The 164,098-nt window shown below is 73.6% G+C and carries 146 protein-coding genes, 6 tRNA genes and 2 pseudogenes; 106 read left to right on the forward strand and 48 right to left on the reverse strand.

Going from position 1 to position 164,098, the window contains the following annotated elements; all coding sequences use genetic code 11:
- The first annotated feature begins 158 nt into the window (after window positions 1-158).
- A complete protein-coding gene (locus AB0302_RS03480; protein WP_366370530.1) occupies window positions 159-1,487 on the forward strand; it encodes an HAAAP family serine/threonine permease in 1,329 nt (442 codons plus the stop codon).
- 122 nt (window positions 1,488-1,609) lie between these two features.
- On the opposite strand, the gene AB0302_RS03485 is transcribed toward AB0302_RS03480, so the two are convergent.
- Complete coding sequence (locus AB0302_RS03485; protein WP_319074858.1) at window positions 1,610-2,503, reverse strand: sulfurtransferase; 894 nt, start codon at window positions 2,501-2,503, stop codon at window positions 1,610-1,612.
- 217 nt (window positions 2,504-2,720) lie between these two features.
- Between AB0302_RS03485 and zapE the strand changes: the two genes are divergently transcribed.
- Complete coding sequence (gene zapE / locus AB0302_RS03490) at window positions 2,721-3,788, forward strand: cell division protein ZapE (protein ID WP_319074857.1); 1,068 nt, start codon at window positions 2,721-2,723, stop codon at window positions 3,786-3,788.
- Window positions 3,789-3,893: 105 nt separating this feature from the next.
- Here zapE and AB0302_RS03495 read toward each other — a convergent pair.
- From AB0302_RS03495 to AB0302_RS03510, 4 genes are all read right to left on the reverse strand, one after another.
- Window positions 3,894-3,970 (reverse strand) — tRNA-Gly (locus tag AB0302_RS03495).
- A 29-nt stretch (window positions 3,971-3,999) separates the two neighbouring features.
- Window positions 4,000-4,071 (reverse strand) — tRNA-Val (locus AB0302_RS03500).
- 55 nt (window positions 4,072-4,126) lie between these two features.
- A tRNA-Cys gene (locus tag AB0302_RS03505) sits at window positions 4,127-4,197 on the reverse strand.
- An 18-nt stretch (window positions 4,198-4,215) separates the two neighbouring features.
- A tRNA-Gly gene (locus AB0302_RS03510) sits at window positions 4,216-4,289 on the reverse strand.
- A gap of 174 nt (window positions 4,290-4,463) precedes the next feature.
- Here AB0302_RS03510 and AB0302_RS03515 point away from each other — a divergent pair.
- From AB0302_RS03515 to hisF, 15 genes are all read left to right on the forward strand, one after another.
- Complete coding sequence (locus AB0302_RS03515; RefSeq protein WP_366370531.1) at window positions 4,464-5,432, forward strand: cytochrome; 969 nt, start codon at window positions 4,464-4,466, stop codon at window positions 5,430-5,432.
- Complete coding sequence (gene def / locus AB0302_RS03520) at window positions 5,429-5,998, forward strand: peptide deformylase (RefSeq protein ID WP_319074852.1); 570 nt, start codon at window positions 5,429-5,431, stop codon at window positions 5,996-5,998. The genes AB0302_RS03515 and def overlap by 4 nt, the downstream gene beginning before the upstream one ends.
- The gene (locus AB0302_RS03525; RefSeq protein WP_366370532.1) at window positions 5,995-7,059 is read left to right on the forward strand and encodes a methionyl-tRNA formyltransferase; all 1,065 of its coding nucleotides are present in this window, start codon (window positions 5,995-5,997) and stop codon (window positions 7,057-7,059) included. The genes def and AB0302_RS03525 overlap by 4 nt, the downstream gene beginning before the upstream one ends.
- A complete protein-coding gene (locus tag AB0302_RS03530; RefSeq protein ID WP_366370533.1) occupies window positions 7,056-8,744 on the forward strand; it encodes a transcription antitermination factor NusB in 1,689 nt (562 codons plus the stop codon). Before AB0302_RS03525 ends, AB0302_RS03530 begins: the two co-directional genes overlap by 4 nt.
- Entirely contained in the window at window positions 8,737-9,429 is a 693-nt protein-coding gene (gene rpe / locus AB0302_RS03535) for a ribulose-phosphate 3-epimerase (RefSeq protein WP_298710342.1), read from the forward strand. The genes AB0302_RS03530 and rpe overlap by 8 nt, the downstream gene beginning before the upstream one ends.
- A gap of 294 nt (window positions 9,430-9,723) precedes the next feature.
- Window positions 9,724-10,383 (forward strand): nicotinamide riboside transporter PnuC, encoded by a 660-nt coding sequence (gene pnuC / locus AB0302_RS03540; RefSeq protein WP_319074844.1) that lies wholly within the window; start codon window positions 9,724-9,726, stop codon window positions 10,381-10,383.
- Entirely contained in the window at window positions 10,380-11,462 is a 1,083-nt protein-coding gene (gene ribD / locus AB0302_RS03545; RefSeq protein ID WP_366370534.1) for a bifunctional diaminohydroxyphosphoribosylaminopyrimidine deaminase/5-amino-6-(5-phosphoribosylamino)uracil reductase RibD, read from the forward strand. Before pnuC ends, ribD begins: the two co-directional genes overlap by 4 nt.
- A 57-nt stretch (window positions 11,463-11,519) precedes the next feature.
- Window positions 11,520-12,173 carry a riboflavin synthase gene (locus tag AB0302_RS03550; RefSeq protein WP_366370535.1) on the forward strand — a complete coding sequence of 218 codons (654 nt, stop codon included), beginning with the start codon at window positions 11,520-11,522 and terminating at the stop codon, window positions 12,171-12,173.
- A complete protein-coding gene (gene ribB / locus AB0302_RS03555; RefSeq protein WP_366370536.1) occupies window positions 12,166-13,467 on the forward strand; it encodes a 3,4-dihydroxy-2-butanone-4-phosphate synthase in 1,302 nt (433 codons plus the stop codon). Before AB0302_RS03550 ends, ribB begins: the two co-directional genes overlap by 8 nt.
- Window positions 13,464-13,958 (forward strand): 6,7-dimethyl-8-ribityllumazine synthase, encoded by a 495-nt coding sequence (gene ribH / locus AB0302_RS03560; protein WP_248116917.1) that lies wholly within the window; start codon window positions 13,464-13,466, stop codon window positions 13,956-13,958. Before ribB ends, ribH begins: the two co-directional genes overlap by 4 nt.
- Window positions 13,959-14,079: 121 nt before the next feature.
- The gene (locus AB0302_RS03565; protein ID WP_366370537.1) at window positions 14,080-15,105 is read left to right on the forward strand and encodes a hypothetical protein; all 1,026 of its coding nucleotides are present in this window, start codon (window positions 14,080-14,082) and stop codon (window positions 15,103-15,105) included.
- Window positions 15,072-15,503, forward strand: a complete 432-nt coding sequence (locus AB0302_RS03570; RefSeq protein WP_366370538.1) for a DUF4232 domain-containing protein — start codon at window positions 15,072-15,074, stop codon at window positions 15,501-15,503. The genes AB0302_RS03565 and AB0302_RS03570 overlap by 34 nt, the downstream gene beginning before the upstream one ends.
- A 78-nt stretch (window positions 15,504-15,581) precedes the next feature.
- On the forward strand, window positions 15,582-15,845 hold the full coding sequence (locus AB0302_RS03575; protein ID WP_248116922.1) for a phosphoribosyl-ATP diphosphatase: 264 nt from the start codon (window positions 15,582-15,584) through the stop codon (window positions 15,843-15,845).
- Window positions 15,846-15,909: 64 nt separating this feature from the next.
- Complete coding sequence (gene hisG, locus AB0302_RS03580; RefSeq protein ID WP_248116925.1) at window positions 15,910-16,758, forward strand: ATP phosphoribosyltransferase; 849 nt, start codon at window positions 15,910-15,912, stop codon at window positions 16,756-16,758.
- Between the two features lie 52 nt (window positions 16,759-16,810).
- Entirely contained in the window at window positions 16,811-17,581 is a 771-nt protein-coding gene (gene hisF / locus AB0302_RS03585; RefSeq protein WP_248116927.1) for an imidazole glycerol phosphate synthase subunit HisF, read from the forward strand.
- Window positions 17,582-17,605: 24 nt separating this feature from the next.
- On the opposite strand, the gene AB0302_RS03590 is transcribed toward hisF, so the two are convergent.
- A complete protein-coding gene (locus AB0302_RS03590) occupies window positions 17,606-18,343 on the reverse strand; it encodes a TIGR03085 family metal-binding protein (RefSeq protein ID WP_366370539.1) in 738 nt (245 codons plus the stop codon).
- Between the two features lie 39 nt (window positions 18,344-18,382).
- Here AB0302_RS03590 and hisI point away from each other — a divergent pair, with 39 nt between their 5' ends.
- The 9 genes from hisI (at window position 18,383) to pyk (ending at window position 26,773) form a co-directional block, all read left to right on the forward strand.
- A complete protein-coding gene (gene hisI, locus AB0302_RS03595) occupies window positions 18,383-18,760 on the forward strand; it encodes a phosphoribosyl-AMP cyclohydrolase (RefSeq protein WP_248116931.1) in 378 nt (125 codons plus the stop codon).
- Complete coding sequence (locus tag AB0302_RS03600) at window positions 18,757-20,319, forward strand: chorismate-binding protein (protein ID WP_366370541.1); 1,563 nt, start codon at window positions 18,757-18,759, stop codon at window positions 20,317-20,319. Before hisI ends, AB0302_RS03600 begins: the two co-directional genes overlap by 4 nt.
- The gene (locus AB0302_RS03605) at window positions 20,319-20,897 is read left to right on the forward strand and encodes a Trp biosynthesis-associated membrane protein (RefSeq protein ID WP_366370542.1); all 579 of its coding nucleotides are present in this window, start codon (window positions 20,319-20,321) and stop codon (window positions 20,895-20,897) included. Before AB0302_RS03600 ends, AB0302_RS03605 begins: the two co-directional genes overlap by 1 nt.
- Before the next feature lie 63 nt (window positions 20,898-20,960).
- Entirely contained in the window at window positions 20,961-21,308 is a 348-nt protein-coding gene (locus tag AB0302_RS03610; RefSeq protein WP_366370543.1) for an HGxxPAAW family protein, read from the forward strand.
- Window positions 21,309-21,318: 10 nt separating this feature from the next.
- Entirely contained in the window at window positions 21,319-22,125 is an 807-nt protein-coding gene (gene trpC / locus AB0302_RS03615) for an indole-3-glycerol phosphate synthase TrpC (RefSeq protein WP_366370544.1), read from the forward strand.
- A gap of 29 nt (window positions 22,126-22,154) precedes the next feature.
- The gene (gene trpB / locus AB0302_RS03620; protein ID WP_366370545.1) at window positions 22,155-23,480 is read left to right on the forward strand and encodes a tryptophan synthase subunit beta; all 1,326 of its coding nucleotides are present in this window, start codon (window positions 22,155-22,157) and stop codon (window positions 23,478-23,480) included.
- A complete protein-coding gene (gene trpA / locus AB0302_RS03625) occupies window positions 23,477-24,280 on the forward strand; it encodes a tryptophan synthase subunit alpha (protein WP_248116939.1) in 804 nt (267 codons plus the stop codon). Before trpB ends, trpA begins: the two co-directional genes overlap by 4 nt.
- Before the next feature lie 2 nt (window positions 24,281-24,282).
- Window positions 24,283-25,281, forward strand: coding sequence for a prolipoprotein diacylglyceryl transferase (lgt, locus tag AB0302_RS03630; protein WP_366370546.1), 999 nt, complete (start codon window positions 24,283-24,285; stop codon window positions 25,279-25,281).
- A 10-nt stretch (window positions 25,282-25,291) separates the two neighbouring features.
- On the forward strand, window positions 25,292-26,773 hold the full coding sequence (pyk, locus tag AB0302_RS03635; protein ID WP_366370547.1) for a pyruvate kinase: 1,482 nt from the start codon (window positions 25,292-25,294) through the stop codon (window positions 26,771-26,773).
- A gap of 28 nt (window positions 26,774-26,801) precedes the next feature.
- On the opposite strand, the gene AB0302_RS03640 is transcribed toward pyk, so the two are convergent.
- Window positions 26,802-27,392, reverse strand: coding sequence for a response regulator (locus AB0302_RS03640; protein WP_366370548.1), 591 nt, complete (start codon window positions 27,390-27,392; stop codon window positions 26,802-26,804).
- Between the two features lie 108 nt (window positions 27,393-27,500).
- Here AB0302_RS03640 and AB0302_RS03645 point away from each other — a divergent pair.
- The 7 genes from AB0302_RS03645 (at window position 27,501) to AB0302_RS03675 (ending at window position 33,960) form a co-directional block, all read left to right on the forward strand.
- Window positions 27,501-27,582, forward strand: a tRNA-Leu gene (locus AB0302_RS03645).
- Window positions 27,583-27,795: 213 nt separating this feature from the next.
- A complete protein-coding gene (locus tag AB0302_RS03650) occupies window positions 27,796-30,702 on the forward strand; it encodes a DUF4040 family protein (RefSeq protein ID WP_366370549.1) in 2,907 nt (968 codons plus the stop codon).
- The gene (locus AB0302_RS03655; RefSeq protein ID WP_248116948.1) at window positions 30,699-31,169 is read left to right on the forward strand and encodes a sodium:proton antiporter; all 471 of its coding nucleotides are present in this window, start codon (window positions 30,699-30,701) and stop codon (window positions 31,167-31,169) included. The genes AB0302_RS03650 and AB0302_RS03655 overlap by 4 nt, the downstream gene beginning before the upstream one ends.
- Window positions 31,166-32,854: a monovalent cation/H+ antiporter subunit D family protein gene (locus AB0302_RS03660; protein ID WP_366370550.1), complete on the forward strand. Its 1,689-nt coding sequence runs from the start codon at window positions 31,166-31,168 to the stop codon at window positions 32,852-32,854. The genes AB0302_RS03655 and AB0302_RS03660 overlap by 4 nt, the downstream gene beginning before the upstream one ends.
- 32 nt (window positions 32,855-32,886) lie before the next feature.
- On the forward strand, window positions 32,887-33,288 hold the full coding sequence (locus tag AB0302_RS03665; RefSeq protein WP_248116951.1) for a Na+/H+ antiporter subunit E: 402 nt from the start codon (window positions 32,887-32,889) through the stop codon (window positions 33,286-33,288).
- A complete protein-coding gene (locus tag AB0302_RS03670) occupies window positions 33,285-33,569 on the forward strand; it encodes a monovalent cation/H+ antiporter complex subunit F (RefSeq protein WP_248116953.1) in 285 nt (94 codons plus the stop codon). The genes AB0302_RS03665 and AB0302_RS03670 overlap by 4 nt, the downstream gene beginning before the upstream one ends.
- A 13-nt stretch (window positions 33,570-33,582) precedes the next feature.
- Entirely contained in the window at window positions 33,583-33,960 is a 378-nt protein-coding gene (locus AB0302_RS03675) for a monovalent cation/H(+) antiporter subunit G (protein ID WP_248116955.1), read from the forward strand.
- Between the two features lie 39 nt (window positions 33,961-33,999).
- Here the strand turns inward: AB0302_RS03675 and AB0302_RS03680 are convergent, their stop codons facing one another.
- A complete protein-coding gene (locus AB0302_RS03680; RefSeq protein ID WP_298710296.1) occupies window positions 34,000-34,533 on the reverse strand; it encodes a hotdog fold thioesterase in 534 nt (177 codons plus the stop codon).
- A gap of 44 nt (window positions 34,534-34,577) precedes the next feature.
- Between AB0302_RS03680 and polA the strand changes: the two genes are divergently transcribed.
- The 4 genes from polA to rpsA all read left to right on the forward strand — a co-directional run bounded on the left by polA (window position 34,578) and on the right by rpsA (window position 41,729).
- Window positions 34,578-37,406 (forward strand): DNA polymerase I, encoded by a 2,829-nt coding sequence (polA, locus tag AB0302_RS03685; RefSeq protein WP_366370551.1) that lies wholly within the window; start codon window positions 34,578-34,580, stop codon window positions 37,404-37,406.
- Window positions 37,390-38,808 (forward strand): GNAT family N-acetyltransferase, encoded by a 1,419-nt coding sequence (locus AB0302_RS03690; protein WP_366370552.1) that lies wholly within the window; start codon window positions 37,390-37,392, stop codon window positions 38,806-38,808. Before polA ends, AB0302_RS03690 begins: the two co-directional genes overlap by 17 nt.
- Window positions 38,809-38,831: 23 nt before the next feature.
- A complete protein-coding gene (locus AB0302_RS03695) occupies window positions 38,832-40,145 on the forward strand; it encodes a GNAT family N-acetyltransferase (RefSeq protein ID WP_366370553.1) in 1,314 nt (437 codons plus the stop codon).
- A 123-nt stretch (window positions 40,146-40,268) separates the two neighbouring features.
- Entirely contained in the window at window positions 40,269-41,729 is a 1,461-nt protein-coding gene (gene rpsA / locus AB0302_RS03700) for a 30S ribosomal protein S1 (RefSeq protein WP_319074806.1), read from the forward strand.
- 107 nt (window positions 41,730-41,836) lie between these two features.
- On the opposite strand, the gene AB0302_RS03705 is transcribed toward rpsA, so the two are convergent.
- On the reverse strand, window positions 41,837-43,078 hold the full coding sequence (locus AB0302_RS03705; RefSeq protein WP_366370554.1) for a methyltransferase: 1,242 nt from the start codon (window positions 43,076-43,078) through the stop codon (window positions 41,837-41,839).
- Window positions 43,056-43,826, reverse strand: coding sequence for a YigZ family protein (locus AB0302_RS03710; protein ID WP_366370555.1), 771 nt, complete (start codon window positions 43,824-43,826; stop codon window positions 43,056-43,058). Before AB0302_RS03710 ends, AB0302_RS03705 begins: the two co-directional genes overlap by 23 nt.
- A gap of 137 nt (window positions 43,827-43,963) precedes the next feature.
- Between AB0302_RS03710 and coaE (AB0302_RS03715) the strand changes: the two genes are divergently transcribed.
- The 9 genes from coaE (AB0302_RS03715) to AB0302_RS03755 all read left to right on the forward strand — a co-directional run bounded on the left by coaE (AB0302_RS03715) (window position 43,964) and on the right by AB0302_RS03755 (window position 54,340).
- Entirely contained in the window at window positions 43,964-46,339 is a 2,376-nt protein-coding gene (coaE, locus tag AB0302_RS03715) for a dephospho-CoA kinase (RefSeq protein ID WP_366370613.1), read from the forward strand.
- A gap of 17 nt (window positions 46,340-46,356) precedes the next feature.
- Window positions 46,357-46,995, forward strand: coding sequence for a dephospho-CoA kinase (gene coaE / locus AB0302_RS03720; protein ID WP_298710285.1), 639 nt, complete (start codon window positions 46,357-46,359; stop codon window positions 46,993-46,995).
- 38 nt (window positions 46,996-47,033) lie between these two features.
- Window positions 47,034-49,172 carry an excinuclease ABC subunit UvrB gene (uvrB, locus tag AB0302_RS03725; RefSeq protein WP_366370556.1) on the forward strand — a complete coding sequence of 713 codons (2,139 nt, stop codon included), beginning with the start codon at window positions 47,034-47,036 and terminating at the stop codon, window positions 49,170-49,172.
- The gene (locus AB0302_RS03730; protein ID WP_366370557.1) at window positions 49,169-49,510 is read left to right on the forward strand and encodes a hypothetical protein; all 342 of its coding nucleotides are present in this window, start codon (window positions 49,169-49,171) and stop codon (window positions 49,508-49,510) included. The genes uvrB and AB0302_RS03730 overlap by 4 nt, the downstream gene beginning before the upstream one ends.
- Window positions 49,511-49,538: 28 nt before the next feature.
- Entirely contained in the window at window positions 49,539-50,213 is a 675-nt protein-coding gene (locus tag AB0302_RS03735; protein ID WP_366370558.1) for a hypothetical protein, read from the forward strand.
- Window positions 50,210-50,929: a hypothetical protein gene (locus AB0302_RS03740; protein WP_366370559.1), complete on the forward strand. Its 720-nt coding sequence runs from the start codon at window positions 50,210-50,212 to the stop codon at window positions 50,927-50,929. Before AB0302_RS03735 ends, AB0302_RS03740 begins: the two co-directional genes overlap by 4 nt.
- A gap of 84 nt (window positions 50,930-51,013) precedes the next feature.
- Window positions 51,014-51,805, forward strand: a complete 792-nt coding sequence (locus AB0302_RS03745) for a putative hydro-lyase (protein ID WP_366370560.1) — start codon at window positions 51,014-51,016, stop codon at window positions 51,803-51,805.
- Window positions 51,806-51,842: 37 nt separating this feature from the next.
- Window positions 51,843-52,886, forward strand: coding sequence for a TerC family protein (locus tag AB0302_RS03750; RefSeq protein WP_366370561.1), 1,044 nt, complete (start codon window positions 51,843-51,845; stop codon window positions 52,884-52,886).
- A 200-nt stretch (window positions 52,887-53,086) separates the two neighbouring features.
- The gene (locus AB0302_RS03755; RefSeq protein ID WP_319074355.1) at window positions 53,087-54,340 is read left to right on the forward strand and encodes a TerC family protein; all 1,254 of its coding nucleotides are present in this window, start codon (window positions 53,087-53,089) and stop codon (window positions 54,338-54,340) included.
- A gap of 39 nt (window positions 54,341-54,379) precedes the next feature.
- Here the strand turns inward: AB0302_RS03755 and AB0302_RS03760 are convergent, their stop codons facing one another.
- Genes AB0302_RS03760 through AB0302_RS03770 form a run of 3 tightly spaced genes read right to left on the reverse strand, consistent with a single transcriptional unit; the run spans window position 54,380 to window position 59,234 of the window.
- On the reverse strand, window positions 54,380-55,873 hold the full coding sequence (locus AB0302_RS03760; RefSeq protein ID WP_366370562.1) for an alpha/beta fold hydrolase: 1,494 nt from the start codon (window positions 55,871-55,873) through the stop codon (window positions 54,380-54,382).
- A complete protein-coding gene (locus AB0302_RS03765) occupies window positions 55,870-58,521 on the reverse strand; it encodes a DUF3516 domain-containing protein (RefSeq protein ID WP_366370563.1) in 2,652 nt (883 codons plus the stop codon). The genes AB0302_RS03760 and AB0302_RS03765 overlap by 4 nt, the downstream gene beginning before the upstream one ends.
- 29 nt (window positions 58,522-58,550) lie before the next feature.
- On the reverse strand, window positions 58,551-59,234 hold the full coding sequence (locus tag AB0302_RS03770) for an MBL fold metallo-hydrolase (protein WP_319074351.1): 684 nt from the start codon (window positions 59,232-59,234) through the stop codon (window positions 58,551-58,553).
- Window positions 59,235-59,564: 330 nt separating this feature from the next.
- Between AB0302_RS03770 and uvrA the strand changes: the two genes are divergently transcribed.
- From uvrA to secG, 11 genes are all read left to right on the forward strand, one after another.
- The gene (gene uvrA / locus AB0302_RS03775; protein WP_319074365.1) at window positions 59,565-62,447 is read left to right on the forward strand and encodes an excinuclease ABC subunit UvrA; all 2,883 of its coding nucleotides are present in this window, start codon (window positions 59,565-59,567) and stop codon (window positions 62,445-62,447) included.
- 42 nt (window positions 62,448-62,489) lie between these two features.
- Entirely contained in the window at window positions 62,490-63,173 is a 684-nt protein-coding gene (locus AB0302_RS03780; RefSeq protein WP_298710275.1) for a lysophospholipid acyltransferase family protein, read from the forward strand.
- Window positions 63,166-65,130 (forward strand): excinuclease ABC subunit UvrC, encoded by a 1,965-nt coding sequence (gene uvrC, locus AB0302_RS03785; RefSeq protein WP_366370564.1) that lies wholly within the window; start codon window positions 63,166-63,168, stop codon window positions 65,128-65,130. Before AB0302_RS03780 ends, uvrC begins: the two co-directional genes overlap by 8 nt.
- Complete coding sequence (gene rapZ, locus AB0302_RS03790; protein WP_248116996.1) at window positions 65,127-66,023, forward strand: RNase adapter RapZ; 897 nt, start codon at window positions 65,127-65,129, stop codon at window positions 66,021-66,023. The genes uvrC and rapZ overlap by 4 nt, the downstream gene beginning before the upstream one ends.
- Window positions 66,020-67,066 carry a uridine diphosphate-N-acetylglucosamine-binding protein YvcK gene (yvcK, locus tag AB0302_RS03795; protein WP_319074345.1) on the forward strand — a complete coding sequence of 349 codons (1,047 nt, stop codon included), beginning with the start codon at window positions 66,020-66,022 and terminating at the stop codon, window positions 67,064-67,066. The genes rapZ and yvcK overlap by 4 nt, the downstream gene beginning before the upstream one ends.
- Window positions 67,067-67,119: 53 nt before the next feature.
- Complete coding sequence (gene whiA, locus AB0302_RS03800; protein WP_366370565.1) at window positions 67,120-68,082, forward strand: DNA-binding protein WhiA; 963 nt, start codon at window positions 67,120-67,122, stop codon at window positions 68,080-68,082.
- A gap of 184 nt (window positions 68,083-68,266) precedes the next feature.
- Window positions 68,267-68,893, forward strand: a complete 627-nt coding sequence (locus AB0302_RS03805) for a superoxide dismutase (protein ID WP_319074342.1) — start codon at window positions 68,267-68,269, stop codon at window positions 68,891-68,893.
- Window positions 68,894-69,028: 135 nt separating this feature from the next.
- A complete protein-coding gene (gene gap, locus AB0302_RS03810; RefSeq protein WP_366370566.1) occupies window positions 69,029-70,039 on the forward strand; it encodes a type I glyceraldehyde-3-phosphate dehydrogenase in 1,011 nt (336 codons plus the stop codon).
- A gap of 103 nt (window positions 70,040-70,142) precedes the next feature.
- Window positions 70,143-71,390, forward strand: coding sequence for a phosphoglycerate kinase (locus AB0302_RS03815; RefSeq protein WP_366370567.1), 1,248 nt, complete (start codon window positions 70,143-70,145; stop codon window positions 71,388-71,390).
- Between the two features lie 2 nt (window positions 71,391-71,392).
- Window positions 71,393-72,181, forward strand: coding sequence for a triose-phosphate isomerase (gene tpiA / locus AB0302_RS03820; protein WP_366370568.1), 789 nt, complete (start codon window positions 71,393-71,395; stop codon window positions 72,179-72,181).
- Window positions 72,182-72,264: 83 nt separating this feature from the next.
- On the forward strand, window positions 72,265-72,516 hold the full coding sequence (gene secG / locus AB0302_RS03825) for a preprotein translocase subunit SecG (protein WP_248117010.1): 252 nt from the start codon (window positions 72,265-72,267) through the stop codon (window positions 72,514-72,516).
- 151 nt (window positions 72,517-72,667) lie between these two features.
- Here secG and AB0302_RS03830 read toward each other — a convergent pair whose 3' ends face one another.
- From AB0302_RS03830 to tkt, 5 genes are read right to left on the reverse strand one after another with little or no spacing between them, the layout of a single operon-like run.
- On the reverse strand, window positions 72,668-73,609 hold the full coding sequence (locus tag AB0302_RS03830; protein ID WP_366370569.1) for a glucose-6-phosphate dehydrogenase assembly protein OpcA: 942 nt from the start codon (window positions 73,607-73,609) through the stop codon (window positions 72,668-72,670).
- Window positions 73,606-75,177, reverse strand: a complete 1,572-nt coding sequence (gene zwf, locus AB0302_RS03835; protein ID WP_366370570.1) for a glucose-6-phosphate dehydrogenase — start codon at window positions 75,175-75,177, stop codon at window positions 73,606-73,608. The genes AB0302_RS03830 and zwf overlap by 4 nt, the downstream gene beginning before the upstream one ends.
- A complete protein-coding gene (locus AB0302_RS03840; protein ID WP_366370571.1) occupies window positions 75,167-76,774 on the reverse strand; it encodes a glucose-6-phosphate isomerase in 1,608 nt (535 codons plus the stop codon). Before AB0302_RS03840 ends, zwf begins: the two co-directional genes overlap by 11 nt.
- A 41-nt stretch (window positions 76,775-76,815) precedes the next feature.
- Window positions 76,816-77,931, reverse strand: a complete 1,116-nt coding sequence (gene tal, locus AB0302_RS03845; RefSeq protein ID WP_319074334.1) for a transaldolase — start codon at window positions 77,929-77,931, stop codon at window positions 76,816-76,818.
- A gap of 21 nt (window positions 77,932-77,952) precedes the next feature.
- Window positions 77,953-80,133 carry a transketolase gene (tkt, locus tag AB0302_RS03850; RefSeq protein WP_366370572.1) on the reverse strand — a complete coding sequence of 727 codons (2,181 nt, stop codon included), beginning with the start codon at window positions 80,131-80,133 and terminating at the stop codon, window positions 77,953-77,955.
- Between the two features lie 234 nt (window positions 80,134-80,367).
- Between tkt and AB0302_RS03855 the strand changes: the two genes are divergently transcribed.
- Window positions 80,368-81,354 (forward strand): heme o synthase, encoded by a 987-nt coding sequence (locus AB0302_RS03855; protein ID WP_366370573.1) that lies wholly within the window; start codon window positions 80,368-80,370, stop codon window positions 81,352-81,354.
- A gap of 85 nt (window positions 81,355-81,439) precedes the next feature.
- On the opposite strand, the gene AB0302_RS03860 is transcribed toward AB0302_RS03855, so the two are convergent.
- The 3 genes from AB0302_RS03860 to AB0302_RS03870 all read right to left on the reverse strand — a co-directional run bounded on the left by AB0302_RS03860 (window position 81,440) and on the right by AB0302_RS03870 (window position 84,171).
- Entirely contained in the window at window positions 81,440-82,393 is a 954-nt protein-coding gene (locus AB0302_RS03860; protein ID WP_366370574.1) for a COX15/CtaA family protein, read from the reverse strand.
- A 63-nt stretch (window positions 82,394-82,456) separates the two neighbouring features.
- Window positions 82,457-83,209, reverse strand: a complete 753-nt coding sequence (locus tag AB0302_RS03865) for an ABC transporter permease (protein WP_366370575.1) — start codon at window positions 83,207-83,209, stop codon at window positions 82,457-82,459.
- A complete protein-coding gene (locus AB0302_RS03870; protein WP_366370576.1) occupies window positions 83,206-84,171 on the reverse strand; it encodes an ABC transporter ATP-binding protein in 966 nt (321 codons plus the stop codon). The genes AB0302_RS03865 and AB0302_RS03870 overlap by 4 nt, the downstream gene beginning before the upstream one ends.
- 140 nt (window positions 84,172-84,311) lie before the next feature.
- On the opposite strand from AB0302_RS03870, the gene AB0302_RS03875 reads away from it, so the two are divergent.
- From AB0302_RS03875 to AB0302_RS03895, 5 genes are all read left to right on the forward strand, one after another.
- Window positions 84,312-85,016: a helix-turn-helix domain-containing protein gene (locus AB0302_RS03875; protein ID WP_298986132.1), complete on the forward strand. Its 705-nt coding sequence runs from the start codon at window positions 84,312-84,314 to the stop codon at window positions 85,014-85,016.
- Between the two features lie 72 nt (window positions 85,017-85,088).
- Entirely contained in the window at window positions 85,089-86,561 is a 1,473-nt protein-coding gene (gene sufB, locus AB0302_RS03880; RefSeq protein WP_248117034.1) for a Fe-S cluster assembly protein SufB, read from the forward strand.
- Complete coding sequence (sufD, locus tag AB0302_RS03885; protein ID WP_366370577.1) at window positions 86,562-87,803, forward strand: Fe-S cluster assembly protein SufD; 1,242 nt, start codon at window positions 86,562-86,564, stop codon at window positions 87,801-87,803.
- A gap of 47 nt (window positions 87,804-87,850) precedes the next feature.
- Window positions 87,851-88,618, forward strand: a complete 768-nt coding sequence (gene sufC / locus AB0302_RS03890) for a Fe-S cluster assembly ATPase SufC (RefSeq protein ID WP_248117039.1) — start codon at window positions 87,851-87,853, stop codon at window positions 88,616-88,618.
- Window positions 88,615-88,941, forward strand: coding sequence for a metal-sulfur cluster assembly factor (locus AB0302_RS03895; RefSeq protein ID WP_248117041.1), 327 nt, complete (start codon window positions 88,615-88,617; stop codon window positions 88,939-88,941). Before sufC ends, AB0302_RS03895 begins: the two co-directional genes overlap by 4 nt.
- Window positions 88,942-89,031: 90 nt before the next feature.
- On the opposite strand, the gene AB0302_RS03900 is transcribed toward AB0302_RS03895, so the two are convergent.
- Window positions 89,032-89,973, reverse strand: a complete 942-nt coding sequence (locus AB0302_RS03900; RefSeq protein WP_248117043.1) for a neutral zinc metallopeptidase — start codon at window positions 89,971-89,973, stop codon at window positions 89,032-89,034.
- A gap of 119 nt (window positions 89,974-90,092) precedes the next feature.
- On the opposite strand from AB0302_RS03900, the gene AB0302_RS03905 reads away from it, so the two are divergent.
- Window positions 90,093-91,691: an ABC-F family ATP-binding cassette domain-containing protein gene (locus AB0302_RS03905; RefSeq protein ID WP_248117045.1), complete on the forward strand. Its 1,599-nt coding sequence runs from the start codon at window positions 90,093-90,095 to the stop codon at window positions 91,689-91,691.
- 18 nt (window positions 91,692-91,709) lie between these two features.
- Here the strand turns inward: AB0302_RS03905 and AB0302_RS03910 are convergent, their stop codons facing one another.
- From AB0302_RS03910 to AB0302_RS03920, 3 genes are read right to left on the reverse strand one after another with little or no spacing between them, the layout of a single operon-like run.
- Window positions 91,710-92,642, reverse strand: a complete 933-nt coding sequence (locus tag AB0302_RS03910) for an SURF1 family protein (RefSeq protein ID WP_319074324.1) — start codon at window positions 92,640-92,642, stop codon at window positions 91,710-91,712.
- Window positions 92,639-93,004 (reverse strand): hypothetical protein, encoded by a 366-nt coding sequence (locus tag AB0302_RS03915; RefSeq protein WP_366370578.1) that lies wholly within the window; start codon window positions 93,002-93,004, stop codon window positions 92,639-92,641. Before AB0302_RS03915 ends, AB0302_RS03910 begins: the two co-directional genes overlap by 4 nt.
- A complete protein-coding gene (locus tag AB0302_RS03920; protein ID WP_298710897.1) occupies window positions 93,001-93,396 on the reverse strand; it encodes a DUF3099 domain-containing protein in 396 nt (131 codons plus the stop codon). The genes AB0302_RS03915 and AB0302_RS03920 overlap by 4 nt, the downstream gene beginning before the upstream one ends.
- A 177-nt stretch (window positions 93,397-93,573) precedes the next feature.
- Here AB0302_RS03920 and AB0302_RS03925 point away from each other — a divergent pair, with 177 nt between their 5' ends.
- Both AB0302_RS03925 and AB0302_RS03930 read left to right on the forward strand, forming a co-directional pair.
- Window positions 93,574-94,323, forward strand: a complete 750-nt coding sequence (locus AB0302_RS03925; RefSeq protein ID WP_366370579.1) for a beta-ketoacyl-ACP reductase — start codon at window positions 93,574-93,576, stop codon at window positions 94,321-94,323.
- A 44-nt stretch (window positions 94,324-94,367) separates the two neighbouring features.
- Entirely contained in the window at window positions 94,368-95,132 is a 765-nt protein-coding gene (locus AB0302_RS03930) for an SDR family oxidoreductase (protein ID WP_366370581.1), read from the forward strand.
- A gap of 18 nt (window positions 95,133-95,150) precedes the next feature.
- Here the strand turns inward: AB0302_RS03930 and serB are convergent, their stop codons facing one another.
- Window positions 95,151-95,990, reverse strand: a complete 840-nt coding sequence (gene serB / locus AB0302_RS03935; RefSeq protein WP_366370582.1) for a phosphoserine phosphatase SerB — start codon at window positions 95,988-95,990, stop codon at window positions 95,151-95,153.
- A 71-nt stretch (window positions 95,991-96,061) separates the two neighbouring features.
- Here serB and AB0302_RS03940 point away from each other — a divergent pair, with 71 nt between their 5' ends.
- The 5 genes from AB0302_RS03940 (at window position 96,062) to AB0302_RS03960 (ending at window position 100,221) form a co-directional block, all read left to right on the forward strand.
- Window positions 96,062-96,886 carry an ABC transporter ATP-binding protein gene (locus AB0302_RS03940; protein ID WP_298710911.1) on the forward strand — a complete coding sequence of 275 codons (825 nt, stop codon included), beginning with the start codon at window positions 96,062-96,064 and terminating at the stop codon, window positions 96,884-96,886.
- Window positions 96,883-97,731 (forward strand): sulfite exporter TauE/SafE family protein, encoded by an 849-nt coding sequence (locus AB0302_RS03945; RefSeq protein ID WP_248117061.1) that lies wholly within the window; start codon window positions 96,883-96,885, stop codon window positions 97,729-97,731. Before AB0302_RS03940 ends, AB0302_RS03945 begins: the two co-directional genes overlap by 4 nt.
- A gap of 88 nt (window positions 97,732-97,819) precedes the next feature.
- Entirely contained in the window at window positions 97,820-98,581 is a 762-nt protein-coding gene (locus AB0302_RS03950; protein ID WP_248117091.1) for an RNA methyltransferase, read from the forward strand.
- Between the two features lie 155 nt (window positions 98,582-98,736).
- A complete protein-coding gene (locus tag AB0302_RS03955; protein ID WP_248117064.1) occupies window positions 98,737-98,994 on the forward strand; it encodes a type B 50S ribosomal protein L31 in 258 nt (85 codons plus the stop codon).
- Window positions 98,995-99,147: 153 nt separating this feature from the next.
- A complete protein-coding gene (locus tag AB0302_RS03960; RefSeq protein ID WP_366370583.1) occupies window positions 99,148-100,221 on the forward strand; it encodes a biotin/lipoate A/B protein ligase family protein in 1,074 nt (357 codons plus the stop codon).
- A gap of 28 nt (window positions 100,222-100,249) precedes the next feature.
- Here AB0302_RS03960 and pepN read toward each other — a convergent pair whose 3' ends face one another.
- Both pepN and glgC read right to left on the reverse strand, forming a co-directional pair.
- Entirely contained in the window at window positions 100,250-102,910 is a 2,661-nt protein-coding gene (gene pepN, locus AB0302_RS03965; protein ID WP_366370584.1) for an aminopeptidase N, read from the reverse strand.
- A 62-nt stretch (window positions 102,911-102,972) separates the two neighbouring features.
- Window positions 102,973-104,217, reverse strand: coding sequence for a glucose-1-phosphate adenylyltransferase (glgC, locus tag AB0302_RS03970; protein WP_248115517.1), 1,245 nt, complete (start codon window positions 104,215-104,217; stop codon window positions 102,973-102,975).
- A 114-nt stretch (window positions 104,218-104,331) separates the two neighbouring features.
- Here glgC and glgA point away from each other — a divergent pair, with 114 nt between their 5' ends.
- Entirely contained in the window at window positions 104,332-105,528 is a 1,197-nt protein-coding gene (gene glgA / locus AB0302_RS03975; RefSeq protein WP_366370585.1) for a glycogen synthase, read from the forward strand.
- A gap of 158 nt (window positions 105,529-105,686) precedes the next feature.
- On the opposite strand, the gene AB0302_RS03980 is transcribed toward glgA, so the two are convergent.
- Together AB0302_RS03980 and AB0302_RS03985 are read right to left on the reverse strand one after the other, a co-directional pair.
- Window positions 105,687-107,840, reverse strand: coding sequence for an acyl-CoA dehydrogenase (locus AB0302_RS03980; protein ID WP_298710917.1), 2,154 nt, complete (start codon window positions 107,838-107,840; stop codon window positions 105,687-105,689).
- Complete coding sequence (locus AB0302_RS03985; RefSeq protein WP_248115520.1) at window positions 107,837-108,523, reverse strand: TetR/AcrR family transcriptional regulator; 687 nt, start codon at window positions 108,521-108,523, stop codon at window positions 107,837-107,839. Before AB0302_RS03985 ends, AB0302_RS03980 begins: the two co-directional genes overlap by 4 nt.
- A gap of 162 nt (window positions 108,524-108,685) precedes the next feature.
- Between AB0302_RS03985 and AB0302_RS03990 the strand changes: the two genes are divergently transcribed.
- From AB0302_RS03990 to AB0302_RS04000, 3 genes are all read left to right on the forward strand, one after another.
- A complete protein-coding gene (locus tag AB0302_RS03990; protein ID WP_366370586.1) occupies window positions 108,686-110,020 on the forward strand; it encodes an acetyl-CoA C-acetyltransferase in 1,335 nt (444 codons plus the stop codon).
- A 120-nt stretch (window positions 110,021-110,140) separates the two neighbouring features.
- Window positions 110,141-111,499, forward strand: a complete 1,359-nt coding sequence (locus AB0302_RS03995; protein ID WP_298710923.1) for a 3-oxoacyl-ACP reductase — start codon at window positions 110,141-110,143, stop codon at window positions 111,497-111,499.
- Between the two features lie 2 nt (window positions 111,500-111,501).
- Window positions 111,502-112,392 (forward strand): MaoC/PaaZ C-terminal domain-containing protein, encoded by an 891-nt coding sequence (locus AB0302_RS04000; protein ID WP_366370587.1) that lies wholly within the window; start codon window positions 111,502-111,504, stop codon window positions 112,390-112,392.
- A 70-nt stretch (window positions 112,393-112,462) separates the two neighbouring features.
- Here AB0302_RS04000 and malQ read toward each other — a convergent pair whose 3' ends face one another.
- Together malQ and AB0302_RS04010 are read right to left on the reverse strand one after the other, a co-directional pair.
- Window positions 112,463-115,882 (reverse strand): 4-alpha-glucanotransferase, encoded by a 3,420-nt coding sequence (malQ, locus tag AB0302_RS04005; protein WP_366370588.1) that lies wholly within the window; start codon window positions 115,880-115,882, stop codon window positions 112,463-112,465.
- Window positions 115,883-116,019: 137 nt separating this feature from the next.
- Window positions 116,020-116,103 (reverse strand) — tRNA-Leu (locus AB0302_RS04010).
- A 118-nt stretch (window positions 116,104-116,221) separates the two neighbouring features.
- On the opposite strand from AB0302_RS04010, the gene AB0302_RS04015 reads away from it, so the two are divergent.
- On the forward strand, window positions 116,222-117,562 hold the full coding sequence (locus AB0302_RS04015; protein ID WP_366370589.1) for a M20/M25/M40 family metallo-hydrolase: 1,341 nt from the start codon (window positions 116,222-116,224) through the stop codon (window positions 117,560-117,562).
- Between the two features lie 28 nt (window positions 117,563-117,590).
- On the opposite strand, the gene AB0302_RS04020 is transcribed toward AB0302_RS04015, so the two are convergent.
- Complete coding sequence (locus AB0302_RS04020) at window positions 117,591-117,830, reverse strand: DUF5703 family protein (protein WP_298710935.1); 240 nt, start codon at window positions 117,828-117,830, stop codon at window positions 117,591-117,593.
- An 88-nt stretch (window positions 117,831-117,918) separates the two neighbouring features.
- On the opposite strand from AB0302_RS04020, the gene AB0302_RS04025 reads away from it, so the two are divergent.
- The 3 genes from AB0302_RS04025 (at window position 117,919) to mshC (ending at window position 120,394) form a co-directional block, all read left to right on the forward strand.
- The gene (locus AB0302_RS04025; protein WP_248115527.1) at window positions 117,919-118,143 is read left to right on the forward strand and encodes a hypothetical protein; all 225 of its coding nucleotides are present in this window, start codon (window positions 117,919-117,921) and stop codon (window positions 118,141-118,143) included.
- A gap of 80 nt (window positions 118,144-118,223) precedes the next feature.
- Window positions 118,224-119,057: an undecaprenyl-diphosphate phosphatase gene (locus AB0302_RS04030; protein ID WP_366370590.1), complete on the forward strand. Its 834-nt coding sequence runs from the start codon at window positions 118,224-118,226 to the stop codon at window positions 119,055-119,057.
- Window positions 119,058-119,110: 53 nt separating this feature from the next.
- Window positions 119,111-120,394, forward strand: a complete 1,284-nt coding sequence (gene mshC, locus AB0302_RS04035; protein ID WP_366370591.1) for a cysteine--1-D-myo-inosityl 2-amino-2-deoxy-alpha-D-glucopyranoside ligase — start codon at window positions 119,111-119,113, stop codon at window positions 120,392-120,394.
- Between the two features lie 10 nt (window positions 120,395-120,404).
- Here mshC and AB0302_RS04040 read toward each other — a convergent pair whose 3' ends face one another.
- Complete coding sequence (locus AB0302_RS04040; RefSeq protein WP_366370592.1) at window positions 120,405-121,364, reverse strand: PAC2 family protein; 960 nt, start codon at window positions 121,362-121,364, stop codon at window positions 120,405-120,407.
- 116 nt (window positions 121,365-121,480) lie between these two features.
- On the opposite strand from AB0302_RS04040, the gene AB0302_RS04045 reads away from it, so the two are divergent.
- From AB0302_RS04045 to AB0302_RS04075, 7 genes and pseudogenes are all read left to right on the forward strand, one after another.
- A complete protein-coding gene (locus AB0302_RS04045; RefSeq protein WP_366370593.1) occupies window positions 121,481-122,191 on the forward strand; it encodes an HAD family phosphatase in 711 nt (236 codons plus the stop codon).
- Window positions 122,188-123,348: a site-2 protease family protein gene (locus tag AB0302_RS04050; protein ID WP_366370594.1), complete on the forward strand. Its 1,161-nt coding sequence runs from the start codon at window positions 122,188-122,190 to the stop codon at window positions 123,346-123,348. Before AB0302_RS04045 ends, AB0302_RS04050 begins: the two co-directional genes overlap by 4 nt.
- Window positions 123,345-124,460 (forward strand): tRNA (adenine-N1)-methyltransferase, encoded by a 1,116-nt coding sequence (locus AB0302_RS04055; RefSeq protein WP_366370595.1) that lies wholly within the window; start codon window positions 123,345-123,347, stop codon window positions 124,458-124,460. Before AB0302_RS04050 ends, AB0302_RS04055 begins: the two co-directional genes overlap by 4 nt.
- Window positions 124,457-126,217: a proteasome ATPase gene (gene arc, locus AB0302_RS04060; RefSeq protein WP_366370596.1), complete on the forward strand. Its 1,761-nt coding sequence runs from the start codon at window positions 124,457-124,459 to the stop codon at window positions 126,215-126,217. Before AB0302_RS04055 ends, arc begins: the two co-directional genes overlap by 4 nt.
- Window positions 126,214-127,944, forward strand: a complete 1,731-nt coding sequence (gene dop, locus AB0302_RS04065; RefSeq protein ID WP_366370597.1) for a depupylase/deamidase Dop — start codon at window positions 126,214-126,216, stop codon at window positions 127,942-127,944. The genes arc and dop overlap by 4 nt, the downstream gene beginning before the upstream one ends.
- 149 nt (window positions 127,945-128,093) lie before the next feature.
- Window positions 128,094-128,390 (forward strand): annotated as a pseudogene (locus AB0302_RS04070) (MBL fold metallo-hydrolase); the annotation flags it as partial.
- Window positions 128,391-128,493: 103 nt separating this feature from the next.
- Window positions 128,494-128,838: an MBL fold metallo-hydrolase gene (locus tag AB0302_RS04075; protein WP_366370598.1), complete on the forward strand. Its 345-nt coding sequence runs from the start codon at window positions 128,494-128,496 to the stop codon at window positions 128,836-128,838.
- A 12-nt stretch (window positions 128,839-128,850) separates the two neighbouring features.
- On the opposite strand, the gene AB0302_RS04080 is transcribed toward AB0302_RS04075, so the two are convergent.
- Together AB0302_RS04080 and AB0302_RS04085 are read right to left on the reverse strand one after the other, a co-directional pair.
- The gene (locus AB0302_RS04080) at window positions 128,851-129,444 is read right to left on the reverse strand and encodes a cyclodeaminase/cyclohydrolase family protein (RefSeq protein WP_366370599.1); all 594 of its coding nucleotides are present in this window, start codon (window positions 129,442-129,444) and stop codon (window positions 128,851-128,853) included.
- 27 nt (window positions 129,445-129,471) lie between these two features.
- Window positions 129,472-129,912, reverse strand: a complete 441-nt coding sequence (locus AB0302_RS04085) for a pyrimidine dimer DNA glycosylase/endonuclease V (RefSeq protein ID WP_248115538.1) — start codon at window positions 129,910-129,912, stop codon at window positions 129,472-129,474.
- Between the two features lie 110 nt (window positions 129,913-130,022).
- Here AB0302_RS04085 and AB0302_RS04090 point away from each other — a divergent pair, with 110 nt between their 5' ends.
- From AB0302_RS04090 to AB0302_RS04135, 10 genes are all read left to right on the forward strand, one after another.
- Window positions 130,023-130,223, forward strand: coding sequence for a ubiquitin-like protein Pup (locus AB0302_RS04090; RefSeq protein WP_248115539.1), 201 nt, complete (start codon window positions 130,023-130,025; stop codon window positions 130,221-130,223).
- Window positions 130,223-131,638, forward strand: a complete 1,416-nt coding sequence (gene pafA / locus AB0302_RS04095; protein ID WP_366370614.1) for a Pup--protein ligase — start codon at window positions 130,223-130,225, stop codon at window positions 131,636-131,638. Before AB0302_RS04090 ends, pafA begins: the two co-directional genes overlap by 1 nt.
- A gap of 36 nt (window positions 131,639-131,674) precedes the next feature.
- Window positions 131,675-132,793, forward strand: coding sequence for an FKBP-type peptidyl-prolyl cis-trans isomerase (locus tag AB0302_RS04100; protein ID WP_366370600.1), 1,119 nt, complete (start codon window positions 131,675-131,677; stop codon window positions 132,791-132,793).
- 31 nt (window positions 132,794-132,824) lie between these two features.
- Window positions 132,825-133,220, forward strand: a complete 396-nt coding sequence (locus AB0302_RS04105; protein WP_319074290.1) for an FKBP-type peptidyl-prolyl cis-trans isomerase — start codon at window positions 132,825-132,827, stop codon at window positions 133,218-133,220.
- Window positions 133,221-133,235: 15 nt separating this feature from the next.
- Complete coding sequence (locus AB0302_RS04110; protein WP_366370601.1) at window positions 133,236-135,344, forward strand: WYL domain-containing protein; 2,109 nt, start codon at window positions 133,236-133,238, stop codon at window positions 135,342-135,344.
- A 31-nt stretch (window positions 135,345-135,375) separates the two neighbouring features.
- Window positions 135,376-135,627, forward strand: coding sequence for a twin-arginine translocase TatA/TatE family subunit (locus tag AB0302_RS04115; protein ID WP_319074288.1), 252 nt, complete (start codon window positions 135,376-135,378; stop codon window positions 135,625-135,627).
- A 21-nt stretch (window positions 135,628-135,648) separates the two neighbouring features.
- Window positions 135,649-136,512, forward strand: coding sequence for a twin-arginine translocase subunit TatC (gene tatC / locus AB0302_RS04120; protein WP_366370602.1), 864 nt, complete (start codon window positions 135,649-135,651; stop codon window positions 136,510-136,512).
- Window positions 136,513-136,611: 99 nt separating this feature from the next.
- Window positions 136,612-139,620, forward strand: a complete 3,009-nt coding sequence (locus AB0302_RS04125; protein ID WP_366370603.1) for a DEAD/DEAH box helicase — start codon at window positions 136,612-136,614, stop codon at window positions 139,618-139,620.
- 5 nt (window positions 139,621-139,625) lie between these two features.
- Window positions 139,626-140,726, forward strand: a complete 1,101-nt coding sequence (locus AB0302_RS04130; RefSeq protein ID WP_366370604.1) for a hypothetical protein — start codon at window positions 139,626-139,628, stop codon at window positions 140,724-140,726.
- Between the two features lie 123 nt (window positions 140,727-140,849).
- On the forward strand, window positions 140,850-141,581 hold the full coding sequence (locus tag AB0302_RS04135) for a polyprenol monophosphomannose synthase (RefSeq protein ID WP_248115547.1): 732 nt from the start codon (window positions 140,850-140,852) through the stop codon (window positions 141,579-141,581).
- Between the two features lie 80 nt (window positions 141,582-141,661).
- On the opposite strand, the gene AB0302_RS04140 is transcribed toward AB0302_RS04135, so the two are convergent.
- The 3 genes from AB0302_RS04140 to AB0302_RS04150 all read right to left on the reverse strand — a co-directional run bounded on the left by AB0302_RS04140 (window position 141,662) and on the right by AB0302_RS04150 (window position 143,886).
- Window positions 141,662-142,009: an RNA polymerase-binding protein RbpA gene (locus AB0302_RS04140; protein ID WP_248115548.1), complete on the reverse strand. Its 348-nt coding sequence runs from the start codon at window positions 142,007-142,009 to the stop codon at window positions 141,662-141,664.
- A gap of 154 nt (window positions 142,010-142,163) precedes the next feature.
- The gene (locus tag AB0302_RS04145) at window positions 142,164-143,342 is read right to left on the reverse strand and encodes an SPFH domain-containing protein (protein ID WP_319074280.1); all 1,179 of its coding nucleotides are present in this window, start codon (window positions 143,340-143,342) and stop codon (window positions 142,164-142,166) included.
- A 67-nt stretch (window positions 143,343-143,409) separates the two neighbouring features.
- Complete coding sequence (locus tag AB0302_RS04150; RefSeq protein WP_248115550.1) at window positions 143,410-143,886, reverse strand: NfeD family protein; 477 nt, start codon at window positions 143,884-143,886, stop codon at window positions 143,410-143,412.
- A gap of 204 nt (window positions 143,887-144,090) precedes the next feature.
- On the opposite strand from AB0302_RS04150, the gene AB0302_RS04155 reads away from it, so the two are divergent.
- Entirely contained in the window at window positions 144,091-146,220 is a 2,130-nt protein-coding gene (locus AB0302_RS04155; RefSeq protein WP_366370605.1) for an NADPH-dependent 2,4-dienoyl-CoA reductase, read from the forward strand.
- Between the two features lie 96 nt (window positions 146,221-146,316).
- Entirely contained in the window at window positions 146,317-148,770 is a 2,454-nt protein-coding gene (locus tag AB0302_RS04160; RefSeq protein WP_366370606.1) for an excinuclease ABC subunit UvrA, read from the forward strand.
- A 72-nt stretch (window positions 148,771-148,842) separates the two neighbouring features.
- Here the strand turns inward: AB0302_RS04160 and AB0302_RS04165 are convergent, their stop codons facing one another.
- Window positions 148,843-149,082: a superinfection immunity protein gene (locus tag AB0302_RS04165; RefSeq protein WP_366370607.1), complete on the reverse strand. Its 240-nt coding sequence runs from the start codon at window positions 149,080-149,082 to the stop codon at window positions 148,843-148,845.
- Between the two features lie 120 nt (window positions 149,083-149,202).
- Between AB0302_RS04165 and AB0302_RS04170 the strand changes: the two genes are divergently transcribed.
- Entirely contained in the window at window positions 149,203-149,652 is a 450-nt protein-coding gene (locus AB0302_RS04170; protein WP_366370615.1) for a glutamate synthase-related protein, read from the forward strand.
- A gap of 100 nt (window positions 149,653-149,752) precedes the next feature.
- On the opposite strand, the gene AB0302_RS04175 is transcribed toward AB0302_RS04170, so the two are convergent.
- Window positions 149,753-150,397: a hypothetical protein gene (locus AB0302_RS04175; RefSeq protein ID WP_248115554.1), complete on the reverse strand. Its 645-nt coding sequence runs from the start codon at window positions 150,395-150,397 to the stop codon at window positions 149,753-149,755.
- 80 nt (window positions 150,398-150,477) lie between these two features.
- Here AB0302_RS04175 and AB0302_RS04180 point away from each other — a divergent pair, with 80 nt between their 5' ends.
- Window positions 150,478-150,876, forward strand: coding sequence for a DUF3054 domain-containing protein (locus AB0302_RS04180; protein WP_248115555.1), 399 nt, complete (start codon window positions 150,478-150,480; stop codon window positions 150,874-150,876).
- Window positions 150,877-150,983: 107 nt separating this feature from the next.
- Window positions 150,984-151,265: an Lrp/AsnC ligand binding domain-containing protein gene (locus tag AB0302_RS04185; protein WP_248115556.1), complete on the forward strand. Its 282-nt coding sequence runs from the start codon at window positions 150,984-150,986 to the stop codon at window positions 151,263-151,265.
- 173 nt (window positions 151,266-151,438) lie between these two features.
- On the opposite strand, the gene trpD is transcribed toward AB0302_RS04185, so the two are convergent.
- On the reverse strand, window positions 151,439-152,494 hold the full coding sequence (gene trpD / locus AB0302_RS04190; RefSeq protein ID WP_366370608.1) for an anthranilate phosphoribosyltransferase: 1,056 nt from the start codon (window positions 152,492-152,494) through the stop codon (window positions 151,439-151,441).
- A 277-nt stretch (window positions 152,495-152,771) separates the two neighbouring features.
- On the opposite strand from trpD, the gene AB0302_RS04195 reads away from it, so the two are divergent.
- The 4 genes from AB0302_RS04195 (at window position 152,772) to AB0302_RS04210 (ending at window position 157,091) form a co-directional block, all read left to right on the forward strand.
- On the forward strand, window positions 152,772-153,350 hold the full coding sequence (locus AB0302_RS04195) for a heme-copper oxidase subunit III (RefSeq protein WP_319074361.1): 579 nt from the start codon (window positions 152,772-152,774) through the stop codon (window positions 153,348-153,350).
- An 85-nt stretch (window positions 153,351-153,435) separates the two neighbouring features.
- Window positions 153,436-154,242, forward strand: coding sequence for a cytochrome c (locus AB0302_RS04200; RefSeq protein ID WP_298710989.1), 807 nt, complete (start codon window positions 153,436-153,438; stop codon window positions 154,240-154,242).
- A gap of 69 nt (window positions 154,243-154,311) precedes the next feature.
- Window positions 154,312-155,388: a Rieske 2Fe-2S domain-containing protein gene (locus tag AB0302_RS04205; RefSeq protein WP_248115559.1), complete on the forward strand. Its 1,077-nt coding sequence runs from the start codon at window positions 154,312-154,314 to the stop codon at window positions 155,386-155,388.
- A 5-nt stretch (window positions 155,389-155,393) separates the two neighbouring features.
- Window positions 155,394-157,091 (forward strand): cytochrome bc complex cytochrome b subunit, encoded by a 1,698-nt coding sequence (locus AB0302_RS04210; RefSeq protein ID WP_366370609.1) that lies wholly within the window; start codon window positions 155,394-155,396, stop codon window positions 157,089-157,091.
- Between the two features lie 324 nt (window positions 157,092-157,415).
- On the opposite strand, the pseudogene AB0302_RS04215 reads toward AB0302_RS04210, so the two are convergent.
- The 6 genes and pseudogenes from AB0302_RS04215 to AB0302_RS04240 form a co-directional block, all read right to left on the reverse strand.
- Window positions 157,416-157,703: pseudogene (locus AB0302_RS04215) on the reverse strand (integrase core domain-containing protein); the annotation flags it as partial.
- 383 nt (window positions 157,704-158,086) lie between these two features.
- Entirely contained in the window at window positions 158,087-158,488 is a 402-nt protein-coding gene (locus AB0302_RS04220; protein WP_248115561.1) for a cytochrome c oxidase subunit 4, read from the reverse strand.
- Window positions 158,485-160,197 carry a cytochrome c oxidase subunit I gene (gene ctaD, locus AB0302_RS04225; protein WP_248115562.1) on the reverse strand — a complete coding sequence of 571 codons (1,713 nt, stop codon included), beginning with the start codon at window positions 160,195-160,197 and terminating at the stop codon, window positions 158,485-158,487. Before ctaD ends, AB0302_RS04220 begins: the two co-directional genes overlap by 4 nt.
- Entirely contained in the window at window positions 160,197-161,099 is a 903-nt protein-coding gene (gene coxB, locus AB0302_RS04230; RefSeq protein WP_248115563.1) for a cytochrome c oxidase subunit II, read from the reverse strand. Before coxB ends, ctaD begins: the two co-directional genes overlap by 1 nt.
- 300 nt (window positions 161,100-161,399) lie before the next feature.
- Window positions 161,400-161,792: an iron-sulfur cluster insertion protein ErpA gene (gene erpA, locus AB0302_RS04235; protein WP_366370610.1), complete on the reverse strand. Its 393-nt coding sequence runs from the start codon at window positions 161,790-161,792 to the stop codon at window positions 161,400-161,402.
- Window positions 161,793-161,893: 101 nt separating this feature from the next.
- Window positions 161,894-163,318 (reverse strand): dipeptidase, encoded by a 1,425-nt coding sequence (locus AB0302_RS04240; RefSeq protein ID WP_366370611.1) that lies wholly within the window; start codon window positions 163,316-163,318, stop codon window positions 161,894-161,896.
- Between the two features lie 42 nt (window positions 163,319-163,360).
- Between AB0302_RS04240 and AB0302_RS04245 the strand changes: the two genes are divergently transcribed.
- Complete coding sequence (locus AB0302_RS04245) at window positions 163,361-163,963, forward strand: DUF3043 domain-containing protein (protein WP_366370612.1); 603 nt, start codon at window positions 163,361-163,363, stop codon at window positions 163,961-163,963.
- The last annotated feature ends 135 nt before the right edge of the window (window positions 163,964-164,098 follow it).

The following is a 164,098-nucleotide window of genomic DNA, read 5'->3' on the forward strand; positions in this document are numbered from 1 at the left end:
CAGGTGGGTTGTTGAGGAACTTCCATCCTGCGGCAGGGACCCGCTCGTCTCATCTCAGCCCGTACCCCGTGGCAAGAACCTCATGACCCACAACATCTAGTGACGGCCCCCCGCACGGCGGTCAACGGTCCCGCCTGCCCCTTCCTAGACTGGAGCCCATGTCATCCGTCTCACACCAGTTCCACGACGCAGGGGATTCGTCAGCGCCCGCCGTCGCCATCGACCCCGACGCCGACCCCACACCGGACCGCCGTGTCGAGCGGGGGTGGGTCGTCTCGCTCTTCGGCACGGCCGTCGGCGCGGGAGTCCTGTTCCTGCCGATCAAGGCGGGCCTGGGCGGCGTGTGGCCGCTCATCATCGCCACCCTCCTGATCGCCCCCATGACGTACTTCTCCCACCGGGCGCTCTCCCGGTTCGTGTGCGCGTCCCCCAACCCGGGCGACGACATCACCGCCGTGGCCCGCAGCACGTTCGGCCCCGGGGTCGGCGGGCTCATCTCCGTCCTGTACTTCCTGGCGATCTACCCGATCGTGCTGATCTACGGCGTCTCCATCACCAACACGGTGGACTCGTTCATGGTGAACCAGCTGGGCCTGGCCTCCCTGCCCCGCCCGCTGCTCTCGTTCGTGCTGATCGCCCTCATGATGGCCGTGATGATCGCCGGGCAGAAGCTCATGCTCGCGATCACCGGGTGGTTGGTCTACCCCCTGATCCTCATCCTCTTCGGGGCGAGCCTCTACCTCATCCCGTCCTGGAAGCCGGACGCCCTCTTCACCGGCGGCCCGGTGGACCTGGGCGGCATCCTGCTCTCCACGTGGCTGGTCATCCCCGTCCTGGTGTTCGCGTTCAACCACTCGCCGGCGATCTCCCAGTTCTCCCTGGCCATGCAGCGCCAGTACGGAGCGGGCGCGGCCACGCGCGCCTCGGCGGTGCTGGCCAAGGTCACGGGCCTGCTCGTCGTCTTCACCATGTTCTTCGTGTGGTCCTGCGTGCTGGCGCTCGGCCCGGACGGCATGGCCGAGGCCCAGGAGCAGAACCTCCCGGTGCTGTCCTACCTGGCCAACGTCCACGGCTCGCCGCTGATCTCGCTGCTCGGCCCGGTCGTCGCGTTCCTGGCGATCGTCTCCTCCTTCTTCGGCCACTACCTCGGCGCGGCCGAGGGCGCCGCCGGCGTCGTCCGCTCCCTGGTGGACAAGGACGGCTCCCGCATCAGCGCCCGCACCCTGCGCCTGGTCATCGCCGTCGTCATCTTCTTCACGACCTGGGCCGCGGCGATCGCCAACCCCAGCGTCCTCGGCCTCATCGAGACCGTCGGCGGGCCGGTGATCGCCATGATCCTGTTCCTCATGCCGATCTACGCGATCCACCGGCTGGACGCCCTCGCCCCCTACCGGGGGAAGGCCTCCAACGTGTTCGTGGTCCTCGCCGGCCTCGCAGCCGTGAGCGCCCTCGTCTACGGCATCGTCCGCAGCGTCACCGGCGCCTGAGGTCGCGCCGACGCGCCTCACGCCGACACGAGTCCGGCCCTCACCCCGCGGGGTGAGGGCCGGACTCGTCCAGGGCGGCGGGCGCCACGCGTGCGACGGTTCCGTGACGGTTCAGCGGTGGATCAGCGCGCGGGCGCCGCGCCGGGCTCCTCGCCCAGGGCGATCGGCAGGCGGACGCCGTTGCCCCACTCGGTCCACGAGCCGTCGTAGTTGCGGACGTCCTCGTGGCCCAACAGGTGCTTGAGGACGAACCAGGTGTGGGACGAGCGCTCGCCGATGCGGCAGTAGGCGATCACGTCGTCGCCCTCCTTCAGGCCGGCGCCGTCGCGGTAGATCTCCTCGAGCTCGGCGCGGGACTTGAAGGTGCCGTCCTCGTTCGCGGCCTTCGCCCAGGGCACGGAGGCCGCGGTCGGGATGTGGCCGCCGCGCAGCGTGCCCTCCTGCGGGTAGCCGGCCATGTGGGTGGTCTCGCCCGTGTACTCGGCGGGGGAGCGGACGTCGATCAGCGGCGTGGTGCCGATCGCGGCGAGGACGTCCTCGCGGGCGGCGCGCTCGGTGGTGTCGTCGCGCTGCACCACGGGGTACTCGGCGCGCTCGACCTGCGGGACCTCGCGGGTGGTCTCGCGGCCCTCGGCGATCCACTTGTCGCGGCCGCCGTCCATGAGGCGCACGTCCTCGTGGCCGTAGAGGGTGAAGACCCAGAGGGCGTAGGCGGCCCACCAGTTGGACTTGTCGCCGTAGAAGACCACGGTGGTGTCGCGGGAGATGCCCTTCGAGGCGGCCAGCTCGGCGAACGCCTCGGGGCCCACCAAGTCGCGGGCCACGGGGTCGTTGAGCTCGGTGTGCCAGTCGATCCGCTGGGCGCCGGGGACGTGGCCGGTGGCGTACAGCAGGGCGTCCTCATTGGACTCCAGGACCACGACGTCCGCGTCGTGGACGTGGTCGGCGACCCACTGCGTGGAGACGAGCTTCTCGGGATGGGCGTACTCGGTGGTCTGCGCGGTGTTCTCGGTCATGGGTGCCACATTACGCCAGGCCGATGATGCGTAATGGGGAAGGCGAGCCTCAATCCGGACACGCGGGGTCACACGCCGGGCAGCAGACGGGGCCTCCCGACGCCGGGGGCGGGTCCGCCCGGCGCCGGGCCGGGGCGGGCACCCCCTGGGGCGGCCACGACCGCGCCGGTAGCATGGCCCGGTAGTCCGCCCCCCCACATCAAGGATGGAGCACCCCGTGGCCCAGACCGTCCACCTCGCCGACCGCTCGCCGCAGGTCACCCCGGACCAGCTGCTCGCCGGCTTCCATCCCTCCTACCGGTTCGGGGAGGTGTCCTTCGACTCCTACATCCCGGATCCCGCGCATCCCTCCCAGGCCGAGGCCGTGCAGCGGCTGCGCGACTTCGCCGCGTCGATCGGGCGCCCCGCGGCCGGGGGCGGCGGCGGCTTCTTCGGCGGGCTGTTCGGCGGCGGCCGTCCCAAGGCCTCGGCCCAGCCGGCCGGCATCTACCTCGACGGCGGCTTCGGCGTCGGCAAGACCCACCTGCTGGCCTCCACGTGGCACGCCGCCCCGGGGCCCAAGGCGTTCGGCACGTTCGTGGAGTACACCAACCTGGTGGGCGCGCTGGGCTTCCGCAACGCGGTGGACGTGCTCACGCAGTACACGCTCGTGTGCATCGACGAGTTCGAGCTCGACGACCCGGGGGACACGGTCCTGATGTCCCGCCTTATGCGCGAGCTGGCCGACGCGGGCGTGCGCCTCGTGGCCACCTCCAACACCCTGCCGGGCTCGCTCGGCGAGGGACGGTTCGCGGCGCAGGACTTCAAGCGCGAGATCCAGGTGCTCTCCGAGCAGTTCGACGTCATCCGCGTCGACGGCGAGGACTACCGCCACCGCGGGCTCGCCGCCGCCCCGGCCCCGCTGCCGGACGCCGAGGTGGAGCGCACCGTGCAGGCCAACTTCCCGCACGCCGGCGTCGTCGCGGTGGACGACTTCGATGCGCTCACCGCGATGCTCTCCCGCGTCCACCCCTCGCGCTATCGCGAGCTCGTCAAGGACGTCGACGTCGTCGCGCTCCATGGTGTGCGCACCATCACGGACCAGGCCACGGCCCTGCGGTTCGTGGTGTTCGCGGACCGGCTCTACGACAAGGACGTGCCTGTCGTCGCCTCCGGCGTGCCGTTCGACGACCTGTTCACCCAGGAGATGATGCACGGCGGGTACATGAAGAAGTACTTCCGCACCGTCTCCCGCATGACCGCGCTCGTGCGCGAGGGACAGCTGGGCGAGGTCGAGGCGAAGTGACCCGCTGAGCCGGGGCGGGCCGCGCGCCCGCCCCGGCGTGGGCCGCGCTGGCCCCGGCCTCCGACGACGAAGGCCCCCTCCCGTGCGGGGAGGGGGCCTTCGAGGTGGAGCGGATGACGAGATTCGAACTCGCGACCTCCACCTTGGCAAGGTGGCGCTCTAGCCAGCTGAGCTACATCCGCGTGGCCCGCCCCGCGAGGGGGTCAGTCCGTGCGCGATACTGGGATCGAACCAGTGACCTCTTCCGTGTCAGGGAAGCGCGCTACCGCTGCGCTAATCGCGCTCATCCATTCCGAGGAACGGTGAACATGCGGCCACCCTCATGCCGGGGGACTGCGAGGTCGGGACGGGATTCGAACCCGCGTATACGGCTTTGCAGGCCGCTGCCTCGCCTCTCGGCCACCCGACCAGGGGTGAAGGTGGAGCGAGCGGATGACGAGATTCGAACTCGCGACCTCCACCTTGGCAAGGTGGCGCTCTAGCCAGCTGAGCTACATCCGCAGAAGGGAACCGGGAGCCCGTTCCGAAGAACCGAAACCGCGATTTCCAACGAGAAAGAACTCTAGACCATGCCGGGCCCTCCCGCCAAATCGGCCCCGTGCCGGCGTGTCCGGGCGGATCCTGACCGTCCCCGCCGCCCTGTCCCGTCCGGGGCGTTTGAGAGGATGTCTGACCATGACCCAGCCACGACTCGCGCACCAGACGCCGTCCGGACGCATGTACGCCCGCTCGCTCTCCGGCCTGCCCGAAGTCCCCTCCATCACGACGGTGATCGGCATGGAGAAGACGGACCTGGACGGCTGGATCGGATGGATGGCCGCGGACGCCGTGGTCAAGGACGAGCGCCTGGCCCAGGCGGTCGGCTCCTCCGCCCGCCTGCGGGAGGTCGCACGCCAGTCGGCGGACGCGGCCGCGCGCTTCCGCGACGCCGCGGCCGAGCGCGGAGACCGCGTCCACGACTACGCGGAGCAGGTCTCGCGCCGCGCCCTCGGGCAGCCGCACACCATGGCCGAGGCCCGGGCCGCACTGATCGAGCAGGGGGAGGGGGCCTACGCAGACCGCTTCGACGAGTGGTGGGACCTCTACGACGTGAGGCCAGTGGCCGCAGAGATCACCGTGTGGAACCACACCGTGGGCTACGCCGGCACCCTGGACCTCGTGGCGCGGATCGGCGGTCGGCTGTGCCTGATCGACTACAAGACCAAGGGCACCGGCAGGGACGGCCGCGTCAAGGCGCTCGACCCGAAGGTGGTCATGCAGCTCACCGCGGGCCTCAAGGCGGAGGAGTCGCTCGTGGACGCCGAGGCCGGCACGTGGGAGCCCTGGCAGCACGGCGCCGCGGAGATGCTGCTCGGCGTCGCCCTGGGGGAGACGGAGGTGGCCGTCCACCAGGCCAACCCCGCCGTGCTGCCGCGGCACTGGCACAAGTTCTGGGCGCTGCGCCAGGTGTGGACGCACGCGCAGGCCGTCGCTGACGCCGGCCCGGCGCTGCGCGTGATCGGCCCGCCCCCGGTGGCGGTCCCGGCAGCGTCGGCGGGCGGCCTGGAGGCCGCCCGCGCGGCGGCCTTCGGCGGGGCGGCGGAGCCGACCGGCACCGGGTCCGCGGCCGCGGAGGCGGGCCCGGCCGATAGGGTGACCGCGTGACCGTCCTCCCCCTCCGCACTGTGCCCGATCCCGTGCTGCGCACCCCCGCCGCGCCCGTCCCCGCGGGCGTCGACGTGCGCCGCCTCGTCGCGGACATGGTCGAGACCATGCACGCCGTCGGCGGCGTGGGGCTCGCCGCCCCGCAGGTGGGCGTGGGCCTGCGGGTCTTCGTGTTCGACGTGGACGGCGTGGCCGGCCACGTGGTGAACCCCGTGCTGGTCCGGGGCGAGGAGACCAGCCGGGACCTCGGCGAGGGCTGCCTCTCCGTGCCCGGGCTGCGCTACCACCCTGCGCGCGCCGTCGAGGCCGTCGTGACCGGCGTCGACGTGGACGGGGCGCCCGTCGAGCACCGGGGGACGGGCCTGGTGGCCCGCTGCCTGCAGCACGAGGCCGACCACCTCGACGGCATGCTCTACATCGACCGGCTCGACGGCGACGAGCGCCGCGAGGCCCGCCGCCGCCTGCGGGCCGGCGAGGTCGACCGCACCGCCGCCCGGGTGAGTGCGGAGCGCGCCGCCGCCGTCGGCTCCGTCTTCGCCGGCTCGGCCCGGGGAGGCGGCCGATGAGCGCCCCCCTGCGCGTCCTCTTCGCCGGCACGCCGGCCACCGCCGTGCCCGTGCTGCGCGCCCTGCTGGCCTCCGACCACGAGGTCGTGGGCGTCCTCACCCGCCCGGACGCTCCCGTCGGCCGCAAGCGGGTGCTCACGCCCTCGCCCGTCGCGGCGGCGGCGGCCGAGGCCGGGCTCCCCGCCGTCAAGGCGGATCGCCTGCGCGGCGAGGCCGGCGCCGAGGCGGTGGCCTCGATCCGCGGGCTGGACGCCGACGTCGCAGTGGTCGTCGCCTACGGGGCGCTCGTCCCCGCCGACGCGCTGCGGATCCCGCGCCTGGGGTGGCTCAACCTGCACTTCTCGCATCTGCCCGCCTACCGCGGCGCCGCCCCGGTGCAGCGCGCCGTGATGGACGGCGTCGCGGTGACGGGGGCGGACGTGTTCCAGCTCGAGGAGGGCCTGGACACCGGCCCGGTGTTCGCCCGCCTCACGCGCGAGGTGGCCCCCGACGAGACCTCGGGCGACCTGCTGGCGGACCTCGCCGAACGGGGCGGCCCGCTGATGCTGGACGTGCTCGACGCGCTCGCGGACGGCACCGCCGTCGCCGCGCCCCAGGAGGGCGAGCCCACCCACGCCGCCAAGCTCACCGCCGCGGACGGCCTGGTGGACGCCGCCGCCCCCGCCGGCCGGGTGGCCGCGCGCATCAACGGTGTCACCCCCGAGCCGGGCGCCTGGGGCTGGCTGGCGGCCCGCGCAGACGCCGAGCCCGTGCGCTTCAAGCTCGGCGGCGTCGCCCCCGTGGCCGAGGACGACGCCGCCTGGCCGGCCGAGCTCGCGCCGCTGGCCCCGGGACGCATCGCCGTGGTGGCCAAGGGCGCCTGGCTGCGGACCGACGACGGCGCGGTGCGGCTGAGCACGGTCCAGCCGGCCGGCAAGACGACCATGCCCGCCCTCGACTGGGCGCGCGGCGCCGGCGAGGGCGCCACGCTCCTCTCCGGCGCCGCGCTCGCGGCCCACGGGGAGCGGGAGCAGCAGCGGGCGGCCGAACGGGCCGCCGCACGGCAGGAGGGACGAGCATGAGCGGAGCATCCGAGGGGACCGGCGGCCAGGGCCGCGGGCGCGGCGGCGCCGGAGGCGGAGAGCGCTCCGGCCGGCCGGCCGCAGCCGGCAAGGGCAGGCGCGGCGAGCCCCGCCGCGACGCGCAGGGGCGCACCCGCAGCCGCGGCCGCTCCGGAGCGGGACGGCAGTTCTCGTCCCAGGCGCCCTCGCAGCGCTCCCGCAGCGCCGACCCCGCGCGCCGGGTGGCGTTCGAGGCCGTGCGCGCCGTCCACGCCGAGGACGCCTACGCGAACCTCGTGCTGCCCCCGCGCATCCGCCAGGCCCGGCTGGACCGCCGCGACGCCGCCTTCGCCACGGAGCTGGCCTACGGCACCCTGCGCGGCCGCGGACTCTACGACGCCGTCCTGGCCCGCTGCGTGGACCGTCCCCTGGAGCAGATCGACCCGCCCGTGCTGGACGCGCTGCGCCTCGGCGCCCACCAGCTGCTCGCCATGCGCGTGCCCGCGCATGCCGCGCTCGACGCCACGGTCGCGCTCGTGCGCTCCGAGATCGGCGCCGGGCCGTCCGGCTTCGTCAACGCCGTCCTGCGCCGTGTCTCCGAGCGCCCGCTCGAGGACTGGCTGGCCGACGTCGCCCCGGCCGACGGCGGCGACGCCGCCCTGGCGGTGCGCACCTCCCATCCCGTGTGGATCGTGCGCGCACTGCGCCAGGCGCTCGCCGCCCACCCCGGCGCGGACGCCGACCAGATCGAGGAGCTGCTCGCCGCGGACAACGCGGCACCGGTGGTGAACCTCGTGGCCCTGCCCGTCGACGGCGGGGAGGAGGCGCTCGCCCGGGTGATCGCGGACGGCGCCGAGCCCGGCCCGCTGGCTCCCGGCTCCGCCCTGCACGCCGGCGGCGACGCCTCCCGCCTGCCCGGGGTGCGTGAGGGCCTCGTCCGGGTGCAGGACGTCGGCTCCCAGCTGACGGCCCGCGCCCTCGTGGCCGTGCCCCGCGAGTCCGACGCCTCCGAGCGGGCCGAGCGCTGGCTCGACCTGTGCGCGGGGCCCGGCGGCAAGGCCGCCCTGCTGGCCGCGCTGGCCGCCGAGCGCGGCGCCACGCTCACGGCCAACGAGCTCGCACCGCACCGCACCGACCTGGTCCGCTCCGCCCTGGCCGCCGTGCCGCGGGAGGCCTGGACGGCGCACACGGGGGACGGGCGGCGGATCGCCGACGCGGTGGAGACCCCGGGGGACGGCTACGACCGGATCCTCGTGGACGCCCCCTGCACCGGCCTGGGCGCCCTGCGCCGCCGGCCCGAGTCCCGCTGGCGCCGCACGCCGGCCGACCTCGCCGAGCTCACCGGTCTGCAGGCCGAGCTCCTGGACGCCGCCGTCTCCGTCCTCGCTCCCGGCGGCGTGCTCGCCTACGTCACGTGCTCCCCGCACGTGGCCGAGACGACGGTCCAGGTCCAGGACCTGCTGCGCCGCCACCCGCGGCTCGAGCAGGTCGACGCCCCGGCGGCGCTCGCGGAGGTCGCGCTCGCGGACCTCGGGCTCGGCGGTGCCCCGGCCGGCGGCGGCGCCGGTGACGGCGGGGCGGACGACGGACCCCCGGCCGAGGAGGCCACGGCCCGCACCGCCCAGCTCTGGCCCCACCGCCACGGCACGGACGCGATGTTCCTCGCCCTGTTCCGGGCGCCGGCGGAGGGTGAGGACCGTGGCTGAGGGTCCGCACGCCCCGCGTCTGCACAGCCCCCGTCTCCACCCCTCGATCCTCTCGGCGGACTTCGCCCGGCTGGCGGAGGAGCTCGCCCGCATCCCGAGTGCGGACGCGGTGCACGTGGACGTGATGGACAACCACTTCGTCCCGAACCTGACGCTCGGCCTGCCCGTCGTCCAGGCCATCCGGGCCGCCACGGCGCTTCCCCTGGACATCCACCTGATGATCGCCGACGCCGACCGGTGGGCCCCGGACTACGCCGAGGCCGGCGCCGAGTCCGTGACCTTCCACGCCGAGGCCTCCGGCGCCCCCGTACGCCTGGCCCGCGAGCTGCGCGCCCGCGGGTCCCGGGCGGGCATGGCGCTCAAGCCGGCCACCCCCGTCGAGCCGTACCTGGACATGCTCCCCGAGCTGGACATGCTCCTGCTGATGACGGTGGAGCCCGGCTTCGGGGGCCAAGCGTTCCTGGACGTCGTGCTGCCCAAGATCCGCCGCGCCCGCGCCGCCCTGGACGGCGCCGCGACTCCGCTCGCCCTCCAGGTGGACGGCGGCGTCAACAGGGACACGATCGAGCGCGCGGCCGAGGCCGGGGCGGACACCTTCGTGGCCGGCTCCGCCGTGTTCGGCGCCGACGATCCGGACGCGGCCGTCGTCGCCCTGCGGGACGCCGCGCGTCACGCCTGCGGCTGAACACCCTCGGCCCGCAGCGCCGGCCCCGCGAACCCCCGAGGCCGCGTGGCATACTGGCGCACGCAACGTGCTCCGAGATGCGGTGGAAGTCCGCACCGGCGGTGACAGCCCGCTAACCGCGCGCCCCGCCCTCACCCGAGGGTCCGGGACCGCGGCCTGACCGGTGGAATTCCGGTGCCGACCGTACAGTCGGGATGGGAGAGGCACGCGGCCGTGCCGTCCCGCGCGCTGACGCGGGAGGGCTGCGGAGCGCACCCCTCGGAGTCCCGAACCGAGGAGGTGGCGTCAGCCCCCATGCAGTGGCTCGTGGACGTCTTCACCTGGACCATCCCCGTCGCCGGCGGCGGCCTCCTGATGCGGGAGGTGATCGGCAACCTCTTCGGGCTGGCCTCCGCGCTCGGCGGCATGGCCCGCAAGGTCTGGGCATGGCCCGTCGGGATCATCGGCAACGCGCTCCTGCTCACGGTGTTCCTCGCCTCCCTCTTCGGCGGCGCCGACCACGCGACGCTCCTCGGCCAGGCCGGCCGCCAGGTCATGTTCATCGCGGTCTCCGTGTACGGCTGGGCCCGCTGGCGGGCCGCGAGCCGCGGCCGCGGCGACCACGCCCCCGCGATCACCCCCGAGTGGGCAGGCCGGGGCGGGCGGACGCTCCTCGTGCTGGGCATGCTGATCGGCACCCTCGCCCTCACCCCGGTGTTCCGCGCCCTCGGCTCGTGGGAGCCGGTGTGGGCGGACGCCTGGACCTTCGTCGGCTCCCTGCTCGCCACGTACGGCATGGCCCGCGGCTGGGTGGAGTTCTGGCTCGTGTGGGTGGCCGTGGACGTCGTCGGCGTCCCCCTGCTGTGGAGCAGCGGCTACTACGCCTCCGCGGTGATGTACGCGTTCTACGGGGTCTTCACCCTGATCGGCTTCTTCGTGTGGCTGCGCGCCAAGGACCGGGAGGGCACGCGATGAGCACCCCCTCGATGAGCACCCCCATGGACCTCGCCGCCGCCGCGGCCCTGCGCGGCGTGCGCGGCGCCAACCCGCTCGTGGGCGCCGTCCTGACCGCCCCCGACGGCGCCGTGCTCGCCGTCGGGCACCACCGCGGCCGCGGCACCGCGCACGCCGAGGTGGACGCGATCGAGCGGTGGGAGGCGGCGCGGGCCGCGGACCCCTCGCTCGCGGACCTAGACCCGGGCGACCTCACGCTCCACGTGACCCTCGAGCCCTGCGACCACACCGGCACTACGGGCCCGTGCTCGGAGGCCGTCCTCCGCGCGGGCTTCGGCGCCCTGCGCTACGCCGTCGCCGACCCCACGGGTGACGACGGCGGGGGCGCCGCCCGCCTGTCCCGCCACGGGGTGCGCGTGGAGGGCCCGACGGGGGAGGCGGCCGCCGTCGCCCTCACGGCGCGCTGGCGGGCCGCGCGCGCCGCGGGACGCCCCTGGGTGACGGCGCACCTGGCCCAGTCCCTCGACGGGAACGCCGCCGCCGCCGACGGGACGAGCCGCTGGATCACGGGGGAGGCCTCCCGCCACCACGCCCACGAGGTGCGCGCCCGCGTGGACGCGATCGTGGTGGGCACGGGCACCGTCCTCGCCGACGACCCGCGCCTCACCGCCCGGGCCGCCGACGGCGCCGCGGCCGCGCGCCAGCCCGTCCCCGTGGTCCAGGGCCGCCGTCGGATCCCCGCCGACGCCGCGCTGCACGCCGCGCACCCCGTCGTGCTGCAGACGGGAGAGCGCGACCCCCACGACGTGCTCGCGGCGATCGCCGCCCACCCCGGGCCGTGGCCCCACGGCCGCCGCGCCGAGCACGTCCTCGTCGAGGGGGGCCCGCACGTCCTCGGCGCGTGGTTCTCCGCCGGCCTCGTGGACGAGGTCATGGCGTACACGGCGCCGCTGCTCCTGGGCGCGGGGCTGCCCGCCGTCGCCGGTCTGGATGTCGGCACGCTCGCCGACGGGATCCGCCTCGTCCCCGACCCCGCCGAGGGCGGCCCTGTGAAGGCCCTCGGCGAGGACGTCTGGACGCACCTCATGCCCGCGCCCTGACCCGGGCCACCGCCCCGCCCCCTGCTGCCCCCTCGCCCCCACGACCAAAGGATCCGCATGTTCACCGGGATCATCACCCACCTCGGCACGGTGCGCGCCGTCGAGCCGCGCCCCGAGCAGGACACGCTCACGCTCGTCCTGGACGCCGGCGGCGCCCTCGACGGGCTCCCCGCGGGCGGCTCGCTCGCCGTCGACGGCGTGTGCCTCACCGCCCTCCGCTCCGGGGAGGAGTCCGACGCGCTCTTCCGCGCCGACCTCATGGGGCAGACCCTCGCGATGACGAGCCTCGGGGACCGCGTCCCCGGGGACCGCGTCAACCTCGAGCGCTGCCTGCGCCCCACGGACCACCTCGACGGGCACCTCGTGCTCGGCCACGTCGACGGCGTCGGGGTGGTCCTCTCCGTCACGCCCCAGGGCGCGTGGACCACGATCCGCGTCGGCCTGCCCGCCTCGCTCGCGCGCTACGTCCCCGCCCAGGGCTCGATCGCCCTGCAGGGCGTCTCCCTCACCGTCACCGCGGTTTCCGCGCCCGGGGACGCCGAGCACTGGTTCGAGGTCGGGATCATCCCCGCCACCCTGCGGGCCACCACCCTCGGCGGGCTCGCCCCGGGGGACCGCGTCAACCTCGAGACGGACGTGATGGCCCGCTACGCCGAGCGCCTCGCCCTGATTCCCGCCACCCGCGCCGCCGAGGAGGACGCCCATGAGTGAGCACGGGAGTGAGCACATCCGCCTGGACGCCATTCCCGACGCCGTCGCCGCGATCGCCGCCGGACGTCCCGTCGTCGTCGTGGACGATGCGGACCGCGAGAACGAGGGCGACCTCATCTACGCCGCGGCCCTCGCCACCGACGCCGTCACCGCGTTCACCGTGCGGCACACCTCCGGCGTGATCTGCGCGCCGCTCCCGGGGGCCCTCGCGGACCGCCTCGAGCTGCCGCCCATGACCACCGTGAACGAGGACCCCAAGGGGACCGCGTACACCGTGAGCGTCGACGCCGTCGCGGGGACCACCACCGGCATCAGTGCCGCCGACCGCACCCGCACCCTGCGCGTGCTCGCCGGCGCGGACAGCGACCCGGCCGACCTCACCCGCCCCGGGCACGTCTTCCCGCTGCGCGCCGTCCCCGGGGGCGTGCGCGCCCGCCGCGGCCACACCGAGGCCGGCGTCGAGCTGTGCGCGCTCGCGGACCTGCCCCCGGTGGCCGCGATCGCCGAGCTCGTCCACGACGACGGCACGATGATGCGCCTGCCCGCCCTGCGCGCGTTCGCCGACGAGCACGGCCTCGTGCTCGTCTCCATCGCGGACCTCGTGGCGCATCTCGAGACGGAGAGCCCGCTGCCGGCCGACGTCGCCCCCGAGGCCACCCTGCCCACCCGCCACGGCGTCTTCCGCGTCAGCGTGCACCCCGACCCGCAGACGGGGGCGGAGCACGTGCTGCTCCTGGCCGACCCCGTGCCGGCGCCGGAGGACCCGCTCACGGTGCGCGTGCACTCCGAGTGCCTCACCGGCGACGTCTTCGGCTCCCTGCGCTGCGACTGCGGGCCGCAGCTCGAGGACGCCCTGGCGCACGCCGCGGCCGAGGGCGGCGCGGTGCTCTACCTGCGCGGCCACGAGGGGCGCGGGATCGGCCTGGCCTCCAAGATCCGCGCCTACCGCCTCCAGGAGGAGGGCCTGGACACCGTGGAGGCCAACCTCGCGCTCGGCCTGCCGGGGGAGGCGCGTGACTACGCCGGCGCCGCCCGGGTGCTGATCGAGTCCGGGCACCCGCGGGTGCGCCTCGTGACGAACAACCCCGCCAAGGTCGCGGGCCTGCGGGCCGGCGGGGTCGAGGTGGTGGAGCGCGTGCCCGCCCCCACGCCCGTCACCGAGCACAACGCCGCGTACCTGCGCACCAAGCGCGACCGCATGGCCCATGCCCTCGGGGACCGTGACCTCGGCGAACCGGCCCCCACGCCGACCCCCATGCACCCCACCCCGAGCCCCCAGGAGGAGACCGCATGAGCGGCCACGGAGCACCCCAGACCACCCTGTCCGCCCTGTCCGAGGCCGACCGCGCCACGGCCGCCGGGCTGCGCGCCGTGATCGTCGCCGCGCAGTGGCACACCGAGATCATGGACGGCCTCATCGCCGGCGCCCGCGCCGCCGCCGCGGAGATCGGCCTGGAACCGGCCCTCGTCCGCGTGCCCGGCACCGTCGAGCTGACCGTGGCGGCCGCCCGCCTGGCCGCGGACCACGACGTCGTGGTCGTGCTCGGCGTCGTGGTGCGCGGCGGCACCCCGCACTTCGAGTACGTGTGCCAGTCCGTGACCCAGGGCGTCACCGAGGTCTCCGTGCGCACCGGAGTGCCCGTCGGCTTCGGCGTCCTCACCGTGGACACCGAGGACCAGGCCCGCGACCGCGCCGGGCTGCCCGGTTCGCGCGAGGACAAGGGCCGCGAGGCGCTCGAGGCCGCCGTGCTCACCGAGCTGGCGCTGCGCGGCGCCGGGGCCTGAGGCCCGCCCGGCCGGCCGACGAGGGAGCCGCGCGCACGCCGTCCCCGGAGGCCGGCCTCCTCGGGGCCCTGCTCCTGGCGGCCTCCTCGGGGCCCTGCTCCTGGCGGCCTCCCTGGTGGTGATGCTCGCCGTCGGGGTCCATGCCGCCGGGCTCGGGCCGGACCCAGCGTTCCTCTGGGAATGCGACGACACCGGGCAGTGCGAGGATCTGTGGGCCGAGGCGCGCGAGCACGACCGCATGGTCACGCTCCTCGCCGCTGCAGCGGCCGTCACGGGGTGGTTCCTGGCCGCGGAGGGTCGGCGTGCGGAGACGGAGACCGGCGACGCCCCGACCCCCGGCGGTCCCACCCCGCAGCGTCGGGGTGTCGGCGTCCCCGTCGTGCTCGTGGGCTTCGTCGCCGGCGTGATCCTCGCGGTCTGGTTGCGGATCGGACCGGCCCTCACCGGGACCAGCGCCGGGGGACCACCAGGGAGGGACGGCCTCCTCATCGCGGCGCTCACGGGCGCCGTCGTGTCGATCCTCGTCCTCCTCGTCACCCCACGGCATGCCCCGGGGCGGCTGTGGGTGGCGGCGGTCCCGGTGATCGACCTCCTCGCGCTGCCCCTCCTCCTCCTGGCGCTCGGCCGGTCCCTCCACCTCGCGGCGGCGGTGACGGCGCTCGCGGCCGTGATCGCCGCGCTGATCGGCCGCACCTACCTCGAGGCGCACGGGCGCACGCCCCGGGATGCCCACCGCATCGCCGGTCTCGTCGCCCTGGCCCACATGGCGACCGTGCTGCTCGCCGTCCCGCTGGCCGCCGTGACGGTCGGCCTGGGACCGCTGGTCTTCGTCGTGGCCCTCCTTCCGCCCCTGCTCCACGGTCTGTGGTTCACGACTCTGGGGCGAGGCGGAGTCGACCGCGCGCCCGCGGCCCCCTGCTGCGGCCCGCCGGCACGGCGACGGGCCAGGACGGCCGTCGTCCTGCCGGCTGCCGCGGCCATCGTCCTCATGGCCGCCTGGGCCGCCTGGCCGGTGCCCGCACCCCCGGCCGACGCCACACCGCAGGCCCGGCCGGCACGCCATCCTGCGGCTCAGAGCAGCTCGCACTCACGGTCGGCGGATTCGACTCCGCGATGGGCACGTCCTCGGCGGGGATCACGGCCGTGAACACGTCGGACGCCGCCTGCGCCCTGCGGGGCCGCCCGGACGTGGAGATCGTGCAGGGCGGCGACCCGATCGGCCTGCGCCTCGCACCGATGGACGCCCGGACCCTGACGCCCACCCCGGAGCAGGCGGCCCGGGAGGACCCCGATCTCGGCGTGGTCCTGGAGCCCGGGCAGCAGGCCGTGGCCGGGCTCCTGTGGCCGGGCTACCGCACTCTGGCCGACGGGAGGACTCCGCAGGCCGTCCGGGTCGGACTCGCCCCGGGAGACGCCGCGCTCCGGGCCCTCATCGGCGTGTCCGACGAGCCGGGAGGGAGTCCGGGCCCGGCGCCCTTCGACCTCCAGGACGGCGTGCCGGGCGGAGCGGAGCTGCGCGTCGGACCGTGGACGTCGCGCCGATAGGGCACGCCGGACGGTGCTGCCGCGTCACACGAGGACGGCGACGGCGCGCCCCACCGGGGTGCCGCTAGGGTGACGGCCGTGAAGACCTTCGAAGAGCTGTTCGCCGAGCTGACCCGCACCGTGGCCGAGCGCCCTGAGGGCTCCCACACGGTCGCCCGTGTGGACGCCGGCGTCCACGCCATCGGCAAGAAGGTCGTCGAGGAGGCCGCCGAGGTCTGGATGGCGTGCGAGCACGAGTCCGACGACGCGGCGGCCATGGAGATCTCGCAGCTGCTCTACCACCTGCAGACGATGATGATCGCCAAGGGCCTCACCCTCGAGGACGTCTACCGCCACCTCTGAGCGGGACCGCGCGACGACCTCGCGCGTCCCCGCCGCCCGCCTGAACCCCCCACGAGGAGAGACCGTGCTGCGCATCGCCGTCCCCAACAAGGGCGCCCTGTCCGAGGCCGCCCGCGAGATCCTGCTGGAGGCCGGCTACCGCCAGCGGCGCGACTCCCGGGAGCTCGTGCTCGTCGACCCGGAGAACCAGGTGGAGTTCTTCTACCTGCGGCCGCGCGACATCGCGGTGTACGTCGGCCAGGGCACCCTCGACGTCGGCCTGACCGGCCGAGACCTGTTCTGCGACGCGCAGGTGGGAGACACCGCCGAGGAGGTCATGGCGCTCGGCTTCGGGAGGTCCGTGTTCCGCCTGGCCGCGCCGGTCGGCGCGTTCAGCGCGGCCGGCGAGCTCTCGGGCAGGCGCATCGCCACGAGCTACGACGGCCTGCTCACGGCGTACCTCGAGCGGACCGGCCTGGACGCCACCGTCGTCCACCTCGACGGCGCCGTCGAGTCCTCCGTGAAGCTCGGCGTGGCGGACGCGATCGCCGACGTCGTGGAGACCGGCAACACCCTGCGTGCCGCGGGCATGGAGGTCTTCGGCGAGCCGATCCTCGACTCCGAGGCGATCATGATCGGCCGCCGGGGCGCCCAGCCCGAGGGCCTCGACGTGCTGCTGCGCCGCCTCAACGGCGTCCTCGTGGCCCGCCGCTGGGTGATGATCGACTACGACATCCGCCGCGAGCTCCTGGACCGCGCCACCGCGGTCACGCCGGGACTGGAGTCCCCGACCGTCTCCCCGCTGCGCGACGAGTCGATGGTGGCCGTGCGCTCCATGGTGCGCAAGGGCGACGCCAACCGCGTCATGGACGAGCTGTACGACCTCGGAGCCCGCGGCATCCTCATCTCCGCCATCCACGCCATCCGCCTCTGACCCCCTCGGACCACACGGTCCGCACCCCCGTCGGCCTCGAAGGAGCCCCGCCATGACCGTCGCCGTCCGCGTCATCCCCTGCCTCGACGTCGACGCCGGGCGGGTGGTCAAGGGCGTCAACTTCGAGGACCTGCGCGACGCGGGCGACCCGGTCGAGCTCGCCCGCCGCTACAACGCCGCGGGGGCGGACGAGCTCACGTTCCTCGACGTCACCGCCTCCACCGCGGACCGCGCCACCACGTACGACGTCGTCACCCGCACGGCGGAGGAGGTCTTCATCCCGCTCACGGTGGGGGGCGGCGTCCGGACCGTGGACGACGTCGACCGCCTCCTGCGCACCGGTGCGGACAAGGCCTCGGTGAACACCGCCGCCGTCGCCCGCCCTGCGCTCATCACGGAGATCACCCGGCGCTTCGGCTCCCAGGTGCTCGTGCTCTCCCTCGACGCGCGGCGCACGCAGGACCCCGCGTGTGCGTCCGGCTACGAGGTCACCACCCACGGCGGGCGCACGGGCACCGGCATCGACGCGGTGCAGTGGTGCCGGGAGGCGTCCGAGCGCGGCGTGGGGGAGATCCTGCTGAACTCGATCGACGCGGACGGGACGCGGGCCGGCTTCGACCTCGAGATGATCCGCGACGTCCGGGCCGTGACCCGTGTGCCGCTGATCGCCTCGGGCGGCGCGGGGGAGCCTGCCCACTTCCCGGAGGCGGTGGCTGCGGGGGCGGACGCGGTGCTGGCCGCGTCCCTGTTCCACTTCGGCCCGGACGACATGCTCGCCCGCGTCAAGGACGCGCTGCGCGCCGCGGGGCACGTCGTCCGCTGAGGGGCACGGACCACCCCGCGCGGCTCAGGCCGCGCCGGTGACGCGGTCCGTGGTCACGAGCGCGGCGCGGCGTCGCCCGTGCGCGTGCAGGACGAGCTCGCCGGCGGCCCCCGTGACGCGCACGCTCACGCCGTCCTCGCCGGGCCGGCGCGCGACGACGGGCGCGTTGTCCACGCGCGAGGCGGGCCGGGGCCGGCGGGCGAGCACGATCCCGGTCTCGGCCCCGCGGTAGAGGAGCCGCGCGCGACCGCGCAGGCGGGTGTAGAGCATGTCCGCGTAGGCGTCGGCGAGGATGCGCGGGGCCCAGCGCTCCTGCGCACGCCGCACGTCCTCGGTGTGCACGAAGAACTCGAGCAGCTGCACCTGGCCGGCCACGCGCCGTCCCGGGGCGGTCCGGCGGGCGGCCGCGGCCAGCCCCCGCAGCCGGGCCGCGACGCGGGGACCCTCGCCGTGCGCGCGCAGGGGTCCGCGCGCCACCAGCGCGACGAGCTCGGCGTAGCCCTCCTCGGAGGCGTGGGCGTCGCCGAGCTCCTGCGTGAGCTGGGCGAGCCGACGGCGGGCGACCCCGGGCAGGACGATCCCGGCGGCCGAGGGGGAGGTCTCGCGCAGGTGCACGTGGGCCGCCAGGTGCTCCGTGCGCCAGCCCTCACACAGCGTGGGCGCCCCCGGGCCCGCGGCGAGCAGCGCCTCCACCAGCGCGGCGCGCGAGGCCACCGCGAAGTCGGTGGCGGTGTGCTGCGCGGCGGCGGGGGTCTCGGCCATGGCCTCCACGCTACACGCGGCTCCCTAGAATGGACCTCCATGAGCACCCCCCAGACCGCCGGCCTCCCGGAGTCCCTGACCTTCGACGACCGGGGCCTCATCCCGGCCATCGCGCAGCAGCACGACACGGGCGAGGTGCTCATGATGGCGTGGATGGACGAGGAGTCCCTGCGTCTCACCCTCGAGTCCGGATGGGCCACCTACTGGTCCCGGTCCCGCGGGAGGCTGTGGCGCAAGGGCGAGAGCTCGGGCCACCGACAGCGCGTCCTCGCCGTCAGCGCGGACTGCGACGGCGACACGCTCCTGCTGCGCGTCGACCAGACCGGGCCCGCGTGCCACACCGGCACCGCCAGCTGCTTCACCGACCGCCGGATCGCGGACCTGACGGGCCGCACCCCCGAGGAGGACGCCCGATGACCCGCCCCCACGCCTCCGACGCCACCCCCGACCGCGCCGAGTTCCTGCGCCTGGCGGACACCGCGCGCGTGATCCCCGTGGTGCGCACCGTGCTCGCCGACGGCCTCACGCCCCTGGCCATCCACCGCCGCCTCGCCGCATCGCGTCCGGGCACCTTCCTCATGGAGTCCGCGTCCCAGGGCGCCGCGTGGTCCCGCTACAGCTTCATCGGCGCCGGCTCCGCGGCCACCCTCACGGCGCGCGACGGCGAGGCCCACTGGCAGGGCACGCCCCCCGAGGGGCTGCGCCGCGAGGGCCCGGCCCTCGAGGTCCTCGCCGACTCCCTGCGCCTGCTGCGCACGGACGTCCGGGACCGGGTGGGGGTGTCGCTGCCGCACCTGGTCTCGGGGCTCGTCGGCTTCCTGGGCTGGAACACGGTGCGCTCGTGGGAGCACCTGCCGCACCCGCCCGAGGACCACCTGCGCCTGCCCGACCTCGCCATGAACCTCGTCACGGACCTGGCCGTGCACGACGCGGTGAACGGCACCGTCACCCTCATCGCGAACGCGATCAACGGCAACGGCCTCGCCACCGGGGCCGAGCAGGCCCACGACGACGCCCTCGAGCGGCTGGACGCCATGGTCGAGCGGCTCCGCACGCCCGTGCCCGAGCCCGTGAGCGCCGTCTCCCGCCGCTGGCTGGACGCGTCCGCGGAGGACGTGGCGGCGCAGGCCGAGGACCGCTGGGGGGCCGAGGGCTTCCGAGCCGCCGTCGGGAAGGCCCAGCAGGCCATCCGGGACGGCGAGGTCTTCCAGGCGGTGCTCTCCCGCCGCCTCTCCGTGACCACGGACGTGAGCGGGGAGGACGTGTACCGCGTGCTGCGCACGGTCAACCCGAGCCCGTACATGTACCTCTTCTCCTTCGAGACGCCCGAGGAGGAGCCGTACGAGATCGTCGGCTCCTCGCCCGAGGCCCTCGTCACCGTCCAGGACCGGCGCGTCGTCACGCACCCGATCGCCGGCTCGCGCCGCCGCGGGGCGAGCGCCCAGGAGGACGCGCGCCTCGGCGAGGACCTGCTCCACGACGAGAAGGAGCGCGCCGAGCACCTCATGCTCGTGGACCTCTCCCGCAACGACCTCTCCCGGGTGTGCGAGGCCGGTTCCGTGGCGGTCACCCAGTTCATGGGCCTGGAGGCGTTCAGCCACATCCTGCACCTGGTCTCCCACGTGGAGGGGCGCCTGCGCGACGACGTCGACGCCCTCCAGGTGCTGCGGGCCGCCTTCCCGGCCGGCACCCTCTCCGGAGCCCCCAAGCCGCGCGCGCTCCAGCTGCTGGACGAGTGGGAGCCCACCGAGCGCGGGCCGTACGGCGGAGTCGTCGGCTACTTCGACCTCGCCGGCAACATGGACATGGCCATCAACATCCGCTCCGTGACCCTGCACCGCGGACAGGCCCACGTGCAGGCGGGTGCCGGGATCGTGGCGGACTCCGACCCGCGGGCCGAGGCCGCCGAGACGGTCACCAAGGCCACCGCCCCGCTGCGTGCGGTGCTCGCGGCCGCCGAGCTGGAGGAGGCGTGATGCGCCGCCGCACGGCGGTGCTCCTCGCCCTCGCCTCCGGCGCGCTGGTCCTCGCGACCGCGGGGCAGACCTGGGTCGAGGCGTCGGGCCTGACGGGTGGGACGGCCGACCACGCGCGGGCCGTGGGCGCCTCCGCGGCGCCCGTGGCGACCGCGATGGCCGTCGTCGTGATGGCCGGGGCGCTCGCCCTGACCACGGCCCGCCGGGTCGGCGCCGTCGTCGTGGGCCTCCTGACGGTGCTGGCCGGCGTGGTCATCGCCTCGTCCGCCGTCGTCGCCGCCCTGGACCCGGTGGCGACGGCGACCCCGGCGGTCGCCGCCGTCACGGGCACCACCGCTGACGCCGCCTCCTACGCCGTGACCGTGTGGCCGTGGGTGTGCGCGGCGGCCGGCGTCCTGGCCGCCCTCACGGGGGCGGCCGCCCTGGCCTCGGCCCGCTCATGGCGCTCCGCCCGCCGCTACGACGCGGCGGCCGGCACTCCCGCCGGCGCCCCCGCGGGCGCGACGGCCGCACCCGCCGCGACGGTGGACGAGATGGACGCGTGGGACGACCTCTCGCGCGGTCACGACCCGACCTGAGCGGCGTCCCGTGGCACAATGAGGGGCAGTCGTCATGCACACCACGTCGAGTGAGGGACACCCATGAGCCACACCGAGACCACCACCACCTCCGGCACCCGCCGTCGCGACCTGCGCGAGGAGCGCGTCGCGGACCGCGGCGTCGACGCGGGGATCGTCGTCACCGAGGACGGCCGCGTGCTGGGCGACCCCACGCACGCGGAGGTCCCGGACCACGGCAACACCCCGGGCGGCTGGATCATGGCCGGTCTCGGCGTGCTCGGCGTCCTCGCCGGCTGCATCGGTGCGCTCACCGACCTGCAGATCCTCATCTGGATCGGCCTCGCCATGCTCGTGATCGGCGGCATCGTGGGCTTCGTGTCGGCCAAGGGCCAGTCGGCCCGGCCCGACTCCGCCCGCCGCGGCCACTGAGGCCCGCTCCGTGAGCGTCCTCGACGACATCGTCGAGGGAGTCCGCGAGGACCTCGCCGAGCGCCGCCGATCGCTCCCTCAGGAGCGGCTCGCGGAGCTCGTCGCGGCCGCCCCGGCCCCCCTCGACGCGCACGCGGCGCTGACCGGCGGCCGCACCGACCCCGCGGGGATCCACGTGATCTCCGAGGTCAAGCGCGCCAGCCCGTCCAAGGGGCACCTCGCCGACATCCCCGAGCCCGCCACCCTGGCCTCCGCCTACGAGCGCGGGGGAGCCTCCGCCGTCTCTGTGCTGACCGAGGCCCGACGCTTCGGCGGCAGCCTGGCCGACCTCGACGCCGTGCGCGCCGCCGTCGCCCTGCCCGTCCTGCGCAAGGACTTCACGGTGGAGGAGTACCAGGTCCACGAGGCCCGCGCCCACGGGGCGGACCTCGTGCTCCTCATCGTGGCCGCCCTCGACGACGCACGCCTGCGCGGCCTCCTGCAGCTGACGGAGTCGCTCGGGATGCACGCCCTCGTCGAGGCCCACACCCCCGGGGAGGTCGAGCGCGGCGTGGCCGCCGGCGCCCGGATCCTGGGCGTGAACGTGCGCAACCTGAAGACCCTCGACATCGACCCGGACCGCTACGCGGCCCTGGCCGCCGGGCTCCCCGAGGACGTCGTGCGCGTCGCCGAGTCCGGCGTGGAGTCCGAGGAGCAGATCCGCTCCTACGCGGCCGCCGGCGCCGACGCCGTCCTCGTGGGCGAGGCCCTCGTGCGCCACGGCCACCCCGAGGCGGCGCTGCGCGCGTTCCGCGCCGCCTCCCTCACCGTCCGCTGACCCCCCCGACCGAAGGAAGTGGTCCGCCCATGAGCGCGGAGCGATCCAGCACCCAGCCGTCCATCGAGTTCGAGGGCGTGTTCCAGGGCCTGCCGGGCCCGTACTTCGGCCGGTACGGCGGGCAGTGGATGCCCGAGTCCCTCATGGCGGCGCTCAAGGAGGTCACGGAGACCTACGACGCGGCGCGCCGGGACCCGGCGTTCGAGGAGGAGCTGCGCGGCTACTTCCGGGACTACGTCAACCGGCCCTCGCTGCTCACCGAGGTGCCGCGCTTCGCGGCCGAGTCCCCGGGCGTGCGCATCTTCCTCAAGCGCGAGGACCTCAACCACACCGGCTCGCACAAGATCAACAACGTGATCGGCCAGGCGCTGCTGGCCCGGCGCATGGGCAAGACCCGCCTGATCGCGGAGACCGGCGCCGGCCAGCACGGCGTGGCCACCGCCACCGCGGCCGCCCTCTTCGGGATGGAGTGCACCGTGTACATGGGGGAGGAGGACACGCGCCGCCAGGCCCTCAACGTGGCCCGCATGCAGATGCTCGGCGCGGAGGTCATCCCCGTGACCATCGGCGCCCGCACCCTGAAGGACGCCATCAACGAGGCGCTGCGCGACTGGGTGGCCTCGGTGGACACCACGCACTACCTGATCGGCACCGTCACCGGCCCGCACCCCTACCCCACCATGGTGCGGTACTTCCACTCCGTGATCGGGGACGAGGCCCGCGAGCAGGTCCTCGCCCAGACCGGCCGCCTGCCCGACGCCGTCGCGGCGTGCGTGGGCGGCGGATCCAACGCGATGGGCCTCTTCCACGGGTTCCTGGACGACGAGGGCGTGGAGCTGTACGGCTTCGAGGCCGGCGGCGAGGGCCTCGAGTCCGGCCGCCACGCCGCCTCCATCACCCTGGGCCGCACCGGCGTGCTGCACGGCGCCCGCACCTACCTGATGCAGGACGAGGACGGGCAGACCATCGACTCGCACTCGATCTCCGCGGGCCTGGACTACCCCGCCGTGGGCCCCGAGCACGCCTTCCTGCACGACACCGGCCGGGCCGCGTACGAGCCCGTCACCGACGCCGAGTGCATGGCCGCGTTCCAGCGGCTCACCCGCACCGAGGGCATCCTCCCGGCGATCGAGTCCGCCCACGCCCTGGCCGGCGCGCTGCGCCTGGCCCGCCGCTGGGCCGACGAGGGCCTCGTGGGCGCGGACACCGCCGAGGGCGAGGAGCGGATCATCGTGGTCAGCCTCTCCGGCCGCGGCGACAAGGACGTGGCCACGGCCGCGGCCTGGTTCGGCCTCGGGGAGGCGGACGAGCAGAAGGACCCGCTGGACGAGCTGACCCCGGGAGAAGAGCAGTGAGCACCGACGTGACCTCCAAGACCGCCGCCGCGATCGCTGCCGCCCGCGACGCCGGGCGCACCGCCCTCGTGGCCTACCTGCCCGCCGGCTACCCCTCCGTGGCGGACTGCGTGGAGGCCGCCGTCGCCCTCGGGGAGAACGGCGCCGACGTGATCGAGATCGGCCTGCCCTACACCGACCCGGTGATGGACGGCCCCGTCATCCAGCGCGCCACGGCCGCCTCGCTCGCCGCCGGCTTCCGGGTGGCGGACGTGTTCGAGATCGTGCGGCAGGTGACCGCCCGCACCGACGCGGCCGTGCTCGTCATGACGTACTGGAACCTCGTGGACCGGATGGGCGTCGAGGAGTTCGCGGGCCGCCTGGCCGCGGCCGGGGGAGCGGGGCTCATCACGCCCGACCTCGTGCCCGAGGAGGCCGGGGAGTGGTTCGAGGCCTCGGACCGCCACGGCCTGGACCGCGTGTTCCTCACCGCCCCCTCGTCCTCGCCGGAGCGCGTGCGCCTCACGGTGGAGGCCTCGCGCGGGTTCGTCTACGCCGTCTCCGTGATGGGCGTCACCGGCGCCCGCGACCAGGTCTCGGACGCGGCCGAGGCGGTCGTCCGGGCCGCCCGCGAGGCCGGTGCCGAGCACGTGTGCGTGGGCCTGGGCGTCTCCCAGGCCGAGCATGTCCGCGAGATCGGGGCGTTCGCGGACGGGGCGATCGTGGGGACCGCGCTGGTGCGCGCCCTCACCGACGGCGGCCCCGAGGCCGTCGCGGCCCTGACGCGCGAGCTGGCCGCCGGCACCGTGCGGGAGGCCTGAGCATGCTCGCCGGTGCCCTCGCCCCCCTCGCGGCGATCCCGTCCCCGTCGTGGGACGGCCTGCAGCTGGGCCCGCTGAAGGTCCACGCCTACGCGCTGTGCATCATCCTCGGCATCATCCTGGCCCTCTGGCTGGCCTCGCGCCGCTGGGAGGACCGGAACGGCCCCGAGGGCGCGGTCCTCGACGTCGCGATCTGGGCCATCCCGTTCGGGTTCGTGGGCGGCCGGCTCTACCACGTGCTCTCCTCCCCGGACCGGTACTTCGGCCCGGGCTTCGACGGCACGGGCGATCCGGTCCAGGCCTTCTACGTGTGGAACGGCGGCCTCGGGATCTGGGGCGCCGTCGCCCTCGGCGCGGTGGGCGCGTGGATCGCGTGCCGCCGCCGCGGCCTGCGGCTCTCGGCCTTCGCCGACGTCGTCGCCCCGGGCGTCCTGCTGGCCCAGGCCGTGGGCCGCTGGGGCAACTGGTTCAACCAGGAGCTCTTCGGCGCGCCCACCACGCTGCCGTGGGGTCTGCGGATCGACCCCTCGCACGCCAACTTCCCGGTGGGCACGCCCGCCGACACGCTGTTCCACCCCACGTTCCTCTACGAGAGCCTGTGGAACCTCGCCGGAGTGGCCCTCCTCCTGCTGCTGGACCGCCGCCTCCACCTGCGCCACGGCGCCATGCTGTGGGCCTACGTGGCCTGGTACACCCTCGGCCGCGTCTGGATCGAGATGCTCCGGATCGACGACGCCGAGATGATCACCCTCTTCGGGGTCACCCAGCGCCTGAACGTGTGGACCTCGCTGCTGCTCCTGCTCGTCGCGCTCGTCATGCTGGTCTGGACCGTCGCAGCCCGCGGCGCCATCGGCCCCCGCACCCCCGAGCGGGACGACGTGTGGCTGCCCGGGCGGGCCCCCGCCGTCGCCGCCGGCGCGCAGGGCCGGGCGGGAGTCTCTGGTCACACCGCGGACGATGAGGGCGGCTCCGCCCTCGGTGGGAGCGACGCCCGCCGCTAGTCTGTGCCGTATGCGCCACGCCAAGATCATCGCGACCTTCGGACCTGCCACCGCGAGCGACGAGGCCACCCGGGCGATCATCCGCGCCGGGGCCGACGTCGTCCGCATGAACATGAGCCACGGCGACCACACGGTCCATGCGGAGACCTACGAGCGGGTGCGTCGCCTCTCGGTCGAGGAGGAGCGCCCCGTCGCGATCTTCGCGGACCTGCAGGGCCCGAAGATCCGGCTGGGCCGCTTCGCGGACGGCCCCCATGAGCTGGCCGTGGGGGACCGGCTCACCATCACGACCCGCACCGTGGAGGGCACCCGCGAGCTCGTCGGCACGACGCACCAGGGCCTGCCCGGCGACGTCTCGCCCGGCGACGTCCTCCTGATCGACGACGGCAAGGTGCGCGTCCGGGCCGTCGAGGTCACGGACACGGACGTGGTGACCGAGGTCGAGATCGCCGGCACGGTGTCCGACAACAAGGGCATCAACCTGCCGGGCGTGGCCGTGAACGTGCCCGCCCTGTCCGAGAAGGACGAGGACGACCTCCGCTGGGCGCTGCGCACCGGCGTGGACATGGTGGCCCTGTCCTTCGTGCGCGACGCCGCGGACGTCGAGCGCGTCCACGCGATCATGGACGAGGAGGAGCGCCGCGTCCCGGTGATCGCGAAGATCGAGAAGCCGCAGGCCGTGGAGAACCTCGAGGCGATCGTGGACGCGTTCGACATGATCATGGTGGCCCGTGGCGACCTCGGCGTGGAGCTGCCGCTCGAGGAGGTGCCCGTGGTGCAGAAGCGCGCCGTGGACCTCGCCCGCCGCTGGGCCAAGCCGGTGATCGTGGCCACCCAGGTGCTCGAGTCCATGATCGAGAACCCGCGCCCCACCCGCGCCGAGGCCTCGGACTGCGCGAACGCCGTGCTCGACGGCGCGGACGCCGTCATGCTCTCCGGCGAGACCTCGGTGGGCACGTACCCCGTGCTGACCGTGGAGACGATGGCGCGCATCATCGAGTCCACGGAGACGCACGGGCTCGAGATGATCCACCCGCTCGGCTCCCGCCCGCGCACGCGCGGCGGGGCGATCACGCGGGCGGCCGTCGACGTGGCCGACCAGCTGGACGTGCCGTTCCTCGCCACCTTCACGGAGTCGGGCGACACCGCCCGCCGCCTCTCCCGTCTGCGCCCGCGGCAGCCGATCTACGCGTACACGCACCGCGAGCACACCCACAACATCCTGTGCATCGCGTGGGGGGTGTACCCGAAGATGGTCCCCTTCGCGGAGACCACGGACCACATGACCCGCCTCGTGGAGGAGTCCCTCACCTCGGAGGGCATCGCCGAGCGCGGAGACCTCGTCGTGATCGCGGCCGGCTCGCCCCCCGGGCAGGTCGGCTCCACGAACACCCTGCGCGTGCACCGCGTGGGCGACGACGCGAGCGGGGTCGCCGTCCCGCCCTCCGAGCGCGAGCCCGTGGGCTTCTGGCCCGCGCACTCCCCGCGCTGAGCGGCGTGGCGGCCGCGGCGGCCAGCCGTCAGCCGACCTGGTCGACGACCGTCTGCGCGACCTCGCGCATGGTGAGGCGCCGGTCCATGGAGGTCTTCTGGATCCACCGGAAGGCCTCCGCCTCCGTCAGGTCCATGCGCTCCTGGAGGAGCGACTTGGCGCGGTCCACGACCTTGCGGGTCTCGAGGCGGTCGCCCAGGTCCCGGACCTCCGCCTCGAGGCTGCGCAGCTCGTCGAAGCGCGCGACCGCGAGCTCGATCGCGGGGACGATGTCGCTCTCCGTGAAGGGCTTCACCACGTAGGCCATCGCCCCGGCGGTGCGGGCCCGCTCCACCAGCCCGCGCTGCGAGAAGGCCGTGAGCATGACGACCGGTGCCAAGCGGTCCCGGGCGATCTCCCCGGCCGCCGCGATCCCGTCCATGACCGGCATCATCACGTCCATCACGACGATGTCCGGGCGGTGCTCGCGCACGGCGTCCACGGCGGCGCGGCCGTCGCCGGCCTCCGCCACCACGGTGTAGCCGGCCGCGGTGAGCAGCTCCACCACGTCGAGACGGATGAGGGCCTCGTCCTCGGCGACGACGGCGCGCAGGCGGGGGGTCTCGGCGTTGGGGCTCATGGGGACCTCCGGGTGAGGGGGCCGGGCCGGGTGCCCGGGCGCAAGAAGCGTACCGTGTGCGCCTGAGGCCCCCTGTTAGAGTGGTCGGGGCCGCCGTCGTGCGGACCTGCCCGAATGGTGGAATCGGTAGACACGCCGCACTCAAAATGCGGTGCCGCGAGGCGTGTGGGTTCGAGTCCCACTTCGGGCACCCCCATCGACCCGCCGGAAGGAGGCGCCGGCATGGAGTCTCCTGACACGCGCTGTGCCGACGTGAGCGCCCGGGGCACCAACGGGCAGGTCTGCTCGTGGGGGGCGCTCCACGCCGGCGTGCCGCCGAGCCGGCCCTGAGCCGGCCCGCCGCGGACCTCCCTCCGCCCGTGGGCCCCACCGGCCCACGTCCGACGTTCCTCGACCATGCGGGGTGTCCCACTTGCTCCTGATCAGCCTCTGTCTCACCGCCCTCGCGGTGGCGGCCGCCGTCCCGCTGGGACGGTGGCTCGGCCGCGACGCGGGATGGGTGCTGGCCGTGCCCCTCCTCGCGGCCGCCGGCGTCCTCCTCTCCGCCTGGACGGGGGAGGCCGTCCGCGAGCACCACGCCTGGATCCCCGCGATCGGGGTGGACCTCGACCTGCGCCTGAACGGGCTCGCGCTCGTGTTCTCGCAGATCGTGCTCGTGATCGGCGCCGGCATCCTGGCGTACTCCAGCCGCTACCTCGGCCGGGACCGCGAGAAGGAGCGCCACGGGACGTTCTACCTGCTGATGACCGTCTTCGCCGCCTCGATGCTCCTCCTCGTCCTGGCGGACAACCTCGTCGTGCTGTTCGTCGCGTGGGAGTTCACCTCCTTCACCTCGTTCTTCCTGATCGGGCGGGCGGGGGAGAAGGGCCGCGAGCCGGCGATCCGCACGCTCCTCGTCACGGTCGCCGGCGGCCTCGCGCTGCTGGGCGCGGTGGCCGTGATGATCGTCCAGGCCGGGACGGCGTCCCTGTCGGACGTGCTCGCGGCCGACCTCTGGCGCGACCCGGCGGTGAGCACCCTCGTGGCGGTCCTGCTCGCGGTGGCGGCGTTCACCAAGTCGGCGCAGTTCCCCTTCCAGGCATGGCTGCCCGACTCGATGGTCGCGATCTCCCCGGTCTCGGCCTACCTGCACGCCGCCGCGATGGTGAAGGCCGGCGTGTTCCTGCTGCTCGTCTTCAGCCCCGTGCTGGCCGGCACCGCCGTGTGGTCCACCCTGCTGATCGCCTCAGGCCTCACCACGGCGATCTTCGGAGCCGTCTCGGCCATCCGCCGCCATGACCTGAAGGGCCTGCTCGCCTACTCCACGATGAGCCAGCTCGGCCTGCTCGTGACCCTGATCGGCGTGGGCACCCCGGCCGCCCTCACGGCGGCGATCGTCCACACCGCGGCGCACGCGCTCTTCAAGAGCGCCCTGTTCATGCTCATCGGCATCGTCGACCACCAGGCGGGCGGGCGGGACCTGCGCGACCTCGCCGCCCGGAACGTCCGCATGCCCGTCACCGGGACGGCGATCGTGCTGGCCGCCGTCTCGATGGCCGGCGTGCCGCCGCTCTTCGGCTTCGTCTCGAAGGAGGGGCTGCTGGACGCGGCCCTCGACACGCCGGGGCCGGCGTGGACGGCCTGGGTCGTCACGGGCGGGATCGCCCTGGCCTCCGTCTTCACGTTCGCCTACTCCGGGCGTCTCGTGCTCGGCGCGCTCGGCCTGTGGGGCAGCAGCCCCACGGGCGCGCGCCACACGTGGCAGTCCGGCCGGGGCGAGCCGGTGCACGACCCCTCGTTCACGTTCTGGGCCGTCCCGGCACTGGGCGCGCTGGCCGGCGTCGTCCTGGGGCTCACCCCCGGGGTGCTGGACGAGCCGGTCGGGGAGGCGGCGACGGCCGCGGCGGGCCTGCCGGTCCACCCTCACCTGGCCCTGTGGCACGGGCTCACCCCCGCCCTGGGCGTCTCGGCCGCCGTGATCGCGTGCGGCCTGCTCCTCGTCGCACTGCGCCGCCCCGTCGAGCGGATCGCCTCCCACGTCGAGCTGCCCCTGTCCGGTCTCGCCGCCGTGGACGGCGTGCGCCACGCCCTCGTGGACATCGGCGCCTTCGTCAGCCGCGCCTCCGGGACCATCGCCCCGCGCGGCCACCTGCTGACGCCCGCACTCGTGCTCGGCGTCTTCGCGGTGGCGGGCGTCCTCACGGTCGAGGACCTCCCGGCTGTGGTGGGCCAGCCCTCGCGCTGGCACGACTGGGCCCTGGTCCTCCTCGTGGGCGCGGGCGTCGTCGCCACCATCCGCGCCAAGACGCGCATCGCGGCGATGGTCGTCGTGGGCGTCGTGGGCTTCGGCGTGACCCTGTGGTTCTTCACCCTCGGGGCCGTGGACGTCGCCCTCACCCAGCTCCTCGTCGAGGTCCTCACGGTGTGCGTCATGGTGCTGCTGCTGCGGCGCCTCCCGGCGCGGTTCCGCACGGACGGCACCCCCCGCCGGGCGGGGGCCGTGGTGGCGGCCCTCATCGCTGGCCTCGCGTCCATGCTGGGCGTCCTCGCCTTCACGGGCCGCGACGGGGTCTCGGAGATCTCCCGCTACTACCTGGACCACTCCTACCACGACGCCGGCGGGTACAACGTCGTCAACGTCATCCTCGTGGACTTCCGAGCCCTGGACACCTATGGCGAGATGACGGTGCTGGGCGTCACCGGCCTGACGATCGCCGCCCTCCTGATGAACCGGCGCCCCGCGCCGCCGCGCCCCTCCGCCGTGGACCTGAACTCACCGCTCGCCTCCGTGCGGGAGAACCTCGTCTACGCCCGGACCTTCGGACGAGCGCTGAGCCCTGTCATCATCGCCCTGTCCCTCCTGCTGTTCTTCCGCGGGCACTACGAGCCCGGCGGCGGCTTCATCGCGGCGCTCGTGGGCGGTGCCGGGTACGCCCTGATGTACCTGGCCGCGGACACGGGGACGGCGCGTCGTCTGCAGTGGCCCTACATGAGCCTGATCGGCGGGGGCATCACCCTCGGCTCGCTCGCCGGCCTCGCCGGCTACCTCACCGGCAAGGGCTTCCTGGGCTCCGCGAGCGTCAAGGTGCTCGGCTATGGCGTCTCCACCACGCTCGTGTTCGACCTGGGCGTCTATCTCTCCGTCATCGGGCTCGTCGTCGCCGCGTTCGCGCTGCTGGGCGGGGACGAGGCGGAGGAGGAGTCCGACGAGCACGGCCCGGTCGACGACGGCGCCCCGCCGGGAGTCCTCCCCGCGCCTCCCGGGGCACCGGTCACGGCCGTCGCCCCGACCACCACGATCACGACGACACGAGAGGGGGCCTCCCGATGACCATCGCCATCACCGTGGGCCTGCTGATGTTCGGGGCCGTGTACCTGTTCTCCAAGCGCGAGCTGCTGCGCGTGATCCTCGGCATGGTGCTGCTGGGCCACGCCGCCAACCTCGCGATCATCGCGGCCGGCGGCACCGACCGTCGGACACCCCCCTTCACCCCCGGGGGAGCGGTCCCCGAGGGGGCGGCCGATCCGCTGCCGCAGGCCTTCGTGCTCACGGCCATCGTGATCTCGTTCGCCATCACCGTGCTGCTGCTCGTGCTCGCCGTCACCGGCCGCACCGACGACGCCACGGCGGACCCCCACGAGACACCCGATGCGCTGGAGGCCGCGGCCTCCGACGCCCGCTTCCCCGCGGCGGAGCGCAGGGCCGCCGCCGAGGAGCTGCGCAGCGGCGCCATCCCGCGCGTGTCCGCGCGGGCCGCCGAGCCGTCCGCCCCGCACGGTCCGGGGGCACGCGCATGAGCGACCACGCCGTCGGGCTGCTGCTGCCCCTGTTCGTCGCCCTTCCCCTGCTCGCGGCGGGCCTGCTCGTGATCGCCGGCGAGCACCGCCGACTGCATCGGGGGGCACTCACGGCGCTCCTCGCGCTCACCGCCGTGGCCGGCACGGCCCTGCTCGTGCGGTCCCTCGACGGCTCCGTCGCGGCCGCCGGGGTGGGCGGCTGGCCGGACGGGGTCGCGATCCCGTTCGCCGCCGACACGCTCACGGCCCTCATGCTGACCCTCACGAGCGCCCTCACCCTCGTGGGCGCGGCCTTCGCCTACGGCTCCCGCGTGGCCAACTCGGTCCACTTCGCCCCGCTCATGCTCGTCCTCGTGGCCGGCGTGAGCGGCGCGCTGCTCACGGCGGACCTCTTCAACCTGTTCGTGTTCATCGAGGTCATGCTGCTGCCCTCGTACGGGCTCTTCGTCCTCTCAGCCAACCGCCGCGAGCCGCTGCGCCGCGTGGACGGCGCCCGTCTCTACGTGACGCTGAACCTGCTCACCTCCACGATCCTCGTGACGGGCGTGGGCTTCGTGTACGCGCTCACCGGCACCGTCAACCTCGCGGCCCTCGCCGGGGCGGCCGCCCGGGACGAGCGCGTCGCCCTCGCCGCGGGGCTCGTGCTCTTCGCGCTCTCCATCAAGGCCTCGGTGCTCCCCCTCCACGGCTGGCTGGCCCGCGCCTACCCGTCCACATCGCCCGCCGTCACGGCGATCTTCGCGAGCCTGCACACCAAGGTCGCGGTGTATGCGATCTACCGGATCTACTCCGTGGTGTACGACGGCGACCCGCGGCACCTCTGGTTGCTGCTCACCCTGAGCCTGCTCACGCTCGTGGTCGGCGCCGTCGCCTCCGTGGGCGAGCACGGCACGCGCTCGGTCCTCTCGTGGCAGATGGTCAGCGGTATCGGCGGCATCCTCCTGGGCGTCGCCCTCTCCAGTCAGGCCGGACTGTCCGCCGGGCTCTTCTACCTGATCCACCACATGGTGGTGATGGCCTGCCTGCTCACGGCCACCGGTGCGATCGAGGTGCGGTACGGGACCGGCCGCCTCGCGGACCTGCAGGGCCTCGCCCGGCGCGAGCCCCTGATCGCCACGGCGTTCTTCGTCGGCATGCTCTCCCTCATCGGCATCCCCCCGTTCTCCGGCTTCGTGGGGAAGCTGATGCTCGCGGTGGCCGGCGTCGAGGCGGGTCGGACCGTCATGGTGACCCTGCTGCTGGGCTCCTCGCTCGTGAGCCTGTGGGCGCTGTTGCGCGTGTGGAACGCGTGGTTCTGGGGCGAGCCCCGGGCCCCGCACGGACACCGCGAGCGGCTCGCGACGTCGGCGATGCCCGTCGTGAGGGCGGGGCAGAGCGCCCTCCCGGAGCCGGCCGGCTCCGCCGCGACGGGCCGCGGGTCGAGCACGGACACCGAGCGCACCGAGTCCTGGATGTCCTCCGAGGCCCTCGACGCGCCCACGGGCGTGCTGCCCGTGATGCTCTCCCCGGACGAGGACGCCCACCGATCGCGCATCCCGGCGCGCCTGGCGGCCCCAGCCGTCCTGATGGCCGCCACGACGCTGGCCCTCGGCCTCGGCGCCCAGGGCCTGTGGACCCTCACGGACCAGGCCGCCGCCGGCCTCGTGGACCCGAGCGCCTACATCGAGGCGGTGCTCGGCCTGTGACCCCCACTCCGCAGACCTCAGGGAGGCCCAGCATGACCCCCACGGACGGGACGGTGGACCTGCGCCCGGGCACGAAGGGCGCGCTCTCCTGGCCGGTGCGCTGGCTCGTGTTCTGGTGCTGGTACGCCTGGGCGCTGGTGACGTCGTCCGGCGCCGTGCTGCACGACCTGATCACGCCCGGCGACCAGGCCCGCTCCGGGATCGCCCGCGTGCACACCAACTGCCGCACGGACCCGGAGCTGACCCTGCTCTCGACGCTCATCACCCTCACCCCCGGCACCCTCACGCTGGGCACCCGCCGTGAGGCGGACGGCCGGCGCCTGCTCTACGTCCACGGCCTGTACGCGGACGACGCGGACGCACTCCGCGAGGAGATCCATGACATGGAGCGGCGCATGCTGCACGCGATGCGCCGCACGGGGGTGACCGCATGAGCGCGCTCGACTACGAGTGGTCCCACCTCGGCATCGACATCGCCCTGGTCCTCCTGCTGGTCTCCGCCGTCGTGTCGGCGGTCCGGATCCTGCGCGGGCCGCTCGATGCCGACCGCGCCGTCTCCGGCGACCTGCTCAGCTTCAGCGTGATCGGGATGGTGGTGCTGTTCGGCGTGCGCGCCGGGAATCCGTTCACGTTCGACCTGGTCCTCGTGGCGGCGATCGTGGGCTTCCTGTCCGGCATGTCCCTGGCCCGCGCACTCACGCGCGGAAAGCGATGAGGAGGTCCTGACGATGGACGCCTTCCTGACGGTTCTCGGCTCGATCATGGTGGTGGGGGGAGCCCTCGTGTTCCTCGGCGCCGCCGTCGGGCTGATCCGCTTCCCCGACCCCTACATGCGCATCTCGGCCACCGGCACCGCCGGCGGCGTGGGCATGATCCTGATCGTGGTCGGCGCCCTCCTGCACATGCCGAGCGTGTCGAACCTCGTGAAGGTGGTGCTGATCGTGGTGCTCCAGCTCGGCAGCGCCGCGGTGGCCACCATGGCCCTCGGGCGCTCGGCCTACCTCACGGGCGTGCCCATGGCCTCGGGCCACTACGACGAGCTCGCAGCGGACACCCCGGGGCGCGAGCACGGCGAGCCGGCGCCGCGGGCCGCCGACGCGGACTGAGGGGCTCCGGCGCGGTCGGAGCGGCCGTGGCGTGGTGCGTCAGCCCTGGCGGGCGAGCACGAGGTTCGTGATGCGGGCCGTCGAGAGGCGGCGCCCGTCCTCGCCCGTCATGACCACCTCGTGGGTGATGAGCGTGCGGCCCACGTGGACCGCCGTCGCCGTGCCGGTGACGGTTCCGGCGCGCGCCGCGGCGTGGTGCGTGGCGCCGATCTCGATGCCCACGACGTTGTGGTCCCGCCCGGCGGCGACCTTGGCGGCCACCGAGCCCAGCGTCTCGGCCAGCACGAGGTGGGCGCCGCCGTGCAGCAGGCCCACGGGCTGCTCGTTGCCGGCCACCGGCATGGTGGCGACGGCGCGCTCGGCGGTGAGCTCCGTGAACACGATGCCCATCTTCAGGGCCAGCGGGCTGACGCCGGCCCCGCCGAGGGCGTCCTGCAGCTCGGGCGGCAGGCCCGCCGCGGCGGAGAGCTCCGCGAGCTGCTCGGGCGTGAACCGCGGTCGCACCCCCGCCCGGAAGGTGAGGTCGGCGAGGGCGGCCGGGAGGTCGGGGCTGCAGGCGGGGGTGTCGGTCATGGGCACTAGGCTGGCACCTGGACCACGAGAGGAGCAACGAGACCATGGGTGAGACCGCCGCGGCCGAGACCGGCACCTCCGAGACCCGGCCGCGCCTGCTGGTGCTGGACGGCCATTCGATGGCGTTCCGCGCCTTCTACGCGCTGCCGGCCGAGAACTTCACGACCGACACCGGTCAGCACACCAACGCGGTCTACGGCTTCACGGCGATGCTGCTGACGATGATCCGCCAGCAGGCGCCCACCCACGTGGCGGTCGCCTTCGACCTCTCCGGGCCCACGTTCCGCTCCGCCGAGTACGCGGAGTACAAGGCGGGCCGCTCGGAGACCCCCGCCGAGTTCGCGGGGCAGATCGAGCTGACCGTGAAGGTCATGGAGGCCCTCGGCATCCCCACCCTCACGGTGGAGGACTACGAGGCGGACGACATCGTGGCCACGCTCTCCGCCCGCGCCGAGGCCGCGGGGTGGGACGCCGTCGTCGTGTCCGGGGACCGGGACGCGTTCCAGCTCATCTCCGAGCACACCACGGTGCTGTACCCGAAGAAGGGCGTCTCTGACATCCCGCCGATGGACGCGGACGCCGTCATGGCCAAGTACGGCGTGAGCCCCTCCCAGTACCCGGACCTCGCCGCGCTCGTGGGGGAGTCCGCGGACAACCTGCCGGGCGTGCCCGGCGTCGGCCCCGGCTTCGCGGCCAAGTGGATCAACGCCTACGGCGGGCTCGAGGGCGTGCTGGAGAACGCGGACAGCATCACCGGCAAGAAGGGCGAGGCCCTGCGCGCCCACCTCGAGGACGTGCGGCGCAACCGCCGGCTCAACGCCCTCGTGCGGGACCTCGACCTGCCCGTCGACCTCGAGGCCATGGCGCTGACGATGCCGGACCACGACACCGTGTCCGAGCTCTTCGACGCCCTCCAGTTCAACCGCATCCGCGACCGCGTCTTCGAGGTGTTCTCCGAGCGCCTCGGCGCGGACGCCCCCGCCGCCGAGGTCGAGGAGGCCCCCGAGCACGTGGTCGCGACGACGGCCGCGGACCTGGGCGGGTTCCTCGCCGCCCACGCCGGCGCGCTGCTCGGGGTGCACGTTGTCGTGGACGGCCCGGACATGCTGCCGAAGCGCAAGGTGCCCGTGCCGGGCACCCACGGCACCCCCGTCGGGGTGGCGTTCGCCGCCGACGACGCCGCGCTCTACGTGGACCTCGACGCCGAGGGGCCGGACGCGGAGCTCATGGCGGCCGTGCGCGACGCGCTCGAGGACGCCGGCACCGCCAAGGCCGTGCACGACCTCAAGCGCACCGTGAAGGTGCTGGCCGCCCCGACCCGGCCGGCCGGCCTGGGGGAGGGAGCCGTGATCGGCGGGGTCGAGGACGACGTGCTCCTCTCGGCCTACCTGATCCAGCCCGACCGCCGGGACGTGGACCTGGCCTCGCTCGCCGAGGCGCACCTGCGCACTCCGCTCGCCGCGCCGGCCACGGGGCAGCCCGCCTCCGCCCAGGGAGAGCTCGACCTCGACGGCGGCGCCGCCGCGGCCGAGCGCGCGCAGCGGGCCACGGACGCCGTCCGCGCCGCGTGGGTGGTCCGCCGCCTCTCCGCCGAGTTCACCCCCCAGGTGCTCGAACGCGGCGCCCAGCGGCTGCTCCAGGAGATGGAGATCCCGCTCGCGCGCCTGCTCGCGCGCATGGAGCTGGCCGGGATCGCCGTGGACCGCGACCACCTCGAGGCGCTGCGCGCCGACTTCGCCGAGCGCGCGGACGCCGCGAAGGAGTCCGCGTGGGCCTCGGTGGCGGAGGAGACCGGGGGCATGGAGGTCAACCTCGGCTCCCCGAAGCAGCTGCAGGAGGTCCTCTTCGAGCGCCTCAACATGCCGCGCACCCGCAAGACGAAGACCGGCTTCTCCACGGACGTGGACTCGCTGCAGGACCTGCTCGAGCAGACGCAGCACCCCTTCCTGGAGAACCTCATGGCGCACCGCGACGTCACGAAGCTCCGCCAGACCGTGGAGGGCCTGCTGGAGACCGTGGCGCCGGACGGGCGCATCCACACCACCTACTCGCAGACCGCCGCGGCCACGGGCCGCCTCTCCTCCCTGCACCCCAACCTGCAGAACATCCCTGTGCGCACCGAGGCCGGCCGACGCATCCGCGAGGCCTTCACGGCGGGCGAGGTGGACGGCACGCAGGCCGTGCTGCTCTCGGCGGACTACTCGCAGATCGAGATGCGCATCATGGCCCACCTCTCCGAGGACGCCGGCCTCATCGAGGCGTTCAACACGGGGGAGGACCTGCACAGCTTCGTCGGCTCGCAGGTGTTCGGCGTGGACCCGGACGAGGTGAGCGCGGAGCAGCGCTCCAAGGTCAAGGCGATGAGCTACGGGCTCGCGTACGGACTGAGCTCGTTCGGCCTGTCCAAGCAGCTGAAGATCTCGGTGGACGAGGCCCGCGGCCTGATGAAGGGCTACTTCGACCGCTTCGGCGGGGTGCGGGACTACCTGCGCGACGTCGTCGCCCAGGCCCGGCAGGACGGCTTCACCTCCACCATCGAGGGGCGGCGCCGCTACCTGCCGGACCTGAACTCGGACAACCGCCAGCTGCGGGACATGGCCGAGCGCGCCGCCCTCAACGCCCCGATCCAGGGCTCGGCGGCGGACATCATCAAGCGGGCCATGCTGGACGTGCAGGCCGGCCTCGAGGAGCAGCGCCTGCGCTCCCGCCTCCTGCTCCAGGTCCACGACGAGCTCATCCTCGAGGTCCCGCGCGACGAGCTCGCGGCCGCCACGGCCCTGCTCGAGGAGCGCATGGGGCGGGCCGCGGACCTCTCCGTGCCGCTGGACGTCCACGTCGGCGAAGGAAGGACCTGGCATGCCGCAGCCCACTGACACCACCGCCCCTCGAGAGTCCTCCGGCCCCACGGCGCCGCCCGATCCGGCCGGCGCGCTGGCCGAGAACGGGCTCGAGCTGCGCCCGGTGCCCTCCCCGTGGGAGGCCGGGCTGGCGGACCCCGAGGCCCCGTTCGACCTTGCGCGCCGCTGGGACGACGCCCCCGCCGTCCGCCGGCACACGGCCGTCCTGCAGCGCACCTTCCACGAGGTCGGCGACCCGGAGCTGCGCCTGGCCGACCGCTTCATCGGCGTCGAGCAGGGCGACCGCCGCCGGCTGGTGGGCGTCTACCCTGAGGGCGCCGACCCGGACGCCGTCGACCCGGTGGGCACTCTCGTGGACTTCACGAAGGACCTGAATGTGGGCGCCGGGCGCCTCCTGCCGGCCTGGTGCATCTCCGAGGTGACCGTCTCGCCCACGCACAGGCGCCGCGGGATCCTGCGCGCCATGATGTCGGACTCGCTGCGCCGCGCCCGTGAGGCGGGCGTGCCGATCGCCGCGCTCACCGCCACCGAGGCCACCATCTACCGCCGCTTCGGCTTCGGCGTCTCCACGTACTACCGCTCCGTGTGGCTCGACGTCACCCGGGGGATCCAGCTGCGCGGCGGCCGCCCCGAGGGCGGCTTCCGGTTCATCGAGCCCACCACGTCGGGCGAGCTGATCGAGGGCCTGTGGCGTCGGGCCTTCGAGGGACAGCTCGGCTCGGTCGAGCGCATCCGCTTCCACGCGGCCAAGGAGACGGACCGGGACCCGCGCGTGGACGAGGGCCGGCCGCAGGGGCTGCGCGGCGTCGTGTTCTCCGGCCCCGACGGCACGGACCGCGGCGTGGCCGTCTACCGGGTGACGGGGGAGGCCTCCGAGCTCGTGGCGGACGAGCCCGTGACCGCCACCATGGTGGCCCTGTGGGCCGCCGACGCCGAGGCCTACCGGGCCCTGCTGGAGTTCCTCGGCAACCTCGACCTCGTGGTGCGGCTGCGCCTGCCCTCGGTCCCCAACGACCGCATGCTCGAGTTCCTCGTGCGCGACGAGTCCCGGATCTACACCCGCGGCGTCCACCACCACCTGTGGCACCGGATCCTGGACGTCGCCGCGTGCTTCGAGGCCCGGCCCTACCTCCACGACGGCACCGTGGCCGTGACGGTCGAGGACGACCTCGGCCACGCGGCCGGCACGTGGGAGATCTCGGCGGCGGACGGCCGAGGGCGCGTCCGCCCGGCGGACGAGGGCCAGGCCGAGCTGACCCTCGACGTGGCGGAGCTGGGCTCCGTGCTCCTGGGCGGGGTGCAGGCCGAGGTCATGCGCGAGGCGGGCATCCTGCGCGAGCACCGCCCCGGCGCGGCCACGGACCTGGACACGCTCCTGCGCCAGCCCCGCCTGCCCTTCGCCCTGACCGGCTTCTGACGCGTCCCGACCCAGGAGGACCCATGCCCCCGCACCACGCCCACGACGACAGCCTCGCCGCGCACGGCCTGCAGCTGGTGGTGGCCCCGGGACGCGCCGGCGACCCGGCGTTCGAGCGGCACACCCTGGCCGTCGAGCGGGGGTTCTACGAGGAGCCGCCCGCGGGCGAGGCGCTCGCGCAGCTGCTCGAGGCGGGGGAGGCGGACGGCCGGCGCATGGTCGACGCGTACGCCGCCGGAGACGACCCGGCCGCGTCCCGCCCCGTCGCCACGTTCGAGGACTTCCCGTCCGAGCTGACCGTCTCGCCCGGCGTCACCGTCCCCGCCTGGCTCATCAGCGCCGTGACCGTGGACCCGGGGTTCCGCCGCCGGGGGATCCTCCGGGCGCTCATGGGCCGCAGCCTCGCGGACGCGGCGGCGGCCGGGATGCCCGTCGCGGCCCTCACCGCCTCCGAGGCCGCGATCTACGGACGCTTCGGGTTCGGCGCCGCGACCCGCTGGCGCCGCACGCACCTCGACGTCCGCGGCGAGGTGCGGCTGCGCGGCGACGCGCCGGCGGGACGGGTCACGCGGGAGGAGCCGCGCGAGATCGGCCCCCTCGCCGACGAGCTCTACCAGAGGGTCCGCCGCGCGACCCCCGGCGCCACTCAGCGACCGGCCATGACCGCGATCCGCTGGGAGGACCGCAGCCGGTTCAAGAACGACGGCAAGGGCACCGGCCTCTACGCCGCCGTGCATCGGGACGAGGCGGGGCGGGCGCAGGGGATCGCGCTGTACCGTTTCAAGGGCTGGGACGTCGAGCCCCCCACGGTGACGATGGAGCTCTTCATCGCCCTCACCCCGGAGGCCCGCCGCGGCCTGCTCGCGCACCTCACGAGCCTCGACCTCGTCGAGCGGGTGGAGTGGGAGCGGGCCCCCGAGGCCGGATGGGTCGAGGCCCTCCTCGAGGACGAGCGCCGCATGCGCACCCAGCGCGACGGCGACGACCTCTACCTGCGGATCCTCGACGTGCCCGCCGCCCTCGGCGCCCGTGACGACCTGGGCGAGGGCGAGGTCGTCCTGACGGTGGCGGACCCGCTCGGCCACGCCGACGGAACGTGGCGGCTCGCGGTGCAGGAGGGCGCCGCGAGCGTGGCCGCAGCCGAGCCGGCGGAGGCCGATCTCGTGCTCGACGTGGCCGACCTGTCGGCGGTGTGGCTCGGCGGGCACGGGGCGGCGGGCGGGGCCGCGGCCCGCGTGGCGAGCGGCCTGGTGGAGGAGCGGGTGCCCGGCGCGGCGGACCGCCTGGACGCGATCCTGCGGCCCACGGCGCCCGTGCGGTCCCTGGTGGGTTTCTGATAGCCTGGAAGGGCACTTTCGTGCGCTCTTGAATCTGACCATCACAACCCATGCCGGGTGACGGACACGCGCGTGCCCGGGCCGCCTCGGCATGAACCCCAATCCCATCGGAGTCCCTCCTACATGACCACCACTTCCAACGCCCCCCAGGTTGCCGTCAACGACATCGGCACCGCCGAGGAGCTGCTCGCCGCGATCGACGCGACCATCAAGTACTTCAACGATGGCGACCTCGTCGAGGGCACCGTCGTCAAGGTGGACCGCGACGAGGTCCTGCTCGACATCGGGTACAAGACCGAGGGCGTCATCCCCTCCCGCGAGCTGTCCATCAAGCACGACGTGGACCCGGATGAGGTCGTGACCGTGGGCGACTCCGTCGAGGCCCTCGTCCTCACCAAGGAGGACAAGGAAGGCCGCCTGATCCTCTCCAAGAAGCGCGCGCAGTACGAGCGCGCCTGGGGCGACATCGAGAAGATCAAGGAGGAGGACGGCGTCGTCGAGGGCACCGTCATCGAGGTCGTCAAGGGCGGCCTCATCATCGACATCGGCCTCCGCGGCTTCCTCCCCGCCTCGCTGGTGGAGATGCGCCGCGTGCGCGACCTGGCCCCCTACATCGGCCAGAAGCTCGAGGCGAAGATCATCGAGCTGGACAAGAACCGCAACAACGTGGTGCTCTCCCGCCGTGCCTGGCTCGAGCAGACCCAGTCCGAGGTCCGCTCCAACTTCCTCCACAAGCTGGAGAAGGGCCAGGTCCGTCAGGGCGTCGTGTCCTCGATCGTCAACTTCGGCGCGTTCGTCGACCTGGGCGGCGTGGACGGCCTCGTGCACGTCTCCGAGCTCTCCTGGAAGCACATCGACCACCCGTCCGAGGTCGTCGAGGTCGGCAAGGAGGTCACCGTCGAGGTCCTCGAGGTCGACATGGACCGCGAGCGTGTCTCCCTGTCGCTGAAGGCGACCCAGGAGGATCCGTGGCAGCTCTTCGCCCGGACCCACGCCCTGGGCCAGGTCGTGCCCGGCAAGGTCACCAAGCTCGTCCCCTTCGGCGCGTTCGTGCGCGTCGAGGACGGCATCGAGGGCCTCGTGCACATCTCCGAGCTGGCCTCGCGCCACATCGACACCGCCGAGCAGGTCGTGTCGGTCAACGACGAGCTGTTCGTCAAGGTCATCGACATCGACCTCGAGCGTCGCCGCATCTCCCTCTCCCTCAAGCAGGCCAACGAGGGCGTGGACCCGGACGGTACCGAGTTCGACCCCGCGCTCTACGGCATGGCCGCCGAGTACGACGAGGAGGGGAACTACAAGTACCCCGAGGGCTTCGACGTCGAGACCAACGAGTGGATGGAGGGCTTCGAGTCCGAGCGCGCGGCGTGGGAGCAGCAGTACGCCGACGCCCAGACCCGCTGGGAGGCCCACAAGGAGCAGGTGCGTCGCTCCGTCGAGGAGGAGGCCCAGGCGGGCACCGAGTCCTCCTCCGCCGGCGCCGGCGCCTCCACGTACTCCTCCGAGGCCCCGGCCTCCGACGGCGGCACCCTCGCCTCCGACGAGGCCCTCGCCGCCCTGCGCGAGAAGCTGACCGGCAACTGATCCGGTGCGGTGAGCCGGTGACGGCCGCCGCCCGGGCGGACGCCCACCACGGACGAGCGCCCCGTCCCTCCATCACGGAGGGGCGGGGCGCTTCGTCGTGTCCGGGGTCAGCCGCGCCGCGTGGAGGCCGTCACCGTGAACGTGCGGTTCCGCGCGACCTGCCGGGTGGGCCCGACGACGGACTGCAGGATCCCGCGGTGGTGCAGGTGCGAGTTCCACACGCACCACAGCTCCCCCTCCGGAGCCAGGACGCGCGCGGCGGCCTCGAAGAGGCGGTGTGCGACCGTGGGGTCCACCGCGTTGCCGTCGTGGAACGGGGGGTTCAGCAGGATCCGCTCCTCGGAGGCGTCCGCCCACGAGGCGAGCGCGTCGTCCCGGACGGCCTCGATCCGCTCGGCCAGGCCGTTGGCCTCGGCCGTCGCCCGCGTCGAGGCGACCGCGACGGCGGACTGGTCCGTCGCGGTGATCCGGGCGTGGGGCCACAGGCGGGCCGCGCCGACCGCGATCAGGCCGTTGCCGCAGCCCAGGTCCACGGCGCGGGCCGGGGGGCGCGGGTCCTCCGCCAGCGCCTCGAGGAGCAGGCGGGAGCCGGGGTCGGCGTGCGCCCCGCCGAACGTGCCGGCCTCGGCCACGAGGCGCACGGGGCCGATCCCCGGCAGGGCCGCCGTGGTCTCGTCATGGGGCCGGGGCGCCACGCCCGCGCGGGGCGCGCGGGCCGTGAGCACGCGCGCCTTGCGGCGGCCCCGGTTCGCGACGACGTCCTGGAAGGACGCCGCCAGCACGGCGTTCATCCGCGGGCTCATGTGCTTGTCCCGGCCCCCGGCCAGCACGACGACGCAGGGGTCCGCGCCGCGCGCCAGGATCCGGGCGATCCGGTCCAGCTCGTCGAGGGAGCGGGGCAGGGGGAGCAGCACGGTCCGGGCGCCGCGGACGAGCCGATCGTCGAGCTCCGCGTGCGTCAGGGACCCGGCGGAGTCCCGCAGCAGGCCCTCCGCGCGCCAGCGCTCCAGGTTCGCCCGCACCGAGCGCTCGGCGGACGCGTCGTCCTGGGCCAGGCGGACGTCGTGCCCGGCCGCGAGCAGGGGGAGGGTGAGGGCGCCGTGCCGGTCCTCGAGGACCACCACGGGGCCGGCCGCGTGGCCGCACGCCAGCCATCCGGCGAGGGTGTCGAGGAGCAGCACGTCCGCGGCGTCGTGGGCGGCGCGCCCCGCCTCGGCGGGCAGCGGCCAGCGCGTGAGGGACTCCCACGGCACACCGCGGGTCAGGTCGTCCGGGAGCCCGCCCAGCACCACGTCGGGGGTCACCCCCGCCGGGACACGGCCGCGGTCATCGTGCGAGGTCGTCGTCATGGTCCACCCAGTCCTCTCCGACGCGCTCCACGCGTCCGCTGCCCGCGGTGATCCCCGCGAGGCTCTGCTCGAGATCCGCCCACGCGGCGGGGGAGTCCGCCACCGCGACGTGCAGCCACGCGGCGGGGGAGTCCGCCACCGCGACGTGCAGCCACGCGGCGTCGGCGGCGTAGTCGGTCGCCGTGACGTGCACCCCGGCGGCACGCAGGTCGTTCTCCCAGCGCCCCGCGTCGGCATGGGGCGCGGCGATCGTTCCGAGCGCCATGCGCTCCCGGGAGAGCAGCGGCGCCGTGGCCAGGGCGGCGGAGACGGCGTCCGAGTATGCGCGCACCAGGCCGCCCGCCCCGAGCTTCACGCCTCCGAACCAGCGCACGACGACGGCGCAGACGTCCGTGAGGTCGGCGTGGCCGGGGCGGGTCTCCCGCTGCACGAGGGCCTCCAGCATGGGGGTGCCCGCGGTGCCGGCCGGCTCGCCGTCGTCGGAGGAGCGCATGCGCTCCCGGCGCGGGCCCAGGACGAAGGCGCTGCACACGTGCCGCGCGTCGTGGTGGCGGCGCCGCAGCTCGGCGACCATCTCGCGGGCCTCGTCCTCGTCGGCGACGCGTCCCAGGTAGGCGCGGAAGCGGCTGCGCCGCACCTCCTGCTCGAGGCGGACCCAGCCCTCGGGGCGCCGTGCGCCGGCGGGGAGCACGGTGCACGGCGCGGCGGCGGCGGGCCCGGGCAGGCCCGGGGCGGGGTCGACAGACATGGGCACCAGCGTAGGCGCTCGGCATGCGCCGACCGCAGGCGCACGCTAGCCTGGTGACCCGTGCCACCCGGCACCGGCCCACCGGTGAGCGCACGAACCGCCGCCGCGGGCTGGACCCGACCCCGTCTGCGAGACCCATGACCTCCCCGCTCACGCGCCTGCACGACGCCCTCCGGCTCCGCACCAGCCCGGCGATCTTCTTCGGCTCCCTCGGCCTCATCGTCCTCTTCACCGCGGCCATGGGGCTCTTTCCGGGCCCGGTGCAGCGCACCTTCGGCATCGTCGCCACGTGGCTGCGCTACGACGCCGGCTGGATCTACACCCTGAGCCTCACCGTTCTCGTCGTCTTCATGCTCGGCCTGGCCTTCAGCCGCTATGGCCGGGTCAAGCTCGGCGACGACGACGCGGTCCCCGAGTACTCCGGCCTCGTCTGGTTCGCCATGATGTTCGCCGCCGGCGTCGGCGCCGTGCTCATGTTCTGGGGGATCGCGGAGCCGATCAACCACTACGCGAACCCGCCGCTGGCCGGCACCGAGCCCTTCTCCGACCAGGCGGCGTCGGAGGCGATGAGCATCGCCAACTTCCACTTCGGCATCCACATGTGGGCGATCCTGCTGGTGCCGGGGCTGTGCTTCGGCTACTTCACGTACAAGCGCAAGCTGCCCCCGCGCGTGTCGTCGGCGTTCCAGCCGCTGCTGGGCGACGGCATCCACGGCCCCGTCGGCAAGGCCATCGACATCATCGCGGTGGTCTCCACGGTCTTCGGCCTCGGCGTGTCCGTGGGCCTGGGTGCCATGCAGCTGAACTCCGGCATGAACGAGGTGCTGGGCACGCCCGTCGCCCCCTGGGTCCAGGCCCTGATCCTCGCCGTGATCACCGCGGTGGGCGTCGCCTCCGTCCTCGCGGGCATGGACAAGGGCGTCAAGCGCATCTCCTACGCCAACATCATCCTCGCGATCGCCCTCCTGGTGTACGTCCTCATGTGGGCGGGCTCGAGCATGGACGTCATCCGCGGGACGGTCCAGGCCGTCGGCGAGTACGTCACCGCACTGCCCCTGCTCTCCACCTACAACGACACCTACAACTCGGGCGCCTGGTCCGGCGACTGGACGGTCTTCTACTGGGCCTGGACCGTGACGTGGGCCCCGTTCGTCGGCATGTTCTTCGCGCGCATCTCCCGCGGCCGCACCATCCGCCAGTTCGTCGCCGCCGGACTCGGCCTGCCGACGGCGTTCGTGATCATCTGGATGGGTGTCTACGGCCATTCGGCGTTCCAGTCGGACCGGGCCACGGCCCCGTCTCCGGGGACGGGCGGAGACCTGACCCGGACCATCGTGGAGGAGGGCAACGTGCAGGCCGCGCTGTTCCAGCACCTGCAGGGCACCCCCCTCTCCCTCGGCGCCGCCGTCGTCGCGCTCGTGGTCATCTCGCTGTTCTTCATCACCTCGATCGACTCCGGCGCCCTGGTCATGGATGCCATGGTCAACGGCCACGAGGACCCTGCCCCGCGCATCCAGGGCGTCGTCTGGGCCGTGTCGATCGGCGCCGTGTGCGCCGCGATCATCCTCACGGCGGGGGAGGACGGCCTGGCCGCCCTCCAGGAGGTCATCATCGTCATCGGCCTGCCGATCCTCATGATCACCGTCGTCCAGGTGGTGCTCCTCGTTCAGGCGCTCCGTGAGGACGCCGGCACCGTCCGTCCGATGCGCACCCGCCAGTGGAAGAAGGTGCTCCCCGCCGAGGAGTACCGCCGCCGCGCCGCGGAGGACGGCGCCGACGTGTCCGACTACGTCGTGCGCCCCGAGTTCGAGGTGGGCACGGAGCCGGAGTACGACACCCACACGCCGAAGACGTGGCACCAGCAGCGTGCGGCCGCCGAACACGCCCTCCTGACGGTCGGCCTGACCGGCGGCGTCGCGGCCGGCCGGACCGCGGTGGGGGAGGAGCTCGAGCGGCTCGGTGCCGTCGTCGTCGAGTTCGACGACCTCATGGGCGAGGTCCTCGTGCCCGGCAGTGCCGTGCTCGACGAGCTGCGCGAGGTGTTCGGCGAGGAGATCGTGCACGCGGACGGCTCCCTCGACGTGCGCGCCCTCAACCGCCTGACCACGGAGAGCACGACGGCGCGCCGCCGCATGTACGAGATCGTCGCGCCGGCCGTGCGGACCGAAGCCGACGCCCGGGCCAGGGCCGTCGGGGAGGACGCCGTGCTGGTGATGGACCTCGCGCTCCTGACCGAGACCGGCTCCGCCCGCGAGTTCGACCAGGTGCTCGCGGTCTCCGCCCCGGCCGAGCTGCGCGTCGCCCGCCTCATGGACTCCCACGCGATGAGCCGCGAGCGGGCCTGGGCGTTCATCGACGAGGAGGCGGCGGACGAGGAGCGCGCCGAGGTCGCGGACACGGTGCTCGAGAACGCCGGCACCCTCGATGAGCTCCGCGACGAGGTCCGGGCATACTGGGACGCGAGGATCCAGCCCGTCGTCGACGCCGCCGGCGCCTCCCACCCTGCCCGCTGAGTCCTCCAGGAGAGTCGATGTCCGAGCCCCCCGCCCCCGTCGCCCACCGTCCCCGCGTCCACGTGGGGCTCACCGGGGGCATCGCGGCCGGCAAGTCGGCCGTGGCCCGGGTGCTCGAGGAGCGCGGCGCCCTGCTGGTGGACTCGGACGCACTGGCCCGCGCCGTCCTCGAGAAGGGGACGGAGGGCCTCGCCGCCGTCCAGGACGCGTTCGGGGACCGGGTGATCACCGCCGACGGGGAGCTCGACCGGGTCGCGCTGGCCCGCATCGTGTTCGGCGACGCGGGCCAGCGGGAGCGGCTCAACCGGATCGTGCACCCCCGGGTGCGGGAGATGGCCCGCGGGATCGTGGCCGAGGCGGGCCCGGACGCCGTCGTGGTCCAGGACGTGCCGCTGCTCGTGGAGACCGGCCAGGCGGACGCCTTCGACCTCGTCGTCGTCGTGGAGGCCCCGCTCGAGGAGCGGATCCGGCGCATGACGCAGGACCGGGGGATGAGCCGGGAGGACGCCGAGGCGCGCATCGCCGCGCAGGCGAGCGACGCGCAGCGCCGCGCGGCCGCCGACGTCGTGATCGTCAACGACGCCGACCTCACGCGCCTGGCCTCCGCCGCGAACCAGGTGTGGGACCGGTTCCTCGCTGCGCCCGCTGCGCCGTGACGCGCTGACGCGTCGGCGGCGCGCGTAGGGTTCTGCCCATGAGCCTGGCCAAGCAGATCAACCGCGTCGTCGCGCCGTTCGAGGTCGTCTCCCCGTTCGAGCCCTCAGGCGACCAGCCCGCCGCCATCGCGGAGCTCGCCGAGCGCGTCCAGGCGGGGGAGAAGGACGTCGTCCTCCTGGGCGCCACCGGCACCGGCAAGTCGGCCACGTCCGCGTGGCTGATCGAGAGGCTGCAGCGGCCCACCCTCGTGATGGTGCAGAACAAGACGCTCGCGGCACAGCTGGCCAACGAGTTCCGTGAGCTGCTGCCGAACAACGCGGTCGAGTACTTCGTCTCCTACTACGACTACTACCAGCCCGAGGCCTACGTCCCGCAGTCGGACACCTTCATCGAGAAGGACTCCTCCGTCAACGAGGAGGTGGAGCGGCTGCGCCACTCCGCCACCAACGCCCTCCTCACACGCCGGGACGTGGTGGTGGTGGCCACCGTCTCCTGCATCTACGGCCTCGGCACGCCCGAGGAGTACATCGAGCAGATGGTCACCCTGCGCCGCGGCGGGGAGATGGACCGGGACGCCCTGCTGCGCCAGTTCGTGCAGATGCAGTACGTGCGCAACGACATGGACTTCCACCGCGGCACGTTCCGGGTGCGCGGGGACACGGTGGAGATCATCCCCATGTACGAGGAGCTCGCGGTGCGCATCGAGTTCTTCGGGGACGAGATCGAGTCCATCCAGACCCTCCACCCCCTCACTGGCCAGGTCGTGCGGGAGGAGACGGAGATGTACATCTTCCCGGCCTCCCACTACGTGGCCGGGGACACGCGCATGGGCAAGGCGATCACCTCGATCGAGGACGAGCTGCGCGAGCGTCTCCAGGAGCTGGAGTCCCAGGACAAGCTGCTCGAGGCCCAGCGCCTGCGGATGCGCACCACGTACGACCTCGAGATGATGCAGCAGATGGGCTACTGCAACGGGATCGAGAACTACTCCCGGCACATCGACGGGCGGCCCGCCGGCTCGGCCCCCCACTGCCTGCTGGACTACTTCCCGGACGACTTCCTGCTCGTGGTGGACGAGTCCCACGTGACCATCCCGCAGATCGGCGCGATGTACGAGGGGGACATGTCCCGCAAGCGCACGCTCGTGGAGCACGGCTTCCGCCTGCCCTCGGCCATGGACAACCGGCCGCTGAAGTGGGACGAGTTCCTCGAGCGGATCGGGCAGACCGTCTACATGTCCGCCACGCCCGGCACCTACGAGCTCTCCCAGGCGGACGGCTGCGTGGAGCAGATCATCCGCCCCACCGGGCTCGTGGACCCGAAGATCGTGGTCAAGCCGACGCAGGGCCAGATCGACGACCTGCTCGAGCAGATCCGCGTCCGCGTCGAGAAGGACGAGCGCGTCCTCGTGACCACGCTGACCAAGCGCATGGCCGAGGACCTCACCGACTACCTGCTCGAGGCGGGTGTGAAGGTCGAGTACCTCCACTCGGACGTGGACACCCTGCGCCGCGTGGAGCTGCTGCGCGAGCTGCGCCAGGGCGTGTTCGACGTCCTCGTGGGCATCAACCTGCTGCGCGAGGGCCTGGACCTGCCCGAGGTCTCGCTCGTGGCCATCCTGGACGCGGACAAGGAGGGCTTCCTGCGCTCCTCCACCTCGCTCATCCAGACCATCGGCCGCGCGGCCCGCAACGTCTCCGGCGAGGTGCACATGTACGCCGACCGCATCACGGACTCCATGCGGCAGGCCATCGAGGAGACCGACCGCCGGCGCGCCGTGCAGGTGGCGTACAACGAGGAGCACGGGATCGACCCGCAGCCGCTGCGCAAGAGGATCGCGGACATCACCGACCAGCTGGCCCGTGAGGACGCGGACACCGCCGACTTCCTCAAGGGCATGGGGGGCGTGAAGTCCGGCTTCGACTACGGCATGGGCCACCGCGGGCTCTCCTCCGTCCGCGAGGGCGCGGAGCGGGCGGGCACGGGCTCCGACGGCGACGCGCCCGCCGTCGGCGCCGGGTCCATCCCCGCCAAGGACCTCCAGGACCTCATCGAGCAGATGTCCGCCCAGATGCACCAGGCCGCCACCGAGCTGCAGTTCGAGCTCGCGGCGCGCCTGCGCGACGAGGTCGCGGAGCTGAAGAAGGAGCTGCGCCAGATGGAGCGCGAACGGTGACCCCCGCCGGGCTCCTCGACACCACCCCCCGCCGCGTCGCCCGACGCCGCACCGTCCGCACCCTCGCCGCCAGCCAGGTCTTCTCCGGCCTCGGCAACGGCTCCGCGCTCGCGGTCGGCTCGGTCATGGCCGTCGAGCTCAGCGGCCACGCCCAGCACGACGCCGGCATGGGACTGGCCGGAGCCGCGGGCGCCGGGCTGGCCGGCGTCGTGCTGGGCGTGGCCGGCTACGGCGGCCTGGCGGTGCTGTCCGCGATGCTGGCCCTCGTCGTGGCCGCTGCCGCGCTGCGGGGGGCATCGCCCGGACCGTCCCGTGTCAGGAATGCTGATATTCGCTGATTATCAGCAGTGATGTAACATCAGGGGCATGCCACGTCGCCGGACGGACACCCCAGCGCGCGAGCCCCGACCCACCCGGGGCGTCGCCGTGATCGCGGACATCGTCGGATCCCGCACCCTCGCGGACCGGGCGGCCGCCCAGGCCGCGATCCTCCACGCCTTCGCCGCGGCCGAGCGCCAGGTGCCCCCGCTCCTGCCGGGCTGGGCCACGGTGGGGGACGAGTTCCAGTCGCTCCACACCCACTGGAGCACGGCCGCGCGCGCCGTCCTGCGGGTCGGCCTGGCGCTGCCGCCCGGGCTCGCGCTGCGGTTCGGCCTTGGCGAGGGGGACCATCAGGAGGTCGGCGGGGACGCGGGGGAGGGCGGCCCGATCCTGGACGGCACCGCATGGCACCGCGCCCGCGCGGCCCTCGAGACCGCGGACGGCCGGGCCCCCGGCGCGGCCACGGCGTTCGTCGGCCCGGACCCGGAGCTCTCCCTCGCCGTGGACGGCCAGCTTCTCCTGAGGGACCACCTCGTCGGGCGGCTCCGGGCCCGGGAGCGCCGCCTGGCGGCGGCCCTGCTCGCCGGGTCCACGCAGACCGAGGCCGCACGGCAAGAGCGCATCACCCAGTCGGCGGTCTCCCAGGCCGTCGCCCGCTCCGGCGTGGGACGGATCCTCGAGCTGGACGCCCTGCATGCCGCCGCGGGGGAGGGCCGATGACCGCGCTCGCCCTGCTCGCCGTCGGCCTGTACGACCTCGCGCGTTCGCTCGCGCCGGCGGCGTGGTCCCCGGGTCGGGCGGGGCGGACCGCCCTGGGCGCCGCGGTCGTCGGCGTGCTGCTGGGCGCGGCCGCGCTGGCCGTCGTCGGCCCGCCGTGGACCTCGGTGGCGGGCGCGGTCCTCGTGGCCTGCGGAGCCCTCCTGGCGTGGGGCGCCACGGGAGCGGAACGGCCCCGCGTCCTGCTGGGCGTGGTGGCCGCCCTCGGGCTGGTCGGCGTCCTCGAGCTGGGTCTCGGCGCACCGGAGCACCGCTTCGCACCGGCGGGGCTGACGATGGTGGCGGTGGCCGTCGCCCTCGCCGAGACGTCCAATCGCATCACGCGCGCCGTGCTGCAGCTCGCCGGGCGCCGCACCGGGGAGTCGGAGGCCGCCCCGGCCGCCGAGGCGGAGCCGCCCCTGCGCGGGGGCCGCTACATCGGCCCCATGGAGCGGGTGCTCATGGTGCTCCTCGGCCTCGCCCACGCGTGGCAGGTCATCGCCGCGCTCATGGCGGCCAAGGGCATCGTGCGCTTCCCGGAGATCTCGGCCGACCGGGGGGACGGCTCGCGCGCCGAGGAGTTCCTGGTGGGCTCACTGGCCAGCTGGGGGCTCGCCGCCGTCGGCGGTCTGCTCGTGTGGCTCTCCCTCGGCTCTCGGCCCTTCCCTGCGGGAGGGTGAGACAGCGACGACGCCGTGTCACACGAACACTGATAGTCCCCCCATATAAGCAGTTTCACGCGAACGCACCGGAGGCCCGCCCCCATGACCCACCACCACCACGACGCCGACTCCCCGGCTGCCCTGGCCCGCGCCGACTTCCGTTCCGGCCTCGTCCGCCCGACGTCGGGCCTGGCCCCGGGCCGCACGCAGGCCAACCTCGTGGTCCTGCCGCGGGACTGGGCCTTCGACATGCTGCTGTTCGCCCAGCGCAACCCCGGCCCCATGCCCCTGCTGGACGTCACCGAGCCGGGAGAGCCGACGACGTCGTGGGCGCCCGGCGCGGACCTGCGCACCGACCTGCCGCTCTACCGCGTGTGGCGCGACGGCGAGCTGGTCGAGGAGGTCTCGGACGCGACCGACCACTGGGGCGAGGACGCCGTCGCCTTCCTCATCGGCTGCAGCTTCGGCTTCGAGGCCGCGCTGCAGCGGGCCGGGGTGCCCGTGCGCAACCTGGACCAGGGGCGCAACGTGGCGATGTACCGCACGGACCGTCCGCTGCGCCCCGCGGGGCGGATGCACGGCGAGCTCGTGGTCTCGATGCGTCCCGTGCCGCCCGAGCTCGTGGCGACGGCCGTCACCGTCAGCGCCGCCGTGCCGTTCGCCCACGGCGCCCCCGTGCACGTCGGCGACCCCTCCCGCCTCGGCGTCGCCGACCTCGCCGCGCCGGACTACGGCGAGGCCACGGACCTCGAGCCGGGCGACGTCCCCGTCTTCTGGCCGTGCGGCGTCACCCCGCAGCGGGCGCTCGAGGTCTCCCGGCCGCCGTGGGCCATCACGCAGGCGCCGGGGCACATGTTCATCACCGACGCCGTGGAGGGGGCGGCGTGGGTCTAGACTGACGGCCGCCCCGCCGACGAAAGGACCCCCGTCCATGGACGTTCTCAGCCCCGCCTTCGAGGGCGGCACCCTCGTGGTGCTCGGCCTCATCCTGCTGCTGGACCTGCTCTACGTCGCGCGGCGGCCCCATGAGCCCTCCATGAAGGAGGCGGGCCTGTGGATCGGCTTCTACGTGACGCTCGCCCTCGTCTTCGCGGGCCTGCTCTTCGTCCTGGGCGACGCCCAGCACGGCACGGAGTTCCTTGCCGGCTGGGTCACCGAGTACAGCCTGAGCGTGGACAACCTGTTCGTCTTCCTCATCATCATGGCCAAGTTCCAGGTGCCGCGCCGGTACCAGCAGGAGGTCCTGATGGTGGGCATCATCATCGCCCTCATCGCGCGGGCCGTCTTCATCGCGATCGGCGCGGTGGCCATCGAGCACCTCACGTGGGTGTTCTACATCTTCGGCGCCTTCCTGCTCTGGACCGCATGGCACCAGCTCAAGGACGACGACGACGGCGAGGAGTCCGAGCCCGGGATCGTCGCCCGGCTCACGCGCCGGCTCAACGTGGCCCCGGACTACGACGGGAACAGGCTGCGCACCACCGTGGACGGCAAGCGCATGTTCACCCCCATGGTGGTCGTGTTCATCACCATCGGCCTGACGGACGTCATGTTCGCGGTGGACTCGATCCCGGCGATCTTCGGCCTCACTCAGAACTGGTTCATCGTGCTGACGGCCAACATCTTCGCCCTCATGGGCCTGCGCCAGCTCTACTTCCTGCTCGGCGGGCTCATGGACCGCCTGGTGTTCCTCAAGCACGGACTCGCGTTCATCCTCGCCTTCATCGGCGTGAAGCTCATCTTCCACGCCCTGCACGAGAACGAGCTGCCCTTCCTCAACGGCGGCCATCCCGTCACCTGGGTGCCGGAGATCTCGACGTTCGTCTCGCTGGCCGTCATCCTGGGCACCCTCGTGGTCGCCACCCTCGCCTCCCTGCTGTGGGGCAAGGCGCCCGAGGACGGGGCGGAGCCGGTCTTCCACGGCGCGCACCGCATGCAGGACATCGCGGAGCGGGCGGAGTCGGACGACCGTTGAGCGGGCGGGCGCGCCCTCCGGTAGAGTGGGCCCGTCGTGGGGGAGTATCCACAACGCTGTGAACGTCAGTACGCGCGCCGATCGGTCGAGAATCCCGATGCGGCCCGCCGGGCACAGCGGCCTGGGCGCCGGGAGGAACCGGAGGCGAGGCGGAGAGACTTGCGAGCACTCATCGAGACCCCCTCACGAAAGGTGCTCCCATGGAGATCACCGGTCTGACCTGGGGGCTGACGATCGCACTGATCGTGGGCCTCCTCGCCTTCGACTACTTCGCCCACGTGCGCAAGGCGCACACGCCCACCATCCGCGAGGCCGCGGTCTGGTCCGGCGTCTACATCGGCATCGCCCTGCTCTTCGGCCTCGTCTTCTTCGCGTTCGGGGACACCCAGCACGCGGTGGAGTACTACACCGGCTACATCCTGGAGAAGGCGCTCAGCGTCGACAACCTCTTCGTGTTCCTGGTCATCATGGCCTCGTTCCGGGTCCCGCGCGACTACCAGCAGAAGGTGCTGCTGTTCGGCATCACCTTCGCGCTCATCTCCCGCACGGTCTTCATCCTGCTGGGCGCGGCCGTGATCTCGGTGTGGTCCGACGTGTTCTACCTCTTCGGCATCGTGCTCCTGATCGTGGCCGGCAACCAGCTCAAGGGGGAGCTCGCGGGCGACTCCGCCGAGGACGAGGCGGACAACGTGATGGTCCGCCTGGCCAAGCGCTTCCTCCCCGCCTCGGACTCGTTCGACGGCGACCGGCTGTTCACGGTGGAGAACGGCAAGAAGGTCATGACGCCGATGCTCCTCGTCATGGTGGCCATCGGCGCGACGGACATCCTCTTCGCCTTCGACTCCATCCCCGCCATCTTCGGCGTGACCCAGGAGGCGTACATCGTCTTCACGGCCACCGCGTTCTCCCTCATGGGCCTGCGCCAGCTGTACTTCCTCATCGACGGCCTCCTGGACCGCCTCGTGTACCTCTCGTACGGCCTGTCCGCGATCCTCGCCTTCATCGGCGTGAAGCTGATCCTCCACGCGCTGCACGAGAACAACCTCTCGTTCATCAACGACGGCCAGAACGTGTCGGTTGTGGAGATCCCCACGGTGCTCTCGCTGATCGTCGTCGTCGGCATCCTGGTGCTGACCGTGCTGGTCTCCCTGGCCTCGCCCAAGGGCCAGGCCCTGCGGACGCTGCAGAACGCGGAGAAGTTCTCCCACCGCTTCACCCAGCTCGACCCGCAGGCGCCCCTCGAGGAGCGCCGCGCGGCCGCCGAGAGGATGGACACCTGGACGGCCAAGGCCGAGCAGGTCGACCAGAAGTGGCGGGACAAGCTCCTGGACCACAAGGACCGCTACTCCCAGATCATCCGCACGGCGCACGAGACGCGCCTCTCCGACCCGGACTCGGCGGATCCGCGCGGCGTGTCCGAGGCGATCGTCCGCCAGGCCGGACCCCGCGTCTGAGGCACGCGGCGTCGCCGCACGGACAGGCCCCCGCCCCGATCACCCGATCGGACCGGGGGCCTCCGTCATCTCCAGGAGACGGGCGAGGACGGCCGCGCCGTCGTCGGCGAGCCCGTCGTGGTGGAACGCGTCGGTCTCCCACACGCGCAGCCCGCGCACCCGTGCGGCCGTCTCGAGGGAGAGGTCGCGGTCCACGTAGACGTCGTGCGTGTAGACGGCCGCGGCCACGGGCACGCGGTTGGCCGCGAGCGCGCCGAGGTCGTAGAGCGCGCCCCAGTCCTCGCGGGCGGCTATGAGCTGCGCGGCCTCGGCCAGCGGGTGCAGGGGCGCCCCGGCCTCGAGCTGCCACGCGAACACGTGCTCGCCCGTGAGCAGGGGGGTGCCCTCCGGGACGGCGGCGTCCCCGCTGCACGCGCCCGGGTCGAAGTCCGGGTGCTCCTGGAGGACGCGCGCGGCCGACCAGTCCGTCGGCGCGGCGCCCGGCTGGGCGTAGATCGCCTCGTGGAGCAGTGTGTACAGCGGCGTCTGGGCGCGGTCGGCCTGGGCGGCGACGGCGGCCCGGAAGCCCTCGCTCAGCCGCGCCTGGCGAGCACCCTCGTCGAACGCCTCGGTCAGCACGTAGAGCAGGGAGTCGACGCGGGTGTTGCCGCCCAGCAGCACGCCGAGCATCTGGGCGCGGGCCACCGTGAGCGCGGTGCCGTCCGGCAGGCGCTCGGGCGTGCCGGCCGACTCGCGGGCCCGCAGATGGGCGACGACGCGCTCCCAGGCCACCCACGCGTGCGGGTGGCGGTCGAAGAACTCGCGGTTCCGCTCCCGCATGCGCGCGTAGGTGGCCCGGTACACGCGGTCGGCGTGCCCCGTGAGCGGGGCGAGGCCGCCCGTGACGTGGCAGCGCGCGAGGCCCTCGGGGAACCAGGAGAGGTAGCTCAGCGTGCAGAAGCCGCCGAAGCTCTGGCCGAGCGTGGCCCACGGGTCCGCGCCGAGGGCGAGGCGGACCATCTCGGCGTCCGCGACGATGGAGGGCGCCCGCAGGTGCCCCAGGTACGCGGCCTGGGCCTCGGGGGACATCCCCGCGAGGGAAGCGACGGTGGCCGGGGTGGAGGCCCCCGTCCCGCGCTGGTCCAGCAGGAGCACCCGGAACCGCCCCGCGGCCTCCTTGAGCCAGCCGCCCAGGCGTGCGGGGCGGGCGGCGCCGCTGCCCGGACCGCCCTGCAGGTACAGGAGCCAGGGCAGGTCCGCCGACCCTGCCGCCGGTCCGCGCACCTCGCGCGCGACCACGCGGAGCGTGCCCGCGCCCCCGGGCCCGAGCCCCGTGGCGGACGCGTCCTTCGCCCGCGCCTGCTCGAGGGTGTCGGCGTGGTCGACGGGGACGGTGAACCGGTGGTCCACGATCACCGTGCCGTCGAAGAGCGTCGTCTGCGCGCCGCGCACGTGCTCCGCGGCCTCCCGGGGCGCGAAGCCGCGCGGGTCGCCGGGCGGGAGCGCCGAGGCGGCCCCGCCCCCGGGGACGGGGGAGCCGCCGTCGTGCGTCACAGCCCCCACCCGGACTCGGGCGCGCCCACCGAGACGACGCGGATGACGGGGTGACCGGCCTCGTCCGAGGCGTCGAGGTCGACGACCGCGTTGATGCCGTGGTCGAGGTCGCCGTCGTGGTCCTTGAGGACCTGGCGGACGGCCCACCAGCGGGCGCCGGTGAGCTCGAGCGGGGCGGGCACGGGGGGCGCCGTGGCCACGCGGAACAGCTCGGGGCCGCGCGCGGCGGCCGAGTCGTCGATGTCCTCGTGGTCGTCGAAGTACGCGTCGAGCGCGTCGGCCCAGTCGTCCGCGGAGAGGTCGCCGGAGAGCTCGGCCAGCCGCGCGTCCTGCTCGTCCCCGAACAGGCGCACCCGCTGGAACATCGCGTTGCGCACCATCACGCGGAACACCGGCGTGTTGTCCGTGAGGCGCGGGGGAGCGGGCGGGGCGATGGACTCCATGTCCTTGCGGAGCTCCTCGATGTCCCCGGCCACGAGGTCCTCCCACTCCTCGAGGAGGGAGGAGTCGGTCTGCTTGACCATCTCGTCGAGCCAGTCCAGCAGCACCTGCAGCTCGTCCGTGCGCGACTCCTGCGGCACCGTGTGGCGCAGCGCCTTCACGGCGTCCGTGAGGTAGCGCAGCAGCACGCCCTCGGAGCGGGCGATCCCGTAGAAGCGCACGTAGTCGCCGAAGCCCATGGCGCGCTCGAACATGTCCCGCACCACGGACTTCGGGGCGAGCTCGAACTCGGCGAGCCACGGGGCGTCCTTGCGGTACACCTCGAACTGCTGCTCGAGCAGCTCGGCGAGCGGCTGCGGGTACGTGACCTCCTCGAGGGCGGCCATGCGGTCGTTGTAGTCCATGCCCTCGGCCTTCATGGCGGCCACGGCCTCGCCCTTGGCCTTCTTCGCCTGGGCGGAGAGCACCTGGCGCGGCGGGTCGAGGGTCGCCTCGATCACGGAGACGACGTCGAGCGCGTGGTCCGGCTCGGCCGGGTCCAGGAGCTCGAGGGCGGCCAGGGCGAAGGGGGAGAGCGGCTGGTTGAGGGCGAAGTCCGCCTGCAGGTCCACCGTGAGGTCCACCGTGCGGCCCTCGGCGTCCGGCTCCGGGAGCTTCTCCACGATCCCCGCGGCGAGCAGCTCGCGGAAGATGCCGAGCGCCTGCCGCATCAGCGCCGCCTGGCGGGCCGGCGTCTCGTGCGTGCCGCGCAGCAGGCGCCGCACCGCGATCACGGGGTCCCCGGGCCGGTCCAGGATGTTCAGGAGCATGGAGTGGGTGAGCCGCATGCGGGAGGACAGCGGCTCCGGCTCGGCCTCCACGAGGCGCTCGAAGCTGGCCCGGCCCCACGAGACGAACCCCTGCGGCGGCGACTTCTTCTTCGCGCCCTTGAGGGACTGCTTCATGCGCTTCTCGCGCTCGGCCTCGTCCTTGACGGACGCGAACTTCGCGGCGGCCCTGCGCGCGGCCGCGGCGTTCTCGATCACGTGCTCGGGGGCCTGCACCACCACGGTGCCCGAGGTGTCGTAGCCCGCGCGCCCGGCCCGTCCGGCGATCTGGTGGAACTCGCGGGCCTGGAGGAGGCGGGTCCGCTCGCCGTCGAACTTGGACAGCGCGGTGAGGAGCACGGTGCGGATCGGCACGTTGATCCCGACGCCGAGCGTGTCCGTGCCGCAGATGACCTTGAGCAGGCCGTCCTGCGCGAGCTTCTCCACGAGGCGCCGGTACTTCGGGAGCATGCCCGCGTGGTGCACGCCGATGCCCGCCCGCACGAGGCGGTTCAGGGTGTGGCCGAAGCCCGCGGAGAAGCGGAAGCCGGCGATCCGCGCCGCGATGGCCTCCTTCTCCTCCTTCGTGGTCACGGAGATCGAGGTCAGCCCCTGGGCCGTCTCCACGGCGTCCAGCTGGGAGAAGTGCACCACGTACACGGGGGCCTGGCGGGTGGAGACGAGCTCCTCCACCTTCTCCTGCAGCGGGACCTCGGACCACTCGAAGCTCAGGGGGATCGGGCGCTCGGCGTGGGCGACGACGGCGGTCTCGCGGCCCGTGCGCTCGGTCAGGTCCGCGGTGAGGCGGCTCGTGTCGCCCAGGGTGGCGGACATGAGGAGGAACCGCGCCTGGGGGAGCTCCAGGAGCGGCAGCTGCCACGCCCAGCCGCGGGAGGGGTCCGCGTAGTAGTGGAACTCGTCCATGACCACGGTGCCGATGTCCATCCCCGAGCCCTCCCGCAGTGCGCGGTTGGCCAGGATCTCGGCGGTGCAGCAGATGATGGGGGCGTCGCCGTTCACGGTGGAGTCGCCCGTGACCATGCCGACGTTCTCCGCGCCGAACACGTCCACGAGGGCGAAGAACTTCTCGGAGACGAGCGCCTTGATCGGCGCCGTGTAGTAGGAGACGCGCTCGTGCGCGAGGGCGTCGGCGTGGGCCCCGATGGCCACGAGTGACTTCCCGGAGCCCGTGGGGGTGGCGAGCACCACGTTGTGGCCCTGCACGAGCTCGAGGACGGCCTCCTCCTGCGCCGGGTACAGGGAGATCCCGCGCTCGTCCGTCCACGCGGTGAACGCCTCGAACACCGCGTCGGCGTCCGGGGACGCGTCCAGGGCGTCGAGGCGGGCGAGGAGGGCGGGCGGAGTCGTGGCGGAGGCGGGAGCGGGGGCAGAGGAAGTCATCCCGCCCAGGGTATCGGCGCCGGCCGGGGTCACCAGCCGCGCTCGGCCCACTCCGGCAGGTGCGGCCGCTCGTCGCCGAGCGTGGTCGAGTCGCCGTGGCCGGGGTGGACGTGCGTGTCGTCGTCGTAGACGTCGAAGAGGCGCGCGCTGACGTCGGCGAGCAGGGAGGCGAACCGCTCCGGATCCTTCTCCGTGCTGCCCACGCCGCCGGGGAAGAGGGAGTCTCCGGTGAAGAGCAGGGTCGCCTCGTCGGGGCCGGGCTCGTGGGCCAGGGCGATCGAGCCCGGGGTGTGGCCGCGCAGGGCGATCACGTCGAGCACGAGGCCGTCCACGGCGATCCGGTCGCCCTGGCCGACGGCCCGGTCGATCTGCACGCCGGACTCCTCGGCGATGGCGGCGGCGTCGTCGGCCCCGGCGTAGAGGACCGCCTCCTCGTGGGCCCCGGCGACCTCGGCGAGCGCCCGGACGTGGTCCCAGTGGCGGTGCGTCGTGACGATCGCCGCGAGCCAGGTCTCGCACGGGGTGTCGACGTCGGCCGAGGCCAGCAGCGCCTCGATCGCGTCCGCGTCGTCCGCGGCGTCGATCAGCACCTGTGCTCCCGTCGTCTTGGAGGTCAGGAGGTACACGTCGTTGTCCATCGCGGAGACGGAGCGGACGCGCACGGAGACTCCCGGCAGGTCGTGCAGGACGCGGTTCTTCGAGGTCGCGGGCATGCGGACCAGTGTGGCCGAAAGGCCCCGGAGGCGCCAGGGGCGGACCGGCCCGGACCGGAGAGCACCGACCCGGGCCGGGGCCCGGACCGGGGCTCGGACGGGGAACGACGGTCAGCGTCGGTGCGCCCGGGCGGGCTGGCTCCGCCGCGCGGGGAGTCCCCCTGCCGTGTCCGGTGCCCCGCCTACACTGGCCGGGTGCCGAAGAACACCGCCCCCACCCCGTCCACCGCCGCCCCCGAGTCCGCTCCCGGGCCCGCCGTCGAGCCGGAGCGTGCCGGGCTCGCGTCCGGCCACGGCCGCCTCGCGCAGGCCGGCGCCGAGCGGGACCGCATCGTCGTGAAGGGCGCGCGCGAGCACAACCTGAAGAACGTGGACGTGTCCATCCCGCGGGACGCCATGGTGGTCTTCACGGGCCTGTCCGGCTCGGGCAAGTCCTCCCTCGCGTTCGACACGATCTTCGCCGAGGGCCAGCGGCGCTACGTGGAGTCGCTCTCCTCGTACGCGCGCATGTTCCTGGGCCGCGTGGACAAGCCGGACGTGGACTTCATCGAGGGCCTGTCCCCGGCGGTCTCCATCGACCAGAAGTCCACCAACCGCAACCCGCGCTCCACGGTGGGCACCATCACCGAGATCTACGACTACATGCGTCTGCTCTGGGCCCGCGTCGGCGTGGCCCACTGCCCCGTGTGCGGGGAGCCCGTGAGCCGCCAGACCCCGCAGCAGATCGTGGACCAGCTCGAGGAGCTGCCCGAGCGCACCCGCTTCCAGGTGCTGGCCCCCGTGGTCCGCGGCCGCAAGGGCGAGTTCGTGGACCTCTTCGCCCAGCTGACCACGCAGGGCTTCGCCCGCGCGGTGGTGGACGGGGAGACGGTCCAGCTCTCCGACCCGCCCACGCTGAAGAAGCAGAACAAGCACACCATCGCCGTCGTGGTGGACCGCCTGGCCATGAAGGAGGGCATCCGCCAGCGCCTCACGGACTCCGTGGAGACCGCGCTGAAGATCGCGGACGGCCTCGTGGCGGTCGAGTTCGTGGACGTGGAGGTCGAGGAGCAGAAGGGCAAGAAGAACACGGGGGAGTGGGGCGGCAAGGACGCCGAGGGCAACCCGCGCTTCCGCACGTTCTCGGAGAAGCTCAGCTGCCCCAACGGGCACGAGCAGACCGTGGACGAGATCGAGCCGCGCTCCTTCTCCTTCAACAACCCCTTCGGCGCGTGCCCCGAGTGCACCGGCATCGGCTCGCGCCTGCAGGTGGACCCGGACCTCGTGGTCCCCAACGACGAGCTGTCCATCCGCGAGGGCGCGATCGTCCCGTGGTCGCTCGGCAAGTCCACCTCGGACTACTGGCTGCGCGTGCTCGGCGGGCTGGCCACGGAGATGCGGTTCTCGCTCGACGCCCCGTGGCACGCGCTCACGGCGGAGCAGCAGGACGCGGTGCTCCACGGCAAGGACTTCAAGGTCGAGGTGTCCTTCCGCAACCGCTTCGGCCGCGAGCGCCGCTACACCACGGGCTTCGAGGGCGTCCTCCCGTACGTGATGCGCAAGCACGGGGAGACCGAGTCGGACGGAGCGCGGGAGCGCTACGAGTCCTTCATGCGCGAGATCCCCTGCCCCGTGTGCAAGGGCGCGCGCCTGAACCCCACCGTGCTCAACGTGCTCGTGGGCGGCAAGTCCATCGCCGAGGCGACCGCCCTGCCCATGCGGGACGCCCTCGAGTTCCTCGAGGGGCTCACCCTCACGGACCGCCAGCGGCAGATCGCGGACCAGGTGCTCAAGGAGATCCTCGCCCGCCTCGCGTTCCTCCTCGACGTGGGCCTGGAGTACCTGAACCTCGAGCGCCCCGCGGGCACGCTCTCCGGCGGCGAGGCGCAGCGCATCCGCCTGGCCACCCAGATCGGCTCGGGGCTCGTGGGCGTGCTCTACGTCCTGGACGAGCCCTCCATCGGCCTGCACCAGCGGGACAACCGCCGGCTGATCGACACGCTGCTGCGCCTGCGCGACCTCGGCAACACGCTGATCGTGGTGGAGCACGACGAGGACACGATCGCCGAGGCCGACTGGATCGTGGACATCGGCCCCCGCGCCGGCGAGCGGGGCGGCGAGGTCGTGCACTCCGGCTCCCTCGAGGAGCTCAAAGCGAACACGCACTCCGTGACCGGCGACTACCTCGCGGGCCGGCGCTCGATCGCGGTCCCCGAGCGGCGCCGTCCCCTGGACAGGAACCGCAAGCTGACCGTCAAGGGCGCCCAGGAGAACAACCTGCAGAACGTGTCCGTGGACATCCCGCTGGGCGTGCTCACCGCCGTCACCGGCGTCTCCGGCTCGGGCAAGTCCACGCTCATCAACGAGATCCTCTACAAGGTGCTGGCCAACCGGCTCAACGGCGCCAAGATGGTGCCCGGCCGGCATCGCACGGTGGCGGGCCTCGAGCACCTGGACAAGGTGGTGCACGTGGACCAGAGCCCCATCGGCCGCACGCCGCGCTCCAACCCGGCCACCTACACCGGCGTGTTCGACGCGATCCGCAAGCTCTTCGCGGAGACCCCGGAGGCGAAGGTGCGCGGCTACCAGCAGGGCCGGTTCTCCTTCAACATCAAGGGCGGGCGCTGCGAGGCGTGCGCGGGCGACGGCACGCTGAAGATCGAGATGAACTTCCTGCCGGACGTCTACGTCCCGTGCGAGGTGTGCCACGGCGCCCGGTACAACCGCGAGACCCTCGAGGTGCTCTACAAGGGCAAGAACATCGCCGAGGTCCTGGACATGCCGATCGAGGAGGCCGCGCAGTTCTTCAGCGCGTACACCCGCATCTCGCGCTACCTGGACACCCTCGTGGACGTCGGCCTGGGCTACGTGCGCCTCGGGCAGCCGGCCACCACGCTCTCCGGCGGCGAGGCCCAGCGGGTCAAGCTCGCCGCGGAGCTGCAGAAGCGCTCCAACGGCCGCTCCATCTACGTGCTGGACGAGCCCACCACGGGCCTGCACTTCGAGGACATCCGCAAGCTGCTGCAGGTGCTGCAGTCGCTCGTGGACAAGGGCAACACCGTGCTCACCATCGAGCACAACCTGGACGTCATCAAGTGCGCGGACCACGTGATCGACCTCGGACCCGAGGGTGGGTCCGGGGGCGGCACGATCGTCGCCACGGGCACCCCGGAGGACGTCGCGAAGGTCGCGGAGAGCCACACCGGCCGGTTCCTCGCGGAGCTCCTGGCGTAGCATGACCCGATTCCCGACCACACGCTGAAGGGCGGAGACACCATGGCCACCTCGGAGCCCATCCGCCGGTCCGCGGCGGCGTTCCTGCGTCTGTCGTGCCGGCCGGAGGTGACCGGCCTCGAGAACGTTCCCGCGTCCGGGCCGTTCATCCTCGCCTCCAACCACCTCTCCTTCTTCGACTCCGTGATCCTCCAGGCGCTCGCCCCGCGCCCGGTCGCGTTCTTCGCCAAGGCGGAGTACTTCACGGGCGCCGGGCCCCGAGGCCGCGCCCAGAGGTGGTTCTTCGACGCCGTCGGATCGATCCCCGTGGAGCGCGGGGAGCAGGCGGCCTCCGTCGCGGCCCTGGACCAGCTGGTGGGCCTGATCGAGGCCGGCCAGGGCGTGGGCATCTACCCCGAGGGCACCCGCAGCCGCGACGGGCGCCTCTACCGCGGACGCACGGGCGCGGCATGGCTCGCGCTCACCACGGGCGCCCCCGTGGTCCCGGTCGGCCTGCGCGGCACCGAGGGCCTCCAGCCCCCCGGCACCAACGGGTTCCGCCCGCACCGCTTCACCCTCGCGGCAGGCGAGCCGCTCGACTTCGGGCACCCCGGCCGCCGGCACGCCCTGCCGCAGCGGCGCGAGGCCACCGAGGCGATCATGGCCGCGATCGCCGCGCTCTCCGGCCAGGAGCGCGTGGACACGTACAACGCCGCGCCGTCGTCGGACCAGGGCGCCCGTGGCTGATCCGTCCACCTACCGCCCCGCGCCGGGCGAGATCTCCACGTCCCCGGGCGTGTACCGCTTCCGGGACGCGGACGGCCGCGTCGTCTACGTGGGCAAGGCGAAGAACCTCCGGTCGCGCCTGAGCTCCTACTTCCAGGACCCGGCCCGGCTGGCCACCAAGACCCGCACCATGGTCTTCACCGCGGCCGCCGTGGAGTGGACCGTGGTGGGCTCGGAGCTCGAGGCGCTGCAGCTCGAGTACACCTGGATCAAGCAGTACCGGCCCCGCTTCAACATCATGTACCGGGACGACAAGTCCTACCCCTACCTCGCCGTGACCATGAACGAGCAGTTCCCGCGCGTGCAGGTGATGCGTGGGGACAAGCGGCCCGGCGTGAAGTACTTCGGGCCCTTCCACCCCGCCAAGGCCATCCGCGAGACCGTGGACCTCATGCTGCGCGTCTTTCCCGTGCGCACGTGCTCCGCGGGGGTGTTCCGGCGCGCGCAGGCCCAGGACCGCCCGTGCCTGCTCGGCTACATCGGCAAGTGCTCCGCCCCGTGCGTGGGGCGGATCAGCCCGGCCGAGCACCGCGAGCTCGCGCAGGACTTCTGCGACTTCATGGCCGGGGACGCGACCCGCTTCATCCGCGAGCTCGAGGCGGCCATGGGGGACGCCGTCGCGGACCTGCGCTACGAGGACGCCGCCCGCCTGCGCGACGACGTCGCCGCCCTGCGCCGCGTGTTCGAGCGCAACGCCGTGGTGCTCCCGGAGAACACCGAGGCGGACATCTTCGCCCTCCACTCGGACGAGCTGGAGACCGCCGTGCAGGTGTTCCACATCCGCCAGGGCCGCATCCGCGGCCAGCGGGGCTGGGTCATGGACCGCGTGGAGGACGTGGGGGAGGACGTCATGGTGGAGGAGCTGCTCAAGCAGGTCTACGGCGACGCCGCGGACACCGAGCGGATCCCCGCCGAGGTCCTCGTGCCCGTGATGCCGAGCGAGGCGGAGCAGCTGACCGAGTGGCTCTCCGGGCTGCGCGGGGCCCGGGTCTCCATCCGCGTCCCGCAGCGCGGCGCCAAGCAGGACCTCCTCGGCACGGTGCGCCAGAATGCGGAGATGGCCCTCGGCCTCCACAAGTCGCGCCGCACGGGGGACCTCACCGCGCGCTCGGCCGCCCTGACCGAGCTGCAGGAGGCCCTGGAGATCGCCGAGCCCCTGCTGCGCATCGAGTGCTACGACATCTCGCACTCGCAGGGCACCGACGTGGTCGGCTCGATGGTGGTCATGGAGGACGGCCTGGCCAAGAAGAAGGACTACCGCCGCTTCAACGTCACCGGTGAGGCAGCGCGGGACGACACCGCGTCCCTGCGGGACGTGCTGCGCCGCCGGTTCTCCCGGCTCGCCGCCGAACGCCGCGAGGGCGTGCCCCTGACGGGGCAGATCGCCGAGGACGGCGAGACCGGGTCGGAGGAGCGCCGGTTCGCGTACCCGCCCTCGCTCGTCGTCGTCGACGGCGGCGCTCCCCAGGTGGCGGCCGCGGCCGAGGTGCTCGCCGAGCTCGGCCTCGAGGACCTCCCCGTGGTCGGCCTCGCCAAACGGCTCGAGGAGGTGTGGCTGCCCGGGGACGAGTTCCCCCTGGTCCTGCCGCGCAGCTCCGAGGGGCTGTTCCTGCTGCAGCGCATCCGCGACGAGTCCCACCGGTTCGCCATCGCCGGTCACCGCTCCCGGCGGACGAAGGGCATGACCGCCTCCGTCCTGGACGAGGTGCCCGGCCTGGGCCCCGCCAAGCGCCAGGCGCTGCTCACCCACTTCGGCTCGACGGAGCGCATGCGGGCGGCCGGCGTCGAGGGGCTCACGGAGGTGGCCGGCATCGGACCCCGCCTCGCCGAGGCCGTGCACACGGCGCTGACGGCGTCGGCACCGGCGCCCGCAGACCCCTCTGTCGCGTCCGCCCCGGCGGATACAGTGACCCCATGACCGCTCCGAGTCTGCAGCCCGAGAAGCCCCCGTCCCCCGAGGTCGTCGTCATCACGGGCATGGCCGGCGCCGGCCGCACGACCGCGGCCCACGCCCTCGAGGACCACGGCTGGTACGTGGTCGAGAACATGCCCCCGCAGCTCTTCGTCACCCTCGCGGACCTCGTGGCCCGCTCTCCCGAGGCGTTCGCGCGCGTGGCCATCGTGGTGGACATGCGCTCCCGCACGTACGTGGAGGCGCTGTGGACCGCGCTCCAGCAGCTCGAGAACAACGGCGTGGAGTTCCGCATGGTCTACCTCGAGGCGGAGGACGAGGTGCTCGTGCGCCGCTTCGAGGCGGGCCGCCGCCCCCATCCGCTGCAGGGCAACGCCCGGCTCCTCGACGGGATCCAGGCGGAGCGGGAGGTCCTCGCGGACCTGCGCGCCCGCGCCGACGTCGTGGTGGACACCTCGAACCTGAACGTGCACGGGCTGGCCACGGAGATCACCCAGCTCTTCTCCGAGTCGGGCACCATCACCCTACGCCTGAACATCATGAGCTTCGGGTTCAAGTACGGACTCCCCGCGGACGCCAACTTCGTGGCGGACATGCGCTTCATCCCCAACCCGCACTGGGTGCCCGAGCTGCGCCCGTTCACGGGCCGCGAGGAGCAGGTGTCGGACTACGTGCTGCAGCAGCCGGGCGTGCAGGAGTTCCTCTCCGCGTACACGGCGGCCCTCGTCCCCGCCTTCGAGGGGTACCGCCGAGAGAACAAGCACTATGCGACCCTCGCCGTCGGGTGCACCGGCGGCAAGCACCGCTCGGTGGCGGTCGTGGAGGAGCTGGCGCGCCGGCTGGCCCAGCGCCCGCACGTGAGCGTGCACGTGCAGCACCGGGACGTGGGCCGCGAATGACGTCCCCCCTCACGGGCCAGCTGCCCCTGCCCCCCGGATCCGGCGGCCGCGGGGGAGTGCGCACCCCGGGCGCCGCCCGCCCCGGCGTGCGGGTCACCGCCCTCGGGGGCGGCCACGGCCTCTACGCCTCCCTCTCCGCGCTGCGGCTCGTGGCCGGCCACCTCACGGCCGTCGTCACGGTGGCCGACGACGGCGGCTCCTCCGGCACGATCCGCAAGGAGATGGCGGTCCTGCCGCCCGGGGACCTCCGCATGGCGCTGGCCGCCCTGTGCGACGACACGGACTGGGGCCGCACGTGGGCGCAGGTGATGCAGCACCGCTTCCGCTCCACCGAGGTGCCCGCCCATGAGGCGACGCTGGACAACCACGCGCTCGGCAACCTGCTGATCGTCGCGCTCTGGGAGCTGCTCGGCGACCCCGTGGACGGGCTGCGCTGGGCCGGCGCGCTCCTGCGCGCCCACGGGGAGGTCCTGCCGATCTCCCGCACGCCCCTGACGATCGAGGGCGACGTGCTCAGCTCCGACGCCGAGGGCCGGCTGCGCACGCGGCGTGTCGAGGGGCAGGTGGCGCTGGCTCGGGCCGCGCTCGAGGGGCGCGTCACGGGCGTGCGCCTCAACCCTGCGGACGCCGTGCCCGCCCCCGAGGCGCTGTCCGCCATCGAGCTGGCCGACTGGGTCGTCATCGGCCCCGGATCCCTCTACACGTCCGTCCTGCCGCACCTGCTCATGGCGGACGTGCGGGCGGCCCTGAGCGCCACGCCCGCGCGTCGCCTGTACCTCATGAACCTGCACACCGGGACGCAGGAGACCACGGGCCTCACTCACGCCGACCACCTCGCCGTGCTGCACTCCCATGCCCCCGACCTGCGGCTCGACGTCGTGATCGCGGACGCGGACGCGGTCCAGGACCGTGCCGAGGTCGTGCGGGCCGCCCGCCGCATGGGCGCGCGCGTCGTCTTCAGTAGAGTGGGCAGTGCCCTCGACCCGCAGGTCCACGACCCGCTGCGCCTGGCCGTGGCGATCGACGAGGCCATGACCGACTGATCGCGTCGGCGGCGGCCGCCCATCCGGGCGCAGACCCCAGAAGGAGGCCGAGCGTGGCCCTGACCATGACCCTGAAGGAAGAGCTGGCGCGCGTGCCGGTGGGCTCGACGTCCGAGCGGCGGGCGGAGACCGCCGCCATGCTCCGGTTCGCCGGGGGACTGCACCTCGTCTCCGGCCGCGTGGTCATCGAGGCCGAGCTGGACCACGGGGCGAGCGCCCGCCGCCTCCGGGCCGCGATCACGGAGCTGTACGGCCACACGACCGAGATCGTGGTGGTCTCGGGCGGGAACCTGCGCCGGGGCCAGCGCTACGTCATCCGCGTGGTGCGGGGCGGCGGGGACCTCGCGCGGCAGTCCGGGCTGCTGGACCTTCGCGGCCGCCCCGTGCGGGGCCTGCCGGCGGTGCTCGTGAACGGCACCCGCGGGGACACCGCCGCCGTGTGGCGCGGCGCCCTGCTCGCCCACGGCTCGCTCACGGAGCCCGGCCGCTCCGCCGCCCTCGAGGTCACCACGCCCGGCCCGGAGGCAGCCCTCGCCCTCGTCGGCGCCGCGCGGCGCCTCGGCGTCGGCGCCAAGGCCCGCGAGGTCCGCCAGGCGGACCGCGTCGTCGTGCGGGACGGCGAGGGGATCGCGACCCTCCTGACGGCGGTGGGTGCGGAGCAGACCGCCACGCTGTGGCAGGAGAGGCGCGAGCGCAAGGAGGTCCGGGCCACGGCCAACCGGCTCGCCAACTTCGACGACGCCAACCTGCGCCGCTCGGCCCAGGCCGCCGTCGCCGCCGGGGCCCGCGTGGAGCGCGCCCTCGAGATCCTCGGCGCAGACGTGCCGGACCACCTGCTCGAGGCCGGACGCCTCCGGATCGCCCACAAGGAGGCCTCCCTCGACGAGCTCGGCCGCCTCGCGGACCCGCCCATGACGAAGGACGCGATCGCCGGTCGCATACGCCGCCTCCTGGCGATGGCCGACAAGCGGGCCGCGGAGCAGGGACTGCCGGGGACCTCCGACACCGGATCCTGAACGCCGGATCCAGCGCACCGATCCCGAGTGCCGGATCCCGAGTGCCGGGGCGGTGGGCCATGGCGCCGCAGGGCCCCGCGCGATCAGAATGGTGGCGTACGGAATACGCCGCCGAGAGGCGGAGTTCGCACCAGGTGACGGCCACGGGCGCCCCGCCCGCGGTCCCGCCGACGAAGGAGGAAGCATGACGGAGTACGTTCTGCCGGAGCTGGACTACGACTACGCGGCCCTGGAGCCGCACATCTCTGCGCGCATCATGGAGCTGCACCACTCGAAGCACCACGCCACCTATGTGAAGGGCGCCAACACCGCGCTCGAGAAGCTCGCCGCCGCCCGCGACGCCGAGGACTTCTCCGCCGTCAACCAGCTCTCCAAGGACCTGGCGTTCAACCTCGGCGGCCACACGAACCACTCGATCTTCTGGAAGAACCTCTCCCCGGAGGGCGGCGACAAGCCCACGGGCGAGCTCGCCGCCGCGATCGACGAGCACTTCGGCTCGTTCGAGAAGTTCCAGGCGCACTTCACCGCCGCCGCCCTCGGCATCCAGGGCTCCGGCTGGGCCGTGCTGGCCTACGAGCCCATCGGCGGCAACCTGGTCATCGAGCAGTTCTACGACCAGCAGAACGGCGTCCCCGTGGCGACCATCCCGCTGTTCCAGCTGGACATGTGGGAGCACGCCTTCTACCTGGACTACCAGAACGTGAAGGCCGACTACGTGAAGGCGGTCTGGAACATCGTGAACTGGGCCGACGTCCAGGCCCGCTTCGAGGCGGCCCGCTCCGGCGCCCGCGGCCTCGTCCTCCCGGCCTGACCCGCCCGGCCCCGCAGCGCGCAGGGCGGCGCGCATCCTCCTCCACGGAGGCGTGAGCGCCGCCCTTCGCCGTGTGCGGACGCAGGAACCCGAAGATCCCGAACCCCCAGAGCCAGATCGACAAGAGGGAACCCCATGACCAAGATCGCCATCAACGGATACGGCCGCATCGGACGCAACGCCGTCCGCGTGCTCCTCGAGCAGGGCCACGACGACCTCGAGCTGGTCGCGGTGAACGACCTCGCGAGCACGGAGGACCTCTTCTGGCTCACCAAGTACGACACCATCCTCGGCCGATTCCCGGGCGAGCTGGAGCTCACCGACAAGGGCTTCCGCATCAACGGCAAGGAGGTGGCCTTCTTCTCCGAGAAGGACCCCTCCGTGCTGCCGTGGGGCGAGCTCGGCGTGGACGTCGTGGTGGAGTGCACGGGCATCTTCACCACGGGCCCGAAGGCCAAGGCCCACCTGGACGCGGGCGCCAAGAAGGTCCTGCTCTCCGCACCCGGCAAGGAGGTCGACGGCACCTTCGTGATGGGCGTCAACGAGGAGGACTACGACTCGGCGTCCATGGACATCGTCTCCAACGCGTCCTGCACCACCAACTGCCTGGCCCCCATGGTCAAGGTGCTCAACGACGAGTTCGGCATCGTCGACGGCATCATGACCACGATCCACGCGTACACGGGCGACCAGAACCTGCACGACAACGTGCACACGAAGGACCGCCGCCGTGCCCGCGCCGCCGCGCAGAACATGGTCCCCACCTCGACCGGCGCCGCCAAGGCGATCGGCGAGGTCATCCCGGAGCTCAAGGGCAAGCTGGACGGCTTCGCGATGCGCGTGCCGACCATCACCGGCTCCGCCACCGACCTCACCGTCGAGCTGACCCGCCACGTGGAGGTCGAGGAGGTCAACGAGGCCTTCCGCAGGGCGGCCGAGTCCGAGCGCCTCAAGGGCCGCCTCGTGTACTCCGAGGACCCGATCGTCTCCTCGGACATCGTGACCTCCCCGGCCGCGTGCACCTTCGACGCTCCCCTGACGAAGTCCATCGGCCAGACCGTGAAGATCATCGGCTGGTACGACAACGAGTACGGCTACACGTGCCAGCTCATGGACATGGCGTCCCACATGGGCCGCCAGCTCTGACCTGCTGAGCACCCCCGACGGCCCGGCCCGGTGGCATCCCACCGGGCCGGGCCGTCTGCCTAGACTGACCACGTACGCGCACGACGCACCCCAGGAGGCACGCATGACCGCCCAGACCCTGACCGACCTGCTCGAGGCCGGCGTCGCCGGACGCACCGTGCTCATCCGCTCGGACCTCAACGTCCCGCTGGACGGACAGACCGTCACCGACGACGGCCGCATCCGCGCCTCCCTCCCGGCCGTCAAGGCCCTCGCCGACGCCGGCGCCCGCGTCGTCGTGATGGCGCACCTCGGCCGCCCCCAGGGGGAGCCGGACCCGAAGTACTCCCTGAAGCCCGTCGCCGCCCGCATGGGCGAGCTGCTCGGCGCCCCCGTCGCGCTGGCCGAGGACGTCACCGGCCCCTCCGCGCGTCAGAAGGCCGCGGGCCTGGAGGACGGCCAGGTCCTCCTGCTCGAGAACGTCCGCTTCGACGCCCGGGAGACCTCCAAGGACGACGCCGAGCGCGCCGAGCTGGCCTCCGAGATGGCGGCCCTCGCGGGCGAGGACGGCGCGTACGTGGGCGACGCCTTCGGCGCGGTGCACCGCAAGCACGCCTCCGTCTTCGACATCGCCTCCCAGCTGCCCGCCCACCAGGGCCCGCTCGTGGCCGCGGAGCTCGAGGTCCTGACGCGCCTCACCGCCGACCCGGAGCGCCCCTACGTCGTGGCGCTCGGCGGCTCCAAGGTCTCGGACAAGCTCGCCGTGATCGAGAACCTGCTGGACACCGCGGACGTCCTGCTCATCGGCGGCGGCATGCTGTTCACCTTCCTCAGGGCCCAGGGCCACGAGGTCGGCGCCTCCCTCCTCGAGGAGGACCAGCTGGAGACCGTCCGCGGATACCTCGAGCGCTCGGGCAAGGACGCCGCCGAGATCGTCCTGCCCACCGACATCGTCATGGCCTCCGGCTTCGCGGCCGACGCCGAGCACGAGGTGCTGCCCGTCGACGCCCTCACCGCGGGGGCGCACGGCGCCTCCGCCCTGGGGCTGGACATCGGCCCCGCCACCGCGGAGGCGTTCGCGGAGCAGGTCCGCGAGGCGAAGACCGTGTTCTGGAACGGCCCCATGGGCGTGTTCGAGTTCCCCGCCTTCGCCGAGGGCACCCGCGCCGTGGCGCAGGCGCTCACGGACGTGACGCGCGACGGCGGCCTCTCCGTGGTGGGCGGCGGCGACTCCGCCGCGGCCGTGCGCTCCCTCGGCTTCGAGGACGAGGCCTTCGGCCACATCTCCACCGGAGGCGGCGCCTCCCTCGAGTACCTCGAGGGCAAGGAGCTGCCCGGCGTCAGCGCCCTGCAGGGCGGGACGGAGGCCTGAGCATGGCCCCGGCGCGCACCCCGCTGATCGCGGGCAACTGGAAGATGAACATGGACCACCGCGAGGCGGTCACCCTGGTGCAGCGTCTCGCCTGGCTGCTGCAGGACGCCGGCCACGAGCAGGAGCACGTGGAGGCCGCGGTGTTCCCGCCCTTCACCGACCTGCGCGCGGTGCAGACCCTCGTCACGGGGGACCGCATCGAGCTCGCCTACGGCGCGCAGGACCTCTCCCCGGAGGACTCCGGCGCGTACACGGGCGACGTCTCAGGCGCGTTCCTGAACTCGCTCGGCTGCGCCTACGCGATCGTCGGGCACTCCGAGCGCCGCACGATCCACGGCGAGGACGACGCCCTCGTGGCGCGGAAGGCCGCCGCCGCGCTGCGCCACGGGCTCGCCCCCGTGGTCTGCGTGGGCGAGGGCCTCGAGGTCCGGCAGGCCGGCCGTCACGTCGAGCACACCGTGGAGCAGCTGCGCGGCTCCCTCGCGGGGCTCTCCGCCGAGGACGCCGCGCGCGTCGTCGTCGCCTACGAGCCCGTGTGGGCCATCGGCACCGGCGAGGTCGCGAGCGCCGGGGACGCCCAGGAGATGTGCGCGGCGCTGCGCGCGGAGGTCGCCCGCATCCACGGCGACGACGTCGCCGCCGGGATGCGCCTGCTCTACGGCGGCTCGGTGAAGTCCTCGAGCGCCCCCGAGCTGCTCGCCCAGCCGGACGTGGACGGCGCCCTCGTGGGCGGCGCCAGCCTCGACGCGGACGAGTTTGCTAGGATCGTCCGGTTCGACGCGGCCGCCTGAGCGGGCGCGCAGACGAGATGACCTTCGGAGCCGGTCCCGGTGCGTGACGCCCGGGGCCGGGCCGTGACCCTAAGGAGCGGACCGTGGACGTCCTGACCCCCATCCTGCAGATCCTCGTCGTGGTGCTCAGCGTGGTGATCGTCCTCCTGGTGCTCCTGCACAAGGGGCGCGGCGGCGGCGTGTCGGACATGTTCGGCGGCGGCGTGACCACGTCGATGAGCTCCTCGGGCTCCGCGCAACGCCTCCTGACCCGCGTGACGGTGGCATCCGTGGTCCTGTGGGGCGCGTCGATCATCGCCATCGGTCTCATCGGCCGCCTCAGCATCGACTCCTGAACCCCGGCCCGGCCACGCCGGCGGGCCACGCCCGCCCGCCGGCCACGCCCCGCCGTGACGCCCGCCGAGACGAGGACCCCACGATCCGCCATGGATCGCGGGGTCCTGTCACGTCGGGAGCCTCGCGTGTCCGGGGCCGCCGAGCTCCCCGTCAGCGCTCGCTCGCCTGCACCGCGGAGAGGTCGGCGAGGGGCAGGCCCTCGTGGAGCACGGCGCCGAACACCTCGTCCGGGTCCAGGCGGCGCAGCTCCTCGGCCAGGCAGTCCTGGTCGGAGCGGCGGGGCAGCGCGATGCGCTGCACGGGGCGGCCCTGCTGGTAGAGCCGGGCCACCTGGGACTGCGAGCGTGAGAGGACCACGTCGCCCTCGGGGCGGCGCAGCCGCACGGACCGGATCCCGCGCCCGACCTTGGAGTGCGCGATGGTCACGGGGATCCGCAGGCCCAGCGTGAGCCATGAGGCCAGCAGGAGCGTGCTGGGGGAGTCCGGGGCGCCGTCCACGCTCACGGAGGTCAGGCTCCGCGCGTCGAGGTTGTCCAGGATCCCGGCCACCTGGATGCGCCACAGCGTCAGGCGGGTCCAGGCCAGGTCCGTGTCCCCGTCGCGGTGGCCGGCGCGCAGGCCCCACAGCGCGGACTCGGCGTGGGCGGAGGCGCCCGAGTCGGTGATGCGCCGGTGGGCGAGGCGGCCCAGCGGCGTGGCGGAGGGCACCGCGGGCGGCAGGCCCGGCCACCACGCCACGATCGGGGCGTCGGGCAGCAGGAGCGCCCCCACGAGGGACTCGTCGGCCTGCGCGTTGTCCCCGGTGCACCACAGGATCACGACGTCGGACGCGCCGGCGTCCCCGCCCACGCGGATCTCCGCGTCGAGGCGGGTCGGCGCAGCGGGGTCGCCGAGCGCGAGCACGATGATCCGGCAGGGATGCTCCAGCGAGGCCGCGTTGGCGGCCTCGAGGGCGGACTCGATGCCGGCGTCGTCGGTGCTGATCACGAGGGTGAGCACGCGGCCGAGGGCCACGACTCCGCCCTTCTCCCGCAGGCGGGTGAGGCGCTTGGCCACGTGGGAGGTGGTGGTGTCCTGCATGCTGATCCTCACGGCCGCCTCCATGCTCGTCCGTCGCGGGCCATGAGGGCGTCCGCCGAGGGCGGACCCCACGTCCCGGGCGCGTAGGGCTCGGGCTGCGCGTCGAGGGAGGCCCAGTGCTCCTCGAACGGGTCCACGATGCGCCAGGACTGCTCCACCTCCGCCTGCCGCGGGAACAGCGGAGGCTCGCCCAGCAGGACGTCCAGGATGAGGCGCTCGTAGGCCTCGGGGGAGTCCTCGGTGAACGCGTGGCCGTAGCCGAAGTCCATGGTCACGTCGCGGACCTCGGACTGGGTGCCTGGCACCTTGGAGCCGAAGCGGATGGTCACGCCCTCGTCCGGCTGCACGCGGATGACGATCACGTTCTGCCCGTACTCGTCCCCGGCGTGCACCGGGAACAGCAGGTGCGGGGGCTTCTTGAACACGACGGCGATCTCCGTGACCCGCCGGCCGAGGCGCTTGCCCGCCCGCAGGTAGAACGGCACGCCCTGCCAGCGGCGCGTGTGGATGCCCACCTTGAGGGCCGCGAAGGTCTCCGTGGTCGAGGCCGGGTTGAACCCCTCCTCGTCGAGGAAGCCCGTGACCTTCTCCCCGCCCTGCCAGCCGCTCGTGTACTGGCCGCGGGCGGAGGCCGCCTCGAGCCCGGCGGGCGTGTCCGGCACCTGCACGGCGGCGAGGACCTTCTCCTTCTCCGCGCGCAGGTGGTCGGCGTCGAAGGAGATGGGCTCCTCCATCGCGGTGAAGGCGAGCAGCTGGAGCAGGTGGTTCTGGATGACGTCGCGGGCCGCGCCCACGCCGTCGTAGTAGCCCGCGCGGCCTCCGATGCCGATGTCCTCGGCCATGGTGATCTGCACGTGGTCCACGTGGTCTGCGTTCCACAGCGGCTCGAAGATCCGGTTGGCGAACCGGAAGGCCAGGATGTTCTGGACCGTCTCCTTGCCGAGGTAGTGGTCGATCCGGAACACGGCGTCGGAGGGGAAGACGCGCTCGATCACGGCGTTGAGCTCCTGCGCGCTGGCCAGGTCATGGCCGAACGGCTTCTCGATCACCACACGCCGCCACGGGCCGTCGGCCGGCTGGGAGCGGTCCGCGAGGCCCTGGTCCGCGAGGTGGCGGGAGACGGCCTCGAACCAGTCCGGCGGGATCGAGAGGTAGAACACCGCGTTGCCGGCGGTCCCGCGGGTGGTCTCGAGCTCCGCGAGGATGTCCCGCAGGCGTGCGTAGGCCTCGGCGTCGTCGAACGCGCCCGAGACGAACCGCAGCCCCCCGCGGAACTGGTCCCACACCGTCTCGTCGAACGGGGTGCGGGAGGCCGCCTCGACGGAGGCCCGCACGTAGTCCGCGAACTCGTCGTCGGACCAGTCACGGCGTCCGAACCCCACGAGGGAGAACGAGGGCGGCAGGAGGCCGCGATGGGCGAGGTCGTACATGGCGGGCAGCAGCTTCTTTCGCGCGAGGTCACCCGTCACCCCGAACAGCACGAGCGAGGACGGCCCGGCGATGCGGGTCAGGCGGCGGTCGCGCGGGTCGCGCAGGGGGTTGGACGGGCGGCCGGCGCGCACAGGGAGCTCAGCGGCCACGGGCGGCGTCCCGCAGGGCGGCGATCCCGGCGGCGCGCCGGGGCAGGTGCACCGTGATCACGGGGCGCCCGAGCGCGCGCAGCACGTCGGCGTCGCCGGAGGCCTGCGCGGCGATCAGGCGGCCGAGGGAGAACGGGCGGTCCGGGACCTCCACGTCCGTCCCGGCCGCGCCGGTGACCTGCAGGAACACTCCCGTGGCGGGGCCGCCCTTGTGGTACTGGCCGGTGGAGTGCAGGAACCGCGGGCCCCAGCCGAAGGTCACCGGACGCCCGGCGAGCTCGGCGAGCTCCGAGCGGATCCCGGCGAGCTCGGCGTCCGCGTGGCGCGAGAGGTAGGCCTGCACGGCCAGGTAGCCGCCCGGCGGGATGAGCCCGACGACGGCGCCCAGGGCCGAGCGCAGGTCCGCGGACTCCGTGACGGCGGCGGGGCCCGAGACCTCGACGCCCTGGAGCACGGCACCGGACTCCGCGGGGCCGGCCGGTGCGTCGAGCAGCGCGCGGGCGGCGGCCTTGGCGGCCTCCACGTCCGGCTGGTCGAACGGGTTGATCCCCAGCAGGCGGCCGGCCACGGCGGTGGCCACCTCCCAGGTGAGCATCTGGGCGCCGAGGGAGCCCGAGACGCGCAGGCCGTGGGCCGGGGCGTCGTCCTCGGGGACGTCGGCGCCGACGATCTGGACCTGGAGGAGGTCACCCGCGGCGGAGACGGTCTCCGGGTCGCCGGGGGCCACGACGACGGGCAGCAGGCCCGTCCCGTCCTTGCCCGTGGACTCGGCGAGGAGCTGCTCGGCCCAGTCCCCGAAGCCGGGGAGGCCGGAGCCGAGGTCGGAGATCACCAGCTTGTCGCGCAGCGGGCTCGTGCCGCCGATCGCGGCGCCGAGCCGCAGCCCGGGGTTCTCGACGTCGTCCGCGGTGAGCAGGCCTGCGACGGACTCCGCCTCGTCGAGGAGGGCGGCGACGTCCGCGCCGGCCAGGCCCGCGGGCACGAGGCCGAACGCGGTGAGGGCGGAATAGCGCCCGCCCACGGTCGGGTCGGCCGTGAAGACGGCGCGGTAGTGGGCGGCCTCGGCAGCCTCGTGCAGGGGCGAGCCCGGATCCGTCACCACCACGATCCGCTCGGCGGGGTCGACGCCGGCCTCGCGCAGCGCGCGCTCCACGATGCGCCGCTGGGAGTCGGTCTCGACGGTGGAGCCCGACTTGGAGGAGACCACCAGCACGGTCCGGTCCAGGTCACGGCCGATCACGTCGGCCACCTCGAGGGGGTCGGTGGAGTCCAGCACCTCGAGGGGGACGCCGGCGGCGGCCGCGATGACCTCGGGGGCGAGGGAGGAGCCGCCCATGCCGGCGAGGACCACGCGGGTCAGGCTCGCGCGGCGCAGCTCGGCGGCCAGGGCCTCGACGTCCGCCACCACGGCCCGCGCGTCGGCGAACGGCGAGATCCAGCCCAGGCGACGCGCGGCCTCGTCCCGGGCCTGCTCGCCCCACAGGGTGGCGTCCTGGGCGCCGAGGCGGGAGGCGACGCGGTCCTCCAGGAGGGCGGGCAGGTGACGGTCGATCGCCTCGAGGGCGGATCCGGTGGCGGTCAGGCCGAGCGTGCTCATGGTGGTCCTTCCGGGTGCGGTGGAGGTCGGTCGGGCTGTGCTCAGCGGTGGGCGTCGAGGCCGGCGCGCACGGAGTCGAGCAGCTCGGCCCACGCGGACTCGAACTTCTGCAGGCCCTCGGCCTCCAGCTGCTCGACGACCTCGGTGTAGGAGACGCCCGCGGCGCCGATCGCGTCGAGGTCGGCCTCGGCCTGGGCGTCGGCGCGGGTGACGGTGTCACCCGTGACCTCGCCGTGGTCCGCGAAGGCCTCGAGGGTCTTCTCCGGCATGGTGTTCACGGTGCGGGGGGCCACGAGGCCGGCGACGTACAGGGTGTCCGGCAGGGCGGGGTCCTTCACGCCGGTGGACGCCCACAGGGGGCGCTGCACGGGGGCGCCGGCGGCCTCGAGGAGACGCCACCGCTCCGTGTCGAGGGCCTGCGTGAAGGCCCGGTACGCGAGGCGCGCGTTGGCGAGGCCGGCCCTGCCGGTCAGGCCGTCGGCGTCGCCACGGCCGCCCGCGCGCAGGCGCGCGTCCACCTCGGTGTCCACGCGGGAGACGAAGAAGGAGGCCACGGAGTGGATGCGGGAGAGGTCGTGGCCGTTCTCCCGGGCCTGCTCGAGGCCCGACTGCCACGCGTTGAGCACCTCGCGGTAGCGGGGCAGGGAGAAGATGAGCGTCACGTTCACGCTGATGCCCTCGGCGAGCACCGCGGAGATGGCCGGCAGGCCCTCCACCGTGGCGGGGATCTTCACCATGAGGTTCGGGCGGTCCACGACGGCGGCCAGCTCGCGGGCCTGCGCGATCGTCCCGTCGGTGTCCCGCGCGAGGCGGGGGTCCACCTCGATGGACACGAAGCCGTCCGCTCCACCCGTCGCCTCGTGCACGGGCGCAAGGACGTCTGCGGCGCGGCGCACGTCCGTCGTCGTCAGCGCCGTGACGGCGTCGTCGACGGTGGCACCGGCCGCGGCGAGCTCGGCCAGCTGCGCCTCGTAGGCGTCCGCGTCCTTCAGGGCAAGGGCGAAGATGGAGGGGTTCGTCGTCACGCCGGTCACGGAGCGGGTCGCGATCAGCTCCTCGAGCGTGCCCGAGTCCAGGCGCGTGCGGGAGAGGTCGTCCAGCCACAGGGACACGCCGGCCTCGGCGAGGGCGGCGGTGCGGGGGTTCTTCTCGGTCATGGGAGGCGCCCTTCGTTCGGTTCAGAGCAGGCCGCGGGCCGTGGCCGCGACGTTCTCGGGGGTGAAGCCGTACTCGGCGAGGAGGAGGGGCCCGTCGGCCGACTCGCCGTAGTGCTCGAGGCTCACGCGGGCCCCGCGGGATCCGGCGGTGACGGTGTGCTCGAACCACGGCTGGGCGATCCCGGCCTCCACGGAGACGCGGACGGGCGCATCCGGGCCGTCGGGGAGGACCTCGGCCCGGTAGGCCTCGTCCTGCTCCGCGAACCACTCGAGGCACGGGGCGGAGACCACGCGGGTGGGCACGCCGTCGGCCTGCAGCAGGCCCCGCGCGCCCAGCGCCACCGGCACCTCGGAGCCGGTGGCGATCAGCAGGACGCGCGGCGCGGCGGGGGAGCCGTCCGGGCCGGCCGCCTCCGCGAGCACATAGGCCCCGCGGGCGGTGCCGGAGGCCGCGGCGAGCGCGCCCTCCCCACGGTCGAGCACGGGGACGTTCTGCCGGGTGAGCACGAGGCCCGCGGGGTGCGTGCGGCGCTCGAGCACGGTGCGCCACGCCCACGCGGTCTCGTTCGCGTCGGCGGGGCGCACGACGTCGAGGCCCGGGATCGCGCGCAGCGCGGCGAGGTGCTCCACGGGCTGGTGGGTCGGCCCGTCCTCGCCGAGACCGACCGAGTCGTGCGTCCACACGTAGATGCTCGGCACGCCCATGAGGGCCGCGAGGCGGACGGCGGCGCGCTGGTAGTCGGCGAACTGGAGGAACGTGCCGGCGTACGCACGGGTCAGCCCGCCGATCGTGATGCCGTTGACGATCGCGCCCGCCGCGAACTCGCGGATGCCGAAGTGCAGGGTGCGGCCGTACGGGTCGCCCTGCCACGTGCTCGTGGAGCGGCGTGCGGGGACGAAGGAGGGCTCGCCCTTCATGGTGGTGTTGTTCGAGCCGGCGAGGTCGGCGGAGCCGCCCCACAGCTCGGGCATCACGGGGGCGAGGGCGGTCAGGACCTCGCCGGAGGCGGCGCGCGTGGCGATGCCCTTCGCATCGGCGTCCCAGGTGGGGAACGCCTCGGCGAAGCCCTCGGGCAGATCGCCGGCGGTCAGCCGGTCGAAGAGGCGGGCGCGCTCCGGGTTCGCCTCGCGCCACGCGGCGAGGGCCTCCTCCCACTGCGCGCGGTAGGCCTTCGAGCGCTCGCCCACGGCGCGGGCGTGCTCCAGGAGGCCCGGCTCCACCGCGAAGTGCTCCTCGACGTCGAAGCCGAGGTGCGCCTTGAGCTCACGGACCTCGTCCTCGCCGAGCTTCGCGCCGTGGATGCCGCCGGTGTTCTGCTTCGTGGGGGAGGGCCAGCCGATCACGGTGCGCAGCTTGATCAGGGAGGGGCGCCCGGTCTCGGCCTTCGCCGCGGCGAGGGCCTCGTAGAGCCGCTCGACGTCCTCCGTGTACTCGGAGACGTCGTGCCCCTGGGCGCCGTTGGTCCAGTCGACCTCCTGCACGTGCCAGCCGTAGGCCTCGTAGCGGGCGGCGACGTCCTCAGTGAAGGCGATGTCGGTGTCGTCCTCGATGGAGATGCGGTTCGCGTCGTAGACGACCACGAGGTTCCCGAGCTCCTGATGACCGGCGAGCGAGCACGCCTCGGCGGTCACGCCCTCCTGGACGTCGCCGTCCGAGGCGATCACGAAGACGTGGTGGTCGAAGGGCGAGGTCCCGGGGGCGGCGTCGGGGTCCAGCAGGCCGCGCACCCGCCGCTGGTCGTACGCGAAGCCGACCGCGGAGGCCAGGCCCTGGCCGAGCGGGCCCGTCGTCATCTCCACGCCGGGCGTGTGGCGGTACTCCGGGTGGCCGGGGGTCAGGGATCCGCGGGTGCGCAGGGCCTCGAGGTCCTCGACCTCGAGGCCGTACCCGGCGGCGAAGAGCTGCAGGTAGAGGACGAGGGAGGCGTGGCCCGCCGAGAGGATGAACCGGTCTCGGCCGGCCCAGCGGTCGTCGACCGGGTCCAGGTGCATGACGTTCTGGAAGAGCTGCCACGCCACCGGCGCGAGCGAGATCGCAGTGCCGGGGTGGCCGTGGCCCGCACGCTCCACCGCGTCCACGGCGAGGACCTTGAGCGTGTCCACCATGCGGCGGTCGGCGTCGTCGTACACGAACTCCCGCGCGGGCGGCACGCGGTCCAGAGCGGGGATGGGCCCGGCGGCGGGGGACGGGGCGTCGGTCACGGGACTGCTCCTGGCATGTGGGGGACATCGGGGCGCGCCGTCGGGATCGCTCCCGACGGGCGGCGTCCCCGCCAGCCTAGCCCGCGGACCCCCGGCCGGTCCCGGAGTGACGCCCGCCTCCCCGGGCGCGCCGCGGGGCCCGCGGGTAGGATGGAGCAGGGCCCCGTGCAGGGCGTGGAGGTTTCCCCGCGCCCCGTCCCCGGCCTGACCCCGTCCCCTCACCGTGAGAAGCAGATGTCATCCTCCGTGGAGTCGCACTCCCCAGCACCCGCCGCCGACGTCCGGTCGGCCCCAGCGCCCGAGCGGCCGCCGGTCCCCCTGGGCCGGAAGCTGCGCGCCTACCTGGAGCTCACCAAGCCCCAGGTGATCGAGCTCCTGCTGGTGACCACGCTCCCCACCATGATCTTCGCCCAGCGCGGATTCCCGGACCTCACCACCATGATCGCCACCCTCGTGGGCGGTGCCATGGCGGCCGGCGCCTCCGGCGCGTTCAACTGCTACATCGACCGGGACATCGACCGGATCATGAAGCGCACCGAGCGCCGGCCCCTCGTCACGGGCGAGCTCACCCCGCGGGAGGCCCTGGTGTTCTCGTGGACCCTCGCTGTCCTCTCCGTGCTGGTCCTCGGCTTCGGCGCCAACTGGCTGGCGGCGGGCCTGGGCGTGGCCGCCATCTTCTTCTACGTGGTGGTCTACACGCTGATCCTCAAGCGCCGCACGGAGCAGAACATCGTGTGGGGCGGGATCGCCGGCTGCTTCCCCGTGCTGATCGGCTGGGCCGCGGTCCGCGGCACGGTCGAGTGGCCCGCCCTCGTGCTCTTCACCGTGATCTTCCTGTGGACCCCGCCGCACTACTGGCCCCTGTCCATGAAGTACAAGCGGGACTACCAGGAGGCGGACGTCCCCATGCTCGGGGCCGTCGCCTCAGCGCGTCTCGTGTCCAACCAGGTGGTGCTCTACGCGTGGGCCACCGTGGTGTGCTCGCTGCTGCTGGTGCCCATGGGCTGGGCCGGCATCGTGTACACGGCCGTGGCGCTCGGCGTCGGCGGCTGGTTCGTGTGGGAGGCCCACGTCCTCCAGCGCCGCGCGCAGCGCGAGGACTTCGACGACCGCAAGGCCATGAAGGTCTTCCACCTCTCCATCACGTACCTGACGCTGCTGTTCGTGGCTCTGGCCATCGACCCGTTCGTGGGCGTGCCGCTCATGCGCTTCGGCGCCTGAACCGGCCCTCGGCCCCGTCACCACCACGGCCCCGCATCCTCCGGCCGGAGGATGCGGGGCCGTTCTGCGTCTCCGGCGCGGGTTTTCAGTGCCCCGGCGTGACGTGTCCGCTGGTCTGGCGCTGCCACGCCAGGGTGCCGGCGACGACGGCGACCGTGGCGCCGGCCAGGTGGGCCGCCACGACCCCGATGGGCAGCCCCGCGACGTGCTGCCAGTAGCCGAGGATCCCTTGAAGGACGACGGCCGCCAGCAGGAACCAGGCCGAGGACCGCTGGCCCGCGCCGGAGCCGCGCGTGCGGTGGATGAGCACCAGCAGCACCACCGTCGCGATGACCGTGAGGTAGACCGGCACGACGTGCAGGCGGGTGATCATGACGGCGTCGAAGCCGTGCCGGGCCGCCGCCGGGTCGCCGGAGTGCGGACCGGTGCCGGTCACGAGGGTGCCCAGGACGAGGGCGGCCCAGAGGGCGGCGTACGCGACCCGGGCGGCCAGGCGCGTGCCGGGGGTGGTGACGCCGTCCACGAGGGGTGCGCCCGCGCCGTGGCGGTGCGCCTCCCGCACCCGCAGCCACAGCATGGCCGCGAGGGCGATGAGCACCCCGGAGATGACGAAGTGGACGCCCACGATCCGGGGGTCCAGGTGCATCCACACGGTGATGCCCCCGATGACGGCCTGGAGCGCGATGCCCGCCAGGAGCAGGCACGCGAGCAGGAACGACGTGCGGTGCGTGCGGCGGAGGGGCCAGAGCTGCACGATCATGAGCAGGGCGATGACCCCCAGGACGCCCGTGAGGGTCCGGTTGCCGAACTCGATGATGCCGTGGATGCCCATCTCCGGCGTGGTGGTGAGGGATTCGGGCGTGCACTTCGGCCACGTGGGGCAGCCCAGTCCGGAGCCGGTGAGCCGGACGGCCCCGCCCGTCACCACGATGACCATCTGGGAGATGAGGGAGGCGAGGGCGAGGGCCACGGTGGTGGCGGTGATGCGGGAGGGGTCCGCCGCGCCGGCGGCACGGTGGGAGGAGGATGAAGCGGTCACGAGAACCGGTCCTTTGCGGGGTCGAGGGTGGGTCGGGGGAGCAGGGTGGGCGGTGCCGGGCCGTCAGGGGCGCCAGCGGAACCAGCGCAGGGCGGCCAGCACGGCCGCTGCGGTCCACGCCACGAGGACGACGAGGGGCAGCGGCTCCCACGCGCCGTCGAGCAGGGCGCCGCGCAGGGCCGCGCCGAGGGCGCCCGAGGGCAGGAGCTCGAGCCAGCCCCACCGCGGCGGGAACACGGTGCCGCCGACCGCGCCGAACAGCACCCACAGCAGGTTGGCGGCGGCGAGGGTCGCCTCGGGGCGCGCCGTGCCCGCCAGGAGCAGGCCGAGGGCGGTGAACGCCGCCGCGCCCAGCACGAGGGCGACGGCGGCGGGCAGGATCCCCGCCGGGTCCGGCCGCCAGCCCAGCGCGAGGCCGACGCCGCCGATCACCGCGGTCTGGACCACGAGCAGGACGGCGACGGACGCGGCCTTGCCGGCGACCAGCCCGAGCGTGCCGAGCGGCGTCGTGGCGAGCGCGGCGAGCACGTCGTAGCGGCGCTCGAAGCCCGTGGAGATCGCGGTCGCCGTGAAGGCCGAGCTGATGACGGCCAGCGCGAGGACGCCGGGGACGGCCACGTCCAGGCCGGAGCGGGAGGGCGCGTCCAGCAGACCGGTGGCGTGCACGCCGATCAGCGCGAGCAGCGGCAGGATCAGGGTGACCATCAGCTGCTCGCCGTTGCGCAGGGCCGTGCCGGTCTCGTAGGCGGCCTGGCGCGCCACGCGGGAGCCCAGGGGGGCGGCTCCGGCGTGGGGGGCGGCGGTGGGGGTGCTCATGCGGCGCTCTCCTGGAGGATGTGCTCGAGGCGCAGGCTCGCCCGGTCCCAGCGCGTGGGCAGCAGGCCGTGGGCCCGCCACGTGCCGGCGAGGGCCTCGAGGTCGGCGGGGGTGCGCACGCCCGTGACCCGGACGCTGGGGGAGTCGGGCAGCGGGCGGGCGGTGAAGGGGGCGCGCAGGGCCGCGGACCACGCGCGCACGTCGGCGGGCCGCGCCTGCGCGAACTCCACGTCCACGACGTCGCCGGCCTCCACGCGGGTCAGCTCGGCGAGGGAGCCGGCGCGCACCACGCGTCCGGCCCGGAGGATCGCCACGTCGTCGGCGAGGCGCTCGGCGTCGTCGAGCAGGTGGGTGGTCAGCAGCACCGCGGCGCCGCGCGCGGTCTGCTCGCGGATGACTTCGTGGACGACGGGGCGCGTCTCCGGGTCCAGCCCGGCCGTCGGCTCGTCCAGGAAGAGCATGTCCGGGCGGCCGACGAGGGCCGCGGCGAGCGCGACGCGCTGGCGCTGGCCGCCGGAGAGGCGGCGCAGGGAGCGGCCGGCGACCTTCGCGATCAGCAGGCGCTCGAGCAGCGCCTCCGGGTCCTCGGGGCAGCGGTAGAGCGAGGCCACGTGCGTGACGAACCGGCGCGCCGTCACCGAGGGCGGCAGCCCGCCCTCCTGCCACATGACGCCGATGCGGGCGCGCAGGTCCGCGGAGGCGCGCCAGGGGTCGCGCCCGAAGACGCGGACCGTGCCGGCGTCCGGACGGTCCGTGCCGTGGCACAGGCCCAGCGTCGTGGACTTGCCCGCGCCGTTGGGGCCGAGCAGGACGGTCACGGCCCCGGCGCGGGCGGTGAGGTCCACCCCGCGCAGCACGGGCGTGCGGGCGCGCCCGCGGCCCAGGCTCCGGTGGGCGTCCCGCAGGCTCAGCGCCGGCACGGGTGCGTCGGTGTGGGCGTCGTCGGGGGAGGTGGGGGGCACCGGTCCAGTCTAGTCGGGCGGGCCGGCGGTGCCCGGTGCCGCGGGCGGGGCGTCCCGGGTGACGCGCGACACCGGTGCCGAGAGCGGACAAAGGGCCCCCTCACTTGAACGGTTCCAGATCATTACGTCATCATGGACTGGTGTATTCCGAACTGCCCGTCCCCGCGCATGACGCCGCGCCCGCCCCGGCACCCGCCGAGGGCACGCGCGAGCGCGTCCTGCAGCTGGTCCTCACGCGCGGGCCGGTGAGCGCAGCCGAGATCGGCCGTGAGCTGGAGCTCACCGCCGCGGCCGTGCGCCGCCACCTCGACGCCCTCGAGGAGGAGTCCCTCGTGGCCGTGAAGCTCGTCAGCGCCGCCCGCGGAGCGGGCCGCCCCTCCCGCCGGTACGTGGTGACGCAGCACGCCCAGCGCCGTCTCGGCGACGACCACCTCTCGGTCGCCGTCGACGCGATCGACCGCCTCGCGGAGCTCGGCGGCGAGGGCGAGGTCCGCCGCCTCGCGCGCGGGGCCTTCCGCGACGTCGAGCGGAGGTTCGACGCCGCCGTCGCCGGCGTGGACCTGCCGCTGGAGGAGCGGACCGCCGTGCTCGCCAGGGTGCTCGACGCCGCCGGATTCGCCGGCACGCTGCGCCACCTGGGCGAGGGGCTGGCCCCCACCCTGCGGGCCGACCAGGTGTGCCAGGGCCACTGCCCCCTGCAGGGCCTGCCGGCCCGCTACCCGGAGTTCTGCGAGGAGGAGGCCGCCCTGTTCGCGCGCCTGCTCGGCGTCGACGTGCGCCGGCTCTCCACCCTCGCCACCGGCGGGCACGTGTGCACCACGCACGTGCCCCTGGGCCGCACGTGAGGCCGCCCGCCGGCCCCGAGAAGACCACCCGACCGTCCGACCACCCCGAACACCGCAACGAGAGAGGCTGAGATGACAGACCAGATCGTCCAGCGGGAGACCACGGAGACCGCCGATCCCGGCGTGATCGCCGAGATCCTCGAGAAGAACCCCGAGTTGAACGCCATCGGCGCCTACCAGTACGGCTGGGCCGACTCCGACGCGGCCGGCGAGAAGGCCGTGCGCGGCCTGAACGAGGACGTCGTGCGCGACATCTCCGCCAAGAAGTCCGAGCCGCAGTGGATGCTCGACCTGCGCCTCAAGGGCCTGAAGTACTTCGAGCGCAAGCCGATGCCCGCGTGGGGCCCGGACCTCACCGGCATCGACTTCGACAACATCAAGTACTTCGTGCGCTCCACCGAGGGCCAGGCGAAGTCCTGGGAGGACCTGCCCGAGGACATCCGCAACACGTACGAGCGCCTCGGCATCCCCGAGGCGGAGCGCGACCGCCTCGTGGCGGGCGTCGCCGCCCAGTACGAGTCCGAGGTCGTCTACCACCAGATCCGCGAGGACCTCGAGGCCCAGGGCGTGCTGTTCCTCGACACCGACACGGCCCTCAAGGAGCACCCGGAGGTGTTCGAGGAGTACTTCGGCACCGTAATCCCGGTGGGCGACAACAAGTTCGCCTCCCTGAACACGTCCGTGTGGTCCGGCGGCTCCTTCGTGTACGTGCCCAAGGGCGTGCACGTGGACATCCCGCTGCAGGCCTACTTCCGCATCAACACGGAGAACATGGGCCAGTTCGAGCGCACGCTGATCATCGCGGACGAGGACTCCTACGTGCACTACATCGAGGGCTGCACCGCCCCGATGTACAAGTCGGACTCCCTGCACTCCGCCGTGGTGGAGATCGTGGTGAAGAAGAACGCCCGCGTGCGCTACACCACCATCCAGAACTGGTCCACCAACGTGTACAACCTGGTGACCAAGCGTGCCGTGGTCGAGGCCGGCGGCACGATGGAGTGGGTCGACGGCAACATCGGCTCGAAGGTCACCATGAAGTACCCCGCGGTGTACCTCACGGGTGAGCACGCCACCGGCGAGACGCTCTCCGTGGCCTTCGCCGGCGCCGACCAGCACCAGGACACGGGCTCGAAGATGGTGCACATGGCCCCCAACACCTCCAGCTCGATCGTCTCGAAGTCGATCGCCCGCAACGGCGGCCGGGCCGCCTACCGCGGGCTCGTGCAGGTGGACGAGGGCGCCAAGGGCGCCGCGAACTCGGTGGTGTGCGACGCGCTGCTCGTGGACACGGTCTCCCGCTCGGACACCTACCCGTACATCGACATCCGCGAGGACGACGTGACCCTCGGCCACGAGGCCACGGTGTCCCGCGTCTCGGAGGAGCAGCTCTTCTACCTCCAGAGCCGCGGCCTCTCCGAGAGCGAGGCCATGGCGATGATCGTGCGCGGCTTCATCGAGCCGATCGCGCGCGAGCTGCCGATGGAGTACGCCCTCGAGCTGAACAAGCTGATCGAACTGCAGATGGAAGGGTCGGTGGGCTGAGTGGCCGAGACCATGGATGTGACCGAGCGCAATCTCATTCCGGGCATGGGGGAGGAGGGCGAGAAGCTCGCCGTCACCCAGGAGGCCCCGAAGGCCGCGGCGCAGCCGCGCCGCACCGGCGGCTCCCGCGCGGACCGCGTGAGCTCGTACGAGCTCGCCGACTTCCCGGTGCTCACCGGGCGCGAGGAGGACTGGCGGTTCACCCCGCTCAAGCGCCTGGGCGGGCTGCACCTGCCCGGCGGCGACGACGCGCGGCTCACCGGCGCGGCACCGACCGTGACCGTGTCCGAGCACGAGGGCGTCTCCGTGGAGACCGTCTCTCGCGAGGACGCGCGCGTCGGCTCCGTGCTGACGCCGGACGACCGCGTCTCCGCCGCGGCGTGGGCCTCGACCTCCGAGGCCGTCGTCGTGACGGTCGCGGCGGGAGCCGAGGTCGCCGAGCCGATCCGGATCGAGGTGACCGGCGCAGGCCCCCAGGCCGCCGCCGCGCACCTGACGGTCATCGTCGAGGAGAACGCCCAGGCCGACGTCGTGATCCGCCACCGCGGCTCCGCCGTGCTGGCCCAGAACGTCGAGTTCGACGTGCGCCGGGACGCCCGCCTCAACGCAGTCTCCCTGCAGGCGTGGGACGAGGGCGCCGTGCACGTGTCGGCGCAGCAGGCCTCCGTGGCCACGGGCGCGCACCTCACGCACGTGACCGTCTCCCACGGCGGCTCGCTGGTGCGCCTCACCCCGACCGCGCGCTTCTCCGCCGAGCGCGGCGAGGCCCGCCTCTACGGCCTCTACTTCGCCGACGCCGGCCAGCACCTCGAGAGCCGCCTGTTCGTGGACCACAACCAGCCGAACTGTGTCTCGGACGTGCTCTACAAGGGCGCGCTGCAGGGCGCCGACGCGCGCACCGTGTGGGTGGGCGACGTGCTGATCCGCAAGGAGGCCGAGGGCACGGACACGTACGAGAAGAACCAGAACCTGCTGCTCACCGACGGCGCCCGCGCCGACTCGGTGCCGAACCTCGAGATCGAGACCGGCGTCATCGAGGGGGCGGGCCATGCGTCCGCCACCGGACGGTTCGACGAGACCCAGCTGTTCTACCTCATGGCCCGCGGCATCCCGGAGTCGGAGGCGCGCCGCCTGATCGTGCGCGGCTTCCTCAACGAGATCATCCAGAAGATCGGCATCGCCGACGTCGAGGACGAGCTCACCACCGTCATGGAGGATGAGCTGCGCATCGCCGCGCTCTGAGCCCACCTCCCGCTCACCCCACCTTTTTCTTCCAAGGAGAACCGCACATGGCAACCCTGCAGATCACCGACCTGCACGTGCAGATCGAGACCGACAACGGCCCCAAGGAGATCCTCAAGGGCCTGAACCTCACCCTGAACACGGGCGAGACGCACGCCATCATGGGCCCCAACGGCTCCGGCAAGTCCACCCTGGCCTCCACCATCGCCGGCCACCCCCGCTACGAGGTGACCTCCGGGTCCATCACCCTGGACGGCGAGGACGTCCTGGAGATGGGCGTGGACGAGCGCGCGCAGGCGGGTCTCTTCCTGGCCATGCAGTACCCCGTGGAGATCCCGGGCGTGACCATGACCAACTTCCTGCGCACCGCCAAGACCGCGCTGGACGGGGAGGCGCCCTCGCTGCGCACGTGGACCAAGGACGTCAAGGGCGCCTTCGAGGCCCTCCAGATGGACCCCGCGTTCATGAACCGCAACGTCAACGAGGGCTTCTCGGGCGGCGAGAAGAAGCGCGCCGAGATCATGCAGCTCGAGCTCTTCAAGCCGAAGTTCGCGATCCTCGACGAGACCGACTCCGGCCTCGACGTGGACGCCCTGCGCATCGTCTCGGAGGGCGTGAACCGCGCCGCCGAGGCGAACGAGATGGGCACGCTGCTCATCACCCACTACACGCGCATCCTGAACTACATCAAGCCCCAGCACGTGCACGTGATGGTGGCCGGCCGCATCGCCGAGTCGGGCGGCCCCGAGCTCGCCGCGCAGCTCGAGGCCGAGGGCTACGCCCGCTTCGAGCAGGCCGCAGAGGTCTCGGCATGACCGAGGCCGCCGCGCAGACGCCCACGGAGGACGTCCGTGAGGCCCTCAAGGACGTCATCGACCCCGAGCTCGGGGTGAACGTGGTGGACCTGGGCCTGCTCTACGGCCTGCACTACGCCGAGGACGGCGCGCTGCTCGTGGACATGACCCTGACCACCGCCGCGTGCCCCCTCACCGAGGAGATCGAGGACCAGGTCTCGCGCGCCATCGGCACCATGGTGGACGAGTGGCGCCTGAACTGGGTCTGGATGCCGCCGTGGGGTCCCGAGCGGATCACCGAGGACGGCAAGGACCAGATGCGGGCCCTCGGCTTCAACATCTGACCCGGCCCCGGTCCCGGAACGACGTCGGGCCACCACCTCCGCGCGGAGGTGGGGGCCCGACGTCGTTCCGGGGAGACCGCGGGAGCGCCCTCAGATGTCCAGCGTGCTCGCGGTGAACGTGTTGCACTGCTGGATGTCCGGCTCGGCCTGGCGGCCGTTCTGGTAGCCGCGCATGAACCAGCCCATGCGCTGCTCCGAGGTGCCGTGCGTGAAGCTGTGCGGGTCGACGCGGCCGCGGGCCTGCTCCTGGATGTGATCGTCGCCCACGGAGGCCGCGGCGTCGATCGCCTGGCGCAGCTGCGCGTCCGAGATGGGCTGCAGGAACGGCTCCCCGGACTCCGGGTCCGTGGTCACCGTGCCGTGGCCGGCCCACATGCCGGCGAAGCAGTCGGCCTGGAGCTCGGCCTTCACCGAGCCCGAGGTGGCGCCCGTCGTGCCGTCCCGCGAGTACTCCAGGTAGCCGACCACGTTCTGCACGTGGTGGCCGTACTCGTGCGCGACGATGTACTCCTCGGCCAGGGGGCCGCCCTCGGCGCCGAAGTCGCGCTGGAGGGTGCCGAAGAAGGACGTGTCGAAGTACATGGACTCGTCGGAGGGGCAGTAGAACGGGCCGGTGTCCGAGGACGCGGCGCCGCAGCCGGTGTTCACCTGGCCGGAGAACAGGGTGAGCTTCGGTTCGCGCCAGTCGATGTTGGAGTACCGGCCGAGGTACCCGCCCCAGAACTGGTCGGCGGCCTCGGTGGTGGCGATCACGCGGCAGTCCACGTTGCGGTTCGCGTCGTCGCCGGTGCTGCACTCCGACGGGGAGACCGGCTGGTCCGTGCCCCCCGTGGTCTGCTGCTGGTACTGGCCCTGGCCGGAGGTGGCCGAGCCGGTGTCGATGCCGAGCTGGTCGGCCAGCCCGGGCGCGAAGATGGCCAGGAGCAGCGCCAGCAGGCCGCCGCCGCCGCCGATCGCGGCGCCCCGGCCGAGGCCCCCGCCGCCGCCGGAGGCGCGGCCCGCGTCGAGCTGCACGTTGGAGTTGAAGGTCATGAGGCCTGAGTCTAGACGGACTAGACTGGGGCGGCGCGGCCCCGGGCCCCTCGGCCCTTCGCGCGCCCTCGACCGGTCCGCTGCGGCCGCCCCCACACCCCCAGGAGCTCCACCCCCTCATGCTCACCGTCACGGATCTCGAACTGCGCGTCGGCGCCCGCCTGCTCATGGACGAGGTGAACTTCCGCGTGGACAAGGGGGACAAGGTGGGCCTGGTGGGGCGCAACGGCGCCGGCAAGACCACCCTCACGAAGGTGCTCGCCGGCGGCGGACAGCCCGCCGGGGGGACCGTCACCCGCTCGGGTCGGATCGGCTACCTCCCGCAGGACCCCAAGGTGGAGGACATGGACCAGTCCGGCCGCGACCGGATCCTCTCCGCCCGGGACCTGGACCAGACCATCCGCCGCATGCGCGCCGCGGAGGAGGGGATGGCGGCGGACGACGACGCCGAGCGCGAGAGGGCCATGAACCGGTACTCGCGGCTCGAAGCGGAGTTCGCCGCCCGCGGCGGGTACGCGGCCGAGTCCGAGGCCGCCCGGATCACCTCGAACCTGGGCCTGCCGGACCGCGTCCTGGACCAGCCGCTGCACACGCTCTCCGGCGGCCAGCGCCGCCGCGTGGAGCTCGCCCGCATCCTCTTCTCGGACGCGGACATCATGCTCCTCGACGAGCCCACCAACCACCTGGACCACGACTCGATCGTGTGGCTGCGCGAATACCTCAAGACGTACTCCGGCGGCCTGCTGATGATCAGCCATGATGTGGAGCTCATGGAGATGACCGTGAACAAGGTCCTCTACCTCGACGCCAACCGCCAGGTGATCGACGTCTACAACATGTCCTGGAAGAACTACCTGGCCCAGCGCCAGCAGGACGAGTCCCGCCGCCGCCGGGAGTTCGCCAACGCGGAGAAGAAGGCCTCCGCGCTGATCTCCCAGGCGGAGAAGATGCGGGCCAAGGCCACGAAGGCCGTGGCCGCGCAGAACATGATCAAGCGCGCCGAGCGCCTCATGCGGGACGTCGAGGGCGAGCGCGCGCAGGACCGCGTGGCCGCCATCCGCTTCCCCTCGCCGCAGCCCTCGGGCAAGACGCCGCTGCGCGCGGAGAACCTCTCCAAGTCCTACGGATCGCTCGAGATCTTCACGGGCGTGGACCTGGCGATCGACCGCGGCTCCCGCGTGGTGATCCTGGGCTACAACGGCGCGGGCAAGACCACGCTGCTGCGCATGCTGGCCGGTGCCGAGACCCCGGACACGGGCGGCGTGGAGGCCGGGCACGGCCTCAAGCTCGGCTACTTCGCCCAGGAGCACGACACCCTCGACCAGGACGCCTCGGTGCTCGACAACATGCGCCACGCCGCGCCGCAGCTGGGGGACACCCAGGCGCGCACGCTGCTGGGCTCGTTCCTCTTCCAGGGCGACGACGTGGACAAGCCCGCGCGGGTGCTCTCCGGCGGCGAGAAGACCCGCCTGGCCCTGGCCACGCTCGTGGCGTCCTCCGCCAACGTCCTGCTGCTCGACGAGCCCACCAACAACCTCGACCCCGCCAGCCGCGAGGAGATCCTCAACGCGCTGCGCCGGTACGAGGGCGCCGTGGTGCTCGTGACCCACGACGAGGGTGCCGTCCAGGCGCTCGCCCCGGAGCGCGTGGTGCTGCTGCCGGACGGCGTCGAGGACCTCTGGAACGACGACTACCTGGACCTCATCACCCTGGCCTGAGCGGCCGGCCGGGGCCGCTCAGTCGAACAGCGCGTCCTCGGCCTGCTCGTCCGTGAGCCGTCCGTCCCGGCGGCGCCGCACGGGCTGGGGGCGCGGCGGGCGGCGGGCGGCGAACGTGCCGTCGTCGACGGCGTCCTCGAGGGCGTCCGCGCGGTCGTTGCGGGCGCGCATCCACGCCGAGTAGCCCCACACGCCGAAGCCCATGGCCGCGAAGAGGTACCACTGGATGGCGTAGGAGAGGTGCGGGCCCTCGTCGAGCGTGGGCTCCACGAGCCTCTGCGGCGCGGTCTCCGCGGCCGGGTCCTCGCTCACCATGATCCCGTACGCGGTGTCCGCCACGGGCTCGCCGACGACCCGGCCGATCTCCGGCAGGTCGATCGAGGCGACCTGCCCCTCGGGGGCGTCGCGGTCCAGGGTGGGCTCGCCGGGCTTGACGCGCACGACGGCGGACACCTCGCCCTCCGGCGGCGCCGGCACCACGTCGGGCCGTCCAGGGGTGTCGCCCACGGGCAGCCAGCCGCGGTCCACCACGACGACGACGCCCTCGTCCGTGCGGAACGGCACCAGCACCTCGTAGCCGGGGCGGCCGGCGCGGGGGCGGTTGCGGGCGATCAGCGTCTCCTCCACGAGGTACTCCCCGCTCAGGGTCACGGGCGTCCACTCGTCCTCGGCGTCGAAGTCCGTGAACATCCGCTCGGCCTCGGCGAACGGCACGGCGTCGTCGTCGTAGTTCTCCAGCACGCGGTTGACCTCGTGCATCTTCTGCACACGCCGGTCCCACTGCCACTGCGCGAGGTAGTGGCACGCGAACGCGAAGAGGACGCACACGAGGAGGCCGAGGATCCAGGGCCCCGTGGCGAGGAAGCCGAACCGCAGGCGGGGCAGGCGCTCCGTGGCCGTGTCCCCGGGGGGACGGCGGGAGCCGACGCGGGGGCCGGTGGCGGTGCTCATGCGGGGACCTCATCGTCGGGGTGGTCGGGGTGGTCGGGGGCCACGAGGGGCCGGACGCGGCGCAGGAAGCCGCGCGCCTCGAGGAAGTCCCCGAGGTGGGCGCGATGCTCGCGGCAGGCGAGCCACGTCTTGGTCCGCTCGGGAGCGTGCACGCGGGGGTTGTTCCACTCGAGCGCCCACACCGCGTCGGCGCGGCAGCCGCGGCGCGAGCACGGGTGCGGATCGCCGGGCCCGGCGGCCACGCCGGCGGGTCCCCCGACGGGCCCGGGCGTGGCGCCCGGAACGGAGCCCGGCGCGGGGGAGGACCCCGCGGCGAGGGCTCCGAGCAGGTCCATGCCGCCGAGCGGGCCCGCGGTGCTCATGCGCCCGCCTCCCCACCGGTCCGCGGCCCGGGCAGGGCCCGGCGCCGGTCGAGGACGGGGTCCGCCACGACGTCGCCCGTCAGGACCACGGGCTGCGGCGCCGCGGGGCCGGACTCCTCGGGGACGGGGAGGGCGGCGGCGCCCGAGTCCACGCGGCGCAGCGTGCCGGAGCGCTCGGGGCCGGCGTTGTTCACGGAGACCACCGCGATGTAGGGCAGGGCCACGGCGCCCAGGATGAGCGCGAGCTGGAGCCAGCCGTGCGTGAAGAGGGCGGCCACGAAGCACAGCGTGCGGACGCCCATCTGGAGGAGGTAGACGCGCATGCGGTGCGAGCGGTCCTCGCTGCGGGCCGGCGCGGCGGTGGTGACCCCCTGGACCGGGCGGGTGGTCATGGCGTCACCTCCTGCACGACGTCCGGGGGCGGGTCCCGGCACGACGGCACACGTAGAGTGGTGGTTCACGGCGGCGGGCGGGCGCTTCGCGTCCGCCTCGGACGGCTCTCAGAGCCGACCGCCGGTCGATGTCCTAGGTGAACGATCCTAGTCGCCCCCGCACAGAAGGTGGTCCCCATGGCCGAGCAGTCCCGTCCCTCCGCAGCCGAGCCGGCCGCCCCCGGCGGGCGCAGCGTCCTCGTCACCGGCGGCAACCGCGGGATCGGCCTGGCCATCGCGCAGGCGTTCGCCGCGAACGGCGACCGCGTGGCCATCACGTCCCGCTCGGGCGAGGGCCCCGAGGGCGTCCTGCCGGTGCGGGCCGACGTGACGGACGCCTCGTCCGTGGACGCGGCGTTCCGGCAGGTCGAGGAGGCCCACGGCCCGGTCGAGGTGCTCGTGGCGAACGCCGGCATCACGAACGACCAGCTGCTGCTGCGCATGTCCGAGGAGGACTTCGCCTCGGTAGTGGACACGAACCTCACCGGCTCGTTCCGCGTGGTGCAGCGCGCCACGAAGGGCATGATGCGCCTCAAGCGCGGCCGGATCGTGCTGGTCTCCTCCGTGGTGGGCCTGCTCGGCTCCCCGGGCCAGGTCAACTACGCCGCCTCCAAGTCCGGCCTCGTGGGCATGGCGCGCTCCATCACCCGCGAGCTCGGCGCGCGGGGCGTGACGGCGAACGTGGTGGCCCCCGGCTACATCGACACGGAGATGACGCGTTCGCTGGACGAGGACCTCAAGGCCCAGTACAAGAAGTCCATCCCCGCGGGCCGCTTCGCCGACCCGGACGAGGTCGCCGGCGTCGTCCGGTGGCTCGCCTCGGAGGAGGCCTCCTACATCTCGGGCGCCGTCATCCCCGTGGACGGCGGCCTCGGCATGGGCCACTGACCCGCCCCCTCACCCTTCCCACCCCAGGCAGAAAGGCCCCGAGCATGACTGAGACAGACCTCACCGGACGCGGCGTCGTCGTCACCGGCTCCTCCCGCGGCATCGGCGCGGAGACCGCGCGGCTGCTGGCGGCCCGCGGCGCCGGCGTCGTGGTGAACTACCGCCAGAAGGCCCCGCGCGCGAACAAGGTGGTCGCCGCCATCGAGGAGGCCGGAGGCCGCGCCGTGGCCGTGGGCGGCGACGTCACGAAGGCCGAGGACCGCGCCGCCCTGCTCGACGCCGCCGTCGAGGCGTTCGGCTCGCTGGACGTGCTCGTGCTCAACGCCTCCGGCGGCATGGAGTCCCAGTTCGGCGAGGACTACGCCATGACGCTCAACCGGGACGCGCAGGCCGCCCTCGCGGACGCCGCCCTCGAGCGGATGGGGGAGGGCGGGCAGATCGTGTTCGTCACCTCGCACCAGGCGCACTTCATCGACGAGGTGGACACCATGGAGTCCTACGAGCCCGTGGCCCGCTCCAAGTGCGCCGGAGAGCTCGCGCTGCGCGAGCGCATCCCCGCGTTCGCGGAGAAGGGCGTGGGCTTCGCGGTGGTCTCGGGCGACATGATCGAGGGAACCATCACCGCCACGCTGCTCAACCGCGCGGAGCCGGGCGCCATCGAGGCGCGCCGTGAGGCGGCCGGGAAGCTGTACACGGTGGAGGAGTTCGCGTCCGAGGTGGCCGCCCTGGTGGGGCGCACCGACCTCGAGGTGGGCCACACCGAGCTCGTGGGCGGCGCCCGCGACTTCCTGGCCCGCCACCGGGGCTGAGCCGCCGGCTGCTCGGGCTCAGAGCCCGAGCAGCCAGCGCAGCGGGGTGAGCGAGGGCACGTCGAGCACCACGTCGGCGTGCTCGCGCAGCGCCGGCTTGGCGCACAGGGCCACCCCGCACCCCGCGGCCGTCAGCAGGTCGATGTCGTTGGCGCCGTCGCCCACCGCCACGACGGCGGTCTCCGCGACGCCCGCGTCGGCCGCCCACGCGCGCAGCATGGCCGCCTTGGCGGCGCGGTCCACGACGGTCCCGACGACGCGCCCCGTGAGGCGCCCGTCCGCGGCCTCGAGCTCGTTCGCGCAGTAGGCGTGCAGGCCCCACGCGGCCGCGAGCGGGGCGAGCACCGAGGTGAACCCGCCCGAGACGGCGCAGACCCGACCCCCGGCCGCGTGCACGGCGGCGATCAGCTCGAGCGCGCCGTCCGTGGGGCGCACGGCGTCCACGACCTCCTCGACCACGCCCACGGGCAGGCCCGCGAGCGCCTCGACGCGCGCGTGGAGGGACTGGGCGAAGTCGAGCTCGCCGCGCATGGCCCGCTCCGTGACCTCGGCGACCTCCGCCTCGCGCCCGGCGTGCGCCGCGAGCAGCTCGATGACCTCCTGCTGGATCAGCGTGGAGTCGACGTCGGTCACCACGAGCGGGTGCGGGTTCGCCGTCGCGTCCTCGGGCAGCGTCAGCGCGGCCCATCCGGGACCCGGATCGGGAGCCGCGGCCCACGCGTCGCTCAGGAACCGCCAGCCCACGAGGCCGTCCGCGGCGACGCGCTCGGCGCCCTCCGGCACGCCCTCCGGCGTGCCCGCGGGACCATGGGCGTCGGCGGGCGAGGCGGTCAGGACGAGGCGGCGCACGGAGCTCATGGGCCTCAATCTAGGGGCGCGGACGCAGCGCGCCCCGCGTGTGAACGCCCGGCCCCACTATGGTGGAGGCCATGACCACGCCCCAACACCTCGAGGACATCTTCACCCCGGACGAGGACGCCGTGCTCCAGCTGCGCGGCGTGCGCGTGCACCGTGGCGGCCGGGACATCGTCGCCGACGTGGACTGGACCGTCCGGGCGGGCGAGCGCTGGGTCGTGATGGGCCCCAACGGCGCGGGCAAGTCGACCCTGCTGCAGATCGCCGCGGCCCGCCTGCACCCCACCGCCGGCGACGTCGCGATCCTCGACGAGGTGCTGGGCGCCGTCGACGTGTTCGAGCTGCGCCCGCGCATCGGGCTCTCCTCCGCCCAGCTGGCGGCCCAGGTGCCGCGCGCGGAGCTCGTGCAGGACGCCGTGGTGACCGCCGCGTACGGCGTGACCGGCACGTGGCGCGAGAGCTACGAGACGCAGGACCGCATGCGGGCCCTCGGGCTCGTGTCCGCGTGGGGGCTCTCCCGCCTGGCGCACCGGCCCTTCGGCTCCCTCTCGGACGGCGAGCGCAAGCGGGTGCTGATCGCCCGCGCGCTCATGACCGACCCCGAGCTGCTGCTCCTGGACGAGCCCGCCGCGGGGCTGGACCTGGCCGGGCGCGAGGAGCTCGTCCGCCAGCTCACCGAGCTCGCGGAGGACGAGGCGGCGCCGGCCACCGTTCTCGTGACACACCATGTGGAGGAGGTCCCTCCGGGCTTCACCCACGCCCTGCTGCTGCGCGAGGGCGGCGTGGTGGCCGCCGGCCCCGTCGCGGAGGTCCTCACGGACGAGCACCTCTCCACCGCGTTCGGCCTCGCGCTCACCGTCACCTCGACGGACGGGCGCTACTCGGCCGTCGGCGCGTGAGCGAGTTGCTCGCCGCCCAGGTCCTCGGGATGGACCTGTGGCAGGTGCTGCTCGTGCTGCTGGCCGGGTTCTGGGCCGGCACCATCAACTCCGTGATCGGCTCGGGCACCCTGGTGACCTTCCCCGTGCTCGTGGCCGTGGGGTACCCGCCCGTCACGGCGCAGATCTCCAACGCCATGGGCCTCGTGGCGGCCGGGTTCTCGGGCGTGTTCGGGTACCGCCGCGAGCTCGCGGAGTCGCGGGCCGTGCTGCCCGTGCTGACCGTGGCCTCCCTGCTGGGCGGCATCCTCGGGGCATCCCTGCTGATCCACCTGCCGCCCGAGGTGTTCGGGTACGCGGCGCCGATCCTCATCGTGGTGGCCCTCGCCTTCGTGATCCTCCAGCCCCGCCTGCAGGCGTGGGTGCGCCGGCGGGCCGCCGCGCGGGCGGGCGGCGAGGTCGCCGAGGCCCCCGCCGTGCCGAGCCGGCCCGTCGGCCCCGCGCTGTGGATCCTCGTCTTCCTGGCCGGTGTGTACGGCGGGTACTTCGTGGCCGCGCAGGGCGTGCTGCTCATGGGCATCCTCGGCGTGTTCCTCTGCGGCGGCACGCTCGTGCACGCGAACGGCATCAAGACGTGGCTCTCCCTCTCGGTGAACCTCATCGCCGCCGTCTCCTACCTGCTGTTCGCCTTCGACCGCATCGACTGGACGGCCGTGCTGCTCATCGCGGCGTCCTCCCTGGTGGGCGGGTCCGTGGGGGCCAGGATCGGGCGGCGCATCTCCCCGACGCTGCTGCGCGGGGTGATCGTGGTGGTGGGCCTGGCCGGACTGACGAGCATGATCCTGCGCCTGGTGAACGGTGGCTGAGCACACCCGGCTTCCGGGCGCGGCCGGCCGGGAGGTGCGGCTGACCCCGGCCGACCTCGCCGACCCCCGCCTGGCCGCGTACACGACCATGACCGACGCCGCCCTGCGCCGCCGCGTGGACGCCGAGCACGGGGTGTTCCTGGCGGAGTCCTCCTCCGTGGTGCGGCGGGCGCTGGCCGCCGGGCACACGCCGCGCTCGTTCCTGCTGGGGGACCGGTACCGCGAGACGTTCGCGGACGCCCTCGCCGCCCACCCGGACGTGCCGGTCTTCACCGGCCCGGACGAGGTCCTCACGGAGCTCACCGGCTTCCACCTGCACCGCGGCGCGCTGGCGGCGATGGACCGGCCGGCCCCGCGCTCCGTGGGCGAGGTGCTCGCGGGCGCGCGGCGCGTCCTCATCGCCGAGGACCTCGTGGACCACACGAACCTGGGCGCGGTGGTGCGCTCGGCGGTGGCCCTGGGATGGGACGCGCTGCTGCTGACCCCGCAGGCCGCCGACCCGCTCTACCGGCGGGCGATCCGCGTGAGCATGGGGACGGTGTTCCAGCTGCCCTGGGCGCGGCTGGACGGCCCCGTGGCGTCCGCGGTGCCCGTGCTGAAGGAGGCGGGGTTCGCGGTCGCCGCACTCGAGGTGACCGAGCGGGCCGTGGGCCTGGACAGCCCGGAGCTCGAGGGGATCCGGGGCGCCGAGCGGCTGGCCCTCGTGCTGGGCCAGGAGGGCCCCGGCGTCCGCGAGGAGACGCTCGCCCAGACCGACGCCGACGTCGTGATCCCCATGCCGGCGGGCGTGGACTCGCTGAACGTGGCCGCGGCGGCCGCCGTCGCACTGTGGGAGCTGCGCGCGCGGTGAGGGCCGGGCGCGACGCGCGGGCCGCGCGATCCGCGGGGAGGCGCGACGGGGCATGCGGTAGAGTGGGCCGCTGGCCCGCCGACCGGCGGACCCCATCGACCACACCTCTCGCGCCCCTGGTCCCAATCAGGCGGCAGAAACGAAGGATGCTCCCCATGAAGACCGCGATCCACCCCGAGTACCGCTACGTCATCTTCAACGACCTCGCCTCCGGTGAGAAGATCCTCACCCGCACCACCGCGAACTCCGAGAAGACCGCGGAGTGGGAGGACGGCAACACCTACCCGGTGATCGACGTCGAGATCTCGGCCGCCTCGCACCCGTTCTACACGGGCAAGCAGCGCATCATGGACACCGCCGGCCGCGTGGAGCGCTTCAACGCCCGCTTCAAGGGCTTCGGCGGCAAGAAGTGATCGCAGCGGCCTGAGCCGCTCTCACCTCGCACCACGACGACGGGCCCCGCGCCTCCGGCACCACGCCGGAGGAGCGGGGCCCCTCGCGTCCCCGGCTCCCGCCCGGCGCGAACGCCCCTGGCCCGTGCCCCGGCGAGATCCTAGGCTGGCGGCATGACCACGAACCAGGACAGCGCCCACCACGGGGAGTACAAGGTGATCGGCGGCAAGCTGGTGGCCGCAGACCTCACCCTCCACGACGGCCGCATCGCCACGGCCAGCATCAACGGCGACTTCTTCCTCGAGCCCGACGAGGCGCTCGAGGACCTCAACGCGGCCGTGGCCGGGCTCTCGGCCGACGTGGAGCACCGCGCCATCCGGGCGGCGGTGGAGCAGGGCCTGCGGCCCGAGGCCGAGCTGTTCGGCGTCGACGCCTTCGCGATCGCCTCCGCGGTGCGCCGCGCCCTCGGCAAGTCGACCACGTGGGAGGACCACCAGTGGGAGATCATCCCGCCGGAGCCGCTGCCGATCGCGCTGACGGTCGCCCTCGACGAGGTCCTCACCCGCCAGGTGGCCGAGGGACGGCGGAACCCGACCATGCGGCTGTGGCAGTGGAATGAGCCCGCCGTCGTGATCGGGGCCTTCCAGTCGCTCGCCAACGAGGTCGACCCGGAGGGCGTGGAGCGGCACGCGATCAACGTGGTGCGGCGGATCTCCGGCGGCGGCGCGATGTTCATGGAGGCGGACAACTGCGTCACGTACTCGCTGCACGTGCCGCAGTCCCTCGTGGACGGCCTCGAGACCGCCGAGACCTACCCGTTCCTCGACGAGTGGACCATGGACGCGCTCGGCCGCCTCGGCGTGGAGGCGTTCTACCAGCCGCTCAACGACATCGCCACGCCCCAGGGAAAGATCGGCGGGGCCGCCCAGAAGCGCGTGGGGGAGTCCGGCCTCCTGCACCACGTCACCATGAGCTACGACATCGACGCGGACAAGATGCTCGAGGTCCTGCGGATCGGCCGCGAGAAGCTGCGCGGCAAGGGCGTCGCCTCGGCGAAGAAGCGGGTGGACCCGCTGCGCCGTCAGACCGGCGTCCCCCGCGTTGAGATCTGGGAGACCATGATGGCCACCTTCGAGGAGCGGTACGGGGCGCGGCGCGTCGACCTCGACGCCGAGACCCGCGCCGAGGCCGAGGAGCTGGCCCGCACGAAGTTCGCCACGCCGGAGTGGACCGCCCGCGTGCCGTGACCGGGCGGCTCACCCCTGCGCAGCCCGCCTACCCCTCGAGGTCGTGCTGGGCCGCCTGCACCCGCAGGGACCGGCGCAGCGCGTCCGTGTGCTCCACGACGACGCGGCGCAGGGCGCCCGGGGCGTCCGGGTGGCCGTCGATCCAGCGCTGGGCAGCGGCGAGCGTGGGGTGGCGCCCCTGGTCCTCGGCACCGCCCGGCACCGCGTGCTGGTGCCCCGGGAACAGCCCGCCGATCGCGCGGCTGGCCAGCCCGTTCGACCGGCTCGCCCACACCTGCTCCAGCCGCGGCCAGAACCCGTCCTCGTGGGCGGCGAGCAGCTCCACGGAGCCCGCGGCGAAGCCGGCGGCCGTGGCGGAGAGCAGGTCGTTGGACAGCTCGACGCCGTCGGCGGTGCGCCCGGCCATGACGGCCTCCCACGCTGCGGCCTTCACGCCGGGCTCGGGGCGCGCGGCGAGGGCGAGGCGGTGCCACGTGACCGTCTGCGCGGTGCGCTTCGCCTCGAGCTCGGCGTCCAGGCGGGCCGCATCGGCCTGGCCGGTCGCGGCGAGGGCCTGGAGCACGAGCCAGCGCACCTCGGCGTCCACGGCGAGCCCGGGGGCCGCCGTGCCGGGCGAGACCAGCAGGGCCTCGGCCAGAGAGCCCGCCAGCGCCGCGTCGGCGCGCGCCACGAGCGCCCACGTGCGGGCCGCCGTGCGCTGGCGGTCGGAGCCGGCCTCGAGCGTGCGGGTCTGCTCGGCCAGCTCGGTGCCGAGCCGCGAGCGCAGGGCGGCGCGGTCCTCGGCCCGGGCGAACTGGGACACCGCGGCGGCGGCCTGGGCGAGCACCTGGGTGTGGACGCCGACGGTCTCGATCCCGGCGGAGAGCTGCCCCACCGCGGTCACGAAGCGCTCCACGGGCAGCGCGCCGTCGCGCGTCATCGACCACAGGGCCGCCCACACGGTGGCCTCGGCCAGCGGATCCGCGATCGGGTGAGCGAGCACCGCCTCGAGCGAGGCGTCGTCCACCTCCACGGCCGCGTACGTGAGGTCCTCGTCGTTGGGCAGCACGAGCCGGACGCCCTCCGGCACCTCGAGCCCGGCCAGCGGCACCGCGGCGCCCTCGGCGCCGCCCGGCACGTCGACGGTGGCCTGGCCGGTGCGCGCGAGCACACCGTCCTCGTCGGGCGTGAACACGCCCACCTTCACCACGTGGGGGCGCAGCACCTGGCGGCCCGTGACGGGATCCCGGCCCTCCTGGTGCAGGAGGACGGCGCCGTCGTCCCCCGCCTCCACCCGCAGGCGCGGCACGCCCGAGGTGTGCAGCCACGCGTCCGCCCACGCGCCCATGTCCCGCCCCGAGGCGGCCTCGAGGGCCGCCATGAAGTCGGCGAGCTCCGCGTTGCCCCACGCGTGGGCGCGGAAGTAGCGGCGTGCGGCGTCGAGGAACGCGTCCCGGCCGACGAACGCCACGAGCTGCTTGAGCACCGAGGCGCCCTTGGCGTACGTGATGCCGTCGAAGTTCTGCCGCGCGGCCTCGAGGTCCACGATGTCCGCGACGATCGGGTGCGTGGTGGGCAGCTGGTCCTGCACGTAGGCCCACGCCTTGCGGCGCGAGGCGAAGGTGACCCACGCGTCGGAGAACTCCGTGGCCTCCGCGGCGCCGAGCGAGCCCATGAAGTCCGCGAACGACTCCTTGAGCCACAAGTCGTCCCACCAGCGCATCGTCACGAGGTCGCCGAACCACATGTGCGCCATCTCGTGGAGGATCACGGTGGCCCTGCCCTCGTACTGCACGGCGGTGGCCCGCGAGGTGAACACGAAGTCCTCCGTGAAGGTCACCAGCCCCGGGTTCTCCATGGCTCCGAGGTTGTACTCGGGCACGAACGCCTGGTCGTACTTGCCCCACTCGTAGGGCACGCCGAAGAGCCCGTGGAAGAAGTCCAGCCCGCGCTTCGTCACCGCGAACACGGCCTCCGGGTCGAACGCGTCGGCCATCGTCTGCCGCGTGAACAGGCGCAGCGGCACGGGCGCGGCACCGGTGGCCGCATCGCCGTCCCAGCGGTCCTCCCAGCTCGCGTAGGGGCCGGCCAGCAGCGTCGTGATGTAGGTGGACTGGGCGAGCGTGGGCTCGAAGTCCACGCGCACGACGCCGTCGCCCGCCTCCGTGCGCGACGCCTCGGGCCGGTTGGAGGCCAGCACCCAGTCGGCCGGGCCGGTGAGGGCGAAGGTGAAGGCGCCCTTGAGGTCCGGCTGCTCGAAGTCCGGGAAGACGCGGCGCGCGTCCGCGGGCTCGTACTGCGTGTAGAGGTACACCTGGCCGTCGGCCGGGTCCGCGAAGCGGTGCAGCCCCTCGCCCGAGCGCGAGTAGCGCGAGGCGCCCTTCAGGACCACGTCGTTCTCGGCCGCCAGGCCGGGCAGCAGGACGCGGGCCTCGCCGACCACCTCGGCGAGGTCCAGGGCCGCGCCGTTGAGCTCCACCGCATCCACCCCGGCGTGGATCCAGTCCAGGTGCGTGCTCGCGCCGGGCTCCGCGCACGCGAAGCGGATCCGCGCCTCCACCGGGTAGGTGTCCTGCTCGAGGTCGCGGGCGGCCGAGAGGTCCACGTGGACGTCGTACGCGCTCACGGTGAGCAGCCGGGAGCGCTCGAAGGCCTCGGCACGGGTCACGTTGGTCTGGTCGAGGTCGGGCGCGGGCACGACGTCGGGCACGGGTGTTCTCCGGTCTGTGGGGTGGGTGCGGGCGGGGGAGCGAGACGGGGGACCGGTGCGGGTCAGCGCGGCGCCGGCACGGACTGGCCCTTCGAGAGCACGGTCAGGCCCGAGTCCGTCACGGTATAGCCGTTGGCCTCGTCCTCCGCTCGGTCGAAGCCGATGCGCGCGCCGGGCGGGACCACCACGTTCTTGTCGAGGATGGCGTTGCGGACGTGGGCGCCCTCCCCCACGACGACGGAGTCCAGGAGCACGGACTGCTCGACCCACGCCTCGTTCGCGACGCGGACGTCCGTGGACAGCACGGACTGGGCCACCGTGCCGCCCGAGACGACGACGCCCTGCGAGAGGATCGAGTCGTTCGCGCTGCCGGGGCGGCGCGAGGCCGAGCGCACCAGCTTCGCCGGCGGGGAGACGGACTGCCGCGTGTACAGCGGCCACTCGCGGTTGTAGAGGTTGAACTCCGGCCACGGCTGCACGAGGTCCATGTGCGCGTCGTAGTAGGAGTCCAGCGTGCCCACGTCCCGCCAGTAGTGCTTGCCGGGGGTGCCGCCGGGGACCTCGTTGGCGGTGAAGTCGTAGACGCCGGCCTCGCCGCGGTCCACGAAGTAGGGGACGATGTCCCCGCCCATGTCGTTGTTGGAGTGCGGGTTGGCGTCGTCCGCGTTGAGCGCCTCCACGAGGGCGTCCGTGTCGAACACGTAGTTGCCCATGGAGGCCAGGAACTGGGACGGGTCGTCCGGCAGGCCCGGGGTGGTGGCGGGCTTCTCCACGAACGCCTTGATGCGCTCGGGGGAGGACGGGTCGGTCTCGATGACGCCGAACTGGTCCGCGAGGTCCAGCGGCTGGCGCACGGCCGCCACGGTGGCCTTCGCGCCGGAGGCGATGTGCTGGTCCACCATCTGCTGGAAGTCCATGTGGTAGACGTGGTCCGCGCCGATCACCACGACGATGTCCGGGCGCGCGTCCGCGATGAGGTTCATGGACTGGTAGATGGCGTTCGCCGAGCCCGTGAACCAGTCCTTGCCGCGGCGCTGCTGCGCCGGGACGGTGGCCACGTAGTTGTTGAGCATGGTGGACATGCGCCACGTCTCGGAGATGTGCCGGTCCAGCGAGTGCGACTTGTACTGCGTCAGCACCACGATCTCGCGGTAGCGCGAGTTCACCAGGTTGGAGAGCGCGAAGTCGATCAGCCGGTACGTGCCGCCGAAGGGGACGGCCGGCTTGGCCCGGTCGGCGGTGAGGGGCATGAGACGCTTGCCCTCGCCGCCCGCCAGCACCACGGACAGGACCTTCTTCTGCACCATCGGGGACCACTCCTCATTCCGGGGACGCGCCTCGTCGCCGAGCCCGCTCGGGCCCGGCCTCTGTCGGTCCCGTCAGGCTATCCGGCCCGAGGGGCGCTCGACTAGGTTGGAGGCGTGCGCATCGACATCGTGAGCAAAGAGTTCCCCCCGTCCATCTACGGCGGCGCCGGAGTCCACGTCGCGGAGCTGACGCGTGTGCTCGCGTCCCGCGCCGACCTCGTCGTCCACGCGTTCGGCGAGCCCCGCGAGCGGGACTACCACGGCGCCGCCGTGCACTCCTACCCGAATCCCCAGGGGTTCGAGGCGGAGAACGGCGCCGTCCAGACCCTGGCCACCGACCTCACCATGGTCGGCGCCTTCGAGGGCGCGGACGTGATCCACTCCCACACGTGGTACGCCAACATGGCCGGACACCTCGGCAAGCTCATGCACGGCGTCCCGCACGTGCTCTCCGCCCACTCCCTCGAGCCCCTGCGCCCGTGGAAGGCCGAGCAGCTCGGCGGCGGCTACGCGATCTCCAGCTGGGCCGAGTCCACCGCGTACCACGGCGCCGACGCCGTCATCGCGGTCTCGGACGGCATGCGCCGGGACATCCTGGCCTGCTACCCGGACGTCGACCCCGCCAAGGTGCACACCGTGCACAACGGGATCGACACCCAGGTGTGGACCCCGCAGACCGGCACCGGCGCCCTCGAGAAGTACGGGATCGACCCGCGCAAGCCCTCGGTCGCGTTCGTCGGGCGCATCACCCGCCAGAAGGGCGTCCCGCACCTGCTGCGCGCCGCTCTGCAGCTGCCCCCGGAGGTCCAGCTCGTGCTGTGCGTCGGCGCCCCGGACACCCCGGAGCTCGCGTCGGAGGTCAACGGCCTCATCGCGCAGCTGCGCGGGCAGCGCGAGGGCGTCGTCGTGATCGAGGGCATGATCCCGCGCCACGAGGTCATGGAGATCCTCACCTCCGCCACCGTGTTCGCCTGCCCCTCCGTCTACGAGCCCCTGGGCATCGTCAACCTGGAGGCCATGGCGTGCGGCACCGCGGTGGTGGCCTCGGCCGTCGGCGGCATCCCGGAGGTCGTGGAGGAGGGCGTCACCGGCTCGCTCGTGTCCTTCGAGCAGGCGGACGATGCCACCGGCGCCCCCGTGGACGAGGACGGCTTCGCACGCGACTTCGCCGCCGCCCTCACGCGCGTGCTGGAGGACCCGGAGCAGGCCCGCCGCATGGGCGAGGCCGGCCGGAGGCGCGCGGTCGAGCACTTCTCCTGGGACACCATCGCCGAGCGCACGCTCGAGGTGTACCGCTCCGTCCTCGACTGAGGCCGGCCAGCTCCGCGACGGCGCGGACAGGGCTGTGCCGCCCGGCCGAGGCGGAGCGCGCCGCCGTCCCCGAACGCCCGAGGGCCCGGAGACCCCCCTGGGGGATCTCCGGGCCCTCGGTCCGTCCGCGCCGGGCGACCGGCGCGGACGGGTGCGGGTCAGGACCGGCGCAGCCGGGAGGCCTTGGACTTGGCCTCCTTGCGCTGGCGCTCCCGGAGGACCTTCTCGTCCTCGGGGGCGGTGCCGGAGGCGCGCAGCTGCTCGAAGTAGCGGTGGGCCTCCTCCTGGCGCTCGGCTTCGACGTCGGTGGCGACCTCCATGCGCAGGTGCTTCTGCTCGAGGCCGTAGGCCTCCACGAGCTCCAGCGCGAAGGGGCGCAGGCGCTCGGCCAGGCGGTTGACGTAGCCGCGCAGGGCGCGGGCGCGCTGGCTGGAGACGCGGCCATGGGCCACGAACCAGCCCAGGTCGTCCTCGATGAGGCGCAGCGCGAAGAGGTCGCGCAGCCAGGTGAGCACGGTGGCGGTGGCCTCGTCCTCGATCGCGTCCACGGCCCGGGTGAACGCCTCCCACTGGAGGAGCTCGGCGTGGTTGCGCGCCGCCTCGACCAGCTCGTGCTGGCGCGTGTTGAACGCCTCGGCCTGGGCCTGCTGGCCCTTGCCTCGGGCGCCCGAGAGGGTGCCCGCGATGTCCGCCGTCTTGGCGCGCACGCGGTCCTCGAGCAGCTCCCGCTGGACCGCGGGATCCTTGAACCAGTTCGCGGAGCGGCGCTCGGAGCCCGCGTCCGCCACGGTCTGGACCACCTTGGGCAGGCCGGCGCGGTGCAGGGCGTCGGAGGCCTGGAGGACCACGTAGCGGGACACGGCGCCGACCTCGAGGCGGCCGAACTCCTTGGAGTAGTCGGTCAGGAGGCGCTTGCCGACGAGCTGGAGCAGGACGGTGTTGTCGCCCTCGAAGGTGACGTAGACGTCCAGGTCGGCGCGCAGCTGGGTGACGCGGTTCTTGGCCATGAACCCGGTGCCGCCGCAGGCCTCGCGGGCCTCCTGGAGGGTGTCCAGGGCGTTCCAGGTGGTCAGGGGCTTGACGGCGGCCGCGAGGGTCTCCAGCTCCTGGCGGTCCACGTCGGTGTCCGCGCGGCCCGAGAACACGTCGTCGAACTTGACGGCGAGCTCGTTGGAGGAGAACGCGTCCGCGTAGGCGCGGGCCAGGCGGTCGATGAGGCGGCGCTGATGGTTCTGGTAGTCCAGCAGCACCTCCTCGCGCTCCGGGCTGGAGGCGTTGAACTGGCGGCGCTGTTCGCCGTAGGCGATGGCGCCGTGCAGGCCGAGGAAGGAGGCCGTCGTCGCGGCGATGGACAGGGACACGCGGCCCTGCACGAGGGTGCCGAGCATGGTGAAGAAGCGGCGCCCGGGGGAGTCGATCGGCGAGGTGTAGGTGCCGTCCTCGGCGACGTCGCCGTAGCGGTTCAGCAGGTTCGTGCGGGGCACCCGGACGTGGGTGAAGTGCAGGCGGCCGTTGTCGATGCCGTTGAGGCCGCCCTTGAGGCCGTCGTCCTCGCCGCCGACGCCGGGCAGGAACGCCCCGGACTCGTCGCGGATCGGCACGTAGAAGCAGTGCACGCCGTGGTTGACGCCCTGGGTGATGAGCTGGGCGAAGACCGTGGCGGCCTTGCCGTGCAGGGCGGCGTTGCCGAGGTAGTCCTTCCACGCGCCCTTGAACGGCGTGTGGATGACGAACTCCTGGGTGGCCTCGTCGTAGGTGGCCGTGGTGGCGATCGAGGCGACGTCGGAGCCGTGGCCGATCTCCGTCATGGCGAAGGCGCCGGGGATGGACAGGTCCATCGCGCCCGGCAGCCACCGGCGGTGGTGATCGGCGGTGCCGAGGTGGAGGATCGCGGAGCTGAAGAGGCCCCACTGCACGCCGGCCTTGATCTGGAGCGAGGGGTCGGCCACCACGAGGTCGCCGAACGCGGAGATGTTGCCGCCGTGGTTGTCGTCGCCGCCGAACTCGGCCGGGAAGGCGCGGTGGACGGCGCGGCTGTCCACGAGGATGCCGAGCTGGCCGAACACGCGCTGGCGGTGCTCGTCCATGCCCAGCAGCGGGTCGCGGTGCAGGGCCGGGTCCTTGGCGAGTTCGCGGGACTCACGGCGCTCCGCGGCCCAGCGGCCCAGGAGCGCCTCCTGGATCACGGCCGAGTCGAGGGACCCCGGGCGCGGGTGCTCGGGGGCGATCTCGGCGACGTCGTGGGGCAGGTCGGTGGGGGACGGGGGGACGTCGGTGACGGCGTCGAGGCTGTGGTCGCGGGTGGTGGTCATCGGACCGCTCCTTCGTGGGCGTGGATCGGGACGGGGGATGTCGGGGCGCCGAGCAGGCCGTGGAGCAGCCAGCCGGTGATGGAGGCCGCCAGCTCGGCGGCGTCGGGGCGCGCGTCCTCGGGGGAGCGCAGCCAGGTCTCGGCCGTGGCCCGCACCAGTCCGACGGCGGCGCGCGGCCACAGGCCGAGGGGGGAGCCGACGGGCGGGACGCCGTCCGCCCCGAGGTGCTGGGCGAGCCCCTCCGCGAGGAGGGCGTGGACGCGGTCGAAGAAGGCGTCCAGGACGCCCGCCGCGGCGCCGGAGGAGTCCGGGGCGGACACGGCGAAGGCGTAGACGTTCGGGGACGTGGCGGCCACACTGAGGTAGACCTCGACCATCCGATGCAGGGTGGCGGCGGCGTCGGAGTGGTCGACCGCCGCCTCGAGCAGTCGCCGCTCCATGTGGGCGGTCACCCGCTCGGCGACGGCGACGCGCAGGCCGGCGCGGTCGCCGAAGTACCGGTAGTAGACCGACTTGGAGGTGCCGGCGTGCGTGGCGATGTCCTCCATGGAGGCCTCGGGCCCCAGCTCGTGGACCGCGGCCCGCGCGGCGCGGAGCAGCTCGCGGCGGCGGTCCAGCCGGTGCTGGTCCCACCGGGAGCTGCGACCGTCGCGGAGGACGGGGGGAGGCGTGAGTGACTTCACAGGACGGACTGTATCAGGTACCGTTCGTCTCAGTCACCCCGATCCCGGCCGCGCCGCTCCACCATCACCCCAGTTCCATCGACACCACCAGCGCCCGGATCACCCCCGACCTCTCGCCGCGCACCCCGCGGGTGAGGCCACACCGTCCAGGAGGACCCCGCCGTGAACACCCCGGAGAACACCCCCACCGCCCGTCCCGCCGTCGCCGGCGGCCCGCTGCGCCCGGCCGTCGTCGTGGGCGGCAACCGCATCCCCTTCGCCCGCGCCAACACGGCCTACGCGACGGCCTCCAACCAGGACATGCTGACCGCCGCCCTCGACGGCCTGGTCGCCCGCTTCGGCCTGCAGGGTGAGCGCATCGGCCAGGTCTCCGCCGGCGCCGTGCTCAAGCACCCCAAGAACTTCAACCTCACCCGCGAGTCGGTCCTCGGCTCGGCCCTCGCGCCCGACACCCCGGCCGCGGACATGCAGGTCGCCTGCGCCACCGGCATGGAGGCCCTGGGCACCCTCGCCTCCAAGATCCGCCTGGGCCAGATCGATTCCGCGATCGGCGGCGGTGTGGACTCCATCTCCGACTCGCCCGTGAGCGTCTCCGACGGCGCCCGCCGCGTGTTGATGCAGCTCAACGCGGCGAAGACCCTGAAGGACCGCCTCAAGGCCGTCTCCCAGCTGCGTCCGAACCAGCTCGTCCCCGAGCCGGCCGGGGCCAGCGAGCCCCGCACCGGCATGTCCATGGGCGAGCACCAGGCCCTCACCACCCACCAGTGGGGCATCACCCGCGAGGCGCAGGACGAGCTGGCCGTGGCCAGCCACCGCAACCTCGCCGCCGCGTACGACTCCGGCTTCATGGACGACCTCGTGACCCCGTTCCGCGGCCTGACCCGCGACAACAACCTGCGCGCGGACTCCTCCATGGAGAAGCTCGCCAAGCTCAAGCCCGCCTTCGGCCGCCAGTTCGGGGACGAGGCGACCATGACCGCCGCCAACTCCACGCCCCTCACCGACGGCGCCTCCGCCGTGCTGCTCGCCTCCGAGGACTGGGCGGCCGAGCGCGGCCTGCCCATGCTCGCCGAGTTCGTGGACGCCGAGAACGGCGCCGTGGACTTCGTGGACGGCAAGGAGGGCCTGCTCATGGCCCCCGCGTACGCCGTGCCCCGCCTCCTGGCCCGCCACGGCCTGACCCTGGACGACCTGGACTTCATCGAGATCCACGAGGCCTTCGCCGGCACCGTGCTCGCCACGATGAAGGCCTGGGAGAGCGAGGAGTTCGGGCGCGAGCGCCTCGGCCTCGACGGCGCCTTCGGCACCGTGGACCGCTCCAAGCTCAACGTGCACGGCTCCTCGCTGGCCGCCGGCCACCCGTTCGCCGCCACCGGCGGCCGCATCGTGGCCCTGCTGGCCAAGGCGCTGCACCAGAAGGGCGAGGGCTCCCTCGGCCTCATCTCCGTGTGCGCCGCCGGCGGCCAGGGCATCGTCGCCCTCCTGCGCGGCCGCTGAGCCACCCGGCACCACCCGCAGCACCCGCCCCGCCGTCGGCCCGTCCGACGGCGGGGCGCCGGTCCCCGCCGCACCGACCCCGCCGCACTCCAGCACACCCCTGACCTGAGAGGTCCCCCCGTGAACGACCCGTACGGCTCCTTCGTCTCCTCCGCCCTGGGCAAGCGCGTCACCGGCGCCCTGGGCCTGCCCCAGCCCGTCGAGCTGCGCCGGTACGAGCCCGGCCAGCCGCTGATCACCGGCACCGTCCTGGTGCTCGGCGCCACCCCCGCCGCCGACGCGGCCCGCGGGCTGCTCACCGCCGCCGGCGTCCAGGTCGTCTCCGAGCGCGCCGAGGGCGCCCGCCTGGCCGGTGTCGTCGCGTGCTTCGACGGGGTGCGTGCCCCGTCCGAGCTCTCCGCCGTGGCCCTCGAGCTCGGCCCCGCCCTGCGCCAGCTCGGCTCCAGCGCCCGCGTGGTCACCGTGTTCGAGGATCCGGAGGACCCCTCCGTGGCCGCCGACCCCGCGGCGCGCGCCGCCCGCCAGGGCGTGGTGGGCCTGACCCGCTCGCTCGGCAAGGAGATGCGCCGCGGCGGCACCGCCAACGGCCTCATCCTGGGCTCCGGCGTCCCGCTCACCGCCCCCGGCGCGGCCGGCGCCCTGCGCTTCCTGCTCTCGGGCCGCTCCGCGTTCGTCTCCGGCCAGTTCCTGCCCGTCACCACCGCGGACGGCTCGACCCCCGCGGACCTGGCCCGCCCGCTCGAGGGCAAGGTCGCAGTCGTCACCGGTGCCGCCCGCGGCATCGGCGCGGCGATCATCGCCACCCTGGCCCGCGACGGCGCCCGCGTGGTGGGCGTGGACGTGCCCGCCGCCGGGGACGCCCTGGCCGGTGTAGTCAACAAGCTCGGGGGCACCGCCCTCGCGCTGGACATCACCGCCCCCGACGCCGGCGCCCGGATCCTCGAGCACTGCCGCACCCGCCACGGGCGCATGGACATCGTGGTGCACAACGCGGGCATCACGCGGGACAAGCTGCTCGCCAACATGGACGCGGCGCGCTGGGACTCGGTCCTCGCCGTGAACACGTCCTCGCAGCTGGCCATGAACGCGGCCTTCCTCGCCGAGGACGCCCGCGACGTCGTGGGCGAGGGCCTGCGCATCGTCGGCCTGGCTTCCACCTCCGGCATCGCCGGCAACCGCGGCCAGACCAACTACGCGGCGTCCAAGGCGGGCGTCATGGGCCTCACGTCGGCCACCGCGCCAATGCTGGCCGAGCGCGGGGGCACGATCAACGCCGTCGCCCCGGGCTTCATCGAGACCGAGATGACCGCCAAGATCCCGCTCGCGACCCGCGAGCTGGGCCGCCGCCTCAACTCGCTGCAGCAGGGCGGCCGTCCCCAGGACGTCGCCGAGGCCATCGCCTACCTCGTCTCGGACGGGGCCGGCGGCACCAACGGCGCCACCCTGCGGGTGTGCGGCCAGGCGATCATGGGGGCCTGAGCATGGAGACCCGGACGCTCACGCAGGCCCCCGCCCTCGGCTCCCTGTACGCCCGCGCCGCGGCGCAGGCCGCGCAGGACGCCCTCACCCGCCGACGCCGGCCGACGACCCTGCCCGAGCGCCGCATCGAGGTGGAGGGCCTGACGATCGACCCCGCCGTCGTCGGCCGCTGGCGCGAGGTGGTGGGCCCCGCGGACCCGACGCACCTGCCCTCCGTACTCGTGCACACCCAGGTGTTCGGGACGGCGATGGCGCTCATGGCCGCCCCTGACTTCCCGCTGCCCCTGCCGGGCATGGTCCACCTCTCCAACTCGGTCCAGCACCACCGGCCCGTCCCCGCGGGCGAGCCGCTGACGGTCGCGGCCGAGGCCCTGGGCCTCGTGCCCCACCACGCGGGCACCGCCGTGGACGTCGCGGTGCGCGTGGAGCGCGCGGCGGGCGCCGGCGCGGAGGCCGCGCTGCTGTGGGAGGGCTCCTCCCGGTACCTGGCCAAGGGCGTGTGGCTGACGGGCGAACGCCCCGAGCGGCCCGAGCGCGACGAGTTCGCCCCCGCGGCCCCCACCGCGCAGTGGACGTTCGGGGCGGGGGCCGGCCGCGCCTACGCGGGCGTCTCGGGGGACTGGAACCCCATCCACCTCTCCGGGCCGAGCGCGACGCTGTTCGGCATGAAGGGTGCGATCGCCCACGGCATGCTCCTCGCCGCGCGCATGCTGGACGGCCGGGAGCCCGCCGAGGCCGGCGTCGGCTGGGACATCGAGTTCGAGGCGCCCGTGGTGCTGCCCGCCCGCGTGGCCGTCCGGTACGAGCGCGACCCCGCGGTCACGCAGGTGACGGGCTGGGACGCCACGCGTGGACGCCGCCACTTCCGGGGCGGGATCCGGCCCCTCACCTGAGGGGAGGACCGACGACGGCGGCCCGGGGGCGTGATGCTCCCGGGCCGCCGTCGTCGTCAAGGCAGCGGGATCAGCCCTCCGCGGCCGCCACGGCGTCCAGGAGGCCGTCCGCGTACGCGTCCCAGGAGTGGCTCTGCGCGTGGCGCACGGCCGCGGTGGACATCGCGGCCCACGCGCCGCGGTCCCCGAGGATCCCCTCGAGCGCGTCCGCCCACGCCTCCGCGGTGTTCGGGGCCACGAGCCGGCCGGTCCGCCCGTCCTGCACCGCGTGGACGAGCCCGCCCACGCGGTGGGCCAGCACCGGGGTGCCGCACGCCTGCGCCTCGAGGGCCACGAGGCCGTAGGTCTCCGAACGGCTCGGCATCGCGACGACGTCCGCCGCGCGGAGCTGCTCGGCCAGCGCGGGCGCGGGCACCGGATCGGACACGGTGACGAGGTCCGCGACGTCGTGCCGGCGGGCCAGGGCGGCGAGGTCCAGGCCCTCTCCGCCGGAGGCGGCCCCGTTGAGGTGCAGCCGGATCCCGGGATCCGCACCGGCGCCGCCGCGCCGGCCCCGCAGGATGGCGAGGGCCTCGACGAGGATCTGCGGGCCCTTGTGCGCCTGCACGCGCCCCGCGAAGAGCACGCGCAGGGGAGCGGCCGCGTCGGCGCCGGCCGTGGCCCCGGACGACCCGGGCCAGCAGGACGCTCCCTCGGGCGTGAACGTCGCGGTGTCCACGGCGGGGGAGAGGACGCGCGTGCGCCGGCGGTCCACGCCGAGGACCTCACGCAGGTCGGCGGCCTCGGCGGGGGAGTTCACCACGAGGAGGTCGGCCTCCTCCACCACGCGCGCCTCGGCGGCGATCCGTTCGGCGGGCTCCTCGTGGCCCTCGTCCTGCAGCATCTTCACGGCCGCGGTGGTGTGCATGGTCTGCAGGTGAGGGGCATCCATCTCCTGCGCCAGGGCGTGGGCCGTGGGCGCGGAGAGCCAGTAGTGCCCGTGGACGAACCGCACGCGCTCGGCCTCCGCGAGCCCCTCGGCCTCGCGTGCTCCCCGCAGCCAGGCCAGCGCGGCCGCGGTGAACGCGTCCGTGTGCGCGGCGAGCTCGGCCTTGTCCAGGGGTCGGGCGGGGCCGGCGGCCAGCTCGACCACGAGGACGTCCGGTGTCGGTCCGCCCGCGGGCAGACGCGTGATCCGTGCGCCGCCGTCCACCGGCTCCTCCGCGCGGGTGAACAGGAGCATCCGCATCCCCTGCCGCGCGAGCGCGAGGGCGGCCTGCCGCACGTACACGTTCATGCCGCCGGCGTCCCCGCGGCCCGGCTGGGCCAGCGGCGAGGTGTGGTAGGCCACGCCGATCCCCACGGGCACAGAGGCCGTGAGCTCACGGTCCACCGCGTCGAAGAGGCGGGCCACCGACGGCAGGCCGGGCAGGTCCTCCGCGTGGAGCATCGCGCCCTCGGCGTCCCCGAGCGGCACGGTCCAGTTCGGGTACTGGTCCTGCATGGTCCCCGGCTGGTTCTGGATGCGGCGCTCCCCGACGGCGTCCACGAGGGCCACGCTCTGCAGCGCCGACGGCGCCTGGGCGAGCAGCCGGTGCAGGGCGATGACCTGGGCCTGCCGCTCGCCCACGCCCGGCACCTCCTCGAGGAGGCCGCGGTCTCGTGCGGCCCGGAGGAATGCCTCCACCTCGGCGGCCGAGCGCTCCCGCTCCGCGGCCACGTCCCCCGTGAACAGGCCGAGCTCCTCGCGCAGGTCCAGGTGGACGCCCTCGAGGTAGCCGGCGGTCGGGGGGAGGTCGTGGGTGTTCACGGCGGCCAGGCACAGGCGCCGGTAGCGCTCCGGGGGGACCGGCACGCCGTCCTCCTGCTCGAACCAGAGGATGTTCGTGCCGAGCACGCCCGCCTCCGCGAGGCGCTTCTGCACCCACGGCTCGAACGTGCCGAGGTCCTCGCCGATCACCACGGCGCCGGCCCGCTGCGCCTCGAGGGTGAGGACGGCGAGCATGGCCTCGTGGTCGTACTCCACGTACGCGCCCTGCGTGGGGCCGGCGCCCTCCGGCACCCACCACAGGCGGAAGAGGCCGAGCACGTGGTCGATCCGCACGCCGCCGGCGTGGGCCATCACGGTGCGGAGCATGTCCCGGAACGCGGCGTAGCCGGTCTCGGCGAGCCGCCGGGGGTGCCACGGGTGCTGGGACCAGTCCTGGCCCAGCTGGTTGAAGACCTCCGGCGGGGCGCCCACGGACATCCCGGGCACGAGCACGTCCCCGAGCATCCACGCGTCCGCCGAGCCGCGCGTGGCGCCCACGGCCAGGTCCACCATCACGCCCATGCGCATGCCCGCGCCGAGCGCGCGGCGCTGGACGGCGGCCAGCTGCTCGTCCGCGATCCACTGGACCCAGCGGTGCAGGTCCAGCTCGTCCGCGTGCGTGCTGCGGAACGCGGCGGCGCGCTCGCCCTCCGGAGTCCAGTCGGCGTCCTGCGGGTCCGGGCCGGTTACGTCCGAGAGGCGCAGGGCGGACCAGAGGGCGAAGTCGTCCAGCCCCGCCCCCATCCGCGCGCGGAACGCGGCGTACGCCGCCTCCCGCTCGGCGGTGCGGGGCACGGAGTGCACGCGGCGCAGGGCGGGCCACAGGACCTCGGCGACGGCGGAACGATCGATGCGCCCCGTCTCCTCCAGTCGCTCCTGGACCTGACGGCCGGCGGCGCGCAGCTGCTCCTGCTCCGCGGCGGGCAGCCCGGCGAACTCCGGGATGTCCGCCACGCGGATCAGCAGCGCGGTGAGGAAGCGGCGGGAGACGGGGGAGTAGGGGGAGTCCGCGGGCGTGGTGCCGGGGTCGACCGCGTGCAGCGGATGCAGGAGCAGGAAGTCGGCGCCGTGCTCGGCGGCCGTCTCCGCCACGGACGCGGCGTCCTCGATGTCCCCGATGCCCCACGAGTGCTCCGAGGTCACGGAGTAGCCCTGGGCGGCCACGCCCCAGCCGCGCCGGGCCAGGAAGGGTGCGGCCGTGGTGAGGCGGTCCGGCGCGCAGACGAGGGTGGCCTCGGCGTGGTGGCCGGTGGCGCTGTCGAGCTCGAGGCGATGCCAGCCGAGGGGCAGGTCTGCGGGGACCTCCACGTGGCACCGCACGAGGTCCACGCCGTCCACGCGGCGGGGCTCGCCCAGCGGCCGGGTGACGGCGACGGGCACGGGCGCGCCCGCCTCCGTGACGACTCGGGCGCTCAGCCCCTCGACCACCGAGACGTGGGCGGGCACGGAGAGCCGGTGCCCCGCCCGCGTGACCACGGTGGGAGGCAGGACGTCCCGCCACGGTGCGAGCTCGGCGTCGTCGAGCGCCTCGGTGAGGGCGGCGACGGCGTCCGGGCGGACCGCCACCCCGAGGGCCGCGAGCACCTTCACGAGGGCGTCGTCCGGCACGGTCTGGTCCGAGCCGTCCTGTCCCGTGTATCGCCACTGCACCCCGTGGGCGCGGGCGAGTCGGAGCAGCAGCGTGCGGGCATCGTCGGCCATCGGAACCTCCGTGTCGTCCCTGTCAGGTGAGCGACGACGGCGGCGGGCCGTCGCGCACCTTCACTGTAGGGGGAAGGAGGGACGGGATGGCACGAAGGGCCCCGGTCTGTGACCGGGGCCCTTCGTCCGATGAGCTGTGCGCGAGGGGGGACTTGAACCCCCACGTCCTTTCGAACACAGCGACCTCAACGCTGCGCGTCTACCAATTCCGCCACTCGCGCTCATCCCGATCCGCCGGAGCGGACCGTTTCCTTCGCGTTCGGCCAGTCCCGGTTTTCACCGTTCCTCGCCGGAGCAACCCGAGAAGCGTACCACACCCCTGGAGGTAGGCTCAACTCCATGGTCGATTCCCCCGCAGAGAAGCCCACCGCCCCCCGCACCGAGTCCCCCGCGGCCGACGTCGTCGAGATCTGCCGCGGCCTGATCCGCATCGACACCACCAACCGCGGCGGCAACGTGTCCGTGGGCGAGCCGGAGGCCGCCGCCTTCTGCGGGAGGCTCATGGAGCAGGCGGGGATGACCCCGCGGTTCTTCGAGTCCGCACCCGGGCGCGTCTCCGTCGTCGGGCACCTGCCGGGCTGGGACGCGGACGCCCCCGGCCTCGTGCTCCACGGCCACACCGACGTGGTGCCGGCCGAGGCCGCCGAGTGGAGCGTGGACCCCTTCAGCGCGGAGCTGAAGGACGGGATGGTCTGGGGCCGAGGCGCGGTGGACATGAAGGGAATGGACGCGATGATCCTCTCCGTCCTCCTGCACCTCGCCCGCACCGGCCGCCGCCCGCGCCGCCCGCTCACCGTCGCGTTCTTCGCGGACGAGGAGGCCGGCGGCGTGTACGGCGCGACGTGGATGGTGGAGCACCACCCGGAGGTCTTCGCGGGGTGCACGGACGCGATCAGCGAGGTGGGGGGCTTCTCCACCGAGGTGGCCGGCACCCGCGCCTACCTCGTGCAGACCGCGGAGAAGGGCCTGATGTGGCTCAACCTGCGGTCGGCCGGCGCTCCGGGCCACGGCTCCGCCCCGCACGAGGACAACGCGGTCACCCACCTGGCCGGCGCGCTCGAGCGGATCGGCCGCCACGAGTGGCCGCTGACCTACACGAAGACCACCCGTCAGCTGCTGGAGCAGGTGGCCGAGATCATGGGCGTCCCGTTCGACGAGACGGACCCCGCCCCGCAGCTCGAGGCCCTCGGCCAGGCCCGCACGTGGGTCACCGGCACGCTGCGCACCTCGTCCAACCCCACCGGCATGACCGCCGGGTACAAGCACAACGTGATCCCGTCCACGGCGACGGGCACGGTGGACGTGCGCCCCCTGCCGGGAGAGGAGGAGCAGACGCTCGCGACCCTCGCCGAGCTCGCCGGACCCCACGTGGAGTTCGAGCCGGAGCACCGGGACATCGGCCTCGAGGTCCCGTTCTCGGGCGACCTCGTGGAGCTCATGGTCGAGGCGCTGCGGCACGAGGACCCCGAGGCCGAGGTGCTGCCCTTCATGCTGGGCGGCGGCACGGACAACAAGTCGCTCTCCCGCCTGGGCATCACCGGCTACGGGTTCTCCCCGCTGCGCCTGCCACCGGACCTCGCGTTCACCTCGCTCTTCCACGGCATCGACGAGCGCGTGCCGGTGGACGCGCTCGAGTTCGGCTGCCGCGTCCTCGCGCGCATGCTGGATCCGCGCCCCTGACGGCGCGCCGCCCCGCGGACCGGGCCGCTCAGGCGAGGTCGAGCGTGGAGGCCACCCGGATGACGCGCCGGCGCAGCCAGTAGCGCCGGGCCCCGCCGCGGTAGTGCACCGCTCGCTGCAGCTCCCAGCGGCCGTACTCGGCGTGCTCCACGAGGCGGCGCCGCGCGTCGCCGAGGGACTCCTCGGGGGCCACGGTGAGGACGAGGTACTCCCACTTCTGGCCCTGGGCGACGGAGTCCAGGGTCGAGGACATCAGCTGCTCACGCACCCGGTCATCCTCGCAGACCGCCGCGGCCCCGCCGCGCGGGTGCGCGCACCTCTGGTCGCACCGCCCGTCCTCGGGTTACCGTTCAGCCATGAGCTCTGACGCCCGCCTGGCCCTGGAGGCCCTGACCACCGCCCTGAACGAACACCTCGTGGCCGCCCAGAACAAGCGCGGCGAGGACGACCCCACCGTGGAGGCGGCCTTCTTCGCGGTGGCGGACGCCTTCGAGAACTACGAGGACGCCCTCTACGCGGACACCGAGGAGGTCACCCCGCTGGACCTCTTCGACGACGACGAGGACGACGACCAGGACTGAGTCCTGGCGGCCCCTCACCGCCGCGAACCCCTGCACCGCCCCGGGAGACCTCCCTGGGCGGTGCAGTACAGTGACCCACCGTGACGTGGATCGAAGCAATCATTCTGGGCCTGGTGCAGGGCCTGACGGAGTTCCTGCCCATCTCCTCCTCGGCGCACATCCGCATCGTGGGGGAGTTCCTGCCCTCGGCGTCGGACCCCGGCGCGGCCTTCACCGCCATCACCCAGCTGGGCACCGAGCTGGCCGTGCTGATCTACTTCTGGAAGGACATCGTCCGGATCATCGGACGATGGTCCGGCTCGCTGACCGGCCGCGTGCCCCGCAGCGACCCGGATGCCCGCATGGGCTGGCTCATCATCCTCGGCTCGCTGCCCATCGCGATCCTCGGACTGCTCCTGGAGAGCTGGATCGACACGGAGTTCCGCTCGCTGTGGATCACCGCCACCATGCTGATCGTGTTCGGCGTGCTGCTGGCGCTGGCCGACCGCCTCGGCCGTCAGTCCACGCCCATCGAGCGGCTCACCGTCAAGGACGGCATCCTCTTCGGCTTCGCCCAGGCGCTCGCCCTCATCCCCGGCGTCTCGCGCTCGGGCGGCACCATCACCGCGGGCCTGGCCATGGGCTACACCCGCGAGGCCGCCACCCGCTACGCGTTCCTGCTGGCCGTCCCGGCCGTGTTCGCCTCCGGCCTCTACAAGCTGTTCTCCGCGCTCACGGAGCCCGGCCAGTCCGGTCCCTACGGCGGCGGGGAGACGCTGGTGGCCACCGTGATCGCGTTCGTGGTGGGCTACTCGGTGATCGCCTGGCTCATGAAGTTCATCTCCACCAATTCGTACATGCCGTTCGTGTGGTACCGCGTGGCCCTCGGCCTTGCCCTCTACGCGATGCTCGGCACCGGGCTGATCTCCGCCTGAGCCGCGCGCCCGCCCCGCGCACCCGCCCGTCGTCGCCGTCCCCGAGGAGCACCGTGAAGTCCTGGAGCACCCCCGCGCCGCCCGCCCTGCCCGCCCAGCCGGACCGACTGCGGGTCCTCGACACGGCCACGCAGGGCCTGCGCCACCCCGGCAACGACGCCGGGCACGCCTCCCTGTACGTGTGCGGCATCACCCCCTACGACGCCACGCACCTGGGCCACGCCACCACCTACGTCGCCTTCGACCTGCTGCAGCGGTACTGGCGCGCGTGCGGGATCGAGGTGGCCTACACGCAGAACGTGACCGACGTGGACGATCCGCTCCTCGAGCGCGCCGACGCCACGGGCGTCGACTGGCGGGACCTCGCCCGTGAGCAGACGGACCTGTTCCGCGCGGACATGGCCGCGCTCAACGTCCTCGCGCCGGACCACTACGTGGGCGCCACCGAGGCGATCGACCTTGTGGTCGACGGCGTGACGGCCCTGCTCGACGCCGGCGTCGCCTACCGCGTTCCCGGGGTCGACGGCGGCCCGGACGGGGACGTGTACTTCGACGTCGAGGCGGCGCAGGCCGCGGGGGGCTGGACGCTGGGCTCCGTGAGCGCGATGACGCGGGCGCAGATGGACGAGGTCTTCCCAGAGCGCGGCGGCGACCCGGCCCGTCCCGGCAAGCGCCATCCCCTCGACCCCCTGCTGTGGCGTGTGCACCGCGCGGGCGAGCCCTCGTGGGAGGCCGGCGCGCTCGGGGCCGGCCGGCCCGGCTGGCACATCGAGTGCTCCGTCATCGCGCGCGCCCACCTGCCCGCCCCGTTCACGGTCCAGGGCGGCGGCTCCGACCTGCGCTTCCCGCACCACGAGTTCTCCGCGGCCCACGCGACGGCGGCGGACGGCCAGCCCCTGGCGCACACCTACGTGCACTCGGGCATGGTGGCCCTCGACGGGCAGAAGATGTCCAAGTCCCTCGGCAACCTCGAGCTCGTCTCTCGACTGCGCGCCCGGGGGGTGGAGCCGGTCGCGATCCGCGCGGCGATCCTCTCGCAGCACTACCGCAGCGACTGGGAGTGGTCCGAGGACCTGCTCTCCGCCGCTCAGGAGCGCGTGGCCGCGTGGCGCGCCGCCCTCGACGGCCCCCACGCCGCGGCCGGGGCGGCGGTGCTGCAGGCCGCCCACGCCGCGCTGTCCGAGGACCTCGACGCGCCCGCCGCGCTCCGCGTGCTCGACGCGTGGGCGGACGGCTCCCTGCCCGGGCTCCGCGACACCGGCGCCGCAGAGGACGCCCCCGCACCCCTCGACGTCGCCACGGTGGCCGACGCGCTCCTGGGCCTGCGCCTGCGTTGAGCCGCCGCGCTCAGCGGCCGTGCCGGCCGCGCAGGTAGCGCTCGAACTCCCGGGCGATCGCCTCGCCGGAGGCCTCCGGCAGCTCCTGGGCGTCCTGCGCCTGCTCGAGCTGGCGCACGTAGGCGGCGACGTCGGGGTCCTCGGCGGCGAGCTCGTCCACGCCGCGCTGCCACGCGTGGGCGTCGTCCTCCAGCTCGTGGGTGGACACGGTGACGTGGAGCAGGTCCTCGACGGCCTCCACGAGGCCCAGCAGCGTCTTGGGGGAGGGCGCCTGGGCCACGTAGTGCGGCACGGCGCCCCACAGCGCGAGGCTCGGCAGCCCGCGGCGGGCCGCCTCGTCGCCGATCACGCCGACGATCCCCGTGGGCCCCTCATAGGTGGGCCGCTCCGCGCCGACGGCCACGCGCACGTCCACGAGCGGAGAGGTCGGGCGCGCCCGGAGCGGGCGCGTGTGGGGCACGTCCGCCAGCAGGGCGCCCAGGGTCACCACGGCGTCCACGCGCTCCCGCGCCGCCCACGCGAACAGCTCGGCCGTGAAGGCCCGCCAGCCCACGTTCGGCTCGACGCCGCTGGCCAGCAGGACGCGCACCCCGTCCGCGGGGGCCTCCTCCTCGGCCACGGGGCGCCCCGCGGCGTCGAGAGACGCGACGTGCAGCCGGATCGCGGGCCACTCCAGGGTGCCGAGCCCGTCGGCGTCGCGCCGCACGTGGGGACGGGTCACCTGGTAGTCGTAGTACTCGCCCTCGCACACGCGTCCCAGCTCAGCGGCGTCCCACTGCTGCCGCAGCGCCTCCAGCGTGCCCGTCGCCGCCTCCCCGGCGTCGTTCCACCCCTGGAACGCCAGGAGCAGGACGGTGGGGGCGCGGCGCCCGGCCTCGAGCTCCTCCACCGTGGCGGTCAGGTGCGTGCGCAGGGCGCCGAGCGCGTCGTCCGGCTGGTCCTCGGCGGGGGCGGCGGGGGATTCGGTCATGACCGTCACCCTACGCACGGGAGCCGAGGGGGGTCACGGTTCGCCGCGCAGCGGCCCGAGGGGCGGCGCACGGCCCGTGCCCGCGGCCCGTCGACGCCCTCCAATAGGATGGACGCATGCCCGACGCCGCCCCCCTGCCTCCCCGCGAGACGCCCGCCGCCGTGCTGTGGGACATGGACGGCACCCTCGTGGACACCGAGCACCTGTGGAACGCCGCCCAGCGCCGCCTCATGGCGGAGCACGGCGGCACGTGGTCGAACGAGCTCGCCGCCTCCCTCGTGGGCCGGCCCCTGGACGTGGGCGCCCGCCACCTGCAGGAGGCCGGGATCCGCCTCGGGGTCCCCGAGATCATCGAGCGGACCATGGCGGAGGTGGCGCGCGGCGTCGTCGAGCGGGTGCCGTGGCGGCCCGGCGCCCTCGAGCTGCTGCGCGAGCAGGCGGCCGCCGGCGTGCCCGGTGCGCTCGTGACCATGTCCCACGCGCCGCTGGCCCGCGTGCTGGCCGAGCGCGCTCCGGGCGGGGCACTGGCCGTGGTGGTCGCCGGCGACCAGGTGACGCGGGGCAAGCCCGATCCCGAGGCCTACGCCCTGGCCCTCGCCCGCCTCGGCGAGCTGCGGCCCGGCCTCGCGGCCGCCGACTGCGTGGCGGTGGAGGACTCGCCCGTGGGCGTGGGAGCGGCCATGGCCGCCGGCCTGCCCACGGTGGGCGTGCCCAGCGTGCTCCCGCTGCCCCCCGGCGCCGCGACCGTGCAGTGGGACACCCTGGCCGGGCGGACGCTCGCCGACCTCGCGGCCGTCCGATCCGCGCGTCCGGGCGGAGCCGGATGACCCGCCGGCCCGGCCTGCCCATCGGCCGCGCGGCGGGCGCCCCGGTCTACCTCTCCTGGACGTGGGCCCTCGTGGCCGCGTTCGTGGTCCTCACCTTCGGGCCGCAGATCCAGCGCGCCCTGCCCCACCTCGGGGCGGGCGCCTACGCGGTGGCCCTCGGCTACGCCGTGCTGCTCGCGCTCTCCGTGCTGGCGCACGAGATCGCCCACGCCGTCGTCGGGCGGGCCTTCGGGGACCGCGCGGAGGAGATCGTGCTCACGCTGTGGGGCGGGCACACCCAGTTCCGCGGCCCGCAGGCCGGGCCGTGGGGGACGGTGGCCACCGCGATGGCCGGGCCCCTGGCCAACCTGGCGGTGGCCGGCCTCGCGTGGCTCGCCGCGCTGACGCTGCCCACGGCCTCCGTGGCCGGGCTCCTCCTGGACATCACCGTGTGGGCCAACCTCCTGCTGGCCGCGTTCAACGCGCTGCCGGGCATGCCCCTGGACGGCGGCCGGCTCGTCGAGTCCGCCGTGTGGGCCTCCACCGGCTCCCGGGACCGCGGCCTCGTGGCGGCGGGCTGGTCCGGGCGCGCGATCGCCCTCCTGCTGGTGGGCGCCGCGGTCGCGGGCCCGCTGCTGCGCGGGCAGCGGTCCGACCTGCTGATGTCCCTCCTGCTCGCGTGGGTGGGCGTGATCCTGTGGCGGGGGGCCGGCGCGTCCGTCGAGCGCGGGCGGTGGGGCGGCCGCCTCGCCGCGCTCACGCTGGCCTCCCTCGAGATCCCCGCGGTGGCCGTCCCCGCCGAGGGCTCGGTGGCGCACGCGCTCCGGATGGCCGACGGCGGCCGCCGCGCCGCCGTCGCCGTGGACGCCACCGGCACGCCCCGCGGCGTGCTCGACCTGACGGCCGTGGTGCACCGCCCGGCCGACGAGCTCGAGCGCACCCCCGTGAGCGCGGCATGCACCGCGCTCGCGCCCGGCGCCGTGGTGCGCCGCGCCGATCTCCCCGCCTCCGGCGCCGACCTCGTGGCCCGCCTCGGCGAGCCCGACCTCCCCGTGCGCGTGCTCACGGACGCCCGCGACGGCGTGGCCTCCGTGCTCCCGCGCGACACCCTCCTGGCCGCCGTCCACGCGACGCGGCACTCCACGGACGACCCCTCTGCGAAGGAGAACCGAGCATGACCGAACCCACCGGCGTGAGCAGTCGACGAGGCCCCCTGCGGGCCGGAGAGCGCGTGCAGATCAAGGACGCCAAGGGCCGCCTGAACACCATCACCCTGCTTCCGGGCGGGGAGTTCCACAGCTACCAGGGCGTGCTGCGGCACGACGAGCTGATCGGCGGCTCCGAGGGCGTGGTGGTGCCGAACTCCGCGGGGCAGGAGTACCAGGTGCTGCGCCCCCTCCTCAACGACTTCGTGCTCTCCATGCCGCGCGGGGCCACCGTGGTCTACCCCAAGGACGCCGGCCAGATCGTGCAGCAGGCGGACATCTTCCCGGGCGCGGTGGTGGTGGAGGCCGGCGTCGGCTCGGGCGCCCTCTCGTGCTCGCTGCTGCGCGCCGTCGGCGACGGCGGCCGGCTCCACTCCTATGAGCGGCGCGAGGAGTTCGCGGACATCGCGCGCGCCAACGTGGAGTCCTTCTTCGGCGCCGAGCACCCCGCGTGGTCGATCCACCTCGGCGACGCCCAGGAGGAGATGCTGCACGTCCACGAGCCCGGCTCGGTGGACCGCGTGGTCCTGGACATGCTCGCCCCGTGGGAGTGCCTCGACGCCGTGGCCACCGTGCTCGCCCCCGGCGGCGTGTGGCTGAACTACGTGGCCACCGCCACCCAGCTCTCCCGCGTGGCCGAGGCCATCCGCGACTCCGGGAAGTTCACCGAGGTGCAGGCCAACGAGACCCTCGTGCGCGGCTGGCACCTGGACGGGCTCGCCGTGCGCCCGGACCACCGCATGGTGGCCCACACGGGCTTCCTCCTCACCGCCCGTCGCCTCGCGACCGGGGAGGAGGCGCTGCTGCTGAAGAAGCGCTCCAAGGTGTCCGAGTTCAAGGCGGTGGACGTCGAGGCGTGGCAGCCCTCGGACGAGTCGCGCTGGACCCCGCAGGCCCTCGGCGAGCGGCCCGTGACGGACAAGAAGGCCCGCAAGGCCGCGAAGGAGGCGCGGCTCATGGCCCGCCGCGCCAAGGAGGCCCAGACCCCGGGCAGCGACCCGGACGCGTTCCCGGACCTGTCCACGGGGCAGATGGCGCCGCCCGCGTCCACGCCGGCGACGGACGCGGGAGGGCCGGAGGCGTGAGCGCGCTCTCCGCGGCCGACGACGGCCGCCGCCTCGCGGAGGCCCAGGAGCTGCTGCGCCAGTCCCAGGCCGAGGCGGAGCGCCTGCGGCACCAGCTGGACTCGGCGCAGCGCCACGCCGCGCAGCTGAGCGAGCGCCGCCGCGCCGCCCAGGCGCAGACCGACGCCGCGGCGCGCAACAACCGCCGCATGGTCGAGCTGCTCGAGGCCACGCGTGCGGAGATCACCACGCTCAAGGAGACCCTGGACGCCACGACGCACGCGCCCTTCACGTTCGCGACCCTCGAGGCCGTGCACGCCCCGCGCCCGCCCCACGCCGGCGTGGAGACCGGCGCGATCGTGCGCGGCGGCGCCGACGTGGTGCAGAACGGCCGCCGCCTGCGCGTCGCCGTCTCCCCGCTCCTGGACCCGGAGAGCCTGACGCCCGGCTCCACCGTGCTGCTCGACGACTCCAGCACCGTGGTGGGCATCGGGCCGACCACGCACGCGGGCCAGCTGCTGCGCGTGAAGGAGGCGCTGCCGGACGGCGGGCTCGTGCTCGCCGGCGCGGCCGACGAGGAGCGCGTCGTCCGGCGCGCCCCCGCGCTCGAGGGCGTCGAGCTGCGCCACGGCGACGCCGTCGCCGTGGACGCCCGCCTCGAGTGGGCCCTGCGCGTGGTGACGCTCTCCGACGTGGACGAGGTCCTGCTCGAGGAGGTGCCGGACACCTCGTTCGAGGACATCGGCGGCCTGGGCCCGCAGATCGAGCGGATCCGCGAGGCCGTGGAGATCCCGTTCCTGCACCCCGACCTCTACCGCGAGCACGGCCTGCGCGCGCCCAAGGGCATCCTGCTCTACGGCCCGCCCGGCACGGGCAAGACCATGCTGGCCAAGGCGGTCGCGCGCGCCCTCTCGGCACGCTCGGCGGACGGTGAGCGCTCCTACTTCCTCAACATCAAGGGCCCCGAGCTGCTGAACAAGTACGTGGGCGAGACCGAGCGGCAGATCCGCGTGATCTTCGACCGCGCCCGCCAGAAGGCGGCGGCGGGCTTCCCCGTGGTCGTGTTCTTCGACGAGATGGAGTCCCTGTTCCGCACGCGCGGCGCGGGCGTCTCCTCGGACGTGGAGACCACGATCGTCCCCCAGCTGCTCGCCGAGATCGACGGCGTGGAGTCCCTGGACAACGTGATCGTGATCGGCGCGTCCAACCGCGAGGACATGATCGACCCCGCCGTCCTGCGTCCCGGACGCCTCGACGTGAAGATCCGCGTCGACCGCCCGGACGCGCGCGGCGCCGTCGACATCATGGCGCGCCACCTCACGGACGACGTGCCGCTGCACCCGGAGGAGACGGCCGCCGCCGGGGACGCGGAGTCCGCCCGCGAGGAGCTCATCTCCACCGCCGTCACGGCCCTCTACGAGCGCGGCCCCCGCACCGCGCTGGCCGAGCTCACGGACGCCTCTGGCGCGGTCACCGTGCTGCACCTGGCGGACCTGGTCTCGGGCGCCGTGGTCGCGGACGTGGTGGACCGCGCCAAGCGCCACGCGGTGCGGGACCTGCTCGCCGCGGACCAGGACCCCTCCGCGCGCGGCCTGCGCGCCGCACACCTGCTCGAGGCCGTCGACGGCGTGCTCGAGGACCAGACCGACCTGCTCTCCACGGCCGCGCCCGCCGAGTGGGCGCGCACCTCTGGCTGGCGGGGCCCGGCGCTGACCCGCCTGAGGATGCTGCGGGGGCCCGGGCGCGGGGCCGGCCCGGCGGGGGAGGCCGGGGCGTGAGCGGGCGGCAGGGACCGGCGGGCCCCTCGACGTCGGCCGCGCCCGCGTTCGCGGGTCAGCGGCGGCTGTTCCCGGCGGACCTGGCGGCGCCCCCGCACCGCCGCGACGCCGCCGGGTGGGGCGTGCACCGCGTGATGGGCACGGAGACCGAGTTCGGCATCCACGCGCCGGCCAACCCCGGTGCGCACCACAGCGTGCTCTCCACCGAGCTGGTCAACGCGTACGCGGACCTGGCGACGCGGACGGGCTCGGCCGTGGCCGGCACGGAGTGGGACTACACGGGCGAATCGCCCCTGGTGGACGCGCGCGGCTGGCGCATGCCCCGCTCCGCCGCCCACCCCTCCCAGCTCACCGACCAGGCGCTCGTGGGCCCGGACGGCGAGCCCGTGCACCTGCTGCTCTCCACCGTGCTCACCAACGGCGCGCGGTGGTACGTGGACCACGCGCACCCCGAGTACTCCTCGCCCGAGACCACCTCGCCGCGCGCGGCCATGGTCTGGGACGCCGCGGGCGACCGGATCGCCCAGGCCGCCGCCGAGCACATCGGTGCCGGGGAGGGCCACCCCGAGGTGCTCGTGTACAAGAACAACGTGGACGGCAAGGGCCGCTCCTACGGCGCCCACGAGAACTACCTCGTGGCCCGGGCCCTGGACTTCGACGAGCTCGCCGCCGTGCTCCTCCCGTTCTTCGCCGCGCGCCAGGTGCTCGTGGGCGCCGGCCGCGTGGGCCTGGGGGAGGCGGGGGAGCAGCCCGGGTTCCAGCTCTCCCAGCGCGCGGACTACTTCGAGGAGCAGGTCGGGCTGGAGACCACCATCCACCGGCCCGTCGTCAACACGCGCGACGAGCCGCACGCCGTCCGCGACGCGTACCGGCGCCTGCACGTGATCATCGGCGACGCGACCCTGAGCCAGCACGCCACGTGGCTGCGGATGGGCATGACCGCCCTCGTGCTCGCGACGGCCGAGGCCGGGACCGCGCCGCGGCTCGTCCTCGACGACCCCGTGGCCGCGCTGCAGACCATCAGCCACGACCCCACGCTGACGGCCACCGTGCCGCTGCGGGAGTGGGCGGGGGACGGGGCCGTCGACGGCGGCGCGTGGGTCCGACACGAGTGGACCGGCCTGCAGATCCTCGGGGCCTATCACCGCGCCGCGGAGGCGCACTGCGCCCGCTTCGGGGTGGACGACGCCGAGACCGCCGCGGTGCTCACCGCGTGGGGCGAGGACCTGAGCGACGCCGCGGCCGACCCGCTCTCCCTGGCCGACCGTGCCGACTGGGCGGCCAAGCTGCGCCTCCTGGAGGGCATGCGCGCCCGCTCCGGCGCCGACTGGTCCGACCCCCGCCTGGCGATGCTCGACCTCCAGTACGCCGACCTGCGCCCGGACAGGTCGCTGCACCGCCGCCTCGTCGCGGCCGGCGCCCTGCGGGTGCTCGCCGACGAGGCCGAGGTGACGGCCGCCGTCGCGGGGCCTCCGCGCAGCACCCGGGCGTGGACCCGCGGCAGCCTGGTGCGCCACCACAGCGCGCAGGTGGTCGGGGCGGCATGGGACTCCGTGCTGCTGCGGCCCGCGGAGGAGGGCCGGCTCCACCGCCTGCGCCTCGCGGAGCCGCTCGTGGGCGCCGCGGACGATCTCCCGGGATGGTGGGAGGACGCGGGATCGGGCGCGGCGCGCCTGCCCACCCCGGACGAGCTGGTCACGACGCTGGTGCCGCTCTTCGGGGAGTGAAGGACGCGCGGCCGCCCGTCACCGATTGACCCGACGGGGCGCCGCGAACACGCTGGAGTGCGTCCCGTCCCGTCCCGGGCGGACGGGCGACGGAGGTTCGCCGTCCGCCGCCGCACCGCCCCGGACCACCCGCGCCTCAGGAGGCCCCCATGTTCATCCCCCGCGTCGCCGACGGCGTGCACCTGCTCACCCACGCGAACGTCAACCTCTACCTCCTCGAGGACGAGGACGGGGTCACCGTGGTCGACGCCGGGCTGCCCAGCATGTGGCCCATGCTCCAGGACGCGCTCGAACAGCTCGGGCGCCGACCGGACGAGGTCCGGGCGCTCGTGCTCACCCACGGGCACTTCGACCACGTCGGCTTCGCCCGCCGCGCGCAGCGCGCCTGGGGGCTGCCCGTGCTGGTGCACGAGGGGGACCGGCGCCTGGCCGCCCACCCGTACCGCTACAAGCCCCAGAGCAGCCGCGTCCTCTACCCGCTCCTGCATCCCCGGTCCCTGCCGCTGATCGGCGGCATGGCGCTGGCCGGGGCCCTCCAGGTCCGGGGGGGTGAAGGAGACCCGGACCCTCGCGGCCGGCGCCCCGGCCCCCGTGCCCGGGCGGCCGCACGTGATCCACACCCCCGGCCACACGGACGGCCACGTGATCCTGCACCTGCCCGACCGGGACGCCGTCATCAGTGCCGACGCCCTCGTGACACTGGACCCGTACACCGGGCGCACCGGACCGCAGATCGTCGCCTCGGCGGCCACGAAGGACACCGCCCAGGCGATGGCCTCCCTCGACGCGATCGCCTCCACGGGGGCGCGCACGGTACTGCCCGGCCACGGCGGCCCGTGGCAGGGCGGGGCGGAGGCGGCCGTCGCCCACGCCCGCCGGGTCGGCGAGCACTGAGCCGCACCCGGCTCAGCCCGCGATCGACTCCCGGACCCGCGCCAGCATCGCGTCGGCGCGCTCGGTGAGCCGGTCCGCCCGGTCGATCTCGGCGCGCAGCTCGTCCGCGAGCGTCTCGTCCTTCAACGGGGACAGGTCCGTCAGCAGGGTGACCACCGCGGCGGTGAGCCCGGCGCGGGCGCACCCCAGCGCGGTGCCGACGTCGGAGAGGACGTGGGGGTTCGCGTCCGCGAGGACGCGCTCGGCGAGGTCGAGCGCGGCCGCGACGGCGTCGACGATGTCCCGCGGGGGACGGACGGCCTCGGCGAGCGCGTCCTGGACGGCGGCCGAGCGGTGCTCCTTCTGCTCGGGCGTGTCCTGGGGGAGCCCGTAGGCGTCGGCGACGGCCGCGAAGCCGCGCTCGTCCGCGTCCGAGAGGCGCAGGCAGGCGCCGATGACCTTCTCGCCCTCCGCCGCGAGATCCTCCCGCTCGGAGAAGCGGGCGGCCATGCAGATCAGTCCGACGCCCTCGGCGACGGCGAGCGCCCCGGTGGCGCCGCCGCCGGGGGTGGGCTCCCCGGAGGCCAGGCGGGTCAGGTAGTCCTCGATGCTCTCGTGGCGGATCATGCGGACATCCTCCCAGCCCGAGGGCGTTCAGCCCAGGGGTCGCTCCCACCCCTCGAGGGGGCCCGGGCGGACCGTGAAGAGCGGGTGGACGTCGGGGACCGCCACGTCCTCCCAGCGGGCGAGCCACTCGGGGCTGCGGGCGGCGAGCTTGGCCCGCAGGTGCTCCCACTCGTAGTCCCGCTGGCCGGCGGTCACGGGGACGGGCTCCACGGCGTCCGTCCCCGGATGGTCGATCCGGGAGCGGTCGAAGCGGTAGCCGCGCGCGGTGGCCTCGTCCGCGAGGCCGGTGAGATACGCCCCGACGGCGCGGTGCGGGTCGGGATGCGCGCGGAACCGCTCGAGCTGGGGATGGTGCTGGTAGCCCTTCGTCCGTCCGGCCAGCACGGCCTGGGCGAGAAGGGCCTCGCGCCAGCCTCCGGTGAGGCCCTGGCGGTCCAGGTATTTCGGGTGGGGCGTCCACAGTCGCATGGGGACATCCTGGCACCGGCCGCCGTCGCGCCCCACCGCCCCGCGGCGTAGGGTCGAGGGCGACGCCCGATCGCAGGCGCCCCCGCACCGCCGCAGAAGGAGCACCGACCATGGCCCAGGACAAGGCCCAGCACCAGACCGGCCCCCGCCCCGCCGGCGACGACGACGCGGCCGCCTCGGCCGGCCAGGCGCAGGCCCGCCCCGCGTCCCAGGACGCCGGCCTGGACAGCCTCCTCGACGAGATCGACGCCGTCCTCGAGTCCAACGCCGAGGAGTTCGTCAAGGGCTTCGTCCAGAAGGGCGGCCAGTGATCGGCGTCGCTCCCGCGGACGCGGAGCGCTCCCGCCGCATCTTCGGCCTCGAGACCGAGTACGGCGTGCAGCACTGGAACCCCGGCGCCCGGCCCCTGAGCGCGGAGGAGGTGGTCCGCTACCTCTTCCGCCCCGTGGTGGAGTGGGGCCGGTCCTCGAACGTCTTCGTCCGCAACGGCTCCCGCCTCTACCTCGACGTCGGCTCGCACCCCGAGTACGCCACCGCGGAGTGCTCCACGCTCGAGGAGCTGATCGCCTCCGACGCCGCGGGTGACCTGATCCTCCAGGACCTCATTGCCCAGGCTGAAGACCACATGGCCGCCGACGGCATCGGCGGGCGCATCTACCTGTACCGCAACAACGCCGACTCCTCGGGCAGCTCCTACGGCAGCCACGAGAACTACCTGCTCCGCCGGCGCACCGAGTACCGCCGCCTCACCGAGGCGCTCGTGCCCTTCCTCGTCTCCCGCCAGATCCTGGTGGGCGCCGGCCGTGTGGTCCCCGCCGGCACGTGGCCGGAGGGCTCGGGCACGGCGCACTTCGCCTTCTCCCAGCGTGCCGACTTCGTGCAGGACGGCGTGTCCTCCTCCACCACGCGGTCCCGGCCGATCATCAACACGCGGGACGAGCCGCACGCGGACGCCTCCGAGTACCGGCGCCTCCACGTGATCGTGGGGGACACGAACCTCTCCGAGCACACCCACCTGCTGCGCTTCGGCGCCACCGACCTGCTGCTGCGGATGATCGAGGCGGGCTTCCCGCTCGGGGACCGGGTCGTCGCCAGCCCCACCCGCGCGGTCCGGCAGATCTCACACGACCTCACGGGCACCGCGCGCATCGCTCTGCGCGAGGGCGACGCCTCGGCCCTCGAGCTGCAGGAGCACTACCTCGAGCGGGCCCGCGCGTTCGTCGCCGTGGAGGGCGCCCACCACGACCGGGTGGGGGAGATCCTCACCCTGTGGGGCGAGGTGCTCGACGCCGTCCGCACCGGTGACCGGTCCCGCATCGAGGATCGCATCGACTGGGCGATCAAGCTGCGCCTGCTGGAGGACTACCGGGCCCGCCACGACCTGGGCTGGGAGGCGCCCCGCCTCGCCCAGCTGGACCTGGCCTTCCACGACATCGACCCCGACCGGGGGCTGTTCCGCCTGCTGCTCCGGCGCGGCGCCGTCGCCCGCCTGCTGCCCGAGGACGCCGTCCGGTCCGCCGTCGAGACCGCCCCGCCCACCACCCGGGCCCGCGTGCGCGCGGACTTCGTGGCCCGCGCCCGGGAGCGCGGCCTGGACTACGCCGTCGACTGGACGACCCTGAAGCTCACCGACCACCCGCTGCACGCCATCTCGGCGAAGGACCCGTTCGAGACCTCCTCGGCCGCGGTCGACCGGCTCTTCGAGCGGGTGGGGGCGGCGGGCTGACCGGATTCCCCAGCCACCGCCGCTAGGGTGGCCCGCATGACCACCCACGAGAACCCCATCCCGGGCGCGTCCCGTCGTCGGCGTCCGCTGACCCTGCTGTCCCTCGGCCTCGCCTCCCTCCTGCTCGCCACAGGGTGTGCCGGCGGGCAGGACGCCGGCGAGGAGCCCGAGCCCTCGGCGCAGTCCTCGCAGAGCACCACGCAGCAGGCAGGCGAGTCCGAGGCGCCGCGCAAGGCCGCCGGCGAGGGCCAGGGCGAGCCCGGCGCGCTCGAGGGCGTGCACGTCACCGAGGCGGAGAACGGCGAGCCCGAGGTGAGGATCGAGACGCCGATCGAGACCGACCAGCCGAGCACGCGGGTCCTCACGGCCGGCGAGGGCGAGATGGCCCGGTCGGGCGACGTCGTGAAGTTCTCCACGGTGATCGTGGACCCGGACACGGGCGAGGTGGAGGCCGAGAACTTCTCCTCGGAGCCACAGACCACGCCGCTGGACGACCGGGTCCAGCAGATGTTCCCCGAGATGTTCGAGCTGTTCGCCACCAACGGCGTGGGCAGCGTCGTCGCGGCCTACTCGCCCGAGCGTCAGGAGCCCACCGGCCCGGCCCCGTCCGCGTCCTCATCCGCGTCCTCCTCCCCGTCCGCCTCGCCCTCCACGACCACGGTGCCGGCGCAGCTGTTCGTCTACCGCATCGACGCGATCGTGCCGCGCACGGCCCAGGGGGCCGAGGTCACGGAGCGCGACGATCGCCTGCCCGAGGTCAGCGTGGGCGAGGACGGCACGCCCACGATCGCCAAGCCCGAGGGCAGCCCTCCGGCGGAGATGGTGGTCCAGCCCCTCATCCAGGGCGAGGGCGCCGAGGTCGGGGAGGACGACACGGTCACCGTGCAGTACAGCGGCGTGACGTGGTCCGACGGGGAGACCTTCGACTCCTCGTGGGAGAGTGGCGCGTCGGCCACGTTCAGCCTCAACGGCGTGATCCCGGGTTGGAAGGAGGGCCTGGCCGGGCAGAAGGTCGGCTCGCGCGTCCTGCTGTCCATCCCTGCGGACAAGGCCTACGGTGAGCAGGGCAGTCCGCCGAAGATCGGCCCGAACGAGCCGCTGCTCTTCGTGGTGGACATCCTCGACGCCCAGGCTCCGGCCGCCCCGCAGAACTGACCCCCCCATCCCCGACCCCAAGGAGAACGCCGTGTCCTTCGGCCAGCGTGACTACGACCGCGACCGCCCCGAGATCGAGTTCCCGGGCGACACCCCGCCCACCGAGCTCGTGGTGGAGGACCTCATCCCCGGCTCCGGCCCCGCGGTGGAGCGCGGATCCCGCGCCCAGGTGCACTACGTGGGCGTCTCGTGGTCCACGGGCGAGGAGTTCGACGCCTCGTGGAACCGCGGCACTCCGCTGCCGCTGACCGTGGGCGTCGGCCAGGTCATCGCCGGGTGGGACCAGGGCCTGCTCGGCATGCAGGTGGGCGGTCGCCGTCGCCTCGAGATCCCGCCGCACCTGGCCTACGGGTCCCAGGGGGCCGGGGGCGCCATCGGCCCGGACGAGACCCTCATCTTCGTGTGCGACCTGGTCTCGATCGACTGACCCGACCCTGACGCCGTGGCCGCCTCCCTCGCCCGCCGCTCCACCGCCGAGCCCGCCGAGCGGATCATCTCCCTGCTGTGGCTGCTCCTCCACGAGCCCCGCGGCTACACGCGGGAGCAGATCCGTCGCCTCGTGGTCGGCTACGAGGACCTGGGCGAGGGGGCGTTCGCCAAGCTGTTCCAGCGGGACCGCCGCGTGCTGCGCGCCGTGGGGGTCCCGCTGCTGCGTGCCGCCCGGGCCGACGACGGCGGCGAGGACGCGGAGGAGGGATCGCGGTACCGCGTGGACCGCGAGGCGCTCCTGCTGCGCGACCTCGACCTGACGGTGGACGAGCGCCGGGCGCTCGTGCGGGCCCGCCGGCTGTGGGCGGACTCCCCGCTGCGCGCGGACGTGGTGCGCGCCGTCGGGCTGCTCTTCCATCCGGCCGACCTGGCCGACGACGACGCCCTCGCCGGCTACCACACCGTGATGCCGCGGTCGGATCCGCGGCTCGAGGTGCTCACCGAGGCCGCGGCCGAGCAGAGCACGGTGCGCTTCGCGTACCGCGACGCCGCGGGGGCGCTGCGCGAGCGGACCGTGCGCGTCTGGTTCCTCACCCTCGTGCGGGGGCGCTGGTACGCCACCGGATGGGACCTGGACCGCGGCGCCGAGCGCAGCTTCCGCCTCACCCGCATGGAGACCGATCCGGTGCTCGCCGAGCACGCCCCCGAGGCCCCCGCGCGTCCCGAGGGCTATGACGCCGCCGGCCTGCGCGTGCGCCTGGCCGGGCAGGCCGACGCCGAGCGCGTGCGGGTGTGGCTCGCGCCGGGACGCGGCCAGGCGGTGCGGGTGGCCGGGCGCGCCGTGGACCCGCGGGCGGACGACGGCCCCCCGCCGGCGGAGGGGTGGGAGCTGTGGGAGGCCGCCGGCGGAGCTCGTGAGGACGGGCTCGGCGCCGAGGTGGCCGCCCTCCTGGGGGAGGCCCTCTTCTCCCCGGCCCATGCGGGCCTCGTCCACCGTCTCGCCGAGGGCCTCGAGGCCGCCGCCGCCGTGCACGCCCCAGAGCCGGATCCCGCGTGGGAGTCCCTGTCGCTGGCCCCGCCCGTGCGCCGCCGCGCCCGACACTCGAGCGAGGACCTCGTGGGCCGGCTCCTGGACATCGTGGGGCTGGCCAACCGCGCCGGAGGCGTGGAGCGTGCCGAGCTGCTGGACCGCCTCGGCGTCACGTCCCGGGAGCTGGACCGCGACCTCGAGCTCCTCGCGTACTGCGGCATGCCCGAGCGCGAGTTCCCCGGCTTCCAGTTCGACGTGGAGGAGGAGGGCGGCCGGATCCGCGTCCACCAGGCGGCCGAGCTCGCCGCCCCGGTGCGGCTCACCCTGCCGGAGGCGCACACCCTCGTGGCCACCCTCCAGACCGTGGCGGACATGACCGTGCTGCCCGCCGCGGACCGGGAGGCCGCCCGCTCGGCGCAGCGCCGGATCCGCGAGCGGCTGATCGCCGCGGGGGAGCCGCTGGCCGAGGACTCGGAGAGCGCCGCCCTCCTCGACGCCCCCGCGCCGGGCGCGGCGGGCCCGGCCGCCGTCGTCGCGCACTGGGACGTGGCGGTGGACCCGGAGACGGTGCGCACGCTCCTGGACGCGATCGCGGAGCACCGCGTGCTGCGGCTGCGCTACCACGCGGTGCGCTCGGACACCCAGTCCGAGCGGGACGTGGAGCCGCTCGCCGTGGTCCAGGACCGCACCCGGCTCTACCTGCACGCGTGGTGCCGCGAGGCCGGCGACCACCGGGTCTTCCGCGTGGACCGCGTGAGCGAGATCCGGGAGACCGGCGAGAGGTTCCGGCCCCGCCCGCGCCCCGCTGCCTCCCACGCTCCCGCCGACGCCGGCGACGAGGGGCTCGTCGCGGTGGTGCGGTGGTCCCACCGCGTGCGCGACGCCGCGGACGGCTACCACCCCCTCGCGCAGGCCCACCTGCCCGGAGGGGACCGTGTCACCCGGCTCGCGCTGACCGGCGCGGACGTCGCCGCGGCGCTCGTGGCCCGGCACGCCGGCGACGTCGAGGTGCTCGCCCCGGCGGCGCTGCGCGCGGAGGTCGCGGAGCGGGCCGGGAGGGCCGCTCGACGGGCCCGCACCGGGGTAGCCTAGGCGCAGGAACCGATCGAAAGGACCCTCCACCATGGCCGGACTCCAGGGATGGCAGCTCGTCATCATCATCCTGATCGCGCTGCTGCTGTTCGCCGCGCCCAAGCTCCCCACGATGGCCCGCAACCTGGGCCAGTCCATGCGCATCTTCTCCTCCGAGGTGAAGCAGATGCGCACCGAGGGCAAGGAGGAGAAGCCGAGCAACGGCTCCACCGCCGCGGACGCCACGGAGCCGGTCGAGGGCCGCGTCGTGGACCCGGACCCCCGCCCGCGCGACGACCGCTGATCCGCGAGAGGCACCGCATCCATGACCTCCGTCGAGGGTGAGGAGCGCACCGCCGGGCGGCGCCGCACGAAGGCCCGGAAGCAGAAGAACCCCCACGGGGAGATGCCCCTGCGCGAGCACCTCACGGAGCTGCGCAACCGCATCCTGATCTCGGCCGTGGCCATCGCGCTCGGCTCCATCGTGGGATTCCTCCTCTACGAGCCGATCTTCACCGCGCTGGTGGCCCCCGTGGTCGAGGCCGGCAAGGGCCGGCTCTCCGCCGTGACCTTCGACTCCGTGGGTGCGCCGTTCGACATCATGCTCCAGGTGTCGATGTTCATCGGGCTGCTCGTCTCGAGCCCGGTGTGGCTCTACCAGATCTGGGCGTTCGTGATGCCGGGCCTGAAGAAGAACGAGAAGCGCTACGCGCTCGGGTTCCTCGGCGTCGCCATCCCGCTGTTCCTCGCCGGCGTCGGCCTGGGCTGGCTCGTGATGCCCCAGGCCGTGCAGTTCTTCATCCAGTTCTCGCCGGCCAACATGCCCAACCTGATCCCCGCCCAGTCGTACATCCCGTTCGTGCTGCGCCTGTTCCTGGCCTTCGGGGCCTCCCTGGTGCTGCCGGTGTTCCTGGTCGGGCTGAACATGATCGGCGTGCTCCCCGGGCGCACCATCGTCCAGCACTGGCGCATCACCGTGTTCGGCGTGGCCCTGATCGCCGCGCTGGCCGCCCCCGGCAGCGACGCCGTCTCGATGTTCTACCTCGCGGTCCCGCTGGTGCTGCTCTTCGGCGCCTCCATCGTGCTCTGCCTTCTGAACGACCGGCGTCGCGCGCGTCGCGCCGGCCACCGCGAGCAGGACGTCGAGGCGGAGATCGCCGCCGGCCCCCGCCCGCTCGACGAGATCTGACCCCGGCCCCGCAGGGTCGACCGGCGCCCGTCTCCGCCCACGGCGGAGACGGGCGCCGCGCTTCCTCTGCCGCCAGAACCGGCCGCTAGGGTGGCGGTCATGGTCCCCGTCATCCCGAACGAGCCGAGGGGCGATGACGCCCTGCCCCACGACGAGCCGCAGCTCAGCCCGGCCGAGCGCTACGCCCGCGCCCGGGCGTCCCGCACCCACGCCGGATCCCAGCTCGGCCTGTTCGCCGCGGGCCTGGGCTTCCCCCTGGACGACTTCCAGGTGCGTGCGTGCGGCGAGGTGGAGGACGGCCACGGCGTGCTCGTGGCGGCGCCCACCGGAGCGGGCAAGACGGTGGTCGGGGAGTTCGCCGTCCACCTCGCCCTGGCCCGGGGGACCAAGGCGTTCTACACCACGCCCATCAAGGCGCTGAGCAACCAGAAGTACACGGACCTGGTGCGCGCCCACGGCGCCGAGCGGGTGGGCCTGCTCACCGGTGACACCTCCATCAACCCGGACGCGCAGGTCGTGGTGATGACCACGGAGGTGCTGCGCAACATGCTCTACGCGGACTCCGACGCCCTCACCGACCTCGGGTTCGTGGTGATGGACGAGGTGCACTACCTCGCGGACCGCTTCCGCGGCCCCGTGTGGGAGGAGGTGATCATCCACCTGCCCGAGCACGTGCAGCTGATCTCCCTCTCCGCCACCGTGTCCAACGCGGAGGAGTTCGGCGCGTGGCTGGACACCGTGCGCGGCGCCACCACCGTCGTCGTCTCCGAGCACCGCCCCGTGCCCCTGTGGCAGCACGTCATGGCGGGCAGCCACCTCTACGACCTCTTCGCGGAGGACGTCGCGTTCGAGGACACCGCGGACCGGGACGGCGCCGCCCTGCTCAACCCCGAGCTCAAGCGCCTGGCCGTCGAGGCCGAGCGCGGGGCGCAGCGCCCCGACTGGGGCCGGCCCGGCCGCCGCCAGGACAAGGGCGGCCGCGGCGGCGGGCCCAAGGGCCGCACCAGGGGCGGCCGCGGCGGTCGGGACGATCGTCCTGACCGTTCCGGCCGTCCGGCGGCGTCGGGCTGGGACCGGGACCGGGGCGCCGCCGCGCGCACCGGCCACGGCGAGGACGCCCCGCGCCGCCGCAGCATGACCACCTCCCGCCCGGAGATGATCCGCGTGCTGGACCGCGAGGGCCTGCTGCCCTGCATCACCTTCATCTTCTCGCGAGCCGGGTGCGACGGCGCCGTGGAGCAGTGCCTGCGCGCAGGGCTGGACCTCACCACGCCGCGCGAGAAGGCCCTCGTCGCCGAGCGCGTCGAGGAGGTCGCGCGCCTCCTGCCGCCCGAGGACCTCGAGGTGCTCGGCTTCTGGGCGTGGCGCGACAGCCTCTCCCGGGGCTTCGCCGCCCACCACGCCGGCATGCTGCCCCCGTTCAAGGAGGCCGTGGAGGACCTGTTCGCCGGCGGCGCCCTGAAGGCCGTCTTCGCCACGGAGACCCTGGCGCTCGGCATCAACATGCCCGCCCGCTCCGTGGTGATCGAGAAGCTCGTGAAGTTCAACGGCGAGTCCCACGTGGACATCACGGCGGGGGAGTACACCCAGCTCACGGGCCGCGCCGGCCGCCGCGGGATCGACGTGGAGGGCCACGCCGTGGTGATGTGGCGTCCCGGCCTGGACCCGGCCGCCGTCGCCGGCCTGGCCTCGCGCCGCACCTATCCGCTGCGCTCCTCGTTCCGCCCCACCTACAACATGTCGGTGAACCTGCTGTCCCAGGTGGGCGCGGACCGTGCCCGCGGCATCCTCGAGTCCTCGTTCGCACAGTTCCAGGCGGACCGCTCCGTGGTGGGCCTGGCGCGCGAGGTCCGGTCCAAGGAGAGCAGCCTCGAGAAGTACGCCGCGGCCATGGAGTGCCACCTGGGGGACGTCGGCGAGTACCTCGGGCTGCGCAAGGAGCTCGCCTCCGTGCAGAAGTCCGGCTCGCAGGGGCGCCGGCGCGCCCAGATCGCGGCGGTGAAGGAGTCGCTGTCGGACCTCGCGCCCGGCGACGTCATCCAGCTCGACGACGGGCGCCAGCTCGGCCGCGCCGTCGTGGTCCTCCCCGCGGGCAACCCGCAGAACCCGCGCGTGGGCGTCGTGACGGACAAGGCGCAGCTGCGCCGCATCACGGTCGACGACGTCACGGGCCCCGTGGACCCGATCGCGGGAGCCGTCCTGCCGCAGCTGCTGCAGGTGAAGACCCCCGCGCAGCGCAAGGACATCGCCGCCGCGATGCGGGAGGCCGTGCGGACCCACCGCCCGCCCACGGGGGGACGACGCCGCTCCACGGGCTTCCGCCTGCAGGAGGACACCGTGGCCCCCCGCGCCGAGGAGCTGCGCCGCGCCCTCGAGCGCCACCCGTGCCACGGGTGCCAGGACCGGGAGGAGCACCTGCGCTGGGGCGAGCGCTGGTGGGGGATGAAGCGTGAGCTCTCGGTGCTGCGCGAGCGGATCGCGGGTCGCACCAACACGATCGCCCGCACGTTCGATCGCGTGGTGGGCCTGCTGAACTCCTACGGCTACGTCCGCGACGACGTCGCCGACCCGGCCGACGCCCTCACCGACAAGGGCCAGACCCTGCGGCGCATCTACGGCGAGCGCGACCTCTTCGCCTCGCTCGTGCTGCACGACCCGGCGACGGCCTCGCTGACGCCCGAGGAGTGGGCGTGCGTGGCGGCGCTGCTCGTGTACCAGGGCAAGGGCGAGACCCGCGGCGTGGTGCCGATGCCCACGGCGCGGCTGGCCCGCGTGGCGGAGGCCGCGGAGGCGATCGAGGCGGACCTCGCCGCCGCCGAGCAGGCCGCCCGCCTGGACCCGACCCCGCCCACCGATCCCGGGCTCGTGGGGCCGGTGCACCGCTGGGTGCGCGGCAAGTCCCTGCGGGACACCCTGCAGGGCGCGGACCTCGCGGCGGGCGACTTCGTGCGCTGGGCCCGCCAGGTGATCGACGTGCTCGACCAGCTGGCCCAGGTGCCCGGCGACGCGCACCGCTCCCGGGCGTGCCGACGCGCGGCGGGCCTGGTGGCCCGCGGAGTGGTGGCCACCTCCCTTCCCGGCGCCGCCCAGCCCGGGGCGCTAGGGTGAGCCGCGTGAGAGCGCATCTGTTGACGAACGGCATCATCCACTCCGCCTCGGATCCCTACGCCACCGCGGCCCTCGTGGCCGACGGCGTGGTGGCGTGGCTGGGGTCCGACGACTCCGCCGCGCTCGTGGCCGGCCCGGAGGTGCCGCGCCAGGACCTGGACGGGGCGGTCGTGGCCCCCGCCTTCGTGGCCCCGTGGGGCACGGCCGCCGACGCGCGGGACGCCCTGCGCCGCGGCGCCGCCGTGGTCACCGTGCTCGAGGGCTGGGACGCGCGGTCGCAGGGCCAGGCCGACGCCGCTCCGCCCGCGCCGTCCTCCCGACCGGCCGCCCGGACCGTGGTCTACCGGGCCCCCGAGACCGTGGACGCCGCGGCCGCGGGCGTGTGGCTGCCCACGGACGACGGGCTCGACGCGTCCTCCCTCGCGGGGCTGGTGGCCGCGTCGACGCAGGCGGGGGAGCAGGCCTACCTCGTGCCGGCCCACCGGGACCACACCGGGGATCCCGACGCCGCCGCCCGCGCCCAGTCCGCCGCCGTCGCCGCCCTGCGCTCCGTCGCGGGGGAGCTCGGCGCCCCGGCGCTGGCGCGCGTCCGCCACCGGCTGGCGGTGACCGGGCCCCTCGACGCCGCGGACCGCGCGTTCCTGGCCGGGATCGGGGCGTCCGTGACGGTCGCCCCGGACGCCGAGGGCGTCCTGCGCGCCCCCGTGGCCTCCCTCCTGGCGGACGCCGTGCCGCTCGCCCTCGCGGCGGGCCCCGACGGCGACCCGTGGGCGGCCGTCCGCGCCGCGCTGACGCACCCGAAGGAGGACGAGCGGATCTCCGCACGCTCCGCGTTCACCGCCGCCACCCGCACCGGCCTGCGCGTCCTGCCGGACGTGCCGGCCGCCCGCGTGGAGGCCACCCCGCGCCTCGTGGTCTCCGCCGTGGCCACCTTCGCCGTGTGGGACGCCGATGCCGTGACGGTGCAGTCCCCGGACGGCCGCGTGGCCGCGTGGAGCACCGACACCCGCGCCGGCACGCCCCTGCTGCCCGCCCTGGACGCCGAGACCGCGCTGCCGCGCTGGCGCGCCACGTGGCTGGACGGCGCGGTGGCCGTCCAGGCGTGAGACCCGCCGCGCGCGCCGCTGGACGGCGCGCGCCCGAGCGGTTCCTATACTCGAACGGATGACCACGGCCCGCCGACCGGCGCACGGCCGAACCGAACGGCCCGAGGAAGGCGTGAGAGACGCATGCGCGTGCTGACCATCATCCCCACCTACAACGAGATCGAGTCGCTGCCGCTGACCCTCGGTCGACTCCGCGAGGCCGTCCCCGAGGTGGACGTGCTCGTGGTGGACGACTCCTCCCCGGACGGCACCGGCGAGTGGGCCGACCGCCGCGCCGCCGAGGACGCGGGCGTCCACGTGCTGCACCGCGCCGAGAAGAACGGCCTGGGCGGGGCGTACATCGCGGGCTTCCGCTGGGGGCTCGAGCGCGGCTACGACGTGCTCGTGGAGATGGACGCCGACGGCTCGCACCAGCCCGAGCAGCTGCCCCGACTCCTGGAGGCCGTCCGCACCGCGGACCTCGTGATCGGCTCCCGCCGCGTGCCCGGCGGCAAGATGGTCAACTGGCCGATGTCCCGCAAGCTCATCTCCTTCGGCGGCTCGCTCTACCCCCGCATCATGCTCGGCCTCAACCTCACGGACATCACCGCCGGCTACCGCGCCTACCGCGCGGACGTGCTGCGCGAGATCGACCTCGACGACGTGCAGTCCAAGGGCTACGGCTTCCAGGTGGACATGACGTTCCGCACCGCCCGCCTGGGCAAGCGGATCGTGGAGGTCCCCATCACCTTCGTCGAGCGCGAGCTCGGCGAGTCCAAGATGAGCGGCGGCATCATCGGCGAGGCCGTGGTCAACGTGACCCGCTGGGGCCTGGCCGCCCGCGCCGAGCAGCTGGGCAAGCTGTTCGGCCGCTGACCCGACGCTGACCGGCGCACCCCGCAGACGACGAGGGCCCGACCACGTGGTCGGGCCCTCATGGCGTGCGGGGGAGCGGATCAGGCGTCGACGGCCTCGCCGCGGCTGGCGCGCAGCTTCTTCAGCTGGATCTCGAGGGTCTCCTCGAGCTCAGGGATGGAGCGGCGCTCGAGCAGCATGTCCCAGTGGCTGCGGACCGGCTTGCCCTCGGGCTCCGTCGGCTTCTCGCCGCTGACCAGGAAGGCCTCCTTGCCCGTCTTGGACGTCCAGGTGGCAGGCACGTCGGCCTCCACCGCGAAGGTGACGAACACCTGCTCGCCGTCCTCGGTGCGGTACTCCACACGCTGGCGGGCGGCGGGCTCGACGCCGGCCTCCGACTCCAGGGACTGGGCCCCCAGGCGCATGCCGCGCAGGCTGCGATCGCTCACGTTTCCTCCTCGTCAGGCCGCGCGGACTCCGCCCGTCTCGCGGGCGGAGGCGGCTGCGCGCGGCGGTCGTCTCTCCGATGGTGCAACCACCCAGTCTCCCACGGCATTCCCGGGCGGGCGGACGGGGTCCGCCCGCCCGGGTGGCGGTGGGTGCTCAGCGCGGCGGCTGGGTCGTCCCGGCGGGGGCGGTGCCGGGCACGGGGCCGGGCTCCGTCGGCTCGTCGAGTCCCTGCGGCGTCGCCAGCGCCTCGTCGAGGGAGGTCTGGGGCATGTCGTCGGCCGTGACCGCGCCGCCGGTCATGGCCTCGAGCACGCCGCTCGAGCGCAGTGCCTCCACCGTGGTGGGGCGGGAGCCGCGCAGGGCGCGGCGGGTGCCGGGCGCCGCGTCGTCGCGCCCCGCCGCGGAGTCCGACGCGGGAGAGCCGCCCTCGTCTGCACCGGCCCCGTCCTGCCCGCCGGAGCGCCGCGCGCCGGGGCCGAACGCCTCCCCGAGGCCCTCGAGGGCGCGGGTCAGCTCGGCGGGGACGACGAACATGGTGTTGGACTGGCCCTCGGCGATCTTCGGCAGCTGCTGGAGGTACTGGTAGGCGAGCACCTCCGAGTCCGCCTGACCGCCGTGGATGGCGTCGAAGACCACCTCGATGGCCTCGGCCTCCGCGTTGGCCCGGAGCACGCGGGCCTGGGCGTCGCCCTCGGCGGCGAGGATCTGCGCCTGGCGCTCGCCCTCGGCCGTGAGGATCTGGGCCTGCTTGGTGCCCTCGGCCGTGAGGATGGCCGCGCGGCGATCCCGTTCGGCGCGCATCTGCTTCTCCATGGAGTCCTGGATGGACAGGGGCGGATCGATCGCCTTGAGCTCCACGCGGGAGACACGCAGGCCCCAGCGGGTCGTGGCGTCGTCGAGGACGAGGCGCAGCTGCGAGTTGATCGAGTCGCGCGAGGTGAGCGCCTCCTCGAGGTTCATGCCGCCCACCACGTTGCGCAGCGTCGTGGTGGTCAGCTGCTCGACGGCCTGGATGTAGTTGGCGATCTCGTAGGTGGCGGCCTTCGCGTCGGTGACCTGGAAGTAGACCACCGTGTCGATCGAGACCACGAGGTTGTCCTCGGTGATCACGGGCTGCGGCGGGAAGGAGACCACCTGCTCGCGCATGTCCACCTGAGGGAGCATGCGGTCGATGAACGGGATGATGAGCGTCAGCCCGGCGCCTGCGGTGCGCTGGTACTTGCCGAGCCGCTCGATGTTGGCCGTGCGGGCCTGGGGGATGATCTTGACCGAGCTGGCCAGGATCACCACCACGACGGCCGCGAGCACGACCAGGACGATCAGGAGTTCCATGGGGTCTTCCTCTGCGGTGGATGGTCGGGGGTGGTTCGGGAGGGCCGGCCGGGCGGAGCCGTGGCGGTCAGTCTCGGGCGGCGTCCCAGTCGATGCGCGGGACGGGGGCGACGATGAGCGTCGCTCCGTCCACGCGGAGGATCCGCACGTCCGTGCCGGGCTCGGCGTCCGGGGCGCCGGCGTCCACGCGCGCGGACCAGGTGTCGCCGTCCACGCCGATCAGCCCGGACTCGCGCGTAATGGCGGCGTCGGCGGTGAGGCGCCGGCCGGGGAGCGTGTCGAGGTAGGAGGCGGAGGCCGCGTCGTCGCCGTGCAGGCGGCGCAGCGCCGCGGGGCGGACGGCGGTCAGCATCAGGAGGGAGACGACGGCGAACAGCACGATCTGGACCCAGAGATCGGCGCCGGCGAGGGCGGCCACGCCCCCCGCGGCGGCGCCGGCGGCCAGCATGAGGAACAGCAGGTCCAGGGTGAGCACCTCGACGCCCGCCAGGACGAGGGCGAGCACGAGCCACAGCCATCCGGCGTTGGCCTCGATCCACTCCATCCGACACCTCCGTGCTCTGGGGGTGATCGGGCCGTGCCGGCCCGACGCTCTCCGTCGCGCGTGGCCTGCGCCACAGCGTCCCCTGCGCTCCATCCTGCCCGATGGAGGTCCGAATTCCCACCGACGCCGCCGGAGACCGGGGGAGAGTCGCACGGCCGGGCGCGGGAGAGGAGCCCGGGCCGACCGGCCGGTATTGTGACCCGCATGACAGTCGCCGCCCCCGCGCCCCCTCCCTCCCTCCTGCTCGAGCCGCTCACGGTCCGCGGAACGGCGCTGCCGAACCGCGTGGTGATGGGCTCGATGCACCTGGGACTCGAGGACCGCCACGAGGACCTGCCGCGGCTCGCGGCGTTCTACGCGGAGCGGGCACGCGGCGGCGTCGGGCTCATCGTCACCGGAGGAGTGGCGCCGGTGCCGGAGGGCGCCGTCACGTCCGGAGGCGGGGCCCTCGCCTCCGACGCGGACGCGGCCGCCCACCGCGTCGTCACGGACGCCGTGCACGCCGCGGGCGGGCGGATCCTCGTCCAGCTCCTGCACGCGGGCCGCTACGCCCCGACCTCGGAGCTCGTCTCGGCCTCCGCCACGCGCGCCCCGATCTCCCGGCTGACCGCGCGGGAGATGACCGCGGAGGACATCGCGGAGACGGTCGCCGCGTTCGAGCGCTCCGCCCGCCTGGCGCTGGAGGCCGGCTACGACGGCGTGGAGGTCATGGCCTCCGAGGGCTACCTCCTCAACCAGTTCCTCGCCCCCGCCACGAACCGCCGCGAGGACGAGTACGGGGGATCCGCCCTCAACCGGCGCCGCTTCCCGGCCGCGGTCGTCGCCGCGGTGCGGGCCGGTCTGGGGGAGCGCGGGCTGCTGTCCGTGCGGACTTCGCTCATCGACCTCGTGGCACAGGGCCAGGACCTCGAGGAGGTCCGGGACACCGCTCGCGCATTCGAGGCGGCCGGGGCGGACCTGCTCATGACGGGCATCGGCTGGCACGAGTCGCGCGTGCCCACGATCGTCACCTCCGTGCCGCGCGCCGCGTTCGTCCCGACGACGGCGGCCGTCAGGGACGCCGTCTCCATCCCGGTGATCGCGGCGAACCGGATCACGACGCCGGCCGATGCCGAGCAGATCCTCGCCTCCGGCGCCGCAGACCTCGTCGCCCTCGCCCGCCCGCTGCTGGCCGACCCGGCATGGGTGAGGAGCATCGGCTCGGACGACCCCGCCGACCTCACCCCCTGCATCGCGTGCAACCAGGCGTGCCTGGACCACGTGTTCACGGGGGAGCCCGTCAGCTGCCTCATGAACCCCCGGGCCGGCAGGGAGACCGACCCGCTCTACGCCGTGCCGGTGCCGGTGGAGATCGGGCGGCGCCGCCGCGTCGCCGTGGTCGGCGCGGGGCCGGCGGGGCTGACGGCCGCGCACCGCGCGGCGCAGTTCGGCCATGAGGTCGTCCTCTACGACGCCCATGACGGCGTGGGCGGCCAGTTCCGCCTGGCGCGGCGGATCCCCGGCAAGGACGAGTTCGCCCCGGCGCTCGAGCACCTCGCGGCACGGGCGCAGCAGGCGGGAGTCGAGATGCGTCTCGGCACACGGGTGAGTGGTACAACGCTCCTGACACCGGAGGGGGCGCCGGCCTTCGACGAGGTCCTCGTGACCACCGGCGTGCGGCCCCGGGAGATCGGTCTCCCGGGAGCGGGGCAGCCCGGTGCCCCGTTCGTCCACCGCTACGAGGAGGTCATCGCGGGGCGCGTGGTCTGCGGGCCGCGCGTCGCGGTGATCGGCGCGGGAGGTGTCGGCGTGGACGTGGCCGAGTTCCTCGCCGCCGGGGGAGAACGGGCCGACGGCGAGCCCGAGTCCGTGGACCACTGGCGCGCGCGCTGGGGCGTGGCCGACGCGCCGGGAGTCCGCGGAGGGCTGGTGCGCCCGCGGCCGGAGGCGCCCGCCCGGGAGGTCGTGCTGCTCCAGCGCAGCCCCGGTCCCGTGGGGGCACGGCTGCGGCCGACCACCGGCTGGGTGCATCGCGCGGAGCTGCGCCGCCTCGGCGTCGAGGCGGTCAGCGGGGCGACCTACGAGCGTGTGGACGCGGAGGGGCTGCACGTCACGCTGCCGGCGTCCGAGCCGGGCCCGGGGGCCGAGGGCGTCGGGGGACGCGTGGCCCGCGTCCTGGACGTGACCGACGTCGTGGTGTGCGCGGGGCAGGAGCCCGTGGCCGAGCTGGCCGCCGAGCTCGTCGCCGCCGGCTACCCGGAGGCCGCGGTGCGCGTGGTGGGCGGCGCCCACGACGCGCGGGAGATCGACGCCTACCGCGCGATGGACCACGCCACGCGCGCCGTGCAGGGCTGATGCCGGCGCCTCCCGCGCCTCGACCCTCCGGCCTGGCCTGCCGCGCGGCACTGAGGTGACGGGCCTGCGGCGGGGGCTCTCGCCTACGATGCCCCTGTGACCACCGCGCCCGCACCCGCCGCCGAGACCCATCCCGCCGACGTCCACAGCACGATCCGCGTGGTCGGCGCGCGGCAGAACAACCTGAAGGACGTCGACGTCGAGATCCCGAAGCGGCGCCTGACCGTGTTCACGGGCGTCTCGGGCTCGGGGAAGTCCTCCCTGGTGTTCGCGACCATCGCGGCCGAGTCCCAGCGCATGATCAACGAGACCTACCCGGCGTTCGTGCAGGGCTTCATGCCCGCACTGCCGCGCCCGGACGTGGACCACATGGAGGGCCTCACCCCGGCGATCATCGTGGACCAGGAGCGCCTGGGCGGGAACGTGCGCTCGACCGTCGGCACCGTGACGGACGCGAACGCCCTGCTGCGCATCCTGTTCTCCAGGATCGCCGAGCCCGCGCTCGACTCGCCCAAGGCCTACTCCTTCAACGTGGCCTCGATCAGCGGCTCCGGCGCCGTCACCCTCACCACGGGCAAGGACAAGGGGAAGAAGGAGCGGCGCTCGTTCCACGTCCAGGGCGGCATGTGTCCCGAGTGCGAGGGCACCGGGGCGAAGCAGGACCTGGACCCGGCCGAGCTGTTCGACGAGGCCAAGTCCCTGAACGAGGGGCCCTTCACCATCCCGGGCTACACGGCGGACGGCTGGGCCGTGAGGAAGTTCCTCGAGTCCGGCTTCTTCGACCCGGACAAGCCGATCAGGGACTACTCCGAGCGGGAGATGCACGACCTCCTGCACAAGGAGCCGGTGAAGATCGACATGTCCGGCATCTCCATGACCTACACGGGCCTCTACGCGAGCATCGAGAGCGCGTTCCTGCAGAAGGACCGCGAGGCCATGCAGCCGCACGTCCGCGCGTTCGTGGACCGCGCGGTGACCACCATTCCCTGCCCGGCCTGTGCGGGCACGCGCCTGAACGAGCAGGCGCGCTCGTCCCGGATCCGCGGCACGTCCATCGCCGACCTCTGCGCGATGCAGATCACCGACCTCGCCGCGTGGTGTGCCGAGCTCGACGACGCGCGGGTGGGCGGCCTGGTCGGGTCGATCCGCCAGCTGCTGGACGGCTTCGTGATGATCGGGCTCGGCTACCTCTCCCTCGACCGCGCCGCCGGCTCGCTGTCCGGGGGAGAGGCGCAGCGGACCAAGATGATCCGCCATCTGGGGTCCTCGCTCACGGACGTCACCTACGTGTTCGACGAGCCCACCACGGGCCTGCACCCGCACGACATCGCCAACATGAACACCCTGCTGCTGCGCCTGCGCGACAAGGGCAACACCGTGCTCGTGGTGGAGCACAAGCCGGAGACCATCGCGATCGCGGACCACGTCGTCGACCTCGGACCCGGCCCGGGCACCGCCGGGGGCGAGGTCACGTTCACCGGGACCGTGGCCGAGCTGACCGCGTCCGACACCCCGACGGGCCGCCACCTCCACGACCGCGCCCGCCTCAAGGAGGAGGCCGAGCTGCGCGCGGGCAACGGCGCGCTGCGGGTGCGCGGGGCCGCGGAGAACAACCTGAGGGACGTCGACGTCGACGTGCCCCTGGGCATGCTCGTGGCCGTCACCGGCGTGGCCGGCTCCGGCAAGTCCTCGCTGATGCGCGAGGCGATGCTCCAGACGCGCCGGGGGAGCGCCGCCGAGGATGTCCACCTTGTGGTCGTCGACCAGGCGCCGATCAAGGGCTCGCGGCGCTCCAATCCCGCGACCTACACGGGCCTGCTCGAGCCGGTGCGCAAGGCGTTCGCCAAGGCCAACGGCGTCAAGCCGGCCCTGTTCAGCCCGAACTCCGCGGGCGCGTGCCCCGAGTGCAAGGGCGCCGGGGTGATCTACGCTGACGCCGCGGCGGCGACGGACACGGCGGCCACCTGCGACGTGTGCGAGGGGCGGCGATTTATGGACGAGGTGCTGGAGTTCATGCTCGGCGGCAGGGACATCGCCGAGGTGCTGCAGATGCCGGTGGAGGAGGCGCGGGAGTTCTTCTCCGCGGGCGAGTCGCGCGTGCCGGCGGCGGCCGCCGCCCTCGAGCGGCTCGTGGACGTCGGCCTGGGCTACGTCCGGCTCGGTCAGCCGCTGACCACCCTGTCCGGGGGCGAGCGTCAGCGTCTCAAGCTGGCCACCCACCTGGGGGAGCGGGCGAAGGCCAAGGACGGCGCGCGGACCGTCGTCGTCCTGGACGAGCCGACCACGGGCCTCCACCTGCACGACGTCGGGCGGATGCTGGCCATGCTGGACGGGCTGGTGGACGCCGGGGTCTCGGTGATCGCCGTCGAGCATCATCAGGCCGTCATGGCACACGCAGACTGGATCCTGGACGTCGGCCCGGGCGCCGGCGCCGAGGGCGGCACGGTGGTGTTCGAGGGGCGCCCGCACGACCTCGTGGCGGCCGCGCACAGCGGCGAGGGCACGACGACGGGCGAGCACTTGGCCGCATACGTGGCGGACTCCGCATGATGGGCGTGCGCGTTATGTCAACCACACGGGTCGGGAGTCCGACGCAGGGCCGAGGCGAGGTGATCCCGGGCGTCAGCGCATGCCTGGGTACACGCTCACCCGGTGGCTCGTGAGCGAGAGGTAGAGGGCCCAGGCCCAGCCGATGACGGTCCAGCCCAGCAGCAGGTTCACCCAGAACACGAGCCAGTGGTTGGCACGTCCGCGAGCAGCGGCCACGGCCCACGGGGCCAGGTAGCCGGCGGTGAGGATGGCCAGCACGACGGCCACGGTGGCGACGAACGGGCGGTCACGCTGATCGGTCACGAGAGTCATGCGGGCAGTCTACGGACGCTCCACGTCCTGGCGAGCGGCGACGCCGGGCGGATGCCACGAACGGCACACGCGGGCGGAGCCCCGAAGAGCCGATAATGGACATTATGTCATGTAACGCTCCTGGCGGGGTCCCCGGCGTCCATCGCCGCTGTCGGGTTCACGGAGGTCTACCGCATCTTCGCCGAGCGCGGCCTGACCGACCGCGTGACGTGGATCGCCTCGGGCAAGGTCGGCCTCCCCGACAACGCGATCGTGGCGTTCGCCCTCGGCGCGGACATGGTGCACGTCGCCCGCGAGGCGATGCTCGCCGTCGGCTGCATCCAGGGGCAGAAGTGCCACACGGACACGTGCCCCACCGGCGTCGCGACGCAGAACCCGTGGCTCCCCCGCGGCGTGGTGCCCGAGGAGAAGTCCGAGCGTCCGGCTCGCTACGTGCAGACCCTGCGCAGCAACCTGCTCAAGGCCTCCGAGGCCGCCGGCGTCCCCCACCCGGGCCTCCTCTCCCCCGACGACGTGGTGCAGCACGCACCCCTGCCCGCCACGGACGAGGACGACACGGTCAGCCAGTGAACGCAGGGCGGACATCCTCCTGACACCGCTCGGCGCCGCCCCTGATCCTGTGGCGTCTCGCCGGCAGGGTCCCGACGCGGTGTGAGTTGTCCGCCCCGGATCACGGGGCGGTGGTCCTCGAGGAGGGGGCCACGAGAGCGGCGACGGCGGCGGCCAGCGTCCGCGTCTCGTGCCAGAGCCCGTTCCTGAGCCGGGCGTGCACCGCCTGCTGGGTGACCTCCAGTGCGGCGGCCGCCTCCCGCTGGCTCGCGCCGGACTCGACCAGACGCCCGGCCTCCTGTTGGGGCTCGGATCGCCGCTGCTCCAGGACGCCGAGCAGCTGGAGCGCGGCCTCGGCGGCGTCCTGCCGGCGCCGCGCCGAGGCGTCGCCGGCAGCCCCGTCCAGCTCCAGCGCGCACCGGCCCGTCGAGGCCGCCGCGCGGTGCAGGACCCGCTCGAGGACAGCCGCCTCCACCTCCCCGGCGCCCACGCCGCGATCCGGGTCGGGAGCTCCCGTGGAGGCGACGAGCCCGGCGACCCACGCGCCCGTCCGGATCACGGCGAGAACGAGCCCGACGGCCTCCACGGGATCCTCGAGGAGGCCCTCGACGACGCAGGGCAGCACGTCGTCCCGGACGGTGAACCGCGCCGGGCCGCGCTCCCCCGCGTGGTCGAGATTGTCGGCAGCGGCCAGGACGGCACACAGGCGCGACACGTCTCCGCGGTCGCGCGCGGGGTCTGCGGTGCGGAGCAGAACGTGGATCACGACCCCACAGTATCCCTATGACAATCCTGACTCCTTGTTGCACGGCATCAGAGCCGAGCGTCGCGCGCGAGAATGGGTCCATGAGATCCGACCGGCATGCCCCCGCCCCCGCCCGACCGCTTCCCGCCGTGCTCGCCCTGGCCGCGGATGTCCTGCTGGTGAGCGTGTTCGCCGCGCTGGGTCAGGGTCAGCACGACACGGCGGCTGGACTCCCCCGCCTCCTGCAGACAGCCGGCCCGTTCCTGGTCGGCCTGATCGTGATGACGATCCTCACCGGCGGCCACCGCACGTGGGCCCGCACCTGGCCGCACGGCGTGCTGGTGTGGCTGGGAACGGTCGGCATCGGCATGGCGCTGCGGGTGCTGTGGGGCCTCGGTGGCGCCCCGCTGTCCTTCGTGATTGTCACCCTGCTCGTCCTCGGGGTGTTCCTGCTCGGCCGCCGCGCGCTCGCGCGGGTCCTCACCCGCCGCCGCCCCTGAACCGCAGCCGGGCGCCCAAACGGCCCCCGGGCACAGCTCAGCCGTAGGATCGGGGCACGACCCCGCGCTCTCGGCCCCGTCGGTCCGCCCCAAGGAAGGACGCCCCCATGGTCACCGCCATCGTCATGATCACCACCGACAAGTCCCGCATCCCCGAGACCGCCCAGGCGATCGCCGCCCTGGACGGCGTGAGCTCCGTCTACTCCGTGACCGGCGCGTGGGACCTCGTCGCCATGGTCAAGCTCAAGCGCTACGAGGACCTCGCGGACGTCATCGCCGATCAGCTCTCCAAGGTCGAGGGGATCACGGACACCGAGACCATGCTCGCGTTCCGGGCGTACTCCTCTGAGGATCTCGAGGAAGGGTGGGCGCTGGGGTTCGACGCCTGAGCGTCACGCCCATCTTCCTCCCGGCGCCGGTCGACGCCGCGTCCGCTGCCCGCAGGGTGGCCGCCCGCGCGGCGATCGCCGGCATGGTCCTGTTCATCACGGAGGAGGGCGCCGACGTCGGGATGTGCTCCCAGGCGCCCGGCGCCACCCTGGCCCAGGGCGACTGAGGCCGTTCAGGACCGCGAGAACTCGATCCAGCGATCCAGCACGTCGGCCGCGGCGCCGGAGTCGAGGGACTCAGCGGCGCGCCGCATGTTGGCCGCGAGGCGGTCCATCAGGGGAGCATCGGCCTCGGGGTCGGCCGCGGTGAGACCGGCGGCGGCATTGAGGAGCACGGCGTCGCGGATCGGCCCCTTCTCCCCAGCGAGGAGCGCGCGGACGAGCGTGGCGTTGTGGGCCCCGTCCCTGCCCGCCAGAGCCTCGACGGACGTCAGCTCGATGCCGAGCTCGCGCGGATCCAGCTCATGAGCGGTGACCTCCCCGCGCACCTCCATCACGGTGGAGGGCCCGGAGGTGGTGATCTTGTCCCTGCCGTCCGAGCCCCGGAAGACGAAGCCCCGCACGCCGCGGTCCGCGAGCACCTGCGCCAGCAGGGGGACCATGACCTCGCTCGAGCAGCCGAGCGCCTGCGCCGTGACCCGGGCCGGATTGCTGAGGGGGCCCAGGAAGTTGAAGACGGTCGGGACGCCCAGCTGCTTGCGGACCGGCGCCACGTGCTTCATGGAGGGGTGGTAGTGCTGGGCGAAGAGGAACGTGATGCCCACGGCCTCCGCGCACTCCTCCGCCTTGGCGCGCGGCATCGACAGGTCCACGCCGAGGGCCTCGATCACGTCCGCGGCACCCGCCGTGGAGGACGCACCGCGATTCCCGTGCTTGACGATCCGCACGCCGCAGCCGGCGGCGACGAGCGAGGACATCGTGGAGAGGTTCACCGTGCCGAGGCGGTCACCGCCCGTGCCCACGATGTCCAGGGTCTCCCCCTCCACATGGACGGGGCGGGCATGGCGGACCATCACATCGGTGAGCCCGCGGAGCTCAGGCACGGTGACGCCCTTGGCGGCCAGCGCAAGCAGGAAGGCACCCACCTGCCCCTCGCTGGCGTCGCCGGACATCATCTCGCCCATCGCCCAGCCCGCCGCGTGGTCCTCCAGGTCCTGGCCGAGCATGAGCGCGCGGAACACCTCGGGCCACGTGGTCGTTCCGGTCTCCGGAGAAGTCGTCCGAGTCATCACGCGGACGACTCTAACGCCGGCCCGGCGGAGCCGAGGCCGCACGCGACACCCGGAGACGCGCCGACATACCCGTCCACAGGGGTTCCGCACCTGAACATTTCCTGGCCGCCACCCGCTGACTGGCCCCGAACCCGCCCCCACCCCGTCCGACGGCGAGGGCGACACGATAGGTTCGGTTTACCCCCTGCACCGCCTTTGGGGCCATAATGACTGGGTGACCACTGCTACCCCCACTCTCCATCAGCCCACCACGGGCCTCCCGAGCCGGCCGAACATGGTCCAGGTCGGGACCATGGTGTGGCTCGCCAGCGAGCTCATGTTCTTCGGTGGGCTCTTCGCCATGTACTTCACCCTGCGCTCCACCTCCCCGGCGCTGTGGGCGGAGAACACCCAGCTCCTGAACGTCCCGCTCGCCGCGGTGAACACGGTGATCCTGGTGCTCTCCTCCGTCACCGCGCAGTTCGGCGTCCTCGCCGCCGAGCGCCTGCAGCCCCGCCGCACGGGCGGCCCCTTCGCCTTCGCGAAGTGGGGCATGGTGGAGTGGTTCATCCTGACGTTCATCATGGGCGCCGTCTTCGTCTCGGTGCAGGCGTACGAGTACGCCACCCTGGTGTCCCACGGGATCTCCATCGCCTCGAGCGCCTACGGCTCGGCCTTCTACATCACCACGGGCTTCCACGCCCTCCACGTGACCGCTGGCCTCGTCGCATTCCTCCTCATCATCGGCCGCGCCTACCTGGCCCGCCGCTTCGGCCATCACGAGGCCACCTCCGCGATCGTGGTGTCCTACTACTGGCACTTCGTGGACGTCGTCTGGATCGCCCTGTTCTTCATCGTCTACTTCCTCAAGTAAGACGCCCCCGTTCTCAAGCACCTGACAAGAGGTACGGGCCGGGGGGCATGAGACCCGGTCCGGAAGACACACGATAGGAAACCCCGTGAAGGCACTTTCGCAGAATCGACGCCACCCCCTGATGGGGCTGGCGCTCCTCCTGCTGGGACTCCTGGTGACCGGCGGACTGTACTCCGTCGCCAGCACCGTGAATCAGGCGCAGGCGGCCACGCAGGTCACCGCGGCCGCCTCGGCTGACGATCTGTCCGAGGGCGAGAAGCTCTTCAACGCGAACTGTGCCTCCTGCCACGGCACCGGCGCCGCGGGCGGCCCCTCCGGCCCGTCGCTCGTCGGCGTCGGCGCCGCCTCCGTCGACTTCCAGGTGGGCACCGGCCGCATGCCGATGCAGATGAACGGCCCCCAGGCCATGGTGAAGCCGAACCAGTTCAACGAGGAGCAGACCGCGCAGCTCGCCGCGTACGTCGCCTCCCTCGGCACCGGCCCGGCCCTGCCCGAGGAGCAGTACCTCGACAAGGACCACGAGGACGTGAACATCGCCAAGGGCGGCGACCTGTTCCGCATCAACTGCGCCATGTGCCACAACGCGGCAGCCGCCGGCGGTGCCCTGACCCGCGGCAAGTACGCCCCGTCCCTCGAGGGCGTCTCCGAGAAGCACATCTACGAGGCCATGGAGACCGGCCCGCAGAACATGCCCGTGTTCTCCGACTCGAACCTGAAGCCCGAGGACAAGCGCGACATCATCGCCTACCTCAAGACCATCGAGAACAACGGCTCCCCCGGCGGCCTGCAGCTCGGCTCACTCGGCCCGGTCGCCGAGGGCCTGTTCATCTGGACCGCCGGCCTGGCCCTCATCATCGGCTTCATGGTCTGGCTGACCAGCCGGTCCTCCTGATCGCGCCGGCGCCCTGCGCACCGGTCCTCCGTCATCGTCATTCATCACTCGAGTAAAGGAAACAGGCATATGGGCGAGAAAGGCTACGAAGGGACCGAGCGACACTCGGACTCCCTCGAGCACTCCGGGGCGGACGCGTCCCGGTACGCCATCGAGAACCCGGGCCTTCCCCCGCACCGTCCGCGTCTGGCCGATGAGGATCCGAAGGCCGCCAAGCGCGCTGAGCGCCAGGTCTCGATCATGTTCCTCATCTCCATCGTCGGCACGGTGCTGTTCTTCATCGGCTACTTCGGCGTCGGTCAGATCGGCAACAACGAGGCGTTCTCCACGATCTTCCTGCAGAACCTCCTGCTGGGCCTCGGCACCGCACTGGCGATGCTCGGCATCGGCATCGGCATCGTGCACTGGGCGAAGACGCTCATGCCCGACCACGAGACCGTCGAGGAGCGTCACGAGATCCGCACGGAGGCCGACCGCGTCGCCGCCACCGGCATGATCACGGACATCATCGACGAGTCCCAGATCAAGCGTCGTCCGCTGCTGCGCAACACGCTGATCGGTGCGATCCTCCTGGCCCCGCTGCCCTTCATCGCCGTCTTCCGCGACCTGGACAACACGGACAACTTCGCCGACAACGCGGCGGAGAACTTCGGCCCCGAGCGCCTGCGCCACACCATGTGGGCCGAGGGCGTCCGCCTCGTCCGTGACCCCACCGGTTCGCCGATCAAGGCGTCCGACGTCACCCTGGGCTCCGCCATGCACGTGATCCCCGAGGGCCTCAACGAGGTCGAGCACGGGAAGCTGAACGAGAAGGCCAAGGCCGTGGTGCTCGTCATGCGCCTCGACCCCTCGAAGGTGCAGATCTCCCCCGGTCGTGAGGACTGGAACGTGGACGGCATCTTCGCCTACTCCAAGGTCTGCACGCACGTGGGCTGCCCGATCGCCCTCTACGAGCAGCACACCCACCACCTGCTCTGCCCCTGCCACCAGTCGACCTTCGACCTGGCCCAGGAGTGCAAGCCGATCTTCGGCCCTGCCAGCCACGCGCTGCCGCAGCTGCCGATCTCCGTGGACGACGAGGGCTTCCTCGTCGCTCAGAGTGATTTCCATGAGCCCGTCGGGCCTGTCTACTGGGAGCGTGGCTGACACCTATGAGCACCGCAGTGAAAGAGTTCCAGCCGGCCACCTCGACCGGCCGCGTCGCGAACTTCGTGGACACCCGCATGGGCATGTCCCCCATCGTCAAGTTCTTCGGCCGCAAGATCTTCCCCGACCACTGGACGTTCATGTTCGGCGAAGTGGCGCTGTACAGCTTCGTCATCCTGCTGCTGTCCGGCGCGTTCCTGACGTTCTTCTTCGATCCGTCGATGTCGCACGTCACGTACGACGGCGCCTACGCCCCGATGCGCGGCATCGAGATGTCCGCGGCCTACGCCTCGGCCCTCGACATCTCCTTCGACATCCGCGGCGGCCTCTTCATGCGCCAGCTGCACCACTGGGCGGCCCTGCTGTTCGTGGCCTCCATGTCCGTGCACATGCTCCGCATCTTCTTCACCGGCGCGTTCCGTCGCCCGCGTGAGCTGAACTGGGTCGTCGGCTGCTTCCTGCTGATGGCCGGCTGGGCCGCCGGCTTCACCGGCTACTCCCTCCCCGACGACGTGCTCTCCGGCAACGGCCTGCGCATCATCGACGGCATCCTCAAGGCCCTCCCCCTGGTCGGCTCGTACCTCTCGGCCTTCCTCTTCGGCGGAGAGTTCCCGGGCTACTCGGTCATCGGCCGCCTGTACGCGCTGCACATCATGATCGTGCCGGCCGTCATCCTGCTGCTGATCGCCGTCCACCTGTTCATGGTGGTCGTGCACAAGCACACGCAGTACCCCGGCCCCGGCCGCACCGAGAACAACGTGGTCGGCTACCCCGTCGGCCCCGTGTACGCGGCCAAGGCCGGCGGCTTCTTCTTCATCGTGTTCGGCGTGCTGGCCCTCATCGCCGGCACCGTGACAATCAACGCCATCTGGACCTACGGTCCGTACGATCCCTCCCCCGTGTCCGCGGGCACCCAGCCGGACTGGTACATCGGCCCGTTCGACGGTGCCCTGCGCCTGATGCCCGGCATGCTCGGCGACTATTCGTTCCTCTGGAACGTCCCGATGCCGTGGGGCTCCTCCGTGTCCCTCCCGATGGGCGTCCTGGCGCCGCTGATCCCGGTCGGCGTGATCCTCGTGGGCCTCATTCTGTGGCCCTGGATCGAGCGCTGGATCACCCGTGACGACCGCGAGCACCACATCCTGGACCGCCCGCGCAACGCCCCGGCGCGCACCGCGTTCGGCGTCGCCGTCATGACCATGTGGTGCACGATGTGGGCCGCGGCCTCCTCGGACCTCATCGCGACGCACTTCCACCTGTCGCTGAACGACGTCGCGTACTTCCTGCGCGCGCTGTTCTTCCTCGGCCCGGTGGTCGCCTACCTCATCACGCGCCGCGTCTGCCTATCCCTGCAGCGCAAGGACCGGGAGACCGTCCTGCACGGCCACGAGGCCGGCGTCATCGAGATGTCCCCCGACGGCGGCTTCCACGAGCGTCACCGCCAGCTGACGGACTACGAGATGTACCGCATGGTCGCGTTCGACGAGCACCGCCCGGTCCCGGCCACCCCGGGCCGCAACGGCAAGGTCTCCGGCATGGAGAAGGTGCGCTCCGGCCTGAGCCGCGCGTTCTACCAGGACCGCGTCGCTCCCGTCTCCCGCGCGGAGCTCGTCGAGGCCCGCCTGCACGGCGGCCACGGCGCTGCGGACCAGATCGAGGGCGCCGAGCACGACGGCGGCGCCAACCCGGAGATCAGCCGCTGAGCAGTCTGAGCTGATCCCCTCAGGAAGGGCCCCGCGCACCGATCGGTGTGCGGGGCCTTTCGTCATGCCTCGCACTGCTCGCTGGCGCCTGGCGGACGACGTCAGGCGGCCTGCCGCCGCGTCTGCCCGGCTCGACGAGGGGCGCCCGTCGTGACGGACGACGCGGGCGCCGGACGGATCACCGAGGGGCGCATGCATGGCGACCTCGTCGACGGTGCGCGCCGACCGCGTCGACGGTGCGTGCCGAGGTCGACCCTCGTGCGCTGCGGACGGGCCTGAGAGGCGGCGACGTGGTCGCTCGTTGTCCTGACCGGGGCCGCTGATCAATTCTGAGAAGGGCGGATGGCTGCCGCACGCGGTGTGAGGGCGGCGGTGGTCGGACTGGCGCAGCCGTTCGGGAAGTGCGTCGCGTCGTTCTTGCACGCTGGTGCAGCAGCGGGCGTAGGCCCATCCGTCGGGCATGGTGCGGTGGAAGCGCACTGCCGTCCCGTTGGTCTGCGGACGGTACGGGCGGGTCCGCTCCGGGGTGATCGACAGGGCCCCGCAGGTGCCACGCCACAGGTGCGAGCGGTAAGCGCCGCCGTTGTACGACAGGACGCGTTGGACGGCGACGTCCTCGGCCGCGGCGACCGGTCATGCCGAGACGTCAATGCGGCATTGTCGTGCTGACCCCGTGTCATGGAGCCAGAGCCACGAGGAGCGCCGCCGCGATGAAGACGCCCAGCGTCGCTGTTCGCCGCGGCAGAGGGGCGTCGGGTGAGTGTGCGGATCTGACGACCTCGCCCGCCGCGCTGCGCGCCGACGCTTCGCCTGAGTCCTCGAACAACCTGTCCGGTCAGGACAGCTGGCCGCGTGGCCTCACGGCTGGGGGTGGGAGTGCATCAGGAGGACGAACTGCAGGGGAATGCTCCCTGGTGCGACCGGGACGCGAAAAAGCCGCGGGCCGGACCTCCCTGAGGAGATCCGGCCCGCGGCCCGTGCCGGCGTCGGCGAGCTCAGTGGGCGTACTTGCCCTTGGAGAACTCGTAGACCCAGCCGTAGAGGAAGAAGATCGACAGGCCGGCGCCGATGAAGAACACCCACCAGCCGACCGCGAGGCCGGTCACGACGATCGCGCAGGCGATGCCGAGGCCCAGCGGCCACCAGCTCCAGGGGGCGAAGGTGCCGTAGGTGCCGGCGAAGTCGGCGATCTCGCCGTCCTCGTCATCCGCGGGACCCAGGCCGTACTTCCGGTCGGTGGACCGGAGGTACCAGGCGATCATCCAGCTCATCGCGCCGAGGGCGTAGAAGGCGGGGATGCCTGCCCACTCGGTCCACTCGGTCCAGAAGGCGTAGAGGGTGGCGACGGCGATCAGGAATGCGCCGATGATCCAGAAGATGTTCGCGCTGACCTTCACTGGTGTGCCCTCTCTCCGAATGCCGTGTCCGTGTCGTGCTGCGGCGAGTGCGCCGACAGCTCCGGGTGGTGCAGGTCCAGCGCCGGACGCTCCGAGCGGATGCGCGGCAGCGAGTGGAAGTTGTGGCGCGGCGGGGGGCACGAGGTCGCCCACTCGAGCGAGGCGCCGAAGCCCCACGGATCGTCCACGGTGATCTTCTTGCCGAAGCGCGAGGTGATGTACACGTTCCAGAAGAACGGGATCAGCGACGCGCCGAGGACGAAGGAGAAGACGGTCGAGAAGGCGTTCATCGCCTGGAAGCCGTCCTCCACCATGTAGTCCGCGTAGCGGCGGGGCATGCCGGTGACGCCCAGCCAGTGCTGGATGAGGAAGGTGCCGTGGAAGCCCACGAACAGCATCCAGAACTGGATCTTGCCGAGTCGCTCGTTCAGCATCTTGCCGGTGAACTTGGGCCACCAGAAGAAGAAGCCGGCGAACATCGCGAAGACCACGGTTCCGAAGATCACGTAGTGGAAGTGCGCCACCACGAAGTAGGTGTCGGAGACCTGGAAGTCCATCGGCGGGGACGCCAGGATGACGCCCGTCAGACCGCCGAAGAGGAAGGTCACCATGAAGCCGAGGGTCCACAGCATGGGGTTCTCGAAGGTGATGGAACCGCGCCACATGGTGCCGATCCAGTTCACGAACTTCACGCCGGTGGGGACCGCGATGAGCATGGTCATCACCGAGAAGAACGGGAGCAGCACGGAGCCGGTCACGTACATGTGGTGGGCCCACACGGTCACGGAGAGCGCCGCGATGGCCGTCGTCGCGAAGACGAGCGACTTGTAGCCGAAGATCGGCTTGCGGGAGAACACCGGGACGATCTCGGAGACGATGCCGAAGAACGGCAGCGCGATGATGTACACCTCGGGGTGGCCGAAGAACCAGAACAGGTGCTGCCACAGGATGGCACCGCCGTTCTCCGGGTTGAAGATGTGGCCGCCGAAGCGGCGGTCCATGCCCAGCGCGAAGAGCGCCGAGGCCAGCGGCGGGAACGCCATCAGGATCAGGATGCCCGTGATGAGGGTGTTCCAGGTGAAGATCGGCATGCGCCACATCGTCATGCCCGGGGCACGCATCGTCAGGATCGTGGTGATGAAGTTGACGCCGCCCATGATCGTGCCGAAGCCCTGGAGCGCCAGGCCGAAGACCCAGAGGTCGCCGCCCACGCCGGGCGAGAACGTGGTGTCCGACAGCGGGGCGTACGCGAACCAGCCGAACGAGGCCGCGCCCTGGGGGGTGAGGAAGCCGGCGGTGGCGATGAGCGAGCCGAACAGGAAGAACCAGAAGGCCAGCGCGTTCAGTCGCGGGAAGGCGACGTCAGGGGCGCCGATCTGCAGCGGCACCAGCACGTTCGCGAAGCCCACGAAGAGCGGCGTGGCGAACATGAGCAGCATCAGGGTGCCGTGCATCGTGAACAGCTGGTTGTACTGCTCCTTCGTCTGCAGGATCTGCATGCCCGGCTCGAAGAGCTCGGCGCGGATCATGAGCGCCATGACGCCGCCCACGCAGAAGAAGACGAAGGACGTGATCAGGTACATGTACCCGAGCGTCTTGTGGTCCGTGGTCGTCAGCCAGCTGACGATGATCTTGCCCAGGGAACGGGGCACCACACGAGGCTGCGCCTGCGTGCGCACCTCATCCGTTGCGTACTCGTAAGTGGTCATCAGTGGTTACCTCCACCGCGGGGGGTCTGGAGGTCGACCTCCATCTCCCGGGCGCCGTCAGGGTTGTTGTTCGGGTTGCGGTTGTACTCGTCGCCCACCAGGCCCGGCTCCATCTCGTCGAGCTTCTGCGTGAACTCCGCCTCGTCGACGACCTCCACGTTGAACATCATCTCGGAGTGGAACTCGCCACAGAGCTCGGCACACTTGCCGTCGAAGCGGCCCAGCTCCTGCGGGGTGAGGTACAGGTGGTTGGTCTTGCCGGGGATCATGTCGCGCTTCTGGAGGAACTGCGGGATCCAGAAGGAGTGCGCCACGTCGCGGGACTTCAGCTCGAAGTGCACCGGCACGTCCTTGGGCAGGTAGAGGGTCGGCAGCGTGTCCCGGACGCCCTCCTCGCCGTTGAGCTGGGCCTGCACGCCGGAGTAGTGGGCCTGCTGGCCCTCGTACTCGTAGTTGAAGTCCCAAGACCACTGCTTGCCGTACACGGTGACGGTCAGCGGCGAGTCGTCGATGGGCTCGTCCACGGAGGCCTGGACGCGGTCGCTGAAGCCCCACAGCGTGAAGACCAGCAGGACCGGGATCAGGGTGAACATGGTCTCGATCGGCACGTTGTAGGCCGTCTGCTTCGGGAACCCCTGATCGTTCTTGCGCCGCCGGTAGGCGATCATGCACCAGATCATCGCGCCCCACGCGAGCAGGCCGATGACCAGGGCGGCGATCCAGGAGTTCACCCAGAGATCGATCAGCTCGGCGTTGTGGTTGGTGGTCTCCCGGGTGCCGGGCATCCAGCCCTGCTGGACCTCGGCGGAGCAGCCGGTCAGCACCACCAGTGCGGCGGCACCGACGGCCCCGCTCTTCAGGCGGCGGCGAGTCCGACGTCCGGCGTCATTGTGTGCTCTCACAGACGGCCTTCCTCTTCATCTCGTGTGCGATGAGCGCCCCGTCCCACGGACTCCCGCGAGATTTCGCAGGTTCCCTTCAGGTGGGCCGGGTATGCCCTGATGATTCAGGAGCCAGTCTAAGCCGACCGGGCCCCAATCGCCGCACCGTGACACGGGCGGATTCCGCCGGTCTCCCCCGCGCATCGCCCCTTGGCCGCCTCATCACGACGACGTCGGGCCAGCTCCCCGGGTGGGGAGCCGGCCCGACGTCGTCCACGGGTCAGCGGGGGCCGCGTGCGCGTCCCCGGAGTCGCCCTCGGATCAGTGGAAGGAGTCGCCGCAGGCGCAGGAGCCGCCGGCGTTGGGGTTGTCGATGGTGAAGCCCTGCTTCGAGATGGTGTCCTCGAAGTCGATCGAGGCGCCCATGAGGTAGGGCACGCTCATCTTGTCCACGATGACCTCGACGCCGTCGTAGTCGCGGACGGTGTCGCCCTCGAGCACGCGCTCGTCGAAGTAGAGCTGGTAGATGAGGCCGGAGCAGCCGCCGGGCTGGACGGCCACGCGCAGGCGCAGGTCGGTGCACCCCTCCTGCTCGAGCAGCGCGCGGACCTTGTTCGCGGCGACCTCGGTGAGCTCGACCTCGTGCGGGGGAAGGCCCGCGGCGTTCTCGATGGCGCCGATCTCGACGCCGGTCTCCTCTGCGGACAGTGCCATCCTGACCTCCTGGTTGGGGGTGGGGGCGTCGGGGATGCCGACGCCGGTGGGGTCGTCCGGCTCAACAACGCCGGACGGCGGGGCATTCCCGCTGCAGGTTCTCAGCGGGAGAGGCCGGCGAGCCAGAGGGCCTCGGCCACGATCGCGTTGCGGAAGTCCCCGAGGTGCAGGGACTCGTTGGCGGAGTGTGCACGGGAGTCCGGGTCCTCCACGCCGGTGATGAGGATCGTCGCCTCCGGGAAGACCTCCTTGAGGTCGGCGGTGAACGGGATGGACCCGCCGAGGCCGGTCTCCTTGGGCTCCACGCCCCACGCCGCGCCGAGCGCCTCCAGCATGGCGGCCGCGTGGGGCGCGGAGGTGTCGGTGGAGAAGGGCTGGCCGAACTCGCCCGCCTCCACGGTGATCTCCGCGCCGAGCACCGCGGCGGACTGCGCCTCGAGGTGCTCCTTGAGCGCCGCGAAGGACGCCGCAGGGTCCATCCCGGGGCCGAGGCGCAGGGAGAACTTGGCGCGCGCCTGCGGCTGCATCGTGTTCGAGGACTGGGCCACACTCGGGACGTCGATCCCGATGACGCTCAGGGCCGGGGCGTTCCACAGTCGGTCGGCGAGGGCGCCCGTCCCGGCGAGGGTCACGGAGTCCAGGAGCCCGGAGTCGGCGCGGAACACGTCCTCCGGGTACTCGAGGGAGGCCGTGTGGCGCGGCTCGAGGCCGGGCACCGCCACAGCGCCGTGCTCGTCGTGCAGGGTGGCGACGAGGCGGGAGAGCAGGACGACGGCGTCCAGGACCGGGCCGCCGAACATGCCGGAGTGCACGGCGTGGTCGAGCACGCGCACGGTCACGGTGCCGTCGACGAGCCCCCGCAGCGAGGTGGTCACCGCCGGCTCCCCCACGGCCCAGTTGGAGGAGTCCGCCACCACGATCGCGTCGGCGGCGAGGCGGTCGCGGTGCTTCTCCAGGAAGGGGCGGAAGGTGGGAGAGCCGGCCTCCTCCTCCCCCTCGATGAACACGCGCACGCCGACGCCGGCGTCGGGAAGGGCCTCGTCCAGCGCGGCGAGGGCGGCCATGTGGACCATGACCCCCGCCTTGTCGTCGGCCGCGCCGCGGCCGTAGAGGCGCCCGTCCTTCTCCGTCGCCGTGAGCGGCGGGGTGTCCCAGAGCGACTCGTCACCGAGGGGCTGGACGTCGTGGTGGGCGTACAACAACACGGTGGGCTTGTCAGCGGCGGCGGGGCGCTCGCCCAGCACGGCGGGGCCGCCGGGCCGGCCGTCCTCGCGCGTCTCGGTCACGACCTCGACGCCCTGCAGCCCGGCCCCGCGGAGGAGGTCGGCGACCTCCTGGGCGGAGCGTTCGAGGTTCTCGCGGGGAGCGGAGTCCCAGGCGATGCCCGGGACGGCCACGAGGTCCTTCAGCGTCTGGAGGGTCTGCGGGAAGCGGCGGTCCACGGCGGCGCGGACGGCGGTCACGAGCTCGGCGTCGAGGGACTGCGGCACGGAGCCGGCGGAGGCGGCGGGGATCTGTTCGGTCATGCACCCAGCCTAGCGACGGCCCCGCCGCACTAGACTGGCTCGGTGTTCACTCGCAGGAAGTCCTCCCCGTCCGCCGAGCCCCCGGCCGCCCCGGCCACCCACGGCTCGACCGCCCACACCGGCGCCGACCGCGCGCAGGGCAAGTCCACGCCCACGCCGCGGCGCCGCGACCAGGAGGCCGCTCGCCGCCGCCCCCTCGTCCCAGCGGACCGACAGGCCGCGAAGAAGGCGCAGCGCGACGCGGCACGCCAGGAGCGCATGCGCCAGCGCGTCGCCCTCGAGACCGGGGATGAGCGCGGACTTCCGGCACGGGACCGGGGCCCTCAGAAGCGCTGGGTCCGCGACCTCGTGGACGCCCGCACCGGGGTGGGCGAGTGGCTCATGCCCATCGTCTTCCTCTACCTGCTGCTCATGCTCGTGCCGGGGCAGCAGTTCCAGATCATCCTCATGCTGAGCCTCTACGCGGTGGTGGCCCTCGTGATCGTGGACAGCGTGATCCTCTCCCGCCAGGTGAAGCGGGGCCTCACGGCACGCTTCGGCACGCCCGAGCCCGGCACCCGCATGTACGGCGTCATGCGGGGGCTGCAGTTCCGCCGCCTGCGCCTGCCCAAGCCACAGGTCACCCGCGGTCAGCACCCCGCCTGAGCCACTCCGTCAGCCACGACGACGGCGCCGCGCCCCGCGAGTGAACTGCTCCCCGGAAGTTGGACTCCGAAAATGAGTCCGACCATCCGGGGAGCAGTTCCATGCCAGCACCGTCTTCACTGACCCACGAGCAAC

The sequence above is a fragment of the Micrococcus sp. NPDC078436 genome, from assembly GCF_040702705.1.
Classification (GTDB): Bacteria; Actinomycetota; Actinomycetes; order Actinomycetales; family Micrococcaceae; genus Micrococcus.

Bases quoted from the DNA above. Each gene is read 5' to 3' on its own strand.
- AB0302_RS03805 (WP_319074342.1), top strand. From the start codon at position 68,267: ATGACGGAGTACGTTCTGCCGGAGCTGGACTACGACTACGCGGCCCTG.
- AB0302_RS03480 (WP_366370530.1), top strand. From the start codon at position 159: ATGTCATCCGTCTCACACCAGTTCCACGACGCAGGGGATTCGTCAGCG.
- AB0302_RS03960 (WP_366370583.1), top strand. From the start codon at position 99,148: ATGACCACGAACCAGGACAGCGCCCACCACGGGGAGTACAAGGTGATC.
- sufC (WP_248117039.1), top strand. From the start codon at position 87,851: ATGGCAACCCTGCAGATCACCGACCTGCACGTGCAGATCGAGACCGAC.
- serB (WP_366370582.1), bottom strand. From the start codon at position 95,990: ATGAGCTCCGTGCGCCGCCTCGTCCTGACCGCCTCGCCCGCCGACGCC.
- AB0302_RS04085 (WP_248115538.1), bottom strand. From the start codon at position 129,912: ATGCGACTGTGGACGCCCCACCCGAAATACCTGGACCGCCAGGGCCTC.
- ctaD (WP_248115562.1), bottom strand. From the start codon at position 160,197: ATGACCACTTACGAGTACGCAACGGATGAGGTGCGCACGCAGGCGCAG.
- tal (WP_319074334.1), bottom strand. From the start codon at position 77,931: ATGACCGAGAAGAACCCCCGCACCGCCGCCCTCGCCGAGGCCGGCGTG.
- trpB (WP_366370545.1), top strand. From the start codon at position 22,155: ATGAGCGCGGAGCGATCCAGCACCCAGCCGTCCATCGAGTTCGAGGGC.
- glgC (WP_248115517.1), bottom strand. From the start codon at position 104,217: ATGGTGCAGAAGAAGGTCCTGTCCGTGGTGCTGGCGGGCGGCGAGGGC.
- AB0302_RS04195 (WP_319074361.1), top strand. From the start codon at position 152,772: ATGGTCCAGGTCGGGACCATGGTGTGGCTCGCCAGCGAGCTCATGTTC.
- AB0302_RS04135 (WP_248115547.1), top strand. From the start codon at position 140,850: ATGCGCGTGCTGACCATCATCCCCACCTACAACGAGATCGAGTCGCTG.
- uvrB (WP_366370556.1), top strand. From the start codon at position 47,034: ATGAGCCTGGCCAAGCAGATCAACCGCGTCGTCGCGCCGTTCGAGGTC.
- coaE (WP_298710285.1), top strand. From the start codon at position 46,357: ATGTCCGAGCCCCCCGCCCCCGTCGCCCACCGTCCCCGCGTCCACGTG.
- AB0302_RS04185 (WP_248115556.1), top strand. From the start codon at position 150,984: ATGGTCACCGCCATCGTCATGATCACCACCGACAAGTCCCGCATCCCC.
- AB0302_RS03915 (WP_366370578.1), bottom strand. From the start codon at position 93,004: ATGAGCACCGCGGGCCCGCTCGGCGGCATGGACCTGCTCGGAGCCCTC.
- AB0302_RS03740 (WP_366370559.1), top strand. From the start codon at position 50,210: ATGACCGCGCTCGCCCTGCTCGCCGTCGGCCTGTACGACCTCGCGCGT.
- gap (WP_366370566.1), top strand. From the start codon at position 69,029: ATGACCAAGATCGCCATCAACGGATACGGCCGCATCGGACGCAACGCC.
- AB0302_RS03735 (WP_366370558.1), top strand. From the start codon at position 49,539: ATGCCACGTCGCCGGACGGACACCCCAGCGCGCGAGCCCCGACCCACC.
- AB0302_RS04155 (WP_366370605.1), top strand. From the start codon at position 144,091: ATGACAGTCGCCGCCCCCGCGCCCCCTCCCTCCCTCCTGCTCGAGCCG.
- AB0302_RS03660 (WP_366370550.1), top strand. From the start codon at position 31,166: ATGAGCGACCACGCCGTCGGGCTGCTGCTGCCCCTGTTCGTCGCCCTT.
- AB0302_RS04165 (WP_366370607.1), bottom strand. From the start codon at position 149,082: ATGACTCTCGTGACCGATCAGCGTGACCGCCCGTTCGTCGCCACCGTG.
- AB0302_RS03900 (WP_248117043.1), bottom strand. From the start codon at position 89,973: ATGACCTTCAACTCCAACGTGCAGCTCGACGCGGGCCGCGCCTCCGGC.
- AB0302_RS04240 (WP_366370611.1), bottom strand. From the start codon at position 163,318: ATGACCGAACAGATCCCCGCCGCCTCCGCCGGCTCCGTGCCGCAGTCC.
- AB0302_RS03525 (WP_366370532.1), top strand. From the start codon at position 5,995: ATGAGCGCCCCCCTGCGCGTCCTCTTCGCCGGCACGCCGGCCACCGCC.
- AB0302_RS04210 (WP_366370609.1), top strand. From the start codon at position 155,394: ATGAGCACCGCAGTGAAAGAGTTCCAGCCGGCCACCTCGACCGGCCGC.
- AB0302_RS03840 (WP_366370571.1), bottom strand. From the start codon at position 76,774: ATGAGCACGCTCGGCCTGACCGCCACCGGATCCGCCCTCGAGGCGATC.
- AB0302_RS04040 (WP_366370592.1), bottom strand. From the start codon at position 121,364: ATGACCGAATCCCCCGCCGCCCCCGCCGAGGACCAGCCGGACGACGCG.
- pyk (WP_366370547.1), top strand. From the start codon at position 25,292: ATGCGCCACGCCAAGATCATCGCGACCTTCGGACCTGCCACCGCGAGC.
- AB0302_RS03940 (WP_298710911.1), top strand. From the start codon at position 96,062: ATGACCACGCCCCAACACCTCGAGGACATCTTCACCCCGGACGAGGAC.
- AB0302_RS04045 (WP_366370593.1), top strand. From the start codon at position 121,481: ATGCCCGACGCCGCCCCCCTGCCTCCCCGCGAGACGCCCGCCGCCGTG.
- AB0302_RS03705 (WP_366370554.1), bottom strand. From the start codon at position 43,078: ATGACGACGACCTCGCACGATGACCGCGGCCGTGTCCCGGCGGGGGTG.
- AB0302_RS03680 (WP_298710296.1), bottom strand. From the start codon at position 34,533: ATGACCGACACCCCCGCCTGCAGCCCCGACCTCCCGGCCGCCCTCGCC.
- AB0302_RS03640 (WP_366370548.1), bottom strand. From the start codon at position 27,392: ATGAGCCCCAACGCCGAGACCCCCCGCCTGCGCGCCGTCGTCGCCGAG.
- hisI (WP_248116931.1), top strand. From the start codon at position 18,383: ATGAGCACCCCCCAGACCGCCGGCCTCCCGGAGTCCCTGACCTTCGAC.
- AB0302_RS03930 (WP_366370581.1), top strand. From the start codon at position 94,368: ATGACTGAGACAGACCTCACCGGACGCGGCGTCGTCGTCACCGGCTCC.
- AB0302_RS03655 (WP_248116948.1), top strand. From the start codon at position 30,699: ATGACCATCGCCATCACCGTGGGCCTGCTGATGTTCGGGGCCGTGTAC.
- AB0302_RS04055 (WP_366370595.1), top strand. From the start codon at position 123,345: ATGACCGAACCCACCGGCGTGAGCAGTCGACGAGGCCCCCTGCGGGCC.
- AB0302_RS03815 (WP_366370567.1), top strand. From the start codon at position 70,143: ATGACCGCCCAGACCCTGACCGACCTGCTCGAGGCCGGCGTCGCCGGA.
- AB0302_RS04180 (WP_248115555.1), top strand. From the start codon at position 150,478: ATGAGATCCGACCGGCATGCCCCCGCCCCCGCCCGACCGCTTCCCGCC.
- AB0302_RS04115 (WP_319074288.1), top strand. From the start codon at position 135,376: ATGGCCGGACTCCAGGGATGGCAGCTCGTCATCATCATCCTGATCGCG.
- AB0302_RS03895 (WP_248117041.1), top strand. From the start codon at position 88,615: ATGACCGAGGCCGCCGCGCAGACGCCCACGGAGGACGTCCGTGAGGCC.
- AB0302_RS04125 (WP_366370603.1), top strand. From the start codon at position 136,612: ATGGTCCCCGTCATCCCGAACGAGCCGAGGGGCGATGACGCCCTGCCC.
- malQ (WP_366370588.1), bottom strand. From the start codon at position 115,882: ATGGCCGACGATGCCCGCACGCTGCTGCTCCGACTCGCCCGCGCCCAC.
- AB0302_RS03950 (WP_248117091.1), top strand. From the start codon at position 97,820: ATGACCGACGCCGCCCTGCGCCGCCGCGTGGACGCCGAGCACGGGGTG.
- AB0302_RS03925 (WP_366370579.1), top strand. From the start codon at position 93,574: ATGGCCGAGCAGTCCCGTCCCTCCGCAGCCGAGCCGGCCGCCCCCGGC.
- AB0302_RS03515 (WP_366370531.1), top strand. From the start codon at position 4,464: ATGACCCAGCCACGACTCGCGCACCAGACGCCGTCCGGACGCATGTAC.
- AB0302_RS03955 (WP_248117064.1), top strand. From the start codon at position 98,737: ATGAAGACCGCGATCCACCCCGAGTACCGCTACGTCATCTTCAACGAC.
- AB0302_RS03600 (WP_366370541.1), top strand. From the start codon at position 18,757: ATGACCCGCCCCCACGCCTCCGACGCCACCCCCGACCGCGCCGAGTTC.
- pnuC (WP_319074844.1), top strand. From the start codon at position 9,724: ATGCAGTGGCTCGTGGACGTCTTCACCTGGACCATCCCCGTCGCCGGC.
- AB0302_RS03610 (WP_366370543.1), top strand. From the start codon at position 20,961: ATGAGCCACACCGAGACCACCACCACCTCCGGCACCCGCCGTCGCGAC.
- erpA (WP_366370610.1), bottom strand. From the start codon at position 161,792: ATGGCACTGTCCGCAGAGGAGACCGGCGTCGAGATCGGCGCCATCGAG.
- coaE (WP_366370613.1), top strand. From the start codon at position 43,964: ATGACCTCCCCGCTCACGCGCCTGCACGACGCCCTCCGGCTCCGCACC.
- AB0302_RS03980 (WP_298710917.1), bottom strand. From the start codon at position 107,840: ATGACCACCACCCGCGACCACAGCCTCGACGCCGTCACCGACGTCCCC.
- AB0302_RS03605 (WP_366370542.1), top strand. From the start codon at position 20,319: ATGCGCCGCCGCACGGCGGTGCTCCTCGCCCTCGCCTCCGGCGCGCTG.
- trpD (WP_366370608.1), bottom strand. From the start codon at position 152,494: ATGACTCGGACGACTTCTCCGGAGACCGGAACGACCACGTGGCCCGAG.
- AB0302_RS04015 (WP_366370589.1), top strand. From the start codon at position 116,222: ATGGTCGATTCCCCCGCAGAGAAGCCCACCGCCCCCCGCACCGAGTCC.
- AB0302_RS03920 (WP_298710897.1), bottom strand. From the start codon at position 93,396: ATGACCACCCGCCCGGTCCAGGGGGTCACCACCGCCGCGCCGGCCCGC.
- AB0302_RS04050 (WP_366370594.1), top strand. From the start codon at position 122,188: ATGACCCGCCGGCCCGGCCTGCCCATCGGCCGCGCGGCGGGCGCCCCG.
- AB0302_RS03570 (WP_366370538.1), top strand. From the start codon at position 15,072: ATGGGCACGTCCTCGGCGGGGATCACGGCCGTGAACACGTCGGACGCC.
- AB0302_RS04025 (WP_248115527.1), top strand. From the start codon at position 117,919: ATGAGCTCTGACGCCCGCCTGGCCCTGGAGGCCCTGACCACCGCCCTG.
- rpsA (WP_319074806.1), top strand. From the start codon at position 40,269: ATGACCACCACTTCCAACGCCCCCCAGGTTGCCGTCAACGACATCGGC.
- AB0302_RS03565 (WP_366370537.1), top strand. From the start codon at position 14,080: ATGCTCGCCGTCGGGGTCCATGCCGCCGGGCTCGGGCCGGACCCAGCG.
- AB0302_RS03745 (WP_366370560.1), top strand. From the start codon at position 51,014: ATGACCCACCACCACCACGACGCCGACTCCCCGGCTGCCCTGGCCCGC.
- AB0302_RS04150 (WP_248115550.1), bottom strand. From the start codon at position 143,886: ATGGAGTGGATCGAGGCCAACGCCGGATGGCTGTGGCTCGTGCTCGCC.
- AB0302_RS03750 (WP_366370561.1), top strand. From the start codon at position 51,843: ATGGACGTTCTCAGCCCCGCCTTCGAGGGCGGCACCCTCGTGGTGCTC.
- AB0302_RS03590 (WP_366370539.1), bottom strand. From the start codon at position 18,343: ATGGCCGAGACCCCCGCCGCCGCGCAGCACACCGCCACCGACTTCGCG.
- AB0302_RS03665 (WP_248116951.1), top strand. From the start codon at position 32,887: ATGACCCCCACGGACGGGACGGTGGACCTGCGCCCGGGCACGAAGGGC.
- AB0302_RS03710 (WP_366370555.1), bottom strand. From the start codon at position 43,826: ATGTCTGTCGACCCCGCCCCGGGCCTGCCCGGGCCCGCCGCCGCCGCG.
- AB0302_RS03670 (WP_248116953.1), top strand. From the start codon at position 33,285: ATGAGCGCGCTCGACTACGAGTGGTCCCACCTCGGCATCGACATCGCC.
- AB0302_RS03755 (WP_319074355.1), top strand. From the start codon at position 53,087: ATGGAGATCACCGGTCTGACCTGGGGGCTGACGATCGCACTGATCGTG.
- AB0302_RS03485 (WP_319074858.1), bottom strand. From the start codon at position 2,503: ATGACCGAGAACACCGCGCAGACCACCGAGTACGCCCATCCCGAGAAG.
- yvcK (WP_319074345.1), top strand. From the start codon at position 66,020: ATGACGTCCCCCCTCACGGGCCAGCTGCCCCTGCCCCCCGGATCCGGC.
- ribB (WP_366370536.1), top strand. From the start codon at position 12,166: ATGAGTGAGCACGGGAGTGAGCACATCCGCCTGGACGCCATTCCCGAC.
- tatC (WP_366370602.1), top strand. From the start codon at position 135,649: ATGACCTCCGTCGAGGGTGAGGAGCGCACCGCCGGGCGGCGCCGCACG.
- AB0302_RS03550 (WP_366370535.1), top strand. From the start codon at position 11,520: ATGTTCACCGGGATCATCACCCACCTCGGCACGGTGCGCGCCGTCGAG.
- AB0302_RS03865 (WP_366370575.1), bottom strand. From the start codon at position 83,209: ATGAGCACCCCCACCGCCGCCCCCCACGCCGGAGCCGCCCCCCTGGGC.
- AB0302_RS03855 (WP_366370573.1), top strand. From the start codon at position 80,368: ATGTCATCCTCCGTGGAGTCGCACTCCCCAGCACCCGCCGCCGACGTC.
- AB0302_RS04080 (WP_366370599.1), bottom strand. From the start codon at position 129,444: ATGATCCGCCACGAGAGCATCGAGGACTACCTGACCCGCCTGGCCTCC.
- AB0302_RS03695 (WP_366370553.1), top strand. From the start codon at position 38,832: ATGCCCCCGCACCACGCCCACGACGACAGCCTCGCCGCGCACGGCCTG.
- AB0302_RS03770 (WP_319074351.1), bottom strand. From the start codon at position 59,234: ATGCCCGCGACCTCGAAGAACCGCGTCCTGCACGACCTGCCGGGAGTC.
- ribH (WP_248116917.1), top strand. From the start codon at position 13,464: ATGAGCGGCCACGGAGCACCCCAGACCACCCTGTCCGCCCTGTCCGAG.
- lgt (WP_366370546.1), top strand. From the start codon at position 24,283: ATGCTCGCCGGTGCCCTCGCCCCCCTCGCGGCGATCCCGTCCCCGTCG.
- AB0302_RS04145 (WP_319074280.1), bottom strand. From the start codon at position 143,342: ATGGAACTCCTGATCGTCCTGGTCGTGCTCGCGGCCGTCGTGGTGGTG.
- hisF (WP_248116927.1), top strand. From the start codon at position 16,811: ATGACCGTCGCCGTCCGCGTCATCCCCTGCCTCGACGTCGACGCCGGG.
- AB0302_RS03530 (WP_366370533.1), top strand. From the start codon at position 7,056: ATGAGCGGAGCATCCGAGGGGACCGGCGGCCAGGGCCGCGGGCGCGGC.
- AB0302_RS04090 (WP_248115539.1), top strand. From the start codon at position 130,023: ATGGCCCAGGACAAGGCCCAGCACCAGACCGGCCCCCGCCCCGCCGGC.
- sufB (WP_248117034.1), top strand. From the start codon at position 85,089: ATGACAGACCAGATCGTCCAGCGGGAGACCACGGAGACCGCCGATCCC.
- AB0302_RS04000 (WP_366370587.1), top strand. From the start codon at position 111,502: ATGGAGACCCGGACGCTCACGCAGGCCCCCGCCCTCGGCTCCCTGTAC.
- AB0302_RS04100 (WP_366370600.1), top strand. From the start codon at position 131,675: ATGACCACCCACGAGAACCCCATCCCGGGCGCGTCCCGTCGTCGGCGT.
- tpiA (WP_366370568.1), top strand. From the start codon at position 71,393: ATGGCCCCGGCGCGCACCCCGCTGATCGCGGGCAACTGGAAGATGAAC.
- AB0302_RS03780 (WP_298710275.1), top strand. From the start codon at position 62,490: ATGGCCACCTCGGAGCCCATCCGCCGGTCCGCGGCGGCGTTCCTGCGT.
- AB0302_RS03905 (WP_248117045.1), top strand. From the start codon at position 90,093: ATGCTCACCGTCACGGATCTCGAACTGCGCGTCGGCGCCCGCCTGCTC.
- ribD (WP_366370534.1), top strand. From the start codon at position 10,380: ATGAGCACCCCCTCGATGAGCACCCCCATGGACCTCGCCGCCGCCGCG.
- AB0302_RS04205 (WP_248115559.1), top strand. From the start codon at position 154,312: ATGGGCGAGAAAGGCTACGAAGGGACCGAGCGACACTCGGACTCCCTC.
- AB0302_RS03765 (WP_366370563.1), bottom strand. From the start codon at position 58,521: ATGACTTCCTCTGCCCCCGCTCCCGCCTCCGCCACGACTCCGCCCGCC.
- polA (WP_366370551.1), top strand. From the start codon at position 34,578: ATGGGTGAGACCGCCGCGGCCGAGACCGGCACCTCCGAGACCCGGCCG.
- rapZ (WP_248116996.1), top strand. From the start codon at position 65,127: ATGACCGCTCCGAGTCTGCAGCCCGAGAAGCCCCCGTCCCCCGAGGTC.
- AB0302_RS03910 (WP_319074324.1), bottom strand. From the start codon at position 92,642: ATGAGCACCGCCACCGGCCCCCGCGTCGGCTCCCGCCGTCCCCCCGGG.
- AB0302_RS03675 (WP_248116955.1), top strand. From the start codon at position 33,583: ATGGACGCCTTCCTGACGGTTCTCGGCTCGATCATGGTGGTGGGGGGA.
- AB0302_RS03690 (WP_366370552.1), top strand. From the start codon at position 37,390: ATGCCGCAGCCCACTGACACCACCGCCCCTCGAGAGTCCTCCGGCCCC.